Source organism: Mucilaginibacter sp. A3364, assembly GCF_059690715.1.
On the sequence record NZ_JCAWED010000001.1, the window covers coordinates 173015 to 403700 of the forward strand.

Here is a 230686-nt window from a genome sequence, read left to right on the forward strand (position 1 = left end):
GATGCGGATGGCGGTGCATTTTTTAATATGGCCGGAATGGGTTTTGATGCGCATATTGCCGATGTATTCGCCAATCAAAAAACGCGTGGGTTTATCACCTATATTAAATCAACTTTAAAAGAGGTATTTAATTATAAGCCGCAAACGTATTGGCTGAATATCGACGGGGCCGAGCATGAATTTAAAGCATTTATGTTAAGCTTCGCTAATTCATCACAGTATGGTAACGATGCACATATATCACCGAGGGCTTCTGTTCAGGATGGGTTGATAGATGTTTGTGTAATAAAACCTTTCCCGGCCTGGCGTTTCCCGGAGATGGGGCTGCGGATGTTTTTAAAAACGACAGATAAGTCTAAATACGTTGAGATCATCTGCGGTAAGCATATCAAAATAAAACGTAATGCTCCTGGCCCCATGCACCTTGACGGCGAACCGATGACAGGCCCGGCCGAGGTTGAAATAAATATTAAACCAAACTCGTTAAAGGTAATTGTAGGCAAAACTTTTAAGAACGGCTAAGTATGTCAAAAAAACATAAAGACTTTTCGGGCATCATGTACTCTACCGATCCGGGCTTTCAACCACAGGATGACAACGCCGGCCAGGAGCAAAGCCTACCGCCACAACAGCAAAACCTGCGCATTTTTCTTGACCGTAAAGGCGGCGGCAAATTGGTTACGGCCATAGCGGGGTTTGCAGGTACACTGGCGGATATGGAAGCGCTGGGTAAAAAACTGAAATCAAAATGTGGTGTTGGAGGATCAGTAAAAGATGGCGAAATTTTGATACAGGGCGATTTTAGGGACAAGATATTAGCCATGCTAACTGCTGATGGTTATAAAGCCAAGAAGGCCGGTGGGTAAGGCCAAATCACAAAAAAAATCGATTTTTTCTAAATTTATTTTGCATCAACTAAAATATTAGTCGATATTGTATCGTTATGGTTTTAAAAATGGCGCGGCAATATTTGTTTTGAAATTTAAATTACTATTATTGCGCCACCAATTATACCAGCAAACGGTTACTAAATAATAAAATAATACCCGGTTTATATAAATAATCCGAAAAACATCTATCTTGCATATCGCTGTATTGGCCACATTGGCTAAAACAGCTAAAGTGTTATAGTTTAGCCGACATACGGCAGTAAGAAAAATGTCGGCGACTATTTTACGTTGAAATGGTTTAATTATAACAGTATAATTACATAAATTTTATAACCCATTGCTTGCTATTTAAAAAAATAATGGGTTTTATTGTAAAAAATTGTTCGAACATATATAGTTTTTGGCTTTGTAGCGTTAGTGTTATCCGGCCCGATATTATAGCAACAATTGAATGTTAAATAATTATTAAGGAATAATCGAAAGAGTTTTTTTATTTCACGAAAATTCTATTTTTGTTATCCGCTATTTAAAAAAGCACAATTAACTAACTAATAAAATAAACAAAAACTAAAATTTAAAAATTAAAGTAATGGCAAACGCACCAACAAAACCAACTGCTCCTGTTAAGAATGAAAAATCAAGCACGTCGAGCCTGTTTGCAACTTTGACTATTCCAATTTGTCTGGCAGTTGCAATTTTGATCTTCGTATTTATCTTGGGCGATCCAAGCCACTATAAAGGAGGCGATGTAGAAAACGGAGAGCCAATTGATATTTACGGAACTGTACACAAAGGCGGTGTATTGGTACCGTTGGTAATGTCATACGTATTAATGGTGATCGTATTCTCTATCGAAAGATTCATCGTTATCGGTAAAGCTTCAGGTACAAGCAACGTTGACCAATTTGTTAGAAAAGTACAAGGTTTCTTAAGCGCAGGTAACATCGATGCTGCTTCTGCTGAGTGCGACAAACAAAAAGGTTCTGTAGCTAACGTAATCAAAGCAGGTTTGAAAAAATACAAAGAAATGGAAGTTGACGCTACTTTAGACGTTGACCAAAAAACTTTGGCTATCCAAAAAGACATCGAAGAAGCTACTGCTTTAGAGATGCCAATGTTAGAGCAAAACTTAACTATCATCGCTACATTGGTAGCTATCGGTACATTATCTGGTCTGTTAGGTACGGTAATCGGTATGATCAAGGCCTTCGCCGAGTTATCTGGTGCTGCTACTAATACTTCAGCGTTATCAGCTGCGATCTCTGAAGCACTTGTAAACACTGCAATGGGTATTGCTACTTCAGCTATCTCAATTGTAATGTACAACGTGTTTACTTCAAAAATCGACGGTTTAACTTACGCTATTGACGAAACTGGTTTCAGCATCGTACAAACGTTTGCTGCGTCACATAAAAACAAATAAATTTTAGTGTTAATCTCAGGGCCTTGCCAGGAGCAGTGGCCCTGAGTTAATTAAATCATTATTAACACTATATTTAAATAAACACTATGTCTAGAGCAAAAGTTACAAGAAAGAGTACAGCAATTGACATGACCGCCATGTGCGACGTGGCGTTCCTTTTGCTAACATTCTTTATATTATCGGCAAAGCCTAAAACTCAGGACCCTGTACGTGCAGATATTCCCGGGTCTTCTGCTAAAATTGTTCTCCCTGATAATGATTTTGCGATCATTACCATAGGCGAAGGCAAAGTTTTCTTTAGTGTGCAAGGGGCTGACCTGCGTGCGCAAACCCTGAAACAAATGGGTGAGAAATACAGCGTTGCTTTTACACCCGAAGAAACCAAGGTATTTGCTTCAACAGAAAGTTTCGGCGTTCCGTTCGAGCAGTTAAAACAGTTCCTGAACATGGATAACGCTCAGCGTACTGAATTTAAGCAACCTGGTGTACCGGTAGATACCACTGATAATAACCAGTTTTTTAATTGGGTGAGAGAGGCGCGTATTGCTGCCAAATTTTTACACAATGCCGAACTAGGGGTTGCTATTAAAGGTGATTCCAGAGAAGAATATCCTACTATTGATAAAGTGATCAATACTTTACAAAAGCAAGAAGTTAACAAATTTAGTTTAATCACAACGCTGAAAACAGCGGCTAAATAAAAAAACAATGGCAGAATTAGATACCTCCGGCGGGGGTAAGAAAAAGGGTGGCAAGGTTAGAAGTAAAAAAGCTTCAACCCGCGTGGACTTAACAGCCATGGTGGATCTTGCGTTCCTTTTGATTACCTTCTTCATCTTGACAACTACATTGCAAAAACCAAAAGCAATGGATTTGACCATGCCGGATAAAGATAAAAACAATGAAGATGCACAATTAGACGTTGCTGCATCAAGAACCATGACCCTTTTGTTAGGTTCAGACAATCAACTGGAATGGTATGTAGGCGAGCCGGGTAAATCCGCGCCAACCAAAGATACCTACGGTAAAAATGGTTTACGTAAAACCTTGATGGAAAAAAGCAAGGAAATTAAAGAAACCACCGGTAAAGAGATGATTGTACTTATTAAACCTAGCGACAAGTCAAATTACAATAACGTAGTTACTGTAATGGACGAGTTGAACATCATCAACAACCAAATACGTGCAATTGTTAAAATTACGCCAGGAGAAGTTGATTTGTTAAAACGCGACGGTTTATATAATTAATAAAGAAATTAAACGTTAAAAAATTAAATCTTCAAACAATGTTGGGATCTAAATTAGATATTTTAAAGCCAGAATGGATCGACGTTGTTTTTAACGGCCGTAACAAAAATTATGGTGCGTACGAATTAAGAAAAACAAATCCAAGAAACACTAACCGTGCTCTTTTATTTGGCATCATCGTATTCGTATTCGTTATTTCGTTAAAAACCATCATCAACAAACTGGAAGGCTTTATTCCAAAAGCTGAGCCGAAGGTGAAAATTACCGACATTACGTTGGCCCCACCTCCGCCAGACCCGAAAAAAGTTCCACCTCCGCCACCACCAGAGCCACCTAAACCAAAAGTGGACCAGGTTAAATTCCCTCCTCCGGTTGTAAAACCAGATAACGAGGTTGTAGAGGAACCACCTACTCAGAAAGAGTTGGAAGTTGCCGACCCGGGCCAAAAAACCCAGAAAGGTGACCCGACTGCCGAGATCAGGATTGATGAGCCGGTAGGTAACTCGGACGTTAAGCAGGTTACTGAGGATGACAATAAAATTTTCTCGGCGGTAGAAGTACAGCCAAGCTTCCCAGGAGGTATTGAGAAATTTTACAAATACGTAAGTAATGCTGTAAAATATCCGGCAATTGATAAAGAGAATAACATTACAGGTAAAGTATACGTGTCTTTCGTAGTGGAGAAAGATGGTAGCTTAACAGACGTTAAAGCACTGCGTGGCCCAAGCCAGACTTTGCAGGACGAAGCTGTAAGGGTACTAAAAGCTTCACCAAGATGGAGCCCAGGTCAGCAAAATGCTCGTCCGGTACGTGTACAGTATACCATACCTCTGGCCTTTACCTTAGGTGAAGAAGAATAGGTTTCGGTAATGTCATTTAGAACGAATGAAAGTCAAAAATCGCCCAAAAGGCGGTTTTTGCTTATTTTAGGCGGGATAACATTTATATGTGTATTTGCCATGGGGGTAGCGATCCTGGTGTGGGACAAGATGTTACCACAGTTAGAAGGTTACTACCGCATAGCGTTTGGTGTATTGGTTATTTTGTACGCCATTTTACGTTTCTCGCGAATATTGAAGAAAGAAAATGTTGAAGAATAAGTCCGGTGGATTTTTGATAATAGCTGCATTAATGCTTGCTTTAACTGCCTGCGAGCAAAAAAAGGAAGCCAAAGTGCAGGCTGAAACATTAGCATCGGGGACAGCTAAAATAGCGGTTGACGAATCGTTTGAGCCGATAATTAGCGAGGAAGCTTACATATTTACGCAGCTAAACGCTGCTGCAAAACCTGTGTTTACTTACAAAAGTGAAAACGCGGTTTTGAAACAATTGCTGAATGACAGCGTTAGAGTTGCGATACTATCGCGCGAATTGGATAGCAACGAAGTAAAACTTTTAAAGTCGCGCACATTGCCTCCCCAGATCAGCCGTTTTGCGGTAGACGCGGTGGCTTTGATCGTTAACGAAGCATCGGCCGATACGCTGATCACAGTTGGCGAGTTAAAAAAAATGCTTAACGGGCAGACTAAAACGGGTACAAACATCGTTTTTGATAATCCAAACTCTAGCTTAATAAGGTATTTAAAAGAGTTTTCGGGCAATAAGGATTTCAAACAGAAAAACATTTATGCCCTACGAACAAATAAGGATGTTATTAAATACGTTAGCGAGCATCCACAATCAATTGGTATAACCGGCTTTGCATGGCTTAATGATCCGGATGCGGATTATGCCCAGGCGGTTAAAAAGGTTAAAATAGTTGGGGTTAAAGATGAGGCTGCGAAAGACGCTCAATACTTTAAACCATCGCAAACTACTTTAGTCTTAAAACAGTACCCTTTAATACGGGGATTATATGTTGTGAACAGCACAGGGAAGATGGGAGTAGGCACTGGGTTTTCGTACTTTTTAGTAAGCGAACGTGGCCAGCGAATAATCTTAAGATCGGGCTTATTGCCTGATTCTATCCCGGCTCGGGACATTAATATCAAGCGTACATTTTAAACAAACATACACTAAAAATAATAACACAAAAGATGAAAATGATCAGTAAAATAGCTAAGGCGACTTTAGGGCTGGTATTGATAGGGTCATCGGTTTTTGCGCAGAGCCTGGCTGATGCAAAGAAAGCTATTGATGCGGAACAATATCAGAAGGCGAAGGGCATGCTTAAAAATTTGACAGCTACCCAGCCAACCAACGATGAGAACTTTTTCCAGCTAGGCTGGGTATACCTGTTGCAGGACTATGTTGACTCGGCTAAAACCAGCTTTACCAAAGGTGTGGCTGCTAACCCAAAATCGGCATTAAACTATGTTGGTTTAGGTGTAGTTGCCCATTTAAGTAAAGATGAAGCCGGTGCTACTTCAAACTTTAACACGGCTATTGCTAATACAGGTAAAAAAGATAGCAAGCCATACCTGTACATTGGTAAAGGTTATTTAATTGGTGCGGTTGATGGCAAATGGCCTGCAGCCAGCGCAAACACCGCTATTGATGCCTTAAACAAAGGTAAAGCGGCTAACCCTAAGGATGCCGAGATATTATTGGAGATTGGTAATGCTTACCGCTCGCAAATTAAAAGCAGCGAGGCCTACACTAACTATGCAGCGTCACTGGCACTTGAGCCAAAATCAGCGGCAGCGCATACTGCACAAGGTGTGTTGATCACTTATGCTGAAAACTATGAAGAAGCTGAGAAACAATTTCAGGAAGCGATTGCTATCGATCCAAACTATGGCCCGGCTTACCGTGCCTGGGGTGAGGCAAACCTACGTTTGGCATTGTCAAATATGAAAGTAGCTTCTGTTAAAGTAAAAGAGGGTGTTGACCATTATAAAAAATACCTGAGCTTAACCGACGAGTCGAACGAGTCGTTAATGCGTTATGCCGACTTTTTGATCAACGGTGGTGATTGGACTACTTTGCAAGAAGTTGCTACCAAGCTTTCAAAATCAGCAGGTAGTAATGCGAGAGCTTACCGCTATTTAGCTTATGCTGCCTATGAAAATAAGGACTATCCGGCAGCTACTGCCGCTATCAATAGCTGGTTCCAGAAAGCAGACGCTAAACGTATTTTACCACGCGACTACTTATACAAAGGTCGTATTGAAATTGCAAGCAAACAGGATTCATTGGGTATCAATTCATTGAAAAAAGCTGCAGAGTTAGACTCAACGCAGGCAGATGTTTATGCCGAGATCGCGAAATCATTATACGCAGGTAAAAAGTATACACAAGCTGCTGATGCTTACGCTAAGTATGTACAAAACTCACGTTCATCAACATTGAATGATCGTTTGACAATGGGTAGAAGCTACTACTTTGGTTTCGTAATTGAAGAGGCAGCTAAATTAAAAGCTAACCCGGCTTACAAACAAGATTCAACGTTGTTAACTAAAGCTGATTCGGCATTTAGCTACGTGCAGCAAAAAATAGGTGCAAACCTTGTTGCCGCTGTACCACTACAACGTGCACGTGTTGCCGAGCTACGTGATATAGACCGTAATAACATTAAAGGTTTGGCTAAGCCGTTTTATGAAAAAGTAGTTGAGTTATTGGCTCCTAAAACCGGTAGCTTATCTGACTATGATAAAAACGGATTAATAGAGGCTTATAACTATTTAGGCAATTACAGCGCATTTGCTTTAAAGGATGAAGCAAAAGCTGATGAATATTTCAATAAAACGAAAGCGATAGATCCTGCCGATAAGCAGGCGGCTTACTACTTCTCGCAAAAAGCGACTAAGAAGAGTAAGTAAATATTATGATACTGTAAAAAAGGCCTCAATTGAGGCCTTTTTTATTTATACACCATTTGTATATTTGCACCCATGGAAGTTTCAAGTTTACCAATCAACTATCTACCTATCATATTTCAAATGCTGGTGGCATTAGGTTTTGTTTTTACAACCATGTTTGTAACGCACAAAATTGGCCCCAAGCGTGTAACCGCAGATAAATTAACTCCGTTTGAATCGGGTATTGAGGTTGTTGGTAACGCGCGTACTCCTATCTCTATTAAATACTTCCTGGTAGCTATACTGTTTGTATTGTTTGATGTAGAGGTGATCTTTATGTACCCCTGGGCCGTAAACTTTAAAGATCTGGGCGCTTCGGGTATGTACGAGATGTTTATTTTTATGGCTACACTACTGGCCGGTTTCATCTACGTTATAAAAAAGAAAGCTCTTGAATGGGACTAAGTTTAGATTGATTCTAAATACAGGTTTCCATCAATATAGTGTGCTCAAAACACGGTTATTTATCTAAATTTGCGCTTTCAAATACAGGTTTGGATAGGTATTTGTTTTAATATATCTCATGAGTGATATTCAGATTGTTGGCGCTCCAGCCGGAGTAGAAGGCGCAGGATTTTTCGCTACATCGCTTGATAAAGCGGTTGGTTTGGCCCGCGCAAATTCATTATGGCCATTACCCTTTGCTACTTCATGTTGCGGTATCGAGTTTATGGCTACCATGGCCTCGCATTATGACCTTTCGCGTTTTGGTGCCGAACGTTTAAGCTTTTCGCCACGCCAGGCAGATTTGCTGATGGTTATGGGTACTATCGCCAAAAAAATGGCCCCTGTGCTACGCCAGGTTTACCTGCAAATGGCCGAGCCACGCTGGGTTATTGCGGTTGGTGCCTGTGCATCAAGCGGTGGTATATTTGACACCTATTCGGTACTACAGGGTATTGACGAGATCATCCCGGTTGACGTTTACGTACCGGGTTGCCCGCCGCGTCCTGAAGCTATCATTGATGGCTTTATGAACATCCAGGAGTTAGTTAAAACAGAATCAGTACGCAGACGCGATACCCCTGAGTATCAAAAACTGCTGGCATCATACGGTATACAGTAATGGGTAAAATAACTAACGAAGAACTTTTACAAGCCATTAACGCGCAATTTAGCGATGTTACCGTGGTTGGTGAGCCTTTTGGTTTATTGACCATTGAGGTTGCCGATACGCAGATCATTGATGTATTGTCGTTCCTGAAAAACTCAGCTACGCTACAATTCATCTATTTAACAGACATCACTGCGGTTCACTACCCTGAAACCGAAAAAACCATCGCTGTTGTTTACCATGTACACAGTTTAGTTAATAACATCCGCATACGTATCAAGGTATTTATTGATGGCGATAACTGCCACATACCTACCGCGACCAACTTATGGAATGGTGCTAACTGGATGGAGCGCGAAACCTATGACCTTTTCGGGGTGATATTTGACGGCCACCCTGATCTGCGCAGGATATTAAATGTTGACGACATGACCGCCTTCCCGATGCGTAAAGAATTCCCGCTGGAAGACCCGAACCGTGTTGATAAGAAAGACTACTTTTTTGGACGATAGTTTATGCAAAATCATCTAATAACTACAGATAACGATCCGCAAAGCGAATTATCGACCCTGAACCTGGGGCCAACGCACCCAGCTACGCATGGTGTGTTTCAAAACGTTTTGCAGTTGGATGGTGAGCGAATTGTAAGTGGCGTATCAACCATTGGTTACATACACCGCGCATTCGAGAAAATTGCTGAGCACCGTCCGTTTTACCAGATAACTCCGCTTACCGACCGTTTAAACTATTGCTCTTCGCCTATTAACAATATGGGCTGGCACATGACGGTTGAAAAGATGCTGAATATCCAGATGCCAAAGCGTGTGGATTACATGCGTGTTATCATTATGGAACTGGCCCGTATTGCCGACCACATTGTGTGTAACGGTGTATTGGGTGTAGATACCGGCGCTTTCACCGGCTTTCTGTACATGATGGAATACCGCGAAGCGATATATGAGATTTACGAAGAGATCTGCGGATCGCGCTTAACTACCAACGTGGGTAGGATAGGCGGTTTCGAGCGTAACTTCAACACTATACTGTTTGCCAAACTGCGTAAGTTTTTGGTGGATTTTCCTAAAACGCTGAAAGAATTCGAATCGCTGTTTAATCGTAACCGCATATTTGTTGACCGTACCAAAGGCGTAGCTCCTGTTACTGCTGAGGACGCTTTAAGCTATAGCTGGAGCGGTCCGTTATTGCGTGCTGCCGGTGTCGATTATGACGTACGCGCAATGAACCCATATTCGAGCTACGAGGATTTTGATTTTGAAGTACCTGTAGGAGAGAATGGCGACGTTTATGCCCGTTTCCTGGTGCGTAACGAAGAGATGTGGCAAAGCTTGCGCATCATTGAGCAGGCGCTAGCTAAAATAGAAAAAGAACCTTCGGATATATTCCACGCGGATGTACCGGAGTTTTACCTGCCTCCAAAAGAGGAAGTGTATAACAACATGGAAGCTTTGATCTATCACTTTAAGATTGTGATGGGCGAAATTCCAACCCCGGTTACCGAAGTATATCACTCGGTAGAGGGTGCCAACGGTGAGCTTGGTTTTTACCTGATCAATGACGGGGGGCGCGCGCCTTACCGCCTGCATTTCCGCAGACCAAGCTTTATCAATTACCAAATGTACGCGCCAATGAGCCGCGGCATGGTATTATCTGACGCGATTATTAACATGAGTAGTTTAAACGTTATAGCGGGAGAGTTAGATGCTTAGAGTTGACGATGCCCAACAAGTAGAGGTTGAGTTTTCAGCCGCGCTTACAGCAAAATTCGCTGATATCGTAAGCCGTTATCCCGAAGGGAAACAAAAATCGGCCCTGTTACCTATATTGCACGAAACGCAGGCCGAGTTAGGCTGGTTAAGCAGCAATGCCATGGATAAAGTTGCCGCTTATTTAAACATACAACCTATTGAGGTTTATGAGGTGGCTTCGTTTTACACCATGTACTTTTTACGCCCGCAGGGTAAATATGTTTTAGAGGTATGCCGCACCGGGCCTTGCTGCCTGGTGGGTGCCGAAAAAATTATGGATCACCTGGAGCATAAATTGGGCGTTAAAGAAGGTGAAGTTACTGCCGACGGCTTATTTAGCTGGAGAGGTGTAGAGTGTTTAGCTGCTTGCGGTTTCGGTCCGGTTTTACAAATTGGCCCTGAATATACTTTTTACGAGAATTTAACTAACGAATCGGTTGATAAACTGGTTGATGATCTGAAAGCTAAAGCAAATAACTAATGGGACGCAAATTACTTTTAGAACATATTAACGTACCCGGCATCAATACTTTTGCGGTGTATCGCGAAAAAGGCGGTTACCGTTCGGTAGAGAAAGCTTTAAAAACCATGACACCTGATGAAGTGGTGGAAGAGGTTAAAAAATCGGGTTTGCGTGGTCGTGGTGGTGCCGGTTTCCCAACCGGTATGAAGTGGAGCTTTTTGGCCAAGCCGGAAGGTGTACCACGTTATTTGGTTTGTAATGGTGACGAGTCTGAACCGGGTACGTTTAAAGATCGTTACCTGATGACTTACATCCCTCACGCTTTAATTGAGGGTATGATAACCAGCAGCTACGCCTTAGGCGCAAAAACATCATACATATACGTACGCGGCGAAATGATGCCGCAGATCCGTATCCTTGAAAAAGCTATTGAAGAAGCCAAAGCCGCAGGCTTTTTAGGCAAAAATATATTAGGCACGGGTTACGACCTGGAGCTGTACGTACAACCCGGTGGTGGTGCTTACATCTGCGGCGAAGAAACCGCGCTTTTAGAATCATTGGAAGGTAAACGCGGTAACCCACGTATTAAACCACCATTCCCGGCTATTGCCGGTTTATATGGTTGCCCAACTGTAGTAAACAACGTTGAGTCAATTGCTGCTGTAGTGCCAATTGTGAATGATGGTGGTGAAGAGTATGCTAAGATCGGTATTGGTAGAAGTACAGGTACCAAGCTGATATCAGCCGGTGGTAACCTGGCTAAACCTGGCGTTTACGAGATAGATCTTGGCCTACCTGTCGAAGAATTTTTATATAGCGACGAGTATTGCGGTGGTATCGCCAACGGCAAACGCTTAAAAGCGGTTGTTGCGGGTGGTTCGTCAGTACCAATTTTGCCGGCTAACCTGTTTATGAAAACAGTAGCAGGTGAAGGCCGTTTAATGAGCTACGAATCATTAGCCGAAGGCGGATTTGTGAGCGGTACCATGATGGGTTCAGGTGGTTTCATCGCGTTTGATGAAGACGCTTGTATCGTACGTAACACCTGGAACTTCGCCCGTTTTTATCACCACGAAAGCTGTGGCCAATGTTCACCTTGCCGCGAAGGTACCGGTTGGATGGAGAAAGTATTGCATCGCCTGGAACACGGTCATGGCAGTATGAGCGATATGGACCTGTTGGTGGATGTATCTAAGAAAATTGAAGGTAATACCATTTGTCCGCTTGGCGACGCGGCGGCTTGGCCGGTGGCTAGTGCTATTCGTCACTTCAGGGATGAGTTTGAGTGGCATGTTTCTCACGCAAGTGAAGCAACAAGCCGCAATTATGGTTTAGCGCATTATGCTGATCCATTGCCGAAACCAGAGCCGGCACCGGCTCAATAAAGCAAACGGATTGTCATTGCGAGCGTAGCGTGGCAATCGCACATAGGCATAGCGAATAAGCTAGTTCGCAATTGCCACGCTACGCTCACAATGACATAGAATAAATATTTGACTATTAAGTAACGTCAATGAAAGTAACTATAGACGGAATATCGGTAGAAGTACCAGACGGAACATCCATCCTGAACGCCGCGAGGATAATAGGTGGTGAGGTGGTTCCGCCAGCTATGTGCTATTACTCTAAACTGGCCGGTAGCGGTGGTAAATGCCGTACTTGTTTGGTGCAGGTAAGCAAAGGTTCTGAAAAAGACCCTCGCCCTATGCCTAAACTGGTAGCATCATGCCGTACCACGGTAATGGATGGTATGGAAGTGAAAAACATCACTTCGCCCGAAGTTATTGAGGCACGTAAAGGTGTGGTTGAAATGTTATTGTTGAATCACCCACTGGATTGCCCGGTGTGCGACCAGGCCGGCGAGTGCCACCTGCAAGACTTAGGTTTTGAGCACGGTGCCGCTAAAACCCGTTACGAGTTTGACCGTCGTACTTTCGAAAAAATAGATATCGGCGATAAGATCCAACTGCACATGACGCGTTGCATCCTTTGCTACCGTTGCGTTTACACTGCCGACCAGATCACTGATCAGCGTGTGCATGGTGTATTAAACCGTGGCGATCACTCAGAAATATCAACTTATATACAAAAAGCTGTTGATAACGATTTTTCAGGAAACGTTATTGACGTTTGCCCGGTAGGTGCTTTAACCGATAAAACTTTCCGCTTTAAAAACCGCGTTTGGTTTACCAAACCTGTTGAAGCACACCGCGATTGCGAAAACCCGAACTGCAAAGGCCATGTAACATTATGGTACAAAGGCGAAGACGTTATCCGCGTAACTGCACGTAAGGATGTTTATGGCGAAGTTGAAGATTTTATTTGCAACACCTGCCGTTTTGATAAAAAGAAAACTGCCGATTGGGTAATTGAAGGTCCGCGTAAAGTATCGCACCAGTCAGTTATCAGTGCAAACCACTACGAAAGAGCAGTATTGCCACCGGTTGTTAAAAACAACCCGGTATTGCAGGAAGCTAACAAAACACAATTCGAAAGGGAGACCCGTTTATAATGGAATTAACAGATATCATTGTAAAAGTTGTATTGATAGTGATCATTTTCGCTATCAGCCTGGTGGTAGCCATGTATTCTACTTACGCCGAGCGTAAAGTTGCTGCATTTTTTCAGGACAGGATAGGCCCTAACCGTGCAGGTCCGTGGGGTATTTTGCAGCCCCTTGCCGATGGTGGTAAAATGTTTTTGAAAGAAGAGATCATTCCTACCAACGCAACAGGTTTCCTGTTCATTGTAGGCCCGTCATTAGCTATATTAACCGCCTGTATTGGTTCGGCCGTTATTCCGTGGGGACAGAAATTAACCATCGGTTCAACCGTTATCGACCTTCAGGTTACTGATATTAACGTAGGCATCCTTTACATTTTTGGTGTAGTATCATTAGGTGTTTACGGTATTATGATAGGTGGCTGGGCATCAAATAATAAATACTCTTTATTAGGTGCTATTCGTGCGGCTTCGCAGAATATCAGTTATGAGATTTCAATGGGCCTTTCTATCATCGCTCTGTTATTAATAACCGGTAGCTTAAGCTTACGCGAAATTGCTGAACAACAGCATGGCTGGCACTGGAACGTATTGTATCAACCTGTTGGTTTTATCCTGTTCCTGGTATGTGCTTTTGCCGAAACTAACCGTACACCGTTTGACTTACCTGAGTGTGAGACCGAATTGGTTGGTGGTTACCATACCGAGTACTCATCAATGAAACTGGGTTTTTACCTGTTTGCCGAATATATTAACATGTTCATCTCATCGGCAGTAATGGTTACCCTGTACTGGGGCAGCTATAACTACCCGGGCATGGATTGGGTTGCGGCACATACGGGCCCTATTATAGCACCGCTGATTGGTGTTGCTGTAGTATTTTTGAAGACATTTTTATTCATCTTCTTCTTTATGTGGGTGCGCTGGACTATCCCGCGTTTCCGTTACGATCAGTTAATGGATCTGGGCTGGAAGATCTTAATACCTATCGCGATAGCTAACATAGTTGTAACCGGTATTGTAGTTACCTATTTAAATTCATAAGAATGGAACCGCTAAGTAATAAAAGAAAGCTTATAGAAAGCAAGCCGCTTAACTTGTTAGAGCGTGCTTACCTGCCTGCTATTGTGGCCGGTTTGGCAACTACTATGAAACACTTTTTCAAGAAGCCGGTAACCATCAGCTACCCTGAAGAGAAGCGTGAGTTTTCGGAGAACTTCCGTGGTATGCACTCGTTAAAGCGCGATGAGAATGGTAAAGAGCGTTGCACCGCTTGCGGACTGTGTGCATTATCATGCCCTGCTGAAGCGATTACCATGACTGCCGGCGAGCGCCAAAAAGGTGAAGAGCATCTATATCGTGAAGAAAAATACGCGGCCGTTTACGAGATCAATATGCTACGTTGCATTTTCTGCGGATTGTGCGAAGAGGCTTGCCCTAAAGAGGCGATCTACCTGGATGGCGATATTGTACCGTCTGATTTCCTGCGTAAGGACTTTATTTACGGTAAGGACAAATTAGTAGAGGCTCCGTTAAATCAATAAAGAAGTTTTATACCTTTGCCCCACTGTTTTTAACAGGGGCGAAGCTTGTAACAGATAAACAATGAATACATTTTACGTCATCGCTTTTTTATCGATAGTATTTGCCCTTTTGGTAATTAGTGCCAAAAACCCGGTGCATAGCATACTATATCTTATACTTACCTTCTTTACGTTCACCATTCATTATATTTTACTGAACGCGCAGTTTTTGGCGGTGGTAAACTTTATTGTTTACATGGGTGCTATCCTGGTGCTTTTCCTGTATACACTGATGCTTATTAACCTGAGTAAAGATGCCGAACCGGCAAAATCAAGCTTTGTAAAAATAGCGGCGGTTATAGGCGGTGGTTGTTTTTTGGTGACCATTGTAGCTTCTATAAAAGCATTAGGAACATCAAACCCGGTAATATTGCAGGACCCTAACCTGGGCCTGGTAAAAAACCTGGGTAAAGTATTATTTAACGAGTATTTATTGCCTTTCGAAATTTCATCGGTATTGCTGTTATCGGCGATGGTAGGTGCAGTTTTATTGGCTACAAAAGATCCAAAACCTACGGCATAATATGGAAAGCCTAACGCAAAACATGCAGCACGTACCGCTTAACCACTATATACTGTTAAGCGCTATCATATTTTCAATAGGTGTTATTGGTGTATTGCTACGCCGTAATGCTATTATAATTTTCATGTCGGTTGAGCTGATGCTTAACTCGGTTAACCTGTTGCTTACCGCGTTCTCGGTTTATCGTGGCGATGCCAGCGGACAGGTATTTGTATTTTTTATTATGGCCCTTGCCGCTGCCGAAGTAGCCGTAGGCCTGGCTATAATAGTAATGATCTATCGTAACACAAACTCGATAGACATTAATGTGCTGAACAGATTGAAATGGTAGAGTGATTTCGGATTTTCGTCCCGATAGCTATCGGGATCGAATTTGAAGCACTTTAATAATATATAAAACGTACTACGTACAACGTCAAACGTACGACATAACAAAATGGAGAAATACATCTGGCTTATTCCTTTATTACCGTTAGCCGGTTTCGTTATTAACGGCCTGGGGCGTAATACCTTTTCAAAAGGTGTTATAGGCTTCATTGCCAGTTTTTTAATATTCGTATCATTCGGCTTAAGCATCGCTACCTTCTTCCAGGTAAAATCAAGTGGCTTGCCTATTGATGTTGATATTTTTACCTGGTTTAAAGCAGGCGACCTGGTGGTTAACTTCTCTTTCCTGATCGATCAGTTAAGCTCTATCATGCTGTTGATCATCACCGGCGTTGGCTTTTTGATCCACTTGTATTCTACCGGCTATATGCACGATGATGAAGGTTTCGGTAAGTTCTTTGCTTACTTGAACCTGTTCGTTTTCTTTATGCTTTTACTGGTGATGGGTTCAAACTACCTCATCATGTTCATCGGCTGGGAAGGTGTGGGCCTTTGCTCTTATTTACTGATAGGTTTCTGGTACAAAAATCCAAGCTACGCGGATGCCGCTAAAAAAGCATTCATTATGAACCGTGTGGGCGACTTAGGTTTCCTGATCGCTATATTTTTAATATTCACCACATTTGGTAGCATAGGCTACGGCGAGGTTTTTGGCAAAGCCGCAACCATGAATGGCGTTTCGGCACCATTTACGCTGATAACCATTTTATTGTTTGTTGGTGCCTGCGGTAAATCGGCACAGTTGCCATTGTTTACCTGGTTGCCTGACGCGATGGCCGGCCCAACCCCGGTATCGGCTTTGATACACGCTGCAACCATGGTTACGGCAGGTATCTATATGATTGCCCGCTCAAACGTATTATTCGCCTTAGCGCCGATAACAATGGAAATTGTAGCTGTAGTAGGTTTAGCTACTGCTTTGTTTGCCGCGCTGATTGCCTTAACACAAACTGATATTAAGAAAGTACTGGCATACTCAACCGTATCGCAGTTGGGTTATATGTTTTTAGGTTTGGGCGTGGGTGCTTTTACCGGCTCATTCTTCCACGTGTTAACACACGCTTTCTTTAAAGCATTATTATTCCTGGGCGCAGGTTCGGTTATTCACGCTATGAGCGGCGAGCAGGACATGCGCAAAATGGGTGGACTAAAAGGTAAGATCAAAATTACTTTTGCTACCATGCTGATCGGTACTATCGCCATCGCTGGTATCCCACCATTCTCAGGCTTCTTTTCAAAAGACGAAATATTAGCAGCTACGTTTGCTCATAATCAAACCTACTGGATCATCGGTGTTATTACCGCCATGCTGACCTCGTTCTACATGTTCAGGATGATGTACCTTACTTTCTGGGGTACCTTCCGTGGCACCCATGAGCAGGAACACCATTTGCATGAATCGCCATTGAGCATGACTATTCCTTTAATCGTTTTAGCTATATTATCAGCGCTTGCAGGTTTCATCGGCGTACCGGAAGTATTAGGCGGTCACCACGAGTTGGAGCATTACCTTGCCCCTGTATTTGAACCATCGCACAAAATATTAGAAGCTCACCATTTGTCGCATTCGGTTGAATGGATATTAATGCTTGTGTCGGTTGTATTAGCATTAGCTTCTATGTTCTATGCCTACATCCGCTACGCGAAGAAAAACCACGTACCTGTTGAAGATACAGCCGAGCGTCCGTTTCTGGCTAAACTTTCATACAATAAGTTTTATGTAGATGAATTGTATGATGCGATCATCCGTAAGCCACTGGACGCGCTGTCAGTATTCTTCTACAAAGTGGTTGACCGCGCCGGTATTGATGGCTTGGTGAACGGCTTAGGTAAAGGATCAATTGAAGCCAGCAAAGGTTTGCGTTTATTGCAGGCCGGTAACGTAGGTTTCTACATATTTATGATGGTAGCGGGCATTATTGCCATTTTGCTATATAGTTTAACAAGTGTATAATAATTAAAATGACGGTTAGTATATTAATATTTTTGCCGATAGTTGCCGCGCTCCTGGTACTGTTTTTCAAGAACGAAACAGCCAAGCACGTTGCCTTAGCATTTTCGGTTGTTGAACTGGCAATTGCCCTTGTATTCCTATCAAAGTTTACACCTGATGCCACTACACAGTTTCTGGTTGAAGCACCGTGGATCAAACAATTTGGTATTTACTTTAATGCAGGTATTGACGGTATAAGCATGATCATGGTGTTGTTAAGCACTATTCTGGTTCCGCTTATCATCTTAACTACTTATCAGCATAGCTATAAAAACGCCAATGTATTTTATGCGTTGATATTATTTATGCAGGCGGGTATGTTGGTAGTATTTACCGCGTTAGATGGCTTTTTATTCTACGTAGGTTGGGAAGCAGCTTTGATCCCAATCTACTTTATCTGCTCGATGTGGGGTGGCGAGAACAGGATCAAGGTTACTATTAAATTCTTCATCTACACGTTTGCAGGTTCGTTGTTCATGCTGTTAGCGATGATCTTTTTGTACCTGTCAACTCCTGAAAAAACTTTTAGCTGGTATGACTTTACGCAACTGGCCCTGGTAACTCCGCAACAGAACTATGTGTTCTGGGCGTTCTTCCTGGCTTTTGCTATCAAGATGCCGATATTCCCGTTTCATACCTGGCAGCCGGATACTTATACCGAAGCACCTACCGCAGGTACCATGATGCTATCGGGCATTATGCTTAAAATGGGTATTTATGGTGTGATAAAATGGTTGATCCCTATTGCTCCGGCAGGCTTGGTTCAGTACCATAACATTATCATTATCCTTGCCGTTATTGGTGTGGTTTATGGCTCTATTATCGCGTTTAAACAAACAGATGGTAAGCGCCTGGTTGCTTACTCATCAATAGCACACGTTGGCCTTATTGCCGCAGGTATATTTGCCTGGACGGTTCAAGGTGTGCAAGGTGCCATGATACAGATGCTTTGCCACGGTATCAACGTGGTAGGTATGTTCTTCATCTGGGACATCATCAGCCGCCGTTTAAATACACGCGACCTTACCCAGCTTGGCGGTATTGCTAAAGTTGCGCCTAACTTCGCTGTTAAGTTTTTAATTATCACTTTAGGCACAGTTGCTTTGCCATTAACCAATGGTTTTATAGGCGAGTTCCTGTTATTGAACGGTATTTACCAGCACAGCATATGGATAGCCGCTATCGCCGGTTTAACCATCATATTTGGCGCGGTTTATATGCTGCGTATGTACAAAAGCGTAATGCAAGGCGAAACCAATACTTTAACCGCTACATTCGCTGATATCCATGGTTCAGAAAAAGTGGTGCTGCTTATCATTGCCATTTTAGTAATTGGTATAGGGGTTTATCCGCAGCCTATCTTGCATATATCAGAGGCGGCGGTGCAAAATTTGGTACATTCAATCAACATCAGGTAAGTAATAATCAATGAATACTTTAATCATCATATCTGTTTTACCTATTGTGCTGCTGTATTTAGGTTTGTATAAAATGCAGAAAGCCTTGTTGCCTGTTACTATTATAGGTTTATTGGTAGCACTGGGTTGTGCAGTAGCAGAGTGGAACGGCGGTGCTGTGCCTTTGTTCCACAACATGTTTTTGTTTAACAACTTTTCTATAGCGTTTTCGTCATTATCCATCATATCAACCATACTGATATTAATATTATCAAAAGGCTATTTTGAAAAAATAAGCAGCCACGTGGCCGAGTACTATGCCGTTATGTTATTTGCGCTGGCGGGTATCGTAGTGATGGTATCATTCTATAATTTAACCATGTTGTTTATCGGTATCGAGATCATGTCGGTAAGCTTATACATACTGGCAGGTATCAAGAAGCAGGATTTTGCTTCAAATGAAGCCGCTTTAAAATACTTCCTGATGGGTGCGTTTTCAACGGGTTTCCTGTTGTTCGGTATCACTTTGATCTATGGCTCATCAGGCTCTTTCGACCTGGAAGCTATCCGCGACTGGACTACCCATACTTTTGCGCCTGATGCCATGTTGTTCACCGGCATTATGTTGATCCTGATCGGTCTTTGCTTTAAAGTAGGCGCCGCGCCGTTCCACTTCTGGACCCCGGATGTGTACGAAGGTGCACCAACCCTGATTACTACTTTCATGTCAACCGTTGTTAAAATAGCAGGCTTCGCCGCATTCTATCGCTTGTTTTCGGTGTGCTTTGGTACGGTGTTAAACACATGGTCGCCAGTATTGGTAATTGTAGCTGTAATCACTTTGTTTATCGGTAACATCACCGCGCTGTATCAGCAAAGCTTTAAGCGTATGCTTGCTTACTCAAGTATATCTCACGCGGGCTATATGTTGTTCGCGTTGATCGCTTTGGCAGGTACATCTGCATCGGCCATATTCATTTACGGTTCGGCTTATTCAATTGCATCTATCATCGCCTTTGGCGCATTAATACTAGTACAGCAAAAAACCGGTAGCGATAGCTTTGACAGCTTTAACGGCTTGGGTAAAACAAACCCGTTTTTGGCTGTAGTATTAACCATTGCCATGTTATCATTAGCCGGTATACCGCTTACGGCAGGCTTTATTGGTAAGTTTTACATGTTTGGTACCGCATTGGCCAAATATCAAATTTGGTTGGTGGTTATTGCGGTGGTTAATGCCATTATCAGCATTTTTTACTATTTCAGGGTTATTATCGCTATGTATTTCCGCACGGCAGATAATGAGGCTGTACAGGTGCCATCGGCCTATGCCTTTGTTTTAGGTTTAGGTGCTTTGGTAACAATAGTATTGGGTGTATATCCGGCTTTAATAGGCAGCCTAATTTAATTGAAAAACCAAAACCCAACAATTTGATTTAATATTTGTAGTTTTACAAATATACCGAATGAACAATTTTTGGGAACACCTACAAAATTTAACGGACGCTCAATCCATACTTAGCAAGGGAGGTTTTTACTTTCTGCTGGTTGTTGTTTTTGCTGAAACTGGTTTATTTTTTGGGTTTTTTCTGCCGGGCGATTACTTGTTGTTTTTGGCCGGGTTGCTATGTTCGTCGGGTATGATCGATGTACCGTTAGGTACGCTGCTTCTGTCGGTTATGGCGGCTGGTATTTTAGGTAACTACACCGGCTATTGGTTTGGCTACCGTACGGGGCCAATGTTGTTTAATAAGGATGATTCGTTATTCTTTAAAAAGCGCTACGTAACCCTTGCCGAAGAGTTTTATGCCAAGCATGGCGGCATGGCCTTAGTTTTCGGAAGATTTTTCCCTATAATCAGAACTTTTGCACCTATCTTTGCAGGCGTTGTTAAGGTTGATTTTAAAAAATTCAGTCTCTACAATTTCATAGGAAGCGTAGCCTGGGTTTGCACGTTTATCCTGTCGGGATATTTTTTGGGAAAGAAGTATCCGCAATTAAAAGATTACCTGGAGTATGTAATACTCGGGTTAATAGTAATAACATCTATCCCGTTGCTTTATGCTTTTTTTAAGAAGCGGCTGAAGACGGGTGAAAACAAATAATATAGAATACAAAACAAAAATGAGTACACAACATCCATGGCACCAGGTTTCACCGGGTGATAACATTCCTGAAATTGTAAACGCGGTAATTGAAATACCAAAAGGCTCAAAAGCCAAATATGAGATTGATAAAGAATCAGGTCTGTTAAAATTAGATCGTGTATTGTTTTCATCAGTAATGTATCCGGCAAATTATGGCTATATCCCGCAAACTTATTGTGATGATAAAGATCCTTTGGATATATTAGTGCTTTGTTCTATCGATGTGTATCCGATGTCAATGATCGAGGCTAAAGTTATCGGCGTAATGCACATGGTTGATAATGGCGAGCAGGACGATAAGATCATCGCGGTAGCAAAAAATGATATGTCAGTAAACTACATTAATGATTTAAATGAGTTGCCCCCGCATACCATGAAAGAGATTGTAAGGTTTTTTAAGGACTATAAAGCTTTAGAAGATAAAAAAGTAACTATTGAGCATATGCTTGGAAAGAAGTATGCACATAAGGTAGTAACAGAGAGCCTTGAATTATACAAGGCTACCTTTCCCGTTTACCAATAAATAATTAATGGGCCCCGAACAGATACAAATTAGCGGTTTACAGATATTCGCCACCATATTTTTGGTGTTGCTAAATGGTTTCTTCGTTGCCGCCGAATTTGCCATGGTGCGGGTTCGCGGTTCGCAAATAGAACTTAAAGCCAAATCAGGTAGCCAAACGGCGAAAATTGCACGTGGTATAATGCATAACCTTGATGGTTACCTGGCCGCTACGCAGTTAGGTATAACATTGGCCTCGCTTGGTTTAGGTTGGGCCGGCGAATCGGTAGCTACAGCCATTATGCTTAAGCTATTTGCATCGTTGGGTATAAACATTACAGCTGTTTGGGCAATAAATACCAGCCATGTTGTAGCTTTCTTATTCATCACCGTTTTGCATATCGTTTTCGGGGAACTGGCGCCAAAATCTATCGCCATACAAAAATCGGCATCAACCGTAATGGCTGTGTCGGTACCTATGCGGATATTCTTCCTGGTTTGCCGCCCGTTTATTTGGGCACTTAATGGTTTTGCTAATTTTATACTGCGCCTTTTCGGCGTGGTATCGGTACACGGCGAGTCACACCATAGCTCCGAAGAACTTCAATACCTGTTGGAGCAAGGCCGCGAGACGGGCGCCATTGACTCGAGCGAGCATGATCTGATACAGAATGTGTTTGAGTTTAATGAGCGTGTAGTGAAAAATATCATGGTACCCCGTACCAAAATATCGGGCGTTGAGATATCCACCAGCAAAGAGGACCTGTTGGAGATATTGATAACGGAAGGTTATTCGCGCTTGCCGGTATATGACGAGGTGATTGATAAGATAGTTGGTGTGGTACATGCCAAGGATATTTTGCCTTTGTTGGCGCGTGGTGAAGAGATCGTTTTAAAAGATATTATCCGTAAACCATACTTCATCCCCGAAACCAAAAAGATTAATGACCTGATGGCCGAACTGCAGCAAAAGCGCATACAGATTGCTATTGTGAGCGACGAGTTTGGGGGCACTGCCGGTATGGTTACCCTGGAAGATATTGTGGAAGAATTGGTAGGCGAGATACAGGACGAATACGACGAGGAAAAACCCATTGTTGAAGTAGTAAACGACCGCGAGTTTGTGGTTAACGCCCTGGCACCAATTTACGATGTAAACGAACACTTACCGCATGACCTGCCCGAGGACGGCGATTTTGACACCGTATCCGGCTGGGTGAGCGATCTTTTTGGTAAGATACCTGATGTAGGCGAGCAGTTGGAATCAAACGGTTATAACATTACCGTATTGAAAAAATCCGACCAAAACATTGAATCGGTTAAACTGGAATTGCTGATAAATGACGAAGATGCTGTAGATGTGCACTAAATATGCCTGCCCATGCATTTGTTTTACACGCCCGATCTTAACCCAACACACCCTCAGTACTTTTTAAACGAAGAGGAAAGCAAGCATTGCATACGCGTATTACGTTTAAACGTTGACGATGAGGTGCAACTAATAGACGGCAAGGGGGGCTTTTATACCGCGAAGATCACTGATGCGCATCCCAAGCGTACCATATTACAGATAACCAACGTACAAACAGGATACAGCAAGCGCAATCATTACCTGCACATCGCGATAGCGCCCACAAAAAATATAGAACGGCTGGAGTGGTTTTTAGAGAAGGCTACCGAGATTGGGATAGATGAGATATCATTGATCATTTGCCAACGATCGGAGCGGAAAGAAGCCAAGGTGGAGCGCCTGAATAAGATCATTACCGCCGCCATAAAGCAATCGCTTAAAGCTTACCACCCGGTACTGAATGAACCTATAGCACTTAATAAATTTTTATCACAGCATTTTGACGGGCAAAAGTTTATTGCCCATTGCGAGGATGGCGATAAGTTAAACCTATCGGCCGGTTTGCAAAAGCAGGGCCGTTATGTAATATTAATAGGACCGGAGGGTGATTTCTCGCCTGCCGAGATAGATAGCGCTTTGCATAATGGTTATAAAGCCATAACTTTAGGTGAAAGTAGATTGCGCACCGAAACAGCTGCCCTGGAAGCCTGTTTTGAGGCCAATTTTTTAAACCGATGACGAGAAAAGCTTTTTATACAGTTGCTGGCATGATACTGCTGCTATTAAGCAGTTTTAGCGCGCCTACTTATAAAATGGCCAAGCTTAAGTACAACGGCGGCGGCGACTGGTACGGCGACCGCACAGCCCTGCCAAATCTTATCAAATTTTGTAACCAGAATCTTAAAACCAACTTCGAGCTGGAAGAAGATATTGTTGAACCCGGCAGCGCTACTTTGTTTAATTACCCATTTGTTTTTATGACCGGCCACGGCAACGTGATATTTTCTGACCAGGAAGCTAAGAACCTTCGGAAATATTTAGTAGGCGGAGGCTTTCTGCACATTGACGATAACTACGGATTTGATAAATATATCCGTCCGCAGATGAAGCGTGTTTTCCCCGAGCTGGAGTTTGTGGAGTTGCCGGTTAATTACCCTATCTATCGCCAAAAATATAACTTCCCGACAGGACTACCTAAGATACATGAGCACGATGGCAAACGCCCGCAGGGTTTTGGCTTGATATATAAAGGCCGCCTGGTGTGTTTTTACACCTATGAGTGCGATCTAGGCAACGGGTGGGAAGATCTGGGTACCTACGTTGGCGATAGCCAGGAAGCCCGCTTAAAAGCCCTGAGGATGGGTGCTAATTTGGTTCAATACGCTTTAACACAATAATGATATGTATCAGCTTAAAGTAAACGGTAAATATGATTACAGTGTTGAGCATGACGGCGACAAACTGCTGATCAACGACGCTGTAGCCAATGCTGATATAAGGCAGGTAAGCGCCGATGTTTGGCATATAATTGACAGGCTGCATTCTTACAACGCAGAGGTGGTAAGCTTTAATGCCGCAGCCAAAACCGCCGTTATCAAGATCAACAATAATACCTACACCATAAGCGCCAAAGACCGCTTTGACCTGCTGCTGGATAAGATGGGCCTGAGCAACCTTAATACCGCTAAAATAAGCGAACTGAAGGCCCCTATGCCCGGCCTCGTATTAAAGATATTAACCGAAGAGGGAGCAACAGTAGCTAAAGGCGATAACCTGTTTATACTGGAAGCTATGAAAATGGAAAACATTATTAAGGCCCCGGCAGACGCAGTAGTAAAACAAATAAAAGTAAAGCCCGGCGATAAAGTTGAAAAAGGGCAAATACTGCTACACGTTGATTAAACCTGAAAACCGAAATTAAACGACATAAAAAAAGAGGCTACAATTTGCAGCCTCTTTTTTTATGTATATCTAAACAGCTTATTTAGCTTTAAAGCCTTTTGCTTTTTTTACACTGAAGTGTGGCTTGCCGGCCGGATTGATCTCAGGCGCACCCACAAGATCCATCGCGCAGCGGAAGCCGATCTCAGCACTCGCGTCATCCTGGTTCATAAAGCGGCGGGTAGCCGGGTTTAACCAGTAAGCCAAGTCATTCCATGAACCACCTTTGTATACTTTAGAGTGGTCGCTCACCAGGGTAGTAACACCATATAAAGCAGCATTCACCGTATCGCGGAAACCACGTTGGTCGGCATTATAAGGTTTGCCTGCCAATGGATCTTTAACAGCACCCGGTACAGTTTGCGCACCCGGAGCAGCAGCAACTGATGATGCGTTATTAGCTGCCTGACCTTGCGAAGCCAATAGCTCGGCGTAGGTCATTTTCTTTTGAGCTTTTGCAGCCACTTTAATAGGGCGGCCATATTTATCTTTAGCTAACAAACCTTTTGACGGGTCGGCCAGGCTTTTATCTGCATATTCGTTACCACGGAAGGGATTGAAATCTTCAGCGTCCTCAAAAGTCATTTGGCGATAAGTATCACCGGTCCATTCGTTCACGTTACCGGCCATGTTATACAAGCCAAAATCGTTTGGCTGGTATGATCTTACCGGGGCGGTGATAATAGCTTTATCATTCAGGTATCCACCAACACCGGCATTATCACCCGATCCACGTTTAAAGTTAGCCAGTATCAAACCACGGGTAGCTTTTTTAGCCGAACGAACACCTAAGCCGTTCCATGGATATACTTTACCGTCGTTAACGTTTTCAAACTGGGTATTACCGGTTAACGCTACCGAAGCGTATTCCCATTCGGCTTCGCTTGGTAAACGGTAAGAAGGTTTTAAAATACCATCCTCAACACGTACGGCACGCACAGCTGTTTTTGCGCCAGCAGTTGGTTTGCCGTTCAGGTCTTTTGGCATTTTTTTGCCATCGATACCTGTGCCTCTGTATTGGTTATTTAAATAAATATCGGTGTTGAATGGTGTTTTTTGTGCGTTAGCAGCCGCATTGGCAGCTGTACCCGGTGCCGCCTTGGCAGCACGAGGGTTAATGATAATACCGCGTTGTTGTAAGATATACTCGTTACTGCGGTCGGTACGCCATTTACAATATTCCTGCGCCTGATCCCAGGTTACACCCACAACCGGGTAATCCTGGAAAGCCGGGTGACGTAAATAATTATCTACGTAAGGTTCGTTGTAAGATAAAGGTCTGCGCCATACCAGGGTATCAGGTAAAGCGTTGTAATATAACTCACGATCTTCCGGGAAGGTCATGGCTGTCCAGTGCAGGTAATCTAACCAATCCTGGTTTGATACCTCAGTTTCATCCATATAAAAAGCAGGAATAGTTACCCTTCTACGTATATTATTATACTCATAAGTAACATCCTGGTCTGCGCTGCCGCCTAACACAAAGGTACCGCCTTCAATAGCCACCAAGCCCGGGCCCGGCGACGGATGCGTTTGCCTGAACTTATCGTAGCCAAACTTTCTGTCGTTATAAGGTATACCGGTCTTTTCAGATTGCTGCTTTGACTTACATCCCGTCATCACTGATCCGGCCCCCAAAAGCACTAGCGCAACCCTGGTAAAAAGTATTTTCATATTTTTACGAAATATTATATAGCGGTAAATTTAAATAATTTTAAATAAAATACTAATCAAAAATAAGGCTGCCAAAACAAATGCAACCCTTATTTGGCTTTTTAACGTAAACATAATACTTTGTGTTGCGTTTACAGGCTAAAAAAACTTTTATTACGTTATAAGCCAAAACCATATAATAGCCTATATTTAGGCTCTGGAAAAAAATATAAAACTCAACTCATAATGAAGTTTTTATCTGTTAAACAGGCATTTTTATATCCGATACTGATGATGCCGGCTATGGTACTGGCACAAACCGGTACCAATGGTGCGGGCGCTAATTCTATACCTACAGCCGTTCCGTTTTTAAACATTACGCCTGATTCGCGTTCGGGGGCTTTGGGTGATGCGGGCGTTGCACTTTCGCCAGATGTTAACGCCAATTTCTGGAACCCGTCTAAACTGGCATTTATCGAGAGTGATAATGCCGCTTCCATATCTTACAGCCCATGGTTACGCCATTTGGTGCCTGATGTAAGCTTATCTTATTTAAGCCTGGCTCATAAGCTGGATGAGCGTAATACCATCGGTTTTTCGCTACGTTATTTTAACCTGGGTTCTATCCAGCTAATTGATGCCAACCAGAATGACCAGGGTACATACCGCCCGAGCGAATATTCAGTGGACTTCTCGTTGGCGCGGAAATTTGGCGATAACTTTTCGCTTGGTTTAACAGCTCGTTACATACATTCAGATCTTTCGAACGCGTCATTTGCCAGCGGTACTAATCAGCAGAATAAAGCGGGTAACGCGGCTGCTGCAGATGTTTCGATGTTCTATAAAAAAGAGACCCAGCAGTTTGGCATGGATGCGATATTTGCCTTTGGCGCCAATATATCAAACATTGGCACTAAGGTAACTTATGCTACCGGTGGTACCAGCTACTTTTTGCCAACCAACCTTAAACTGGGCGTGGCCAATACCTGGAACATTGACGACTATAACCAGATAACCGCCACCCTTGATGTTAACAAACTCCTGGTACCAACCCCTCCGCTACGCGACGCCAATGGCATAATCATAAGCGGCAAGGACGAGAACGTTTCGGTGCCTGCCGGGATATTTGGCTCGTTCAGCGATGCGCCAGGTGGGTTTAATGAGGAGTTGAGGGAGTTTACCTTATCGCCGGGAATTGAATACTGGTACGACCAGCAATTTGCCCTGCGTGCCGGCTATTTTTATGAGAACCCCGACAAGGGCGGCCGCCATTACCTTACTATGGGTGTGGGCCTGAAGTACGATATTTTTAAATTCGATTTTTCATACCTGGCGGCCAGCCAGCAGAATAGTCCCCTGGCTAATACCTTGCGTTTTTCGCTGTCGGCTAATTTCGGGGCTACTAAGTAATAAATTTATGGGGAAGATAAGAGTGGGCTTTGGCTTTGATGTACATCAGCTAAGGGAGCAGCATCCGTTTGTTTTGGGGGGAGTGAAGTTAGAACACCACGCGGGGGCCTTTGGTCACTCGGATGCAGATGTGATGCTGCATGCTATTTGTGATGCCCTTTTGGGGGCCGCTAACCTGCGCGATATCGGCTTCCATTTTTCAAATACCGACGACCGCTGGAAAGGCATCAGCAGCTTGAAACTGTTACAGCACGTAATGGTTTTGCTACGCGAAAAAGGATGGGAGATAGGCAACATCGACGCCATGGTTTGCCTTGAGGCGCCCAAGATCAATCCGCATATACCGGCCATGAAAACTTACATTGCCGAGGCCGCCGGCATCAGCAAGGACGATATCTCCATCAAAGCTACCACTAACGAAAAACTCGGCTTTATAGGCCGCGAGGAAGGCGTGGTTGCTTATGCCGTTTGCCTGATAGAGCGCGCGTAGGCAAGTGTAGCGCCGTATGCGTAGCACGCTACAGTGCTACACCTGGTGTAGCGGGCTACAGCACTCATTTTCAAATATATAAATTTTTTGGTGGCGGTGTTTTGTCAGTAGGTATGCTACACCCTTTTTTAGTGGATTTCTTTAGCGGATTGCAAATCCGGTGCTCGGAAGTCCCGGATTGAAAATCCCCGAAATACTACTTCACCATCTCTTCCTTCACATTCCCGGTCCTTTTCAAAACTCCCCAACCGCTATGCTCACCTTTCATAGCGCGGCGGATGGCTTTGAACAGGATGTAATACATCAGCTGGCGCCAGATGAAACGTTGCGGGATGATGTAGATAAGCTTTTTGTAGTCTTCTTTTTCCATCCAGAAGGCAATGATGGCTACTATGAAATCTATCAGCACAAATACCAGGTAATAGATGAGGATGCGCTCGGGCTTGTCGCTAAACAGGCCGAGGATCATCATCAGATCCGCCAGCGGCGAAAACAGTGGCAGCACAATTTGGAAGATGAGGATATTAGGCATGCCCACCATGCCAAAGAAGCTGTATTTTTTATTAAACAACGCGCTTTTATTTTTCCAGAAGCTTTGCATTACGCCATAGCTCCAGCGGAAGCGTTGTTTTAATAATGCGCTAAGGGTTTCGGGCGCCTCGGTATAGGCAATGGCCGCGCCGCAGTTTTTGATGATATAGCCCTGGCGCAAAATACGCATGGTCAGGTCGCAGTCTTCCGCCAGTGTATCGGTAGTAAATCCGCCAGCCTTAAATACCGCCGACTTGCGGAAGGCACCTATCGCCCCCGGCACAACCGTGATGCTATTGATCAGGTCGAAGGCACGGCGATCCATGTTCTGGGCCGTAATGTATTCTATCGACTGCCATTTGGTAATGATGTTATTCTCGTTACCCACCTTAACCGTACCCGCCACGGCGCCTATTTCGTCATCGGTAAAATAGGTCATCAGGTGATATACGGCGTCGTTTTTCAACTGGGTATCGGCATCAATACACACCACATAATCATGCTGCGCGTGTGTAATGCCAAAGTTAAGGGCCGACGCTTTGCCGCCGTTAGGTTTGGTTAATACCATTACGCGCGGATTGTCGCCGTAAGCTGTGTTTACTTTGTTGTAAGTGTCATCTGTCGAACCGTCATCAACAAATATGATCTCAAACTCGTGGTAGTCCGTGTTCAGCAAACTTTCAATGGTTTTGGCGGCGGTAATTTCCTCGTTAAAAGCCGGGATGATGATACTTACCGGGTGCAGTTTTTTATTGCTTACGCGGGCGCGATATTTGGCAAAACTCTTGTTTTCGCCATACTGCCTTACGGCTAAAATACCTATCAGCAAAATACGGCCAATGGCCAAAAATATCGCCGAAAGGAACACATATAGCAACACCTGGTTAATGTAAAACAGGCTGATAACCCCCAAATCGTAAAGTGCGCCAAATACTTCGCCTTCGCCGCTTTCTTTTACCTTGGGCATCAGGTCGTCCTTAGTTTTGCCCAGCACATCGGCAATGGTGGTAAATTTATAGCCCTTTTCTTTATAAAACTTAATGATCTCGGGCAGGGCCTGCACGGTAGCTTCGCGGGTATCGCCCCCGGCATCGTGCAGTAATATCATCGATCCTTTGTTGTAGTCGCGCTTCAGGCGCTCCATTATTTTTTCTTTGGTAACGCCGGGCTCCCAATCCCAGGGGTCGATGGATTCGCCAATGCTGATATAGCTTTGTTTGCGACTTTCGGCTACGGGGATAACCTCGGCCACGGTGCTTGGCTCGGCATCGGCATTAAATGGCGGACGGAAAAGTATCGTGCTTCTGCCGGTTACCGATTCAATGATCTTCCGCGTAGCGTTCAACTCTAACACTACACGATCTAAACTAACCTGCGATATATCAGGGTGGAAGAAGGTGTGGTTGCCTATTTCATAACCTTCGTCGTGTATGCGTTTCAACAGCGGTACATTTTTCTCCACCATTGATCCTACTACGAAGAACGAAGCAGGTACATTTTCCTTTTTCAGGATATCGAGGATACGTGGCGTGTAGTTAGGGTCGGGACCGTCATCAAACGTTAACACCACTTTTTTAGGCGCGTAACCGTAACGGCGTATCACATATTTGGTAGGCAGTTTAATGTAATCCTGGTTGGTGATAACAAAATTTTGCGGATCCATTTTTACCGCTATCTTGCCTTTGGTAGGGGTGGTTATCAGGTCTAACACCTCGCCGTCGCCGGTGTAGTCAATCTTGTCGTTAAGGCCCACATTGCCTAAGCGTTCTACATCAAAACCGGTTTTCTTTAGCGAATCTATCGCCAGGTTTTTTTGGAAGAAGGTCCACAGGCGCGGATCTTCCATACCTAAGCGCCATAGGGCCACGCCGCCGGTATCCCAGTCGTCGGCCATGCGGATGATGTTGAAATTGGTGGCGGCATCGGCAAAGTAGACGGTGTGCAGTACACCGTCGTTGGCCTTTTTGTATGTGTAGTGCAGGTTGGCCGATTCGGGATCAAACAGCACCTTGCTTTTATTTTCGTGGGCGGTACTTACCATGTAAGTGTAACCCTGGGCCTTACCGCGGGCTCCTTCGGGCCAGTCAACCCCACCGGCAGCTACGGTTAAAATAACCTTTTCGCTGGGCACCTGCTCGCAAACCTTATCCAGCAGGGCCTCAACCCAGTGTTGGTGCGAAATATCGCCGGGTGGGCTGTCTTCGGTATGTTGGTCTATCGCCAGTACGAATAAATAGTCGTTATAGCGTTGCAGATGTTTCAGGTCGTAAGCCTCATCTTCGGGGATAATGTTTTGGGTAACCAGGTAACCCAGTTTGTGCAGGGCGTTGTATAGTTCTACCTGGAAGGTGATGTAATCCGGCGCGTTACGATCCGCCAGGTTATCAAGGTCGAGGTTAATGCCACGCAGCTTATATTTCTGCAATTGCTTAATAACGCTGTTGATGAACGTGGTGCGCAGTTCCTTGCTTTTGATGATGCGGTAAACATCTTTGGTATCGTACTCGCCGCTTACGTTATCAAAATTAACGTAGTTGGATATAGATACCACTACGGGCTTTTTGTATTTGTTTTTAAGGCGGATGAGGCCCGTATCCAAAATAGTTTTAATGGTATCGGCCCCCGGCTTTATAAAAAAACCTTCGGAAACCACCATGTCCAGCTTATTGATGTTTGATTCGAGCGAGTTGTAGGCCTGCGCTTCCCAGGCTTTGTAAAAGGCGGCGTTTATACGGTCTTTATTATTGGGGTGACTCAGCTGATGCTGGCGGCGGGCACGGGCCAGGGCTTCCAGTTGCTGTTTATCAACCTTGTAGTCTTTATAACGCGATGAATTGCGCATGCGTTCCTGCTCCTCGGGCGTTAGTTTTTGCGGGGCCGGATCAAGGTTGGGTAGCGTAGGGTATTGTTGTGATGAAATGGTAATAGCGGTACCAATGGCGCAGCCTATCATTACAATAAGCAATATGCGGCTTAGCCACTTAAAACGGTTCCATCTACCCGGGGTATCAGCCTGAAAAACCTGTTTTTCGCGCATTAAGGAGTATTTGTTGTGAATGTATTAGATTGAAATAGCGGGCGGTAGGCCTTATGTATTACTTTTTATCAGGTTCGATACCCGAAAAATCAACCCCACACTTGCAGTTGCCACCGCAGCTTTTTTTTGCAGACAGGTTTTTATACATCATGCGACCGATGTAAAACAGGGCAGCACCGAAAAGTATAAAAACTATAATAGTCTGGATATTCATAAAGCAAAATTAGATAATAATATTGATTATACGTTTATATGTAACGCTTGGTATGTGGGATAGGTTTTTTATTTTATTTTTATGGGGATTTGAAAAATGTCTGTGAAGTACATTTTTTACCTGAGCCTTGTTTTGATTTTTTTGGGATGCAGAGCGCGGAAAATGCCGTTTCGCGAAGGGGGCGGCATTGCTCTAGATGTGATTGATAGTAGTTTGCGAAAGGATATAACGGTATTGAAGTTTGAAAAATCCACCGGCGTTATATTTCCTGCATCGTTTGGTAAAGACGTACCAGATAATGAGGAAACAGTGAGTGCGAGTTACTTCACCCCCGACACGAACCTGATAAAATGCGTGAATAAAGAAATCAACTATCAGTATTATGCGGCCAAAAGATTGGCGTTGTTAACATCGATGGTAAGGAGTCGCAGAGAAGGGAGGCCGGATAGCGTTAAGATAAACTTAAGCGAAGAAAATATAAACTTTATAGACGAGTTTACATCAAGCAGCTACCTGAAGTGGCTAAAGAATGGCGCTTATTACGACAAGCAGTTTGTTGGTTATATATTGCCTAATGGAGAAAAGGTTATTAAAATAAAACTTTTGGATTTTAGACAAGATCCAAAAAAATTGCGAGATAGGTTTTTTTACGCCTGGATAAATGGTTGGCACGGGTGGTTTTATAGCAATACTTCCGAAATGACTTTTAACGTAAACCAGAATCTTTTAAGCACACAGGACTTCTTTTAATCTTACAACTCAACCCCAATCAGGCGGCTATTTATTGAGGTGAATAGATGCAAAAAAGTCATCTTTGATTTTGTAGAGCTTTTCGTTTTTAATAATGGCGTTTAATACATACGTCTCATCATCAAACTCAATGATGTAAAAAGCGAGCAGGCGCTTATCAACCACCATATTCACGGTAGTGGTAGGGTGGCCGTTCCATTCGCCGGGCTTAAACATGGGCGCAAAGTCCGGCGTTACATCAGGTGCACCCGGAGCCCTTTTCTCATTTTTGAAAATTTCATCAAAAGGTGTTTCATCGGGGGTGTGCCCGTCCTGCGAGCGTACGCTGAATATTAAAACTACGGTAGAATCTTTGTTGGCATACGTATACACTCCCTTTTTCTTAACAGGTGTCGACGGGAATTTTACCGATATGTCCTTATCGGCTTTAACGGTTATCCACCCGTTTTGCGCATGGGCCGAAAGGCTTAAAAATACAGTTAGCAGGGCGATAATAATTGTGCGATTTAACATCAGAAGTGATAGGTTTTGTGTTAACCAAATGTAATAAAACAGCCTTACATCTTTTATATGCTTCGCCTTTTTCCATTAAATTAACAAATGGTGACAAATTTATTTGAGCACTAAGCACTTTGTACTAGGCAATTACTTTCAAATGCGATATAATAAGCGTACCTTTGCGCCAAATTTTAAAAGCATTTCATGCAAAAAATAAGAAACATTGCGATCATCGCACACGTTGACCACGGCAAAACTACCCTGGTTGACAAAATTTTACACAGTTGCGCCATATTCAGAGACGGGCAGGAAACCGGTGAGTTGATACTGGATAATAACGACCTGGAGCGCGAGCGTGGTATTACCATCGTTTCGAAAAACGTATCGGTAAAATACAAGGATGTTAAGATCAACATCATTGATACCCCGGGTCACGCCGACTTTGGTGGTGAGGTTGAACGTGTATTAAAAATGGCCGATGGCGTATTGTTACTTTGCGATGCTTTTGAAGGTGCAATGCCTCAAACCCGTTTCGTAACGCAAAAAGCTTTGGCTTTAGGTTTGAAACCAATTGTGGTTGTAAACAAAGTTGATAAAGAGAACTGCCGCCCTGAAGAGGTTTACGAGCAGATCTTCGAATTATTTTTCAACCTTGATGCTACCGAAGATCAGCTGGATTTCCCGGTTATCTACGGTTCGTCAAAACAAGGTTGGATGAGCACCGACTACAAAAAACCGACAGAAGATATATTCCCGTTGATGGACGCTATTTTGGAAAACATTCCGCCTGCGCCAATTAACGAAGGTACTTTACAAATGCAGATCACGTCGTTAGACTATTCTTCATTCGTTGGTCGTATCGCTATCGGTCGTGTAGCCCGTGGTGTTATCAAAGAAAACATGCCGGTATCATTGGTAAAACGCGATGGTACTATCCAAAAAACACGTATTAAAGAACTATATACTTTTGAAGGCTTAGGTAAGGTTAAAGCTACCGAAGTTAGCGCCGGCGATATTTGCGCCGTTGTAGGTATTGATGGTTTTGATATTGGTGATACTATTGCTGATTTTGAGAACCCGGAGCAACTGGAGGTAATCAAAATTGACGAGCCTACCATGAACATGTTGTTCACTATCAACAACTCACCGTTCTTTGGTAAAGAAGGTAAATTTGTTACTTCACGCCACGTGCGCGATCGTTTATACAAAGAGATGGAGAAAAACCTGGCGCTTAAGGTTGTTGAAACCGATTCGCCCGATTCATACCTGGTGTATGGCCGTGGTATTCTTCACTTGTCAGTATTGATCGAGACCATGCGTCGCGAAGGTTATGAGTTGCAGGTTGGTCAGCCGCAGGTTATCGTTAAAGAGATCGACGGTATGAAATGCGAGCCTATCGAGGTTTTAACGGTTGACGTTCCGGGTGATGTTGCCGGTAAAGTTATCGAGTTGGTAACCCAACGCAAAGGCGACCTGTTGATCATGGAGCCTAAAGGCGACTTACAACACCTAGAGTTTGAGATCCCGTCACGCGGTATCATCGGTTTACGTAACAACGTGTTAACCGCTACCGGTGGCGAGGCTATCATGGCTCACCGCTTTAAAGCCTACGAGCCTTGGAAAGGTACTATCCCTGGTCGTTCAAACGGTGTGTTGGTATCAATGGATACCGGTAAAACCACTGCTTTCGCTATTGATAAATTGCAGGATCGTGGCCGTTTCTTTATTGATCCGGGTGTTGATATTTACGAAGGCCAGGTTTTGGGCGAGCACATCCGCGATAACGACCTGGTGATCAACTTAACTAAAGGCAAGCAGTTAACCAACATGCGTGCATCAGGTAGCGATACCAACGTACGTATAGCGCCTGCTATCAAATTCTCGTTAGAGGAATCAATGGAGTATATCCAGGCTGATGAGTATATTGAGGTTACACCTCAAAGCATCCGTTTGCGTAAAATATACTTAACCGAAAACGAGCGTAAGATCAACGGAAAAAAATTCCAATCGTAATACAAATTAACTGATCTATATATAAAAGGGCCCCGTTTTTGCGGGGCTCTTTTTGTTTGGCGTAAAAACCGATATATTTGTATGTTGATTAAAATGAAAAGGTTTTACTGGCTGATACTGACTATTGTTGTGACTTTTGCGGCTTGCCGTAAAAACATGACGCCATCAGCAGATATATGTCTGCATGATTCGTCTGTTTCGTACCTTAAACGCTGGTCGAACATCTACACGCAAACCACCATTTATAATACAGATGGTTCGGTTTTAAAATCTAAAATTGTGCTTGGGCACGGTTATTTCCAGTTAAACCTGGATTATACCTATAACCTTTACAGTGATGGCGCGCCCGAAGATGGTAAATGGGTGATAGATAACGATTGTATGTTTGTGCTCAACCCCAAAACCAATACCGAGCGCAAGTTTACTGTTACCCAACTCTCTGCCGACTCGTTAACCATTCGGCAAAAAGTAGGTAATACGGTATACATCCAGCATTACGCCACCTTTAACTGCCCGGAGTTTCCGTTACTGCAATTCAGGTGGGATAACGTATTTACTACCGAAACAATGTATAGCGGTAAAATGGTACTGGATACCAAATACACATACCCGGTGGGCTACTTCAGGCTTAATTCTGATGCAACTTACAACGTGGTAAGCAACGGTAACACGCTTAACGGTACCTGGGGCATATCGCAACCCGGCTGTTTACTAGTGCTGGATAAAAACAAGCCTTTGGAGCGCTCATTCGATGTGCAGAAGCTTACCAAAGACTCGCTCATTATCTGGCGTAAGGATACTGTTAAGAAGGTCAACTATTTGCAGTACTATAAAAAACACTAAGCTTTGTATGATAATTATTACACTGAATAACAGTAGGTAATTTTTATATTAGCGCTATAAACACTAAACCTTATATGAATAAAATTTTACTTTTCTGCTTCGCTTTATTTTTAGCTGGTTCTGCTGCTTCATGTAAAAAAGCAGAAGAAACCAAAACTCCTACTGTTGATAGCCTACGTGTTGGTTTGCTTGGTTATTACCAGTTTAGCAATGGCGGTGCCGATTCATCGGGCAAAGCTAATCATGCCTCATACTACGTTAATCTTACCCCGACTGCAAATAGGTTCGGCGCGTCACACTCAGCTTTTTACTTTAGCGGGGTAAACAGTTATTTAACTGTGAATGATAATGTGCCTTTGCGACTAAATAATACCGATTTTACGCTTAATGCCTGGGTAAACCTGGATAAATACAGCGACTCGTACGGATATAATGTATTATGTAAACACCTAACGGGTAACGATAATGGCTGGGCCTGGGGAGTAACCGGCGATGCCATATCTCCAAAAGGTGTGGTAACCTTTGGCCCGGGTAGCACCAGTGCTTTTGCGCGTGGTACTAAAGTGATCACACTTGGCCAATGGCATATGATAACTGCCAGTTATAAATTATCAACCCAAAAATTAACTATTTATGTTGATGGTGAACTTGATAATGTAACCAGTGCCATTCCTAGTCCAAACGCTAGTATTTCTTCAAAAATGTTTATCGGGCGCGATGAATTAACTGCATCGGCAGATGGCTACAATGTTAAGGGTGGGATAGATGACGTTAGAATTTATAACAGGCTATTAGGCGCTGCCGACGTTAAAAAATTGTACACCGCTAAAAATTAACAAATCCAAATAAAGAAGTAAATTAGCCGCATGAATGGCAATGACAGGCTAAACCCTACTATATTCCACCCGCGCTACGTGCATTTAAAGCATTTGCGTGACGAAACGTTAAAAACTATAAAGCAGTTAACCGCCCAAAATAACGAGCTGTTACTGGTGGATTTTGGTTGTGGCGACATGCCCTACCGATCGGTTATTGAGCCGATGGTGGGCAAATACCTGGGGGTTGATCTTGACCTTAACCCACGCGCCGAGCACCATATTGATTTTGATAGCAAAACTACCCTGCCTGATAACTATTGCGACATTATCCTGTCAAACCAGGTGTTGGAGCATGTTGATTCGCCTGCAGGATACCTGCAGGAAGCCATGCGCATTTTAAAGCCGGGTGGCGCGTTGATATTAACCACCCACGGCTACTGGTTTTATCACCCCACACCAAACGATTACTGGCGCTGGACGAGTGCCGGCCTCCGCAAAACCGTAGAGATGGAAGGTTTTAAAATAAATACCTTCTTTGGTATAATGGGTTTAGCAGCTAGTGGCTTGCAGTTGTTGCAGGATGCCATCATCAACAAGCTCCCTAAATTTTTGGTGCCGCCTTTTGCTTTTGTTATGCAGCTAAAAATAATGCTGTTCAATAAAATTAATTCGCAGCCGCAGCGCGATAGGGATGCTTCGTTATATGTAGTTGTTGCACAAAAACCCGAATAATGCAGGCTTACAATGTTTGTATTATAAAACCCAATAAAAACGCATTTTCTGAAACCTTTATTCAGGAACATATTAACCGTTTGCCCGGCAATAAGTATGTGCTTTATGGCGGCGCTTTCCCGGTTTATGATGATGAGGGCAGATATCTCATCCGTTCCTTATTCGGCTTGGTAAGCTATATTATCCAAAAACGGATATTTAAACAAAACAACATCGCGGTACGCACCAAAGCGCTGGCTCAATACCTCACCAATAAAAAAATAGATGTTGTACTGGCGGAGTATGGTATGGTTGGCGCCATGGTAACCAACGCCTGTCAAATGGCCGGCGTACCATTGGTAATTCACTATCATGGTGCCGATGTGCATCACCGGGCTACCGTAGCTAAATACCTGCCGTTTTACAAAAATTCGTTTAACTACGCCTCGGCCCTTATCGCTGTATCCGGCGATATGCTGAATGAACTGAAACGATTAGGCGCCCCTGCCAGTAAATTGATACTAAATCCCTACGGTGTAAATACCGATAAGTTTACTATAGCGGATGTTGGCGCTTCGGCAATTGAGTTTTTGGCAGTTGGGCGTTTTGTAGAAAAGAAATCGCCCTCGTCGGTCATCAAAGCATTTAAACAAGTGGTTGACGCATATGCCGATGCGCACTTAACCATGGTGGGCACAGGCCCTTTACTGGAAGCTGCGCAAATACTGGTAAACGGGTTAAACCTTGAAGGTAAAGTAACCTTCCCCGGCGTGCAAACTGCTACGCAAATACAGCAACTCATGCAGCAAACGCGCTGTTTTGTTCAACATTCGGTAACGGCTGCCGATGGCGATATGGAAGGCACGCCTAACACTATCCTGGAAGCAGGTGCATCGGGTCTGGCCATTGTGAGCACACAGCACGCGGGTATAACGGAAGCCGTCATCAACGGCGAAACAGGCTACCTCGTGGCCGAGCATGATATAGACGGTATGGCCGCTTACATGCTTAAATTGGCCGGAGACGTGCAGCTGGCTGCCCAACTAGGCGCTAAAGAGGCGGCACACATCCGCCAAAATTATGATATCAACTATAGGATAAATAACTTAGCCGAAATATTGCAGCAAGCAATAAAAACCAATTAACATGTTACGACAAATTATACGTAAGGCAATTAATAAATTAGGGTATGACCTGGTAAAACCCGACGAACGTTTGGTAATAAACGGCCTGCCTGCCGATTTTGAAAAAGAAACGGTGGCAACTTACAACAAGGTAAAACCATATACCATGACCACCCCCGAGCGTATATCTGCCCTTTGCGCCGCTGTAAACTATTTGGTTAAAAATAAAATTGAAGGCGATTTTGTGGAGTGTGGCGTATGGCGTGGCGGCAGTACCATGGCGGCTATTGATACATTAATAAAAGCCGGCGACAAAAGCCGCGAGATATTTTTGTATGATACCTTCGAGGGCATGTCGGCCCCAACCGAGCATGATAAGGTTTTTACCGGTACAGGTGCCGATGTATTGCTTGATGCCAGCGATAAAAACGATGCCACTTCGGTATGGTGCTACTCGGCATTAGACGAAGTGCAGCAAAACGTTGGCAGCCTTAACTATCCCAAAGAAAAAGTACACTTTGTAAAAGGTAAAGTGGAAGACAGTATACCTAAAACACTGCCCGGTAAAATTGCCCTGCTGCGTTTGGATACAGATTGGTACGAGTCGACCAAGCATGAAATGGAACACCTGTACCCACTACTGGTGCCGGGCGGCGTAATCATTATTGACGATTATGGCCACTGGGAAGGTGCCCGCAAAGCAGTTGATGAATATATTGAAAACAAGAAATTGCCATTATTGCTAAACCGTATTGACTATACCGGTCGTATCGCCATAAAATATTAATACTACGCCCTAATGGGAATTGTAAAAAAGCAGGCCTATAAAAATACCATTGTATCATACGCAGGTATGGTAATAGCGTATGTAAATACGGTTTTGCTTTTTCCCTCGGTATTCCCCAAAACCAGTAGCGAATACGGTTTTTATAACCTCATCATCAGTATATCGGTGTTGTATTCGCTGGTGGCCTCCATGGGTATCCCCAGCGTAATGGCCAAGTATTTCCCCTTTTATCGTACAGATAATAAGCTGCATAACGGTTTTATCCATTGGTCGGCCATATTATCGGTTGCAGGGTTTTTAGCCGCAACACTTTTATACGTCGTGTTCAGGCCCGTTATTACAGCGGCGTTTATTGATAAATCGCCGTTGTTTGTACAGTATTATTACCTGCTTATTCCCTTGTCGCTTTTTGTGGTGGTGTTTAATTACCTGGAGATGTCGGGCCGTATTATCTACCAAACTATTTATTCCAACGTGTTGCAAAACGTAGTGCTGCGTGTGCTTACATCGGTGTTTTTGGTGATGATCATTTTTAAAACCATCAACTTCCAGGATTTTATATTCCTGTACATTGCAGCCAATGGTTTAATATCATTGTTGCTGCTGATCAGCATCGCCTCCAGCGGAAAATTCAGCTACAAAATAACCGACTATCGTTTTAAAACCATAAAAAAGCGCGAAGTAGTAGGTTTTGGCCTGTTTACACTGGTATCAAGTTCGGTATATGTATTGCTGCAAAAGGTAGATACATTAATGCTTAGCGCCATGCTAGGCGACGGCGCGCAAGGTGTGTACAGCTGGTATTTTAACATCGCTATTGTTATAAGCGTACCCGCCCAGGCCTTAAGCCGTACAACGTATGCTATAGTGGCCGATGCCTGGAAAACCAAAAATATGCCGGCCATTGCCGAAGTATATTATAAAACGTCAATAGTACAAATGGTTATTGGCTGCCTGCTGTTTGTGGGCATCATTGTAAACCGCGAAAACCTATATGCCATTGCGCGCAACCAGGAATTTACCGATCCAAAATATTTTACCCTGTTTATTGCCATAGGCTTAGGTTTTTTGGTTGATATTACCGGCGGGCTTAATGCCTATATCATTTCCACATCGCATAAGTACAGGTTAATTACCCTGTTTGTAATGCTGGCGGTGGTGTTTTGTGTAACCTGTAACTATTTGTTGATACCCATTTACGGTGGCTTGGGTGCGGCGCTGGCTTACCTGTTTACCATGCTTGGGCTAAACTTTATTACCTGGTTATACATTAAATACCGCTTTAATATGCAGCCTTTTACGGCTAAGCATTTATTAGTAATTGTAGCCGGCGTGGCAAGCTTTTTGGCCGGATACTATTTTTGGCGTATGCCTAATGTTTTCCTGGATATTGCCATCCGTAGTGGGCTTACGGCAACCATTTACTGCTTATTGGCGTATTACTTTAAAATATCGACGGATATTAATGATAAAGTGGACGCAACCCTGAAGAAAGCTTTTCAATTAATTCGCTAATTATCGGTATCTTGTAAAGATATTTTGGAGTGAATGCCAGATAATTATAAACCGTTTTATCAACTCGTTTTTATTTTTTTATTGCTGCCGCTTGCCGGTATAGGGCAGCTATTGCCAACTATCCCCACCTGGGCCCTGGCTATGTCGGGGCAGTATAATAATTGCAAAGTCACCGACATGAAGGTGGACGACAAGGACAACATATATGTTACAGGGACCTATACAGGGAAGGTAGACTTTGACCGTACATTTGGCGGGAGGATGCTGCAAGCTATAGGTGCCGAAGATGTATTTGTGGCTAAATATAATTCGGCAAGCTCATTACTGTGGGCGGTGTCAATTGGCGGCGGCGGTGCCGATTTGTCTTCAGGCCTGGCTATCATTCCCGGCGGGCAGGTAACCATAACAGGCACCTTTGACAGAACCATAGATGCCGACCCCGGTGCGGGCACCAAAAGCCTTGTAAATAATGATAACAGAGCTCATTCGTTTACGATTAGCCTTGACGAAAACGGCACGTATTTATGGGCTGCCTGTGTAGACGGTACGAGTTTTAGCGCAGGCGAAAAAACAAGTATAAACACAGTTGGGGGCCGTACTACAATAGGCTGGTTTCAAACTGATGCCAGGGTGAATAACGCTATCGATTTAAATACACCAAGCCCCTACAACTTTACCAATACCGGCGGCAAAAGCGGGTTGATGATACAATATAACACTGCCGGCTCGGTAAATTGGGCTTTCCAACTGGGCCAAACCGGCGATAACTCATTGCATGATATTGCTCGTGGTGCTAACAATAGCATGGTTGTATCCGGCACATTTACAGGTACGGTTAATTTTAACCCGCTGGGCGCGGCTCGTAACTTAACCGCACCCGGGCCGGTAGCTTCGTTTATTGCTAAATATGGGGCAGATGGTAAGGCCATGTGGGTGCAACCCATACAAGGTAACGCCATAAGTTATGTAAGTGTTGATCTGGTAAGCCAGGCTGTATACGTTACCGGTAATGTGTCCTCCCCAACAGTAACCTTCGCGCCCGGTCAAATATTAACCGGCACCAATGCGCAGGATATATTCATTGCAAAATATAATGCCGATGGTACATTTGCCTGGGCAAAGCGTGTAGGCGGTACGGGCAGCGCTATCGAACCGCAAGATATAACTGCTAAAAACGATGAAGTATACATAACCGGCCGGTTTACCGGTAGGGTTGACTTTGACGCTTCGGCGGATATAGATATAAAAAACTATCATGGGCAGCTGGATATATTTATTCTTAAGTATGACGCCAATGGTAATTACCAATGGAGCGGAAATATGGGTAGCTCCATATGCAGTAAAGTAACAGCCGCCGGTATAGACGTTGATACGGAGGGTGAGGTTTTAGTGGCCGGCTCGTTTTGCGAGAATATAGTTTCTGATATGCGGGACTGTACACCTACCGAACTTGTGGCAAAAGGCGATGCCGATGGTTTTTTAGCCAAATACAAACCCCGGCCACTGCAAATATCAAATAATTATATAGACCCGCCGGCAGTAACTAAGTTTTGTAACGTATCCAAACCCGATATTCTAATGGGCAGGAAGCCGGAAGGAGGGGTTCTGAAATATGACTACCAGTGGGAGCGATCGGCCGATGGGTTTGATTTTGCTCCCATAGGCGGTGCTACAGAACAAACTTATGCTCCGCCGGCTTTGTATGCTTCGGGGTACTTTCGGCGTGTGGTACGTTCAGGTGTGTGTGCGGATGTATCCTATAGCAATGTGATACATTTTGTAGTTTTAATGCCATATGGCGACAACACCATCACACAAACAGGCGCAACCGCATTTTGTGGGCCTGCTGATCCGGGTGTTATTAACGGCAGCCCTGTTTCTACCGGTAACGCCACTTATCAATGGCAAATGAGCATAGATGCCAGCAAATTTGTTGATATCCCGGGTGCCACCAATACTACCTATGATCCGCCGGCGGTAAGCAGCACCACCTATTTCAGGCGTGTAGTAAATACAGACGATTGTAGTGTTCCGCCTTATAGCGATCCCGTTACGGTAACTATCTATCCGCCCGTTTTAAATAACAATATCATGCCTGCATACAGCCAGGTATGCGATGCTTCGGCTCCGCCTACGCTTAACAGTATTAATAAGCCAACCGGGGGGAATGACAAGTTTAGTTATCAATGGCAATCCTCATCCAATAATATCAATTTTACCGATATCCCAGGTGCAATAGCAGAAAGCCTGGTGCCCAGCTTAGTAAAGGGGACAGTTTATTACCGGCGGGTGGTTACTTCCATGGACTGCAGCAACCCGTCTGTAAGCGTTACAGTTTATTACCCCGATGATATGGCGGCGGGAGTAACCGTATCAACCGCGCAGTTGATGTGTGATGGAGAAAATGGTGTGCAATTAAATGCCACGGGTGGTACTACATACAGCTGGCTGCCGGTCACCGGGCTTTCAGATGCCAATGTGGCCAATCCTGTAGCTTCGCCAAAAACAACCACCACTTATACCGTTACCATTTCAAAAGGTGTGTGTAGTATCCCCAAATTGGTAACCGTAACGGTGGTAGTTAAACCGATGGTTACTGCGGGTGCCGATGTTGAGATGGTGGAAAACCATTCCATTAAATTACAAGGCAAAGTTACCGGCGATGCTAATGTTACTTATAAATGGTTGCCCGAAACATACTTGAGTGACCCTTCGTCGCTTACGCCAATAGCAACACCACCGCGTGACATTACTTACACGCTTATAGCCACTACTGCCGGTAAGGCGTGTTTTACGGTAAGTGATGATCTGTTTATCAAAGTATATCCGCGGTTGCATGTGCCAAATTCGTTTACCCCCAATGGCGATGGGCTAAACGATCTGTGGGAAATTGCGGCCCTGGCGGCTTACCCAAAATGCGAGGTGACCGTGTTTGCAAAAAACGGCACCCGGGTTTTTAAAAGTATCGGTTACAGCAAACCCTGGGATGGAAAAAATAATGCGCAGACGTTGCCGTTTGGTACCTATTATTACACAGTCGACCTAAAAGACGGCTCAAAAGTACTGGCCGGCTGGATAGCAATTATAAAATAATGTAAATGCCTGATTTTGTAATTATATAGTATTTTTGGCGAAGAGAACCAATTAGCATTAATGGAAGAAAAATACAGATCGGGTAGCGTTGTTTATGGTGATGATTTTACGCTGAGCCAGATACAGCAGTGGTACGAAGAGGAGACAGAAGCCTACGCCAACCTGGGCAGTAAAGATGCTGAGGAATACACCTACGGCTACGACGCGCTGAATACCCTGCACGGCTTTAACTACTTAAAAGGAAAAAGTTTTGAAAATGTATTGGGTCTGGGTGCTGCCTGGGGCCATGAGTTTTTCCCGATAATTGACAGGATAAAGAACCTGTACATTGTTGAGCCTTCGGACAATTTACGGTCGGATAAGTTGGGTGATATTGTACCAAATTATGTTAAACCTGCCGTATCTGGCGCTTTGGATTTTCCGGATAATACGTTTGACCTGGTAACCTGTTTCGGTACCATACACCATACACCCAACATTACGTTTATACTGCAGGAGCTGCACCGCGTTACCAAACCGGGCGGCTATATCCTACTGCGCGAACCCATCATTTCCATGGGCGACTGGACAAAACCCCGCAAGGGCCTAACCCGTCATGAACGTGGCATACCACTACCCATCTTCCGCAAAATATTCAATGACCTGAAGATGGAAGTAATTAACGAAGGCTTTTGCTTTTGTATGACGGCTTTCTTTCAACGCATATGGTCTAAATTTTTTAAGAAAGCTATCTTCACTCATAAAAGCTATGTGGTGTTTGATAAATGGCTGGCCAAACTATTTGCCTGGAATTTGCACTATCACGCTACCAAAAAACTGGAGCGCATAGCCCCGCAAAGCGTGTTTTATGTGTTAAAGAAAACCTAAAGCAGGCAGGCCATGCAAAAACTTGCCCCTATTGCCCTTTTTGTTTACAACCGGCCCGAGCATACCCGCCGCACCATAAGCTATCTGCAAAAAAATGAGCTGGCCGATGAAAGCCGCCTCTACATTTTTGCCGATGCCGCCAAAACCCCCGCCGATGAGGACCGGGTGCAGCAAGTGCGTGATATAGCTAACGCGACAACAGGTTTTAAAGCCGTAAAGGTGGTAGAGCGAAAACAAAATATGGGCCTGGCCGCATCTATTATCGATGGCGTTACCAAACTGGTTACCGAGTACGGCACGGTCATTGTTTTTGAGGATGACCTGCTATCATCACCCTATACCCTGCAATATTTTAACGAGGCCCTTTCCCGCTACGCGGAAGAAGAAAAGGTGATGCACATTGGCGCTTACATGTACAACCTGAAAGAAGCCAACGTCCTGCCGCAAACCTTTTTTTACCGCGCGGCCAGCAGCTGGGGCTGGGCAACCTGGGCCCGTGCGTGGAGAAACTTTGAGCCTGATATTGATAAACTGATAGCCCGGTTTGATACCGAAAAGATAAACCGCTTCTCCATAAACCACACCATGAACTTTTGGCGCCAGGTAAAGGAGTTTAAAGCGGGCAAGAATAACTCATGGGCCATACGCTGGTATGCGTCAGTATTTTTAAACGGTGGGTTGACGCTTAACCCAGCCAAATCGCTCATTAACAACATAGGGCATGATGGTACCGGTGTACACTCCAACCTTGGCGAGAACATGTATGATGTGAAGATATCGCAGCAGCCGGTAACCCAATTCCCTACAGAAATTAAGGAAGATGAGCAGGCTTATGCAGCTATCAAATATTTCCTGCGGCATCGTAAAGGCAGCCTGGTAAAACGCGGCTTGCGGTTTATGATGCAGATGAAGGCAAAGTATCTGCGTCAAGCTTCTAAATAAATGTATTTTTGATGATGCTAAAAGTAGTACACATTAACACATACGATGGCAATGGCGGTGCGGGTCGGGCGTGTATGCGCTTAAACAAGGCTTTGCAGGCTCACGGCGTCGATTCAAAAATTGTGGTGCACTATAAGTTTGGCAATAACCCGGAGGTGGGTACTTTTAACCGTAATTTTATTCAGAAGGCTTATACTGCCGCCGTTATTATTGGTGAGCGCCTTTTAGCTAAACGATTTCTAAAGCCCGCTCTTCGTACACCGTTCTCATTCGCGTGGTTTGGGCGTTCGGTTATACATCATCCCGATGTAAAGGCGGCCGATGTGATCAACCTGCATTGGGTTAATCACAGCTTCCTCAATCCCAAACACATTGCCGAAATAGCCAAACTCAACAAGCCGGTAGTATGGACCTTTCACGACAGTAACGCCTTTACCGGTGGCTGTCATGTGCGCTATACCTGCGATCATTTTAAGAATGAATGTGGCTTTTGCCCGCTGTTAAAATCGCCGGGGGCGGATGATGAATCGCACCATATCTGGGCGAAGAAGAACAAGGCTTATCAAAAGCTTGATTTTACGGTGATAGCCCCCAGCACCTGGATGCAGGACTCGGTGCGGGCCAGTAGCCTGATGCGGGGCAAGAACGTTATTAACATCCCCAACACCCTCGAAACAGACATTTTTAAACCGGCAGATAAACGCGAAGCAAAATTACAAGCCGGCCTTAATCCGGATAAGTTTATTTTTCTGAGTGGCTTCATGCCATCGCGCAAGGACCTGCACAAAGGCACGCAATACCTGTTGGATAGCCTGGATATTTTAAAGCAACGCCTGGGTGTTAAGGCTGATGATATTGAACTGGTAGTTTTCGGTAATCGTAATGCGGAGGACGTGCCTGAGTTTTCATTTAAAACAACATTTCTTGGCACCATAAACGATGATGCCAAGCTAGCCAATTGCTACGCTGCTGCTGATGCGTTTTTGATCCCGTCGCTGGAGGATAACCTGCCATATACGGTTATGGAAAGCTTGGCTTGTGGCACGCCTGTGGTGGCTTTTACAACAGGCGGTATACCAAACATGGTGCAGCATAAACACAACGGTTACCTGGCCACCTATCGCTCGGCAGAGAGTTTTGCCGATGGTATGGAGTGGACCGTAAATCACCCCGAAAAAGAAAAACTGCAGCAACAGGCCCGCCAAACTATTATGGATAAGTTTGCCGAAAATGTAATAGCCGCCCAACATATCGAACTATACCGTAATGTAAGGGGAGGAACTCATGTTTAACCCAAAACTGAGCGTTATAACCGTGGTGTTTAATGATGCCAAACATATTGAGCGCACCATGCTCTCGGTGTTAAACCAAACTTATGCCAACATCGAGTATATCATTATCGACGGCGCATCAACCGATGGCACACTCGACGTAATCGACCGTTATAATGATCGCGTTAGCAAATTAATAAGCGAAGCCGATAAAGGTATTTACGATGCCATGAACAAAGGCCTTGCCATAGCAAACGGCGATTATGTGCTATTCATGAATTCGGGCGATGAGATCTACGCTAATGACACCGCCGCTAATATCTTCGCGACAGCAAACAACGCTGATATTTATTATGGCGAAACTGAGATGATAGATGATACCGGCAATAGCCTTGGCCAGCGTCGTCATAAAGCCCCGGCTCAATTTACCTGGCGGGATTTTAAGTGGGGAATGAGTATCAGTCACCAGGCCATCTACATTAAACGAAGCTTAGCCGAGCCTTACGACAGCCGTTACCAACTTAGTGCAGATATAGACTGGATCATCCGCGCCGCGAAAAAAGCAAAAACCATAGTCAATGTAAACCAATATGTGGCACGCTACCTGGTTGGTGGCATGTCAAAACATAAACACCGCCAAAGTTTGCAGGAGCGTTTTGATATTATGAAACGGTATTATGGGTTGGTACCAACTGTTTTTAATCACTTGGTTATAGCATTTAACCTCGGGTGGTATTGGTTGAGGAATAGACGGACGAATGATTAGCCGCCTCAACGTCATTACGAGCGAGGAACGAGCGTAGTAATCCCCGATAGAAAGGTGTCTGCATCGTTCGTCGCTTGGGGATTGCTACGCTATCGCTCGCAATGACGCACAGGAGGGGGCGAGTGTAAAAGAAAAGAGCGATGAGTAACACCCATCGCTCTTTCGTTTATCCTGGCAGTAGCTTACACTTTCTTCTCCGCCGGTTTCTTTTTATTCTCGGTATAACCAGCAAAACCCAATGCCAGCACTAGTATTACCGATCCGGCCAGCGATATGCCTTCGCCGGTGTAGTATGATGTTGGGTGGAAATCAAACGTGATCTTGTGGTTACCAATTGGCAGCACTGCCGCGCGTAACAGGTAATCGGCGCGGAAGTATGGCGCTTCTTTACCGTCTATCTTCATGGTCCAGCCTTTGTTGTAATATATCTCAGAGAATACGGCTATCTGGCCAACAGACGAACTGCTTTGATATTCTAAATGGTCCGGATGATACTTGGTTAATTTGATGTAGGCATTCGCATCAACACCAATTTTAGTAGTATCTATCAGGCTTTTGTATTGCTCATCAACAACTGCTTCATCTTTTGGCGAGAAAGTGGTTATCTCCTGCATCTCCTGATCGCCGCCTTTAACAAAGTTTACACCGCGTACAAACCATGCATTGCCACAAGCCGTGTTGTTTACACTCATGTTGGTATTGTTGGTTTTCGGGTCGGCAGATATGATGTATTTTACGTTCATCATATCCAACACATCATGGTTAATGCTGCGGGCAAACTGGCGCTCAATAACCTCCTGTATGCGTTTCATACGTGCGGCCGAATAGCCACCAAATGACTTATGATAAAACGGATTGGTAACATCATAAATAGGGTTAGCAGTAGCATCAAAAACGCGGAAATTAGGGTCGGTATCGCGGGCTATAAACTGGTCAACCTCGCGCATCGGCGGTTTGTCGCTCACAGGTTTATCAGAGAAGCTTTCCTCTTTTAAGTAACGTTTGTCTATCTGCCATAAATCAACCAAAATAATAGCTAAAAAGCCCAGTGATAACAGGGTGACATTTACTTTTTGTTTGATAAATGCCCATAGTAAGCCAAATGCAATTAAAATAAAGATCAGGGTGCGTATAGCATCTGCACGCGCCAGGCCAATACGATCCTGTACAATGGCGTTAGATACTTCGTTGGCCAGGTTGTTATCACCTTGCAGCGTTTGCGCTAACTGGGCTATGCCTTCGGTTTGGGTTTCGGCGCGGAAGCTTAATAAAACACTTGGCAATACGATAAGCAGCAACGTTAAACCACCGCTGATATAAAAGGCAATTTTTAGTTTGTTTAACAGGTAGGTTTTATCAGCATTGTCAATAACCTCTTTAACTGCCAGCATGGCCAGTATAGGGAAACATAACATGGTTACCGACAAGATAGACTCGACCGCGCGGAACTTGTTATATAGCGGGAAATAGTTAAAGAAAAGGTCTGAAAGGAAAGGCAGGTTGGCGCCAAATGATAACAGCATGGTTAATACAACCGCGCCCAGCAACCACCATTTAATGCGGTCTTTAACCACAATTAAACCAAATATGAACAGGAAACAAATAGCAGCCCCAAAATACCACGGGCCGGCAGTAAACGGCTTGTTACCCCAATACATGCCCATGCCCTGCGCAACGCCGCCGCTGGCTATGGCCGATGCGTATTTAACAGCCTCAGCTTCGGGTATATTACGGTTGATGAATACTTTTGCGGTTGCAGAGTTTTGATCCAGTTGTTCTGTCCCTGAGCCTCCGCCATACACGTTTGGTACCAAAAAGCTCAGCGATTCGCCAACGCCCTGGCTCCATTCGTACGCGTATTTGCGGGTGAGCCCGTCTCCACCGCTACCTGCGGCTTTCACATCAAGTGCTAAATTTGATTTACCGCGGATGCTGTCTTTCCCATAATCATAAGTGCTCCATAAAGTAGAGGCATTTACGGCGATAGATAGTACAAGGGCCGCGCCCAGGTAACTGATTGACTTAGCAAAACCCGGCAGTGTTTTAGTTTTTATAGCGTGAAATAATTCAATACCAACCATTATTAACAGGGCCAGCATTAAATAATAGGTCATTTGAACGTGGTTGGCCCTGATCTCGATAGCCAGGAACAAAGCGGTAAGCGATGCGCCGAGTAAGTATTTTCCGCGCAGCGTTAAAATAATACTCGCTATAATTGGTGCAAAAAAGGCTATGGCAAACACCTGGTTTGAGTGCCCGGCAGCAATATAAATAATGTTGTAGGATGAAAAGGTAAACGCCAGGGCGCCGGCAGCGGCCAGCCAGGGGTTCATGCGTAAAACGATGAACAAAAAGTAAGCGCCGGCTAATAGCAACAATACGATGTCGATAGGATCAGGGAATGTATACTTAAGGCCCGATACGATATAGGTAGTGATGTTGTTGGCGTAGGGAGCCCATATCTGGAAGGCAGGCATACCACCAAAAATCTGGTTGGTCCATAAAATGGTTTCGCCGCTTTCCTTGTATTTGTTGATCTCGGTTTGGGTTGATTGCGCGCCTATAACATCGCTTTGGCCTAATACTTTACCTTGAAAAGCAGGGGTGAAGTAGATGAAGCACACCACAAAAAAAATCCCGATGATGGCAAAATGGATGCCATTGCGCTTGAACCAGTTACTCATGTAAGTTTTTTAATTGGAAATAATATATAAAGCTCAAAAATAGAAATTTGCGCCGTATTTGAAATTAATAATGAAAACTGTTTGTATTACTCGGGGCGGGTAATAAAATAGAAGAAAACTATCAGCGCTATGCTTGCAAAGTACACGATGATATTAGTTTTGTTTATCTCGTCGCGGTTGCGGTTAATAGTATAACCGTTATAAGCGGCCAGCACAACAAGTACAGTAATAAAAAACCAGTTTATATTACTTACCGAAGAGAACAGCACACTGCACACTATAAAATTGGTAATAACCAACATAATAGAAGGCGGGGTATTATCATGCCTGCGCCTGCGTTTATATACTTCTTCGGGTATTATACTCATTTTTTAACTTCTTCGTACTCTACAAAGTCGCCTTCGCTTTCGGGTATCTTGGTTTTTTTGGCTTCTTCGGGGATGAAGTCAATTTTTATACGACCTGTAGGATTATTATTCGGGCGATTGTAGTTGTTTTGTTGTTGAGCCTGCTGTTGCGCCTTGTTAACCACGCTTTGAAAAAGCATAGGCAGCAACAAACGGGCAAGCATGCGTATAAGGTATAAAATACCGATAGATACCAACAGAAATTTAAGTAATGCTGACATTTTGAGTTTACTATTGAATTACAAATATAGGATTATAACGTGTAAATACTTAAGTTATGATTTACAACGATATTTTGACGTAGGGTGGAGAGCGATTGTTACAAACCTTGCATCACCCCAGTGTCACTAAACCAGCCCTGTAGTTATTTGCCGTAGCGTTTGATTTTTTTGAGCACCATTTTTTCAAAAAATTGAATACTTGTTTGTATGGGGTCGCCTTTTTCTGATTTACGTACGTACCGTCTGAGCGCTATTAATTTAAGATGCGACGAATCCTGGTTGCCTGTGATAATAACATTGGCATAGCTGGTATTTAGGGTGATGGTGTCCTGGTCGGTTATTTTTTCATCATCCAGCAGGCGGGCAATCGTATCCACTTTACCTTTTTCAAATGGCGAGGTGTAATAAAAACTGTTTGCCTTGCTATCAAAATGCAGCCCGTTATTTTGGTAATGCACATAGCTGTCAAGTTCGCGCACATAGGCCAGTTGCATGCTATTGATGCGGGAGGTGAGTTCGCGTTTTGAAAATGGAAAAGTATAGGTTTTATTGAGGTTATCAAAATGGGTATACGTACCCGGCGGCAGGCTTGTAGCTGTAAATGACAGGCCGGCAAATACCAGCAGGCTATTTAACAATACCGGCTTTAGCGTGAGTACCGGTTGTTGCTGTACCAGGTAAAACGATACCGGTAATATCAGCAGTGCAAAGCAATCAGTATAATCAACCACCCGGGATACAGGTATCGCCAAAGCATTAAGCTGGTTAATAACAGGCTGAATAAGCGGCGATTTCCAGGCAATAAAAGCGCATGCCGTCAACACATATATTATTGTGTTACGGCGGGGAAGTAAAGCGCTTAAGAAAAACGGAAAAGCAAATAATCCCGCTATATCTGATAGCTTGCCTGTTAAGTAATTGGGAAATGTTTGTTTCAGATACCAATCATTCAACACTAAAACAAATATCGCTATAATAAAGGCCGGGTGAGCCAGTTTTTGTTTGTTAGCCATTAGTAATCAATCAGATCACCAAGATATCGAAAAAACTGTTTCCCGCTTAACGCGCAGTGTATTAAAGTTTAACTAAAACTTCTCCTCCATCATTTTTTCCAGCGCAAACATTTCATCACGCAGCTTGGCAGCTAACAGGAAGTCCATATTTTTTGCTGCCGCTAGCATATCTTTTTTAGTGTTGTCGATAGATTTTTTCAGGTCGGCTTTTGACATGTATTGAACTATCGGGTCGGCAGCCAGGGTCATTACATCCGTTTCTACGTAGGCTTTTTGTACACCGCCTGCAAAGTCCATTACTGATGTTTGCTCAATGATCTCGGCCTTGGTTTTGCCTACCGTTGTAGGGGTGATGCCATGCTCTTCGTTATACAAAATTTGTTTTTCGCGGCGACGGGCGGTTTCATTAATGGTTATTTCCATCGAGTCGGTGATCGTATCGGCATACATGATCACCCGGCCACGGTCATTACGCGCAGCGCGACCAATCGTCTGGATCAACGAGCGCTCGCTACGCAGGAAACCTTCTTTATCGGCATCCAAAATAGCTACTAACGATACCTCGGGAAGGTCCAATCCCTCACGAAGCAAGTTTATACCGATCAACACATCAAACACACCTAAACGCAGATCGCGCAATATCTCTACCCGTTGCAGTGTCTTAACTTCCGAGTGAATGTAACGGCATTTTATGCCAAGGCGGTCCATGTATTTGGCCAGTTCTTCGGCCATGCGTTTGGTTAGAGTGGTAACCAGTACGCGGTCGCCCATTTTTATGGTTTTGTCAACCTCGTCCAGCAGGTCATCCACCTGGTTTATAACCGGGCGAACTTCGATGAGCGGGTCCAACAAGCCTGTAGGCCTGATAACCTGTTCAACCACAACACCACCTGATTTTTCCAGTTCAAAATCAGCCGGGGTAGCGCTTACGTAAATGGTTTGCGGTGCCAGGCGCTCAAATTCCTGGAAGTTTAGCGGGCGGTTATCCATCGCCGCAGGCAAACGGAAACCATAATCAACCAATGAGATCTTGCGCGAACGGTCGCCGCCATACATAGCGCGGATTTGCGGTACTGTAACGTGGCTTTCGTCAATCACCATCAGGTAATCATCATGGAAGTAATCTAACAGGCAGAAGGGCCTTGCACCCGGCGCACGCCCATCAAAAAAGCGCGAGTAATTTTCAATACCCGAACAGTAACCCAACTCGCGGATCATCTCCAGATCGTAATTCACCCTTTCTTCCAAACGTTTGGCTTCCAGGAAACGGCCATCGTCTATAAATTGCTTTTTACGGGTTTCCAATTCTTCCTGTATAGCCCAGATAGATTGCTGGAAACGTTCGCGTGGCGCTACATACAGATTGGCCGGATAAACCACCATGTGCGTCATTTTTTCCAGCGTTTTGCCCGTTTGTATGTCGAATGAACTTAGTTCTTCAATATCATCGCCAAAAAAAGATACCCGGTAGGCGTGATCCATATATGGTGGAAAAATATCAACGGTATCACCTTTTACGCGGAAGGTACCGCGCTTAAAGTCGGCGGTGGTGCGGGCGTATAATATTTCGACCAGGCGGTGTAAAAAAGCGTTACGGCTAATGCGCGTACCTACCGCAAAGCTGAACACCGACGCCGCAAAATCCTCGGGGTTACCCATACCATAAATGCAGGAAATGGACGATACCACGATAACATCCCTGCGGCCGCTCATCAGGGCCGAAGTTGTGCGCAGGCGCAGTTTTTCTATTTCCTCGTTTATCTGTAGATCCTTTTCAATATAGGTGTTGGTTGTGGGGATGAAAGCTTCGGGCTGGTAATAATCATAATAAGATACAAAGTAATTCACCGCGTTTTCGGGGAAAAACTGTTTGAACTCGCCGTACAGCTGCGCGGCAAGAGTTTTGTTGTGGCTTAATATCAGCGTTGGCTTTTGCGTTTGCTGGATAACATTGGCCACCGTAAACGTTTTGCCCGAGCCGGTTACGCCCAGCAGGGTTTGATAATTTTCGCCGCCGTTTACGCCTTCAACCAATTGACGGATGGCCTCGGGCTGGTCGCCGGTTGGTTTATATTGAGATGTTAATTTAAAATCCATGTTTGATGTAAAAATACGGTTTTAAAGATTAGGGTTTGAAGATTAAAGATTAGTTGAACGTCATCTTTTCAATCCCGATAGCAAAACAAAATTAATGCCTGTTATGACAGCCCTATGTCAGCAGATAAATTTTTGGTTTGCAAAACTGCAATGCTTATATTTAGGTAACCAATTTAATCCCCTGATTATGCCTAGCCCTTTTATTTTAAACAAAACCAACTCCATTGCCAATAGTTTCCTGGCCGAACTGCGCGACGAGAACATCCAGCAAGATAAACAGCGCTTTAAGCGTAACCAGGAAAAACTGGGCGAAATACTGGCTTACGAGATCAGCAAAACCCTGGCCTATACTACCATTGAAGTGCAAACCCCGCTGGGCACCTGCAATATTGATGTGCCCGACCAATCGCCGGTACTAGGCACCATATTGCGGGCCGGGCTACCTTTTCACCAGGGGTTTATGAATTACTTTGACCAATCATCATCAGCATTTATCACGGCTTACCGCAAAGTAAAACGTACGGGCGATTTCACCATACGGGTTGATCATATATCAACCCCCAACCTTGATGGCAAGACCTTCATCCTATGCGATACCATGCTGGCTACCGGCCAAAGTATAGTGGAGGTTTGTAAAGAACTGATGGCCACCTACACCATTGCCAGCCTGCATATTGCCGCTGTAATTGCCAGCACCGAAGGCATACAACATGTGCGCGCTAACCTGCCGAAAGCCAAAATATGGGTATGCGCGGTTGATGAAGAAATGACCAGCAAATCCTACATCGTACCGGGTCTGGGCGATGCCGGCGATCTGGCCTTTGGCGATAAAGTGTAGCGGGTTATGCGTAGCACGCTACAACGCTACATGTTTTGTAGCATGCTAAAGGGTTTACTATCGTTAAAAATCGTTAAAATAACTCAGGCTGTAATCCTTGTTATGCCTTTTAACTTATCTTAGGCTACAGAATCTATACTTATGCCTGTTACAATTTATCGCCTGCTGCTTTTTTTACTATTAACCACTGCTGCCGCAAGCCCAGCAAGTGCGCAAAGCTTGCGACAACAACTACTGAAGGGTATTGATAGCATCCCCATGCCGCCACTGCCAGACCGGGTAGCGGTTTACTTTACAGCCAATGAGCGCCCCGAAATTTTAGCGACGGTAGGCTTTAAAATAGTTGCCGATATGCGGGCCATTTCTATTATGGCTTCCACGCTGGGCAAAGGTAAGGTTTTGGCGCTGGGCTCGGTGGCGTATTTGCGCGGTGATATGCTGAAGGATAAATCTGTAAAACAATTGCTGCAAAATACCTTGCAATGGGCAGGCGTCGGCAAAAAAAGCATCCGCGTAGCGCTAACTAAAGAGGTGGATAACCCGGCACTACAGGCATTCCTCAAAGCGGGGAAAGCGAAACCTTATACGCTAACTAACCTCGATCTAAAAAATAATACCGACATTTTAATAATTACCAATGATATTAAAGATGCCGGTCAGCTGGCGCGAATTGAGGCTTTTATCAGCAATGGTGGTACCCTCATTTTTACATCACCTTATGCCGACTTGTTTAAAACTCATGATAACTCGCAGCCCTATGTATTTGAAGAGCTTGGCATAGCGCCCTTACTGGCAAAAGCGGGCATTTACAATCCCAATATGTTAGTTATCCAAACGCCGGATAATAAAACCTTGCGTACAGATAGTGTGCCCAGCTACCTACATATCAACACCATGCTACCCTGGCTGCTCATCCCGGCATGGACGGATAATCTGAGCCAGTATGCCAACGCGTATTTAATGAGCCCAACGCTTGATGTGGTGCTTCGGTACAACGAACCACGTTCGCCGGTTATGCAGTATCTTAAAAACTATTTTCATATACCCGATACCCTGCCGGTGCCATCGCCCGCCAGGCCCTGGGTCATAAAAAGTGATACGGCAAAAACGGCGGCCCGCATAGGGTATATGATCTATGTTAAAGAACACCTGGACAATAAACCCGCTGCAAAAGCCACAGGATATGAAATATTTCCCGGTCCGGTGGCGGCTACGGCCAGTCGTGTGGATGAAACCGTGACTATCCCGGTTAAAGTGGGCCTGCAGGGTTTGTCAGAACCACGATCTGTTTATCACCGGCCGCATAGTACCGGGCTGTACGTTGCCGCGGGCGAAAGAGTGATTATTTCCATAAGTCCTGAACTGGTGAAGCAAAAATTAAGAGTGCAGATTGGCGTGCACAAAGATGATCTGCTGGATCTGGATCAAATGACCCGCATCGGATTGGACCTGACCAAAACCTTCTATTTGGTAAAGCCTGAAACGGAGGTCTATTCGCCCTACGGTGGCTTGTTGCTGTTGAACGTTGCCGATACCTGCAAGCTTAAAAACATAAGTATACATGTTAAAGGCGCGGTTAAATCGCCCTATTTTAAACTGGGCGACACCAGCGAAGCCGATTGGAACGCCACCATACGCAATAACCCCGCCCCATGGGCCGAACTGGCTACCGATAATATTATCCTCACCGTGCCCTCATACCGCATCCGCAACTTGAGCAACCCGGTTAAGCTGCTGCAATTTTGGGACGAGGTTTTAAAAGCCGATGCTGATCTGGCTGTTATATCGCCTAAGCGGGCCTACCAGGAGCGGATCATTATTGATAGCGATGTAGGCGTGCCCGGTGCCTATATGTTTTGCGCGCCCGACCGCATTGTAGCGCCCGATGACGGCAGCTGCGCCCTAATGTTGGATGAGAGCCTTTTACGCGCGAAAGGTTCGTGGGGGCATTTTCATGAGCTCGGGCACAGACACCAGTTTCCGGGTATCGACTTTTCGGGTACCGGCGAGGTTACGGTAAACCTATACACCATGCATGTGTATGATAAAGTGCTGCACAAAGGCCTATATAACCATGAAGCTATACCCGGCAAAGCCGCCGTTATTGAAAAAATAAAAATGTATTTGGCTGACAACCCAAGCTATAAAAAATGGAGCGATGATCCCTTCCTGGCCCTAAGTATGTACACCCAAATTATTGAAGCTTTTAGTTGGGATGCTATCAAAGCCGCGCACACTATTTACCGGCACTTGCCCAAAGATAAATACCCTAACACCGACCAGGAAAAACGCGATCTGTGGTTTACAACTATCTGCAAAACCACCAATAGCAACATGAGCCGTTTTTTTGATGTTTGGAAAATCCCGGTGAGTGATGCTGCTAAGGAGCAGGTGAAGGGTTACAAAGTTTGGTTTCCGAAGGAGTTGGAGTAAAATTACTCCTTTTTGGAATAGTATTTGAGTTTGTCCTATCAAAAATTAAATACTACCATGAAAAACATCAATTTTGGGCTTAAAAAGCCATATTTAACATTATCAGTAGTTGCTTTAGCACTTTCAACTGCTTTTTATTCTTGTAAAAAGGACAATGAACAGCCATCTGATCCTGAAACGAAAACAGCTTCGGTGCGTGTGGTTAATTCCGCAGAGGGTTCATCCGCGCAGGAGTTTTATATGGACGGTATCAGGTTAAACGCCCAGGCCGTGGCTTATGGCGAAGCATCTGCTTACGCAGCCGGTAAAAGCGGAGAAAGTAAAGGTGAATTCAGAACTATAGGGTCTGCGGTAGCTAATGCCAAGGTCGATCTTAACTTGAACGCTAATGGGTTTTATAGTGTTTACTATGTGAATGACGCAGGTACTTCTACCTATTTTATGGCAGAAGACAGCATTGCTATACCAGTAGCCAATAAAGCCCGTATACGCCTTATTAATTTAAGCCGTGCCGTAGGCGAACGTGTAGACCTGGCAGTTTCGGGCGGCGCAAAAATTGTGAGTAACCTGGCGTTTCGTCGAGCATCCTACTATCAGCAGGTTGATGCAAATACTACCTTACTGCTGTATGCCGCAGGTTCGGGGACTGTTGGTTTAAATATGCCAACCACGGTCGCGGCAGGCAAAACCTATAACATTGTTGTTTCGGGCGCTACTACTGCTACGCTGAAGTTTCATGTGTTTGCACAGAATTGAGGTTGTGTAAGGATCATAAGGGGTGAGTCAACCCTGTAAGCAATAAAAAAGCCATCTGTTAGTAAACGATGGCTTTTTTATTGGAGAGGAAGTTGATTATTTCAACAACCCCGCCGGTATCTTACCATCCACTTTCGGGAACGAAATACCTAGCAGTTTGGTCATTATAGGTGTCATATCCTTTAGGTCCATTTCTTCAATAACGGCGCCTTTGCGTATGCCCGGGCCGTGAGCTACCAGGCCGGTGCGGATGTTTTTAGTATCGGGGAAATAGCCGTGGGTACCGCCTCTGCCTGCTCTTACCGCAGCGCCGGTTACAGCTCCGCTAAATGCTGCGTCATGTTCGCCGGTAAGAGCCATAGCCAGGTTAGGGTTAAAACCACCTTTGGTTATCTGCTCTTTGGTAATAATGCGGTAGTATTGTTTTATGCTGTCCGGCTGCGACGCCAATATAGCTTTCACTTTATCCAGCGTTGCCATATCTTTAGGGTCTTTCAGGTACAGGTGGGCCGAACCGCCGGAATAGTTAAATTGTGCTTTCCAGTCGCCGGTTTTAAGGTCGGTTATCAGGCCTGCTTCTTTAAGCCAAACGTTTGGCGCTATGGTTTTCTTTACGTCATAAAAACCGTGGTCGCCACCGATCATCAGTACGGTGCTGTCCCATATACCGGCCTCTTTTAAAGCATCCATAATAATACCAACAGCATTATCAGCGTCAATCACCGCCTCTTTTACACGCGGACCGCTACGGCCCTCGGCATGCTCGGCACCATCTACAGAGAACACGTGGATGGTCATCAGCTCCGGTTTGCTTTTTTTAATAATGTAAGCCGCTATCTTAGCTATATTGGTGTTTTTGCCGTGTTCTATCTTATCGGCGCCGCCAAATACTTCTTTTTTTACTTCTGCATAAAAGCCTTTCGGTAACGAGTATTCTTCGCGAACGCCATCGCCTAAACTGCCAATGTCAGGTATGTTATAATCAACAGGGGCGTTGGCAGATACCGGCCAGTAAAGCGAGGCAACGGTCATGCCTTTTGCTTTGGCCGCTTTCCAGATGGTAGGTACGTGGATAGAGCTATCCTGCCAGTATGGGGCTTGCGGCGCGCCATCGGGTGTAAATATATTGTTGTAAAAAATGCCGTGTTTGGCAGGCTGCACACCGGTAACAATAGTGGTATGCGAAGGGTAGGTCATTGACGGGAATACGCTGTTTACGCCTTTAGCATATGCGCCATCATTCATCAGCGCGTGCAGGTTAGGTGTTTGCCAGCCTTCTTCCAGGTAAAAATCAGGCCGGAAACCGTCAATAGTTACAAAAATAACGTGTTTGGCAGTTTGTGCCATAAGTTGCCCTGTTGATATAAACAAGGCAAGCAATGCAATAGAGAGGTGCTTTTTCATAATAATTGCCATCCGCGTAGCGGAGTTTAAGTGGATCAGTAAATCTTTGAATTATAACAGGGCAAAAGTGTATGTAAAGGTGTTAAGTTTTTGTGATATTATAATTATATAATTGGCTTGAACAGATGTGCGAACCGGTGTCAATAAATAAAATAGCTATTAGTTGTAAAATCTTCAAACAATCACGCTAATAGTGAGTTAAGTAAGAAAAACTCACAACAAATGAAAAAGACGATCATAACATTTTGTACTACATTGCTGCTGGCAGTTTCGGTACATGTTTTTGCCGATGACGACAAACTGGTAAACCGCTTAACCGCCAACATCCCTGCGGGCCGTAAAATAACCATGCAGGCATCGGTAAACAATATTGGCCATGCAAAAGGTACGGTTACCGTTGATGTGGTAATGGACCGCAAAGGTAACGTAGTATCGGCCAAAGCCAACAAAAGCACTACCGTAAAAGACAAAGCCTTTGTGCACAAAGTTGAAGAAGCTGTGATGAAAATGAAATTCGACAAAAACAAAACCGCCCCCGAAACACAGGTTGGTAGTTTAACCTACCTGTTTAAATAATTATTGCCGTAACGATGGGTTTTAAACCCATCGCTACTTAAGCATATGTGCAGGCAGCTTATCAATTTTCTGCATCGCTATATGCCGGTAAAACACTTCTGCTCCTTCAGATTGTAGTTGGATCTTCCCTTTGGCTAACAGCGTAATTATACCTTTATCATTTTGGCTATTGTGGTACAATACCATAGCCACTTTACCATTTACTACATGTATGCTGGTGTCGCCATGACAATACAAGTCAAGCGTGTTCCATTCTCCCGACGGGTTTTCATAGCTTACGCCTTGTTTGGTGCAATGTCGCCCCTGTTTGTTGCCTTCGCTAAAAGTGGTAAGCGTGCCTTGCGCGCTATATGCAAAATTATTGGCTGTTGTTTTAACCGCAGGTATATCTGCCATGCCGCCGGCGCAGCCCCAAAAATCGCCGCAGGTACCTTCTTCCACCTGGAACTCCTGCGCCCGCATCCAGGCACCATAGTCGGCGCCGTTAGGGCCAACCGAGTGGTAAAGCAGGCCGCTGTCTTTTTTACCATTTTTGCGTTGCCCCCAGGTTAATTTTCCCCATTTAAACTGTAGCTGTAAATGATAGTTCTCGTATTCGGCTTTGGTGATGATGGCTCCCCAGTTTTCGCCGGATATGCGGATGGCAGGTTCGTTATCCGCATTAACTACTGTAAAAACGCGGCGCGGATCGTTGTTCAGGCCTATCGGAGTTTGTGTAATAAACTTACCTTTATCGTCCAGGTCCGGGCCCAGGTAGGTGTCCCAGCCGGCAAGGCTTTTGCCGTTAAATAATTGCGTCCAGCCGGGCTCTTTTAGCTTCGCGGTAAAGCCAAAAACAATGCTGCATAATAATAGCAGTATAAGGTATTTGCGTGGCATGTAGGTGGTATTGGTTACTCTAAGATAAGGTTTATTGTTGATAGACATTGACAAGTAAAAATAGGCTTTAGCTAAAAATAGAAACTGCCTTTTGCTTAGCTTTGCCACCACACAAGCAAATCCGAAATTGAACATCCGAAATTCGAAATACCAGCACATTTTTTTTGACCTTGATCATACCATCTGGGATTTTGATAAAAACGCCGAAGAAACCCTGCACGAGTTATACTTGCTGCATAAGTTGGACGACCTGGGTTTAGCATCGGCCGATATTTTTATTGAAACTTATACGGCCAATAATCATAAGCTGTGGCGCGAGTATCATGTAGGTAATATTACCAAAGAAACTTTGCGCGAGGCGCGATTTAAACAAACTTTTCTGGACCTGGGCGTACACCCCGATGTAATGCCTGCCGATTTTGAAGATGCTTACGTTCGTCTTTGTCCCACCAAAACAAACCTTTTTCCGCACGCGCACGAAACATTGGAATACCTGAGCGGCAAGTATACGCTACACCTGATATCAAACGGATTTAAAGAATCGCAGGATGTAAAAATAAGCGGCAGCGGACTGGGTAAGTATTTTCAAAACGTGATATTGTCTGAACAGGTAGGGGTTAACAAGCCCGATCCTGCTATTTTTAATTATGCGCTTGATCTGGCCAAAACCAACCACCGCGAAAGCCTGATGATAGGCGACAGCCTGGAGGCCGATGTGTACGGTGCTTTGCATTGCGGCATTGATGCTATCTACTTTAATCCTTTCAACGCCGAGCAGCCTGCCGATGTGCCGGTGCAGATCACGCATCTGAAAGAATTGATGACCCTGCTTTAAGTATAACGCTAAGGTTATTAACACAGGGTTAAAAACTATCAGAAATATTTTCGCGGAAGCAAACTATCTTTAGGCCAGTATGTTATAAGCCACGGATGTGTTTTGCGGTTTGCCGCTTTGTATATCATCTAATTTTCATTTAACTGATCTATTTTTAAGCGTTGTTAAGCCTAAAAATTTTCAAGGTTGGTGTAACCTTTTACATTTAATATAGTCTTAACATACAGATAATTAATAAAACAGAACTTTACCAAAACTGAAAAAACATGCAATTTGAGTACACATCATATATGGTGGTAATAGGGCTCCTGCTAATGGTAGGTGTTTTCTATTTAAGTCCGTATGAGCTTAAAGTTAATGAAGACGAAGACGACGAATAACAGTACCGCTTCGATACAAAGTTTCCTTCCTCATTACCCGGTAATACTTACCGGACGGCATATTATCCCCTTTTATTTTCATGGCTAAACGCGAAGTTGATATCGTTGTCATATCCGACGTGCATTTGGGTACCTATGGCTGCCACGCCAAGGAACTGTTAAAGTATTTAAAAAGCATTAAACCTAAAATGCTTATCCTCAATGGCGATATTATTGATATATGGCAGTTTAGCAAAAGCTACTGGCCCGAAAGCCACATGAAAGTGGTACGCCGCATACTAAAATTTGTTACCGATGGTGTACCTGTTTATTACCTTACGGGGAACCATGATGAGATGCTGCGCAAGTTTGCCGACATGAACCTGGGCTCGTTTCAATTGCTGAACAAGATCGTGCTCAATATCGACAACAAAAAGGCCTGGATATTTCATGGCGATGTGTTTGACGTTACCATGCAGCACTCCAAATGGCTGGCCAAGCTAGGCGCGGTAGGGTATGATACGCTGATATTACTCAACAGCTTTACCAACTGGTTTTTAACCTTGCTGGGCAGGCCAAAAATGAGTTTCTCGCAAAAAATAAAGGCAAAGTTTAAAGACGCGGTAAAATTCATCAACCAGTTTGAACAAACCGCTGCCGACCTTGCCGTTGCCAAAGAATACCAATACGTAATTTGCGGCCACATACACCACGCCGAGATACGCGAGATACAAGCTACCGATACCCCGGGCAAGGTGCTATATCTAAACAGCGGCGACTGGGTAGAAAGCCTTACCGCACTTGAATACCACGATAAACAGTGGACCGTATTTAAATACCGCCCTGAGGATTTTAGCAAAGAAGTAGAGGATGATGACCTTACCGATGCCGAAGATCTGGACGCTAAAATGGATGTAAATTTGTTGTTGCAGCGTTTCAGGCAGGAAAATTCGTAAAGGCGATATTATTATATTATTATCTTTGCCGCACACAAACAAATCACAATTTAAAAAATGAAAAACCTTTTCTTATCGTTCGCAGTAGCTTGCGTGGCTACTGTCGCCTGCGCGCAAAAAACATTTGCACAGTCCGGAAAACCTCGTTTTGGTATTAAAGCCGGTATGTCACTATTTACTTTAGGTACCGCTGTTGACAATGGCATATCGTTGCCTTACAACTTCACACCCGGTTTTCAGGGTGGTTTAACTGTCGACGAGCCGATTAATGGCAAAGTATCAATTTTTACACAGGTATTATATACTCAAAAAGGAGGCAAAGGGTCAACTACTTTAGCAGGTTATAACATCGAGTCGAAAACACGTTTAGATTATATTGACGTGCCATTCTTGCTTAAATATAAAGCCCAGGATAAATTGAGTTTTTATGTTGGTCCGCAGGTTGGTTTCCTTTTGGGTCAAACTACAACTGCTACTGTCACCGGCGTAGGTAGCGGCGCCGATACTAATACCGATGGATTTAGAAAAGTACAGGTTGGCGGTAACTTTGGTTTAGGGTATGATATTAACGACAACATTGGTGTTAACCTGCATTACACCATCGATTTTTCGCACGTAGCTTCGGGTGATAAAGACGGTGGCGAACGCAACAGCGGTTTCGCGCTTACTTTGGGTTACTCGTTCTAATAAAACTGCAAATAGTTAAAAGCTCCGTTGGGTTTGCCCGGCGGGGCTTTTTGTTTGATGTGGCTACCGTATCAGCCAAAATAGTACTCCAAAATATACACTTTTTAATGCCAACGGTATTGATGCCAACCTGTACTTTTTAAGTATGAACTACATATAATTACCCATAAATATTGGCCGTTTGGCACAGATATGGTGTTTTTGATCTCAAAAATTTTATAAAAAAGATCATCAACATTATGAAAAAGTTAATCATACTATCAGCAATAAGTTTAAGTGTTTTGGGTGGGATCAATGCTGCCAAAGCACAATCAATGAAACCTACGTTTGGTATTAAAGCCGGTGCTTCGTTAACCACATTGGGTACCTACCAGGCCGGCGGAAATTCATACAGTTACGATTATAAGCCAGGTTTCCAGGGCGGTGTATATGCCGACCTGCCGATAGCCAACGGCTTTTCATTTATGCCGCATGTGTTATACAGCCAAAAAGGTGGTAATTTAAAAGCTACCGTGGGCAATAACACCGGCGAGATCAAAACCCGCTTAAATTATTTGGATGTGCCTTTACTATTTGGCTTTAAACCGGCACCCGAAGTTACTTTATTTGCCGGTCCGCAGGTGGCTTTTCTGCTTTCGCAATCGTCAGAGAGTTATGCAAACGGCACTTCGTTAGGCACGGATAATAGTACTGATGACCTCCGTAAATCGGTAATAGGCGGTAACGTCGGTGTAGGCTATCATATAAATAGCAATGTTAGTATCAATGCTAACTACGCGTTCGACTTGATAAAGCCGCTACCGATAACCAAAACCAGCCAAAGGTTAAAAACAGCGGTTTCGGCCTATCGTTAGGTTATTCGTTCTAATAACTGAGTACACGTCATACAAAAGCCCCTCTATTGCAATAGAGGGGCTTTTTGTTTTTGAAAAAAGACCCTGTTTTAACTGTAAGCAAATAATATCTTTGTGATAACAAAGCCTAATGAAAATATTATTTGCCATACAAGGTACAGGCAACGGCCACATAAGCCGTGCCCGCGAGATTGTACCTCTGCTACAACAATACGGCGAACTTGACCTGCTGGTAAGCGGCACCGAAGCCGAGGTTACCCTTCCGCACCCGCTTAAATATAAATTTCATGGTTTTAGCTTTGTGTTTGGTACGCAGGGCGGAGTTGATAAATGGGCCACCTTCAATATTATGGATACACCCCAGCTTTGGCGTGATATGCGCAGCCTGCCGCTGAAGGATTATGACCTGGTGATCAATGATTTTGAACCCGTGAGCGCCTGGGCTTGTAAGTTGCAGGGCAAGCCTTCGGTATCGCTAAGTCACCAGTGTTCATTCGTATCTAAAAACACGCCGCGCCCGCCTAAATGGAGTTTTTCTGAGTGGTTGTTGAAATATTATTCGCCAACCACGCATCACATCGGTTTCCATTTTGAGCGGTATGCTGACTTTGTACACACGCCGGTAATTCGTAGCGAGATACGTAATATGGTTACCAGCAACCAGGGACATTACACTGTATACCTGCCCGCATATGACGATATGAAGCTGGCCAAATACCTGGGCCAGGTTAGTAATGTAGAGTGGCACATCTTCTCCAAACGCCAAAAAACGCCTTACCAGCTGGATAATATTCACATATTCCCGGTAAACAATGTTGGTTTTAACCAAAGCCTGGCCACCTGCGAAGGCTTGCTTACAGGTGGTGGCTTTGAGGGCCCTGCCGAAGCGCTCTTTCTGCAAAAAAAGCTGATGATGATACCCATGCAGGGCCAGTACGAGCAGCAATGCAATGCCGTAGCCGCCGCCCGCCTGGGTGTAACCGTTGTGCAGGCCATTGATGACAGTTTTGTTGGTCGCCTTAAATACTGGATAAAGGAAGAGAACCGTGTTTTTGTAAACTTCCCTGATGAAACAACACAAATAGTGCACGATATGGTGAAGCGGTATGCAAGGTAGTGTAACAATTTTCGCTAATATTGCCGGGTAAATGATCAATGTTTTCCGCACATACAATCCGCTGAATATTTTATGGCTCATCCTGTTAATGATAGTGCTGCGTTTGGGCTATGTGCTGCATTTGCCGGATAATTTGATTTTTAATTGTGTGGAATCCTTCGCGCGCCCTTTATTGCCTTTTGCAAATGGCGATACGCTGTTACCAATAGCTAATGTTTTTGTAGCTGCAGCCATAGTGCTAGCCCAGGCGCTTTGGATAAACCGGCTGGTAAATCAATATAACTTATTAGGCAAACCCAGCTTTTTGCCGGCGCTGATGTATGTAAGCCTTACATCGTTATTTGCACCTTTTGTGGTATTGAGCGCACCTTTGCTATGCAATTTTTTGGTGATATGGATGCTGTATAAACTGTTTGACCTATATAAAGGGGAGGATGCCAAATCAACAACCTATGATATGGGGATGATAGTGGCCGTAGGTACCTTGATCTATTTCCCTTTTATATTTCTTTTCCTGGGTATTTTTGCGGGGCTGATACTTTTCAGGCCGTTTAACTGGCGCGAGTGGACCACAGGTATTATCGGCTACGCCACTATATTTTTCTTCCTGGCGGTGTTTTATTACCTGCGCGGCCAGTTGCCTTTATTGTATAATATATGGGCGCCTTTGGGGGCCAAATTTCCTGATAGCGTAAATATTAACTACTACAATTACCTGGTGCTCATACCGGTGGTTGTCATTTTTATATTAAGCCTTGTACAAATACGGCAGGTGTTTTTCAGGAGCTATGTGCAAATACGCAAATCGTTCCAGTTGTTATTTGTGTTGTTTGTTGTAGCGGGGATGTGTTTTTATGTGCGTTCGCGATTTCAGCTTGACCATTTTTTGCTGTGCGTTATACCGCTCGTGGTGCTTTTTGCCTATTATTTTTTAACAGCAGGCAAGCGTTGGTTTTATGAAAGTGTTTATGTGCTGTTGCTGGCAGCCATCATCTACTTTCAGTTTAACACTTTTTAACTTTTACTTTGGCCCAAATTTCGGGCGTTATATTAGCTTTGTGACATGTTTCATCAGCAACAAAAAAACGGTTTAAACTGATGGCTAATTTGGTTATTGATATTGGTAACACCTACACCAAACTGGCTGTTTTTGAGCGGGATGAAATACTGTTGAGCAAACAGTATGAAGTGCTTAATGGTGGCAAGTTGGATGAGTTATTCGGTCAACACCAAATTAATTCGGCCATTATATCAACTGTTAAAAAAACTGCCGAAAGCTGGCAAACTCTGTTGGAGGCCAAAACGCCGGTTGTTTATTTTAGCAATATCATGGCCGCAGGCATACATAATCACTACCGCACGCCCTTAACATTAGGGGCCGATAGGCTGGTTGGGGTATTAGGGGCGCACCATTTATACCCCGGGGTAAATAACCTGGTAATTGATGGGGGCACCTGTATAACCTATGATTGGGTTGATGTGGAAGGAAATTATTTTGGCGGCAGTATATCGCCGGGCTTAAAAATGCGTTATAACGCTTTAAATTATTACACAGCAGGCCTGCCATTGGTAAATGCCGATAAGGAGTTTGACAGTAATTATGGTGACGATACCACGAAGGCTATCACATCGGGCGTACAAAACGGAATTAAATTTGAGCTGCTGGGCTTTATTGAAAGCTATAAGGGCAGCAATACTAAACTAAATATTATACTAACGGGTGGCGACAGTATTTTTTTTGATACTCTATTGAAAAATAGCATCTTTGCCCCCTATATAAAAATTGAACCGCATTTAATACTTAAGGGCTTAAATGCAGCTACACAAAAGCATAATGATCAAACACACTAAGGTTTTTATAATATTTTTATTAGCAGTTACCGCATTTGCTGCAAATGCACAAACACTACGTACCACAAGTTCTCCTTACACTCGTTATGGTTTGGGCGATCTTAACCAGCCATTATTGCCGCAAAACCGTGCTATGGGTGGCATAGCAACCGCAGTAAACCGCATAAATGGTTATAATACTATAAACGTGCTTAACCCTGCGGCCTATTCAGCTATTAACTTCACTACGGTTGATATCGGTTTATATGCCAATTTTAATAAGCTTAACCAAACCGGTCAAACTGCGGCAACATCGTCAAACTACAGGTTAAGCCATATTACATTTGGTTTCCCGGTAACCAAGCATTCGGCACTGGCATTTGGTTTATTGCCGTATAGTTCGGTAGGTTATAACTATCGCGAATCATTTAAAGGCCATGGCACAGGCTCATCTGTTGATACCAATACCACAAACAATAAATACACCGGCGAAGGCGGCCTTTCAAAAGCATTTTTTGGCTATGGTATAGCTATTAACCGTAACTTATCAGTAGGTGCTAACGTTTCATACATCTTTGGTAATATAAAAAATATACGCTCGGTTGAAATGCCTAACCTGTTTGGTAATTTAAACCCCAGGATTGAAGAGAGCAGTGCCATAGGTGGCCTGAATTTTGATTTTGGCGCGCAGTACCAGATCGACCTTTCATTAAGTCGCCACATTATTTTAGCCTACTCAAATTCATTAGGCAGCAATTTAAATACCCGTTTTAACTACATTGCCAGCCAATACACGCTTGACGCGCAGGGTAACGAAAGTGCCGCGGTAGACTCGTTAGTAAACATACAAGGCGCAGTATCTAAATTAAAATTACCACTGATAAACCACTTCGGTATATCATACCAGCGCGACGAAAAATTTTTAGTCGGTGTTGATTACAGCATGGGCAAGTGGTCGCAACTATCTATTAACGGCACTAACCAGGGTATGGCCAATAGCAGCACCATTAATGTGGGCGGCCAGTTTACACCTAATGTTAATGCCTTGGGCAATTACCTGGCTTTGATAGATTACCGATTGGGTTTTATATATGATCAAACTTACTACAACATAGCTAATCCAACAGGTACAGGCTCAACCAATATCAAATCGCAGGCGGTAACGTTTGGCTTTGGTTTACCACTACGCTCAAACGGTATAACACAAAGCTTTTACAAAATTAACCTGGCTGCCGAAGTTGGTAGCCGCGGCACCTTAAACAACGGATTGGTTAAAGAGAACTATTTTAACATACATATAGGCTTTACGCTTAACGACAGGTGGTTCCAACGCTACCGCTTTGATTAATTGCGCTATGCGTATTGATGCCAAACAGGTAGCCCGTTTTATTTTCCCGGTAATGTTTACAGGCATGCTGTTGCTGGCCGCTTGCGAAAATGATCTGAACAAGATCAAAGAGATATCTGCCAAACAGATCAACCTTCCGGTTGATACTTTTCGGAATGTTAATATATTGTATAGTGACTCGGCCAAGGTGAAATTCAGGGTAATAACGCCCTTGTTGATTTATCATCATATTGATACCGCAGCTCATGTTGACAGTTCATATTACGTAATGCCTAAAGGCGTAAAGGTAATAGCCTACGACAAAGGGGCCGAATCGGGCAATATCGTATCTGATCTGGCCTATCAACGGGATATGGCAAATATTATAGAATTTCATCACAATGTAGTGGCCACCAGCGCAGACGGGGGGATCTATAAATCAGACCAATTGATCTGGGATCAGAACAGGCAAATTATCTATTCAACCAAGCCGGTGCAGATAACAACACCCGGGGGTGACATTATGAACGGGGCCAACTTTAAGAGCGATGATAAGCTAAATAACCCCACGTTTGACAGGTCGACAGGTGTATTTATGGTAACCGATAGCGCCTCGCAATAGTATCATTTCCAGGTAAAAAAATTGTGTTATATAATTTTATTAAAAATTGTATCTTGCGCCTCTTTTTGAGAATTATTAAAACAAAATAAAAACATTATATAAGTAGTATGGCTGTAATGGGTTATCTGCGCGACCGGATGGGTAAGATCGTAGCAGGTGTAATAGGTGTATCATTAGTTGCTTTTGTTGTTACAGAGGTAGTACAATCAGGTGGTTCTTTTTTCAGGGAAGATAATAGTACCGTAGGTGAAGTAGCGGGCGAGAAAATTAAGTATGAGGATTTTAACGCTGCGGTTGAGCAAAACTCGCAGCAGTTTAAACAGCAATCCGGCCAAAACAGTTTATCGCCACAAATTATGAGCTATGTACAGGCTAACACCTGGAACCAGTTTTTAAGCAAAGTAATAATTAACAAAGAAGTTGCTAAGCTAGGTTTAACCGTATCGCCCGACGAAACTCAGGCCATGACAACCGGTAACAACCCAAGCCCGCAAATTATGCAGGCTTTTACCAACCCGCAAACCGGTCAGTTTGATAAAGCGAGCTTATTAAGCACGGTGCAACGTTTGCAGGGTTTAAAAAACGACGATCCTCAAAAAGCGCAGTGGGTAAACTTCATCAAGCAATTGGTTGAAAGCAAACTGGCCGAAAAATACATGTCATTAGTAGGTAATGGTTTATACGTAAACTCGTTAGAAGCTAAAGACGATTACGAAGCAAAAAACAAACTGGTTAACTTTAAATATGCCATGCTTGCTTATTCAAGCATTGCTGATGATAAAGTAAACCCGACTGATGCCGACTACCAGGCATACTATGACGAGCATAAGGGCGAGTTTAAAAACCCGCAGGAGTTGCGCGCTATTGAGTATGTAACCTTTAACGCTGCGCCTTCAAAAGAAGACTCAACTGTTATAAAAGGACAGGTAGAGAAATTAAAAGCTGATCTACAAGCCAGCACCAACGATTCGTTATTTGTTCAGATCAATTCTGAAAACAAAGCGCCTATCACGTACAAAAAGAAAGGCCAGTTGGGCGGTGTTTTAGATTCGGTAATGTTTACCGCGGCTCCCGGCTTTGTTTATGGTCCGTACCTTGAAAACGGTAGCTATGCTTTAGCTAAATTGGTATCAAGCCAAATTAGCCCCGATTCGGTAAAAGCTAAACATATTTTGTTAGCACCGGGCGAAGGTGCTTTAGCTAAAGCTGATTCCATCAAAAAACAAATATTAGCCGGCAAATCATTTGCTGATATGGCTAACCTCTATTCAATTGATAAAAACTCTGCTGTTAAAGGTGGCGATCTGGGCACTTTTGGCCGTGGCGCCATGATACCCGTTTTTGAAGACGCGGTATTTAGCGCTAAAGCTGGCGAATACAAAATTGTAACCTCACAGTTTGGTGTACACCTGATACAAATTGATGCATTAAAAGGCTCATCAAAAGTGGTTAAGGTTGCTATGGTTGATAAACCATTAACAGCAAGCAGCAAAACACAATCGGCAGCTTACAGCAAAGCGCAGGCATTCCTTATATCGGTTGGTGATAAAGCTGATTTTGCAGCCGCCGCTAAAAAAGCAGGTATCGAGCTTAAAACAGCTGATAATATTGTAGGTACTGCTGCCGGTTTACCGGGCCTTGATAATGCCCGCGAATTGGTAAGATGGGTTTACAAAGCCGAAAAAGGCGAAACCTACGACCAGGTATTTACCGTTGACAACCAGTATGTAATTGCACACCTATCAGGTATTAAACCAAAAGGCGTTTTAGCTTTAGCGGATGTTAAAGACCAGATCAAAGCGTTTGTAATTAACTACGTAAAAGCAAAACAATTAACCGAGAAGCTTACAGCCGCCTCAAACGGCGCCTCAACTATCGAGCAGGTTGCGCAAAAAGCGGGTGCTATTGTTACCCCGGTACAAAACATTGTAATGGCTAATCCGGTAATCCCGGGTCAAACTACCGAGTATAAAGTTATCGGTTCTATATTTGGTTCGAAAGTTAATAAAGTTTCAAAACCGGTAGACGGTCAGAATGGTGTTTACGTGTTTAGTGTTGAAAGCTTTGTTAACCCGGCTGCTTTAACTAATACCGTTAGACAGAAAGAACAATTAGGCCAGGCTACCTTGCAACGTGCCCAGGGCCAGCTTTTACAGGCGCTGATTGATAAGGCTAATGTAAAAGATAATCGCGCAAGACTTTTATAAGCTAATAAAAAGTAATTTTGTATCCGGGAATAGCGTTAATCGTTTATTCCCGGATTTTTTATTTTAATGAACTATGGAAATACAGGAAAACTTTGTGAACAAAGTGGCCCAAAGCGGGCTGGTTACGCTTGATCCTGCTGATTTTTATACGCATGGCGAGCGTTTGGTATATGATATAAAAGATAACCTGTACATGGGCCTTATTTTGCGCGAGAAGGACTTCAGGGAGTTTGTAAAGGAGCACGACTGGGCACAATACCAGGATAAGAACGTAGCTGTTACCTGCACCGCCGACGCTATTGTACCGGCCTGGGCATACCTGCTGCTGGCCAACCGTATGGCGCCCTATGCCAATGAAGTTGTTTTTGGCGATGCCGAAACTTTAGAGACGGTTCTTTTCGTAAAAGCGGTAGCTAATTTAGACGTAGAACAATACCGCGACCAGCGCCTGGTAATAAAAGGCTGTGGTGATATAGATATGCCGGTATCAGCTTATGTTGAGTTAGGGAAGAAGCTTACACCGGTGGTAAAATCGCTAATGTTTGGCGAGCCGTGTTCAACGGTTCCTATTTATAAGCGGAAAGACTAAATGCTTTTGTGACCATGCCGTGTCACTGCTTTGATTAAACTATTAGCACTAATGCATATCAAATATCAAAAGCGCGTAATTGGATTGCTTTTTGTAATAGATTGATCATGAAGAAGTTTATATATAGTATTTTGCTTTTAACCGGCTGTTTAAACTTTGCTTTGGGGCAGGACATAAAAATAGGCGACCCGGTGTTTCAACCCGGCGAGGAATTAAGCTACAAACTTAAATACGGCATATTCACTGGTGCCGAAGCGGTTATAAAGGTTGAAGACGGAGGTAAAAAAATTGAAGGCCATCCCAGCTATCACATCAACGTAAGTGGTAAAACCGCGGGTTCGTTTGATGTGTTTTATAAGGTGCGTAATACGTACGATAGCTACATCGACAAAAATACCCTGCTGCCTTACTATTACACCGAAAACCGCCGCGAAGGCAGTTGGAAACATACCGATAATGTGATATTTAATCACCAATCCAACAAGATCAAAGCTGATAAGGGTGAGTTTCCGTTTAAGGGTAAGATATTTGATTTTGTATCGGCCTATTATTATGCGCGTAATATTGATGTAGCTAAGCTAAAAGAAGGCGAAAAATTTAGCATGGCCTATTTCCTGGAAGATAGCGTGCAAACACTAACGGTTACGTATATAGGTAAAGAGCAGGTTAAAACCGGCATGGGTACCTTTAACTGTTTAAAGTTTAACCCTACTATTATTCCGGGGCGTATATTCCGTAAAAATAGTAAACTATATTTGTGGGTTACTGATGACGGTAACCGTGTGCCTGTTAAGGCCCACGTAGAGTTAGTGGTGGGCAGCGTAACCATGGAGCTAACAGGAGCCAATGGTTTAAAAACGCCGCTAAATCCGATAAAGAAATAAGAATATAACAGATGATAGAAGTAGGGAACGTATTGGTGCACGAGGACGTGATCAGGCAAAACTTTGTTTGCAACTTAAGCAAGTGCAAAGGTATTTGCTGTTTAGAGGGTGATAGCGGCGCGCCGCTGGATGCCGATGAACTGGATAAGCTGAAGGAGATCTATCCCAAAGTGAAACCTTACATGACCGCCAAAGGCATCGAAACCGTTGAGCGTGAAGGTACGCACGTTACCGATTTTGAAGGCGACTATACCACCCCATGTGTTGATACCAATAAAGAATGCGCCTATGTAACCTGGGAAAACGGCATCACCAAATGCGCTATTGAAAAAGCTTACGAGGAAGGTGTTATCGATTGGAAGAAACCTATATCATGCCACCTGTATCCCATCCGCATAACCAAATACCCCGAATTTGACGTATTGCACTACGACCGTTGGAGCATTTGCAGCCCCGCCTGCAGCTTTGGCGACGAGCTACAAGTGCGCGTGCACGAGTTTTTAAAAGGCCCGCTTACCCGCAAATATGGCGCGGAATGGTACCAGGAGCTGGAAGACTTTGTGGCGGGGATGTAATAAGTACGTTTCCTTCGCACAGGTTGGGTAGGCCTTCGTTATTCGATATTCAGTATTCGATGTTCGATATTTCATCTCCCCACAACCCTCCTTATTAAACTTAATTGCCCGCTTTTGCTTAAAATTGGATAATATTGCACTTTATTGCCATACCAAAAGCTAAAACATGAAAGTAGCGTTAATTACAGGTGTTACCGGGCAGGATGGTGCTTACTTAGCCGAGTTTCTGCTGAAAAAGGGATACCAGGTACATGGCGTAAAAAGGCGTGCATCATCATTCAATACCGATCGGATAGATCACCTGTATCATGACCCACACCTGCCCGATGTAAAGTTTAAGCTGCATTACGGCGATCTCACAGATTCTACCAATCTCATCCGCATCATCCAGGAAATACAGCCCGACGAGATCTATAATCTTGCCGCGCAAAGCCATGTTAAAGTTAGCTTTGATACACCCGAATATACAGCCAATGCTGATGGGGTGGGTGTACTGCGTATTCTGGAAGCGGTGCGTATTTTGGGATTAACAAAGAAAACACGCATTTACCAGGCATCAACATCTGAGTTGTATGGTTTGGTGCAAGCGGTTCCGCAAAGCGAAACGACGCCGTTTTATCCGCGTTCGCCTTATGCAGTGGCTAAACTGTACGGCTACTGGATCATCGTTAACTATCGCGAAGCTTATAATATGTATGCCTGCAACGGTATATTGTTTAATCATGAAAGTCCGCTACGCGGCGAAACTTTTGTTACCCGCAAAATTACCCGGGCAGCCGCGCAAATAGCTTTGGGGTTGCAAAGCACCCTGTATGTGGGAAATCTTTCCGCGCAGCGGGATTGGGGCCACGCTAAAGATTACGTTGAGGCCATGTGGCTGATGTTGCAGCAGGATAAACCCGAAGATTTCGTGATCGCCACCGGCGTAACTACCACCGTGCGCGAGTTTATTAAAATGGCTTTTGCCGAGTTGGGTATTGATATTGAGTTTAGCGGTCGCGACCAGTACGAACGCGGGGTGATCATTGATGTTGACAAGCAAAGGGCTAAAGAGCTTGGCCTGGCCGTTGATCAGTTACATATGGGCCAAACCGTTATAAAGGTTGATTCACGATATTTTAGACCTACCGAAGTTGAACTACTCATCGGCGACGCTACAAAGGCGCAGGAGAAACTGAGCTGGAAACCAAAGTATAACCTGGAAGCCCTGGTTACCGACATGGTGCAAACCGACCTGGAACTGGCCAAAAAGAACGAGCATTTAAAGAAGAACGGTTTTAAAACCCTCAACTATTTTGAATAAAGCATAACCTGAAAAACATATACAACACAACATGAAAAAATTATTAACCAGCATAGTTTTATTGTTTGCAGCAGTGGCAGTCACGCGTGGGCAGGCAAGATACCAGCCTTACTCGTACCAGTTTTACCAGAAGCTGAATGAGCAGGTTTATTCGCCGCAAACCCGTTTTCATAGTGCGCTAAAGCAGTATTTTGTTGATGACACGGTGCTGAACCGCAGGTTTGACCAACTGATGAATGTGGGCGTTGATACTTTGAGTAAACACAGTTGGGGGCGTCGTAAGTTATTCAATGAGCATTTAATTGACGTGCGTACATCGGAGTACACCTTCTTTGCTGATTACCTGCCCGATCTAACCATTGGTAAAGATTTTTCGGGCCAGCGTAATGTGTGGTTAAATACCCGTGGTTTCCAATTGGGTGGTACCATTGGCAAAAATTTTTACTTCTACTCAAGCGGTTTTGAAAACCAGGCTCGCTTTCCAACTTATTTAAATACCTATATTAATCAGGTGGGCATTGTGCCGGGCCAGGCTTATGATCGTACGTTTGGTAAGGACAACAAGGATTGGTCGGACGTTACTGCCGTGATCTCGTACACACCGGTTAGGTTTTTAAATATCTCGCTGGGCAATGACAGAACTTTTATTGGCGACGGCTACCGCTCGCAGTTATTATCTGCCGATGGTTCGGCTTATCCCTTCCTGAAATTAACAGCCAACCTGGGCAATGTGCAATACATGGCTATGTGGACCTACATGACCGATCCGGCTTCGCCGCAACTGTCATACCTTAACGGTTACCGTCGTAAATGGGGGGTGTTCCACTATTTGGATTGGAACGTAACCAAACGCTTGTCGTTAGGCTTTTTCGATTCGGTTATCTGGGCCGATGTTGATGCCGAGGGCAATAAGCGTGGCTTTGAGTGGGGATACGCCAGCCCCATACTGTTCCTGAGGCCTGAAGAGGCCTCTATAGGCTCGCCTGATAACGTTTTGATAGGTTTTACAGGCAAATACAAGCTAACCGATGGGATAACCGCTTACGGACAGTTTGCGCTGGATGAGTTTGAGGCCAAAAGCTTTTTTAAAGGCGACGGCAGCTCGCGTAATAAATACGCCTGGCAATTGGGCGTGCGTGGAGCGAACTTGTTCAAGGTACAATCATTGAACTATTTGTTGGAGTATAACTCGGCCCTGCCATACACTTATTCCGAACAGAACAACAATATCATTAACTACAGCGCGCAGGCCGAACCATTGGCTCACCCTTTTGGTGCCAACTACCGCGAATGGGTTGGTTTACTAAACTACAGCTATAAAAGGTTTGATTTTAGCGCACAAGCAAACTATGCCCACTACGGTTTGGATGAAAATGGTTTAAACTACGGTAAGGACATATTTAAACTATATAACCTGGCCGCCAAACAATTTGGAAACTACATAGGCCAGGGCCTCACTACTGATATGTATTACCTGGAAGGAAAGGTAGCTTACGTACTTAACCCTAAGTACAACCTGCGTTTTGAGCTGGGCGGCATTTACAGGAACGAACGCAACGCGCAATTTAACGACAAAACTACCATGCTGACTATAGGTCTGCGCAGCTCATTCCGCAAACTGCACTATGATATTGCCAGCTATAAAATGCATTGAGATGGTTGATTAGTCATTAGTCATTAAAATTGGCTAATTAAGCTAAAAAAAAGGGATGGTGCTGAACCATCCCTTTTTTACGTATTTGACTAATCACTAGTCTCTAACCTCTAATTAACTAGCTATCGTATGTGCGCTTCTTTTTGTCGCTATCTGGCGGACGGCGGTGGCAATGCCTTTGGCATCGTAGCCGCATTCGGCCCATAGTTCGGGCTGGTCGCCGTGCTCCACAATTTTATCGGGGATGCCAAGGCGGGTTACCTGGGCCTGGTAATTGTTATCGGCCATAAATTCAAGTACCGCGCTGCCCATGCCGCCTTCTATGCAGCCGTCTTCCACGGTAATTACTTTGCTGTATTTTTTAAATACTTCGTGTAGTAGGGCTTCGTCTAACGGTTTTACAAAACGCAGATCGTAGTGTGCAGGCAGGTAGCCTTCGGCATTAAGTTCGGCGGTAGCTTTAACGGCTTCGTTGCCAATGTGGCCAATGGTTAGTATGGCTAGTTCTTCGCCATCGCATATTTTGCGGCCTTTACCTACCGGGATAGCTTTAAAAGGCTTGCGCCAGTCTACCATCACCCCGTTACCACGTGGGTAGCGTATCACAAACGGACCGATATTGTCCTGCTGTGCGGTGTACATCAGGTTACGCAGTTCTTCTTCATTCATAGGTGCCGATACCGTCATGTTTGGTATGCAGCGCATAAAGGCAAGGTCGTAAGCGCCATGGTGCGTAGGGCCGTCGGCACCGGCAATACCGGCACGGTCAAGGCAAAATACAACGTTTAATTTTTGTATGGCCACATCATGTATCACCTGGTCATACGCCCGCTGCATAAAGCTGGAGTATATATTACAAAAAGGTACTAAACCTTGTGTAGCCAATCCGGCCGAGAAGGTTACGGCATGCTGTTCGGCAATGCCCACGTCAAACGCGCGGTTTGGCATGGCCTTCATCATCAGGTTTAATGAACAACCCGATGGCATGGCCGGCGTGATACCCATTATTTTAGGGTTGGCTTCGGCCAGTTCAATTATGCTATGACCGAACACATCCTGGTATTTAGGTGGCTGCGGCTTATCATGCTTCGCTTTTTTAATCTCGCCGGTAATCTTGTCAAACAAGCCGGGGGCGTGCCATTTGGTCTGGTCTTTTTCCGCCAGTGCATAGCCTTTACCTTTTACGGTAATGCAGTGCAATAGCTTAGGGCCGGGTATATCGCGCAAGTCATTCAAAACCTTCACCAGGTTCTTCACGTCATGCCCATCCACCGGGCCAAAATATCTGAATTTTAAAGCTTCAAAAAAGTTGCTTCGCTTCAGCAAAGTACCTTTTATGCTTTTCTCAATTTTTTGAGCCAGGTTATATGCGTCGGGGCCTATCTGCGATATTTTAGCCAGCACTCCGGCAACATCATCACGGAAACGGTTATAAGGCTTTGAAGTAGTTATTGATGTTAAATATTCCTTTAGCGCGCCAACATTAGGGTCAATAGCCATATTGTTGTCGTTAAGAATAACCAGCAGGTTTGAGTTTTCAATACCGGCATGGTTAAGTGCTTCAAAGGCCATACCCGCGGTCATGGAGCCATCGCCAATAACGGCTACGTGCTGCCTGTCGGTTTCGCCCTTGTATTGCGATGCCACAGCCATACCCAAAGCCGCCGAAATGGAAGTAGATGAGTGGCCAACGCCAAAGGTATCGTACTCGCTTTCGCTACGTTTAGGGAAACCGCTGATACCGCCGTATAAACGATTGCTGTCAAACACCTCGCGGCGACCGGTTAGTATCTTATGGCCGTAAGCCTGGTGGCCCACATCCCACACCAATTGATCGTAAGGCGTGTTTAAAATATAATGCAGGGCAACGGTAAGCTCAACCACCCCAAGGCTGGCGCCAAAGTGGCCACCGTTTACCGATACCACGTCGATTATATACTGGCGTAGCTCCTGGCAAATTTGCTCAAGCTCGTTTTCACTAAACTTCTTTAAATCAGAGGGATAGTTTATCTGTTCTAATAAGTCACCGGCCTTTACCTGCATTGATGTTTTGGGTGCAATAATAACTTACAAAGTAAACAAAGTTAATTGGTAAATTAAGGACAAAATATTGTTTATTATTGCTAACGGTTGCAATTTGTAAATTGTTTAAATTACAGAAGGTGTATTTTTACCACCACATATGGATCAGGAAAGTTTTGCCATAAAATTACCGCAGTTTGAAGGGCCCTTCGACCTGCTTTTGTTTTTCATTGAGCGCGATGAGCTTGATATCCACGAAATATCTATCACCAACATAGCCAATGATTTCCTGGATTACATGCACCAAATGACCAGCCTTAACATCGAGCTGGCCAGCGAGTTTATTTTTGTTGCCGCTACGCTGATGCGCATCAAGGCTAAATTGTTGCTGCCGCGATACGATGCCGACGGCACCGAAGTAGAGGTTGACCAAAAAGAAGAACTGATCCGTAAGCTGATAGAGTATAAAAAGTTCAAAGAGATTTGCGAAGAGCTGCGCCCAATGGAAGAGGAGCGCCTGAAGCAGGAACGCCGCGGCAACATCAAAGAAGATATTGAACAAGCCGAACGCGTAGCCAACCCCGGCGAAGAGCTAACCGACCTGAGCCTGTACCGCCTCATGATGGTATACAACCGCCTGATGCGCAACTATCAAAACCGCAGCGAGCAGGTTACCCACACCGTTACGCAATATCCCTACACCATCGAAAAGCAGAAGAAAGCTATAGATGATCTGCTCCGCATCAACAAAATGATGGACTTTAAAGCCATCGCCAAAGAATCAGAAAATAAGGTGCACTTCGTTTACAATTTCCTGGCTGTATTGGAAATGCTGCAGCAAGAATTGATCAATGTACAGATAGGGTTGGGGTATAATAATTTTTGGATCTCGGCGAAGGAGTAAATTTACTCAACTTGTCATTGCTGTAAGGGTTTAGTAATTCGATGACAGGTGTACAACATAGCATACGGAGATTGCTTCGTCGTTCCTCCTCGCAATGACAGAAAAGGGAAATAGCTTCTTACAGTAATTTCTTAGTGACACCCCTCCACTATCTCAAAAAATCCCGATATTCAAATTTCCATTAACTGAAAATGAAGAAATTACTATTCCTCCTGGTATTGGTGTGCCTTGCCGCCGGTGCATCTGCACAAAAAACAAACAAAAAGCCACTGGATCATGCCGCGTTTGATGGCTGGCAAAGCCTGGTTGGCGAACGTATAAGCAACGACGGCAAATGGGTGATGTATGTGGTGAAGCCGCAAGCCGGCGATGCCAAGCTGGTAATAACCGATGCCAGCGGCAATATCAGGAATACCGTGCCCCGCTCGGATACGGCGCGCTTTACCAGTGACTCTAAATACGCGGTGTTAAGCATTCGTCCGGCTTATCAGGATATCCGCCAGCTAAAAATTAAAAAGAAAAAGCCTGCGGAGTACCCAAAAGATACTTTGGGTATTATTACCCTTGGTAAGGCTGATATAGAAAAAATACCTGCAGTGCGTAACTTTAAAATAGCTGAGAAAGCGCCTGTGCTGGCCTATTTTATCCCTGCGGATAGCAGCGCGGCTCTCGCCAAAAAGCCTGCCGATACAGCTAAAGCTAATGCCAACCTGCCCGGTTCGGAGTTATTCCTTCGTCAATTAGCTAACGGTAAAAGCAAAAGTTTTAAATATGTAACCGATTACCAGTTGAACAAAACCGGAACGCTGCTGGCTTTTACCGTTACCACACCAAAAGGCGACAAAAAAGTCAAAGCTGGTGCCTTTGTGTATGATATTGTTAATGATAAACTGAAAGCCGTAAGCACCGGCCCGGGCACTTACCGTAGTTTGGTGTTTGATGATGCAGGCACACAACTGGTTTTTGTGGCCGAAAAAAACCCGGAAAAAACTAAGATAAAACCTTATAGCTTGTATTATTACACCGCTACTGCCGATAGCGCGCGCCTGCTGACCGGGCCCGGTAAAGAGGGGATGCCTGACAAATGGGCCGTGAGCGATGCCGGCAGGTTATCATTTAGTAAAGATGGTAAGAGCGTGTTTTTCGGTACGCTGCCAATCCCGAAGGCTGTGGATACCACTATTGTTGATTTTGAAGTAGCTAAGCTGGATATATGGGGTTATAAAGATGACTATTTGCAGTCGCAACAATTAAACGGTTTGCAACGAGAGTTACGCAGGAGTTATCTGGCGGTGATCAGACCCGATGCTTACACCAAGATGGTGCAACTGGCAGATAAAGCCATACAAAGCGTAAGCGTTCCGGATAGCAGTGATCATGATTTTGTGTTAGGCGTAACCGACACCAGCGCCCGCATACAGGCCCAATGGGAAGGCGGCTCGCGCGAACAGGCATTTTTGATCAATACCAAAAGCGGCGTGCGCAAACTGATCAATCCGTTGTTGAAAGCTCGTTATAGCATGTCGCCTAACGGTAAGTATGTGGTTTGGTTCGATTCGCAAAAGCAGAACTGGGCGGCTTATAACATCGCCACTGGCCAAAAAATAAATCTGAGCGCCAAAATACTAACCAAAGTTGGTGAGGAAGACAATGACGTACCCGATAGCCCGTCGCCTTACGGCATTGCGGGCTGGGAACAGGGCGATAAGAGCGTATTGATATACGATCGTTATGACATATGGAAGGTTGACCCAACCAACGGCAACGCCATAAACTTAACCAATGGCGCGGGCCGCAAAAACAAACTCATCTTCCGCTACCGCACTACTGATCCGGAAGAGCGCGGCATCCCGTCAAACAAACCCATGTGGCTGCTCACCCAAAACGAGGTGAACAAGCAATGGGGTTATTATAAAAAAAGCTTAAGCAATAGCGCCGCGCCCGAGAAAGTGATCATGGCACCGTATGCCTACGGCCCGGTACAAAAAGCAAAAAATGCAGATGTATTTATTTACACCAAGGCTAACTACCAGCACTCGCCTGATCTGTATTTATCAAGCGACCTAAAGGTTGAAACCCGCCTGAGCGCCATTAACCTGCAGCAAGCCGACTACAATTGGGGCACTGCCGAACTGGTGCGCTGGACTACACCGAAAGGCAAACCCGGCACCGGTATTTTATACAAACCCGAAAACTTTGACCCGAAAAAGAAATACCCGATGATAGCCTATTTCTACGAAAAGGTATCAGAGACATTATATAATTACCAGGCACCGGCGCCTACGCCGTCGCGCCTGCCTATTTCGTTTTTTGTGAGTAATGGCTATTTGGTGTTTACGCCGGATATCAGTTATGAAACCGGTCACCCGGGTAAATCTGCGGTAGAGTATGTAAACTCGGGTGTGGAGCATCTGAAAAAGAATGCCTGGGTTGATGCCAAGCACATCGGTATACAGGGCCAAAGCTGGGGTGGTTACCAGGTGGCTTATTTGATTACCGTAAACAACATGTACGCGGCTGCCTGGGCCGGTGCGCCGGTGGTTAACATGACGTCGGCCTACGGTGGTATACGTTGGGAGAGTGGTAATAACCGCCAATCGCAGTATGAGCACGGCCAAAGCCGCATTGGTGCCACACTTTGGGCAAGGCCTGATCTGTATATTGAGAACTCGCCATTATTCCATCTGCCCAAAGTGAAAACGCCGGTAGCTATTATGAGTAATGATGCCGATGGCGCGGTACCATACTACCAGGGTATTGAAATGTTCACCGCCCTGCGCCGTTTAGGCAAACCTACCTGGCTGCTTATTTACAACGGCGAAGCGCACAACCTGGTGCAGCGCCAAAACCGCAAAGATATTACCATTCGTGAACAACAGTTTTTTGATCACTACCTTAAAGGTGCCCCAATGCCGCAATGGATGGCCAGCGGAGTACCGGCGGTGGAGAAAGGGAAGAATTGGGGATTTGGGTTGAGTAAATAGCTCTCTAGGACAAGACTTACGAAGTTTTAAAACTTCGTAAGTCTATTTTTACGCTATTAAAAATGTTACACGCTCATTACCAACAATGTTTAGCCTACAATAATTCTATTTTAGCTGGCGTGAATTGATACATATTTGGCGCGGCGCATTCTCCTCCAAACAATAATTGCTATTGGCCTCATTAACTGGCAGATGCAGTTATCCACATTTTTGCAAGTTTTGCACTTTAGGCCTAAATCGACTTAATCAGTAGTCTAAATCTTTAACATTTATTAACTTAGCGACGTTTTTAAAAACACCCTTTAAAACATCAAATGAAAAGAGACAAGTTAATATTTAAGCTGTTGGATGAAGAACAACAGCGCCAGGAAGAAGGATTGGAGCTTATTGCATCTGAGAACTTTGTAAGCAGGCAGGTTATGGAAGCAGCCGGATCGGTAGCTACCAACAAATATGCCGAGGGCTTGCCCGGAAAGCGTTATTACGGCGGCTGCCAGATAGTTGATGAGATTGAAACCATTGCTATTGAGCGTGCAAAAGAGCTGTTTAATGCCGAGTGGGTTAACGTGCAGCCACACTCTGGCGCGCAGGCCAATGCCGCGGTTATGCTGGCATGTTTACAACCGGGCGACAAAATATTAGGATTTGACCTTTCGCATGGTGGTCACTTAACGCATGGTTCGGCGGTTAACTTTTCGGGTAAATTGTACGAGCCGCATTTTTATGGTGTTAAAAAAGATACCGGTTATGTTGATTATGAACTGCTTGAAAAAGTAGCCCTTAAAGAAAAACCAAAAATGATCATCTGCGGCGCTTCGGCTTACTCGCGCGATTGGGATTATGCCCGCATCCGTGCCGTTGCCGATAAAGTTGGCGCTTTAGTGTTGGCTGATATTTCGCACCCTGCAGGTTTAATTGCACGCGGTTTATTGACAGATCCGCTTCCGCATTGCCACATTGTTACCACAACTACCCACAAAACCTTACGCGGCCCACGTGGCGGCCTGATCATGATGGGTAAAGATTTTGAAAACCCATGGGGCCACAAAACTCCGAAAGGCGAGATTCGTATGATGTCAAACCTGTTGGATATGGCGGTTTTCCCGGGCACACAGGGTGGTCCGTTAGAGCATATTATTGCTGCTAAAGCTATCGCTTTTGGCGAGGCTTTGTCTGAGCAATACATGAAATACATTGTACAGGTTAAAAAGAACGGTGCCGCTATTGCCGAGGCTTTCATAGCCCGCGGTTACGAGATCGTATCAGGCGGTACAGATAACCATTTGGTGCTGATTGACCTGCGTAACAAAGGCGTAACCGGTAAAGCTGCCGAGAACGCTTTGGTAAAGGCCGATATCACCATCAATAAAAACATGGTGCCTTACGATGATAAGTCGCCATTCATTACCTCGGGTATCCGTATAGGTACAGCAGCTGTAACCAGCCGTGGTATGAAAGAGAAACAAATGGAAGCGATAGTTGAACTGGTAGATGAAGTAATAAAAGATCCGGAAAACGAACTTTCTCTAAACAAGATCCGTAAAAAGGTGCACAAGTTAACGGAGAAATTTCCGTTATACAAGGGCACTGAGTAGATGGACGATACAAAGCAACAAACGCATTTAAATACAGAACAAGAAGCTAAGCGCCTCGAGGCGCTTAGCTCTTATAATGTATTGGATACCTTACCCGAGAAGGAGTTTGATGCTATTACCCGCCTGGCCTCCTACATATGCCAGGTACCTATTGCGGTTATTACCTTATTGGATGATAAACGGCAATGGTTCAAATCGGTAGTTGGCTTGGATGCCACCGAAACTCCGCGCGCCGACGCTTTCTGCAATTACACCATACTTAACGACGAGATACTGGAGGTTACCAATGCAGCCGAAGATGAAATTTTTAAAGATCATCCTGCTGTAACCGGCGACGCGCACATCCGTTTTTATGCAGGTGCTCCGCTGATAGACCCTGACGGCCATCGTTTGGGTACTTTATGTGTGGTAGATATGGTGCCGCGTAAGTTAAGTGCCGAACAGCGCGATGCCCTGCGTACGCTGGCTGATGAGGTGATGTCGCACTTTCTGCTGCGCAAACAGAAAAAAGAACTGGAAGAATCGCTGGCTATGCACCGCGAGTTTTATAACCTGTTTGATACTTCGCCCGAGATACATTTTATAGCTAATAGCGATTCGAGCATTGAGCTTATCAATAATGCCGTGACCACCATTTTGGGTTATACCCCGCAGGAAGCCATTGGCAAATCATTATGGGATTTTGTGGTTGGCCGTAACCGCGAGCAGTTTGTGCCGCTGATAGAAAAAGCGGTAGCCACACAGCAATCGTTCGAATTGGAAACCGAAACGGTTACCCGTACCGGCGAAGCCAAATGGATAGGCTGGTGCGGCATACATAAAGCGGGTAAATGGTATGCCAGCGGTAGGGATATTACTTATCAAAAAACCGTAGTGGCCGAACTGGAGCAACTATCTATGGTGGCCGGTAAAATGGTTAATGGTGTTGCTGTAAGCGATGCCAATGACGCTGTGATATGGACCAATGAAGCTTTTACCAATATAACCGGTTACGAATTTGAGGATGTAAAAGGCAAACGCCTTCGCGACTTGTTTTCGCCGGAAAATGATGCTGTTATTGAAAGTCAGTACCAGGAACGCATTGCTTCTAAAAAATCCTACTCATTACACATCCACGCCACTCGTAAGGATGGTGAAAAGGTTTGGCTGTCTGCCATCAGTTCAAATATTTATGATCAAAACGGTAATGTAGAAAAATACATTCGTGTATTGGTTGATATAACCGCACGTAAGCAGGCTCAAAAGGACCTGGAGATATTATCCTTTGCGGCGCAAAAATCGCCGACAGGCATGCTTACACGCGATAGCGAGGGCACCGTGATCTGGATGAACGAGACCATGGAAAAAATTACCGGCTACACTCTTGACGAAATGAAGGGTAAAAAGTTTGGTATGATGCTGGTGGGCGAGAATACCGATCTGGGTGTTTTTGAACGTGCCAAGCAAGCTGTTGAAGAAAAACGTTCATACAGCGTTGAGATACTCATCTACAAAAAAGATAAAACACCTATTTGGGTGGCTATGTCAAACAGCCCCTTCTTTAACGAAGAGGGCGGCGTTGAGCGCCAGGTAGCCACTATGGTTGATATTACCGACCGTAAGATGGTGGAAACCGAGTTGACCATGCTGTCCATGGTGGCCAGCAGCACTAATAGCGGTGTGGTAATTAATGATAGCAAGGGCAATATTGAATGGGTTAACGGTGCTTTCGGCAAAATAACAGGCTTTGGCCTGGCCGATGTTTACTCAAAACAACTAGGCGATATTTTGCGTGGTGAGCTAACGGATATGAGTATTATCCAAAACGCCCGCGAACTGTCCAGAAACAAACAAGCCTTTGAGGTTGACCTGTTGGCTTATAAAAAAGACGGGACGCCGATATGGATCACTGTTATCAATTCGGTGATACTGAACGGCCGTGGCGAGGTTGATAAGTATGTAGAAGTGGTGATTGATATCACTGCCAAGAAAAAAGTAGAGCTGGAACTGATAGCCGCCCGGGAAGAGGCGTTGAACCTTAACCGTGCTAAAGATATGTTTATATCGGTTATGAGCCATGAGATACGTACGCCGCTAAATGCGGTGATCGGTATGTCTCATATCCTGATGGAAGACAACCCGCTCCCGAAGCAGGAAGAAAACCTGAAGGTGTTGAAGTTTTCGGCAGATAACCTGATGTCGTTAATTAACGATGTGTTGGATTTTACCAAGATAGAAACAGGTAATATAACGCTTGAAAGAGGTAAAGTTGATTTGCGCGAGCTGATTAACAGTATTATAGCTTCGATGCAATATAAAACCAAGGAAAAAAATATTTATCTTTCTCCAAATATTGATGCCGAAGTACCGCAAACCATTGTTGGTGATAGTACACGCTTAGCGCAAATACTGTTAAATTTAATTAGTAATGCGGTTAAGTTTACCGATGAGGGTGGCGTTAATGTTGATTTAAAAGTAATACAACAAACAAATAAACGTGTAAGAATACGATTTGCGATAACTGATACAGGAATTGGTATCGCAAATAATAAATTAAATACGATATTTGAGTCGTTTAAACAAGCTGAGGCTGATACCACCCGTAAGTACGGAGGTACGGGCTTGGGTTTAGCGATTAGTAAACGATTGATTGAACTGCACGATTCGCGTGTTAACGTGGATAGCGAGCCCGGTAAGGGTTCAACTTTTTCGTTTACGATAACTTTTAATAAGGCAGATAATAAAAAAGATAACCCTAATAACGTGGAAGCAGGATTAAACATTAATGTACTTGTAGTTGACGATAACCAGATCAACAGATTGCTGATCAATAAGATCCTCACTAAATGGGGAGCTAAGATCGATTTCGCCGAAAATGGTATACAAGCTGTTAGCAAGGTAGAAAGCAATAAGTACGACGTTGTATTAATGGACATCCACATGCCCGAGATGGGCGGCCTGGAAGCTACCCAGATCATCCGCGATAAAGCCGAGCCTTACTTTAAACAACTGCCAATTATAGCGCTTACAGCATCACTGCTTAACAGCCAGATGGACCAGATAGGCGGTGCCGGCATGAACGATTATATCCTGAAGCCGTTTGAACCAAAAGCCCTTTACGAAAAACTGAGCAGGTATCAGAAGCAGTAATAAGCTTCGCTTGTCATTGGTCATTGAGCCATTAGTCATTTTTTTGATTGGCGGCCTGGTGCCGATATTTCATGTGCTTTGTGATATATCGCTTTACCGGTTGTTAGTCATCTCAAACAAACCAATGACCTAATGACCAATGACACAATGACTAAAAGAATGACCAAAATCATTCCGCATACGCTATAGTAGCAATACTTAGCTTTAACCCCGGTATTTGTAGTAATGGTATGGCGCAGGCTTCCAGGGTGGAGCCGGTAGTAACTATATCGTCAACCAGCAACACGTGTTTGTTTTGTAACCTGTCGGGATGCTGCACCGCGAAAACTTCCTGCATGTTCTCAAATCTCGCGAAGCGGGATTTTTTTGTTTGTGTTTGGGTGGCGCGGGTGCGGACCAAATTGTTTACCTCAACAGATGCCGTCATTTTAGTGGCCAGGCCTTCGGCGAAACAGGCGCTTTGATTATACCCGCGCTCTTTTAGTCGTTTTTTATGGAGTGGCACAGGTATAATGTAGTCAATGCTGCCATATTGCGCGGTTTGTGCTAGCTGACCGCCGGCAATGCTTCCCAGTACATTACCTATTTTTTGCATGCCGCTATATTTAAAATGATGCATCAGATTTTGCACTTTGCCGCCTTTGGTAAAATAGTATAGCGCGTAGGCATTTTCCAGCTTCACTTTACCCCAAAATTGTTGCGCTACAATATTGTCAGCCTGTAAATGAAAATTGGTGAGTGGCAGGTTGTAATGGCAATCGGTACAAATTATTTCCTCGTTGGCCATCAAACTCTCGCCGCAGGCGGGGCAAAGCTGCGGGAAGAGGAGTGAAATAAAATCGGCCAGGTAGCTGCTGCGCAGTTTCATGGGTTTAATATAGCAAGATAGTTTTACAACACATCCATCTCGCTTTTATAATATGTCATCTCGAACGATAGTGAGAGATGACATAATTTAGTAGTTGCGGCAAAAAAATAGTGCGCCAGGGTGCGCCACTTTTTATACAAAATTGCCACTTTTGCAATGTGTTGATAAACAGGTATTTGATATAATTTTAAGTGTAGCTTTACTGACTTTTAAGGTGTGCCAAAAGTGAGCCGCTTTTTCTGTTAATGTATTTAAAATCAAATATTTAAATAAAATAAGCTGCGCCAAGTGCGCCACTTAAAAAGTGGCGCACCCTCACGCATTTCAATATGTAAATTAAGGGGAAGGGCAATTGATCATTGCGACCCCTCCACCAGTAAACCATACCAGAGATGCCCCCATCACCGGTCCCGGTTCGCGTAGGAAGAGATCGCAATGATGGTTTATATTTCTAACTCAAGCTTCTTAATATCAGCAATCAAGTTGTCAACTTCTGTTGTTAACGAACTGTTGTATACGCCACGTATGCGGCCTTTATCATCAACCAATACTAAGTTCTCTGTATGTAAAAACTCGTCAAAGCCTTTGTCGAAACCACTTTCTTCATCGGCGAAATAGGATTTTCGCGCCAGCTTATAAGTAGCGTCATGATTACCCGTAAGCAGCCACCATCGTTTAGGGTCAATACGATGCTGCATGGCATAATTAAACAGCACAGGTACACTATCGCGGGTTGGTGTTACCGTGTGCGACAGGATGAGCACTTTGGCATCGCCTTTAAAAGCTTCGTCCACCCTGGCCAAATTATCCATCATAGGCGGGCAAATGTTTTTGCACGATGCGAAGAAAAAGTTGGCCACATATATCTTACCTGCTGTGTTTTTATTATCAATTACCTGCCCCAACTGGTTTTTAAAGCTGAAGGGAGCAATGGTATGAATGGTATCATAGCCCGCATCGCCGGGTGCCAGCCATACAGGGGTAAAATCGGGCGTGTTGTAAAACGGCAGTCCTTCTTTGGGTGTCATCTGACAGCTGCTCATTAATAGCAATAAAAACAAGATCAGGTTATATCTTTTCATTTTTCGCGAATGTATTTCTGCAAAGCTTACGGCCTATCAACCCGTATTGTTTACCATCTTTTACTACATAATTGGCGCGCACACGGCCATCGGCCCACCACATTCTTTGCAGGCCGTCTTCATGGCCTTTGTTATAGTTAAAAACACGGAAAAGCCTTCCATTGTCTGCCCACTCTTTGGCGCTGCCATTGTGCTCGTCGTCTTCAAACTGGTATTCAAATTTAGCGCTGCCATCAGGCCACCAGCCTTTGTGTATGCCTTCTTTTCTGCCGTTAACGTAAAGGCGTTCCTGTTCTTGCCTTTTATCAGGATACCAAGTGCGCATCACGCCTTCCTCCTTGCCTTCAAAAAAAGGGGTGGCCATAGCGCGGTTGCCGTTTGGGTAATCCTCATACAGCCAGCCTGAAAATACCTCGCGGTTATAATACAGGTAGCCATTAAGATGTGTAAGGCCCTTGTCGTTGCTTTTTACCCATTTTTCGGGGATAGGGCGGGGCCTCGCGCTTATGTACAGGGTGATGACCAAAATGCCCACCCATAGCATCAAGATAAACTTATTGAGATACTGTGCCTGCCGTTCCATAAAACTGGTTGCCGTTAATGTAAGGGTCTGCTGCGGTAACGTGATAATGATAAATGCCTGCCGGATATTCGGTAGTAGCGGCGGTATGACCGTGATATGCATCCAGATCGGCGTTGGTGATAGTTTTGCTACCCTCCTGTGGACCATATACCGGGAAGCCATCCAGCAGGAAACCAATTAAAGCGCTTTTACCTTTGGTAGTAGTTAAGTAATAAGGCTCGGCGTGGTAATGATATTGCCCCTGTTGCTGGGGGTGGCCGTTATATTGATCAAAGCTGATGATCTCGTTAGTTAAAGGCGAACCGCCGGCCGCGTACTGGTTAAAAATAGGCACGCCGTTTATAGCCACACCCATAGGCCCACCCGGGGTTGAGGTATGCGTTGTAGCCATAGTAGGATTAAGCGGTATTTTAAAAGTAAGGTTACTTTGAGCTATCACGTTTGGGTTTTGGCTGAAAGCGGCGGTGCCGTTAAAAGCCTCGTATTGCGATGACCACTGCGTGTTTTTGTAATAAGGCGATTTATGATCGGGCAGGCTGGTGGTTTTAATTACCACAAAGTTACCCTCAATATAAATATCCTTGGCGTTATATATCTTCTTGTAAACATCAGGCACGGTACTACCTACGGTTGGTGTACTGGTGGTAGTAGTTGTAGTAGTTGTTGTATTGGTACTATCAGCAGGTGTTGCTGTTTCTTTTTTGCAAGATAGAATGGCTGCGGCAACAGCGGCGAGGCCAAGCATTAGGTTTATAGGTTTTATTTTCATAATAAAAGGAATTTATACTGATTAGATGTGTACCAGCATAAATTCCTTCGCTCATGATAAAATATTTTTCTAGTTGCCCGGCGGCGGTGGTCCCTGCCCGTCAGGAGGTGGCTCAAAATCCCCGGGTGGCGGTCCCTGTCCATCAAGCGGTGGTCCTTGTCCATCACGCGGTGGCCCTCCCTGCGGCCCCCGGCCCGGGCCATGCCTTGGCGGGCCGCCCATCATCCGTAAAGCATTTTGAATGATCTGGTCAAACCTGCCCTGTTGCTTTGGCGATAGTATAGCCCTAAACTGCCTGAAGTGGTTAAGCGTTATGGTATCTAAAGTCATTTGGTTGGCCAGTATTTTGGCTTCGGCGGCATTGGCAGCGGCGGTATCCAATTTGTCGCTTTTAATGTTTTCAAAAAACTCATCGCGCAGGCCCCGGCTTAGGCGGTTAAGCTGGCGGGTACGCTCAAAATGGTCCTGTCGCATCAACTCGTATTTTTTTTGCTGCGCAGGGGTAAGGCTCAGTTCCTTTATCAGGTACTCGTTGGCTGCCTTTGGTGGGCCCTGGTTGCCGGGCTGTTTATTTTGCCCCAGCCATATTACGGCTAATAGTGCGCAGTTCACTACCACCAGTGCCACTACTATCACTATTAAAACTTTATAACTTTTCATATCAATTGTTATTAATAACTATCGGTATTGGTGTTAAGGCTGTAGGCTTCGGCGAAGGCATCAGCTCCGCTTGTTTCCTGGGTTGGTTTAGCTTCGGGTTGGTTTTTAAGCAATACAAAACTTGCGGTGTTAATCCCCACAAATAAAACCAACACAGCCGCTAAGCGAACCATCAACCGACTATGCGCCACAGTAGCCTCTCGGTGCCGGTTTTTCATCCGTTGCCAGGCCTTCGCCGCCAGGAAATTGTTAGCTTCCAATTGCTGCATCCCATCCAAACTACTTAGCGTTTGTTGTATGGCTTGTTCTATATCTTTTTTCATAATGATGAATAGTAGTTGTTCAATGATTTTTTTAAGTTACCCTTGGCCCGGCTTAACAGTGACTCTATCGCGCCTTCGTTCAAATTCATTATCTCGGCTATTTGCCGCTGACTCATATCCTGCACCTTTTGCAGTATAAAGGCCGTCTTTTGATTTTCGGGCAGCTTATTAATCGCCTTAAACAATATCGCCGATTGCTCCTTATTTTCCGCCAGTACACCCGGATGTATAAAATCGGGCGGGTCGTGTACCAGTTCATCGCCCGCGCCAAACAGACTGGTTAAAAAGCCCAGTCGCTTTTTGCGGGTTTTGTGTCGTGTAAAATCAATAGCCTGCGTAACGCTGATGCGGTATATCCAGGTGCTTAGCTTACTTTGCTGTTTAAAGCGACTGATGTTTTCAAACACTTTTATAAAAACATCCTGGGTTATATCTTCCGCGTCGTGCGTATTCTGCACAAAACCCAATACCGTGTTATACACCATTTTTTTAAAGGTGTTAACAAGCGTTTTGAAGGCAGTTTCGCTGCCCTCCAATAAGCCGGCAATTAGTTCTTGCTCAGTCAAGTTTGGGTTATATGGGTGATATGACGATGATTAGGAAAAAATCCTTCGCGTTGTTTAAAGATAATGCACGGAAAGCAGAGACGCAATACTTTGCGTATTTGATAATATTGGTATAAACACGAGATCGAGACGCAAAGTATTGCGTCTGTACATAGGATTACTGCCCATCCTTAATAGCCAATTGGCCGCAGGCTGCGTCAATATCTTTACCGCGGCTGCGGCGTACGTGGGTGTTTACGCCGTTTTTGCGCAGGTGTTCGGCAAAGGCTTCAACTTTGTCTTCGCCGGCATTCAGATAGTCGGCAAAGGCAATGGGGTTGTATTCAATAATATTTACTTTGCAGGGCAGGTGTTTGCAAAAACGGGCCAGTTCGGCGGCATCTTCAATATTATCATTAAACCCGTCAAATATAATATACTCGTAAGTTACCGGGTTTTTGGTTTTGGCATAATAGTATTTCAGCGCTTCGGCCAGGGCTTTTAACGAGTTTTGCTCGTTGATAGGCATAATGGTGTCTCGCTTTTTATCGTTAGCGGCGTGCAACGATAGGGCCAGGTTAAACTTTACATTATCATCGCCCAGTTTTTTTATCATTTTGGCAATGCCCGCGGTTGATACCGTGATGCGTTTTGCCGCCATGTTTAAGCCTTCTTCTGAAGTGATCTTATCTATCGACTCAAGCACGTTTTTGTAATTCAGCAATGGTTCGCCCATGCCCATGTAAACAATATTACTTAACGGCTGACCATAGTTTTCACGCGCCTGCTTATCTATCAGTACCACCTGGTCGTAAATTTCGTCGGGATTAAGGTTGCGTTTGCGCTCCATATATCCTGTAGCACAAAATTTACAAGTAAGGCTGCAACCAACCTGCGATGACACACAGGCCGTCATACGGTCGGTAGTCGGAATTAAAACGCCCTCAATTAAATGCTTATCGTGTAAAATGAAAGAATTTTTTATAGTTTTATCAGCGCTAAACTGTGAGTTGTTAATTTTTACATCATTGATGATAAAATTTTCGTCAAGCTTAGCGCGAAGTTCTTTTGAAATGTTGCTCATCTCGCTAAAAGAAGTGCACGACTTTTTCCAAAGCCATTCATATATCTGTTTTGCCCTGAAGCTTTTTTCATCCATCTGAATGAAATGTTGCTGCAGGTCTTCCAGACTAAGGCTACGAATGTCGATCTTTTCTTTTACGCTTATCACGGTGCAAAAGTACGAAATGTATATTTTGTAAAACAGAAGATTTAAAAACATTAACTTATAATTATTGTTTTTAACTTTATTATTGGTTTGCACGCGAGTTGGGACGAATACAATTTACATTTGAATGAAAATTTTTATAGCCGATTACGTTTTTCCTGTTTGTGCCGATCCAATTAAAAATGGAGTTGTAATTACTGATGATGCCGGTACGGTTATCTCGGTAAGCGACCACATCCCCCCCGAATTTTCTGACCAGCCTGTTGAACAAATAAAGGGCGCTATATGCCCCGGTTTTGTGAATACACACTGCCACGTTGAGCTATCGCACTTAAAAGATAAATTACCCACCAAAACCGGGTTGGTTAATTTTATTAAAGGTGTACAGCAATATCGCAATGCTGAAATTGGCGATGTGGAGGCAGCCGCCTTGGAAGCCGACCAAACCATGTACAATAACGGTATCGTTGCCGTAGGCGATATTTCAAACAGTAATATCACAGTTAACCTAAAAGCAAAAAGCAAGCTATACTACCACACCTTTGTAGAAGTATTTGGCTTTGCGCCGGATAGGGCCGACGATGTTTTTAAAAACGCACAGGCTTTAATGGCCGAATTTAAACCGCAATCGTGTTCAATAACCCCGCACGCGCCATACTCGGTTTCAAAAGAGCTGTTTAAGCTGTTAAAAAAATATAGCGACTCCGGTAAAAACCTCATCAGCATACATAACCAGGAGTGCGAGGACGAGAACAAATTTTATCGTTACAAACTGGGCAGCTTTAATGAGCTGTATGCCCATTTTGGTATGGATATAAGCTATTTTAAGCCACAGGCCCGTAATTCGCTGCAATCCATTATCCCATTGCTAACCAGCAGGCAGGATATTTTGATGGTGCACAACACCTGCACCAACTTAAAAGATATTTACTTCATCAAACGTTTTGACCGCCGCATAAACTGGTGCTTTTGCCCTAACGCAAACCTGTATATTGAAGGCATACTGCCTAAAATTGATCTTTTCCTTGATCAAGGATTTAATATTACCCTGGGTACCGATAGCCTGGCGTCAAATAGCAAACTGTGCATTTTGAGCGAGATGCGCACTATACAACAAAAGTTCACCAACATCAATACCGCTACCCTGGTGAAATGGGCAACCCAAAACGGCGCTCATTTTTTAGGTATCGATAAAGAGAAAGGCACTATCGAAGCCGGTAAAACCCCGGGTTTGATATTGTTGAGTGGTTTGGATAATCTGAAAATAACTGACGAGACCACGGTTACGAGGTTGATTTAGGTTTGTTGTAATGTTTTAAGGTTGTAATGTTTGAAAGTTAGTGGCCAAATTCAAGCAACATTTTAACTTTGTAACTTTACAACCTTCAACTCAAATGAAACATCTCGATATCATTGTAAAAGGAAAAGTACAAGGCGTATTCTACAGGGCCTCAACCAAAGCCGTGGCCGACCAGTTAGGTATACGCGGCACCGTAGCCAATGAACCCAATGGTGATGTGATCATATCTGCCGAAGGCGAAGCCACTTTGCTGGATATGTTTTTAGACTGGTGCAAAGAAGGCCCGGAAGACGCCGAAGTTACCTCGGTTGAAAGTAATGAGGGCGAATTGAAAAACTATCGTAATTTTGAGGTTGTAAAAAGGGGATTGTTTAGGTAATCCTCCTAATTTAAAATTACCAACATCTATTGTCAACAGCCAGGAAATTTGCCGGACAAACCGCTATATATGGTTTAAGTACCATTATATCGCGCATGATATTTTTTGTACTTACCCCCATTTACGCGCGGGCTTTGCCGGTAGGGGGTAATGGCATTTTCACGGCCATGTATGGCAATGCTTCTATCGTGAACGCCATTTTGGCCTTCGGTATGGAAACCACCTACTTCCGTTACCTGCAAAAACGCGAGGATAATAAACGGCAGGTTTACAATAACTCGTTTATGGTGGTTATTATAGCGGCGCTGATATTTTTGGTATTCTGCCTGCTGTTTCTGGATGATGTTGTTAACTACCTGCAGGCAGGCGCCGTTGCCGAACATGCCGACTATGTTTTCTACGTAAAAAACTTCCTGGTAATATTAGTGGCCGATGCTTTTTGTGTGATCCCGTTCGCCAAGATCAGGGCAGATGGAAGGCCGATAAAATATGCCTTTGTTAAGTGCAGCAACATTGTGTTTGTGGTGCTGTTTAACCTGTTTTTTTTGTTTGGCGTACCGTACTTTATAGCACACAACTTGCCGGGGGCCGAGTGGATGGCGAGCTGGTACAGACCGAATTGGGTTGGCTATGTGTTTTTAGCCAATGCCGCCGCCAGTGTGTTTACTATATTTTTGCTGTTACCCGAGATATTTCAGTTAAGATTAAAGCTGGACAAGGGTATGCTGAAGGAGATGTTTACCTACAGCTGGCCGGTGCTGGTAGCCAACATATCGTTCATCATTAATGAGTCGATAGATAAAACGCTGCTGAAGCAGATGTTGCCCGTTGGCATTAACGACCATGAAACGGGGATATACGGCACCTGCGCTAAAATTGCCATCTTCCTCAGCATATTTGTTAATGCCTTCCGCTTAGGTGCCGAGCCCTTCTTTTTCAGCCACGCTAAAAACAAAAACGCCGGCGAAACCTATGCCCGTATCATGAATTATTTTGTGATAACGGTAACCGTAATAACTGTTGCCGTAGTGGCAAATATTAACCTGCTGGCCTACGTTATAGTTGGCGCCGAAACAAGTGTAATTAACCATCAGGTGGTGCATAACCCGTATTGGAGCGGGCTTGATGTAGTACCGTTGTTACTGTTTGGTTATGTGAGTTTGGGTATTTACATGAATCTATCGGTATGGTATAAACTGTCCGATCAAACCAAATATGGCTTATACATATCGGGCATCGGCGCTGTGGTAACCATAGCGCTAAACGTACTATTTATTCCCAAATACAGCTACATGGCATCGGCCTGGGCATCATTAGCGGCTTACGGGGTTATGATGATTTTATCCTATCTGTGGGGGCAAAAAAACTATCCTATCCCATACAATGTAAAAAAGAACCTGGCTTATATCATTTCATCAGCTTTGCTCGTTTACTTATCGTTCTACGTGTTTAACCGAAATATATACATTGGTAACGTTTTGGTGATATTGTTTGGCTTAACAGCATTGTATTTTGAGTGGAAAAATTTAAAGGCTATATTTATTAAACAATGATCATCCGCATAATCAACAAATCAAAAAACAACTTACCCGGGTACGAAACTTTGCACGCCGCCGGTATGGATCTGCGTGCTGATGTAGAAACTATCGTGCAGCTTAAACCAATGGAGCGCAAGCTGGTCAAAACCGGGTTGTTTATTGAATTGCCAGAGGGTTACGAAGCGCAAATTCGCCCGCGTAGCGGATTGGCTTTTAAGCATGGTATAGGTATTGTTAATTCGCCGGGTACCATCGATGCCGATTATCGTGGCGAGATAGGTGTGTTGCTGATCAATTTTTCGGATACCGTATTTGAGATAAATCCAGGCGACCGTATAGCCCAAATGGTAATAGCTAAACACGAACGGGTAGATTGGGAGCAGGTTGAAATACTTGCCGAGACATCGCGCGGTGAAGGTGGTTTTGGCCACACCGGCAAATAATTTTTGAATAAAATAGCCATGATAATGAACCCTGGTAACGTATCAATTTATATTAGCCGAAAGGTAAAGCTATTGCTGGTATTGGGGTTTTGTATAGTTGCAATGCCGGGTGCTTACGCGCAAATGCCGCAAAAAGCAGGGGTTGACAGCGCCAAAATGATGCGCCTTTTTTTTTCGGCACTAAGCGAGAAAACTGTTGACGACGGCGCCAAAGCCGCTGAGCTGTTTGACCAGGTGTTGCAGATAGACCCATCAAATGATGCTTCATTGTACGAGCTGGCCGGCATCCGCAAAAAACAAAATAAATATGCCGAGGCGCTGCCTTTATTACAAAAAGCTGTATCTATAAAACCCGATAATACCTGGTACTGGCTTGGCCTGGCCGATATTTACGAACGTAATAATGACTTTGCCAAACTGGAAGGCGTTTTTAATGAGCTGATACGCTTGCAACCCGAGCGTACCGATTTTTATTTCGATAAAGCCAACGCGCTTTTCCTCCAAAAAAAGAATGAAGAAGCCCTGGCTGTTTTTGACCAGATAGAAAAAGTTGCCGGCCCTAGTGATGACCTTATGCTGCAACGCCAAAAAGTTTACCTGGCGCAAGGTAAGGTTGAAAAAGCTGCTGATGGGTTAGAGCAATTAATAACAAACAACCCTACCGAAGTAAAATACTACCTGCTATTGTCCGAACTTTATAACTCGGCGAAGCAGGAGGATAAAGCTTTAAATGTGCTCGAGCGGGCCAAGAAAGTCGACCCCAACAACGGCATGGTACATTTGGCACTGGCCGACCTTTATCGTGATAAAAAGAATGTAAACTCAAGCTACAACGAGCTGGAATCGGCGTTTGGCGTGGCCGATCTGAGCATTGAGCAGAAAATAAGGATCATACTGGGGTATATCCCCAAATTTCCTGATCCGGCGGCTAAAGCGAGTGCATTGGCCTTGAGTAAATTACTTACTACCAGCCATCCTACAGATGCCCGTGCTTTTGCGCTGTATGGCGATATGCTTATCCAGAACGATAATTTAAAAGAAGCTAAGGTTAACTTTCAAAAATCTATCGCTTTAAATGGCCAATCGTACGAGGCGCGGGAGCAACTGGTGCGTATTGATCTGAGCGAGAATGATCTTGACGCTGTTATAAAAGATGGCGAAGATGCCCTGGCGTTTTTTCCTAACCAGGCTTGGATGAATTATTTTGTAGGCGTTGCCTGGCAACAGAAGAAAGACGTAAACAAAGCGCTTAGCTACTTTAAAACAGCGGTAGCGTTAGAGGCCGAGGATAAAGATTTACTATCACAAGCTTATGCGGCTTTAGGCGATTGTTACCATGAGTTAAAGGATGATAAAAACTCGGATGCGGCCTATGATAAATCAGTTACCTACAATCCCGGCAACAGTTACGCGTTAAATAATTATGCCTATTACCTGTCGGTACGTGGCGAGCAATTAGAGAAGGCCGCTCAAATGGCTAAACATGCCAATGAAATAAAGCCTGATGTGCCATCGTTTGAAGATACTTATGCGTGGATCCTTTTCAAACAAAAAAAATATACCGAAGCCAAAGTGTGGATTGAAAAAGCCATGCAGCACAATAAAGATAAAAGTGCTGTGCAGACAGAACATTATGGCGATATAATGTTTTATGTTGGTGATGTAGATGCCGCCGTAAAAAACTGGCAGAAAGCCAAAGAGTACGGGGCCAAGTCGCCAACTTTAGAACGTAAGATTAATGAGAAGAAATACATTGAATAAAATAATAGGTATAGCGTGTTGCTTGGTGGTTTTGACGAGTTGCGCCGCACGCAAGAAAATGGTATCGGCCCCCGTTGCATCAACTACGACGGCTACTGCATCTACCGGGGATACTAAAGCCGCTAAAATTGCGGAGATCAAATCGCGCCAGCTAAATTTTAACACCTTTAGCGGCAAAGCCGAAACCGAACTGGGTTTTAATAATGATAATAAAACCGTTACCCTTAATGTGCGTATAGACAGGGACAAAAAGATATGGGTATCAATAACCGCCCAGGTTTTAATTACTGTAGAAGTTGCCCGCGCGTTAATTACGCCCGATAGCATCAAGATCATTAATAAACTGCAAGGCGTGTACATAAAAAAGCCATTCAGCTACGTGCATCAGTATGCCAGTAAGCAGGTAAATTATAAAACGGTAGAATCCATATTGGTTGGCAATACCATACCTGAGTTATTAAGAGAAGATGCCGTTATAACGCCGGTTAACGATCAAACGGCCATTATGGGCAATGTTGCCGATTTGGTATTTAAAATGTTGCTGGGCCCGGATATGAAGGTGGCTAACCTCAACATGTCAAGCCAAACGCAAAGCCAGGGCCTGGAGGTTAATAATGGCGAATTTGTGCAGGTTTCGGGCCGTGTAGTGCCATCGCGCATTGTGCTTTCATCAACCAGCGGAGGGAAAAAAGTTAATGCAAACCTGCATTACACCAAGATTGATCTGGACGTTCAGCAGGATTATCCTTTCAATATTCCCGAAAGTTATTCGCCAGCAAATTAAAATTGATATTTTTGGGCGGATGAAATTTTTAAAAGCACTATTATTCTTGTTGATATGCGTGGCGGTAACACTTAAAGTGCATGCCCAAAGCAGTGCCGAGTTAAAGCGTCAGCGCGAAAAGCTGAACGATGAACTGGAAGAGCTTAACCGCGAGTTTCAGCGTACGCTGAGCGATAAAAAGGCTACCCTTAAGCAAGTTAATTTACTAAAGCGCCAGATAGCCGTTCGTGAAGAAAAGATCAACGTCATCAACTCGGAAGTGCGTGCCTTGGATAGCCAGATATCCGAGAATACCCATACCGTTCACAATCTGCAAGGACAACTTGATCAGCTTAGAAAAGAATATGCTGGTATGGTGCTTTTTGCCTACCGCAACAAAAGCGCTTATAATAAATTGATGTTCATTTTCGCATCAAAAGATTTTAACCAGGCCTACAAGCGTTTAAAATATTTACAGCAGTTTGCTACCTATCGGCAACGCCAGGCAGGCTATATCGAGGGTAAGCAAAAGGATCTGCATGTCAAAATAGTTCAGCTGGATAAAACCAAAGAAGAGAAACACTCGTTACTATTAGACCAGGAGAAGGAGAAAGCTACGCTGGGTAAAGAGAAAAACAATCAACAAAAAGTAGTTGCAGGCCTGTCAAAACAGGAAGGGGCTTTAAAAGCGCAGCAACGCGAAGTGCAGAAGAAACTGGCCGCCATGAAACGCGCCATTGATGCAGCCATTCGCAGGGAGATAGCCGAAGCGCGACGTAAACAAGAGGAAGCTGAGCGCGCGGCAGCAGCAAGAGCGAAAGCGGAGAACAAGCCTGCCCCCACAGCCGGTAAACCTGTTGCCAAAAAAAGCAATAGTGAGCTATTTAACAGTACACCGGAAGCCGCCCGTTTATCAAGCGACTTTTTGGGTAGCAAAGGTAGCCTGCCGTGGCCCGTGGCTAACGGACGTATATCACATGGTTTTGGCAATTACAGTATAGAAGGTATAACCACGCAAAATAACGGCTATGATATTGCCACTAACGCTGGTGCGCCGGTACGAAGCGTTTTTGAAGGTGAAGTAAGCGGCGTGCAAGACGTGTTAGGTACTTTTATAGTAATAATTAAGCATGGCGAGTATTTTACGGTGTATGGTAATTTACGTTCGGCTAGTGTTTCAAAAGGCCAGAAGGTTAGCACCAAACAGGTAATAGGTGTGGTTGCAACAGATTCATCAACCGGCGATACCGAAGTGCACTTTGAGTTGTATAAAGGAACGGCTGCAGTTAATCCCGGTTCGTGGTTAGCTGACAGGTAAAACGTTACATAAACTATAATAGATTAATTGCTTATATTTGTAACCTTAAATAAAAAAGGGATGTTGAGTTCGGTATTTTTGTTTTTAGATATTGGTGGTGGTGAGTTGGCCCTGATCATGTTTGTTGCCCTGCTACTATTTGGTGGCGATAAGCTACCGGGTTTGGCACGAGGACTAGGTAAAGGTATACGTGATTTTAAAGATGCATCAGAAGGTGTTAAGCGTGAGATCAATAACCAGATAGACAACTTCGAGAGCAAAAAACGCGAAGACGAAGAAAGCAAGAAAGCCCAGGAGGCTGCTTTGCTTCCCGAGCATTCGGCGGATGAAGAAGAAATTGAGCCGCAAGTTGGCCAGCCAACCAATGTGCCCAACACAATGGCCATTAGCGATAGTTATGTAGCTAATGACCAGCCGGAAGAATACCAGTACCACGACGGTTATAACCCCGATGAGTATCATAATTCAAACCCGCGCACCGCGCAGGAACAATATGATGCCGATTTTAAAAACCAGGAAGATGACAGTAACGTATCTTCTGAAACACATAACACAAAAACAACGTAATAATACAAACCATTATAAAATATAGAAATCATGGGATTAGGTGCTCCAGAAATAATAATCATCGCTTTAGTAGTACTACTTTTATTTGGCGGTAAAAAAATTCCTGAACTGATGAAAGGTTTAGGTAAAGGCGTTAAAGAATTTAAAGACGCTTCAAACGGAAACGAAGCCGAAAATGCAACTGCCGACGACAAGTCAAAAGCGTAAGCTTTAGTACCTGTTTACGGTTGCGTTACTTTACATAAATACTTATCTGTTTAAATTATTTATAGTTTGAAACAGATAAGTTTTTTATTTTTAGCCCATGACTAAATTTTATTCCTCTTTAAGCGATATAAAGAGTGGGTTACAAAACGGTGAAACCACCGTTGAAAAACTGGTACAGAACTATCTAAGTCAAATAAAAATAAATGCCCATTTAAATGCTTTTAACGAGGTTTTTGAGCAAGAGGCATTGCAGTGTGCTAAACAGATAGATGAGAAGATACAGCAAGGTACAGCCGGTAAACTGGCGGGTATGGTTGTTGGTATTAAAGATAATATTTGCTACAAAGATCATGAGGTAACCGCCTCATCAAAAATTCTTAAAGGTTTCCGGTCTATATATTCTTCAACCGTAGTTGAGCGCTTATTGGCAGAAGATGCCATCATTATAGGCCGCTGCAATTGTGATGAATTTGCCATGGGTGCTACCAACGAGTCATCATACTTTGGCCCTGTAAAGAACTATGCTGATAATAGCAGGGTTGCAGGTGGCTCATCAGGCGGTTCGGCAGTGGCGGTGCAGGCTAATATGTGCCATGCCGCTATAGGTACCGATACAGGTGGTTCAGTACGTCAGCCCGCATCATTTACCGGTTTAATTGGTTTAAAACCTACTTATGGCCGCATATCGCGCCACGGATTGATTGCTTACGCTTCGTCGTTTGACCAGGCCGGTCCTGTTACCCGTTCGGTTGAAGATGCTGCTTTGTTGTTAGAAGTTATGGCGGGTGCCGATGAGTATGACAGTACCGTAGCGCAAAAGCCGGTGCCGGCTTATTCGGAAGATCTACAATCATCAGCCGGGAAGAAAAAAATTGCCTACTTGCAGGAAGCTTTATCAAGCCCCGCGGTAGATGACGAGGTGAAAGCCACATTAACAAAAACTATCGATAAATTACGCGCCGAGGGCCATACGGTTACCCCGATAGCGTTTGAATACCTGGATTACATAGTACCGGCTTACTACATATTGGTAACTGCCGAAGCATCGTCAAACCTTGCCCGTTATGATGGTGTGCATTATGGTTATCGTAGTCCGCAGGCTGTTGATCTGGCATCTACTTATAAAAAATCACGTTCAGAAGGTTTTGGTAAAGAGGTAAAACGCCGCATAATGCTGGGTACCTTTGTGCTAAGCGCGGGTTACTATGACGCCTACTACGCCAAGGCCCAAAAAGTGCGCCGACTGATACGCGAAAAAACCGACAGTATATTAAACGAGTACGATTTTATATTGGTGCCAACCGCGCCCGAGCCGGCTTTTGAGTTGGGTAAGGAAGAAAAAGACCCGGTTGTAGGCTATATGGCAGATATTTTTACGGTGCAGGCATCATTGGCAGGCGTACCGGCAATTTCTCTGCCGGCAGGCAATAACAGCAAAGGATTACCGTTAGGATTACAATTATTAACCAAACATTTTGGCGAACAGGAGCTGTTAAACTTTTCGAAGTATTTCCTGGAGCTTAAATAAATTAATATATTAGTAAAAGTGGCCTGCTGTAAGCAAGCGGCTTTTATCCTTAACAGAAACGAATGAGAAGAATATTAACTTTCGCTATCTGCCTATTATCACTACAATTTACTAAAGCAATTGGCGCCGGTTTACCTGCCGACACCGCTATTACCGCTAAGCCCGCCCAGGCTTATGATCCGTATGCAAACAACCTTACCAAGTTAAGGCTGGATGCTATCCGAAAAGAAATTCAGTTAGATTACAACCCGTTCGTGCAGGCTTATATTGACTTGTACACCCGCCATAAAGACGAGATGAGCCAGGTGCTGGGTCTGTCGAAATATTACTTCCCTATTTACGAAAAGATCTTCCGCGAAGCGGGAATTCCAACCGAGATCAAATACCTGTCTATAGTGGAGTCGAAATTAAATCCGCATGCTGTGTCGCGCGTAGGCGCTACCGGTCCGTGGCAGTTTATGGCGCCTACCGCCAAAATTTATGGGTTAACTATGAATGGCGATGTTGACGATCGTAAAGATCCTATACAGTCATGCTACGCTGCTGCCGCATATTTAAAAGATGCCTACATGGAGTTTGGCGACTGGCTGGTGGCCATTGCATCATACAACTGTGGTAAAAGCAATGTAGAACGCGCTATTGAAAAATCAGGCTCTATTGATTTCTGGGCCATACGTGAATATCTGCCTATTGAAACCCGTGGTTATGTACCGGCGTTCATTGCCATGTCGTACGTGATGAATTACCCGGATAAGCATAATATTTACGAGCAGCCCTGGGCACTATCAACCAAAACCGATACGGTAATGGTTGATAAAAATATAACGCTAAGCAATATTGCTAAAGCGATAGGTGTGGAGTTGAAAGATCTGACTTTGTTTAATCCATCATACAAACGCCAGATGATCAACGGCAGTAAAGAAAAGCCTCGCCGTATTATAATACCAAACCATGGCGGTTTAAACAATGCTGTTTTGTACGAGGCTTTGAATAACCCCAATGCCATTATAGCGCAGCAGCCTATGCAGCGCCCTATTGTTATTGTTCAGCCTGTGGTTAGCCCAACGGTGGTAGAATCTATGATGTCTGAAACCGCTATAGCTTCGTTGCCTATTACCGAGCCTGTAACACACAAGGTAAAAGCAGGTGATACCTGGGTTGGCATAGCGTCAACTTATGGCGTTGACATTGCTGACCTGAAAAACTGGAACCGCATGCGTACCGCCAGGCCAACCGTGGGGGCTACTTTAAAATTGACCGAAGATGCCGACGTGAATGCCGTGTACACCCTGATAGCCAAACCGGCCGAGGCCAATAAAATTGCTATCGCGACAGCAAAAAAACCTGCTACCAGTTACATAACGTACCGCGTACAACCCGGCGATACCATAAACGGCATTGTGCAAAAGTTTGAAGGCGCTACCGCGGATAGCATACGCAGCCTTAACGGCTTAAAAGAAGATGCCCTGCAACCGGGAATGACGCTGATGATAAGTAAAGGATAAACAGTATTTAGAAGCCTCGCAAAAGCGGGGCTTTTTTGTAGCTTTACTAACGATGGCTGACAAAGTGAACATAGAAAAAGCAATGCGAATTATACTCTATGCAGAGATTGTGATCTGCATAGGTGTACCACTTTATTTGAATTTTGCCACCAATTTAGGTTTGGGCTTTTTCACTGTTGGGTTTATTTTTCTTATTACAATCGCTTATTATGCTATCCTGCTTTGGCTGATAAAAAATCGAACTATATCAGAGTTCTTCCCTTTTTTTATTCTCAATCTTATCCCTTATTTATTACATCTGTATCTATTGGGGATCTTTCAATGAACAGGAATAGTTTATTTAAAACTCCACTGGACGAAGTTTTTTAACTTCGTCCTAAAATGTTTTAAGCTTTCAGCTTAACGCTAACACACATTTCCATCCCAGCAAAAAAAAGCCGTACCTTTGAGGCATTAACTGAAATTATGGATAATAAACCTAATCGTAAACAGGACGCCTTAAACTACCATTCGAAAGGCCGTCCGGGTAAAATACAGGTAATCCCTACCAAGCCCACCAACTCGCAGCGCGATTTAACCATGGCGTATTCGCCGGGGGTGGCCGAGCCATGTTTACGCATTGCCGAAAATGTTGACGATGTATATAAATATACCGCCAAGGGTAACCTGGTGGGCGTAATAAGTAACGGTACCGCCGTTTTGGGCCTGGGCAATATTGGCCCGGAAGCCAGTAAGCCGGTAATGGAAGGTAAGGGCCTGCTGTTTAAAATTTATGCTGATATAGATGTATTCGATTTAGAGATAAATGCTAAGACGGTTGATGAATTTGTAAACATTGTGAAGGCCTTAGAGCCAACTTTTGGTGGTATAAACCTGGAAGATATATCGGCACCAACCTGCTTTGAAATAGAGCGCAGGCTGAAAGCCGAAATGAAGATCCCGGTAATGCACGACGACCAACACGGTACGGCCATCATATCGGGCGCGGCGCTTATCAACGCTTGCCAGATCCAAGGCAAAAAGCTCGACAAAATAAAAATGGTGGTAAACGGCGCGGGTGCCGCGGCTGTTTCCTGCTCAAAAATATACCTGTCGCTCGGCGTTAAGAAAGAGAACCTGGTGATGTTTGACATCAACGGTTTGATAACTCCTGATCGTACCGACCTTGACGAAATGCGCCTGCAATTTGCCACTACACGCAAGGGTATCAATAACCTTACCGATGCTATGAAAGGTGCCGATGTGTTCATCGGCCTATCTGCAGGTAACGTAGTAACCCCGGATATGTTGAAAGGCATGGCTAAAAACCCTATCGTGTTCGCCATGGCCAACCCCGAGCCCGAGATAGCTTATGACCTGGCTGTTGGCGCACGTAAGGATATTATCATCGCCACCGGCCGTTCTGATTTCCCTAACCAGGTAAATAACGTACTGGGCTTCCCATACATATTCCGTGGCGCGCTGGATGTTAGAGCCAGCGCCATTAACGAGGAAATGAAAATTGCCGCCGTTAAAGCCATCGCCGAACTGGCTAAGAAGCCCGTTCCGGAAGCGGTTAACCTGGCCTATAATGCTAAAAATTTAAAATTCGGCAGAGATTATATCATCCCAAAACCAATGGATCAGCGACTGATCACCGAGGTGTCTATAGCGGTGGCAAAAGCGGCTATTGATTCGGGCGTAGCGCGTAAGGTGATTACCGATTGGGATGGCTATACGGAAGAACTTCGCTCGCGTGTGGGGCCGGATGACAGACTGTTACGTAACATTACCACCCAAGCCAAGAGCAACCCGAAATGCGTTGTTTTGGCCGATGCAGACAACTACAAAATATTACGTGCTGCCCAAATAGTAAAAGAAGAAGGCATAGCCCGGCCAATTTTATTAGGCGATAAGGAAAAGATCAAGGAGATCATCAAAGAGCATGAGCTTGATCTTGATGATGTAAAAATTATCGACCCGCACCTGGGCGCCGCGAACACCGAAAAGTACGCGCAATACCTGTTCAACAAACGTCAGCGACGCGGTATAACCCTGTTTGAGGCACGTAAACTGATGACCGACATGAACTACTACGGTTCATGCATGGTACAGTTTGGCGAAGCCGATGCCCTGATATCCGGCCTGAGCAAAAACTATGCGACCACAGTGAAGCCTGCGCTGCAAATTATTGGTTGTGATGACGGTGTGGCTCGCGTAGCGGGAATGTATTTAATGATAACCAAAAAAGGCCCCGTATTTTTTGGCGATACGACCGTGAATGTAAACCCCACGGTGGAGGAACTGGTAGATATTACGGTGCTGATAGAAAAGTCGGTAAAACAGTTTAATATCAGTCCGCGGGTGGCTATCTTATCTTACTCCAACTTCGGCTCAAATGAGGGCCCCGTGCCTGAAGGTACTCGGGAGGCCGTTAAACTGCTGCACAAAAACTATCCGGATATGGTGGTTGATGGCGATATGCAAGCCAACTTCGCTTTGAATGCCGACCTGTTGGCTGATAACTTTCCTTTTTCTACCCTAAAAGGAAAAGCAGCCAATACGCTGATATTCCCTAACCTGGAGTCGGGCAACATTGCTTACAAATTATTACAGGAAATAGGCGGTGCCGAAGCGGTTGGCCCTATATTGTTGGGCTTGAAAAAGCCGGTGCATGTGTTGCAACTTGATAGTTCGGTACGCGAGATCGTAAACATGATAACCATTGCTGTGGTTGATGCACAGCAAAAAGGAGACATTAATATACCGCCGGTTAGGGGTAAAAAGTAATATCCGGTAAAACCAACGCAAAGGCGAAAGTATAAGTTGTAGCTTATGCTTTCGCCTTTGTTGTTTAACACCTGTTGCATTTTATTAATATTGGATTAAAACGGGTTGAAATATATTTATCTTCGCTACGTTAATGCAACGTAACATCCACCATTAATAATTTAACCGATAACCTATTTGAATAAACATGTACGCTTATATTGATGGTAAATTAGCTTTTAAGAGCCCCGCTTATGTGGTGATCGATGCCGGTGGTGTAGGTTATCACATTAATATATCACTAAATACTTATTCATTACTGCGCGACGGCGAACGTTGTAAGCTGCACACCTGGCTGCACGTTAAGGAAGATGCGCATACCCTATACGGCTTTGCCGATGAAAGCGAGCGTCGTTTGTTTTTACACCTGATATCCATATCAGGCATTGGGCCCAACACCGCCCGCATGATGCTATCATCCATTACCCCTATCGAAATACAAACTGCTATAGTAAACGGCAACGTAGCGGTTATACAACGTATAAAAGGCATAGGTCCCAAATCGGCCCAGCGGGTTATACTGGAGTTGCAGGATAAGCTACGAAAAGAAAGCTTTGAAACGCAGGGGCTGGTAGCCGCCGCTGCACCCTCTATCAAGGATGAAGCATTGGCAGCATTGGTTATGCTGGGCTTCGCGCGCAACGCGGCAGAAAAGGTTGTAGATCAGGAGATTGCTAAAAATGGTGGTACTTTAACTGTTGAGCAACTGATTAAGTTTGCTTTAAAAAGTTTATAATTACTGATATTATTAACGCGGCTTGTGACAGGGAATTTTACTAATAAAGTTTTTATTGGTTTGCTACTTCTTTCTGCTTTTTGCGGGTGGGGTAAAGCATTTGCACAGGTTCCCGCTTTTTCGAGGATAGATTCGTCTACAGTAAAAATTCCTTACAATTATAACGATACGAGGAACAGCGCCTTACGTAAAGGTATTTTTGACGAACCACCTACAGGAGTAGTACGTACTATAGAGTACAATGCTGCCACCAACCAGTATGTACTGTATGAACGTATCGGTAACCTGCAATACCGGCCACCGGTTTATTTAACTTTCCAGGAATACCTGCGTCTGAAGCAGCAGGAGGAAAAACGCGACTACTTCAGAAAGCTTACCGACAACTACGCCTATCAATCGCAGCAGCCGGGTTTTATACCTCAAATAAAAGTACGCAGCCGTACTTTTGAGCGTATTTTTGGCAGCCCGGTAATTGATATCAAGCCGCAGGGTTTTGCATCGGCCATCATGTCGGGGCAGATCAATAATAACGAGAACCCGCTTTTTAATACCCGTCAGCGTAAGCAGTTTAATTTCAACTTCGATCAACAAATACAACTTAAAGTACAGGGATCTATAGGTGATAAATTACAGATCGCTACCAGCTATAATACCGACGCCCAGTTTCAGTTTGATAACCAGGTGAAACTGGCCTATACCGGTCACCCGGATGAGATCATACAGGAAATACAAGCCGGTACGGTTAGTATGCCCTTAAACACTACTTTGATTACCGGTACACAGGCTTTGTTTGGTTTGCGCACCAAGTTAAAGTTTGGCAAATTGGGCGTAACCAGTATATTTTCGCAACAGCGTTCGCAGTCAAAGGCTATTACTATTACCAATGGTTCGCAGCGGGGGAACATCCAGATCTCTGCATCGGATTATGAGGCCAATAAACACTATTTCCTGTCGCAATTCTTCCGCAATAATTATAACAAGGCGATGGCTAATTTGCCGGTTATCAGTTCAAATATCAACATCACTAAAATCGAGGTTTGGACAACCAACCGCAGCAATACCACTACCGATTCAAGGGACGTTTTAGGTTTCCTTGATCTTGGGGAAAACGCGCCTTACAACAGCCCCTTAATACAAGGTGGTGCAGGTTACTCGGGCTTGCCTGCGGGTTTCCAGGGGCCGGGTTTTACCAGCCAATCAAACTCTTTGTTGCAGGGCTTGCCTGCCAGTTCAAGGCTTACCAACGACCCGGCAAATGCTGTGGCAAGTTATTTTGCAAGCACCGGGGGGACAGATAACTATGCCAAGCTAACCTACGCCCGCAAACTTACCGCGCGCGAGTTCACGCTTAACCCGCAATTGGGTTATATATCACTAAACTACCCTTTAAATAACGACGAGGTATTGGCGGTTGCATACCAGTATACCTACAATGGCCAGCAATACCAGGTGGGTGAGTTTTCGAGCGATATAGCTGTTGATCCGGCGCAGCCGAAAGTATTATACCTTAAGTTATTAAAAAACACCCTGCTTAAAACCAAACTGCCTACCTGGAAGCTGATGATGAAAAACGTCTATTCGCTTAACGCTTACCAGATAGATTCGAACAATTTTAAGCTGCGCATATCAAGGCTCGACGATAAATCGAGCATCGAGAAACCCTTGATGGAGGAAGGGCAAAACACCAAAGAAAAGCTCTGGCTGCAATTAACCGATTTGGATAATTTGAACCAGCGCGGCGAAAAGCAACCCGATGGCTATTTCGACTTTTGGGAAGGGAAAACCATCGATTCGCAAAACGGGCGGATCATTTTCCCGGTGTTGGAACCCTTTGGTTCGGACCTGGCCCGGCGCTTCAACCCCGGCGAAACAGACCTGATACGGCGATACGTTTATCAGCAGCTGTATGACTCCACCAAAACCGTAGCGCAACAGTTTTTTCCGCAGTTAAACCGCTATAGTATTTTAGGTACCTATTCATCAAAAGGCGGCGGTGGCTCCTACCAGTTAAATGCCATTAATATTCCGCAGGGTTCGGTAGTAGTATCCGCCGGTGCTACGAAGCTTGTTGAGGGTACGGATTATACTGTTGATTATAACGCGGGGCGGATAGATATCATCAACAACGCTTTACTATCATCGGGCCAGCCCATCACGGTAAACCTGGAGAGTAATGAGCTGTTTGGTATTCAACAAAAATCCCTGTACGGTACACGGTTTGACTATAAGGTTAGCCCTAAGCTATCCCTCGGCGGTACGGTGATGCACCTTACCGAGCAGCCGATATCGCAGAACGAGATCATAGGGCAGGAGTCCATATCAAATACCATTTGGGGTGTTGATGCGCAGTACAGCTCAGATTCGCGCTGGCTTACACGTATGGTAGATAAGCTGCCTGGTATACAAACTAAGGTGCCGTCGTCGGTAAATTTTAGTGGTGAGTTTGCGCAGTTACTTCCCGGCAACCCGGGCATACTAAACTATGCGGGCTCAAAAAATGGAACGTCATATTTGGATGATTTTGAGAACAGTCAATCTATCATTGATGTAAAGAGTGCCAACGCCTGGCAGTTATCGGGCACGCCGCAATTATTTCCCGAATCGAGCTTGTTTAACAACCTGGCTTATGGTTATAACCGGGCGCGTTTAGCTTTTTATAACATCGACCCGATTTTCTACACTTCAAGCCAGGTATCCTTATCGCGCGCCCAGTTATCAAACCACTACACCCGGCAGGTTTTGCAAACGGAAGTTTTTCCGTACAAGCAATCGGTAACCGGTCAGCCTTTGATGTTGTCGACTTTAGATCTGGCTTTTTATCCAACCGTACGTGGACCTTATAACTATAGTACATCAGCCATTAATACAGACGGCTCCCTGCAAAACCCGCGCTCGCGTTGGGGCGGTATTTACCGGGGCATAAGCACTAACGATTTCCAGGCGCTTAACGTGCAGTATATAGAGTTTTGGGTGCTTGATCCCTTTATTTATAAACCAGCATCTGCCGGTGGCGATCTGTATTTCAACTTAGGTAGTATATCTGAAGATGTGCTGAAAGATGGCCGCAAAAGTTTAGAAAACGGCATCCCCGTAAATGGCGATTTTAGCACGGTTGATGAAACCAATTGGGGTCGCGTACCGCGCAATCAGCCGGTAGTAAACTCTTTCGACAGTAACCCCTCATCGCGCCAGCTACAAGACGTTGGTTTGGATGGTATGAACAATAACGACGAGCGCGCCAAATTTGCCACTGCCGTACAGCAAATACAGGCGCAGGTAAGCGCGCAAGCCGCCGCAGCGATTGCCGCCGACCCATCATCCGACGACTATAAATATTACCTCGGCCCTGATCATGACCAGGCCGGCGCCGGTATTTTGGAGCGTTATGCCAAATTTAACGGCAACGAAAGCAACTCTAAAACCGCCGAGCAGTCGCAAGCCGAACTGGGCCTGCAAACATCCGCATCAACCTCATTGCCCGATGGCGAGGATATCGACCGCGATAATAACATGAGCCAGGACGACCAGTACTTTCAATACAAAGTATCTATGCGCCCGCAGGATTTGGTGATAGGCCAGAACTACGTGAACGACAAGGTCACATCGCAGGTTAAATTGGCTAATGGTACTACACAATCTGCTACCTGGTACCAGTTCAGGATACCTATTACCGCTTACCAGCAGGCGGTAGGTGGCATACAGGATTTTAAGGCTATACGCTACATGCGTATGTTCATGACCAATTTTGCCGATACATCGGTACTGCGTTTTGCCAGCATGGAACTGGTGCGTGGCGACTGGCGTGCTTATAACTCCGAAAATAACCCGGCCAATGTTATCGCCGATCCGGCTATCATTAACCCGGCGCTTGACAATTCGGTATTCACCGTACAAACCGTAAATATTGAGGAGAACGGTAAACGGGTTCCTATCCCTTACGTGGTGCCACCGGGCATACAACGCCAGCGCGATTATAATAACCTGCAAACTAGTACGCAGTTAAATGAACAGTCGTTATCGTTAAACGTTACCAGCTTGAGCGATGGTTATGGCAGGGCCGCTTTTAAAACTTTTTATAATGATCTGCGCCAGTATAAGCACCTGCAAATGTTTATACACGCCGAGGCCACACCCAATTCGGCATTAAACAATGGCGATCTGAGTGCCTTTATACGTTTGGGTGCCGATTATCAAAATAACTATTACGAGTACGAGATACCTTTGGATGTTACCGCGCCGGGATCAACCAACCCAAGCAGTATATGGCCGGAAACTAACGAGCTTGATATTGATCTGACACTTTTAACCGATGCCAAAATAGCACGTAACAAAGCTAAATTCCAGGGCTTACCGTGGCCGCTTAACCGCCCGTTTACTTATAGCAGCGGACGTAACAGAATTACCATCATGGGCGTGCCCGATCTGAGCCGCCTGCGTACCATTATGCTGGGTGTGCGTAACCCTTATAAAGCAAATGGTAGCACGCCTACTGATGATGGTCTGCCAAAATCGGGTATTGTATGGTTTGATGAGTTGCGCTTAACCGACTTTAAAAACCAGGGCGGCTGGGCAGCTACCGCGAGGGCGGATTTTAAACTGGCGGATTTTGCCGATGTTACAATCGCCGGTAGCAAAAGTACCGCGGGTTTCGGCAGGCTGGATTCTAAACTGTCTGAGCGTACCCTGAGCGATAACCAGGCTTATGACATATCTGCCAGTGCCGACCTGGGTAAGTTTTTCCCGGCAAAAACAGCTATCCGCATACCTGCTTATATCAACGTGTCTTCTCAGGTTATCACGCCGCAGTATGATCCCGGTCAGCCGGATATATTGTTGAAGGATGCTTTAAAGAATGCCGAATCTGATCAGAAGCGCGACTCCATCCGCATGGCAGCCGAAGACTATACCAAACGCAAAAGCTTTAACTTTACCAATGTGCGTAAGGATAGGGTTGACCCCGCCGCGCAAACCCATGTTTACGATATTGAGAACATGAACGTAAGCTATGCTTACACCGAATACCTGCATCGTGATTTTACGGTGGAGAATAACCTGGAGCGTACCTACCATGCCTCGTTCGCTTACAATTACATTGATAATAAACCATCATATATATCGCCTTTTGCCAAGATCATCAAATCAAACCTGCTGGCAATTTTTAGGGACATTAACTTTGGGCTGGTACCATCGCGCTTAAATTTTAATATCAATTTTGACAGGTTCTATTCAGAAAACACCCTGCGTAATAACGATCCTGAAAACCCTATCACAGTACCAACCACGTTTAATAAAAACTTTAACATCATCCGTAACTACGGCATAGGCTGGAATTTAACCAAATCATTAAAAATGGACCTGGACGCTACCAACCTATCGGTAGTTGACGAACCTTACGGCAGGCTTACCGGTTTAAAAATTGACACCCTTTGGGAGAACATCAAGAAGCTGGGCCGTACCACCAATTACAACCACACCTTTACCGTAGCTTACGAAACACCTATTGCCAAACTACCGGGTATGGACTGGGTAGCGGCGCCTATCAGCTACACTACGCACTTTGTATGGCAGTCGGCACCGTTATTTGCCATAGGCAACCCGGGTTTAAATGTGGGTAACAGTATTCAAAACGCCCGTACTATACAGGTAAACCCTGCATTTAATTTAAGTACCCTTTATAACAAGTTTGCCTTTATCCGCGAAGCCGCTAAACCTGATAGCAAAGCCAGCGGCCTTTCAAAAGCGTTGGTTGGCGTGCTAACCAGCATACGTAATGTTAGTGGTACCTATACACGTACGGAGGGTACTTTCCTGCCGGGATACCTGCCGCAATCAAACCTGTTTGGCGAGGACCTTACCTATGATGCACCGGGCATTGCCTTTTTACTAGGCAGCCAGTCCGACATCCGTAATAAAGCGGTGGCCAACGGATGGATATCGCGCGACTCGCTGCAAAACCAGCTTTACGTAACCACTTTTAACGAAGATATCAGGCTAAAGGCATCTATCGAGCCGTTTAAAGATCTGCGTATACAATTAAGTGGTTTTAAAACGCAAAACCGCACCTATCAAACCAATTTTAAGTTTTTAGATGCCACCAACTCCTTTGAAAATCTGGCCCCGGTTACAACGGGAGATTACAGCATATCATACCTGGCCCTGGGCACGGCTTTCGTTAGCGAGGATGGCGTTAATAATACTTCGGCACCTTTCCAAAAGTTTTTGGATAACAGGCAAACCATTTCAAAACGTTTGGCGGGCACCAACCGAAACTCCCTGGGCTTAACGCCGGCGGGCTATGCTGATGGTTATGGCCCTAGCTCACAAAACGTATTGGTACCCGCCTTCTTAGCCGCCTTTACAGGGAAAGATGCCAATGGTGCAAGCTTAAGCCAATTCCCTAACATACCTATCCCAAACTGGGAAGTACGCTACAGCGGTTTAAGTCGTATCCCGTTCTTTGCCGAACTATTTGAATCAATTGATATTGATCATCGTTATAACTCGTCATATATTGTAAATGGCTACACCACCCTGCTGCAATTCCGCGAGAATTTATATGGTGCAACTTCGCGTGATGTGAATAACGATTTCTTACCAAAATTCCAGTTTTCGCAAATAACCGTTACCGAGCAATTTCTGCCTTTGATAGGCGCTAATATCCGCTTTAAAAATAATGTAACAACCGATCTGCAATACCGTAAACGCCGTTTGCTTAACCTGAGTTTGCTTAACAGCCAGCTTACGCAGGAAAGCGAGACCGCCTTTGTAATTGGCCTGGGCTATAAAACCCGCGATCTGCGTTTGCCGTTTGGCTTATTTAACAATACTACGCTTAAAAACGATATTAATTTTAAGCTCGATCTTTCTATACGCAGCAATAAAACGTTGATATATCAAGCTGATGTTAAAGCCGCGCAAGTATCGTCTGGCGCTAAAAATATCACCTATCGTCCGTCTATCGATTACTCCATCAGCCAACGCTTTAACCTGGTGGTGTTTTACGATACCAATATTACCAAGCCGTTTACATCGCAGGCATTCAATACATCGTTTACAAACTTTGGTATTAATTTGAAATTGCTTTTGCAGTAGGGTCTCTTGCGCCGTCTGCTCTTGCGCTCGTCTGTTACGAGTGTTTAACATGGTTCAGCATTTGCAATGCCCGTGCGAAGCAAGCGCAAAGTCCGCATCAAGCGCTCGTTGCAAACGGGCAAGTTAGTTTTAGGGTGCGCCACTTTTGGTATCGCATCAAGAAATTAAAAATTAAACAACTGATAATGAGTTATTTGTATTTTAATGAGGGTGCGCCGCTTTGCGCCGCTTTTTGTGTAAGTTTCTAATTATCAATAAAATACAAAAATAGAGTGCGCCAAGTGCGCCACTTTAAAAGTGGCGCACCCTAAATGCTTTTCCTGTCACCGGTAGGTTATTGAGCGTTTTTCTTCGCTTTTTCGATCATCTTTTCGCCCTTCTTGATCTGGCGTTTCATTTTACGATCAGCGCGGCGCTGCAGGCGTTGTTCTTTGCGGATGTTTCGGTTCTTTTTGTCTAGTTGCTTTTGGGCGATGAGGGCTTCGGTAGCTTTTTGGGTTTTATCGTCAAGGCCAACGGCAGGTTTTAAACCGGTTAATAATGTTTTCCACGCCGTTTTAAAAAATGGTGAGTTTAATGGGCGTACATATCTAACGTTATAGCTGCGCGGTATAAGCCCGGGCTGGTCGGGGTTGTTGTGTTTAAGGATGAAGATATTGGCGTACAGGCTTTCTATCAGTTTCTTTTTCAGGCTCAGTTCAGGGTCGCCGGCCTTAAGTAGGTTAACTTTTAAATCGTTATACAGAATAGTAACCGGCCCATGCGATACTTTATTATTGCCTTTGATGTCAAAATCAAATGATTTTAAGGTGCCCGATGTTATTTTCACCATGGCAAAAGGCATGGTGGCCTGGTTCAGGCGTTCCAGGCTCATGGCACCCAGGTGTCCTTTATAACTGTACGAGTTTAGTTCATCGGTAAGGTTAAACGTAAAGAAACAATGAAAGCCACCCTGGTTCATAAAGTTTGTAGTGACTTTAGCCGTAGCGATGTTATTCTTCCGTAGGGCGTCTTTATTGGTGGTAACATTTAAAAGTTCGGCACTTGTATTATTGAAAGAGATAGCGCCGGTTTTTCTTGACTTTTTGTTGAATTCGCTGTAGGTAATATCCAGTTGTTTAATGGCGATGGTATCAACCTTTAAATCGGTATTGGTTTTATAGATGCCCACATTGGGAAAGCTGCCAACTTTGTTTTGGTTGGTTTTTGTTTTGTTGGGATTATTAAACAACTCAAACGTCCCCCGGCTCAGTTTAAGGCTCGAGGCGGACACTTTGCGGTATTTATGGTATGACAGGTAGTCGAAGTGATTGAGTTGGATAGAGTCAAGCTTAACCGTAAACTTGTCTTTAGTGCTTTTGGCGAAGAAGTCATCCTCGTTAATAGGAGTTAGGTAAAAGCCGGTAAGGTTTAGGCGCGACGTTAGGGTTGACAGTTTAAGCCTTTTAAAGCCATAGGTGTATAAACCACTCGGTGCCTTTCCGCGGTAGTTGTTAATTTCGGTCACTATCTCTTTGCAATACAAAACACGCGAAGTGTCGGTTTGCGTCGTCGAATCGATCAATAGCTCATTAGCCTGGAAGTTCATTTCCTTTATTTCAGACGTAACAAGGCCGGGGCCCGAGTGGTCGTTGTATTTCAGGCTTACATTATTAAAAAATATATCGCCAACATGTGCCGATTTGAGTGATTTGGATATTTTTTGCCAAAGTGTGCGGTTATCAGTAGTAGTATCTTTGGTATGATTAAGCTGGTAGGTTACATCAATTTTAGGCGAGTTGATGACTATGCGATCTATATCAAGCTTGTGTTTAAAGTATAAGGTGAAAGGATGAATGTGCGATAATACCAGCCGGTTAACATGCAGATCAATAACGTTATTAGGCGCGGTACCCAGCGCTTTGCGTTTTAGATAAATAGCGCTATCAATTTTAAGATCGATGTTGTAAACTACGATCTTGCCCTGTAGCACATGTAGCTTAGCTTCCGAAAAATCAATGGTGTACAAGCTGTCCGTACTATTTGCCACGGCTTCCTTAATCTTTTTCTCCAGCACCGGCGACCAGTAATTATTCACCACCAAAGCCAATACAAGCAACAGCACGGTAAAGATCAGTACAGAGGCCAGCACAACTTTTTGCCACTTGTGCTTCAAAAACTTTATCGCCATAGTTTATTTATTCCTCTTTGCTTTTTTCTTCCGCCTTTTTCTTTTCTTTCTCGGCTTTTTCTTTAGCCTCGGCTGCTGCTTCGGCGGCTTCCTCTTTGGCTTTAAGTTCTTTTTTAGCTGCGCGTTCTTTTTGGCGTTCTTCCTTGCGTATGCGGCGCTTCTCTTTAAACTCGTTAAACTTCTCAACCAAGGTACTTACTTTAGTTACAACTTTGTTAACGGTGCCTTCGGTTTTTTTGTCGAAACCTACACTGGGTTTCAAACCGTCCAGTAAACCTTTGTACAAGAAGCTAAAGAACGACCAGGTAGGTTCGCGTTTCAGGCTGATAGGGCCGGGGCGGAAGTTGCCTTTCTTATCCGGATTATCATTGTCAATAATAAAGGCATTGGCAATTTTGGATATAAAGCCTTGCGCCTGCAGATCTTTTTCACCCTCTACCTTTTTAAGCAATTCAACATTCAGGTTTTTATAGTAAAACTGAAGCTGACCTTTGCCGTAGTAATTGCTGGCGTTCACGTTAAAACTTAAACGCTCTACGTCTGCAGATTTTACGTGCACCATGGCAAGCGGTTTAACCAGTTTATCCAACACGCGGCCATCAAACTTACCCAGCGTGCCCGAATAGTTAAAGGCACCATCCTTGGCCGCCAGGTTAAACTTAAAGTTTACAGTAAGCGGCGCGGCATCCATAAAGCGGGTTATGATATGTGCCGTCATGTATGGATTTAGCTTTTTAACATCAGGATCATTGGTCACATTTTGGAAATAGCCGTTCGTGTTTTTAAATTGAATCAGGCCGGTTTTCTGTGTGGTAGCATCCGTTTCAGAGTACTCAATATCAGTGTTGCCGATGTTGAGGCGTTCCAGCTTCATATCCAGGGCTACGCGTTGCAGGGCCTGGTGCGGATCCTTACCAATTTTACTGGTTTTTTTGCCTTTGTAGTTGCCGTTGGTGTATATCTGCACTTTACCGTTTTTAATATCCATTACGCCCGAGTGTAGTTTTTGGTCGCGCAGGAAGCGCTGCAGGTCTATTTTATTAATGGCTATCTGCTTAAATTTAAGCGTGAACATATCGCCCGAAGCATCCATCTTACGATAAAAATCTGTGCGGTTATAGCGCGGCAAAAAGTTTACGCCATCCAAAATCATCTGCCGCTTGGCGGTAGAAAAGTAGATGCGTTTTAGCTCCGCGTTGTACAGGCTATCCGGCGTGGCTATTTTGTAGTCATTCACTATCACTTCCACGCCTTTGGTATAATAAAAACGGGTGCTATCCAAGGCTGAAAGCGAATCGACCAATACACTCGAAATATGAATATTTAAATTCTTTAGCGCGGTTTGCCGGGTTGTTGGTCCGTTTTTGTTGATGTAATTCAGGCTGATGTTGTTGAGCGAGATCGAATCAATCCGCAGGCGCTTAAATATATTTTTAATGATCTGGTAAGGTGTTTTTGGCTGACCTACTTTTACGGTATCGTTAAAGCGGTAGCGTTTGGCTATGATGGTGAGGTCGGGTTTGTCTATGGTAATATCCGTAATGTCCAGTATTTTATCCGTATAAGCTTTGCGGGCACCTACGTTTTTAATGCTCAGCTTTTTTACGCCGAGGATGAAAAGGTTATCGGGAGCCTTGTGTTCGGCTACCAGTTTTTGATATACAAGGGTATCGGGCACCAGTTTAAAATCTTTCAGGGTAGCATCGCCATTGGTTAGGTTAAGGTCGAAATCAGAATACTCAATATGATACAGGCTATCAGTTGATTTGATGATGAGTTCCTTCAATTTGCTTTGCAGCAGGGGCTTCCACCGATTATCTGCCAGGTAATTATTGTAAAAGTACCATGCGCCGCCGCCAATAAGCAGCAGCAGGCCCAGTATTACGAATGGCCAGCGGGGTATATGTTTCTTTGCGGGGGTAGATGTTGTGGTCATGCGGTAGTGTTTTGCTGTTGTAACACCAAAACCAGGCCATTGTTAACAATTAAATAACACACTATAAGAATATTACAAAGTAAATTGCCTTTATAATTCTGCCAATCTGTCACGCAATGTTTAATTTTTATGTATTTTTGCTGCTCAAATTTTTTTAATACGATGATAGATCTGGTGATGCCTGATAAGGCGCATGATGAAAGCAGGCAGGGAGAGGCTTTAGTGTTAGAGCCTGTTGAGGGGAAAAATAACGGTCGTAAGCTTTATATTGAAAGTTATGGCTGTGCGATGAACTTTTCTGACAGCGAAATTGTAGCCTCCATTTTATCTGAACAAGGATTTGAAACCACCGGCGACTTTAACAACGCCGATGTTATATTCATCAATACCTGTTCTATCCGCGAGAACGCCGAAACCCGCGTACGTAACCGCCTGAAAGAATTTAAGGTGGCCAAGGGTAAAAACCCTGGCATGGTGGTTGGCGTGCTGGGCTGTATGGCCGAGCGCCTAAAAGCCAAATTTTTAGAAGAAGAAAAACTGGTTGACGTAGTTGTAGGCCCTGATGCCTACCGCGACCTGCCAAACCTGATAGACCAGGTTGATAGCGGCCAGAAAGCCGTAAACGTATTATTATCCCGCGAGGAAACTTATGCCGATATTAACCCGGTACGTTTAAATACAAATGGCATCAACGCCTTTGTATCTATTATGCGTGGTTGCGATAACATGTGTTCGTTTTGCGTGGTGCCGTTTACCCGTGGCCGCGAGCGTAGCCGCGATCCGCACTCGATAGTGAAAGAATGCCAGGATCTGTTTGACAGCGGTTACCGTGAGGTTACTTTGTTGGGGCAGAATGTTGACTCGTACAAATGGGCCAGTGAAGACGAAAGCGAGAAAGTAAATTTCGCGAATTTGTTAGAATTAGTAGCACAGATCAACCCTGATCTGCGTGTACGTTTCTCAACATCGCACCCTAAAGATATTACTGACGAGGTTTTATACGCTATAGCTAAACACGATAATGTTTGTAACTATATCCACTTACCGGTACAATCGGGCAATAGTCGTGTGCTGGAGCTGATGAACCGTACTTACACCCGCGAGTGGTACATTAACCGTATTGATGCCATCCGCCGTATCATTCCGGATTGCGCGATATCAACCGACGTTATCACCGGCTTCTGCACCGAAACTGATGAGGAGCACAAAGAAACCGTAAGCATGATGGAATATGTACAATACGACTTTGCTTACATGTTTATGTACTCGGAACGCCCGGGCACACTAGCTGCAAAACGTTATGCTGATGATATTCCCGAGCCTGTTAAAGCAGCCCGGTTAACAGAGATCGTAGCATTACAGCAAAAATACTCTAAGATCCGTTTAGAGAATCAATTAGGTAAAGTGCAAAGGGTACTGATCGAAGGCTTCTCAAAAAAATCAAAAAACGATTACGCCGGTCGTACAGACCAAAATGCCATGATGGTGTTCCCGGTAGATGAACGATTTAAGCCGGGTATGTACGTGAACGTGATGGCAGAAAGATGCACGACTGCTACGCTAATGGGTTCTATTGTTGACTAAACAAACATCTTGAATCTTGATTCTTGACTCTTGATTCTACATATGGAAATACAGGAAATTAAACAACGCTTCGGTATCATCGGCAACTCGCCGTTGTTAAACCGGGCTATAAATATTGCTAACCAGGTTTCGCCTACTGATATTTCGGTTTTAATAACCGGCGAGAGTGGTAGTGGTAAAGAGGTCTTCTCGCATATCATCCACCAGATGAGTCCGCGTAAGCATGGGCCGTTCATCGCGGTTAACTGCGGGGCCATACCTGAAGGGACTATCGATTCAGAACTATTTGGTCACGAAAAAGGTGCTTATACCGGTGCAGTTGGCGAACGTAAAGGTTATTTTGAGACCGTTAACGGTGGTACTATATTCTTGGATGAGATTGCCGAAATGCCGCTGGGTACCCAGGCACGTTTACTGCGTGTGCTGGAGTCGGGACAGTATATTAAGGTAGGTTCATCAAAGGTTGAAAAAACTAATGTACGCGTTATTGCCGCTACAAACGTTGATGTGTACGACGCGGTGAAGAATGGCAAGTTCCGCGAGGACCTTTATTATCGTTTAAATACCGTGCCTTTGCGCATACCGCCATTGCGCGACAGGAAAGAAGATATTTACCTGTTATTCCGCAAGTTTACGGCCGATTTTACAGACAAATACCGCACGCCGCCAATCCAACTGGATGATGAGGCGCAGCAGATATTGATCAATTACTCGTGGCCGGGCAACGTCCGCCAGTTAAAAAACATGGCTGAGCAATTGGCCGTTTTGGAGCGCGACCATGTTATTACGGCGCAAACCCTGCTTACGTATATTCCCAACGAAACGGGTAGAAGCAATTTGCCTATGCGGATAGAAAATCAGCCTAAGGAAGATTTTTCTGAGCGCGACATACTTTACAAAGTATTGTTTGATATGAAGCGCGATATGGTGGAGTTGAAGAAACTGGTAGCCGGCATCATCGAAAACGGTGGAGTGAGCACCAATTTTGCTGATCATAGCCAAACGCTAAATCAGTTATATCGTGATATTGAGTTACCTAATAACCCCGAGCCACAATTTACCCTGCAACAACCCGTTATTACCAGCAATAACAGCATTAGCAACGATAGCTATAACATAACGCACGATGCGGAGGAGGTTGAAGAATCGTTGTCGTTGATTGAAAAAGAATCGGACCTGATACGCAAGGCGCTTAAAAAGCATAAAGGCAAACGCAAGCTGGCTGCCAACGAGTTGGGTATATCTGAAAGGACATTATACAGGAAAATTAAAGAGCTAAACTTATAAGGCTAATGAAAAGATTTTGGGGAGTTTTATTGGTGCTGGTTGCATTAGTGTTGGTTTCGCCGGGGTGTTATGTGCTAAAAAGCGAGGCAATACCGGTTGAAATGAAGACCATAAACATTGGCTTTTTTGAAAACAACGCGCAATTGGTTGTTGCTAACCTCAGCCGGGACTTTACCGAAGGTTTAAAAACCCGTATACGCAGTACCACCCGTTTAAGTATTGTTAATGGCGAAGGCGATGCTAACATGTCGGGCAATATAACCGAGTATCGTATAGCCCCGGTATCTGTACAGGCCACGGGTACCAATACACCGCCTATTGCCGGTGCGCAGCAGCTCACCATATCGGTACAGGTTAAGTTTGTATACGAGAAGGATAAAAAACTCAACTTCGACCAAACATTTACCAAAAGCATTAATTATACAGGAGATATTAACTCGCAGGAGCAGGGGCTTATTCGTACCCTGATCACACAGTTAATTGACGATATTTTTAATAAAGCCTTTAATAATTGGTAACATTTTCATAGTTTCAACCACGTGAACGAACAATTAGAGAATAGCGAAAACGAGTTTTTATGGAAGCTTTTGGCTAATCCGGCCGATCCTAGTCATTCCTATATCTATAATTTGCAGTTGGTGGTTAATGATCATCCGCAAAGCGGGATATTACGTGCCCTGCTCGTTCCGAAAGGCGACGATCAGCATTTAAAGCATGCTGCCGCCTATTTTACACCGGGTACCTTATACAAAATGGCCACCAACCTGGATGGCTTGCCCGAAGTAAGCGACAGCCAGATTGTTTTTGTTGAGGAAAGCAGCTACGTGCCGCGTACCTATGTTAACCCAATGGCCGAGCCTTTTATCCCGCCTATTGTTGACGATAACGACACCAATTACTTCCACGTTGAAGAAGCTGAAACCCCTGCCGTTGCAGAACAGGATGAGCCAACCGAAACGTCGGAAGCTTATGTGGAAAATGAACCAGGAGCCGTTGAAGAAACGCCTGCACCATCTCACGAACCTGAACCTGTAGAAGATGAAGTTTATGATGAGATAGCTCCGCATGATGAAGCGCCTGTCAGTATAAACCCGCCGGCTGCGCAGGAGATTGTTAACGAGCAGGTAGAAGAAGAAACTAACGGTGCTACCGAATACCCTTGGTATATCGACCAGCAGGAAGAAACAGCTACGGAAGGCGAAGTGGAAGAAGAGCCTGTTGCAACAACCGAATCTGAGTATCCGTGGTACATAGATCAGCCTGCCGAAGAAACCGACACCACCGAACAGGTAGCGGAGGAAGTAGAACAAGTTGAGGCCGAAGATATACTACTGGACGAAAACCTGTTAGCTAAAGAATACGAAGAACACCTGGCCAGCGTAAACGCGGCAAATGCTAACATACCTTATTATACTTTTAATGAGGAGGACGAGGAGGACGAGCTTGGCGACGAAGTGCATGATCATATAGACGAAGAAGTTTATGATGAGATTGTAAGTATTGAAGATATTGGTTTGGAGCAACTGGCAATTTTAGATAAGGTAGCAAAGGACGAGGCAGTGAATATATCTGCGGACGATGTGACCGTTGATAGCCAGCCAGAAATACAGGAAGAGCCCGAAGAGGAGCAAACCTATACAGAAGCTTCAAAAACAACGGTTGAGCAAACGGCCCGGGCGGAGGATGAAGAGCAGGAGCCAGAGAAAGTAACAGCGGCTACATACCAGCAACCTGTAAGTATTGCAAGGCCGGCAATAGCTGCAACAAGCGCTAAAACACCACAGGGTGATGCGTCAGAAACGGTATCGCGTTATAACGACGAAAAAATGCCTTACTCGTTTATGTGGTGGTTAGATAAAACCCGTAAAGAGCATGCCGATGTTTATCAGCCATATACAGCCGAAACAAACCCGGTAAAACCACCGGCTGCCAAACAGCAAACGCCCGAGCCGCAAACGGTAAAACCAATATTGGCCGATGAGTTACAGCAGCAGTATTTTGAGAATATTTTTAATGCCAACTCTATAAACGGACTAGATCCACTGCCGCCGCAACAATCGGCTACCGAACCTGCTGCACGCAAGGAAGATAGAATAATTGAGCGCTTTATACAGGACGAACCGCAGATTAAACATCCAAGCACGGTTAAACTTAACAGCGAGAACAAAGCCAAGAAAAGCTCGGAAGACAGGGATGAGCTTGTAACAGAGACCTTAGCAAAAATTTATACCGAGCAAATGCTTTATCATAAAGCCATTGGCACGTATAAAAAATTGATGTTGAAATATCCGGAAAAAAGCCTTTACTTTGCAGGCCAAATTGAACAGTTAGAAAATAAAATAAATTAAGATATAAAGAAATGTATTTAGTATTAGTTATCCTTGTTGTTATCGTGTGCGCTCTGTTAGGGCTAATTGTATTGATACAAAACCCGAAAGGCGGTGGGTTGGCGTCAAATTTTTCAAGCTCATCACAATTAATGGGTGTACAAAAAACCGGCGACTTTTTAGAAAAAGGCACCTGGGTATTGGCTATTACTTTAATGGTATTGGCATTAGCAATTAACGTAGCTGTAAAAGGCGGCGGTTCAAAAACCGACGGTCAGTTTGATGAACAGATCAAAAAATCGTTAACAGCACCGGCTAATTCATCAGCACCGGCTACTTTGCCTGCACCGGCTGCTACGCCTGCTGCACCAGCTAAACAATAGTAATTTGCTTATTTAACATATGTGAAAAGGCTTTGGAAACACCAAAGCCTTTTTGCTGTTTTATAGGTTCATCAGTCATCATGACAGACCATAAAAAATCGATTACATAAAACTGACAATACAACAGTAATTGTGTGCCAATTTTATACTTTTGATGGCTTGGCATAATTGATGTTGAACAAGCACCGTAAATCATAAACATTTATATAACCATAAGTAATAATAAAAATTAGTATGTCATTAAACGTTAAACCTATCGGAGATAGAGTAGTAGTAGAAGCTGCTCCGGCCGAAACTAAAACTGCTTCAGGTATCTATATCCCTGAAACCGCACAGGAAAAACCACAGCACGGTACTGTTGTTGCTGTTGGCCCGGGCAGATACGCTGATCAAACCGGTAACTTGATCCCTCTTTCAGTTAAAGCCGGCGATAAAGTTCTTTACGGAAAGTTTTCAGGCCAGGAAATTACCATCGACGGTAAAGATTACCTGATCATGAGAGAATCTGATATTTACGTAGTATTATAATATTTGTTGTAAGGTTGCAACGTTAAAAAGTTGAAAGATTTTACTAACGTTACAACATTCCAACCTTAAAACATTAAAACAAAAACACAATGTCAAAACAAGTTAAATATAATGTTGAAGCCAGAGATGCCCTGAAAAGAGGTGTTGACATCTTAGCTAATGCAGTTAAAGTTACTTTAGGCCCTAAAGGTCGTCACGTTATTATCGACAAAAAATTTGGTTCACCTGCCGTTACTAAAGATGGTGTATCAGTAGCTAAAGAAATTGAATTAAAAGACCCTATCGAAAACATGGGTGCACAAATGGTTAAAGAAGTTGCTTCAAAAACTGCTGATATTGCAGGTGACGGAACAACTACTGCTACCGTTTTAGCGCAGGCTATTGTTACTGCAGGTATTAAAAATGTTGCTGCAGGCGCAAACCCAATGGATTTGAAACGCGGTATTGACAAAGCTGTTAAAGCTGTTGTTGAAAACCTGCAAGCTCAAAAACAAGATGTTGGCGAAGACTTTGGCAAGATCAAACAAGTAGCATCAATATCTGCAAATAACGATGAAGTTATTGGCGAAATGATTGCTGACGCGATGCAAAAAGTTGGCACAGGTGGTGTGATCACTGTTGAAGAAGCAAAAGGTACCGAAACCGAAGTTAAAACTGTAGAAGGTATGCAGTTTGACCGTGGTTACCTATCTGCTTACTTTGTTACCAATACAGACAAAATGGAAGCTGAGTTGGAAAACCCACACATTTTGATCTACGACAAAAAGATCTCTTCAATGAAAGAGTTATTGCCGATTTTGGAGAAACAAGTACAAACCGGCAAACCATTGTTAATTATTGCTGAAGACCTGGATGGCGAAGCGCTTTCAACTTTAGTAGTTAACAAAATTCGTGGCTCACTGAAAGTTGCAGCTGTTAAAGCTCCTGGCTTCGGCGACCGTCGTAAAGCTATTTTAGAGGATATAGCTACCTTAACAGGTGGTACCGTAATATCTGAAGAAAGAGGTTATAAATTAGAGAACGCTGAACTGGCGCACTTAGGTGTTGCTGAGAAAATCACTATCGATAAAGACAATACTACTGTTATCAATGGTGCCGGTGATGCTGAAGCTATCAAAGGCCGTGTTAACGAGATCCGCTCACAAATTGCTGCTACTACTTCTGAGTACGACAAAGAAAAATTGCAAGAGCGTTTAGCTAAACTATCAGGTGGTGTTGCCGTGTTATACATCGGTGCTGCTTCTGAAGTGGAGATGAAAGAGAAAAAAGACCGTGTTGACGATGCTTTGCACGCGACTCGTGCTGCTGTTGAAGAAGGTATTGTTGCAGGTGGTGGCGTTGCCTTCATCCGCGCGGTAGCTGCTTTAGCCGACTTAAAAGGTGATAACGATGACGAGAACACTGGCATCCAGATCATTCGTCGTGCTATTGAAGAGCCACTTCGTCAAATTTGCGAAAACGCAGGTATCGAAGGTTCTATCATCGTGCAAAAAGTTAAAGAAGGCACTGCCGACTTTGGTTACAATGCACGTACCGACAAGTTTGAAAACTTAATTGGTGCAGGTGTTATTGACCCTACTAAAGTAAGCCGTGTAGCTTTAGAGCACGCAGCTTCAATCGCCTCAATGTTGTTAACAACCGAGTGTGTATTGGCTGACGATCCGGAAGATGCTCCTGCCGGCCCACCAATGGGTGGTGGCGGTGGTATGGGTGGCATGATGTAATCATTGCCCTTCAAATCTACTACGGGCCCCTGTATGCAAAAGCATACAGGGGCTTTGTTTTTGAGTACGATAGGCAAAAGTCATACGGAGGTAAACGCTTGGTCATTTGCTAATCATTTGATTAATATGGTAACAAAGGGGTAACAATTACCTATATTTTTGTATATAATTTTGTTGCGGGCCAATTAAGGCACAACAATTGAATATGCTACCACATATGAAAAACTTAGCACATACTACCAAACACTTGCATTCCGCCTTGGTTGACCTGGTGCTTTTTAAAGTACCCGAACTTTTCATAACCATCTACGGACGCTAAAATTTTGTAACTTCGCGCTTCAAATATGAAGCTAGAACAAATCGATTTACACGCTTTTTACCAGGAAGCGTACCGCTGGTTGCTGATTCATGGCACCAGGTTTATTTTATCCCTCATACTTTTATTTATAGGGCTTCGCCTTATAAAGTTTATAGGTACCCGTTTACGCAGCCGCATGAGCAGGCAAAAGGTGCATTCATCGTTGCAGCCTTTTTTTCTTAGTCTTTCGCTAACTGCACTATACATACTGCTTATCGTATCGGTGCTGGCTTTAAACCAAATCGATATTATCAATGTAAGCACTATTTTAGGAGGTGCCACGGTTGCTATAGGTTTGGCCCTGTCGGGTACTTTCCAGAATTTTGCGGGCGGCGTGCTTATCCTGTTATTAAAGCCATTTGAATTGGACGATAGCATTGTAGCGCAGGGACAGGACGGTAAGGTAGTATCTATCCAAATATTTTATACGGTGTTAGTTACTGCCGATAATAAAACGGTGATCATCCCTAACGGTAAGCTGTTTAACGAAGTGATTATCAACGTAACGCGCGAAGGTAAGCGCCGTTTAGATTTTGAAATAAAACTGGGCTATGCGGCTAATGTAAACGAGGTGCTTAATATTTTAGAAGAAGCTGTTAAATCGTCAAAAACCATATTAAAAGATGGCGGCAACCGCGTTGGCGTATCGGCTATGGAAGTTGACGGTGTAAAATACATGGTTAATGTATGGGTATCCCCGGCCAGTTTTTTAAGTACCAAACTTGCCCTTCACCAAAAAATAATGACCGACCTGGTAGCCGCCGGTGTTAAACTCCCGGGAACCTGATCTTAAATTTTTTGCTGAGCCTTTAGCTCCAGGTAGCGGTTAACCGTATCTACATTAAGGTTTTGTGGTGCGCTTAAAATAGACTGTATGCCATGCTTGGCCAGTTCTTTTACAATCAATCGCTTGTCATAGGCAAACTTTTCGGCTATGGTTTTTATGTAGATGCCTTCTACATCTTTTGCAGCCTGTTCGCTTATTTGCTTAAGTTCGGTGTTTTCGAAAAACACCACCACCAACAAATGATAGCGAGCGATTTTTTTAAGAAAAGGTAATTGCCTGTTTAAGGCCGCCATGCTTTCAAAATTGGTGAAAAACAATAACAAGCTTCGCTGCCTGATCACGTTGCGTATGTTGCTATATAGCAACTCCATATTGCTTTCCAGGTAGCGTGTTTTCTCCTTGTATAACACCTCCAGTATTTTGCTTAACTGTGTAGTGCGATTGTCGGCCGGAATAATGCTGCCTTTTTTCTCTGATATAGTGATCAGCCCCGCTTTATCATGCTTAAGCAAAGCAACATTTAACAAAACCAAACTTGCATTTATAGCATAGTCGAGCAAACTTAAACCATCAAACGGCATTTTCATCGTGCGCGATTTATCAATAATGCAGTACACATGTTGCGCACGCTCGTCGGTATACGAGTTGATCATCAGGTTGCCCTGCCTTGCTGTAGCTTTCCAGTTTATTGATCGGTAATCATCTCCGGCCACATAGTTCTTTACCTGCTCAAACTCCATGCTGTGCCCCACGCGGCGTATTTTTTTTATACCGATCTCGTTCAGCCTGTTTGATATAGCCATCAGCTCGTATTTGCGCATTTGCAAAAACGACGGATAAACCGGCAAAACCTCGCTTTGCTTAAAAGTATAGCGCCTGCTGATGAGGCCAAGGTTGGAGCGTACGTAAGCATGGATATTACCAAACGCATATTCGCCACGTTTTAAGGGGCGAAGTGTGTAGTTGATAAGTTTATGTTGATGGGGTGAAAGAACGGTTTTAAACCAAACATCACGTTTTTGAAATTGAAACGGGATCTCATCAATAATACCCACGTTGACGATTACAGGATAACGGCTTTCAATATAAATGCCCAGTTCGTTATCGTCATTGTTGCTTAGGCGTTCGGGCGCATGCCTGCGGGCAAATATGCCGGTAGGGCTGCCGTAAAGCAGTAACGCATCAATAACAACCAACAGCACCATCGCCCAAAAAGCAATAAACGGTAGCACACCCAGCCACGGAAAAAAGAACGATAACAGGAAAAATACCGCGCAGCCTGCCAAGCCCGCAAAAAAGCGGTTAGTTAAAAACAGGTTTACATAAAAGTTATCGAACAGCTTTTTCAAACTAAAATATTAGCGTGGTACCTCAATTTTCTGGATGATCTGTGCCACCACTTCATCAGGCGTAACACCTTCCATTTCTTTATCAGGAGTTAGTATAATGCGATGCCTTAATACCGGTGGCGCTACGAAGATAATATCGTCAGGCGTAACAAAATCACGACCGTTCATGGCCGCGTAAGCTTTGGCGGCATTAATAATAGCCAACGAGGCACGTGGCGAACCACCCAGGTAAAGCGATTTGTTATTGCGTGTTTCGTGGATTATTTTGGCAGTAAACTCCAATATCTTCGGCTCCACATTCAGGCTTTTTACCTGCTGCCTTAGGGCGATGATATCAGCTACGTTTAATACCGGTTTTACGTCGTTTAATTGCGCCGTAGTATTTTGCTGGTGTTGCTGTGTTAAAATAACGATCTCTTCCTCAAGCGTAGGGTATTTGATCTCTATCTTAAATAAAAAGCGGTCTAACTGCGCTTCAGGTAAACGGTAAGTGCCTTCGTGCTCAACCGGGTTTTGGGTAGCTAATACAATAAAGGGCTCCTGCATTTTGTAGGTCTGCCCGTCAATGGTAAGTTGTCGTTCTTCCATCACCTCAAACAGTGCCGACTGCGTTTTGGCCGGCGAACGGTTGATCTCGTCAATTAAAATAATGTTGCCAAATATCGGCCCTTTTCTAAATTCAAAATCGCTGCTCTTAGGATTAAAAACCGATGTGCCTAACACATCTGATGGCATCAGATCCGGCGTAAATTGTATACGCGAGTATTGCGCGTCAATTGCCCTGGCAACCAGTTTGGCGGTTAATGTTTTTGCTACGCCGGGTACACCTTCTAACAATATATGTCCGTCGGCTAAAATAGCAGTTATTACCAGGTCAATAACCTGGTGCTGGCCAACAATTATTTGTGCCAGGCCGGCCTTTATTTGCTCAACCGCGGCGTTAAGTTTGCTCAGGTCGGTTCGTTGTTCAAATATTTCGTCTTCCATACTATCAGGATTGGGAATAAAATTTTTCTATTAATTGGTCTAATAAAATGAGTTCATTATCGCTAACCTTATGCTGTGCATTAAGGTAGTTTATCTGTTCAACAAGGTCGCGCACCACGGCATGCTCAACGCCTGTTTTTTTAGCTACGGTGTCAATAAATTCGCTGTCAAGCACGCTGGTTTTTAGCTGGTACTGCTCGCGCAGGTAGTTTAAAAAGTAAAGCGTTTTTTTGTAAACGATGTTGGCATTATCACGCTTCTCATAATAAACCTTACCCACAACGCGCACAAAGTTGAGCGAGCTGTTTTGTAACGGGGCAACAATCGGTATAACCCGCTGCCTGCGTTTAATTTCAAATAAAACAAAAATTACCAGGGCGACCAGGCTAATGTAGTATGCCCATTGCAAAGGCTCGTTTTGGAAAAATACGCGCATAGGCGAAATATCCTCGCCAATATCATGGTTTTGAAACTGATCCCAGTATACCCGTTCTGTATTAGGCAAATAGGCCAGCGCTTTTTCTGCATAGTTTTTGCCTTGTAGCTTAAGTAAATTATAATTGCTGAAAAGCATAGGATTAGCACACAGCAACAACTGCCCCTTGCCAAATTTATAGCTGAGGTAATTGGCTTTGCCATCATTGTTTTGCCCAAGCACGGTAGCTTTTACAGTATCAAAATGACTAAAGTATTGCGCGCTTATTTGTTTATCAAAATGGTAGTGTTGGATTTGCTTTAGCGCGGGGTTTGTAAAGTTGATATCGGTTTTACTGGTGTCGTTCTCGGTTTCAAGCTCGATTTTTAGTTTGCCGTCTGAAGCAATTTGCCATGCCAGCGCTGAAATAAATACGGTATTACCACTCTGTATAAACTTAACCAGCGCACTAAACTCAGGTTTGCTGATTTTAGCAGTTTTTGAAATAATGATATAGTTGCCGGGCTCCAGGCCGTTGGATAATTGACTGTAAAGGGATTTATTGGTTTTAACCACCTCGGCATCCGGAAACAGATCTGTCAACCTATTATAAAATACGTAGGTGCCAAACGGTATCTTGTCTGCTTGTTTTAAAGTAGGCTGCCAGTTGGTAGGGTTAGGTTTATTGTATAAAAACATAACATATGCCAGCAACAATACCGATGCGCCTATAATGTAGTATTTAAAATCCTTCATGCGCGCCCGGTATTAAAATCTACAAATAATATTTTTATACGGGCATACACCTGGGCGTTAATATTAAACTGCCCGTACCATACGTATTCAAACTGACGGGTAAGGGCGGCGAAAGATTGTCGTTGCCCGGCGTCCGTAAGTTCGTTTATATAGGCCCTGTTGGTTTTATTGAGTTGCCAGTTAATAAGGCCTGCATCGCTTAATTGCTTCAGGCTTTTTAAATAAAGCAAGCGTACAGCCAGGCGATAGTTATGTTGTTGTACCGCTTCTTCAATTCGGGTGTCAAGGTCTATATCGTGTATGTCTTCAATAAACTCATCATAGGGTAAAGTAATGCCGGCTGGTTTTGGCCTTATTACCTGCAATAGGTCAACCCCGCTTAGTTTCAATATAAAAAATATAAGCGTGCCGATAGCCAGGCCAAGTACTACATATTTAATTACGGTTGCTAAAATTGATGCGGTAGATTCATCTTTTATCTTGATCAGGTTCCATACCCAGCGCCAAAAACGATCCCATAACGATGGCCCCGTATAGCCGTCGGCACTGTACTGAAACTCCTTTTGCTTAGTATAGTTTAGTAAAGCCAAACTATCAAAATGCCGCACTTGTATGGTAGCTGTATCTGTGCGAACAGTTAACGCAATTTTAGCTTTAGGCGGATCATCCGCTTTAGCATACGCGTTGCCTGCCGAAAGTGCAAATACAAATAGTAAACTGTATAAAAAGCGCAGCATTAATACTCTTCGGTAGTTTGATTATGGTCGGCGTCGTTGTTACCCAACTGGCTGTTAATACGGCCTAATAAACCTGATCCTTCTTTAGCTTCGTTTAAGCTAAAATAGCAAAGTGTTAATGTTGTTAAGGGTAAAATATAAAGTACTTGCGAAAGCTGGGCCAGAACACCCGATCCAACAATAGTTGCAACCGACATTTTTGCCATAGCTTGTTTTGGGTGCAGGACGGTTTCGGCAATGCTGGCTACAGAAAACGGTATCATTATAATACCTGCGGCTACAGAAACTACTATGCCCATTATAACCAGCGCGCCAAAAGTCATCCACCAATTGTCTTTAATTAACTTGAAGGCCTGGCCAAAAGCATAGCCATAGCTGGTGTTTTCAACGATCATGATAGGAAAAACCAAACCTAAAGCCGGAAGCATATATATGCCCGGTATTGCGCAAAACATAAATCCGATAACAAATAATGCAGCATTTAAAAATAACGGTCCTAAAAGGCGCAGGTAATGATATTTGAAATAGGCCCAGATCTCTTCGTTATTTGGTGGTATGTTACCTTTTTCTTTATATAAGGTAATGTAACACATAACCGTTACATGCATAGCGGCCATAGCTAAAAACGAGAACAACAGTACCAACACATACTCTAAACCAAATTGCCTGAAGGTAGCTCCTGACGCTGTTATATCATAATCAGGATCGTTATAAATATTTACCATTTTAATTTGTTGCATGATCTGCGCCACGGCTGCCGCCAACAGGAAAATGCCGCAAAAGGTGAAAAATGCCTTCAACAATGGCTTAAAGTTTTCACGAACAAATAAAAAGGAATCGGATATTATTTCGCCGAAATCGCGGGTTTTTGCAAGCTCCATTTTGCTTTCCATATTAATTATGATTTTAGGTTTTTAGCTAGTTTGTTGGGGTAAATAATTACGTACCAAATAATAAAGGTTAAAGATGCCGCTAATATAAATACACTTAAAGCCATCGGCATTTCGGTGTGGCGGGTTATATAGCTTTCGAAAAATGCGGCTATAATAAACAGTGGCACCAGGCCAATGGTAATTTTCATACCGTCTTTGGCGCCTCTCTTTAGCGATTCAAGTCTTGAAAAAGTTTTAGGGAACAACAAACTATTGCCCAGCACCAACCCTGCGCCGCCGGCAATTATAATGCTCGATATCTCAATAACTCCATGTATCCATATTACCAATACCGAGGCCATGCCCAGGCTTTTGCCGAAGAAAAAATATTGGAACGAACCCATCATCAGCCCATTCCTGAACAGGTAATAAACCGTACCTACCGAACCAAATATACCGCACACAAAGGTTACTATGGATACATAAATATTATTGCTGCCTATCATCACAAACATAGAAAACTCGCCCGACTGCTTGTAAACCGCGAAGGGGTCTTTTTTGGCGATGTTGGCCAGGGTCATATCTACATATTCATCACTCAAAATAAGCCTTACAAAAGTATCGTCGTATTTGGCCGATAGCGCGCCTATAAGACTAAAAGTTAAAAAAAACAAAAACGAATATAACAGTTGCCTTTGGAAGGTTTTAAAAAGTAAAGGAAGCTCGTATTTCCAGTATAAAATAAAACGGTTACTTTTCTCGGTTTTATTTTTGTAAATAGATTGATGCAGCCTTGCCGCCAGGCCATTTAAGTAAGTAGTAGTGGTTGAGTTTGGGTAGAATGTTTTGGCATAAGCCAGGTCGTCGGTTATTTGTATAAAGCGGTCGGCAAGCTCATCGGGGTCATTGCTCCCCGTTTCCTCAAAACTGCGCCATTTGGCCGAGTTTTGCTTTACAAATAAGGGTTCGCGCATGGTTGGTATAGGTGTTATATTATTTCGTTAAAGTAGTTACAAAATTTGTATCATTCAATAATTTATTGAATATTCATTAAATAAATTATCACAATGCAAACCATCCGTATAACAACCCCACAAAATATTGAAATTGAGTATGAAATTGCCGGTGTAGGCGAGCGTGTGCTGGCGCGGATAATTGACCTGGTGCTGTTTGGCGCTTTGTATGTTATTTTTGCTGTTATAGGTATTTTAACCATAGCTAAATTAAGGTCAAATGTAGGTATTGGATTTATCATTGCGATAGTTGTCGCGTTTGTCTTTTACGATTTGCTTTTCGAGATTTTCATGAACGGCCAAAGCGTGGGCAAGCGTATTATGAAGATACGCGTGATAAGCCTTGATGGCACACAGGCCAGTGTGGGGCAATATTTGTTGCGATGGGTCTTCAGGATAATTGATTTTACATTTACGGGCGGTATATGTGCGCTTATTACGGTATCGGTAAGTAAAAACGGTCAGCGCGTTGGCGATATGGTTGCCGGTACTGGACTAATTAAAACACAACCGCGCACAAAGATAGAAGCTATCGCTTTTACCGACCATCAGGAAAACTATACGCCGGTATTTGAGCAGGCCACCCAACTTAATGACAAAGATGTAAGATTGATGCATGAAGTTTTAACCAACTATATAAAGGTTGGCAACTACGAGATATTGAATACTACAGCCAATAAATTAAAAACTTTGTTGGGCATCACTACCGATATGGATGATATGCGCTTTTTACAGACACTAATACGCGACTATAACCACCTGGCAGCTATTGACAGGGAAGCTTAACCTATGGCATACCAATGCCACATCTTAAAGCCATAGTTTGCTACAATAAGTACGGTCCCTATTAATACCAAAGGCCTTAAAGCCACTTGTTTTTGCGATCTTGTTCTGCCAATAAAATAGTAAGCTATCAACAGCAATATAGGTATAGCCGGTGGGTACATTAAAAAACTTTGCCCTATTTCTCCCTGAAACAGTAATAGCACCGATCGCTGAAACCCACAGCCCGGGCAGTCAATACCCGTGAATTGTTTAAACAGGCAGGGTAGCAAATAGGATTGTAATGGGGCCGGCATAGCGCAAATTATCAAAAAAAACATTTTTCTGCTACTGCTATTGCACTTGTTATAGGTGTAGCACCGTTATTTATCTGTAATTTTACCCTATGCAACGCGAACAAATTTCTGTATTCGATATGTTTAAGATCGGCATCGGTCCGTCAAGCTCACACACGTTGGGCCCCTGGCGTGCCGCGCAGCAATTTGTACAAAGCTTGCAGGAGCAAAATGTGTTGGAGCTTACCGTACAGGTTAAAATATTACTGTATGGATCATTAGCTAAAACAGGCAGAGGGCACGGTACCGATATCGCTATACTATTAGGCTTAAGCGGCGATGACCCAGTTACCTTCCCGGTTGATGAAGTAACGCCAAAGATCAATGCCATCATCAGCGAACACAAAATTATATTGGGTGGTATAAAAGAGGTCAGCTTTCATAATGATGATGACCTGTTGTTTTTATTTAATGAGAGTTTGCCATTTCATCCTAATGCGGTAACCTTCCAGGCTTTTTTAAGTAATGGCAAGGCGATATCGGATACCTACTACTCTATAGGCGGCGGCTTTGTGGTGAAAGAGGGGGGCGAAGGCCACGCGAAAGCCGAGGTTGATCTTCCTTTTCCGATAGATACCGCACGCGATCTGTTACACTGGTGCATCAAAACCGGCCTCAAAATATCCGAAGTGGTAATGGAGAACGAGTTGGCCTGGCGCAGCGAGCAGGAAACCAAAACCGGCATCCTCAACATATTTCACACCATGCGCGATTGCATGTATCGGGGCTGCCATACCCGTGGTAATTTACCGGGGGGATTGAACGTTGCCCGTCGCGCGGCAAACCTGAACAAGCGCCTAACGCAAGGTCATAGCTACAATAATTATGATGAATGGGTAGATACCATCCGTAAAACAGGTAATAGCTTCCAGAATATATTAGATTGGGTGAGTTGTTTCGCTTTGGCGGTGAATGAAGAGAACGCTTCTTTTGGTCGCGTAGTAACGGCGCCCACCAACGGCGCGGCAGGCGTAATACCGGCGGTGCTGCAATATTATATTGTTTTTTGCGATGGTTATACTGACAGGCAGATCATCCAGTTCCTGTCAACCGCATCCGAGATAGGGAGTATATTTAAAAAAGGGGCCACCATATCGGCCGCTATGGGCGGTTGCCAGGCCGAGATAGGCGTGTCGTCGGCCATGGCCGCAGCAGCGCTTACAGAGTGCCTGGGCGGCTCACAACGCCAGGTAATGATGGCGGCTGAGATAGCTATGGAGCATCACCTCGGCTTAACCTGCGACCCTATAGGCGGGCTTGTACAAGTGCCGTGTATCGAACGCAATACTATGGGTGCCATTAAAGCCATCACCGCATCGCAACTGGCATTGCAAACTAATCCGGATAATGCCAAAGTGAGTTTAGATGCGGTTATCAAAACCATGTGGCAAACCGCGCAGGATATGAACTCTAAATACAAAGAAACGTCAGACGGCGGCCTTGCTATCAATATCCCTATAAGTTTGCCGGAGTGTTAAGGCTTCAGCTGCGCTAAAACCAAAGGCGCCAACTGCTGAACCCATAAACCATACATTTTACCTGACGGATGCAGGCCATCGGCAGCTAATAGCGTTCTGTCTGTAGCGGCCTGGCGGGATATGGCTGTGATATCCAAATAATTTACACCGGCTTTGCCGCTTTCAAATTTATTTATGGCGTTAAAGGCATCTATCTCGTTGGCAATAGCCGGGCGGTCGTAGTCGATGGCGTAAGGTGTAACGCTGTAATCGGGTATTGATAATACAAATACCCTGCTTTTGTTATTATTTGCTAACGCGATGGCTTTGGCCAGGGATTCCACAAAAGCGGTGCGGTAGCTGTTTTGCCCCACATTTTGATACTGATCGTTCACGCCGATAAGCAGGGTGACGAAATTATAGTTTGTTTTGCCACCGGCGCTGCTAATGGCGCTAAGCAGGGTGTTAGTTATCCACCCGGTACGAGCTACTATGGTTGGTGTATTTACCTTAATTTGTTTGTTAAGTTCGGCTGCCAACTGGTAAGGGAAAGATTGGTCAAGTGGTACCGATTCTCCGATGGTGTATGAGTCGCCAAGGGCCAGGTAATTAAGCGCGTCGACAGCTCCTGTGCCAGGGTTATTGCTGGTGGTTGTTATTGATGTTGCAATAGTCGGCGTAGTAGGTGTCTTTGTAGTGTCAATAGGTGTGGATGTTTTGGGCGTATCCGTTTTTGGGGCGACAGGTTTAGCGCTCTCATTGGTAGCTATTACTACAGGTTTTTTGGCACAAGCCGCCAAACCGGTTATCAGTAAAAAAACTATTAGTAATTCCTTCATTCCATGATCTCCATATTAAATAATACGGAAATATGGTGTTTAAGGATTTTTTGAACTTCTTTTATATCAACTTCTCGCCCCAACTCCTGCTGCATAGAGGTTACAGCTTTATCATCAATACCACACGGAATGATGTTATTAAAATAGCTGAGATCAGGGTTTACGTTAAAGGCCAGGCCATGCATAGTAACCCAGCGGCTGCAACGGACACCCATAGCGCTTATTTTACGGGCGCGCTCGTTATCGGCATCAAACCAAACGCCGGTATAGCCGGGGTAACGGCCGGCTGTCAGGCCATAATCTGCAAGGGTTAGTATAATGGCTTCCTCCAGTAGGCGCAGGTATTGGTGTATATCGGTAATGAAATTGTCAAGATCGAGGATAGGGTAGGCTACAATTTGCCCCGGGCCGTGATAGGTAATATCGCCGCCGCGGTTAATGTGGTAATAGGTAGCATGCTTTTCTTCCAACCCTTTCTCATCTAACAATAAATGATCAGGTTTGCCGCTTTTGCCCAGCGTATATACGTGCGGATGCTCACAAAATACCAGGTAATTTGGGGTGGGTGTATATTCTTCCTCATGCTCGCCGGCAAGGGCGGTTTGACGGTTACGTATGTCGGTTTTTAGCTGGATAGTTGATGAAAATAAAACCTCCTGCTTATCCCACGCCTGTTGATAATCCATCAAGCCCCAATCCTGTACCTCAACTTTTTTATTCTGCATCGTTATCCTTTCACGTAACCTATCATGTAGTCTTCGTATTCCATATAGCCAACGTCGTATTTTAGTTGCACGTTGTCTTTGGTTAGCGTGGCCTTCACTTCGCCTTGCGGGGCATAGGTAAATGGCTCAATATATATATCATCCATAAATGATACTTCGCGTTGGCCGTGGCATTTGTATACCGCTTCTTTAACACACCAGGCAGCGTATAATTGTGGTATTTTATGTTCTTCTGCAATGTAAGCCAGTTCGGCAGGGCGCATAAATTTATGGGCAATACGCTCCACCTTTTGCTTTACCTGTTCAATATCAATACCCACAGGGCTTTTCTTGCTGATCATCACCGCCGCATAATCAAACGAGTGGCTTAATGATATGTGATAGGGCAGGGTGGTTAAATAAGGTTTTCCGTGTTCATCAACTTTACAGTCAATATATTCATCGGTGCGCAGCATTTTGCGTAGCAGTACGCGGGTACCCAGCCAGTGCAGGTGGCGTTTGCCGTTGCTGATGTTCTCCACAAAAGCTTTTTCGTGCTCGTCCAACTGTAATTGGTGGTACAGTTCATCTGCCTGTTCCTCTATCTTCCAGAGGGCAAATTCTGTATCATCATCAATACGTTGCCGGTATACTATTGCCATATGGTAAAATTGCAAAAAGCATAGCAAAATTAGGTCAATTAATTCTAATTTTAGCACCCCAAGCAAAATACCATGATCTTATCAGATAAACGCATCCTCGAGGAAATTGAAAAAGGCCACATCATTATCGAACCTTTTAAACGTGAGTGCCTTGGCACTAACTCGTACGATGTGCATTTAGGTAAATACCTTGCTACTTATAAAGACAGGGTGCTTGATGCCAAAAAGCATAATGAAATAGAAGGTTTTGAAATACCGAAGGACGGTTTTGTACTGCAACCCGGCACCCTTTACCTTGGTGTAACTGTTGAATACACCGAAACCCATAAACACATCCCTTTTCTGGAGGGTAAATCAAGCACCGGCCGTTTGGGTATTGATATTCATGCAACGGCAGGCAAGGGCGATGTCGGCTTTTGCAATACCTGGACTTTGGAGATATCATGCGCGCAGCCTGTAAGAGTTTACGCAGGCATGCCTATCGGGCAGTTAATTTATTTTGTGGTGGAAGGCGATATCGAAACTTTATATAACAAAAAAGAGAACGCCAAATACAACAACCCCACCACGCGCCCGGTTGAGAGCATGATGTGGAAGAATAAGTTTTAGCTATCAGCGTTTTTGCGTAAATTTGCTGCCGTGCAAATGGCTACCGAAACAAAAGAAGAAACCTTTACGCTTGAAGAACTGCTGGCTGGGTTAAAAGAGGTTCATCGACTGATACTGTGGAACGATGACGTGAATACATTTGATCATGTTATTTATTGCATGATGAAGTATTTGGACTACAACGAATCGCAAGCCGAAAAAATAGCCTGGAAAGTACATAACGACGGCAAATGTGCTGTACTGGAAGGTTCATTCACCGAAATGGAGATATATCGTAAGATCCTTCAGCAGGAAGGTTTGACCGTGAGTGTGGATTAGCGATTTAAGATTAGTTATTAAAGATTAGGCTTAGCGCCTTTCAAATAAAAAGGGCTTACAAATTTGTAAGCCCTTTTTATTTATACGTTTGATAGGTACTAATCTTTAATATCAAAACATCAAAGAGAAACCTTTACCCTTAGACGGATTTTTCATCTCCTTAAATTTTTTTATCTCCTGTTCTAACAGGGCCGAATACTCGCTGGTCATAAATTTTCTGAAGATGTTGATGTCTTCTTTATCGCGGGTATCAACCAAAGCCTGAATATAGGCTGCTTTGTTTTCGCTGTAAACGATCGCTAGTGGCAAGCTATAGTAAGCCTGTATATAATTCATCAGCAGGCGTGACGTGCGTCCATTGCCATCGTAAAATGGATGGATGCTCACTAAATTAAAATGGGCATCGAATGAAAGATTTAGTTGCTTTTCAACTGATAACTGTCTGCTCATACTTTGGTTAAGTTGCTTTACCAGGTCGATAGTCAGCCTTTCAACTTTATCAAAGTTAGGGAAATACGATACTCCTGCCGTCACATTGCCTTTTCTAAAAGCTCCCGTTGCCGAATCTATATTGCCCAATATCGTATTATAGACTTTGCCGGTGCCTTTCATTGCCAAGGCATTAATTTGCTGAACGATGCCGACTGTCAGTTGTGTTTTGGCTTTGGCAGATTTTAATGTGTAAAGCAAAGCCGCGTGATGATCGGTCACCATTAAACTTTCTTCTAAAGGTTTACCGTTTGGGGTTTTACCTTCATTAATTAAAACCTGTGCCTCAATTTCGGTTAGGGTAGAGCCTTCGATACGTGTAGAATGGTGGTCAATCGCTATCAAACTGAATTTCTCATGGTCGATGACGTTTGCTATCGCCAGATCGTTGTATTCATTTAATAATTTGATAATCTCCATCTTTAACAAAAGTAACTAAATAAAAATAGCCCTTACATACTGCAAGGGCTATTTGTTTATGAATGTGTTGGTACTTACACAATATAATTCCAACCATGTGTATCCTCTACTTTTCCGTAGCGGATATCGTCTAAGGTTTTCAATACTTTTTGTGAGAACTCGCGTTCTTTCGGATCGATCAGTGTATATTCTTCACCGTTATGGCTTATTGAACCTACCGCGGCAATGGTTGCTGCAGTACCTGCGCCAAATGCGTCGGTTAGTTTGCCGTTTTTGGCACCTTCGATCAGTTCGGCTACCGATACACGGCGCTCTTCAACCGGGAAACCAAAATCATTGGCCAGTTGGATAACCGTATCGCGGGTTACACCGTCCAAAATAGTATCCTGTGTTGATGGTGTTATTAGTTTGCCGTCAAGTACAAACATCGCGTTAGCTGCACCCATTTCTTCAATGTACTTATGCTCTTTGGCATCTGTCCATATTAATTGGTCAAAGCCTTCCTCGGTAGCTTTTTTGGCCGGATACATTGAACCGCCGTAGTTGCCCGATGATTTGGCATAGCCCATACCGCCTTCTGCCGAGCGGGTGTAATGTGTTTCAATTTTAACACGCAGGGCTTTTGAAAAGTAAGGGCCTACAGGGCAGGTCATGACCATATATTTATAGGTTTTTGATGGTTGCACGCCCAGGTACTGGTCGGTTGCAAACATAAACGGCCTGATGTATAACGAATGATTTGGTTTTGAAGGGATCCAATCACGGTCAAGGTCAATTAATGCGGCAAGGCTGGTTAAAAACACATCCTCAGGTATAGTTGGCATGCACAAACGTTCGGCCGATTTGTTAAAACGTGCGGCATTTTTATCCGGACGGAAAATTGATGCCGTACCATCAGCATGTTTGTAGGCTTTTATACCTTCAAAAAACGACTGACCGTAGTGTAGTGATGAAATAGCCGGGCTGACCAGGATATCGCCATAAGGCACAATTTCAAAATTCTTCCACTCGCCGTCGGCATAGTCAGCCACCAGCATATGGTCAGAAAATGTGCGTCCGAAAATCAGGTTGTCAAAATCGGTTTCTGCTAAACGCGATTTTGTAGTTTTAGTGATCTTAATGTCCAGCGTCTCTGTAGTCATAGCTCTTGTATTTTATCGTATTCAAAGGATGTGCAATTTACCTAATTTACAGCGTGTTTAGCAAGTGAAATGATAAATTTATTCTGCATGCATAGTAAATTTATCACTTGCATGACGTTTAAAGCTAGAAATACTCAGGTTACAAACGACCTATCTGGCTGATATTTTGAAGGTATGAGCTACCTACGGGAAGTATGGCACCATTAACAGTTACCTGGTGCCGCTCCACTTTATCGATCTTGTCAATAGCGGCAATAAACGAACGGTGGATGCGGATAAACTTATTGTTCGGTAGCATACTTTCGGCCTCGGTAATAGTAAGGCGGGTAAGTACGGTGTTACCGGGCAAAACAAAGTTTACGTAATTGCCCGTAGCTTCCAGGTAACAAATGTCTGCAAAGCTAACCCGCACCTGCTCATAGCCCGATTTTAAAAACAGGTAATCTTTTTTATCATCGGCTGCGCCTTTTAGTAAATAAAGTTCGTTGGCTTTATTACAGGCTTTGATAAAACGCGCCAGCGAGAAGGGCTTGAGCAGGTAGTCTATCGCTTCCAGCTCAAACCCTTCAACAGCATGCTCAGAATAAGCGGTGGTAAATATCACCATCGGCTTTTTGCTTATGCATTTCAGTAGATCGATGCCCGTAATATCGGGCATCTTAATGTCAAGGAAGATGAGGTCGACTGCCTCGCGCTGCAAATGGTCCATTGCTTTAAAAGCGTCGGTAAACTCGGCTTCCAGCTCAATAAAGGGCACCTTGGCGGCGTGCGATCTTACAACCTCCAACGCCAGGGGCTCATCATCAATGGCAATGGCTTTTAACATTATTTGGTTTTCTCAAGCAATATCCTAAGCTTGGCTTTAATATCGGCGTTATACCTGCTGTTAGGGAATTTTTTAATAAAGGCATCGGCCAGCGGGAAAGCCTGCGATGGCATATTGTTATGATACAGGTTTACTATTTGCTGATAGGTGAAAATCTCGGTAACATGATCGGGGAAAAATTTTAAGCAGCCCACCCAACGCATGTAGGGCCTGCCGTATTTATTAACCAGTTCATCGGCCTGCTTAAACGGTATGCCATAATAAGGCATAGGTGCTGTAGGTTTAATTTTTTCCTGCTCAATTTTTCTGAAGGCTTTGGTATCAATATACGTAACGTAATTGCGCACAAATATGTAATACTGCGGCCCTGCCGGGAATACCATGGGTTTGGTGCTTAGTTTATCAAACAAGGTAATGATCATGCGGTCAATATTGTCTTTGTTTTCTACCGCGCTGTAGCCGCTTATATCAAAAATCAGGTTGTAGGCGGCGTAGTTAATTTCTGAAGCAATGTATTTTTTATCGTTATTGCTTATTGGCGCTTTATTTATAAACGCAATTTTTTTGTCGCGTGCAGCCAGGTAAGGCACAACAACTTTGCTGTTAAGGTCATTATAGCTAAACTTATGATAGGTTTCTATCTCCTTTAAAAAGTACGGAAACTCTTCAATATCAACAGCCTGTACCACTTTGTTCTCTTCCACAGCCGAACCGCCCACCATCGTTAATTTATTGGTTTTACCATCCAGGCTTACAACTAATTCTTTGCCGGGAGTTATCAGTATGGGATGAAACAGGCGCTGAAAGGTAAGGTTAGAAAAGTGCTGCTTGTTAACCAGCAAAACAATGGCAAAGCTGCCGTCTTTTCTTACAGTTATTGTACGGGAGTTTTCTTCCCAAAAGCCGTAAACAAGCGGAATGTTTATCTGTAACTTTTCCTGTGGGTTATAGTTGGTTATCTTTCCGCGTATTTTAAACTGCTGTGCAAACGCGGTGGCGGTGCAAACTAAAAAAGCAAACAGAATAACGATATTCTTCTTCATGTAATGGAGATAAATTTTTTAAATAGCTTAGTGTAAATTGGTTTGCTAAGTTAATTGTAATTTATATGTACAACGAATTCTTTTTTGCTTTCGCGAATGGATGCCTCTCCTGATCAATTTTTATCCAGTACTGATTTAATTTGTGCGTAAAGCGCTTCACGGCTGCTAGGCCTTAAGGCTTTGCTAACAGTCAATTTGCCCGTTTTGTCAAATATAAAATACTGCGGATATGATTCTTCTTTGTCAGGATTATCTGCCAGTAACTCTTTCCAAAACGGAGCAACGGTTGCACGTGTTTTGCGTAAATGTACACCCGTCATGCCGCTCAGGTTAATAAAGGTTTTCCACTCCATATCCTTATCATCGTTGTCAACATCTAAATAAACAAATACCACATCTTTGCCTTTGAAGGCGTTTTTTAGCTGCGGCATAAATTTTAGCTCCTCTTTACACGGGCCGCACCGGGTTCCCCACATATCCAGGTAAACAACTTTGCCCGGGTAGTTTTTAACCACATCATAAACGGATTTTACAGTGGCATAGTTATCAAGTACAATAATATTAGGATTAAATTTATTGGTAGCTATCAGATTTTTTAAATGAGCTACCTGTTGTTTAATATCAGCATTGTAAGTGCTGGTTTTAAATTTGGCCGCAAATAAATTGGCCATTAACTGTGCAGTCACCAGGTTTTTATCGTTACAAAGCGCTATAATATCGTGGTAGGTAAGTTGTTCGGTCACATCAGCAGGTAAAGCTTTTTGTGCATCAAGCCATCTTAGGTAGGCGGTACCATATTTTTCAACCAGTACGGTTGCGCTGTCTAAACTAATGCCATAGAATGGTATGGGCTGGTTAGGTTTAATGCCATCTTTTTTTGCTGTCGCGATAACTTTGGCTTCCACGTAGCCTAAATAACGACGGGTAAATGTGTAATACTGTGGCCCGGCAAGGCGTACCTCGGGTTTCACGTTGGTAGTGTTAAATAAAAAATCTTTTAAGCTATCAATAGTTGTTTTGTTTTTGAGAATATCAAGGCCTAGTTCAAACAGGTAATTATAAGCCATGTATTTAAGCTCGAAAACCATTACTTTCTTTTGATCCGGGGTAATTGTTGATTGGTTAACCGCTTTGATCTTGGCATCACGTTTTGCAAGGTAGGGGATAATCGTCTCCCGGTTCAATTTACTAAAGCCAACATCGGCTGTAACACTTCCATCCTGAAAAATGAGGGGTACTCTTCCAGGTCGGCCGCGGTAAGTACCTTATTTTCGGGTAACGCGGTGCCGCTGGTGTTTTCCAGCTGTTTGCCCTGCTCGTCCAGCGTTACAGCCAGGTTTTTACCCGGATTTAATAACAGCCAATGAAACTCACGTTTAAAGATGAGGCTTGCAAACTTTAGTTTTTTAACGGGTAAAGTAACCACAAATCTGCCGTCTTCGTCCACCGGTATGATGATATCATTTTCGCGGTTATAGCCATATACCACGGGGATGTTTATCTTCAACTCATCAGCACTGTTGTAATTACTGATCTTGCCGCTTAGTTTAAATTGAGCAAATGCACAGGCACTACGTGCTGTTAGGATGAGCAGCAGTAAAAGTTTTTTCATTGCTTAATTAGTTTAGGGTTAAGGTTAAATGGATGAAAAACTCCTTCGCGCTTTCGCGGATAACCAGGTCATGCCGGTTGGGGTAAACCAGTTGCAGGCGTTGTCGCACATTCTCCAGCCCTATGCCGCTTTTGTTTTGTTCGGGGTCGTTATCAGGCTTGGCGTGAGTGCTGTTGTAAACATCAAAAAACAATTGGTTTCCGCTGGTGTTCAAGGCAATTTTAATGTGCGATGGATTACGCAGACTAATACCATGTTTAAAAGCATTTTCTACAAAAGGTATCAGTAGCATAGGCGCTATCTGCAAGCTGTTGGGTTGCTGCTCTATCTCAATTTGTATCAATATATCGGGTGATGTTTGTGTTCGCAGTTTTTGCAGGGCGATGTAATTATTCAGGTAGTCAAGCTCGCGCGTTAGCGATATCTGTTCCTGCACGTTTTCCTGAAGCATAAAGCGCATCATATCGCCCAGCATTTGTATGCCTTCACCGGTGCGGTCGGCTTTTTCCTGCAAGGCCGTGCCGTAAAGTGTATTAAGCGCATTAAATAAAAAGTGCGGGTTTATTTGCGAGCGAAGCAGATCAACATTGGCCGATGTTTGATTAAGAGCAGTTTTCAGGCCGGTTAGTTCGGCCGTTTTTTCTACGCGGATATTGTATAAATGCCAGGATAGAGGCGCCACAATAAATAAAGCTGCCCCGGCATTCAGTAAATTCATAACTAAAGCGGCCTCAATTCGTGGCAGCAACATATAACAAAGCACCGCTACCGGGAAAAATGATAAGCACAAAATTGCCGCGACCTTCAGTACGAAGGTTTTAAATGCTCCTTTGCCTGCCACTAATTTCGGAATAGTTTGCCATGAAGAAAACCAATATAGGGCTATACTGAATAATGTTACCTCGCCCCAGAACATAATAATTGGCTTTTGCCAATTGGTCATCCCCAGGAATATGATGCTTAAAAACCATACGCCTAAAGCCGCCAGGCACTCGCGCTGCAGTCGGGTAAGGTCGGTTGTTTTGTAAAAGGTTTGGTAAAGGTATAACAACGAGTATTTGGCAACGGTGTAAAATATCACCAAAGCGGTAGCCCATAATGCAACGGTAAATTGCCCCTTAAAAACGCGCCTGTAAACATATTCTTCGCTTGAGCCTTTAAATAAATAACTCTGCATCCAGGTGCCAATAGTGCCTAGTACGGTGCTTAGCGTAACAAATAACAAAAGCGCCAGCACAATGCTTAAAACAATACGGCGGCCCGTTGCTACAGATGGAACAATAAGAAAGTTAAATAGCAGGAATGCACCGTAAAATGCCGTGTATTTAAAAAACTGCGGTATGAAATAATTTTTAAGGAAAGAGTACGGTACGTCTCGTCGGTAATACTCGTTAATATTAGGTGTGGTGTTATGCCCCGTATTTGTTAGCAAAAACAAGTTGTAAACCAGCACATAAGTTAGGCAGGCATATATAAAGGTTGCGGCCCAAAACTCTACCTTCTCAACAGTAAGCGGCTTTTTTAACAGATCTTTCATCTATTGTAAAATTAATATGCCGCAAGGTAGCTCGCAAATTGATATCTGCTAAATAACTGGGATGTAAGCCCTGATAATTGGGATGAATGTATTAACCTTAATTTAACAGGCCCAGCAGTTCCTGCAATTCGGCTACCTTTTCTGCCGATCCTAAATGCTCGTACGAGCTGATGAGATTGCGGAGTACACGTTTGATGATCTCGGTATTTGAGCAGGGTTCGTAAAACTGCTTATCGTAACTCAGGTTAAGCTGTTTCAAAAACATATCTACATCTCTTCTGCCGAAGATAAAGCCCTTATTAAAGGCATTAATATAAAACAAGATGCCGTTTTCAAACTCGCTCTGCTGGCTTTCGTCAACATACGCCAATATAAAGTGCTGCGGAAGATTTACGCCATGCACCGGTATATCCAGCTTTTGCGCTATTACCGAGTAGATGATGGCCAGCAGTATCTGGTTGCCCTTCTTGGTTTCAAGCACCTGGTTAAGGTAACTGTTTTGTGGATCCTGGTGATTAGTGGTGTTGCCGCTAAAACCATGGATGTTGTAAAATACGTGATTGATGAGTTTTACCTGCTCCACCGGGCTGGCATCGTTCATCATTTGTATCCATATGTCGCGCTTTATGGTTTCAATTTTGTTGATGATCTTTTGCTCGTCAAGGTCGGGATATTGGTAGCGGTTGATGATGAGTATGCCTTGTAACAGATCGAAGGCCCCGCTTTGATGCCATAGCTGCAGGTCGGTTTTTACAATACCGAACTGGATCTCGTGCACCAGGTTGGCAATACGCTCCTGTTGCACAGCATCAAAAGCCTGTTCAAAGGCGTTTTCTAAATGTTCGATAGCTTCGCTGCCATACGACAACAATTTTTGGTGTACGTGGTTATATATCTCCTGATCGGGATCGTCAAGAAGGCGAATTAATGAGTTAACTTCTGCGAGATTTATCATACCGTTAAGCTAAAATACTAAACGTTTATATAATTTTACAACATGTTTAATTTAAGGTTCGCTAAGGACTACCTTTTATACCGCTTAAAAGCCAAAACACGCCATGGCCTGCATTCGCCATTTGTATACCGTTTAGTTGATGAAGTTATTTACGATTTTCATGCCAAAAAAGTATACGAAGAAATAGAAAATATCCGCCGGCAACTGCTTTCTGACGATCGGATGATCATCATTACCGATCTGGGTGCCGGTTCGCACGTTAATAATGATCGCCGCAAACGCGTTGGCGACATTGCCAAAAACGCCCTCAAACCGCCGCGCCTGGCCCAGCTACTACACCGCCTGGCTGCCGATTTTAAGCCCGCCAGCATTATTGAACTGGGTACCTGCCTGGGCACCACCACAGTTTACCTTCAAACAGCTGCCCCGCAAGCCAAAGTTTACACCCTGGAAGGTTGCCCCGAAACAGCCAGCATAGCCAAAGAAACCTTCGCAAAGGCCGGTTTAAAGGATATCGAACTCATCACCGGTAATTTTGACAATACCCTGCCCGGCGTAATTGAAAAGCTGGATAAGCTGGACTTTGTTTTTGTTGATGGTAATCACCAGAAGGACGCCACGCTGAAATACTTTGAATGGTGTCTGCCCAAAGTACACGAAAACACCCTCCTCATTTTTGATGATATCTACTGGAGCGAGGGTATGAAGGAAGCCTGGGCGCAGATCAAAGCTCACCCGCAGGTAACTGCCACGGTAGATCTGTTTTGGATAGGGTTGGTGTTCTTCAAACCCGGACAGGCTAAGGAAGATTTTATGATCAAAATTTGATCGCTTAAAAAGCCTGTCCTAAGCCCACATACAGCCCGCTTTCCCGCTTTTCGCTGCTTGGTTTTTGACCCATGCCGTAATCAATACGGATGCTTAGGCCTTTTTCGATATCAAAGAAATAACGCAGGCCACCGCCATAGTTTGGTTTTAGTTGAGCGAAGCTGAATGAGCTGTCGAATACCTCGCCGGTGCCTGCAAAACCTACAATTCCAAAGCGGTCGGTAAAACGATAACGCAGTTCTGTTTGGGCAGCCAGCAGGTTACGGTCGCGGTACCGGCCGCGGTAATAGCCGCGCATCATCTCGTCGCTGCCTAATTGAGGCAGCAGGTAAAATGGCGAACGGCCGCCTGTTAAACTCTGCGCCTGGGCATCTAAGCCCAATACTAACTTTTTGCTGATGGATATGAACTGCGAATAACTAACGTTCATCAGGCCGCCGGTGTAACTGTTGTTACCGAATATGCCCTGCATCAACTGGTACTGGGCATTGAATAATATGCCCTTGGTAGTATAGGTGTTGTTGTTACGATCGTCGAATATCAGGCTGGGGCCAAGGTACACCAGGCCGCCGCCATTGGGGTTTTCAATAGCGGGCGATGTGCTGAATACGCCGCCTGCTGCCTCATCTCGGTAGGTATAGTTATAGGCGCCGGTGCTTATACCCAGGTACAGGTTTTTGGCTACCAGTTTTTCGGCTTCTATGGCAAATTTGTAACGTTTTTCGGCTACGATGTCCTCGTCGGCTTTTCGAGTTTGGTTGCCGATGCCGTAAAAGTTGGCGGGAAAGTTTATAAAGTTAAGCGTAACGGTATAGTGATACTTATTTTGCGGCGACCAGCGATTGGTACTCAGGTTAAAGCGGTTTTGCCCCTTTACAGTTATGGTCGCGTACGCATAAATGTTTGATACGCGGGTTTCGGCGTGCAGGGTATCGGTATAGAATGAATAGAGGCCGGCACCACCTACTTCAAGGCCGGTTTCGGGGGCCGAAGCGAGCACAGGCAGCAACACAAAACTACTATGCTTACTGCTATCGCGCCCGAAGTACATTTTGCGGATGAATTTTGGGAGGATACTTTGCCCCAGCGCGGGTGCGGCGGCTATGCTTAACAAGGTAATAATTACAATAGCCGGCAACTTTTTCATGGCAGAGGTTTGTTTGCCTAAGATAAGTTAAAGCCGCCGCACTCTGATATATCAGCGTAAATTTTACACATGCCAAATTATATTTGTAGCGGACTATGCGTAGCACGCTACGCTGCTACACCTGGTGTAGCATGCTACAGTGTTGATTATTAACTGTTAATTTTTTAGTTGGACGCGATTTTTGTAGCGGGTGCTACACATGCCAAATTATTGGGAGGTGGCGTTACAAACACCTACCCATGTTAAGCACTCGTTACAAACGAGCGCAAGTTATTACTTAAAACTCCTTATCGCCAAACTCGCTGCCTGGCAGTTTTGATTTGCCGGTTAGTTTATTGAGGTTGAAGCTGAGGTTCAGTAAAAACACATCAGTTTCATAAATATAGTTGGTAGTGGTGTAAAAATCGGCGCCGTGGGTGGTTATGCGCTGGCGGTTTGCCTGGTTCATGCCCAGGTCCATATTTTGCCATTGCAGGGTGGCAGCCATGCGGCCGTTCATGAAGGTTTTCTTTAGTGCAGTGTTCGGTACCAGGAAGCGCGAATCCTCACCCTGTACTGTAGGGCGGCGCGACAAGTAGTTTACATTGGCCTGCAAATTCCAGGTGTCACCCAGTTTAAAGGTGGCATTGGTGTTAAACGAATATGCCCAGCTTGAATTGCCGGCATACGATGTTACGCCCACAATTTTAAGATTTCCGTTTATATTGTAATTGTAAACGTTGCCGCCAAGGTAAAGGGTAAACCACTTGGTTGGCTGTAGGTTGGTGCCTACTTCCAGCCCTATAGATCGGGCCCTGTCGGCATTGGTGAAAACACGGTTTAAAATAGTATCAGCATACACACTGTTAACGCGTTGTATAGGGTTTTTTATGTTTTGATAATACAGTGTTGCAAAAAACGAACCTTTACCAGGGTTGCGGATCAGGCCTAGTTCGGCCAGGTCAACAAATTCGGGAAGTAGGTCGGGGTCGCCTTGTTCCAGGGTTTCCGAGTGTTCGCGCTCGGGGATAGGGTTTAGCTCGAAATTGGTGGTGCGCTGCACCCGTTTACTATAGCCCGCTTTGGCCTGCCAGCCTTCTTTAATGGTGTACAATAGGTTAATAGAAGGAAACAGGTTTGACAGATCAAGCTGATGCGGCTTAGAATCATATGATAAGTTTACCGTACGTGTGGCATACTCATAACGCAAACCTGCCACATAGCTTAACTTTCCCCAACTGGCTGAGTATTGCGAATAAACCGAATTGATCTGATTTTTTGCTTTGGCGCTGCCGCGAAAACGGGCCGCATCGGGCTGCGAAGTAGCCGGGTTAACAAAGTAATCAAACTGGCCCTCCTGTGTATCATACCTAAATTGGTAACCGCTTTCCAGTTTGCCTGTGCCTAGTTTAACAGCATGGTCCAATTTAAAGCGGTAGCCGTTTATTGGGTTTTTGTAGGGATTATATACGTATTGAATAGTGTCGGCAACGTTTGGGTATTTAAGGTTACGGTTTTTGGTATCGCCGTACAGGTTAGCATGTTCGTACAGTGCCGAAGCCGTTAGCGTAGAACCATCGTTAAAGGTGTGCGTATAATCTAAATTACCCAGCGTGAACGATCCTTGTTTGCTTTGCAGGTTTGAGTTAAAGTAGGTAGTGCTTTTTATGGGCGCTCCGGTAGTAAGGTTGGCCGTGGTATTGTTATACAAAATATCCGCCAGGCGCGATTGAAACCTTTGGCCCGCAAATAAACCTGCAGAAAATGTATTATGCCCATCTGCCGTATAGTTCACCGAAAACCTGCCTGCATAATTATATTTATCAAAACTACGTTCGCCGTTCGAGGGAAAGCGGGTGATGGTATTATTGGCGAAATTTTTAGTATAAACATCGCCCTCGCGATAGCCGGCAACATCGGCGCGCAGATAATTACCTCCGGCAGATATATCCCATTTGCCGCTGCGGTAGTTTAACAGTACATCTCCGCCAAAACGTTTTGGTTTTTCTTTGTTACCATGATCGCCGGTGCTGGGCAGGCCGTATTGGGCGTTGGCGGTTAGGGTAAAGCCATCATTGATACCTTTTTTTGTGGTGATGTTGATGATGCCGCCCTTGCCATCAGGATCGTACTTGGCCGATGGCGAGGTAATGAGCTCTATATTTTGCAGGCTGTTGGCAGGTAGCTGGCTTAATACAGTTTGCGCGTCGGTTAAAACAGGTTTGCCGTTAATGAGCACCAAAAAGCCCGAAGAGCCACGCACGCTTATTCCCCCTTCGGCATTAACAGAAACAGATGGCAGATTTTTCAACACATCAATAGCCGTACCGCCACGGGCGCTTTCAAACTGTGCGGCCCGGTAGGTTTGCTTATCAATTTTATTGCTTATGGCATCGGTACGCTGGCCGCTTATGTTAACCTGATTTAGCTGTTGCTGCGCGGGGGTGAGGTTTAGGGCGCGCAGGTCTACCGGGGCATCAGTTAATGTTATGGGTTTAAAGCTGTTTTGATAACCTATAAAAGCTATTTTAAGCACATAATTACCCGCGGGTATTTTAGCAAAAGCGAAGGAACCATTGGCCTTGGCCAAAGTACCGGCAACAACGGCGGAGTCTGTAGCTTTTAACAAAACCACGCTGGCATATTCAACCGCTTGTTGGCTTTGCGCGTCAATCACACTGCCTTTAAGGCTTGCAGTTTGTGCAAAGGCCGATGTGGCTGTAATTAATATGCTCAGTAAGGTTAGTTGTACAGGTTTTAGCATAGCGTATATGGTTTCGGCGGCTAAAATAAGGCGTGTGGTTATATCGCTTGTCTCAAAGTGTAGTTTATACTTATTATAATTTAGGGGGAGGGAGGGGCTTTTAAAAAAAACAGCGATGGCCTGTATTAAAAACCATCGCTGCCTAGCGTATATTATATAATAGAGCAGTATTACTGCGTAATTGCTACGGTACCCATATCGGTAACAGCACCGTTATTTACCGTTACGTTGGTAATAATTTTGGCGGCATAAGGGCTAAGCGGTATAAAATTTACATGGTAGCTGCCGGCAGTAAGGCCCGGGAAGTAGTATTTGCCATTGGCATCGGTCACGCTGCCCACGGTATCGGTACCCATAATGGCGTATACTTTTGGTGCCGAAGCGGCAGGGGTAACTACGCCTGTAAGTGCACCCGAAGCTGCGGTGGCAAATGCCCTGATAACCGGTTTTAAAATGTATTTACCATTACCGGTTAACACGATAGATTGCGCGGCATCAAAATCAAGATGCATGGTATAGGCCAGGCCGGCGGTAAAGGTTTCGTTCACTTTTAGTTTAACGCCTGATGTTTGTCCGCTAGGGGTGGTCAGGTCGTATGATACACCGCCTACAACCACCCGGTTGCCGGTGCTGTTTAATACCAGGCGCACTTGTTGTATGGTGCCTGCCGGGATATCGGTATCGGCCAGTACGGTATCACGACCGGCGCGGAAACGCAGGATATCAATAGGGCCGCCATTAACGTCGAGCGTCTGTTCGCCTTTATCGGTAACTATTACTACACTTTTAACGCTTAAAATAACGGCATTGAACGCGCCGGGGGCATCGGTCATTTTAACGGTTACGTGGGCGGTATTGCCTTTGTTGGCATTATCCTTTTTACAAGCAAATAGGGTAAGGGAAAGGGCCGTGACTAATAAAAATAACTTTTTCATAATGTATTTGTGTTGTTTGATGGCATAAACACAACAACCTTACCGCACCCGCCAATGTACCGACGAATGCATATTATGTATCGATGAATGAAAGATATTGGGTGTTTTGGGGAAGATGAGGGGGAGAGGATGTTTTGTTTTGCCGGCGGTGGTGTATGGTTTTTGGGTGGGGACGTGCCAATTAACGTAGGAGCTCTTTAATTTTAAAAACTATACCAAATCAATAAAACAAACACAACGGAAGCTGCACAACATATGCAAAACTCTATCAAGAAGATTCGCCACACAGAAAAGGTTTGTTTGAGTATTTTTTTAGTGATAAAGTTAAGCAAAGCCGTTATAATTAGCGTGCATAACACAAAAATCAGGTCGACAAGCAGCCTGATAGCACTGTAGGATAGTGTATGTTGTTTAATGTGTTTCACTTGTTTTTCTCCCCCTAAAAAGAAAGCGCTTACAAAAAGGGTGCAAAATATAATAATACCGCAGTACACAACATTAAGGAATATTACAATAGCAGGAACGCGTTTGGTTGTTGGTGTCATTGTTTAGGATCTAGGATAAAAATAAGGATTAGAACTGTAGTTGCAAACGTAGGGCAAGGAAGGATTTAGTTGTACCCGCATTAGGGATAGGAGCGAATACCGGCCTTGAGCCTAATGCCTGTCCGAAGACCCCTTCGGCGCATGCGTATAAGCGGATGGCCCGGGCCGCAGGCAATGCTGTAATTATCTGACGTAGATTACTCACCCCGACATCGGCACACTTGTCGATCCTCTCTTCGCGTTCCGCGGAAAGAGGGTAATGCGGGATGCTTTTATTTTCTCCAGTCAGTCCAACCCTCTTTCTGCCAAAGTCGAAGAGAGGGTGGTGCAGCGAAGCGTAAACCGGGTGAGTTATCGCCATGCGACAAACCCTATCGAAAACTTAACACCACAAAACTTACCACTCCTTAAAAATTTCCCTACTTTTGCCCCTTCATTATAATTGTATAAAAATGAGCACTACAAAAGGACCTGTTTCCCAGTTTATTGAGAAAAACTACCTGCACTTTAATGCTGCAGCTTTGATGGACGCGGCTAAAGGCTATGAAACCCACTTGTTGGAAGGCGGAAAAATGATGGTTACGCTGGCCGGTGCCATGAGCACTGCCGAGCTGGGCATTTCGCTGGCCGAGATGATTCGCCAGGATAAAATTGCCATCATATCATGCACAGGGGCTAACCTGGAAGAGGATATTATGAACCTGGTGGCGCACTCGCATTACAAGCGTGTGCCTAATTATAGGGATCTTAGTCCGCAGGATGAGTGGGATTTGTTGGAGAATCATTATAACCGTGTTACCGATACTTGTATACCAGAGGAAGAGGCTTTCCGCCGTTTACAAAAACATATTCATAAAATATGGAAAGATGCGGATGATGCCGGCGAGCGTTATTTTCCGCATGAGTTTATGTACAAAATGCTGTTAAGCGGCGATCTGGAGCAATATTATGAGATAGACCCGAAAAACTCATGGATGCTGGCGGCTGCCGAAAAGAATTTACCGATTGTGGTGCCGGGTTGGGAAGACTCGACTATGGGTAACATCTTCGCGTCGTACGTTATAAAAAACGAGATAAAAGCTACCACCATGAAAAGTGGTATTGAGTATATGGCCTGGCTGGCCGATTGGTATGTGAAAAACTCATCGGGCAAGGGCATAGGTTTCTTTCAGATTGGTGGTGGTATTGCCGGCGATTTCCCGATTTGTGTAGTGCCGATGTTGTACCAGGATATGGAGATGGAAGAGATCCCTTTCTGGAGCTATTTCTGCCAGATATCCGACTCGACAACCTCGTACGGATCATACTCGGGCGCGGTGCCGAACGAGAAAATTACCTGGGGTAAATTAGACATACATACACCTAAATTTATTGTGGAAAGTGATGCCACCATAGTGGCCCCGCTGATATTTGCATGGCTATTAGGCCAGTAACAAATTTAAAAAGCGCCCGCAAGGGCGCTTTTTGTTTATGGCAAATATTATAATGAATGGTTGCCGATTTTGTAATTATTTCAAACTATTTAGAATAATTATAAATTAGTTATTCGTGTCATTTCTTTGTCAGCCATTGTGTAATAAATTATACTTTTGTGGCTGAAAAATTAGGCAGCAACGCTGTTTTCTGCCCTTTTCGTACACTAATAAAATAACTATTTAGCACAATACAACTTTATGAGAAGCATCTCATTGATTTTTAAACAATTCTCAAAATCGGTTTTACTGCTTGCATGTATGTCTGTTTGGGGATTTTCTGCTAATGCGCAAGGCGACCCTGCCAAAGGCGAGGCTTTGTTTAAATCCAACGCTTGCGGTGGCTGTCACAAAATCGATAAACGTTCTACCGGTCCGGCCCTTGGTCAGATCATGGAAGAGGAAACCGATGTGAAATGGTTAACGCACTGGATCCAGAACAACCCGTCGTTAATTGCGGCTAAAGACGCTAAAGCGTTAAAGATCTACAACGAGTATAACCAGGCGGGCATGCCTCCATTCCCGGGTTTATCTGATGGTGACGTTGGTGACATTATTGCTTACGTAAAAGCTGAGAACACGAAAATAAAAGAAGCAGCAGCCAAAGCTACTCCTGCTGCCGGTGCCGCCGGTGCAGCAGCAGCTGATCAAGGCCCGAGCAACATCGTTGTTTACGGTTTGTTCGCAGTTATTCTTTTAGCGTTCATCATCATTTTAGTGTTGAACCGTGTTATTGCTACTTTAGAGCGCTTGTTGCTTAAAAAAGGTACCATAGTTATTGAGGAAGAAGAAGGCGAGAAAGTTGACAAACTGGCTACGCTGAAAAAAATAGCTAAAAACAAAAAACTGGTATTTTTTATACAGCTTTGCGGTACGGTTGCTACTGTTAGCTGGACCTGGGTTACCCTTTGGAACACTAACGTACACACAGGTTACCAACCGGTACAACCTATCAAATACTCGCACGAGTTGCACGCGGGCATCATGAAAATTGAGTGCCAGTACTGCCACACCGGCGCGTTCAAATCTAAAAACGCTACTATACCATCATTAAACGTTTGTATGAACTGCCACAAAACGGTTAAAACCGAGTCGCCGGAAATACACAAAATTTATGATGCGTTGGGTTTTGATGCTGAAAAACAAACTTACGACAGCACCAAGGCTAAGCCTATACAATGGATACGCGTACACAACCTGCCTGACCTGGCTTACTTTAACCACTCGCAACACGTAAAAGTGGGCGGTATTAAATGCCAAACCTGCCACGGCCCGGTTGAAACCATGAAAGAGGTTTACCAATATGGCCCGCTTACCATGAAATGGTGTATACAGTGCCACAAACGTACCGACGTTAACATGAAAGGTAACGCTTACTACGAGAAAATGGTTGCCGTTCACGAGATGATCAAAAAAGGTGAAAAAGTGAGCGTGGCTGCCATGGGCGGTATCGAGTGCGGTAAATGCCACTATTAATATTTAGAAGAATACAACTTAGCATACGGTTTATATAATAGCTTAAATGGATAGCAATAAAAAATACTGGAAAGGTTTAGAAGAACTAAACAGAACACCAGAGTTTGTTGAGAAAAATAAACACGAGTTCGCGGAGCCTATTCCTATCGAGGATGTATTGACAGGAGATGGCTTGTTGGGTAAAACCCCTCGTCGCGACTTTTTGAAAGCGGTAGGTTTTGGTGTAGGTGCTGTTACTTTGGCTGCTTGCCAAAAAGTACCGGTAAACAAATCAATACCTTATTTAATAAAACCCGAAGAGATCACGCCGGGTGTAGCTAACTACTACTCATCATCATACGAGGGCCAGGCAATTTTGGTTAAAACCCGCGAGGGCCGACCAATTAAAGTTGAAGGTAACCCTAATGATATATTTACCAAAGGTGGTACCAGCGCGCAGGCACAGGCATCAGTTTTGGATCTGTATGATGTAAACCGCTTTAAAGCACCGATGAAAGACGGTAGCGAAATGGAGTGGAGCGATATTGACGATCACGTTAAATTGCAACTGGCTATGGCTATTGATGCGGGCACCAAGATCCGTATCGTGTCATCAACCGTATACAGCCCGTCTACTCAAGCCGTTATTGCCGAGTTTATTGCTGCTTATCCAAACACCAAACACGTACAGTATGATGCCGTATCATACACCGGTATCATCCAGGCTAATCAAAACAGCTTTGGTAAAGCCGCTTTACCACGCTACAACTTTGACAAGGCTGACGTTATTGTAAGCTTTGGCGCCGATTTCCTGGGTACCTGGATCTCTGGCGAAGAGTTTACCCGCCAGTATGTATCAAACCGTAACGCGAAATCGCTGGAAGCGAAAAAAATGTCTCGCCACATACAGTTTGAAAGTGGTATGAGCTTAACCGGTACTAATGCCGATACGCGTATTGCTATTAAAAACTCTGATCAGGGCGCTGCATTGATAAACTTATACAATGCTATTGCAGGCACAACTTTACCGGGTTCTAAAAAACTGGATAATAAAGCTGCCGATAATGCGATCATTTTAGCCGCTAAAGAATTAGTTGCTGCTAAAGGTAAAGCTTTGGTAGTTTGCGGTTCTAACGACGTTGCTACACAGGTATTGGTTAACGCCATCAACTCATTGTTAGGCAGCTACGGTACCACTATTGATATTGACAATGTGTCAAAACAATATGCAGGTAACGATGCCGAGATCAATGAGTTTGTAAACGAGGTTAAACGTAGCGAGATAGCAGCAGTTATCTTCCTGAATGCTAACCCGGTTTATGACCTCCATAACAGCAAAGAATTTGCTAACGCTTTAAGCCGCGTACCATTGCGTATATCATTTAATGATACCATGGACGAGACCACTAAGGCTTGTAACGTAGTAGCGCCAAACCATCACTACCTTGAATCATGGGGTGATGCCAGCGCGGCAGATGGTTACTACACTGTAGTGCAGCCTACCATCAACCCGGTTTACAATACTCGCCAGGCCGAGGAAAGCTTGTTAAACTGGGCAAACAGCACTACTGCATCATACTATACATTTGTTAGAAACAACTGGGATGCCAATATTTTACCACTGGGCGGCTTAACAGGCCAAAAAGGTTGGGAGCAAGTATTGCAAACCGGCTTTGTAAAAGTAGCTGATAAAGCAGCTGCGCCGCGTACTTTCACACTTGACCTTAACGGTGTTGCTCAAACTATTTTAAGCCAGAGCGCTGCATTAAAAGGTGATGGTGCTAAGAAAGTAGAGATACAGGTTTACGAGAACGGAAGCATCCGCGATGGTAAACGTGCCAACAACCCTTGGTTGCAGGAATTGCCTGACGGTGTATCAAAAGTAACCTGGGATAACTATGCTGCCGCATCTTACAATGACCTTAAGAAATGGGGTTTAGAGCAAGGCGACGTAATTAACATTGACTTAAATAACTACTCAATTGCTTTACCCGTGTTATTGCAACCCGGCCAGGCTGAAGGAACCATATCAGTAGCATTAGGTTACGGCCGTACAGAAGGTGGCCCGGTAGCTAAAGGAACAGGTAAAAACGCTTTCCCTTTCCTGAGCTTACGCAACGGTACGGTACAAACTACCGGCGTAGCTTTAATATCGCCAACAGGTGATAATATTGAGCTGGCACAAACACAAACTCACCACTCATACGAAGGCCGCAGCGTTATTCGCGAAGCTACTTTTGCAGAGTATAAGAAAAACCCTGCTGCCGGCAGCGGTAAAGAAGAAAAACACAAAGAGTACGAATCTTTGTGGAACGAGCATGAGCGCCCTGTTTATGACTGGGTAATGGCTATCGACTTAAATGCTTGTACAGGTTGCGGCGCCTGCGTGGTAGCTTGTCATGCCGAGAATAACGTACCTGTTGTTGGTCGTGACGAGGTTCGCCGTCGTCGTGATATGCACTGGTTGCGTATTGACCGTTACTATAGCTTTGAGCAAAACGGTGAAGCCAAAGGCGACCCGGAAACAGGTATGGTTACCAAAGAGAAAGAAATTGCACACCTGCAAGACTTTAGCAACGTAACCGTAGTACACCAGCCAATGCTTTGCCAGCACTGTGACCACGCGCCTTGCGAAACTGTTTGTCCGGTATTAGCTACCGTTCACTCATCAGAAGGTTTGAACCACATGGCTTACAACCGTTGCGTTGGTACCCGTTACTGCGCTAACAACTGTCCGTACAAAGTTCGTCGCTTCAACTGGTTTAACTACTGGAACGACTCACGTTTTGATAACTACCTGAACAACGAGCATACACAATTAGTATTGAACCCTGACGTAACTACCCGTTTCCGTGGTGTTATGGAGAAATGTTCAATGTGTATCCAACGTATACAGGCAGGTAAACTGAAAGCTAAAATTGAGAAACGCCCATTGAAAGACGGCGAGATCAAAATGGCTTGCGAGCAAACCTGTTCAGCTAACGCCATAATCTTCGGTAACCGTAATGATCCTAACTCGGCAGTGTCAAAAGCATTAGCGAGCGAAAGAACCTACTACGTATTGGAAGAATTGAACGTACAACCGGGTATTGGTTACCAGGTTAAGGTTAGAAACGTAAACGAAACAACTGAAGCTTAATTTATTACAACACTATAATATATGTCACATCATAGTGAATCAATAATAAGAGAACCGTTAATTACGGGAAAGGACATCACCTACGCTCAGATAACGAACGAGGTGTTGGCTCCTGTTGAAAATATGCCAAACAAAGCCTGGTGGATTGGCTTTACTGTATCATCATTGGGCGCTTTGCTTTGGGTGTTCGCGGTAAGCTGGACCTTCTGGTTCGGTATAGGCTCATGGGGCTTAAATAAAACTGTAGGCTGGGCATGGGATATCACCGGTTTCGTGTGGTGGGTAGGTATCGGTCACGCCGGTACGCTGATCTCGGCGGTATTATTACTGTTCCGTCAAAAATGGCGTAACTCTATTAACCGTTCTGCCGAGGCGATGACCATCTTCGCGGTAATCTGCGCCGCTACATACATTGTAGCACACATGGGTCGCCCGTGGATGGCAGTTTACTCATTACCATTACCAAACCAGTACGGCTCATTATGGGTTAACTTTAACTCGCCGCTGATCTGGGACGTATTCGCGATCTCGACTTACTTCTCGGTATCATTAGTATTCTGGTACACCGGTTTATTGCCTGACATCGCTACCATCCGCGACCGTGCGCAAGGCTTACGCCGCCGTATCTATTCTATCCTTTCATTCGGATGGACAGGTTCAGTAAAAACCTGGCAGCGTTTTGAAACCGTATCATTAATATTAGCAGGTATATCAACCCCACTGGTACTTTCGGTACACACCATCGTATCAATGGACTTTGCGACATCGTTAGAGCCGGGATGGCACACTACCATCTTCCCGCCATACTTCGTTGCGGGTGCTATCTTCTCTGGTTTCGCCATGGTGCAAACCCTGTTGCTGGTAACACGTAAGGTTTTAGGTTTAGAAAACTATATCACCATGTTCCACATCGAATCAATGAACAAGATCATCATCTTGACCGGTTCGATAGTAGGTGTGGCTTATATCACCGAGTTCTTTATCGCATGGTACTCGGGCGTTGAGTACGAGCAATACGCTTTCATTAACCGTGCTACCGGTCCGTACTGGTGGGCATACTGGAGCATGATGAGCTGTAACGTAATCAGCCCGCAGCTGTTCTGGTTCAAAAAACTACGTACCAACATTGCCTTCTCATGGGTACTGTCAATCGTAGTGAACATCGGTATGTGGTTTGAGCGTTTCGTAATTATCGTTACTTCATTACACCGTGACTACATCCCATCAAGCTGGGCCATGTTTTACCCAACCTGGATAGACGTGAGCGTATTCATCGGTTCAATAGGTGTATTCTTTACCTTGTTCCTGTTGTTCCTTCGTGTATTGCCATCTATCGCGATAGCTGAGGTTAAATTGTTACTGAAAGAGCAAAGCGAGCAGGCTAAGAAAAAATTAATTGCCGAAGGCCACTTAGATCAATCACATGTTGATTTCTACGTAGAGTCATTAGAGAAATATGATAGTGTTGATTTAAACGATTATCAAAGAGTAAAATAACATGAGCAGCACAAAATATATATTAGGCCTTTTTGATGATCCCGATGATATGATGCACGGGATTGACAAACTACAAAAAAATAGTGTTCCGATCTATGACGTGTATACGCCAATGCCAATACACGGTATTGAAGCCAAGTTAGGCGTTAAAGATTCGCGTTTAGGTTACGCGGCGTTCATGTTCGGTTGCTTGGGTGGTACTACCATTTTCAGCTTAGTGTACTACTTTTTGGTACGCGACTGGCCGATGAACATTGGTGGTAAACCGTTTTTCGCGGTGCCGGATTTTATCCCGGTTACTTTTGAATGGACCGTATTGTTTACCGCTTTTGGTATGACGTTTACTTTCTTTTACGCAACGCACCTGTTCCCGGGCCGTGCACCACGTGTGATGGACCTGCGTGCAACTGATGACCGTTTTGTTATCGCAATTGATGCTAAAGGAAACATCCCTCATGAGGATATCACTAATTTATTAAAAGAAGCGGGAGCTGTAGAAATAAAGCATAACGACAGAAAATATGTTAGCTATGAATAAATTTAGAATATTGGGTTTAGCGGTTGTTGGTATCGCTGCATCGATGGTTATTACCTCATGCAAGGATAAAAGAAGCACCGGTTGGGAATATGCCCCCAATATGTATAGACACATTGCTTATGATCCGGATCAGGCAAATCCGAACTTTAAAGATGGTAAAACCGCGCAGGTGCCACCTGCAGGTACTACGCCAATTGGCTTCACCCGTTTTGATTTCCCTGCCTCACGTGCAGGATATGACGCGGCAGGTGTAGCTGGCGCAGTAGTTAACCCACTGCCATTAACCGCGGCTAACCTTGAAGATGGTAAAAAACTATACACCACGTTTTGCTCGCCATGCCATGGTGCTAATGGTGCAGGCGATGGTGAAGTTACCAAACATGGTTTCGGCCCGCCGCCGGCTTACAACACCGGCGCATCATCACGTGGTGGTACTATGAAAGAACTTAACGATGGTAAAATATACCACACCATTACTTATGGTGTAAACGCAATGGGCTCATACGCATCGCAACTTGATCCTCAGGAGCGTTGGAAAGTAGTTCAGTATGTTCACCATTTACAAACTTTATAAGAATTAAAATTTAATGAAGACTCATAATAGTTTTGACGGACAATTTGAAATTCCTAGCAAAGCAAAAACCTACAGCTTAGCTGCTATAGCTGTTGGTGTTATTGTTGTTGCCATCGGATTTTTAACAAACCAGGGTGAACGTACCTTCGCAAATTTGTTGCTGATGGCGTACTACTTTACCTGTGTTTGCTTAGCAGGTTTATTCTTCTGCGCAGTGCAATATGTTGCACAAGCCGGTTGGTCGGCTTCATTGCTGCGCGTGCCACAGGCTTTTATTAAAGTGATACCTATTGCTGCTACTATATTAGTAGTTATCGCGGTAGCAGGTTTAGCGTTACAACACGAAACAACAAACCACCACGGCGAGGTAGTACATGCGCCTTACTTATATAAAGTATGGGCAGCACATGGTCTTAGCGATCCTAAGAGCGAGCATTACGATGCTATCATTGCAGGTAAATCATCGTTCTTGAACGTGCCTTTCTTTATCGGTCGTTTAGTAATATTCCTGGGTGTATATGCCATTTTTGGTTACTACCTGGTTAAATACTCATTGAATGAGGACGAGATAGGTGGCATGTTTAACTACGAGAGAAGCTTTAAAGCTGCTTGTATATTCCTGGTTATTTTTGGTTTCACCACACCGATCTTCGCTTTCGACGTGATCATGTCACTGGATGCGCATTGGTTCTCGACCTTGTTTGGCTGGTATAACTTTGCTGCCATGTGGGTAAGCGGTTTAGCGGTAATGACGTTGATCATTATCACTGTGCGCAAGTGGGGTTACTTAAGCTGGATCACCCAGGATCACCTGCACAACTTAGGCCAGTTAATGTTCGGTTTCTCAATTTTCTGGACCTACCTTTGGTTTGCCCAGTTCTTGCTGATCTACTACGCTAACTTACCTGAAGAGGTTGTTTACTACTACAAAAGATGGGAGCCCGAGTTTAAACCATGGTTTTGGTTTAACATCGTGATCAACTTCCTTGCACCACTATTATTGTTAATGATGCGCGATAGCAAACGTGTAACCGGCGTGTTAAAAGTTGTATGTATCATTTTGATCGTAGGCCACTGGTTAGATTATTTTATGATGATCATGCCGGGTACTGTAGGCCCTACCTCACACTGGTATACTGAGATTGGCTGGTTAGAAGCTGGTGTATTTGTAGGCTTTGCAGGTTTATTTACCTTCCTGGCGTTTAACGCTTTAAGCAAATTTAAATCGCTTATCCCGGTTAAACACCCGTTCCTGCAGGAGAGCTTACATCATCACATATAATAATTGTTAAATTTGCAACCAAACTAAAGAATACCAAATACAATAATACAATGGGATTCAAACGATTAATAGATTCTAAAAAATTGCTTTCACTGTTATCTGCGATGATGCTTTTCGGCACCAACGTGGTAATGGCTGAAGCAGCATCAACTGCCGCCGGCGCCGAAAAACCGGGCGTTAACTGGTTAAGCGTAAGCTATTACTTAGCGCTGTTTTTCCTGGTATGCATATCAGTAGCAGTTATAGGTAAAATTTTAAGGGTGTATGACCTGAGCCAGCAAATTCAAGGCAAAAAAGGCATCAACTGGAATACCCTGATGGGCGTAATGTGTATCCTGTTCCTGGTAGCAGGTATGATAGGCGCTTACTGGGAGTTTGCAGTACAAGGTGCTATGATATTGCCTGATTCGGCATCGGTACATGGCGAGAAGATAGACAGCATGTTCTGGACTACCACCACCCTTACCATGATCGTGTTTGTGGTTACCCAGATATTATTATTTGTATTCCTGTTTATCTACAGATATAACAAAAAACGCAGAGCTTACTTCTTACCGCATAACAACACTATCGAGAAAGTTTGGACAATTGCTCCGGCTATCGTGCTAACCGTGTTGGTAATATTTGGTTTCTTTACCTGGCGCCAGGTAACCGATAGCACGGATGCTAAAGGTGAAAAAGCGTCAATCGACGTAGATATTACCGGTCACCAGTTTGCATGGGATCTGCGCTACCCGGGTGCCGATGGTAAATTAGGTAATAAAAACTACCGTTTAGTTACCGGTACAAATAAATTGGGTATCAACTATCAAGACAAAAACAGCTTTGACGATTTGGCTGCTGATACCATGTATCTGCCGGTTAACAAATCAGTGCGTTTAAACATATTAGCTCAGGACGTTATACACTCTGTATATATGCCTCACTTCCGTGTACAGCTTAACGCGGTACCGGGCTTGCCAACCTACTTCAAATTTATACCTAAGTATACTACCGAAGAGATGCGCAAAAAAATGGATGACCCTACATTTGAGTATACCGTTTATTGCAACAAAATTTGCGGAGCTAACCACTTCAACATGCAAAAAGTGGTACGCGTAGTATCCGAAGGAGAGTACAACAAATGGGTGAGCCAGCAAAAACCTTATTTAACCCCTGCATTGCGCACGGAGTTAAAATTAGCCGAAGCCGGTACCACTAATAATTCAGATAACAAAAGGTTAGCATTAAATAATTAATTCGCCATATGTCAACAGTAGCAGTTCACGATCACGGAGTAGGACATCACGAAGAGGGTCACGAGCATCATCACGATACTTTCCTGACTAAATACGTATTTAGCCAGGATCACAAAATGATTGCCAAGCAATTCCTGATCACAGGTATTACCATGGCTTTCATCGCCATGATTTTATCTATCCTTTTCAGGATACAATTAGCATACCCTGATCATGCATTCCCTTTGTTGGAAACATTATTAGGCCGTTTCGCGCCGGAAGGTCGTTTAAACCCGGATTTCTATCTGTCATTAGTTACTATTCACGGTACCATCATGGTATTCTTTGTATTAACTGCAGGTTTGAGCGGTACATTTAGTAACTTATTAATTCCATTACAGGTTGGTGCGCGTGATATGGCTTCGCCATTCATGAACATGTTATCATACTGGTTCTTCTTTTTGGCCAGCGTTATCATGTTGTCATCATTCTTTGTACAAAAAGGCCCTGCCAGCGGTGGCTGGACAATCTACCCGCCACTATCTGCCGTTCCGGAAACTATGCCGGGCTCGGGTATGGGTATGACTTTATGGCTGATCAGTATGGTATTATTCGTAGCATCATCATTAATGGGTGGTATCAACTACGTTAGTACTATATTAAACATGCGTACTAAAGGTATGGACCTTTGGAAAATGCCTTTAACTATCTGGGCTTTCTTCCTGACCGCCATCTTAGGTGTATTAGCGTTCCCGGTATTGGTTGCAGGTGTTGTATTATTAATATTCGACCGTTCATTCGGTACCAGCTTCTATTTGTCTGATATCGTAGTTAACGGTAAAGTAATGCCTTTTGAAGGTGGTAGCCCAATCCTGTTCCAACACTTGTTCTGGTTCCTGGGTCACCCTGAGGTATATATCGTAATTATGCCGGCGATGGGTATCTCTTCCGAGATCATGTCGGTAAACTCACGTAAACCGATCTTCGGTTACCACGCGATGGTTTATTCATTGATCGGTATCACCGTATTATCGTTTATCGTATGGGGTCACCACATGTTTGTTACGGGTATGAACCCGTTCCTGGGCGGTGTGTTCATGATCACTACATTGATCATCGCGGTACCATCAGCAGTAAAAACATTTAACTGGCTGGCCACGGTATGGCGCGGTAACATCAGGTTTACGCCTGCTATGTTATTTGCTATCGGTATGGTGTCGTTCTTCATCTCTGGTGGTTTAACCGGTATATTCCTGGGTAACGCTGCTTTAGATATCAACTTACACGATACTTATTTCGTTGTTGCTCACTTCCACCTGGTAATGGGCTCGGCGGCTATATTTGGTATGTTGGCCGGTGTTTATCACTGGTTCCCTAAAATGTTCGGCCGTTTAATGGACGAGAAATTAGGTTACCTGCACTTCTGGTTAACTTTCATCGGTGCTTACCTGGTATTCTTCCCAATGCACTTTATGGGCTTGGATGGTGTGCCACGTCGTTACTACGCGTTCACCGAGTTTGCTTCAATGCAACGTTGGTTATCAGTAAACATGTTTGTTACCTGGGCGGCGATTATTTCGGCCTTAGCTCAAGTAGCTTTCGCATATAACTTCATTACTTCAATTTTCTGGGGTAAAGAAGCGCCTCAAAATCCTTGGGAATCAAATACACTGGAGTGGACTACTCCTGTTGAACGTATACACGGTAACTGGCCGGGCGAAATTCCATCAGTTTACCGTTGGCCATATGATTACAGCAAGCCTGGTGCCGAGCACGATTTTATATCGCAGATCACACCTTTGTCTGAAACCATGAGCTCAAACTTGCCGCACGATTTTGAAGATAATCCTGCTGCGTTAGAGGAGCTGGCCAAATGGAAGAGCGCAAACCAAGCTAACGAAGAAGTAAAGTAATTTACTTTAGCAGCTGATATTTTTAGGGTACTCCTTTAATTTGAAGATTTGAAAATGAAGTAATTTGAAAATGCAATCATTTTCAAATCTTCAAATCTTCAAATTAATAAAAGGGTACCCTATTTTGTTAGAGATATATCGATGAGCAAAACCACGTCTAAGAGCAAATTTCAAACCTTCAATCTTTTGAGCATCATCCTGCTGTTTGTTTTGATACTGGCAGGTGGCGTAGTGCGCAGCAGCGGCTCGGGGATGGGGTGCCCGGATTGGCCAAAATGCTTCGGAAGATATATACCACCGGTAAGCGTTAACGACCTGCCCGCTGACTACAAACAGAAGTATGTAGAAGGCCGCATGAAAAAGAACGAACGCTTTGCCCATACTTTAGATGTTTTTGGTTATACCGATCTGGCGAAACGCCTGCGCGAGGACAAGTCAATACTTATCCCCGAAGAGTTTAACGCCGCCCGCACCTGGACCGAGTATGTGAACAGGCTGATAGGCGCAGCATCGGGCATATTTTTATTGTTAACCGCGTTTTTCTCATTCAGCTATCGCGACAGCAACAGGCTGATACCTTTTTTAAGCATTTTTAATTTGGTGCTGATAGCTTTTCAGGCTTGGTTAGGATCTATCGTGGTATCAACCAACCTGGTTGCCTGGATCATTACAGTACACCTGCTTTTAGCGTTAGCCATACTGGCTATCTGCATCGCTACCTACCATTTGGCAAGGGTAGCAGGCCGACCTGCTTTACGTGTTAACGCCGCTACGCAGATATTAACCATAGCAGCCCTGGTACTAACCACCGCCCAGATAACCTTTGGTGCCGAAACGCGCGAGAAAATTGACGCCGTATCAAACCGTTTACAAGGCGGCTACCGGTCAACATGGATCCAAAATGCAGGCGATGTGTTTACGCAGCACCGCGATGTGGCAGTAGCTGTTTTGATATTGAATATTTTATTATACCTGCTGGTACGCCGTGGCTTTAACCGCCACTCGTTACAACAGCAGATCATGAGTTTTACATTTTTGATGATAGCCTTGCAAATGGTTACCGGTATAGCGTTATCATATTTTGCTTTGCCGCCGGTGGCGCAGGCAACACATATATTATTGGCCAGCCTGGTGTTTGGCGCGCAGTTTTATTTGCTGTTGAATTTATACAGATCAGTTAGTACACAGGGAGGGGCACGATGAAGTTTAGCGATTTTTCAAAACTGATCAAGTTCCGCCTTACTTTTTTGGTAGTGTTCTCGGCATCTATATCGTTTATCATCGCCGTAAAAGCTAATGGCGGCAATACCTGGGGATCGCTTTACAGCGCCACCATGTGGATAAACTGGCTGAAACTGGTAGCCGGCGGCTTTTTAGTAACCGCTGCCGCTAACTGCTTTAACGAAGTAATAGAGGTTGACCTAGACAAACTGATGAAGCGCACCATGGACCGCCCAATGCCCGCCGGCCGTATGACTACAGGCCAAGGCTTAGTGCTAGGATTAGGAATGGGTATAGCAGGCACCTATTTGCTAGGTACGCTAAACTTATTAACGGGTTTACTATCGGTGTTCTCTATCATATTATATGCATTCGCTTACACACCGCTGAAACGCAAATCGCCTATAGCGGTGTTTGTTGGTGCCATACCGGGCGCATTGCCTGCCTTGATAGGTTACGTTGCGGGGCAGCCACATGGCCGCATTGATGAGATCGCTTTGATATTATTCTCCATACAATTTGTATGGCAGTTCGTTCATTTCTGGGCCATTGCCTGGGTATTGGATGATGATTATAAACTGGCCGGTTTCCGACTGTTACCTACACAAAAACGTGACAGAGGAAGCGCCGTAATTACCGTTATATTTGCCGTGATTTTGGTACCGGTAAGCTTGCTGCCAACTATTTATGGTTTCGGCGGTTACTTTGTAGGCGGCGTATCGTTAGTATGCAGCCTGTACTTTTTATACCAAGCCATTATGCTGCTGCGTACTCTGCAAATACCCGAGGCACGCAAGCTGATGTTCGGCTCTTTTTTTTGGTTGCCGGTTGTGCAACTCATGTTTTTATTTGATTTTATAGAGAAGGTGAAATGATGGCACAGATACAACAAACAGAAGATAAACAAAACCTGGGCGCCAAAAGGTTTAACATGTGGATATTCATATTCACATCGTTCATGTTCTTTGCGGCATTAACCAGTGGTTTTATTGTATATATAGGCGGAAAGGACCATGCTTTAAATACGGTATTGCCAAGTGCTTTCAGATACAGCACGCTGGTGATCATATTAAGCAGCGCGACCATGTACCTTTCATCGCGCGCCGCGAAACAATTACAGTTTGAAAAGCAAAGGCTTTTTTTATTACTAACCATAGCGTTAGGTATAGTGTTCTTTATAATCCAGGTATATGGCTGGGGGCAGATGATTAAAAACGGCATTTATTTTATTAATGCCAACGCGGCCCAGTCATTTGTATATGTGTTTACCTGGGCACACCTTTTACACATTATAGCCGGGGTTTTACTGTTGGGTTACACCTATTATTTAAGTGCCAGCAACAAGCCACAGGTTAAAATTTTACACAATATGCAGTTATCCTCTATTTTTTGGCATTTTGTCGATATTATATGGATTTATCTGTATGTTTTTTTACTTTTGAACCAATCTTAAAAACACTTTTAAGCTAAAACAAATGAGTGCTACAGTATCAAAAATTGATGAATTAAAAGACACACCATGGTCGGGCGGTCAATCACCGTTTAAAGTTGAGTATGGTAAAATGATGATGTGGTTTTTCCTCCTTTCGGATGCGTTTACCTTTTCGTCATTACTGATCTCTTACGGTGCATTACGCTTCGGGGCAACTACCTGGCCTGCTGCCGATAAAATTTTCCAATCAGTACCGCTAACCAGCATTGAGCATGGCGCGCCACTGGTATTCGTAGGTATCATGACGTTTATCCTCATCATGAGCTCGGTAACCATGGTATTGGCTGTTGAGGCCGGTCACCGTAACTCTAAAAAAGAAGTTATTAACTGGATGATCTTAACCGTTATTGGTGGTTTCATGTTTTTGGGTTGCCAGGCTTTAGAGTGGACACACTTACACCACGAAGGTTTTTGGTGGGGAAGTATCCCGAAAGACGCGCACACGTTAAAAGAGTTTTTCAATGGCGAACCGGGCGCAATTGCACAGCAAGTTACAGCGCAGCAGTTTGCCAACCTGTTCTTTACCATTACCGGTTTCCACGGTTTCCACGTATTCACGGGTGTTATCATCAATATTATCATCACCATTAACGTATTGTTTGGTACTTACGAGAGACGCGGAAGCTACCTGATGGTTGAAAAAGTAGGTCTTTACTGGCACTTTGTGGATCTGGTTTGGGTATTCGTATTTACCTTCTTCTATTTAGTTTAATTACATTAAAAGATATATCATTATGTCATCACATACATCAGAAGCACACGAAGGACACGAGCACGGCGAAGGCATGAGCCGTGGCGCTATATGGAAAGTGTTTTTCATCCTGTTAGGTATTACCGTTATCGAGTTCTTTATCGCTCTTTACCTGGTGCCTGGCGGTCACCTGGATATAAAAATTGCCAACCCTATTTATATTGTATTAACGCTGGCTAAAGCGTTTTATATAGTAGCTTACTTTATGCACTTAAAGTTTGAAAAAGTAGGCCTGATCTATTCGATAGCAGTGCCTGTTTTGTTCATCATCGGTTTGATCCTGGTATTGACTAACGAAAGTCACCACTGGTTGAGCCTGAAGCTATAATGAAGAAATCAAGCCTCGCAAAAAAGGTTATGATCCTGGCAGCCATACTAGCGCTGCCAGGATTTTTATATTATTTACTAACCGTAGGCGGAAAAAACAGGTATAAACCATTGGCATTTTATGGCCCCAAACAAGTGGCAAAAACCTTCCACAAGTTTCACGGCAAGCAGATACCCGATACCATTTATCACCATCTGCCCGGGTTTAGTTTAACCGATCAGAACGGTCAGCACGTTACCGATACGAGCTTGAGCAAGGGCATATTTGTAGCAGGCTTTTTTTATACCCACGATAAAGGTGTAAGTAAAACTATCAACGATAATTTGAAAGCCTTGTTATCCGAGTACAAAAAGAACGGCATGGTTACTTTCGTATCCATCACGGTTGACCCGGAACGCGATGGTGTTGAAGCGCTTAAACAGTACGCTCAAAAATACAACGCGCCAAATGTTAACTGGCTGTTTTTAACCGGCGATACCTCATGCATTTACCCACTTGCCCGTAAAGGCTTTTTGGTAAACGCGTTTAACGCCGGCAACGGTAATTTTATTTACAGCGATAAGCTGATATTGATTGACAAAGAAAAACGCATACGCGGTTATTATTCCGCGGCAGCTGATAAAGAAATAGCCCGCCTTGACGACGAGCTGAAAGTATTAATAGCCGAAGAACTGCGTAAGAAAGAAAAACCGCTCTACTAGAGAGCCAATGATCAAGAACCAAGAGTCAAGATTTTTTGGTGGCTACAGCCAGGTTTCGAATTAGAAATAAATAACAAATAAGATGTCTTGATTCTTGGCTCTTGACTCTTGATTCTATCCCGATGACTGATAAATTTATATTCCGTTTCGTAGCTGTTGTAACCATTGTAGTAGTACTGGTAGTGGTGATTTTACAAAGCAAAATAATTCCTTCGCCGGCAGTAATGCCATCTTTTACAAAATATCTGCCCGCTTTAAACGCGTCTATCAATGCAATTTGCAGCATACTATTGATCGTCTCGTTGTATTACATAAAAAAAGGAAACATTCAAGTTCACAAAAATTTGAATGTTACTACTTTTTGCCTGTCGGCAGTTTTCCTTGTATCGTATATTCTGCTTCATTATTTAAAGCCCGACACTAAGTATGGAGATGCTGATGGAAATGGTATTGTAACGCAAAGCGAAAAGGACGCGGTTGGATCTATCAGGTTTGTTTATTATGCGATACTTTTGCCGCACATTATACTTGCTGCAGGTGTTTTGCCGTTAATATTATTGAGCTTTCACCGTGGCCTGCAAATGCAGGTGGAGAAGCACCGCAAATTGGTACGCTGGGCTTTCCCGATATGGTTGTTTGTTACCGTGAGCGGCGTGGCGGTTTACTTAATGATAAAGCCATTCTATCACTTTTAATACTTAATTTTGTACCTATGAAAGGTTTACGAATATTACTTGTACTATGTGCCTTTGGTGTAATGGTTTTAAGCGTGCAAAGCGTTAAAGCACAATGTGCCGCCTGTACCGCCAGTGTAGAAACCAACGCCAAAAGCGGTTCGCATACCACCAAGGGGTTAAACAACGGCATTATGTACCTGCTGGCCGCGCCTTACCTGGTTGTTGCTATTGGTGGATACGTATGGTACAAAAACTATCGCCGCAAAAATATAGCTATGGAAATTCGTAGCGAAAAACTGCATTTAAACTAAGCAGCCCCGCATGGCTAAAACCGGCAAACTAAGCGCTATGCGGCGTGGTAAATGCCCCAAATGCAGGCGCGGCGATATGTTTAGCGGTAGGCCCTACAGCTTAACCAGTAACAAGATCAATTTAAACTGCCCGCATTGCGGATTGTATTTTGAAATAGAGCCCGGCTACTTTTACGCAGCCATGTATGTAAGCTACGCGCTTAACGTAGGCGCATCGGTTACGCTGGCCTTATTAACCTACTTAATTACCGAAAATACTACATCCCCGTGGCTTTATTGCGGGGTTATTATTGGCGGATGCTTTATATTAGCTCCTGTAATTTTCCGGGCATCGCGCGTGTTGTTGTTGTATTGGTTATCGCCCAAAATACATTATCAAGCCTATTTAGACGTAGATGATACAAAAGCAAACCTTTGATTTTTTAGCCGACCTGGCCAATAATAATAACCGCGATTGGTTTATGGATAACAAGGCCCGCTACGAGCAGGCCCGCGAAAACGTGGTTGAATTTACCGCCGAACTGATCAAGCTGGTACACAAGGCCGATCCCGCATTGTCGCCTGACCTCGACCCCAAAAAATGCGTAATGCGTATCTATCGCGATATTCGCTTCAGCAAAAATAAAACGCCTTATAAAAATAATTTTGGTATAAGCCTGCCCACTACAGGTACTAAATTAGGCGGGGCCGAATATTACTTCCATGTGCAGCCAGGCAAATCATTTATTGCCGGTGGTTACTGGATGCCCCAGGCTGATCACCTGAAAGCCATCCGCCAGGAAATTGACTACAATGGCCACGAGTTGGTTAAGGTAATTACGCAGCCGGAGTTTGTAAAACTATTTGGCGATTTTACACAGCAGGAGGATAAGCTGAAAACCTTGCCGCGCGATTATACCGCCGACAACGAACATATTGAGCTGCTAAAGCTGAAAAGCTTTATTGTAATGCATAATTTAACCAACAAACAGTTGCTGGATAAAAATGCTGCCGAAACAGTAGCTGAACTGTGCGGTAAAATATATCCGCTTAATGTATTTTTAAGAAACGCCTTAGTTTAATAACTTAGTAACCATGAAGATCAAGTATTTATTTTTTGCCCTGTTTTTGGGAATGACCTTAAACGCATGCGTTATCCTTTCGCCCAAAAAGTATAAAGGTTTATTAGCCGAGCGCGATTCGTTAATGGCACGCAGCAGCGCGCTTGAAGAGCAAGGCCTGAAACTGGCCTATGATACCGCCGCCCTGCACCGCGAGATAGCCGCCATGAAGAAAAATCTGGCCGATATGCAAGCCAGCTATAACGGTTTGAAAAATAACTATGACGCAGCCAATACCAACCTGGCCAATACATCAAGCAAAGTAAACCAACTATCTGCCGACCTGAAAAAACGCGAACAGCGCCTGAAAGAGGTGGAGGAAATTTTGCGTAAACGCGATGAAGCAACTAACGCTTTGAAAGAGAAATTACAGAAAGCACTGTTAGGTTTCCAGCAAAATGGTTTAACGGTGGATATCCGCAATGGTAAGGTATATGTTTCTTTGACTGATAAGCTGTTATTCCCGTCGGGAAGTATTGTGATAGACGAGCGTGGTAAAGCGGCCTTAAAACAGCTGGCAGCCGTGTTAAACAAGGAAGCTGATATCAACATGGCAGTTGAAGGCCATACCGATAACAACCCGATACGTAACCTGGGACAGATAAAAGACAACTGGGATTTGAGCGTACTACGCGCCACATCAGTATCTCGCTACTTAACCGAAGTTGAAAAGATCGATCCGCACCGCATAACTGCTACCGGTAAAAGCGAATATCAGCCGATAGACCCGGCTAACAGTGCTGATGCCCGTGCCAAAAACCGCCGTATAGAAATTGTGTTGACGCCGAAACTGGATGAGTTGTATAACCTGATAACGAAATAATACAATTAGGCATAAATAAAGAAAGGCTATCCAATGCGGATAGCCTTTGTTGTTATTATATATCTTTCTGTATTAAAACGGACTTACCAGGTCTTTAAATTCCGGTAGCAGTACATCTTTTGGTGATGTCAGCACTTCATCAGCAGGTATACCCCAATCAATGTTCAGGGTTGGGTCGTTCCATATTACACCTATCTCGCAATCTTTGGCGTAGTAGTTATCAACCTTGTAAGCAAAAATGGTATCATCCTCTAAAGCAACAAAGCCATGTAAAAAACCTTGTGGTATTAAAAATTGCAATTGGTTTTCGGCGCTTAGTTCAATGGTTTCGTATTTACCATAGGTAGGGGAGTTTTTGCGGATATCAACAGCCACATCCATTACCCGGCCCTGTATTACCCTAACCAGTTTGGTTTGCGCGTGAGGATCAGACTGGCCATGCAGCGCACGTACGGTGCCTCTGCTCGAAAATGATTGATTATCCTGTACAAAATCAACATCAATACCAGCTTCGGCGAACTTGGTTTTGCTATAACTCTCAAAAAAATAACCGCGGTTATCAGTAAATATTTTCGGTTCAATTATCAGTAATCCTTCGATACTGGTTTTCTTAAAGTTCATTGTTTAATTTACTGTTTTCATTAAAGTGTTGAATAGCACAAACTTGTTTTCGAAACGCTGCGCATGGATGGCGTGCAGGTTTGGCATATGGTCTCGGCTGAAATTATTGTAGTTTTCAATTGAATCAGTAAGGTACTGAATACAATAGGTAACCCCTTCGTTAGGCGAGTTGAGCACAGTTAAAATACTGTAGCTTTTAAAGTGACCGGTTTGCATTACTTGTGGAATGTATTCAGCTTGTATCCAGCTTAACCATTGCTGATGAACGCCTTCGTCAACAATAATGGTTTCGTTGTATATGATCATACGGCAAATGTACTAATTAAGTTACAATACGCCATCAGATTTATCGCCCCTTAAAATGCGGAATCGCTTACGGGCATCATTTATCCACAAACTGCCGGGATAGTCGGTTATAATTTTTTGGTAGAAGCCTTTCGCCAGTTCTTTATCATTCAATTGATTTTCATAAATATCGCCCAACATAAACACTGCGTCGTCGGCCCAAAGTTCGGTAGGGTGGCTGTCTGCTATCTTTTTTAAATAGGTAATAGCCTCGGTGTAATTTTTTTGCTGTATGCGGATGCGTGCCTTGCTCATGGATATATCATCCTCCAAAGTATTGTTAGGGAATTTGGTGTTGATGCTATCCAGTATCAACATAGCCTTCTCAGGCTCCTGCGCAAATATCTTCATATCCGCCTGCGAATACATTTTCAAGGCCCCACCTGTACTATCGGCAGCCATATTGTCCATCAGCAATAACGAAAGATTCAGCGCATCATTAGCTATCAACTGCGTAACGGCTGCTTTCAAAACATCCAGCTGCGCTTTGGCCCATTTAAAATCGCCGGTATAGTAGGCAAATTTAGCGTTGCGGTACTTGGCATCCTGCCCCATGTTGGTGTTGGGGAATTCCTTTTCAACCTGCCCGTACAATAATGTGGCTTCCCAGGGTTGGCCGTTAAGCAGGTACACATCGCCGAGGTCAAGCTTACAGGCCGCCAACAGATCAGGTTGCATGCCGGCTATGTTTATGGCATCTTCCAGCACTTTTTGTGCCTCGTTCAATTTATGCAGTTTAAAGGCTTCCAGGTTGGCCAGCTTTTGCATGGCGAAGGCAGTGCCGGGTTTGCGGCCAAATTCGGTGAGCAGGTCAAGGTAATCTTTTTCTAAGCTTACCAGATCCTCGGGTGTATATTTGCCGGCTGTTACTTTTAGGTTTTTGGTGTTGATGAGTTCAATTTTGGCAGCTATGTAAAGCGGGTTTTCTTTGCCTTTGGCTACAATGTATTCATAGCCGCGTATGGCAGCATCATAAGCCTGGTTGCCTATCAGCGTGCGGCACAGATCGTAAATATCGCTGCCATCGCTATTGGTGCGTCGGCTTAGCGCCAGCGATTGGTTAAGCGCCTGGTCAAACTCCTTTTGCTGCAAAAACTGCCAGGTTAACAGCGTGACATAAATAACCTGTTGCGGGTCTTTTTGTATGCGCTTAAGCAAAGCAATGCGCAGCATGTCATAATCGGCCGGGCCTTCATAAACGGTCGACAGGGTATACTGAGCCTGGCTTATAAAGCCCGGGTTATTGGGTAAAAAGTTTAAATACTCCTCGGTTATGTTAACCTTATCGCGCTTAAAGCGGTAAAGGGTTATCAGTTCGTTAGTATACAGCGCGTCGTTGTTTAGTTTTTTACGGCCGGCCTGGAAAACTTTTATCGCATAATCGGCATTTGATACCTGGTAAAACTGCATAGCCAGGTCGGTGATTTCGGGTTGGCTTTCGGGCAGGTTTTTTACAAGGTTATCATATAATTCTTTCGCTTTTTCGGTACCGCCGTTTTGCGAATAAACCGCGCCCAAAGCAATAGTATAACGCGCGATCTTAGGGTATTTACGGGCCATTTTTTTGGCAACATCTTCGGCTTCGTCAAACTTTTTAAGTTCGGTAAGGGCGCTTATGTATTGGCTGTAGTAGGCGTCGTTATCCTGCTTATATAATTTCTGGTATATCTCTAAAGCTTTGGCGGGTTCGCCGTTGGTCATGTACTGGCGGGCCAGCAACAATTGCTCGTTTACCTGGGCACGTACCTGCGTAATGCCAAACGTAGCCAATAAAATAAACCAAATAATGCGCTTCATATTTGTTAAAACTAACTATAAAATTGCTAATGTTAATGCATTGAAATGCCGAATAATAATAACGTTACAATAGGGTAAAATTGTAGTGACATATTTAAATACCTTAGGTAAATTATATATTTTGACCAACATTACGCTGCATTTAATACCCATGCTTAAAAGTTTACGACTGATCACCTCGCTTTTTATAGCGTTCGCTGTTTTTTCCTGTAAGGACAAAAGGGCGAATGAAATACCTGTGAGCGAATTTTTCAAACAGCCGGAGAAGAGCTTTTATAAAATATCGCCCGATGGCAAGTATATCTCCTACATTAAAAAAAGCAAGGAGTATCACAACACCCGCAACCTATTTATCCAATCGCTGGCGGATGGTAAAGAAGTTGCCGCCACCAAACTGGACGACGGCCACGGTGTAGGCAATTACAACTGGACCTACGCTAACCAGATATTATTTACCGAGTTTTTGCCCGATGATGTACGCATTATGTACACATTGGATGTGGCCTCGTTAAAAACTACCCAGTTAATGACGGAAACCAAGGTAGATATCCGCACCCTTTACAGAACCCGCAACGAACCCGATATATATACCATAGCCATGAACAAGCGCGATACGGCAAACTATGACGTATTCCGTTTAAACGTAAAAACCGGCGAACTGAAGCCTTACCTGGTCAATCCGGGTAATGTGACGGATTGGTTCTCGGACGCTGATGGTAAGATACGGCTGGTAAAAGCATCAAACGGGGTTGACGAAACCCTGCTTTTCCGCGAAAGCGAAAACAAACCTTTTAAGCCCATCATCAAAAACAACTACCGTAACACGGTTAGGCCTATTGGTTTTACAGGGGAGAAAAATTACTTCTACGCGCTATCCAACGTTGGCCGTGATAAGGCAGCTTTTGTGGTGGTAGATGCCGATAACGGTAAGGAAGTGCGTGTTATATACGCCAGCGATAAAGTGGATATTGCCTGGGTTGACTATTCAAAAAGCAAACGTAGGGTTGATTTTGCCTCGTGGGATGATGCCAAGCCGCAAAAGCATTTTTTAAATAAGGATGTTGAGCAACTGTACAAAACCCTGGGCCAGTTAACCAACGGTAGCGAGGTTAATATTGGTGATAAGGACACGGCGGAAGCACGCTTTATTGTAAACACCTATACCGATCGTGACCGTGGCGCCGTGTATTTATACGACAGGCCAACCAATAAATTGACCAAGCTAACCTCAAACTCTGATTTGAACCCGGAGGATTTGTCGCCGATGCAGCCTATAAGCTACCATGCTACCGATGGCTTGCTGATAAACGGATACCTCACCCTGCCGCAAGGCTATGATAAAACAGACCTGCCGGTAGTGGTAATGCCACATGGCGGCCCCCTGGGCGCCCGAAACTCATGGGGCTATAATGCCGACGCGCAGTTTTTGGCCAGCAGGGGATATGCCGTGTTGCACGTAAATTACCGTGGCTCGGGCGGATATGGTAAGGCTTTTTACGCGGCCGGCTTTAAAGAAGCAGGTGGCAAAATACAGCAGGATATTACCGACGGGGTAAACTGGCTGATCACCAATAAAATTGCCGACCCAAAAAAGATAGCCATTTTTGGCCGGGGCTTTGGCGGGTTTTCGGCATTGCATGGCGTGTCATTTAACCCATACCTGTACAACTGCGCCATCGCGCAAAACAGTTTGGTAAACCTGTTTACTTACGTAAAAAACGTGCCGCCTTATGCCAAGGCCACCCTGCAACGTATGTACGAAACCGTTGGCGACCCGGAGAAGGATGCTGATAAACTACGTGCCATATCGCCGGTGTTTCACCCTGATAAACCCAAAGTGCCTATCTTTATATTCCAGGATATGAAAGATAAGCGTGCCAATATTACCGAACTAAATCACTATGTTCGTGAATTGCAGAAACGCAACGTACAGGTAACTTATATGTTAGATAACAGCGAACGCGGATCGTCGGCAGGCGAACGTAAACGTACCGAGGTGTATGCTGCTATCGAAAAGTTCCTGGATGATAATATGAGGCATAAACCTTAACGCGGGGTTATGAAATCGCCCAATAATGTTTATTTAAAAAACTACTCGCTCATTGTTGCTTTTTTAATATTAGTAACGGTTACGCTGGTGTTTGCCATTATTGTGGGGTACCGCATTACGGCGCAAAATGTTGAGAATGATTTTGCATCCAAAAAAAATAACGTTTACGAGCAAACGGTTGTATCCTACAAGGATTTTTTCTCTAACAAAATTCCCGAAATAACATCTTACTCCGGTTTGTTGGACTCGGCCTCGGCCGCTAAGTATGCCGATTCTGTTTTCAGCAATTATAACTTTGTACGGAAAATTGTTTTTTTCCAGCTAACTGTAGGTAATACCGCCGCGGCAACAAACCCTAAAAACAACCTAGCTATTAATTTAAGGGGCACTTTTCAGTTCTACCCTAAAAATGATACGCTTAAGCACTCCAAAAACGAGGCGGTTATTAACGAGAGTGATTTCAGGCAAACGGCCGATAACCTGAGCGATTTTATCGCCAACTATGATACGCTGCGGGGGCCGGGGGCTGATGAGCCTTTTAAAACTTTTTACAATATCCGCCCGGGAAAAATAAGCTATCTCAATGTACCTAACAACGAGGACCTGAAAGTATACAGCGAGATGCTGGCCAGCGGCAGGGGCAAGTCGTTTTACAGGCAAAACATGTTTGCGTTTCACCTTGATCCGCAATCGCTAAAAATAAAAAACACGCACCCTGAGCTTTACCAGAATATATCTATTAAACAGGTGGTGTATGATCCGCCGGATATCGACCACTCTAAAATTATTACCGATGAGGTAGCTTTGCTGGGCGCGATGTCGGACTATAAGCTCTATTTTTCATCCCCGCGCGATTACCTGACCGCCGAGATCAATGACCGCTTTACACCTATTGGTGTGGTTATACTGGGCGTATACTGCTTATTTGTGCTGGTGGGTTGGTTGATCTACCGTAACCTGAGCGTTAACCTTAAACTGTTTAAGCTGCAGTATGATTTCATTAACAACTTTACCCACGAGTTTAAAACCCCGGTAAGCGTTATCAAAATTGCCGGCTCAAACCTTAAGGGCGATAATGAGCTGACCGACCGGCAGCGCAAACACTATGGCAAAATACTGGATGAAGAGGCTGACAAACTGAACGAGCTGATGAATAAGCTGCTATCCTTCACGCAGCTGGAAAATAAATCTATCAAAATCAAGAAGGACAAGATCAAGATAGGGCCCTTTGTGAAGGGGTATATCGATACGTTCAAGATCAAGTATCCGCAGTTTAAGCTGGGGTATCATATTGAAGGGGTGGAGTATTTTTCGACCGATGTGGTATTGTTAGGCAGCGTATTTCAAAACCTGATAGAGAACGCGTACAAGTATTCGCACCCGCAAAATAAGGAGTTGTATATTAATATCACGCTGGAGAAGCGTACTATCGTATTCTCATTTGCGGACAAGGGCATCGGTATCCCAAAAAATGAGTTGAAAAATATATTCAGGAAATTTTATAGATTAGAGAATCAATATAACCAAAACGGCAGCGTAGGCCTGGGGCTTGCTTTTTGCAAGGAACTGGTAAACTTTTTAAATGGCGACATTGTTGTAAAAAGCAAGGTTGACCAGGGATCGGAGTTTATTGTTACGCTGCCTTACGAAAACTAAATTATGAACAAAGAGATAAAAATTGCGCTTGTTGAAGACGACGAAAACCTGCGGTTTTTAGTTGCCGAACGCCTGCAGAGCGAGGGCTATAAAGTGTTTGAAGCCGCCGACGGCGACGAAGCGGAAACCATGATACTGGCCGAGCAACCGGATATTGTGCTACTGGATTGGATGCTGCCCGGCAAACAAGGATCAGAGGTTTGTGCCAACATCCGCGCCAAAGGGTTTGATAAGGTAATCATTATGACCACCGCCAAGGAGCAGGATATTGACAAAATTAACGCCTACCAGTTTGGCGTTACCGATTATGTGACCAAGCCTTTTAACATGGATGTGTTGGTAGCACTGATCGAAAACAAGATCAAGTTTACCCTCAACAACGAGAAGAGCGAAACTTACACTTTCGCCAACATGGAGCATCATCCTAATACCCACCTGTTGATTCGCGATGGCCGCAAAATTGAGCTCACCATTTTGGAGAACCGCATTTTGCTATACTTCCTGAAAAACAAAAACAAGGTGATAAACCGCGAAGAACTGATGATGGAAGTATGGGGCTACAATGCCGATGTAAATACCCGTACGCTGGATATGCACATCGTTCGTTTACGTAAAAAGATTGAAACCAACCCGGATTATCCGCAGTACCTGCAAACCGTGCGTGGTATTGGGTATAAGTTTGCTTATGCGTGATCTGTTTAGATGATATTACGAGGCTCCTAACGGAGCCTTTTTTGTTGTTCTGTGTTGCTATAAACACGTGGCTCCTAACGGAGCCGTTTTAAGGCGAGAATTCAAAATAATAGCTAACATATCGCTCTATTAGGAGCGCCGTGTTTATAGAAATGATATATTGAATTAGGACTCCGTAGGAGTCTCGTTTATAAAAGCAACTTCATCACCCGTGCCACCACAAAATCCCCATAAAACCTTTTCTCACTCTTTACCCCGTACTCATACCGCGCAAACTCCGCATTAACATCCGGCAGCGCCGATGATTCTATCCCGCATAAAACCCTGAAAAATAACAGCATGGTTTTAAGCATAGCGGCTTGCCACCATTTATCCGTAGGTTCAAAATCGGCATATAGCCAAAGGCCCTGGGGTTTTAGTTGCTGGTGCAGGTGGGCAAATACCTTTTTCATGGTAGTATCCAAAAAGCTATCGAAGAGGAAAGCGGTGATGACAACATCATAAGGTTCATTCGCAGTTATTTCTTCTACAGGTTTATTGACGAAAACCACGTCGTTATTTCCTAAATTTCGCTTTTTTGCTTGCGCGATCATATTGGCAGATACTTCAGCGTATGTGATCTTTAGTCCTGTGGGTTGTAATCGCGCTAGCTCATCCAGTATCCAGCCGGTACCGCCGCCCGCTATAAGGATGTTGCTGTTTGGGGGGATATGTTGCAGCAGGTAAACCTGTGCCTCAATGATAGCTTTGCCATAAACTACGCGCGATAACCGGTCGTAAAACCAGGCCGAGTTATCGTAGTTGGCGGCCATTTAAAATATTAGGTTAAAGGCAACCAGCATTACATATTGTAATATCAGCACCCCATCAAGATATACAAAGTAATAGTATTCGTCCTTTTTCCAATCCGACTCAAAAATCAGCCAACCGGCCAAAAATGCGGTGATGGATAGTGCCCAGAAATCAATATTAAAACCATGGCTTTTAAACAGGAACAGCAGTATAATATATCCGCCAAGTAAAAACTGGCAAAAAAGGTAAGCTTTCTTTTCGCCTATCATTACCGGGATGGTTTTTAAGCCCGATTTACGGTCCTCAAACAGGTCGCGAATGTCAAATGGTACCGTTAGCGCTGCTATCAATAAAAAACGCTTGGCAAGCAGGATAACCGTGTCTCGCATGGATATGTCGGTAAGGTGCATGTCCTGCGCCTCCAGTATGGGTAGTAACACGGTGCTGCCCGTCCATACCAGGGTAATTAAAAATGGTTTTAGGCCGGGTATGTTGCGTAAACCAAATTTCTGATCGCCTATGGTAAACAAGGGTAAACTATAAGCGAACGACAGGACTGCCAGGAATATCAGCAATAACCTTGAGCCCATCGAGATCATGAAAAACAGCGGCACCAGTGCCAAAATAGTGATGATAGTAATAGTGATCATCAGCCGTTCGTGCGCGAAGAACCAACGCACCCGCACCCAAGGCGATTTTTGCGGCTCTTTGGGCTTGGTAAGCAATATAGAAAAATTGTAAATGCCGATAGTTGAGGTAAACAACAGGCCCAGCACCAGGTTTACCGGTTTGGCGCCAATTAAATGCAGCGTAACCATTGCCTGCGCGACAGCGCACACCGCCATAAAAACATTACTGAACAACAGGAAATCAATAACCGACTTAAAGAGTTTTTTCATTCGTGTGGTATATGGTTACCGGCCCCTTACTTCGGTTTATGTTTTGGTAAGCGCGGGGTTATGGGCAGATCGCAGTTCAAATATCGTAATCTCGGGCAATATTCCAACCCTGCCGGGGAAACCTAAAAAGCCATAGCCCGTGTTTACATATATTTGCTGGTGGCCTTCCTGGTAATGGCCGCCCCATTCTTTGTACACATATTGCACCGGGCTCCACTGAAAATCATCGGTTCGCACGCCAAATTGCATACCATGCGTATGGCCGGAAAACATCACATCTATCTGCGGATATTTTTGCAATATTTCCGCCCGCCAGTGCGATGGATCGTGAGATAACAGAAGTTTTACGGGCAAATCATCGGTACCTTGCAGGGTAGGTTCCATTTTGCCATATTTAGGGAAGCGGGTCAATTCGCCCCAGTTTTCGCAGCCTAAAATACCTATTTCTTCGCCACCAACTTTAAAGCGTAGGTTTGCATTGCGTAGCAGATGCCAGCCCATGTTTTTGTGCGTGGTAACCAGGTCGGCCAGGTTTTTTGTTTTTGCCTGCGGCGATGACCAATCAGCGTAATCGCCATAATCATGGTTCCCAAAAACAGAATAAACGCCCAGTGGCGCTTGCACTTTGCTGAAAAGATCTTGGTAGTCGCGCATCTCGTTGGTGCGGGCATTCACCAAATCGCCGGTAAAGAAAATGAAGTCGGGCTTTTCTTTAAGCAGCAGATCAACACCACCTTTAACGGCTGTTTTATTGTAGAAGCTGCCCGAATGGATATCGGAGATCTGCCCCAACTTTATGCCATCAAAAGCTTTAGGCAGGTTAGGCAGATACAAAGTTTGCCTGCGCACGCGGTAATCATAAGCGCCGGAGATAATGCCGAAGCCTATACCGGCTAAAGGTAGAGCACCGGTGATCAGCCCCGCTTTCATCAAAAATTCTGAGCGGGGTATGGCGTCTTTTTTAGTTTCGGTAGTGGCCGGCTTTAATGGGTTTTGTTTGCTGCCGCGATGGGTGACCCAGGTAATGAGTCGGCGGATATCATCAATTAAAATAAAGGGCAAGAAAGTAATTTTGATGATGCTGAGCACAAAAAATATCAGCAAAAATCCGGCGCGGAAACCTACCGGGATCTTCAGGTAAATGCTAATAATAGTGCTTACAATAACAAAAACCGAGAACGCGTAATATACCGCGTTGAACCAGTTTTTATTGACAAAGGCCCGTTTTTTAAAAGCGGCGGTAAAGCCGCGTTTTACATAAACATCCAACAGGAAAAGCCCCGCGCCCAGCAAAAAAATGGTAAAGAGTTGTTTGTACATTAAAGCCCGGTTTTATTAGTAACGATCGTCGTCCAGATCGTCATCATCATCGGGCTGCAAATTAAACAAACTGTTAAACATATCCGAAAACGCGAAGCCATTATCCAGGAAACCTTTGCTCAGCTGCGAGAATTCGGCCAGGCCGTGTAGTACAAACTCCATCAATATCAGCTGCTGGCTTTCGGCCAGGCGCGGGTGGAACTGTTTGATCAGGTCTTTTAGTCCATCAACACCGTTCAAGGCTTTTTTGTATTCGGCCAGCGGCAGGTCGTCAATAACGGCTAGTGTGTTGCCATCGCTAAACCAGTTGATGATCTGGGCGTATGGGTTTGGCGCTTTGGCTTTCTTGGTTTTCTCCGGGTCCGGGAAATATTTTAATAGCAGGCCTTTTACGGCTTTGCCGATGAGGATATTGGCCACTTTTGCCGGGCCTTCCAGTTCGCCTTCGTAAACCAGCTCTATTTTACCGGTGATGGCCGGAATAACGCCCAGGAAATCCGAGATGCGCACAAAAGTTTTGCTTTCGTGGTTGATGATCATGCGGCGCTCGGCATTACTGATCAGGTTTTCATAGGCCGAAATAGTTAAACGTGCCGATACGCCCGATTTTTTATCGATGTACTCGGAGTTACGCGCTTCGAAAGCGATCTGCTCTACCAGGTCTTTTACCAGTCCGTCAGCTTCCACATTAACGCGTTGCTCCTGCGTTAGGGATGCTTCCTGTTGAGTGATCTTACGAGAGATTTCTACCGAACGCGGGTAGTGCGTTAATATCTGGCTTTCTATACGATCTTTTAACGGCGTTACTATGGAGCCACGATTGGTGTAATCTTCCGGGTTGGCAGTGAATACGAATTGAATATCCAAAGGCAGGCGCAGTTTAAAACCGCGGATCTGGATATCGCGTTCCTGTAAAATATTGAACAGCGAAACCTGGATACGTGCCTGCAGATCGGGCAGCTCGTTGATAACAAATATGCCACGGTGTGCGCGTGGTATCAGGCCGAAGTGGATAACCCGCTCATCTGAATAGGTTAGCTTCATGGTGGCCGCTTTGATCGGGTCGACATCGCCAATCAGGTCGGCAACAGTAACATCGGGAGTAGCCAGTTTCTCGGTGTAGCGTTCGCTGCGATGGATCCAGGCTATAGGGGTATCGTCACCCTTTTCCTGGATAATATTATGCCCGAACCAGGAAATAGGCGCCAATGGATCGTCAAACAGTTCTGATCCTTCAATGTAAGGCACATATTCATCCAGCAGGTTAACCAGCAACCGCGCGATACGTGTTTTGGCCTGCCCACGTAAACCCAGCAGCAATATATTATGGCGCGATAAAATTGCCGTCTGCAGATCCGGTATTACCGTATCCTCAAAACCGATGATGCCTTCAAAGCCACCTTCTTCTTTCTTTTGTAACTGCGTGATCAGGTTGCGACGAAGCTCGTCTTTTACTGATTCGCTTTTGTAGCCTGAAGCTTTAAGCTGGCCTAATGTTTTTATATCTAGTTTAGTCATAGTCAATTTAATTTGAGGATTTGAAGATGTGCTGATTTGAAGATGAGGGCATTTTCAAATTTTCAAATCAATTTATCTTCAAATCACCTCACGTTTTTACGCCTATTCCTCGCATAATCCTCAAAAATATACTCACCCAAATTACCCAATGAGCTGTAAAACGCCTTGCCGCCGTTTGTCTCGGTAAACTTGCGGACGAACTGTTGCAGGTAAGGGTCGTTAGCGATCATGAAGGTGGTGATAGGTATTTTGAGTTTCTTGCATTGCGCGGCCATGGTCAGCGTTTTGTTAACCACTTTGCGGTCCAAACCGATGCTGTTTTTATAATATTTTGTTCCTTCCTTCAGGCAGGTTGGCTTGCCGTCGGTTATCATAAATATTTGTTTGTTTGAAGTTTTGCGGCGGCGCAGGATATCTGTAGCCAACTCCAAACCCGCGTAAGTATTGGTGTGGAAGGGGCCAACCTGTAAATAAGGCAGGTCCTTCAAGCTTATGGGCCATGCATCGTTGCCAAACACCACAATATCCAAAGTATCCTTAGGGTATTTGGTGCGGATAAGTTCGGCCAGGGCCATGGCTACCTTTTTGGCGGGGGTAATGCGGTCCTCGCCATACAGGATCATGGAGTGCGAAATATCGATCATGAGCACCGTGCTGGTGAGGGTTTTGTAGTCCATTTCCTCTACTTCCAGGTCGCGCTCGGTCATCATAAAATCGCCGATGCCATGGTTTACCTGGGCGTTGTGGATGGATTGGGTCATGTCTATCTGGTCCAAACTATCCCCAAACTCAAATTCGCGGCGTTCGGAATTACGCTCATCGCCCTGCCCGCTTTGCGGCGAACGGTGATTGCCTTTTCCCGATTTTTTGAGCTTGCCAAATATCTCCTCCAATGCCGCGCTGCGGATACTTTGCTCGGCCTTGGCGGTTATTTTAAATTCGCCATTTTGCTTGTCCTCGTCCAGGTAGCCTTTTTGCTTTAGCTCGTCGATAAAATCGCCCATGCCATAATCGTCATTGGTGATGTTGTATTGCTTGTCCAGCTCATTGAGCCAGGCCAAAGCCTCGCCGGCATCGCCCGATGTATAGTTGAGCAATTCGAGAAACAGTTTTAATAATTCGTCAAATCCGCCTTTTGGGACCTGGTTGGGGGTAAACTTAGAAAATCCGAAACCACGCATAAGTTGCCTTTCAGTTATAAAATAACGGATTATTTTGGGGAAAAGTTTGGTGGAAGGGGAATTGTTAGGTAGATATGACAATTGCCAACGATCAGACTTACGAAGTTTTTAAAACTTCGTAAGTCTTGTGCCATTTCTTACGCTATTTCACATTTTATTTCTACATTCACTTACATAAACCACTGCCTGCACGTTGGGCGCAAAAAATCCTGCTATGTTTCAATCGTACACCATTAAGGATATTGCCAATGCCCTGGGGTTGTCAACCTCAACGGTGTCGCGGGCGCTTAATGGTAGTTACGAGATTGGTGCCGAAACCAAGCGACTGGTACAGGAATACGCCAAAAAAGTAAACTACAGGCCCAACCCCATTGCGCTGAGTTTAAAGGAGCAAAAAAGCCACTCGATAGGGGTGGTGGTTTGCGAGGTGGCTAATAATTATTTTTCGCAGGCTATAAGCGGGATAGAATCCATCGCTTATGATAAGGGCTACCATGTTATTATCACGCAAACGCACGAGTCGGCCGAGCGGGAGGTTGTGAATGTGCAGCATTTGCTGTCGCGACATGTGGATGGTTTACTGGTATCGCTATCTGCCCAAACTACAGATATAGCGCCTTACAAATACCTACAGGAAAAGGGTTTCCCCATTGTATTCTTCGACCGCGTGGCCGCGGATTTTGAGGCCCACAAAATAACTACCGATAATTTTACCGGCGCTTTTGATGCTACCGAGCATCTGCTAAAAGCCGGCTATAAACGCATAGCGCTTTTAACCAATTCAAACAATTTACTGATAAGCCACGAAAGGCTGCGGGGGTATACAGCGGCGCTGCAGAAGCACAAAATTGCATTTGATGAGGCACTGGTAAAAACCTGCGACCATGGCGGCGTATCAGCCCCTGAGGTAGAACAGGCCGTGAAAGAACTGCTTGACCTGCCCCAACGACCTGATGCTATACTACCGGCAAGCGACAGGTTGACTACCACTTGCCTAACCATAATGAATAAGCTGGGCATTAAGATACCCGGTGATATGGGGGTGATAGGTTTCAGTAATTCGGATGTGGCGCAGTTGTTTAGTCCGCCGCTGACGGTTGTGCGGCAGCCTGCTTTTGAGATGGGCCGCATAGCTACCGAAACGTTGATAAAGGTTATTGAAAGTAAACGCCCTATAGAGGAATATACCGTGCAGCAAATGGGCGTGGAGCTGATCGTACGTTCATCATCGTCAAAAAAAATATAAAAACTAAAGGAGGGATATATGTATTCTGATGCACCATTTATCAATAATGAAGCTATTCACAATTTTGAAATGTTTGTTGATGGCCACCGGGCTTTTATTGACTACCAGCTAAAGCACGATAAAATTTACCTGATACATACCGAAGTACCGGTTGAACTGGAAGGTAAAGGCGTAGCGCCTGCCATGGTTGAAAAGGCCTTTAAGTATATTGAAGAAAAAGGCATGAAAATGGTGCCGTATTGCTCGTTTATAAAAGTGTATTTAAAAAAACACCCGGATTGGGAGCGGTTGGTGGCGTAAGGGAGAAATTCAACAAGCGCCATGTGCTCCGTAGGAGCATCGTGTTAATAGAAACCAGTTAAGAATAATCAGGCTCCGTAGGTGCCTCGTATCTACAGCAGAACGGGGCACCTACGGAGCCTGAATGTTTTGATTGTTTTTTGGCTATAAACACGTAGCCCCAATGGGGCCGGGGTTGATAGCCTATTTCATCAAACTAACAATAGTCTCAACACAACGTGGATTAACACAACGGTGGCTGGCAATACACTATTCAATAATAACCTTCTTACTCAAAAACTCCCGAAAAGCCTCATCCGAAGGCTTAAAAATATCATCGCAGCTATCAAGCATTATGGTATAAAACAGCTTGCCTTGTAAACGGGTGTATTTTTGTAACGGACGAAAGTAGGTTACTTTTCCTACTTCGCCCTGCTTTGGCGGATCGGCGGGTAACTCAATGGCCATTCCCGGGTACTCGGGCATGTCGCGCTCTATCAATAAGCCGTACATGCGTGAGCCTCCCCATTCCGGATAAACTTTTGGATTTTTGATGAGATAAGCCCGGCAGTTTTTTAAAGATCCCACGTCAAAACTCATCTTGGTAACATCCTCCTGTGTGCCAATAAATTTTTGTGCCTGCTGCTCCAGCGTTTCGCCGGGCGCGGCGGGCCGGGCCATCACCATTATGGAGAAACCGATTTTGTTACCTTTTGGTGCCTGTAATTGTGGTGGTATCATCATGATAAAGCCGCCATTTTTAAGTCCGCCAACATTAAGTTTCCAGGTGGTATCAATGGCTATCTGCAACCCCAGTACACGGTTGGTAAACAGGCGATCGGTACCTTTTAGACCCATAACGTACCACATATCTTTTGGCGCGAGTGTTGTATCCGAGGGGATGGTTTTAAGCATGTTTCCTGTAACTCGTTGTACTTGCTTTTCAATATAACTTGTGCTGCCCGACGCCTTAGAAGCCTGAGCGGCAGCATACCGGGCATTGCTGGCCATGCTGGCGTTAAGGCAGGCTATTGAGTAGTCCGACCAGAAAAGTACATCATAATCGGCCGCGCGAGGATATTTGAAAGCGATGGTATATTGTTCTATCCCCCATACCATTTTTGCCGAAAGCGAATAATGGTTCCCTAAAAACCAATAAACCCTCATATCAGTAGGCGCCAGCACTTGGGCAGCGTTATAATTGTCCACCGCTTTTTGATAGTACGCTTCGGTTTCCATATTGTATAGGTAATGGGCAATGTCGCCCATTAATAAATAGGTCTCGGCATTTTTGGTAGTGATCTTCTCCAGGTCGGTGTACAGCGAGGTAAGATTGTTGATCGTTGCTTCCTTGGGTATTGCCGCTTTCCAGTCATGCACCCAGTGGTCATAAATCGCGACGTTTTGCTTCAAAAAGGTAATGCGGTTTTCCAGCCCGGCACCATATTTAACTTTGGTAAGATCAAGGGCTAAAACATTGGCGCTCGCTGTGCGGGCGCAAAAAGAAAGGGATAAAAGCAAAAGAAATGCTTTACCGGTGGTGATTAAGGTTTTGTACATTTAGGGCATAATAGGTTACCCTAAATGTACAAAAAATAGTATTGCTAGGTATAGCTGTTATTTCATCAAACTAACAATACCCTCAACATATCTTGGATTAGCACCACGCTGACTGGCGACAAAAGCACCCACAGCGCTGGCACGGTTCAATATTTCGGGGATAGGTAGTTTATTAAGCAGGCCAGCCACAAAAGTAGCCAGGAACGAGTCGCCGGCGCCAACAGTATCGGCAACTTCAACTTTATAGCCCGGGTGCTCATAAAAATTATGATCATGCCATACCATGGCGCCATCGCCACCGCGGGTTACGATGATGGTTTTAGCATGAAATTTATTCCGGAAAACGTTGATCTTTTCGCGCAGGTCGCCTTCGCCGTTAACCAGCATGTCGGCTTCCTCTTCGTTCATTTTTACCACATCGGCGTGTGCTGCCAGGGTTTCTAAAGTGGTTTGGTTGTAGTGCGGCGCGCGCAGATTTACATCAAATACCTTTAGCGCTTTAGTATCACTTAACAAATTAAGTAAGGTGTTGCGTGTTGTCGCTTCGCGACAGATCAAACTGCCAAATACAATGGCTGATGCATTTTTTGCGGCTTCGGTTAGTGTTTTTGAAGCTTTGATGCCGTCCCATGATACCGGCTGCGGTATGATGTAAGTAGCCTGCTGCTGCTCATCTAATTGTACAGTAACCTCGCAGGTAGGTAATTTGTTATCCAGCTGGATCAGGTTATTATAAAGACCGTTCTCTTTTAAAAAGTCAAGGAGTTCAACGCCCGACTGGTCGGTGCCCAGGCGACTAACAAAAGTTACGTCATTACCTTGCTGTTGCAGGTGAAATGCCACATTCATGGTAGCGCCGCCGGCTTTTTTAACATCGCCAAAGGCATCCCACAAAACTTCACCAAAACATAGTATATTTTTTTTCATAAGGGTATCAATTCTGTGGGCCAAAGCTATAAGTAATTTTCTGGTTTCAATGTTAAATTGACGTTAAGGATTATTCTTCCAGGCCTGGCGTGATCAAAACGGCCTTCCTTTAGCCAACGCCTTATTCGCCCATTTCACGGCCAACTTTTCGCGATACTGCGCATACTTGCCTTTAAAAGCCATTTTTATCACACTATCAACACCGCCTTTTACGGCCAAATTATATAGGCTTGCCGCTTTGCGCACAGGCGAAGCATCCCAGGCACGCAGGCTAAGCGAATAGCCGCCGCTGGTATATTTCATCCAGTGCCACCAACCGGTAGGCATAAATAGGGTATCGCCATGCTCTAAAAATACTTCAATACCTTCCACGCCTCTAAGGGCAGGGAATTTCTCGAAATCGGGATTGGCTACATCGTAATCCTCCAGCGCGTAGGTGGCGTTGGGAATGCAATACAGGCGACGTTTCCATTTATTTTCGAACAGGATAACATGTTTGGGGCCGTGAAAGTGAGTGTGAAATATATGCGGCAGGTCGATATCATAATGCAAAAACGTAACCGAATCCGATCCGCCAAAAAACATGGCCGGCATACTTTCAATAAAGCCGCCCATCAGGTCTTTGGGGATGATCAGGTCATCCAATAAATGGGGCGCCTGTTTAAAAATATTGAAAAAGAAAATGCGTAGTTCGGTAGGTTGCGACATGATCAGGTCCATATACTCGTTAAACGGCATCTGCGAAGCATGCGCGTTGATGGGTTTTGTGGGATCAGCCTTAGCGTTGGTGTACAAAGGTACTACCTTGTCGCCCACCACCTGTTTCAAATATTCGGGAGTCCATTTATCGCGCGCGGGCCAGCTTTTGGTAAGCCCCTTAATAATTAGCGGACGACAAGCGTCCAGGTAATTTTTCTTAAAATCTTCGGGGCTAATTGTATCAACTACATCAATAGGGCGCAGTATAAAACTCATTTTCGTACGTAAAATCGGCAGTATAATTAACCATCTAAGTAACGAAAGGAAAGTGCAGGTTGTGTTAAGGGAGTGTTAAATGATTGTGTGGCGATTCATAGGTGCCTACCCTTCGTAATAACCAAAAATATAAATGCGTCATTGCGAGGTACGAAGCAATCTCTTCACATGCAAATCAGCATCCGCATTTTAGCAGATGGGTGCCTTCACCAACATTGGGGCAATGAATGTCCTATGTAGAGATTGCTTCGTACCTCGCAATGACGCGTGGAGAGAGTGGTAAAAAAAAGCCCGGCTGCTATAGCAACCGGGCTCACCTTTCTCAAAGGAGTTTTTTTGTGGCAGAAGATGTTTTTAGTGTAGATAGAGCAGGGTTATCTTAGTTAGGCATTAAAACCGTGTTCACCACATGTATAACGCCGTTGCTTTGATTAACATCGGCAATGGTGATCCATGATTTGCCGCCTTTTTCATCAACCAGGTAAGCTTTTTTACCGTCGGCTTTTATCCAAAGTTTGCCGCCTTGTACGGTGGTTAGTTCGGTTTTGCCGCTTTTAATTTTTGCCCACAGGTCGGCTTCGCTTAGTTTGCCGGCAACAACGTGGTAGGTTAAAATTTTGGTAAGCATAGCTTTGTTTTCCGGTTTAACCAAAGTTTCAACAGTGCCTTTTGGCAATTTGTCAAAAGCCTCGTTGGTTGGTGCAAACACCGTAAACGGACCTTTACCCGATAGCGTTTCAACCAGGCCGGCAGCTTTAACAGCAGCTACAAGGGTGGTGTGGTCTTTTGAGTTTACAGCATTCTCCACAATGTTTTTTGTTGGATACATAGCTGCACCGCCTACCATTTTAGTTTGAGCGTTAGCGTTAGGCGCAATTGCGATAGCTACTAAAGCAAGGGCCGAAAGAATTAGTTTTTTCATGGTTTTTGTAATTCGTTGTAATTTGTTATTTGATGGAAATACGGCACAACTAAGCCCGGCGGTTTTTATGGGGCAGGTAATTCCAATAGCCTCGCGTTGTTGCTTTTTTTAAACCGGATATAGTTGAAATGCGTAGGTACGCGCAGCCGGTATGCGCCTAAAAAAACAGGTCGGCCGCTATGGCGTCGGCGTATAATTTGCCTGTATGGGTCAGGTAAATTATATTTTCTTTTTGGGTGATGTGGCCCTTGTCGAAATGCTCGCGGGCGGTTTTTAGTAGTAGACCTTTTGTGCCTGCGGCGATGCTTTCCAGCTTATCCAGGTCAAGCCCCCAGCTAGTGCGGAGGGAGGTCATGATGTATTCGTTGAGGCGGTTTTCTTCGGTGAGGTGTTCAGTCTCTGCCGGCACATTTCCCGCATAAATAGCCTGCATGTATTTGGCATTATTGGCTATGTTCCACTGTCGGGTTTCGCCATTAAAAGCGTGTGCCGATGGGCCTATGCCCAGGTATTTCACCCCTTTCCAATAATTAGAGTTATGCCGCGAGTAATGCCCCGGTTTGCAGAAGTTAGAGATCTCGTACTGCTCAAAACCATGGGTTTGCATGGCATCAATCAACAGGTTAAACTGTTCGGCACTTTGCTGGTCGCTCATGCCGGGTTGTTTGTGTTTTTTAATGGCCGATGCCAGGGCAGTACGCGGCTCTACCGTCATAGAGTAAGCCGAAACATGGGGCACATCCAGTTCAAAAACTTTGTTGAGGTTGTGTTTCCATTTTTGTTCGGTAAGCAGGGGGTAGCCGTATATCAGGTCGACGGTGATGTTTTCAAAACCGCTATCCTGCGCGCGTTTAACGCTGTCCTCGGCCTCACCGCCGCGGTGCACGCGGTTCATCCAGGCCAGATCCTCATCAAAAAACGATTGTATACCAATGCTGAAGCGATTAACCGGAGTTTGGCGCAGGGCTTGCAGTTTGCTTTTAGTAAGATCGTCGGGGTTGGCTTCCAGGGTGATCTCGGCATTAGCGGCTACGGTGTGCAGGCCGGTGATGGTATCTAGAAGAAGTTGAATCTCACTTGCGTCTAAAACCGATGGTGTACCACCGCCGAAGTAAATGGTTTCTATGGTTTCGCCTTGCAGGTAGTTTTTTTGGAGTTCGATTTCCTTTGTCAGGGCTTGCAGCATTTCGGCTTTATATTGCAGCGAGGTGCTGAAATGAAAATCGCAGTAATTACAAGCCTGTTTGCAAAAAGGGATGTGTAGGTAAATACCCGCCATGACGCAAAGGTACGGCTATTTTGGGTTTCCGGGAGTTAATTACCTAGTAAAGTAAAGGGGACTCTTTTACTGCTACAAATTTTTTCTCGTAAGCAATTGTTAAAGCCGACCCGGATGGCGCACCATTGGTAAAATAACCCCAAAATATAGTGGTATCGCGCGTAGCGCTTTTTAAGCAGATAGTAAAATGCCCGTCCTGACCGTGACGATCGAAACATAAAATGCCTTTACCCGATGACTTCCCTTCAACTATTACGGCTACCGAATCCACACCGTTTGATACTGTCAGATCAACTTTTTCGGCGTTGCGGTTGGTGAAGATGATGTCTTCAGCTTGTTCACAGCCTTTATGATCGTTGCTGCAGCCATAAAGGCTTAGCAAAAAAAGGCAAAATAAGGTTATAGGTTTCATAACACTAATATAACAATGATAATTTGTTTATATGTAGTAGTTTTATCGCCATGAAATTAAAAGTATCGCTGGCATTGCTGCCTTTATTTTTTGTATTGAATAACCTGGTTTTTGCCCAGGCCAAATTCACCCACTCGCATAACGATTATAATAACAATACGCCTTTTTACCGTGCTTTTTACAGCGGCTTTAACGCTATTGAGGCCGATATTTTTTGCGTTGGTAAACAGCTGCTTATCGCACATGATAAAAAAGATACGCTTGCCCTACGCACACTTAAATCACTGTACCTTGACCCGGTAAATTATGCCTTGATCAAAGATAGCACCCGCCGGGTTTGCCTGCTGATTGATATTAAAGACGACTATCGCGTTAGCTTACCCGTACTGCAAAAAGAGCTGGAGCCGTTAAAACGCTACCTGATGACACCAACTCATCCCGGCAGGTTAAAAATACTGATAAGCGGTAACCGCCCCGCGCCGGTGGATTTTAAAAATTACCCCGATTACTTTTTCTTTGATAACGACCTCATTACCCAACCCACCACCAAAGCGCAATGGGGCCGCATAGGCCAAGTAAGCCTTAACTTTGCCCTTTACAGCAAATGGAAGGGCCAGGGCGATATGCCCGATGCCGACAAAAAACGCATCAAAAAAACTATCGACAGCGTGCATGTGAACACCGGCAAACTGGTGCGCTTTTGGGGTGTGCCTGATATTCAAAAAGCCTGGGATATACAACTGGATGCCGGCGCCGATATTATAGGTACCGATGCCATGGAAAAGCTCATCGTTTATCTTACCGAACGTAAAAAAATACAGCCCGTTACCGCGGTTATTAAATAGGTTTTGCGCTGTCAACATCAGCCTAAAACTGTACTTTTGCGGCATCTATGAAACAAAAAGTAAATATCGATAGCTGGATACGTAAAGAACATTTCAAATTTTTTAACGCCTTTGAAGAGCCTATCTACGGCGTAACCGTAAGTATTGATTGCACCGAAGCTTACGCTCATGCCAAGGCCAGTAAAATATCCTTCTTTTTATACACCGTATACCAAGCCCTGCAAGCCGCAAAACAGGTGGAGGAATTTAAATACCGCATTGAAGGCGACGAGGTTTTTATTTACGACGACATCAGTGCATCGGTAACGGTGGGGCGCGATAACGGCACCTTCGGTTTTGGGTACCTGGATTATTATGCTGATTTCGACCAATTCCTGGCCGAAGCCACCAAAAGCACCAACGACATTAAAGCAACAACCACACTCATCCCGCAGCCGCGGCAGGATGTTTTCCTGATCTCGTCGTTGCCATGGGTTAATTTTACTTCGATCTCGCATGCGCGGATGTTCTCTTTCAAAAGCAGTACGCCGGCTATATCTTTCGGTAAAATAACCGAGAAACATGGCAGGCGGGTAATGCCCATGTCAGTACACGTACATCATGCGCTGGTGGATGGGCTGCATTTAGGAAAGTTTATTGATGTGTACCAGGAATTGTTGAATGGTCATTAGTCATTAGTCATTAGTCATTGGTCATTGTGTCATTAGGTCATTGAGTCATTTTAAATATTTATCCGCCCGACCAACCCTCTTTCCGCCGAAGGCGAAGAGAAGGTGGTCCAGCGAAGCGAAGACCGGGTGAGTAATCGCCGATATTTTCTTAATTTTGCACCAATGCGTTATCTGGTACTGCTGTTTATGTGTTTTACTATGGGTTTTAGCCCTAGCTATGCCCAAACCGATACGCTAAGCACCGATACATCGCGCCGCTACACCCCGCAGTACCCACCCAACATCCTCGACTCGGTGGTACAGGCCCAGCGCAGGCATGAGTTGTTTGTAAAAGATTCGCTTTCCTTCCTCAATGTAAAGTATCCAGACGGGGCTATGAACCTGCAGATGGCCCAAAAGCTGCTTGCCGAAAAACTTTACCACGGCCAGCACTTTTTAGATATCCCCTTTAAAACCCGCAGTATTTTGCGCGACGGCCACGTGCGCCAGGTGCGCGATCCATGGATCATCGGCGTGGTAGTAGTGCTGCTTATTTACACCGGCCTGCTCAACATCACCATGAATACCGATGTGCAGAATGTGCTGCGTTCGTTTTACAGTAAGCGCGTGTTGATTGTTGCCGCTAAGGAAGAAGGGCAGATAAATTTCTGGGCCTTTGTGGGCTTGTTTATTTTATTCGGGTCAACCTTTGGTTTGTTTTTATACCAGTTGGCGGCTTACCGCGGGGTGTATTATAGCGTAAGCGGTTTCAGGCTTTTTACCACGCTTTCGGTGGTGGTTCTGGCGCTTTTTGCGGGCAAATTTTTGGTGCTTAAGTTTTTGGGCTTCGTTTTTGGCATCCAAAAAGTAGTGGACGAGTACGTGTCTGTTTTGTATTTAACCTACTTTAACATAGCCTTTGTGTTTTTACCGGTAGTGCTGTGTTTTAGCTTAATTGCCGCACAATTTGTACCTGTTTTGTTGGCAATAGCTGGTATACTGATAGTTATAATTTTCACCTGGCTTTACCTGCGCAGCAGCGTAAATATTATTTCGAATTTTCGATTTCCTAAATTTTATTTATTTATCTATCTTTGTGCCCTCGAAATTTGCCCTATTTTGATACTGATTAAGGCATTGAATATATAAGTTTTAGGTTTTTTTACGACTAGATCGAAAGAATTTTGGAAGATAGAAAGAAAAAAGTAAAAAGCATACTGGTAACCTTATCGAAACCTGAGAACGATAAAAACCCTTATGCCGAACTAGCTAAAAAGCTTAACCTGAAAATTGATTTCAGGTCGTTTATTCATGTAGAAGGTGTGCCTGCAAAGGATTTCCGCAAGGATAAAATTAACCTGGCCGATTTTACCGCGGTAATTTTTACCAGCCGTAACAGCGCCGATCACTTCTTCCGCATATGCGAAGAAATGCGTTTTGAAGTGCCGGTTGATATGAAGTACTTCTGCCTTTCAGAAACCATCGCCCTGTATCTTCAAAAATATATTCAGTATCGTAAGCGTAAAATTTTCTTCGGTAAACAAACTGCTTCTGATCTGGCCGAGGTATTGAAAAAACACTCAAGCGAGAAATTCCTGTACCCATGCTCGGACGTAGCTGCTGAAGAAACCCAGAAATTTTTGCTGGAGAACGGTTATGATTTTACGCCTGCCGTGCTTTTCCGTACCGTATGCAGCGACCTGAGCGACCTGGCCGAAGTGTTTTACGATGTGATCGCATTTTTCAGTCCGTCAAGTATACAATCGTTATACAAAAACTTTCCTGATTTTAAACAAAACAATACCCGCATTGCAGCCTTTGGCGCAACAACCCATAAAGCGGTGCTTGAGGCCGGTTTAATATTGGATATACCCGCGCCAACACCGGCTGCCCCATCCATGACCATGGCTATCGAGCAATATTGTAAACAGGTAAATAAATAATTTTTTTAGTAAATTTTTTAACCATATTGCAACCAAATTACGCTGGTTTACGTATACATTCGTGTAATACAGTGCTGGAGTAAGTGTTTAGTTGTAAGATATTTGTGCCCGCTTATTATTTTTCCGGGTGGTAATATTGTTTGAACTCTACCGTTAAAAGTGCTTTAATGTTTCATTAAAAAAACATTTTTTGCGTTTTGGAGTGTCAAATTTTATATATTCGGGGAGTCAATAAGTGTTATATTCCGTTATAACGAGTTTCTTGATTTGTTTAAAATGAAACAGATATATTTTTTAGCAGCGGCTCTTACCGTTGGAATACTAAGTAGTGGTTGTGGTTTGCTTGGCGGCGGCGGTGGCGGCGACAGGGGTGAGGTGCTTGGCGTAAAATCGCGCTCGTTCAGGGCCGAAGTGCCGGTTGGCATGGTTTACGTGCCCAGTGGTACCTTCCTGATGGGCCAAACAGACCAGGATGTTACTTTTGCTCAAATATCCCAAACCAGGCAGGTATCAATACCCGCTTTTTTTATGGATCAAACCGAGCTTTCAAACAGCCAGTACCGTCAATTTGTTAACTGGGTGCGCGACTCGATCGCCATTACCCAGTATCTAAACGATCCTAAGTACTACATCACCCCTAAAGGTGGCGCGGCTGCAAATACCAATACCGGCCGTAAATACATAAACTGGAAATACGTAAGAAATTACCCTATCTGGAATGCCGCCCGTAAAGGCCAGGCCGATAACAGTACCAAGCTGCAAGGCATGTACTACCAGGGTGATGACCGTTTATTTGACCGTAACGAGCTTGACGTACGTTTGCTTAAATACAACTTTACGCAAATGGACTACCGCAGCGCGTCAAACTATCGTAATGATGCCAGCAAAAAACGTTCTGATTTCATTTTGCGCGATACCGTGCCAATTTACCCGGATACTTTGGTTTGGTTGAACGATTTTTCGTACGCGGCCAACGAGCCGATGGTTGAAGGTTATTTTTCGCACCCATCCTTCCGTGACTACCCGGTTGTGGGTGTTACCTGGCGCCAGGCACGCGCGTTTACCCAATGGCGCACCCGTTACAACCAGGCTTATAAAGACGAACGACATTTACCACACCGCTCGGATTATATGCTACCAACCGAAGAAGAGTTTGAGTACGCAGCACGCGGTGGCAGGATAGGTACAGATTACCCATGGGGTGGCCCGTACATTAAAAATGCTAAAGGTTGCTTACTGGCCAACTTTAAACCGGGCCGTGGTAACTATAGTGATGATGGTGGCGCTTACACCGTTAAAGTAAAATCATATTTCCCAAATGATTTTGGTTTGTATAATATGGCCGGCAACGTGGCCGAGTGGACCTTATCTGCATTCAACGCATCATCTTCAACCTTTGTTAATGATCAGGCACCAAGCATGATCTACGAAGCCAAAAAGAACGATCCGGAAGTAATGAAGTTAAAAGTGGTACGCGGTGGTTCATGGAAAGATATCGGCTACTTCTTACAAAACTCATCTCGAGGTTCTGAGTACCAGGATACCGCAAAATCATACATCGGTTTCCGTACCGTAACCCATTTCCAGGGCCGCGATCTAAGAGATAAAAACTAATTTTAAACTATAGCGTTAATTAATTAAAACAATAATTAATAAATTTATGTCTCGTAAAAAGAAACCATACGGAATTAGTAACATTATATCGTGGGGTGCCTCGGTGGTTATTGTGGGTTTGATGTTTAAAATATTACACTGGCCCGGTGCTACTTACTTTATTGCAGGTGGTTTAACTGTTGAAGCCTTGTTATTCTTGTTATTGGGTTTTCAGCGCGAAGAAGAAGAATTGGATTGGACCAAAGCTTACCCTGAGCTGGCCGATGGCGAGGCTAAACCAAGACAGGTTGCTGCTGCAGGCGGTTTTTCAAACACTGCCGCTTTAGATAAAATGTTAAGTGATGCCAAGATCGGTCCGGAACTGATTGGTAGCCTGGGCGAAGGCCTGCGCACATTTGGCGATAAAGTTAATGCCATATCAAAAGTTACCGATGCGGGCGAAGCTACTATAGCTTTCACCAATAAAGTAAAACAAGCAACTCAAAGTTATGACAGCCTGAGCGCTTCTTTCGAGAAAGCATCAGCAGGTTTACAGGAGTTGGGTAACTCAAATGTTGATTCAAAAGCATACCACGACCAGGTAACTAACCTGGCCAAAAATCTATCGGCATTAAACGCTGTATACGAGTTAGAATTGCAGGATTCAAGCGCGCACTTAAAATCAATGAATAAATTTTACCAGAATTTATCGTTAACGATGAACAACTTCAACGAGTCGTTAGAAGATTCGAAACAGTTTAAAGAGGAAGTGGGCCGTTTGGCTAAAAACCTGTCATCGTTAAATGCTATTTACGGTAACATGCTTACCGCGATGAACCAGCCGCGTAACGCGTAGTAATTAACAGGATATTATAATTTATATATAGATATATAATATATGGCTGGAGGTAAAGAAACCCCAAGGCAGCGGATGATAGGTATAGTATACCTGGTACTTTTAGGGCTTGTAGCCATGAACGTGCCGGATAGCTTGCTTGATGCATTCAAAAATATTACGGATAGTTTGAACACCTCAAGCAAAAACGTAACCACCGGTATTGAAAATACCTATGCCGCGTTTGAGAAAACCAAACTAAAAGAGCAGCCCGAAAGGGCAAAGCCGGTATACGATCGTGCTAAACAAGCCAGCGCTGTAGCTGCCGAGCTTAATACATATATAGAGCAATTAAAAGCGAAGCTGATTGAAGAAGGCGGCGGTATAAACGAAACTATTAATGATGTAGACGCGCGTGATAACCTGGATATATCACCACGTGTGATGATACAGGGCAAGAATGCAGATAACCTGCGTGCCATCATCGACAAAACCCGTCAAAAATTGATTGCGTTGTTACCTGAGAAAGACAGGGCAGGCGTAAACTTTTCATTGAATACGGTTGACCCGCCAAGACACGGCGACGTTAAAAAGAACTGGCAGGAAGCTAATTTTGGCGATGGTATACCTTTGGGTGCTACCTTAACCACATTGGCCAAAATACAGGCCGATAACAAAAACGCCGAGAACGAAGTAGTTAAAAAAATATTAGGCGAAGTTGACCAGGCTGTGGTTAACCTTGACCAGTTTAGCGCGGTTGCCGTAGCGCCATCAAGCTATGTGCTGGTTGGCCAGCCTTACACGGCTGAGGTGTTTTTAACTGCATCCGATTCAAAATCATCACCATCTATCAGCGTTAGTGGCAGCAGCCTGCCTGTTGAAGGTGGCCGTGGTAAATATACCGGCAGCACCAGCAGCGAAGGTGTACATACCTGGATAGGTACCGTATCGGTTAAACAAACCGATGGTACAACTAAAACTTATACTACCCAACCGCAAACTTACATGGTTGCAAGGCCATCGGCTGTGGTATCGCCTGATAAAATGAACGTATTGTACATTGGTGTGCCTAACCCGGTATCCATATCGGCCCCCGGTATTGCTAAAGAAAAATTGCGTGTAACTATTACAGGTGGTTCAATAAACGGTTCAAACGGAAAGTACACGGCTAACGTAACATCGGCCGGTACCGCTACAGTTAATGTGTCGGGCGAAATAGCTCCGGGAAAAACTGCAGTATTAGGCTCAACTTTATTCCGCGTAAAACGTATACCTGATCCTAAGGCCGTATTTGCCGGTAAATCGGGCGGTGAAGCAGCGGCAGGAAACATTAAAGCACAGGAAGTGCTTTTTGCCAAACTGGAGAACTTTGAGTTTGACGCGCAATTTAAAGTAACGCGCTTTGCGCTGTTGGTTGCGAACCCAAGGCAGGATCCGATCAGGATAACCGGTACCAGCGCCGAATTGAACGCGCAGATGCGCCAGGCGATGAATACCGTTAGGCCGGGTTCAACCGTAGTATTTACAGATATTGTAGCAGTTGGTCCGGATGGCTCACCACGTGGCTTAGATCCGATAGTATTGACAGCAAAATAGTAAGATATATGAAAAAGAGATTATTGTTAGTTGTGCTTTGTTTTGCTTGTGTGGCGTCGTTTGCGCAAACCAAAAAGAAAACCACTACCACTAGAAAACCAACCCCGAAAAAAACTACTACGGCAAAGCCGCCTGTAACCGCCCCTAAAACAACGCCACAGGTTAGCGACGCGTCTACATCAACCAACGCTACTGCCGCGCCTGTAACGCCGCCTGATGCAGCACAAGGTGTAAAGTTTGAAGCACCTTTAGATGGTTATTATAAAAAGAACAATATTGCTAACGCGAAGCCTACGCCATACGCTAACATCCGCGAAAGTGATGCGATCTTTGCAAAGCGTATTTGGCGTGACGTTGACGTGCGCGAGAAAAGAAATCAGTTCCTGTCATCACCTAAAGCACGTTTAATTGATATTTTGATGGATGCCATTGCTGCCGGCGAGTTAACCGCTTACAGCCCCGTACCTACTAAAGAAGACCCGGGAGGCGACATGTTTAAAGTACCAATGACACCTGCCAAAGCTAAAGCTACCATGGCTGATAGTATTGTGGTGGATAAGTTTGATAAAAACACTGGCGATAAAATTGGATCAAGCATGCAGGCCGGTGAGTTTAACCCGGATAGCATTGTACGTTTCCGTATTAAAGAAGACTGGATATTTGACAAACAACGTTCGGTATTTGAGCCACGCATTGTGGGTATAGCACCGCTGATCAAACAAAAAGTTGCCGGCGTTGATTTTGATTACCAGCCTGCGTTTTGGGTATACTTCCCGGCAGCACGTAACGTATTTGCCACCAAAGAGGCCATGAACCGTAATAACGACGCCACCAGCCTTAGCTACGACGACGTATTTATGAAGCGCTTGTTTGCCAGTGTTATTGTTAAGCAATCAAACGATAAAGACGAACGTATAAAAGACTATATGGACGGCATTGACCGCCTGTACGAAGCCGAACGCGTTAAGAAAGCCCTGATGGACTGGGAGCTTAACTTGTGGCAGTATTAGTAGTGAGTTTTGAGTGGTGAGTGATGAGTTGAATATCACTGGCCGATAAAATATAAAGCCTTCCGAATTTCGGGAGGCTTTTTTGTTGTAGAGACGCAATATTTTGCGTCTCAGGGAAATCTTTGAGGTTGAGAAGCTCAGGACTGTAGCGACACTTACTGACAAAACACCGCCACCAAAAAATACATACGCTTGATAACGAGCGCTGTAGCCATGCTACACCAGGTGTAGCGGTGTAGCGTGCTACGCATACGGCGCTACACTGCGCCTTCGCTGCCGTTAAAATATTCGATGATGGCGCGGGCCTGTTTAAGGTTAACCACTTCGGTTAAAGTTTCGGCATTGGCCTCGCGTATTTTTTTTACGGATTTGAAGTATTTGAGGAGTTTTTCGGCAGTGGTTTTGCCGATGCCTTCTATCAGTTCCAGCTCCGTAGCGAGGGTACCCTTATCCCGCTTTTTACGGTGAAAGGTAATGCCGAATCGGTGAGCCTCGTCACGCAGTTGTTGGATGATCTTGAGGGTTTCTGATCGTTTATCGAGATGCAGGGGGTATTGGTCGCCGGGGTAGTAAAGTTCTTCCAACCGTTTGGCAATGCCGATGACGGTAACCTGGTTGTATATCCCAAGCGTTTTTAAACTCTTCACCGCCGATGAAAGCTGGCCCTTACCGCCGTCGATGAGGATGAGTTGGGGTAGTTCTGTCCCCTCATCCAAAAGCCTGCGGTAGCGGCGGAAAACGGCCTCTTCCATGGTGGCAAAATCGTTGGGGCCTTCCACGGTTTTCACGTTAAAGTGGCGGTAATCTTTCTTAAACGGTTTACCATCCCTAAATACCACTATAGCCGACACCGGGTATTTACCCTGGAAGTTGGAGTTATCAAAGCACTCGATATGGCGCGGCAGCTGGTTCATGCGCAGGTCCTTCATCATCTGGGTAAGCAGGCGTTCGGTGCGTATTTCGGGGTTAAGTTTTTCGTACTGGTCGATGCGTTCCTTTTTAAAGAAGGAAACGTTTTTCTGTGACAGGTCGAGCAGTTTACGTTTTTCGCCAAGCTTAGGCACAGTAAATTTTATAGCCGAGTCGTCCAGATCGATCGGGAAGGGCACGATGGCCTCTTTGGAATCGCTGTTATAGCGTGTTCTGAATTCGGTGATGGCCAGGGTTAATAGTTCCTCGTCGCTTTCGTCCAGGCGCTTTTTCAGTTCAATGGTTTGCGTTTGGATGATGGTGCCGTTCATTACCTTCAGGTAGTTTACAAAGGCATATTTTTCCTCACTCGCAATGCTGAAGACATCCACATCAGTAATAGATGAGTTAACCACGGTGCTCTTACTCTGGTAGTTTTCCAGCAGGTCGAACTTGCGTTTTAAACGGTGCGCGTGTTCATAATTCATGTTGGCAATGGCATTGTCCATATCGCCCTTCATGCGGCGCAGTACCGAGCCTATCTTGCCGTTCAGGATATCTTTGATCTCTTCGATGCTGTTATCATAGTCGTCCTCGGTTTGGTAGTTTTGGCAGGGGCCTTTGCAATTGCCCAGCTGGTATTCCAGGCAAACTTTAAATTTCCCGGCATCTATATTGGCCCGGCTAAGCGCCAGGTTGCAGGTGCGCAGCGGGTAGGTTTCTTTGATCAAACCTAAAATAGCATGCATCATACTCACCGAGGCATAAGGGCCCAGGTATTTTGAGCCGTCTTTAACTATGCGTCTCGTCCAGAATATGCGGGGGAAGTTTTCATTTTTGATGATGATCCAAGGGTAGGTTTTATCATCCTTCAGCATCACATTGTAGCGGGGCTGATGTTTTTTGATGAGGCTGTTTTCAAGCAGCCAGGCATCAACCTCGGTATCAACAATGGTAAACGTAATGTTGCGGATCTTAGAAACCAGTACCCGCGTTTTAGCATTCACGTTACTATCCTTCACAAAGTAGGACGTAACGCGGTTGCGCAGGTCTTTGGCCTTGCCAATGTATATCAGTTCCTTATCCTCGTTCCAGTATTGGTAAACGCCGGGTTTATGCGGTATGTTATTTAATGCCGATCTGTAATCGAATTTCTCCATTCCTCTCCACAAAATCAATATAACTAGAAATCCAGTTTCTTCTCAACCTCGCCCGTACCCTGCGTTTGCTGGTTGTACGAATCGCAATTTAACTCAATAGTTAAAGGGTTTTTTGGAGGGGTAAACTGGTCGCTCTTACTTACACCTAGGGCCTGGGTATCATACACCTGTTGCATATATAATGCAAACATAGGTAAGGCCGAGTTGGCGCCCTCACCAATACGGGTGGTGCGGAAGTGTATGTCACGGTCCTCGCAGCCTGTCCATACGCCGGTAACGAGTTTAGGGGTAACGCCGATGAACCAACCGTCCGAGTTATCCTGCGTGGTGCCTGTTTTGCCGCCTATAGGGTTATTTAGTTTGTATTTGTAGCGCAAGCGATAGCCTGTACCGGCATCAACAACGCTACGCAGCATATCTGTCATCACGTAGGCCGTTTGTTCGTTCATGGCCTGGCGTTTTTGTGGCGTGAAGTTGTATAGCACGTTGCCATTTTTATCTTCAATTTTTAACAGATAAGTAGGCTCTGTCCATACGCCGTGATTGGCAAATGCCGAGTAAGCGCCCGTCATATCAAATACCGAAGCATCAAAGGTACCCAGGCATATAGATGGGTATGGTGGTACAGCACTGGTAACCCCCATTTTTTTAATAAGCTCCATAACCGGCACCGGGGTAACCTCTTTCATCACAAATGCGGTTACATAGTTTTGCGAGTTAGCCAGCGCTTTTCTTAAAGTTATCGCGCCCGCAATTGTAGAATATGAGTCGGACTTTGGTGTCCAGTCATCAATAGTCACGGGTACATTATCCACCTGCATACAAGGCGAGTAACCTTGATCTATCGCGACAGCATAAGTAAACGGTTTGGCCGTTGAACCCACCTGGCGCTTACCTATTTTTACCTGGTCGTATTTAAAGTGTTCGTGATTAATACCGCCTACCCAGGCTTTAATGTAACCTGTGGTTGGGTCCATACTCATCATGGAGTTGCGCAGCAGCATTTTGGTGTATACTATCGAGTCGATAGGTTTCATGATGGTATCAATAGTGCCTTTCCACGTAAACAGGCTCACGGTATCCGGCGTTTCAAAGTTCTTGCGGATATCTTCTTCATTCATCCCTTGCAAAGCCAGCTCGCGGTGACGGTCAGACCGGGCTATACCCTGATCTATCAGCAGCTTGAAGTTTTTGATATTCTTCCAGCGGCTAACGCCTTTCCATTGCATGTTAAACTGGTTTTGCAGATCGGGCATGTACTTGCGTTGTGCTTCCTCGGCAAACTCCTGTGCACGCGAGTCTATGGTAACATATATTTTCAAACCGTCACGGTATAAGTCATACGGTGTGCCGTCCGGTTTGGTTATGTTTTGGTCGGCGAAGATGTTTTTGATCTTGGCATTTAATACATCCCGGAAGTAAGGTGCAAGTCCTTCGTTATGATTGGTTGCATGATAGTCAAGCCCCAGGGGTTTTGCCTGGAATTCTTTTGCCTGTCCGTCGGTAAGAAAACCCTCATCGGCCATACGTGCCAACACAAAATTACGGCGTGATAAAGCATTGTTAGGGTGCCTAACCGGCGAATAAATGGTTGGGCCTTTCAGCGTTTGTATCAAAACGGCAGCCTGGTCGGCAGTAAGCTTGCCGGGTGTGGTATTGAAATAGGTGGTAGCGGCCGAACTGATACCAAAGCTGTTGCTTCCAAAATCAACCGTGTTTAAATACATGGTAATGATCTCTTCTTTGGTATAGTGCTTCTCTATCCGCACCGCGATAATTTGCTCTTTTAATTTTTGAACAATACGCGCAATGATATTAGTAGCCCTGTCTTCTTTCGAAAATAAATTAAGTGCCAACTGCTGTGTAATGGTACTTGCTCCTTGCCTTTTGCCTACCAGGTTGTAGGCTATAATGCTAAAGGTTCGCCAAAAATCGATGCCCGAGTGATCTTTAAAATGATTATCCTCGGTAGCTATTAAGGCATTGATGGCGTTAGGCGAAATATCCTTATAGCTAGCGCTCGAGCGGTTCTCTACATAAAACTTGCCCAGTATTTTCTCGTCAGACGATATGATCTCGGATGCCAGGTTGCTTTTGGGGTTCTCCAGGTCGCGAAAGGATGGAAGCTTGCCCAGGCCGCCCAGCGCGGTAATGGTTATCAGCAAAACAACCAAAAGGAAACCGCCGATAAAGAATTTCCAGATGTAGCCGTTGTATCGCTTTATATCTTGTGCAGAAAGTTTAACGTCCATGTATCAATATATTTGTTGATAGTGATCAATATAAAATCCAAAGATTTTCAATCAGCTAATTTATCCAGTTTTTTTGTGGTAATGATAAAAAACTGTATTTATCCTTAAACGCCTTCACAAAACAAGGGCATAATACTTATGTTTTAAAAGCTTAGCTTCTTTTCAACTTCGGTGCTGCTGCTTTGTTCCTGGTTATATAAAGCACAATCAAGGGTGATGCTTAAGGGCTTTTTAGGTTTCTCAAAGTCGATATTCTTTTTAATGCCTGATGCTTGATCGGCATAAACCTTCTGCATAAACTTGCCAAATACAGGCAGGGCCGAATTGGCACCCTCGCCAATACCAAGCGACCGGAAATGAAAGTCGCGCTTTTCGCAGCCTGTCCAAACGCCGGTAACCAGTTTTGGCGTTACGCCGATGAACCAACCATCAGCGTTTCCGTTGGTAGTGCCTGTTTTACCGCCGATAGGATTATTTAAGCCAAACATCCAGCGCACACGGTTGCCTGTGCCGCCTTTTATGTCAACCACGCTTCGCAGCATATCGGTTATAACATAAGCAGCTTCTTCTGTTAAAACCTGTTTTACTTTAGGTGCTTGGCTGTAAATAATTTTTCCGTTTTTATCTTCAATACGCAGCAGGTAGGTGGGTTCGGTCCACACACCGTGGTTAACAAAGGCAGAATATGCCGCTGTCATTTCCATCACGGTGGCATCAAATGATCCGAGGCAAATACTTGGTACGGCATCCACTCGTCCTTTTATGCCTAAGTTTTTTATTGTTTTAACTACAGGTTCGGGCGTTAGTTCCTGCATTAGTGCGGCCGTAACCCAATTTTGCGAGTGTGCCAAGGCATCGCGAAGCGTAAGCATGCCCGGTATAGGTGTACCGTCTGATCGTGGTGTCCAACCGTTAGGCCCATAGCCCGGAATTGTTATTTGCGCATTGTTAAGGCGATAGCATGGCGAATAGCCCCGCTCGATAGCGGTAAGGTAAGTAAACGGCTTGGCTGTTGAACCAACCTGCCTGGCACCTACCTTTACCTGATCGTTTTTGTAATGTTGAAAATTGATGCCGCCCACCCAGGCTTTAATATGGCCGTTTGTGGGGTCCATGCTCATCATGGCATTGCGCAACAGCATCTGGCTGTATAGCACAGAATCTATAGGTTTCATCACCGTATCCACGCTGCCCTTCCAGGTAAACAGGTTTAAGGTATCGGGCGTGTTAAAGTTTTTTATAATGTCATCTTCCGATCTGCCCTCGGCATCTAACTGCCTGTACCGGTCGGATTGTTGCATACCTTGTTCAATCCGCAGGTTGTAGTTATTAATACGTGTTGACAATTTAGCACCCCTCCACTCGGCATTAAACTGTTGTTGTAATTTACGCATCCACTCGCGTTGTGCTTCTTCGGCATGGGCCTGCATCCCGGCATCAATGGTGGTGTAAATTTTCAAGCCCTCGCGGGCAAGGTCGTAATTGGAGCCATCGGGCCTTTTAATAGTCTGTAATATGGCTACGAGGTCCTTTTTTAATTCGGCCCTGAAATAGGGTGCCAGGCCTTCGGTGACCGGATGATAGTCGAGACCCGGCGGTTTTGCTTTTGCCTTTGCGGCTTCTTCAGCGCTTAAAAAGCCCTCTTCAACCATTCGGCCAAGTGTGAAGTTTCTGTTGCTTATCGCACGTTCTTTATGCCTTACAGGCGAGTTTATACTTGGCCCGGTAAGCAGTTGGATGATCATTGCCGCCTGATGGGGCTTTAAGCGTGCCGGTGTGGTGTTAAAATACGTTTGCGCTGCCGCGTTAACACCAAAGGCGTTCGATCCAAAATCAACCGTGTTGAGGTACATGGTAATGATCTCCTGCTTGGTGTAATGTTTTTCAATACGTATAGCTATAATAAGCTCCCTTAGTTTTTGAACCAGGCGCTTAAGCGGGTTACGCGCCCTTTTTTCATCGCTGAAAAGATTTAAAGCCAATTGCTGGGTTATGGTGCTGCCGCCTTGTTTTTTACCTACCAGGTTATAGGGTATGATGGAAAAAGTACGCCAAAAGTCGATACCTGAATGTGACAGGAAATGATTATCCTCTTTAGCTATTAACGCGTTTATAACATTAGGCGATATTTGAGCATAGGTAACGTTGGATCGGTTTTTAGAATAATATTTGCCCAGTATCTGCTTGTCTGCCGACCAAACCTCGGATGCCTGGTCGCTTTTGGGATTTTCAAGGTCGCGCAACGAAGGCATCTTATCGAAAGGATCGATCAGCGTATAGGTGATCAATAGTATGAATAACGCAAAGCAACCTATAAAAAACTTCAGTATATAGCCGTTGTAGCGCTTTATGTCTTGTTGCGAAAGTTGAGGTTGCATGTTATCAGTAAATTTGCTGATAGTAGTCAATATAATCTGCCAGTAATTTATTGTCGGTTACTTTATCCAGGTTTTCTTTGGTGATGATAAAAAAGCTGTATTTATCCTTAGGCACCTTCATAATATCCGGCATTATCGGGATGATGGCCCGGGCATACTCTTTAACCGCGGTAAGGCTGTTAAAATGTCCTACAAAAATCAACTGCACATCTTTACCAATAGGCTTAAGCCGGTGTACCACCGAGTTGCGTTGAAAATGCGTACGGTTAAATTGCCCAATACCAAAACGTGATGATGACAGATCTGTTGTGCCCGTAGCCACGTTTACTACAAAATAATAGTTAGTACTATCGCGTAGGTTAAACAGGGTTGATATAGGTTTGGCAGGCGGGTTAACCACGGGGGGCTGTATCACAGGCGGTGCGGTAACACTATCCTTTTTAACAGGCGCCTGCACTATTGCTGCAACTGCTGGGCTATCTTTTTTAACCGGCGACTGAACTACGGGCGGCGCTGCTATACTGTCGGGTTTAACTGTTACCGGCACCAGTGGCTTAGTTGCTATATTTTGATTTTTTATCCCGCCCGGCAATGTCCCTGTCGATACATTTACCGGCGCTTTGGTCACCGGTGTTTGCGTAATTAAAGGTTCGGTACGTACCTGTGTTACCACCTGTGCAGTACGTTCGCGGTTGTATGGGGTTTCTTTGCGGTTGACTATAGGCGAACTGAATATTAACTCGGTCGTATCGCTATTGTTTAGCACTACAGGCTGTGCCGCCAGTTCGGTTTTGTTGGCTTCCAGGAAGGCTATGTGTTGTACGGCCAATGGTGTTATCAGTTTATCATTAGGATACTTATTCAATATATCTTCTAAACTGGCTCTAAACGGATCATACTTTTGCAGGTGCCCCGATGCGATAGCTTTTAAATAATACATCTGCGCCAGCAAACGATGATTTGGATACTGTGCTATCAATACATCAGTATTAGTAATTACTTCGCTATATTTTTTTTGTCGATAAAGATCAAAAACCTGGTTGTAGGCGCTATTAAATTGAGCGTCGTTATCGTTTAGCTTTTTACTGTAGTCGGGATCTATCAGTACCTTGGCAAAAATGCTTTCGGGGTAATTTTTTAAGATCAGATTTTTGTACGTGGTCGACTTTGTCGGATCCATATCACTATATAGCCTATATAAATTATAATAGGCCGATGGGTTATTTACATCGTTAGGGAAGCGCGCCGCCAGCATCTCATAGTAAACAATTGCTTCTTTTTTGTCTTCCAGTATATCGCGGTAAAAGTTGGCGATATCTAAAATGGCGTTATAAATATGTTGGTTTGATTGCGCCAGCAGGCTTGCATTTAATGGCAGGTTTTGCACCAGTTTTTGGCGATAGCTACCTGCCGCAACATCATTCTCGGTTTTTTGCGCACCGGGAGCCGGAGCGTCCGGATCGGTATTGGCACCTATCTGGGCGGTAGCCTGGGCCGCGTTGGCGGCCGTCGCATCTACATTGGGCTTATTATTCCGGCGCCAGTTGTCTTCCAGTTTACGGTTGCCCCATCTGCGCTTAAAATCGTTAAAGCCCTGGCTTATGGCCTTGTTATTATAAAAATAGAATGTACTTGCACCCTGTTGTGTTGATGCTGTTGTGTTTTGTGGCAGATTAGCCGGGTTATCGAAACTATTGCCACCTACATTTACTACGGTTGATGCCGCGCTTAATTTCAACGTTTCGCGCGTTACCATTTCGTCAATGCGGGCCTGGCGGGTGGCGTCATCCAGTTTAGCCAGCATTTGCAAGGTATCTTCAAAGGCTATCACCTGCAACTTATCAACCAGTAGTTGCAGGTTGTTACTTTTCTTTTTAATGGTTTGGTAACCCGGGTAACTTGGCGACAGGCTAATCAATGTACTATCATAATACATCTTAGCATTTACATAGTCTGCCTTTTCTTTAAAATCAATATCTGCAATTCGCAGGTAGGCTAATCCTTTTTGGTTCTGGTTTTTTTGGCTGGCGCGAACAGAAAGGTTATAATACTTTAAGGCGTTGTCAAATTTTTTATTCACGGCGTAAAAATTGCCTACCTGGTAATAGATCTGATCGTGGAAGTCAACATTGTTATCATCCTTCAGCAAACTTAATAAACGCGCTACGCGATCCATTTTTACACCGTTGCGCATGTCTTCAATACGTATGCGGTTAAGGTTGGCATTAAACCCCATCTCGAACGAGGCATTGCTTTTAACAATACTGGTATAGTTTGCCACGGCATCATTGGTACGCCCGTTTAACTCCTGAAGTTGCGCCAGTATAAATGTCCACCTTAAACGCTGTGCTTTTGTACTACTGTACTCAATGGCTTTCTTTGCCATTTCTTCGCCGTGGATGTAATCCTGGGTGTTAATGTCGTACTGAAGTTGTGTGGCGTAAACATCGGCCGTAATACTTTTTTTGGGGTTGAGGTTTTTAAAGGCTGTATCCAATGCCACCTTGGCTTCGGCTATATTATCTAAATATAATAAAGCGCGTGCCTGCCATACACAGGCTTCCTGTTTTACCTCGGTACGCTCGGGGAAGGAGTGTACCACATAGCCCAGGTATTCTACCGCGTTAAAATAATTCCCTGCCAAAAAATAGCTTTTGCCTAGTACCAAGTATGCATCGGCCACAAATTTACTTTGCTCTTTTTCGCCGATGATGGTATTGGCTTTCAATTTGGCAGCTTCCAGGTCAGCATCGGGTCCTTCAGTCGCGGCAATCGTATCCTGGTATACATTTAATATATCGCCGTACGAATCTATAAAGGCCAGGGCATAGTCGGCCTGCTTGGCTGTTAGCAGTTCATTGGCGTTAAACAGGTAGTTATAATTGGCGGTTATGTTTTGCAAAACGCGGTTCACACCCGTTTTTTTCTCCAGCGAACAGCCGGCAACAAACAGTATTGCTGCTATGAAAAGGTATTTAAAAGTGTTTTTTACAGGTAAAGTAGCTATATGCCTCAAAATATATAATGCATTATAAAAGCATTGCTAATTTACTAAATAGTCTGCAATAGGATTAATAAATTTGCGGATGACACAAAATGAACAAGATACTAACCCAAGGGGCGATAAACCCTTGAATAGCTATGCCAAATACACAACGCTGGGTTTCCAGATGATAGTGATCATTGGCGTTTTTACTTATGCGGGTTATAAAATTGATGAGAATGCCGGGCACGATACCCAGTGGGTAACGGCGGTGCTGGCATTAATCGGCGTGTTTATTTCATTGTTCCTGGTAATCCGATCTGTACGAAATTGAAACTGTTGCGCGCCACTTTATTATTTGTTGTGTTTACCGCCTTGCTTGCGGCCGGGCCTTTGTGTTTAATGTACACTAAACACCCAGGTTGGTTAATTCCGCAGTTTTGGGCGGTGTTTGCATTTATTACCGGGCTAACTTTTTTAACAGTTGTTTTTATTTTAGTGGGCGAGGGGTTAAAACCGGGACATTTTACGCAGTTGTTCCTGATAGCCACTATAGTTAAGATACTTTTATGCTTAATATTTATACTAATTTTCGTCTTTAATTATCCTTTAAACAAGGTTGTATTCGGGCTCAATTTCTTTTACTTATATTTCTTGAATATGGGCTTTGAAGTTTATGTTTTGTTGTGTAACTTGCGCAACCAAAATTTAAAGTAAAAAACTTTATTTAGATGTATTTAAGCCACGTTTTCAAATCAAAAAAAATAGCCTCAGGTATCATTTTAGGCGTTTTTATGGCCTTTTTCGCTTGTAACAGTTTTGCTGCACAGCACGAAGGACACGAAACAGCGCCTGCTGCCACCGAAGATACTACTCACGCCGCTCATGCAGCGCTTCATGATGAAGAACACGCGGTTGCCGAAACAGCTCATGGCGTTGCCCACGAGCCCGAAGCTTTTAACCCTACCACCGCTATTTTAGAGCACATAGGCGATTCGCACTCATGGCACGTTATTGGCGACGTATCTATTGGTTTGCCTGTTATATTATTTACTGATAAAGGAACCGAGTTTTTCTCATCAAGCAAATTTGAGCATGGCCATGTTGCTTACACCGGTAAATACTACACCTATAAATTAGTTGACGATAAAATACGTGTTGTTGATGCTGCAGGTAATGTAGATAAAGCGACATCATACAATATATACGATTTCTCGATCACCAAAAACGTATTGGCTTTATGGATAGCCGGTATCTTGTTATTGGTTATCTTCATGAGCGTTGCATCAACTTACAAAAAACGTGTGGGTAAAGCGCCAAAAGGTTTCCAATCATTAATTGAGCCGGTTATCGTGTTCGTTCGTGATGAGATCGCCCGCCCAAACATTGGTTACAAATACCACCGCTACATGCCTATCCTGTTAACCATATTCTTCTTTATATGGATCAACAACATTTTAGGTTTAATTCCAATTTTCCCGGGTGGTGCTAACGTTACAGGTAACATCCTGATGACCTTCGTGCTATCAACCATCGTATTGTTAGTAGTTAACTTCAGTGCCAACAAATACTACTGGAAACACATTTTATTACCTGATGTACCACTTTGGTTATATCCTATCATGATCCCTGTGGAGCTGATTGGTGTTATTTCAAAGCCATTCGCGTTGATGATTCGTTTGTATGCTAACATCTCTGCGGGTCACATCATTGTATTGAGCTTAATATCTTTGATATTTATATTTAAGTCGATGATGATAGCGCCAGTATCAGTAGCATTCGTATTGTTTATGGATGTGCTGGAGTTGCTGGTTGCGTTTTTACAGGCCTTTATATTTACGATGCTAACCGCGCTGTTTATTGGTACAGCGGTTGAAGAGCATCACTCACACTAATTAGCAAATAACAATAATTTATATATTAACTTTTAATTTTAACAAAATGACTGGAAGTATTGCTGCATTAGGTGCAGGTTTAGCGGTTATCGGTGCTGGTATCGGTATCGGTCAAGTAGGTGGTAAAGCGATGGAAGGTATCTCTCGTCAGCCAGAAGCTGCTGCAAAAATCCAAACTGCAATGATCATCGCTGCGGCCCTTGTAGAAGGTGTTGCTTTATTCGGTGTGGTAGTTGCATTGTTAGGCAAATAATCAGCCCGACACAAAAAACTATAAGGCTTGCAGCGATTGGCGGCAGGCCTTATATTAAAATTTAAAAGAAAAGTACTAAGACCTTTTTTAAGAAATAATGGAAGAATTATTTGACGGTTTATTGAATGATCATTTAGGCTTTGTAGTTTGGGCTGCAGTAGCATTCCTGATCCTTTTGTTTTTGTTGGCTAAATTTGCCTGGAAACCAATTATGGGTGCTATTGATGAGCGCGAGCGTTCTATCGAAACCGCCTTATTAAAAGCTGAGGCTGCCAAAGAAGAAATGAGCCGCTTAACCAGCGAAAACGAAGCGTTGTTAAAACAAGCACGTATTGAGCGCGATTTGATCCTGAGCGAAGCCAAAAAGGTAAAAGACCAGATCATCAGCGACGCTAAAGAAGCTGCACAAAAAGAAGGTGCACGCCAGATTGAGCTTGCCCGCGTTGAAATAAACAACCAAAAAGCTATTGCAATGGCTGACGTGAAAAACCAGGTTGCAACCCTTTCTATCCAGATCGCCGAGAAAATTTTGCAGGAGCAATTAAAAGATCAGGCAAAACAACACGAACTGGTAGGCCAGTTATTAAAAGAAGTTAAATTATAAGTTGCGAGTAATGAGTTATAAGTAGTGAGTGATTAAACTCAATACTCATAACTCACAACTCATCACTCAAAAATATATGTCAGAATTAACGGTAGCATCCAGGTATGCCAAATCATTAATTGATCTTTCACAAGAGCAAAACTCTTTGGAAGCGGTTAACGGCGACATGGTTTTCTTTAGAAAAACTTTAAAGGAGAACTCAGAGTTGAAAGCTGTTTTGAGTAACCCTATCATCTCTCAGGCTAAAAAGCTGAGTATCCTTACCGAGATATTTGCTACGAAAGTAAGCAAGCTATCTATCGAGTTTTATAAGCTGATGATAAACAAAGGCCGTGGTGAGGTTTTATACGCCACAGCAAAGGCGTTTATTGATCTGTACAACATCAAAAAACATATTACCAAAGCTAAGGTAGTATCGGCAGCTGCGTTATCAGAAGCTAATAAGCAAACCTTATTAGCCGAGCTTAAAACAGCGATAGGCGGCGAGGTGATACTGGAAACTAAAGTTGACCCTGATTTGATAGGCGGCTTTGTTTTAACCGTAGGCGATACGCAGTTAGATACCAGCGTACAAGGTGCCCTTTATAAAATTAAAAAGAATTTTGCCACAGCGGCAGTTTAATCAAATACAAACAAACTCTAAATAAATAAAAAATGGTAGAGGTAAGACCAGACGAAGTATCAGCAATTTTGCGTCAGCAATTGGCAGGCTTCAAGTCAGAATCTGAATTAGAAGAAGTTGGTACCGTACTTCAGGTTGGCGACGGTATTGCGCGCGTTTATGGTTTAAGCAAAGTACAATCAGGTGAGCTGGTTGAATTTGATAACGGGCTGCAAGGCATCGTATTGAACCTTGAAGAAGATAACGTTGGTGTGGTACTTTTGGGTGCCAGCGACGAGATCAAAGAAGGTGATACTGTAAAACGTACTAACAAAATTGCCTCTATCAATGTAGGCGAAGGTATGCTGGGCCGTGTGGTTAACACACTGGGCGAGCCTATTGATGGTAAAGGACCTATAGCAGGCCAAACCTATGAGATGCCTTTGGAGCGTAAAGCACCGGGCGTTATCTACCGTCAGCCGGTTACCGAGCCTTTACAAACCGGTATCAAAGCTATCGACGCGATGATCCCAATCGGCCGTGGCCAGCGTGAGTTGGTTATTGGTGACCGCCAGACTGGTAAAACTGCGGTTTGTATCGATACCATCATCAACCAAAAAGAATTTTACGATGCAGGTAAGCCTGTAATTTGTATATATGTTGCCTGCGGTCAGAAAGCTTCTACAGTAGCTAACATCGTTCGCGCGTTGGAAGAAAAAGGTGCTATGCCTTACTCTATCATCGTTGCGGCAAACGCGTCGGATTCAGCTACCATGCAGTTCTTCGCACCATTCGCTGGTGCTGCTATTGGCGAGTACTTCCGCGATACCGGTCGTCCGGCTTTGATCGTTTATGATGACTTGTCAAAACAAGCGGTAGCTTACCGTGAAGTATCGTTGTTATTACGTCGTCCACCGGGCCGCGAGGCTTACCCTGGTGACGTATTTTACCTGCACAGCCGTTTATTAGAGCGTGCCGCTAAGATCAACGCCAACGATTCAATCGCGCAAGCGATGAACGATTTGCCGGAGTCTATCCGTGGTATCGTTAAAGGTGGTGGTTCATTAACCGCGTTGCCTATCATCGAAACACAAGCGGGTGACGTATCTGCATACATCCCAACCAACGTAATTTCAATTACCGATGGCCAGATATTCCTGGAGTCGAACCTTTTTAACGCAGGTGTTCGTCCGGCTATCAACGTAGGTATCTCTGTATCACGTGTGGGTGGTAACGCGCAGATCAAATCAATGAAAAAAGTAGCAGGTACATTGAAACTTGACCAGGCTCAATACCGCGAGTTAGAGGCATTCTCTAAATTCGGTTCGGATCTGGACGCTTCAACAAAAACTGTATTGGATAAAGGTTCACGTAACGTAGAGATCCTGAAACAAGGTCAATACTCACCGGTATCTGTTGAAAAACAAGTAGCCATTATTTACTTAGGTACTAAAAACCTGATGCGTAATGTACCTGTTGCCCGTATCCGCGAGTTTGAGGCCGAATATACCACGCAATTAGAGCAGCGTCACCCTGAGGTGCTTGCTGGCTTAAAAGCAGGTAAATTTGACGACTCGTTAACTGGCGTATTAGAGCAGGTTGCTAAAGAGCTTTCAGCGAGCTATAACTAGTATTAAGTAGTGAGTGATGAGTAGTGAGTGATAAACTCAAAACTCAAAACTCATTACTCAAAACTCACCACTCAAAATAAAGAATGGCTAATTTAAAAGAAGTAAGAATCAGGATAGGTTCGGTTAACTCAACCCAGCAGATCACCAAGGCGATGAAAATGGTTTCGGCAGCAAAGCTGAAACGTGCTACCAACGCTATTGTGGAACTGCGTCCTTATGCAAATAAGTTAAAAGAGTTGTTATCAAACCTGTCTGCAAGTTTAGAGGATGGTTCATCTCCGTTTTTAGAGCAACGCGAGCCTGCTAAGGTATTAGTGGTGGCTATCACCTCTAACCGTGGTTTGGCCGGTGCTTTCAACTCAAACGTTATTAAAACCGTGAATAACCTGATCGCCGATAAATACAGCGAGCAGCACAAAGCCGGTAACGTTTCTATAGTAGCTATCGGTAAAAAATCGCAGGAGTTTTATGAGCGTCGTAAATACAATGTGATTGGTAACAATAACGAGGTTTACAACAACTTGAACTTCACTACGGTTTCGGCTATTACCGAGTCTATCATGACCGGTTTCCTGAAAGGCCAGTTTGATCGTGTAGAGATCGTTTATAACCACTTCCGCAACGCGGCTGTACAATATTTGATCACTGAACAGTTATTGCCTGTGCCTCCAACCGAGAACAAGCAGGAAGCCGCTAAAGCATCACAGGTTGATTACATCCTTGAGCCTTCAAAAGAAGAGATCGTTGAGCAGTTGATCCCGAAAAACATCAAGATACAATTGTATCGCGCGGTGTTAGATTCGGTAGCTTCTGAGCACGGTGCACGTATGACCGCCATGGACAAAGCAACCGAAAACGCGGGCGACCTGTTGAAAGCCCTAAAACTTTCATACAACCAGGCACGCCAGGCAGCCATCACTACCGAGCTTACCGAGATCGTTAGTGGCGCGGCAGCGTTAGCAGGCTAGTATTCCACTGAAAAAATATCAAAAGGCTTTCCGGTTTCGGGAAGCCTTTTTTTTTATACGCTCTTACACACGCACGTCATCGCGAGCGAGGAACGAGCGTCGCGATCCCCTATAGAACGGTAACCTGTCGCTAGGGGATGGCTACGCTACGCTCGCCATGACGTGCTGGGTTGTGTGGGCCGCTATAAAATAATTCCTCCCTACCGGGTTACTTTTTCCACCTTCGCGGTATCAATAATAAAAAACAAAACATCCTTAAAACCGGCCGGTAACAGGGATACCTAAAATTCAATTTTTAAATCTTAACCCATTATGAAAGCAAAATTTTTAATTGTGCTGGCCGGCATTGCTATGCTTGCAGCTTGCAAAGGAAGAACCGAAGAAGCAAAAACCGAAGAGGAACAATTTGTACAGGATAGTGCCAAAGTTGTTAGAACTGCCGATATGCGTTTTAAGGTAAAAAACGTACAGAAGATAAGCAGCGAACTCGGCAAACTGGTAACCGAATGCGGCGGCACCGTGATGCATAATACCCTCCATTCGGATGTGATAGAAAAGCGCGACATTGTGCTGGAAAGTGACTCGATAAAAAAACTAACCGTTTATAATACCAATGCCGATTTAACCGTAAAGGTGCCCACCGAGTTCCTGGATATTTTCATGGATTCGCTTAAGCAGCTAAGCACTTTTGTTGACGAAAGTAAAATGGACGTGGAAGACCGCACGCTAAATTACCTATCAGAAAAGCTGAAAGCGCAAAATCGTGAGGTATCAGTAAAGCAACGCCGTAAAATTAAGCTTACCCAGCTAGGTGCCGATAGTGTGCTTGCCCTAAAAGACGACATCGTGGATAGAAAGATAAGTAACCTCAGAACAAACGACGCCGTAAAATACAGCACCCTAACCCTTAATCTTTATCAAGGTAATACAGTACATAGTGAAGTGGTTGCCAACGATGACCTGAGCACTTACAAAACACCGGTATCAACCCGCATAAAACACGCCTTTGGCAATGGTTGGGATATGTTTGAGGAATTAGTAGTAGGCCTGCTTAACCTTTGGATGTTTTTATTAGCTGCAGCGATTGTTTGGATAGGGGTGAGGGCTTATCGAAAAAGAAAGAAAGCTCAACCGACTGCGTAAAATCATTTCGCTCGTCATCACGAGCGAGGAACGAGCGTAGTGATTCCCGACGGACAGGTAAATCGTATACCTGTAAGTCGGGGATTACTACGCTACGCTCGTAATGACGTGCTGGGTTGCGGGGTAAGGGGTTATATCAAATCAAACCCAATATCTTTTCTAAAATAAACACCATCATAATAAATACGACTGGCATCCGCAGTTGCCTGCTGCAAGGCATCAAACATATTATCGCGCAAAGCGGTAACCATTAGTACACGGCCACCGGTTGCCAAAATATCATCGCCCTGCTGCGTTGTCCCGGCCTGGAAAACGTGCGATCCGCGAACATTTTCAATGCCGCTGATGGCTTTACCTTTTAAGTATTCGCCGGGGTAGCCGCCTGCTACGCATACTACTGTAGCAGCAACCTGGTTTGATACGGCAAATTCAACTTCATTAAGGTTTCCGTTGGCAACGCCCAATAAAAGGTCAACCAGGTCGGCTTCAAGGCGTGGTAAAACGCTTTCGGTTTCCGGGTCGCCCATGCGGCAGTTGTACTCTATCATGTATGGGTCGCCGCCGCAGTTCATCAGGCCAATAAAAATGAAACCTTTGTAGGGGATATCTTCGCTCTTTAAGCCGTTAATGGTAGGGATAACGATACGATCTTCAACCTTTTTAATAAAAGCCTCATCAGCAAACGGAACCGGAGAAACCGAGCCCATGCCGCCGGTATTTAAGCCGGTATCGCCTTCGCCAATGCGTTTGTAATCTTTGGCAGATGGTAGTAGTTTATAGCTGTTGCCGTCGGTCAATACAAATACCGATAACTCAATGCCGCTTAAAAACTGCTCGATAACCACTTTGGCACTGGCCGCGCCAAATTTGGCTTCGGTCAACATTTCTTTAAGCTCTTGCTGGGCTTCTTCTAAAGTAGCGCAAATCAACACGCCTTTGCCGGCTGCTAGTCCATCAGCCTTTAAAACTATCGGTAAACCTATAGTTGGTAAGTAATCCAAACCTTCCTGCAAAGTATCAGCAGTAAAAGTTTTTGATGCCGCCGCCGGGATGTTGTGGCGTTCCATAAACTGTTTAGAAAAATCCTTACTACCCTCCAACTGCGCGCCCTCGGCCTGCGGACCGATAACCGGCACACCTTTCAATTGCTCATCCGCCAGGAAAAAATCATGCACACCTCTAACCAATGGCTCCTCGGGGCCAACTAATACCAAATCAATGTTATTATTGAGCACGGTTTGTTTAATGCCTTCAAAATCGTTTACGCCAACATTTACATTGGTGCCGTACTGTCCGGTACCCGCGTTGCCGGGGGCGATGAAAAGCTTGTCGCATTTTGGGCTTTGGGCCAGTTTCCAGGCGAAGGCGCTTTCCCTTCCGCCTGAGCCGAGGATCAGGATATTCATGCGGGCAAAGATAGGTTTTTAGTCGAAAGTATCGAGTATCAACTAGCTAGATACAGATTATGTTAAATTGCCATTTTTTACTTGATACTTACTACTTGATACTTGCTACTCGCCCCTAAAATCGTACCTTTACTGTCATAATGACTTTAAAATTACAGTGGCTTAATTATTGAGTTGCTGCAATTCATATAAAACTAAATATGTTAAATTTCATCAGTAAGCTTTTCGGAAGCAAATCAGAACGAGACGTAAAAGCTATAATGCCTATAGTTGAAAAAATTAAGGCAGAGTATGCTAAACTGGATCAGTTAAGCCACGACGAGCTTAGAGCCAAAACCATACAATTTAAAGAAACTATCAAAGAAGGCCTGGCCAAAATTGATGCTGAAATAAAAGATCTTAAAGAACAAACAGAAGATGCCGATCTTGACGTAAGCGAAAAGGTTGACCTGTATACCAAGCTGGATAAGCTGGAGAAAGATCGCAACAAAGAGCTTGAGGTTATCCTGATGGATATATTGCCGCAGGCTTTTGCCGTGGTTAAAGAAACCGCCCGCAGATGGGCTGGTAGCCCTGGTATTGAAGTTACCGCTACTGATTTTGACCGCGAGCTTGCTGCCAAAAAATCAAACGTTGTTATAAAAGGCGACAAAGCATTTCACAGCAGCACCTGGATCGCTGCCGGTAATGAAGTTACCTGGAACATGGTTCATTACGATGTACAGCTGATTGGCGGTACCGTATTGCACCAGGGTAAAATATCTGAGATGGCTACAGGTGAAGGTAAAACGCTGGTAGCCACGCTGCCTGCGTATTTAAACGCGCTTGCCGGTCAAGGGGTGCATATTGTAACGGTGAATGACTACCTGGCACGTCGTGACTCTGAGTGGATGGGCCCTTTGTATGAGTTCCACGGTTTATCTGTTGATTGTATTGATAAACATGAGCCTAACGGCGATGCACGTAGAGCTGCTTATCTTGCCGATATTACTTTTGGTACCAACAACGAGTTTGGTTTTGACTACCTGCGTGACAATATGACACGTAGCCCTGAAGAATTGGTGCAACGCAAGTTACATTTTGCCATGGTGGATGAGGTTGACTCGGTTTTGGTTGACGATGCCCGTACACCACTGATCATATCAGGCCCGATACCTCGTGGTGATGAACACGAGTTTTATGAGTTGAAGCCACGCATTGAGCGTTTGGTTAACGCCCAAAAAGCTTACGTTAACGGTGTTTTAAACGAAGCCAAAAAATCTATCGCCGAAGGCAAAACCGGTATTGACGAAGGTGGTTTGGCCTTATTGCGCGCTCACCGTGCCCTACCAAAAAGCAAAGCCTTAATTAAGTTTTTGAGCGAAGGTGCCAACAGGCAAATCCTGCAAAAAACGGAAAACTACTATATACAGGACAATAACAAAGAAATGCCGAAAGCTGATGCCGAGCTCTATTTTGTTATTGACGAAAAAAATAACCAGGTTGAATTGGCCGAAAAAGGTATCGAACTGATCACCGCGTCGGGCGAGGATGCAAATTTCTTCGTGATGCCTGACGTAGGTACCGAGATTGCTGAAATTGAAAAAGCTGATCTGCCTGCCGAAGAGAAAATTGCCCGCAAAGATGAATTGATGCGCGATTTCTCAATTAAATCCGAGCGTATTCACTCGGTTAATCAGCTGTTAAAAGCTTATACCTTATTTGAAAAAGATACCGAGTACATCATTGACGAAGGCAAGGTAAAGATAGTTGACGAGCAAACCGGCCGTGTGCTGGATGGCCGTCGTTATTCTGACGGTTTGCACCAGGCCATTGAGGCTAAAGAGAACGTGAAAGTTGAGGACGCTACGCAAACCTTCGCGACTATTACGCTGCAAAACTACTTCAGGATGTACCACAAGCTTTGTGGTATGACGGGTACTGCTGTTACCGAAGCAGGTGAGTTTTGGCAGATATACAAACTGGACGTGGTTGAGATACCAACCAACACGCCAACCAGCCGTGCCGATAAACAAGACCTGGTTTACCGTACCATCCGTGAAAAGTATAATGCCGTTGCAGACGAGATCGTAAAACTTACTACCGAAGGCCGCCCGGTATTGGTGGGTACAACTTCGGTTGAGATATCAGAGTTATTGAGCCGTATGCTGAAATTGCGCGGTATTAAACACAACGTACTGAACGCCAAAATGCACCAGAAAGAGGCTGATATCGTAGCCGAAGCGGGTAAATCAGGCACGGTTACCATTGCTACCAATATGGCCGGTCGTGGTACGGATATTAAATTAGGCCCTGGTGTTAAAGACGCCGGTGGTTTAGCCATCATTGGTACCGAGCGTCATGAGTCTCGTCGTGTTGACAGGCAGTTACGCGGTCGTTCCGGTCGCCAGGGTGACCCGGGTTCGTCACAGTTCTTCGTATCGTTAGAGGATAACCTGATGCGTTTATTCGGATCGGAGCGTATATCAAACCTGATGGTGCGTATGGGTATCGAAGAGGGCGAAGTAATTCAGCACTCGATGATATCAAACTCGATAGAGCGTGCGCAGAAGAAGGTAGAAGAGAACAACTTTGGCATGCGTAAGCGTTTGCTGGAGTATGACGACGTGATGAACTCGCAGCGTACCGTGATCTACACCAAACGTAAGAACGCTCTGTTTGGCGATCGTTTAGATGTGGATTTGAACAACACTGTTTTTGACGTGGTTGAAGACGTGGTAACCGAATACAAAGACGGCAACAACTTTGAAGGTTTCCGTTTAGAGGTTATCCGTTTATTCTCGGTTGATATTGAAATGACTGCCGAGCAGTTCTCGGATACTTCAGCCAGCAAATTGGTTGACCAGGTATTTGCCATCGTTACTGATTTTTACAAACGTAAATCAGAAGCTATCGCGGCGCAGGCATTCCCGGTGTTGAAAGATGTTTTTGATACCCGTGGCGAATACATCGAGAATATCGTTGTTCCGTTTACCGATGGTGTGCATGGTATGCAGATAGCCGTTCCGTTGAAAAAGGCTGTTGAAAATAACGGTATGGAAGTGGTAAAATCGTTCGAGAAAAACGTTACCCTGTACCTGATAGACGACGCCTGGAAAGAGCACCTGCGCGAAATGGATGAGTTGAAGCAATCGGTACAAAACGCTGTTTACGAGCAGAAGGACCCGTTATTGGTTTACAAGTTTGAAGCGTTTGAATTGTTCCGCCAGATGCTGGCTACTGTGAATAAAGAGATGGTAAGTTTCTTGTTCCGCGGTGGTATAGCACAACAGCAGGAGCCTGAGCAAATGCAGGAAGCAAGGCCACAGCCTAAGACCGATATGCGCAACCTGCGTGCGTCAAAGTCAGACGTGGTAGGTGATGGCAGCGGTGCTTTGCCCGAAGAGCTTCGTGAAATTCAAAAGGCAACTCCTGTACGCGTTGAGCAAAAAATAGGAAGAAATGACCCTTGCCCTTGCGGTAGCGGAAAAAAATACAAAAGCTGCCACGGCATAGGCCAGGCGTAACCATGATTTTTAGGATTTAAGGATTAGCTTGATTTACCTTTGTCATGGCAATCTTATAATCCTTCAACCAAGGTTCAAAGAATTAATTTACTATGACAAAAGCACCTGTTTATAAAGCATTATTGAGCAATATAGGCAGGTGCCTTTTTTTTATCATTATTTTTATCCCGTCATTAACGTTGGCGCAGGAAAGGGGCTTTGTTAAAGTAAATAAAGACCCGCGGATAGATACCTTAATGGCACGGCGTGCTACCATAAAAGTAGCTGGTGCGAAAAGTGGCGGTAGCGGATACTCGTCATACGGTTATCGGGTGCAGATCTATAATGGTTCTACGCGTAGAGATGCTTATGATGCGCAGGAACGTTTGCACCGTTTACACCCCGAAATGCGTACCTACATTAGTTATACCGAACCCAATTTTAAAGTACATGCCGGCGATTTGCGTACACGACTGGAGGCCGAAAAGCTGCTACAGGAGTTGCGGGGAAAGTTTAGCAGCCTTTTTATTATATCAACAAAGATCAATCCGCCTAAAACAGAAGTAGCAAATGATTAAACAGCAGATACAGCAATTAGCTAAAGATATATTTAACGATGTAGTGACCACCCGTCGCCATTTGCACAGCCATCCCGAGCTTTCTTTTCATGAAACGGAAACGTCGGCTTTCATCGAAAAACAATTGGATGCTTTAGGGCTTGACCATGTGCGTATGGCTGATAACGGTGTTGTGGCATTAATAAAAGGTGAAAAACCATCAGACAAAGTAATTGCCCTGCGCGCCGACATGGACGCGTTGCCTATACTGGAAGCTAACGATGTACCCTACAAATCGCAGAATGAAGGTGTAATGCACGCTTGCGGACACGATGTGCATACTTCATCACTGCTAGGTGTAGCCAGGATATTAACCAATCTGAAAAGTGAATTTGGCGGAACTGTAAAACTGATATTTCAACCGGCAGAAGAGAAACTTCCCGGTGGTGCGAGCCTTATGATCAAAGAGGGTGTGTTGGAAAATCCGAAACCATCTGCCGTTATTGGTCAGCACGTAATGCCTTTGATTGATGCCGGTAAGGTGGGTTTCCGCTCAGGCAAATACATGGCATCTACGGATGAGTTGTATGTTTACGTGCGCGGTAAAGGCGGGCATGGCGCACAGCCGCAACAAAATGTCGATCCGGTGATTATCACCGCGCATATATTAACCGCCTTGCAACAGGTGGTTAGCCGTTTTTCCGATCCTAAAAGCCCGTGCGTGCTATCATTTGGTAAAGTAATTGCCAACGGTGCTACCAATGTTATCCCTAACGAGGTTTACCTGGAAGGTACCTTCCGCGCTATGGATGAACAATGGCGTGCCGAAGCCCACATCAAGATCAAAAAAATGGCCGAAGGCATTGCTGAAAGCATGGGCGGAAGCTGCGAATTCAACATCGTTAAAGGTTATCCTTTCCTGATCAACGAGCCGGTCCTGACTGATTCATCCCGCGCTTACGCCGAAGAATACTTGGGCAAAGAAAACGTAGAGGAGCTAGATATTTGGATGGCTGCGGAAGATTTCGCCTACTACTCGCAAGTGGCCGATTCGTGCTTTTATCGTTTAGGTACCCGTAATGAGGCCCGTGGTATTACCTCATCGGTACACACACCTACATTTGACATTGAAGAAACCGCTTTAGAAACCAGCGTTGGTTTAATGGCTTACCTGGCTGTTAAACAATTGGGGAATTGATTTAAAGACCATGGTCTATGGTCCATGGACCATAGACAAAATATGATGAAGAAAAGTATTTTCCTTTTTCTATTTCTCGCGGCAGCGAATTGGAGCTTTGCCCAGCAGCGCTTTAATCCGGACACGGTGCTGACCATTGTTATCGATTCGGCTATCAACATTAAATCGCACCGCTTAACGGCTGAAGATTTTATACAGGCCGTAGTGACGGATACGGGCTTTTATAAAGCTTTCCGTGATATGAAGAAACACACCTTCACGGCCGAAAATCGCATCTATACCTACAATAAAAAGAACAAAATTGATGGCCGCATTTACCGTAAACTGCGTTACACCTCGCTTAACGGTAAACATAAAACAGAGTATCTGGCTAAGCGCGATAGCGGCGCTGTTTTTAAAAAGAATGGCAAGTATGAGTTATATACGGTAGAAATGTTTGATTACATTTTTAACAATGCCTACAATTCTGATTTTGGTACAGGTTCATCGTTGCCCTCGCCCGGCAAGAATGGTTCGTATAAAGATAAACTGAAAACCCTCATATTTTCTCCGGGAAGAAAGATCTCGGGCATACCTTTCCTGAGCAGCAAGACCGAAATATTCGGACCCGAGATGCGCCAATACTACTTATACCGTTTTGAACGCGGCAAATACCTGGACTCTATCCCTGTTTACCGCTTTAAAGTAAGCCGTAAACCCAGTACCGCCGATAGCGATGTGATGATCAACGAACTGACGACCATTTTTGACATGCGCGACTTTAAAATACTGGGCCGCTATGTAGATATGAAATACAGCAACATGCTGTTTGATTTTGATGTTAAAATGAATATCGAACTCATCCCATTTAAAGGCGACCTGTTACCCGCCAAAATAAGCTACCAGGGCAGCTGGGATGTACCGCTACATAAAGAAGAGCGCGCCGGGTTTTTGATACTACAGAAGGATTATAAATAGATTATACGACAAGGTTAGGTGCCAACATACAAAGTATTGTGTCTCTACATGGTTTTGAAATCGTGCCACTTATCACTCTCTGCCACCTGTTTAACAATCTCATTACGTTGTTTTAAAAGGTTGGCCATGTAGCTTGTAAGCAAAAGCCGGTTGAATATCCGGCCTAAAATACCTAACGGAGATTCAAACATGAACACGTCCCGCATTAGCGTTTTGCCGTTTACTTCCATGAAATAATGTTCGTGCGTAAAACTTTTAAAAGCGCCGGTTATCATTTCATCAACAAACAGTACCGGCTCATAGTAAAGCGTGATGCGGGTGGTAAGTTTCTGCCGGATAAAGAAATGGCGGGCCTGCCAGGTAACCGTCTCGCCCATGCCAATTAATCCTGTTGTTTTGCCGGCAATTGCAGTCTCGCCCGTATGCCTGGTAGATATAAGATGCAGATCAATACTACGGCTCAGATCAAAACATCGTTTGATGGGGGCGTTGATCTCGGTGAGTATTTCGATGGTTGGCATAGTAAGATGATTACACCGATTGTTTGATGATTACACCGATCAATTCAAAATCAGTGTAATCACTCAAAGATCAGCGAAATCTAAAAATTAAAATTCCGCGTTCTTAGGAAACCTTGGGAAAGGGATCACATCCCTGATATTACCCATACCGGTAACAAACAGTACCAAACGCTCAAAACCTAAACCAAAACCGGCGTGCGGGCACGAGCCAAAACGGCGGGTATCCAGGTACCACCACAATTCATCTTTAGGTATGCCCAGGTCGTCCATGCGTTGTTCCAGTTTATCCAGGCGCTCTTCACGCTGGCTGCCGCCAACGATCTCACCAATACCCGGGAATAATATATCCATAGCGGCAACGGTTTTGCCGTCTTCGTTTTGGCGCATATAGAAGGATTTGATGTCCTTCGGATAGTCAGTCAGGATAACCGGTTTTTTAAAGTGTTTTTCTACCAAATAACGCTCATGTTCTGATTGAAGATCGGTACCCCAGCCTTCAACCAGGTACTGAAATTTTTTCTTTTTATTCGGGGTCGACTCTTTTAATATCTCGATAGCTTCGGTATAAGTAAGGCGCTCAAAATTGTTGTTCAAACAAAACTGCAGCTTCTCGATCAACGTCATTTCCGAGCGTTCGTTCTGGGGCTTTTGTTTTTCTTCTTCCAGTAAACGTTGCGTTAAAAACTCAATATCTTCTGCATTTTGCTCCAACGCGTAGGCAATTACATATTTCAGTAAAGCCTCGGCAGTGTCCATATTGTCGGTAATATCGGCGAAGGCCATTTCCGGCTCTATCATCCAAAACTCGGCAAGGTGACGGGTAGTGTTCGAGTTTTCGGCACGGAAAGTAGGGCCGAAGGTGTAAATATCGCTCAAGGCCATGGCACCCAACTCACCTTCCAACTGACCGGAAACGGTTAAGTTAGTGGCACGACCAAAAAAGTCTTGCTTATAGTCTACCTCTCCGCTTTCGGTACGTGGTGTATTTGCCAGGTCGAAGTTAGTAACGTGGAAAGTTTCACCGGCACCCTCAGCATCGCTGGCGGTAATAATGGGCGTGTGTAAGTACACAAAACCCTGTTCCTGGAAGAATTTATGCACCGCAAATGATAAGGTGTTACGCACGCGGAAAATGGCCCCAAACGTATTGGTGCGGAAACG

General features: G+C 44.3%; 204 protein-coding genes (2 of these 204 cut by a window edge). 139 read left to right on the forward strand and 65 right to left on the reverse strand.

The features are described 5' to 3' along the window. The 29 genes from AC59JT_RS00665 to AC59JT_RS00805 all read left to right on the forward strand — a co-directional run. Nucleotides 1-522, forward strand: the 3' portion of a protein-coding gene (locus AC59JT_RS00665) for a diacylglycerol/lipid kinase family protein (RefSeq protein ID WP_497395086.1). The gene continues 369 nt to the left of window position 1, outside the view; only the last 522 of its 891 coding nucleotides appear in the window; the start codon falls outside the window, past its left edge; it ends in the stop codon at nt 520-522. Between the two features lie 2 nt (nt 523-524). Continuing rightward, a complete protein-coding gene (locus tag AC59JT_RS00670) occupies nt 525-866 on the forward strand; it encodes a translation initiation factor (RefSeq protein WP_497395088.1) in 342 nt (113 codons plus the stop codon). Nucleotides 867-1479: 613 nt separating this feature from the next. Continuing rightward, nucleotides 1480-2313, forward strand: a complete 834-nt coding sequence (locus AC59JT_RS00675; protein ID WP_497395090.1) for a MotA/TolQ/ExbB proton channel family protein — start codon at nt 1480-1482, stop codon at nt 2311-2313. A gap of 86 nt (nt 2314-2399) precedes the next feature. Continuing rightward, entirely contained in the window at nt 2400-3014 is a 615-nt protein-coding gene (locus AC59JT_RS00680) for a biopolymer transporter ExbD (protein WP_497395092.1), read from the forward strand. A 7-nt stretch (nt 3015-3021) separates the two neighbouring features. Further along, nucleotides 3022-3561, forward strand: coding sequence for an ExbD/TolR family protein (locus AC59JT_RS00685; protein WP_497395094.1), 540 nt, complete (start codon nt 3022-3024; stop codon nt 3559-3561). A gap of 38 nt (nt 3562-3599) precedes the next feature. After that, the gene (locus AC59JT_RS00690; protein WP_497395096.1) at nt 3600-4421 is read left to right on the forward strand and encodes an energy transducer TonB; all 822 of its coding nucleotides are present in this window, start codon (nt 3600-3602) and stop codon (nt 4419-4421) included. Nucleotides 4422-4520: 99 nt separating this feature from the next. Beyond that, the gene (locus AC59JT_RS00695; RefSeq protein WP_497395098.1) at nt 4521-4661 is read left to right on the forward strand and encodes a hypothetical protein; all 141 of its coding nucleotides are present in this window, start codon (nt 4521-4523) and stop codon (nt 4659-4661) included. 31 nt (nt 4662-4692) lie between these two features. Then, on the forward strand, nt 4693-5565 hold the full coding sequence (locus tag AC59JT_RS00700; protein ID WP_497395100.1) for a PstS family phosphate ABC transporter substrate-binding protein: 873 nt from the start codon (nt 4693-4695) through the stop codon (nt 5563-5565). A gap of 32 nt (nt 5566-5597) precedes the next feature. Further along, a complete protein-coding gene (locus AC59JT_RS00705) occupies nt 5598-7322 on the forward strand; it encodes a tetratricopeptide repeat protein (RefSeq protein ID WP_497395102.1) in 1725 nt (574 codons plus the stop codon). Between the two features lie 72 nt (nt 7323-7394). Further along, the gene (locus AC59JT_RS00710; RefSeq protein WP_497395104.1) at nt 7395-7766 is read left to right on the forward strand and encodes an NADH-quinone oxidoreductase subunit A; all 372 of its coding nucleotides are present in this window, start codon (nt 7395-7397) and stop codon (nt 7764-7766) included. 118 nt (nt 7767-7884) lie between these two features. After that, the gene (locus AC59JT_RS00715; RefSeq protein ID WP_497395106.1) at nt 7885-8427 is read left to right on the forward strand and encodes an NADH-quinone oxidoreductase subunit B; all 543 of its coding nucleotides are present in this window, start codon (nt 7885-7887) and stop codon (nt 8425-8427) included. Continuing rightward, a complete protein-coding gene (locus tag AC59JT_RS00720; RefSeq protein ID WP_497395108.1) occupies nt 8427-8927 on the forward strand; it encodes an NADH-quinone oxidoreductase subunit C in 501 nt (166 codons plus the stop codon). The genes AC59JT_RS00715 and AC59JT_RS00720 overlap by 1 nt, the downstream gene beginning before the upstream one ends. 3 nt (nt 8928-8930) lie before the next feature. Further along, on the forward strand, nt 8931-10142 hold the full coding sequence (locus AC59JT_RS00725) for an NADH-quinone oxidoreductase subunit D (protein ID WP_497395110.1): 1212 nt from the start codon (nt 8931-8933) through the stop codon (nt 10140-10142). After that, on the forward strand, nt 10135-10662 hold the full coding sequence (locus tag AC59JT_RS00730; protein ID WP_497395112.1) for an NADH-quinone oxidoreductase subunit NuoE family protein: 528 nt from the start codon (nt 10135-10137) through the stop codon (nt 10660-10662). The genes AC59JT_RS00725 and AC59JT_RS00730 overlap by 8 nt, the downstream gene beginning before the upstream one ends. Next, entirely contained in the window at nt 10662-12029 is a 1368-nt protein-coding gene (gene nuoF, locus AC59JT_RS00735; protein ID WP_497395114.1) for an NADH-quinone oxidoreductase subunit NuoF, read from the forward strand. The genes AC59JT_RS00730 and nuoF overlap by 1 nt, the downstream gene beginning before the upstream one ends. A 128-nt stretch (nt 12030-12157) precedes the next feature. Next, on the forward strand, nt 12158-13156 hold the full coding sequence (locus AC59JT_RS00740; RefSeq protein ID WP_497395116.1) for an NADH-quinone oxidoreductase subunit G: 999 nt from the start codon (nt 12158-12160) through the stop codon (nt 13154-13156). After that, nucleotides 13156-14190 carry an NADH-quinone oxidoreductase subunit NuoH gene (gene nuoH, locus AC59JT_RS00745; RefSeq protein WP_497395118.1) on the forward strand — a complete coding sequence of 345 codons (1035 nt, stop codon included), beginning with the start codon at nt 13156-13158 and terminating at the stop codon, nt 14188-14190. The genes AC59JT_RS00740 and nuoH overlap by 1 nt, the downstream gene beginning before the upstream one ends. A gap of 2 nt (nt 14191-14192) precedes the next feature. Further along, complete coding sequence (locus AC59JT_RS00750; RefSeq protein ID WP_497395120.1) at nt 14193-14690, forward strand: NuoI/complex I 23 kDa subunit family protein; 498 nt, start codon at nt 14193-14195, stop codon at nt 14688-14690. A gap of 61 nt (nt 14691-14751) precedes the next feature. Further along, nucleotides 14752-15252 (forward strand): NADH-quinone oxidoreductase subunit J family protein, encoded by a 501-nt coding sequence (locus tag AC59JT_RS00755; protein WP_497395122.1) that lies wholly within the window; start codon nt 14752-14754, stop codon nt 15250-15252. A 1-nt stretch (nt 15253) separates the two neighbouring features. Next, the gene (gene nuoK, locus AC59JT_RS00760; protein ID WP_497395124.1) at nt 15254-15583 is read left to right on the forward strand and encodes an NADH-quinone oxidoreductase subunit NuoK; all 330 of its coding nucleotides are present in this window, start codon (nt 15254-15256) and stop codon (nt 15581-15583) included. A gap of 105 nt (nt 15584-15688) precedes the next feature. Then, a complete protein-coding gene (gene nuoL, locus AC59JT_RS00765; RefSeq protein WP_497395126.1) occupies nt 15689-17593 on the forward strand; it encodes an NADH-quinone oxidoreductase subunit L in 1905 nt (634 codons plus the stop codon). Between the two features lie 8 nt (nt 17594-17601). Further along, nucleotides 17602-19050 carry a complex I subunit 4 family protein gene (locus AC59JT_RS00770; RefSeq protein ID WP_497395128.1) on the forward strand — a complete coding sequence of 483 codons (1449 nt, stop codon included), beginning with the start codon at nt 17602-17604 and terminating at the stop codon, nt 19048-19050. A gap of 10 nt (nt 19051-19060) precedes the next feature. Further along, a complete protein-coding gene (locus AC59JT_RS00775) occupies nt 19061-20437 on the forward strand; it encodes an NADH-quinone oxidoreductase subunit N (protein WP_497395130.1) in 1377 nt (458 codons plus the stop codon). 58 nt (nt 20438-20495) lie between these two features. Further along, nucleotides 20496-21134, forward strand: coding sequence for a DedA family protein (locus tag AC59JT_RS00780; protein ID WP_497395132.1), 639 nt, complete (start codon nt 20496-20498; stop codon nt 21132-21134). 19 nt (nt 21135-21153) lie between these two features. Then, complete coding sequence (locus AC59JT_RS00785; protein WP_497395134.1) at nt 21154-21699, forward strand: inorganic diphosphatase; 546 nt, start codon at nt 21154-21156, stop codon at nt 21697-21699. Between the two features lie 7 nt (nt 21700-21706). Next, nucleotides 21707-23047 carry a hemolysin family protein gene (locus tag AC59JT_RS00790; RefSeq protein WP_497395137.1) on the forward strand — a complete coding sequence of 447 codons (1341 nt, stop codon included), beginning with the start codon at nt 21707-21709 and terminating at the stop codon, nt 23045-23047. Between the two features lie 12 nt (nt 23048-23059). Next, the gene (locus AC59JT_RS00795; RefSeq protein WP_497395139.1) at nt 23060-23767 is read left to right on the forward strand and encodes a 16S rRNA (uracil(1498)-N(3))-methyltransferase; all 708 of its coding nucleotides are present in this window, start codon (nt 23060-23062) and stop codon (nt 23765-23767) included. Continuing rightward, a complete protein-coding gene (locus AC59JT_RS00800) occupies nt 23764-24426 on the forward strand; it encodes a DUF4159 domain-containing protein (protein ID WP_497395141.1) in 663 nt (220 codons plus the stop codon). The genes AC59JT_RS00795 and AC59JT_RS00800 overlap by 4 nt, the downstream gene beginning before the upstream one ends. A gap of 4 nt (nt 24427-24430) precedes the next feature. After that, nucleotides 24431-24931: an acyl-CoA carboxylase biotin carboxyl carrier protein subunit gene (locus AC59JT_RS00805; protein ID WP_497395143.1), complete on the forward strand. Its 501-nt coding sequence runs from the start codon at nt 24431-24433 to the stop codon at nt 24929-24931. A gap of 78 nt (nt 24932-25009) precedes the next feature. Here the strand turns inward: AC59JT_RS00805 and AC59JT_RS00810 are convergent, their stop codons facing one another. Continuing rightward, nucleotides 25010-26644 carry an SUMF1/EgtB/PvdO family nonheme iron enzyme gene (locus AC59JT_RS00810; protein ID WP_497395145.1) on the reverse strand — a complete coding sequence of 545 codons (1635 nt, stop codon included), beginning with the start codon at nt 26642-26644 and terminating at the stop codon, nt 25010-25012. A gap of 225 nt (nt 26645-26869) precedes the next feature. Here AC59JT_RS00810 and porV point away from each other — a divergent pair, with 225 nt between their 5' ends. Further along, a complete protein-coding gene (porV, locus tag AC59JT_RS00815) occupies nt 26870-28033 on the forward strand; it encodes a type IX secretion system outer membrane channel protein PorV (RefSeq protein WP_497395147.1) in 1164 nt (387 codons plus the stop codon). 7 nt (nt 28034-28040) lie between these two features. Further along, a complete protein-coding gene (gene ispF, locus AC59JT_RS00820) occupies nt 28041-28523 on the forward strand; it encodes a 2-C-methyl-D-erythritol 2,4-cyclodiphosphate synthase (RefSeq protein WP_497395149.1) in 483 nt (160 codons plus the stop codon). A 196-nt stretch (nt 28524-28719) separates the two neighbouring features. On the opposite strand, the gene AC59JT_RS00825 is transcribed toward ispF, so the two are convergent. Beyond that, nucleotides 28720-32091: a trifunctional glycoside hydrolase family 18/polysaccharide deacetylase/glycosyltransferase family 2 protein gene (locus tag AC59JT_RS00825; protein ID WP_497395152.1), complete on the reverse strand. Its 3372-nt coding sequence runs from the start codon at nt 32089-32091 to the stop codon at nt 28720-28722. 58 nt (nt 32092-32149) lie between these two features. Next, nucleotides 32150-32305, reverse strand: coding sequence for a FeoB-associated Cys-rich membrane protein (locus AC59JT_RS00830; RefSeq protein ID WP_497395154.1), 156 nt, complete (start codon nt 32303-32305; stop codon nt 32150-32152). Nucleotides 32306-32401: 96 nt separating this feature from the next. On the opposite strand from AC59JT_RS00830, the gene AC59JT_RS00835 reads away from it, so the two are divergent. Continuing rightward, entirely contained in the window at nt 32402-33055 is a 654-nt protein-coding gene (locus AC59JT_RS00835; protein WP_497395156.1) for a hypothetical protein, read from the forward strand. A gap of 27 nt (nt 33056-33082) precedes the next feature. On the opposite strand, the gene AC59JT_RS00840 is transcribed toward AC59JT_RS00835, so the two are convergent. Next, a complete protein-coding gene (locus AC59JT_RS00840) occupies nt 33083-33568 on the reverse strand; it encodes a hypothetical protein (protein WP_497395158.1) in 486 nt (161 codons plus the stop codon). A gap of 189 nt (nt 33569-33757) precedes the next feature. Between AC59JT_RS00840 and typA the strand changes: the two genes are divergently transcribed. The 12 genes from typA to AC59JT_RS00900 all read left to right on the forward strand — a co-directional run bounded on the left by typA (nt 33758) and on the right by AC59JT_RS00900 (nt 48303). After that, a complete protein-coding gene (gene typA, locus AC59JT_RS00845) occupies nt 33758-35566 on the forward strand; it encodes a translational GTPase TypA (protein ID WP_497395161.1) in 1809 nt (602 codons plus the stop codon). A 93-nt stretch (nt 35567-35659) separates the two neighbouring features. Beyond that, entirely contained in the window at nt 35660-36409 is a 750-nt protein-coding gene (locus tag AC59JT_RS00850; protein WP_497395163.1) for a hypothetical protein, read from the forward strand. Between the two features lie 74 nt (nt 36410-36483). After that, nucleotides 36484-37245: a LamG domain-containing protein gene (locus tag AC59JT_RS00855; protein ID WP_497395165.1), complete on the forward strand. Its 762-nt coding sequence runs from the start codon at nt 36484-36486 to the stop codon at nt 37243-37245. Between the two features lie 30 nt (nt 37246-37275). Continuing rightward, nucleotides 37276-37959 (forward strand): class I SAM-dependent methyltransferase, encoded by a 684-nt coding sequence (locus tag AC59JT_RS00860; protein ID WP_497395167.1) that lies wholly within the window; start codon nt 37276-37278, stop codon nt 37957-37959. Next, nucleotides 37959-39083 carry a glycosyltransferase gene (locus AC59JT_RS00865; RefSeq protein ID WP_497395169.1) on the forward strand — a complete coding sequence of 375 codons (1125 nt, stop codon included), beginning with the start codon at nt 37959-37961 and terminating at the stop codon, nt 39081-39083. The genes AC59JT_RS00860 and AC59JT_RS00865 overlap by 1 nt, the downstream gene beginning before the upstream one ends. 1 nt (nt 39084) lies before the next feature. Next, nucleotides 39085-39849 (forward strand): TylF/MycF/NovP-related O-methyltransferase, encoded by a 765-nt coding sequence (locus AC59JT_RS00870; protein ID WP_497395170.1) that lies wholly within the window; start codon nt 39085-39087, stop codon nt 39847-39849. Between the two features lie 12 nt (nt 39850-39861). Then, complete coding sequence (locus AC59JT_RS00875; RefSeq protein ID WP_497395172.1) at nt 39862-41364, forward strand: lipopolysaccharide biosynthesis protein; 1503 nt, start codon at nt 39862-39864, stop codon at nt 41362-41364. A gap of 33 nt (nt 41365-41397) precedes the next feature. After that, nucleotides 41398-44457, forward strand: coding sequence for a T9SS type B sorting domain-containing protein (locus AC59JT_RS00880; protein ID WP_497395174.1), 3060 nt, complete (start codon nt 41398-41400; stop codon nt 44455-44457). A gap of 60 nt (nt 44458-44517) precedes the next feature. Further along, on the forward strand, nt 44518-45324 hold the full coding sequence (locus tag AC59JT_RS00885) for a class I SAM-dependent methyltransferase (protein WP_497395176.1): 807 nt from the start codon (nt 44518-44520) through the stop codon (nt 45322-45324). Nucleotides 45325-45336: 12 nt separating this feature from the next. Then, entirely contained in the window at nt 45337-46266 is a 930-nt protein-coding gene (locus AC59JT_RS00890) for a glycosyltransferase family protein (RefSeq protein WP_497395178.1), read from the forward strand. An 11-nt stretch (nt 46267-46277) separates the two neighbouring features. Then, nucleotides 46278-47558 carry a glycosyltransferase family 4 protein gene (locus AC59JT_RS00895; RefSeq protein WP_497395180.1) on the forward strand — a complete coding sequence of 427 codons (1281 nt, stop codon included), beginning with the start codon at nt 46278-46280 and terminating at the stop codon, nt 47556-47558. After that, nucleotides 47551-48303, forward strand: coding sequence for a glycosyltransferase family 2 protein (locus AC59JT_RS00900; RefSeq protein WP_497395182.1), 753 nt, complete (start codon nt 47551-47553; stop codon nt 48301-48303). The genes AC59JT_RS00895 and AC59JT_RS00900 overlap by 8 nt, the downstream gene beginning before the upstream one ends. Nucleotides 48304-48485: 182 nt before the next feature. Here AC59JT_RS00900 and AC59JT_RS00905 read toward each other — a convergent pair whose 3' ends face one another. From AC59JT_RS00905 to uvrB, 5 genes are all read right to left on the reverse strand, one after another. After that, complete coding sequence (locus AC59JT_RS00905) at nt 48486-50987, reverse strand: YfhO family protein (protein WP_497395184.1); 2502 nt, start codon at nt 50985-50987, stop codon at nt 48486-48488. An 86-nt stretch (nt 50988-51073) separates the two neighbouring features. Further along, on the reverse strand, nt 51074-51355 hold the full coding sequence (locus AC59JT_RS00910; protein ID WP_497395186.1) for a hypothetical protein: 282 nt from the start codon (nt 51353-51355) through the stop codon (nt 51074-51076). Then, entirely contained in the window at nt 51352-51615 is a 264-nt protein-coding gene (locus AC59JT_RS00915; RefSeq protein WP_497395188.1) for a DUF4834 family protein, read from the reverse strand. Before AC59JT_RS00915 ends, AC59JT_RS00910 begins: the two co-directional genes overlap by 4 nt. A 143-nt stretch (nt 51616-51758) precedes the next feature. Further along, nucleotides 51759-52628, reverse strand: coding sequence for a hypothetical protein (locus AC59JT_RS00920; RefSeq protein ID WP_497395190.1), 870 nt, complete (start codon nt 52626-52628; stop codon nt 51759-51761). 72 nt (nt 52629-52700) lie between these two features. Continuing rightward, nucleotides 52701-54725 (reverse strand): excinuclease ABC subunit UvrB, encoded by a 2025-nt coding sequence (gene uvrB / locus AC59JT_RS00925; protein ID WP_497395192.1) that lies wholly within the window; start codon nt 54723-54725, stop codon nt 52701-52703. A gap of 187 nt (nt 54726-54912) precedes the next feature. Between uvrB and upp the strand changes: the two genes are divergently transcribed. From upp to AC59JT_RS00940, 3 genes are all read left to right on the forward strand, one after another. Next, a complete protein-coding gene (gene upp / locus AC59JT_RS00930) occupies nt 54913-55563 on the forward strand; it encodes a uracil phosphoribosyltransferase (protein WP_497395194.1) in 651 nt (216 codons plus the stop codon). A gap of 141 nt (nt 55564-55704) precedes the next feature. Beyond that, complete coding sequence (locus tag AC59JT_RS00935; RefSeq protein WP_497395196.1) at nt 55705-57996, forward strand: M60 family metallopeptidase; 2292 nt, start codon at nt 55705-55707, stop codon at nt 57994-57996. A 57-nt stretch (nt 57997-58053) separates the two neighbouring features. Then, nucleotides 58054-58752 carry a DUF4397 domain-containing protein gene (locus AC59JT_RS00940; RefSeq protein ID WP_497395198.1) on the forward strand — a complete coding sequence of 233 codons (699 nt, stop codon included), beginning with the start codon at nt 58054-58056 and terminating at the stop codon, nt 58750-58752. Between the two features lie 96 nt (nt 58753-58848). Here AC59JT_RS00940 and AC59JT_RS00945 read toward each other — a convergent pair whose 3' ends face one another. Beyond that, nucleotides 58849-60156 (reverse strand): alkaline phosphatase family protein, encoded by a 1308-nt coding sequence (locus tag AC59JT_RS00945; RefSeq protein ID WP_497395200.1) that lies wholly within the window; start codon nt 60154-60156, stop codon nt 58849-58851. 222 nt (nt 60157-60378) lie between these two features. Here AC59JT_RS00945 and AC59JT_RS00950 point away from each other — a divergent pair, with 222 nt between their 5' ends. Continuing rightward, nucleotides 60379-60732 carry an energy transducer TonB gene (locus tag AC59JT_RS00950; protein WP_497395202.1) on the forward strand — a complete coding sequence of 118 codons (354 nt, stop codon included), beginning with the start codon at nt 60379-60381 and terminating at the stop codon, nt 60730-60732. Between the two features lie 33 nt (nt 60733-60765). Here AC59JT_RS00950 and AC59JT_RS00955 read toward each other — a convergent pair whose 3' ends face one another. Next, nucleotides 60766-61611 carry a 3-keto-disaccharide hydrolase gene (locus tag AC59JT_RS00955; protein ID WP_497395204.1) on the reverse strand — a complete coding sequence of 282 codons (846 nt, stop codon included), beginning with the start codon at nt 61609-61611 and terminating at the stop codon, nt 60766-60768. Nucleotides 61612-61702: 91 nt separating this feature from the next. Here AC59JT_RS00955 and AC59JT_RS00960 point away from each other — a divergent pair, with 91 nt between their 5' ends. From AC59JT_RS00960 to AC59JT_RS01030, 15 genes are all read left to right on the forward strand, one after another. Then, the gene (locus tag AC59JT_RS00960; RefSeq protein ID WP_497395206.1) at nt 61703-62446 is read left to right on the forward strand and encodes a YjjG family noncanonical pyrimidine nucleotidase; all 744 of its coding nucleotides are present in this window, start codon (nt 61703-61705) and stop codon (nt 62444-62446) included. 460 nt (nt 62447-62906) lie between these two features. Then, the gene (locus AC59JT_RS00965; protein WP_497395208.1) at nt 62907-63761 is read left to right on the forward strand and encodes a UDP-2,3-diacylglucosamine diphosphatase; all 855 of its coding nucleotides are present in this window, start codon (nt 62907-62909) and stop codon (nt 63759-63761) included. A 57-nt stretch (nt 63762-63818) separates the two neighbouring features. Further along, a complete protein-coding gene (locus tag AC59JT_RS00970; protein WP_497395210.1) occupies nt 63819-64448 on the forward strand; it encodes a porin family protein in 630 nt (209 codons plus the stop codon). Between the two features lie 239 nt (nt 64449-64687). Next, entirely contained in the window at nt 64688-65302 is a 615-nt protein-coding gene (locus AC59JT_RS00975; RefSeq protein ID WP_497395212.1) for a porin family protein, read from the forward strand. Nucleotides 65303-65432: 130 nt separating this feature from the next. Further along, the gene (locus AC59JT_RS00980; protein WP_497395214.1) at nt 65433-66419 is read left to right on the forward strand and encodes a glycosyltransferase family protein; all 987 of its coding nucleotides are present in this window, start codon (nt 65433-65435) and stop codon (nt 66417-66419) included. A 31-nt stretch (nt 66420-66450) separates the two neighbouring features. After that, nucleotides 66451-67437, forward strand: coding sequence for a DUF6427 family protein (locus tag AC59JT_RS00985; protein ID WP_497395216.1), 987 nt, complete (start codon nt 66451-66453; stop codon nt 67435-67437). A gap of 80 nt (nt 67438-67517) precedes the next feature. Further along, nucleotides 67518-68270: a type III pantothenate kinase gene (locus AC59JT_RS00990; RefSeq protein ID WP_497395218.1), complete on the forward strand. Its 753-nt coding sequence runs from the start codon at nt 67518-67520 to the stop codon at nt 68268-68270. Beyond that, nucleotides 68254-69597, forward strand: coding sequence for a BamG family beta-barrel-assembly machinery protein (gene bamG, locus AC59JT_RS00995; protein ID WP_497395220.1), 1344 nt, complete (start codon nt 68254-68256; stop codon nt 69595-69597). Before AC59JT_RS00990 ends, bamG begins: the two co-directional genes overlap by 17 nt. A gap of 7 nt (nt 69598-69604) precedes the next feature. Then, nucleotides 69605-70198 (forward strand): LPS export ABC transporter periplasmic protein LptC, encoded by a 594-nt coding sequence (gene lptC / locus AC59JT_RS01000; RefSeq protein ID WP_497395222.1) that lies wholly within the window; start codon nt 69605-69607, stop codon nt 70196-70198. 107 nt (nt 70199-70305) lie between these two features. Further along, nucleotides 70306-72405, forward strand: coding sequence for a SurA N-terminal domain-containing protein (locus tag AC59JT_RS01005; RefSeq protein WP_497395224.1), 2100 nt, complete (start codon nt 70306-70308; stop codon nt 72403-72405). A 73-nt stretch (nt 72406-72478) separates the two neighbouring features. Next, on the forward strand, nt 72479-72994 hold the full coding sequence (locus AC59JT_RS01010; protein WP_497395226.1) for a DUF2480 family protein: 516 nt from the start codon (nt 72479-72481) through the stop codon (nt 72992-72994). 107 nt (nt 72995-73101) lie between these two features. Continuing rightward, entirely contained in the window at nt 73102-73878 is a 777-nt protein-coding gene (locus AC59JT_RS01015; protein ID WP_497395228.1) for a DUF3108 domain-containing protein, read from the forward strand. Between the two features lie 11 nt (nt 73879-73889). Continuing rightward, entirely contained in the window at nt 73890-74453 is a 564-nt protein-coding gene (locus tag AC59JT_RS01020; protein WP_497395230.1) for a DUF3109 family protein, read from the forward strand. A 166-nt stretch (nt 74454-74619) separates the two neighbouring features. Further along, nucleotides 74620-75756 (forward strand): GDP-mannose 4,6-dehydratase, encoded by a 1137-nt coding sequence (gene gmd / locus AC59JT_RS01025; RefSeq protein ID WP_497395232.1) that lies wholly within the window; start codon nt 74620-74622, stop codon nt 75754-75756. 31 nt (nt 75757-75787) lie between these two features. Continuing rightward, a complete protein-coding gene (locus AC59JT_RS01030) occupies nt 75788-77410 on the forward strand; it encodes a gliding motility protein RemB (RefSeq protein ID WP_497395234.1) in 1623 nt (540 codons plus the stop codon). Between the two features lie 114 nt (nt 77411-77524). Here AC59JT_RS01030 and dxs read toward each other — a convergent pair whose 3' ends face one another. Then, entirely contained in the window at nt 77525-79453 is a 1929-nt protein-coding gene (gene dxs / locus AC59JT_RS01035; protein ID WP_497395236.1) for a 1-deoxy-D-xylulose-5-phosphate synthase, read from the reverse strand. 139 nt (nt 79454-79592) lie between these two features. Here dxs and AC59JT_RS01040 point away from each other — a divergent pair, with 139 nt between their 5' ends. From AC59JT_RS01040 to AC59JT_RS01055, 4 genes are all read left to right on the forward strand, one after another. Then, nucleotides 79593-80336, forward strand: coding sequence for a segregation and condensation protein A (locus AC59JT_RS01040; RefSeq protein ID WP_497395238.1), 744 nt, complete (start codon nt 79593-79595; stop codon nt 80334-80336). A gap of 191 nt (nt 80337-80527) precedes the next feature. After that, entirely contained in the window at nt 80528-83320 is a 2793-nt protein-coding gene (locus AC59JT_RS01045; protein ID WP_497395240.1) for a S9 family peptidase, read from the forward strand. 314 nt (nt 83321-83634) lie between these two features. Then, nucleotides 83635-84915 (forward strand): serine hydroxymethyltransferase, encoded by a 1281-nt coding sequence (gene glyA, locus AC59JT_RS01050; protein ID WP_497395242.1) that lies wholly within the window; start codon nt 83635-83637, stop codon nt 84913-84915. After that, nucleotides 84916-88044: a PAS domain-containing protein gene (locus AC59JT_RS01055; RefSeq protein WP_497395244.1), complete on the forward strand. Its 3129-nt coding sequence runs from the start codon at nt 84916-84918 to the stop codon at nt 88042-88044. A gap of 169 nt (nt 88045-88213) precedes the next feature. Here the strand turns inward: AC59JT_RS01055 and AC59JT_RS01060 are convergent, their stop codons facing one another. The 8 genes from AC59JT_RS01060 to rlmN form a co-directional block, all read right to left on the reverse strand. Further along, complete coding sequence (locus tag AC59JT_RS01060; RefSeq protein ID WP_497395246.1) at nt 88214-88912, reverse strand: ComF family protein; 699 nt, start codon at nt 88910-88912, stop codon at nt 88214-88216. Nucleotides 88913-89355: 443 nt separating this feature from the next. Beyond that, entirely contained in the window at nt 89356-89994 is a 639-nt protein-coding gene (locus tag AC59JT_RS01065) for an SCO family protein (protein WP_497395248.1), read from the reverse strand. Then, nucleotides 89981-90577 carry a toxin-antitoxin system YwqK family antitoxin gene (locus tag AC59JT_RS01070; RefSeq protein ID WP_497395250.1) on the reverse strand — a complete coding sequence of 199 codons (597 nt, stop codon included), beginning with the start codon at nt 90575-90577 and terminating at the stop codon, nt 89981-89983. The genes AC59JT_RS01065 and AC59JT_RS01070 overlap by 14 nt, the downstream gene beginning before the upstream one ends. After that, the gene (locus AC59JT_RS01075; protein ID WP_497395252.1) at nt 90549-91346 is read right to left on the reverse strand and encodes a YHYH protein; all 798 of its coding nucleotides are present in this window, start codon (nt 91344-91346) and stop codon (nt 90549-90551) included. Before AC59JT_RS01075 ends, AC59JT_RS01070 begins: the two co-directional genes overlap by 29 nt. Before the next feature lie 69 nt (nt 91347-91415). Beyond that, nucleotides 91416-92006, reverse strand: coding sequence for a Spy/CpxP family protein refolding chaperone (locus AC59JT_RS01080; RefSeq protein ID WP_497395254.1), 591 nt, complete (start codon nt 92004-92006; stop codon nt 91416-91418). A gap of 11 nt (nt 92007-92017) precedes the next feature. Then, a complete protein-coding gene (locus tag AC59JT_RS01085) occupies nt 92018-92329 on the reverse strand; it encodes a hypothetical protein (protein WP_497395256.1) in 312 nt (103 codons plus the stop codon). Next, nucleotides 92326-92895 carry an RNA polymerase sigma factor gene (locus AC59JT_RS01090; RefSeq protein ID WP_497395258.1) on the reverse strand — a complete coding sequence of 190 codons (570 nt, stop codon included), beginning with the start codon at nt 92893-92895 and terminating at the stop codon, nt 92326-92328. Before AC59JT_RS01090 ends, AC59JT_RS01085 begins: the two co-directional genes overlap by 4 nt. A gap of 157 nt (nt 92896-93052) precedes the next feature. Continuing rightward, nucleotides 93053-94156 carry a dual-specificity RNA methyltransferase RlmN gene (gene rlmN, locus AC59JT_RS01095; RefSeq protein WP_497395260.1) on the reverse strand — a complete coding sequence of 368 codons (1104 nt, stop codon included), beginning with the start codon at nt 94154-94156 and terminating at the stop codon, nt 93053-93055. Between the two features lie 73 nt (nt 94157-94229). Here rlmN and AC59JT_RS01100 point away from each other — a divergent pair, with 73 nt between their 5' ends. From AC59JT_RS01100 to sov, 14 genes are all read left to right on the forward strand, one after another. After that, nucleotides 94230-95402 carry an amidohydrolase family protein gene (locus tag AC59JT_RS01100; RefSeq protein ID WP_497395261.1) on the forward strand — a complete coding sequence of 391 codons (1173 nt, stop codon included), beginning with the start codon at nt 94230-94232 and terminating at the stop codon, nt 95400-95402. 94 nt (nt 95403-95496) lie between these two features. Continuing rightward, nucleotides 95497-95781: an acylphosphatase gene (locus AC59JT_RS01105; RefSeq protein WP_497395263.1), complete on the forward strand. Its 285-nt coding sequence runs from the start codon at nt 95497-95499 to the stop codon at nt 95779-95781. 29 nt (nt 95782-95810) lie between these two features. Further along, nucleotides 95811-97334, forward strand: a complete 1524-nt coding sequence (locus AC59JT_RS01110) for an oligosaccharide flippase family protein (RefSeq protein ID WP_497395265.1) — start codon at nt 95811-95813, stop codon at nt 97332-97334. Then, nucleotides 97331-97762: a dUTP diphosphatase gene (gene dut / locus AC59JT_RS01115; RefSeq protein ID WP_497395267.1), complete on the forward strand. Its 432-nt coding sequence runs from the start codon at nt 97331-97333 to the stop codon at nt 97760-97762. The genes AC59JT_RS01110 and dut overlap by 4 nt, the downstream gene beginning before the upstream one ends. A gap of 18 nt (nt 97763-97780) precedes the next feature. Continuing rightward, entirely contained in the window at nt 97781-99523 is a 1743-nt protein-coding gene (locus AC59JT_RS01120; protein ID WP_497395269.1) for a tetratricopeptide repeat protein, read from the forward strand. After that, nucleotides 99501-100307: a lipoprotein insertase outer membrane protein LolB1 gene (gene lolB1, locus AC59JT_RS01125; protein ID WP_497395271.1), complete on the forward strand. Its 807-nt coding sequence runs from the start codon at nt 99501-99503 to the stop codon at nt 100305-100307. The genes AC59JT_RS01120 and lolB1 overlap by 23 nt, the downstream gene beginning before the upstream one ends. 19 nt (nt 100308-100326) lie before the next feature. Continuing rightward, on the forward strand, nt 100327-101604 hold the full coding sequence (locus AC59JT_RS01130) for a murein hydrolase activator EnvC family protein (RefSeq protein ID WP_497395273.1): 1278 nt from the start codon (nt 100327-100329) through the stop codon (nt 101602-101604). Between the two features lie 27 nt (nt 101605-101631). Next, entirely contained in the window at nt 101632-102171 is a 540-nt protein-coding gene (locus tag AC59JT_RS01135) for a Sec-independent protein translocase subunit TatA/TatB (protein WP_497395275.1), read from the forward strand. A gap of 30 nt (nt 102172-102201) precedes the next feature. Beyond that, nucleotides 102202-102378 (forward strand): Sec-independent protein translocase subunit TatA/TatB, encoded by a 177-nt coding sequence (locus tag AC59JT_RS01140; protein WP_497395277.1) that lies wholly within the window; start codon nt 102202-102204, stop codon nt 102376-102378. Nucleotides 102379-102475: 97 nt separating this feature from the next. Then, nucleotides 102476-103906, forward strand: coding sequence for an Asp-tRNA(Asn)/Glu-tRNA(Gln) amidotransferase subunit GatA (gene gatA, locus AC59JT_RS01145; protein WP_497395279.1), 1431 nt, complete (start codon nt 102476-102478; stop codon nt 103904-103906). Between the two features lie 62 nt (nt 103907-103968). After that, on the forward strand, nt 103969-105411 hold the full coding sequence (locus AC59JT_RS01150; RefSeq protein ID WP_497395281.1) for a lytic transglycosylase domain-containing protein: 1443 nt from the start codon (nt 103969-103971) through the stop codon (nt 105409-105411). Between the two features lie 465 nt (nt 105412-105876). Next, nucleotides 105877-108180 (forward strand): NADP-dependent malic enzyme, encoded by a 2304-nt coding sequence (locus tag AC59JT_RS01155; protein ID WP_497395283.1) that lies wholly within the window; start codon nt 105877-105879, stop codon nt 108178-108180. Between the two features lie 187 nt (nt 108181-108367). After that, on the forward strand, nt 108368-108955 hold the full coding sequence (gene ruvA, locus AC59JT_RS01160) for a Holliday junction branch migration protein RuvA (RefSeq protein ID WP_497395285.1): 588 nt from the start codon (nt 108368-108370) through the stop codon (nt 108953-108955). 24 nt (nt 108956-108979) lie between these two features. Continuing rightward, entirely contained in the window at nt 108980-116047 is a 7068-nt protein-coding gene (gene sov, locus AC59JT_RS01165; protein ID WP_497395287.1) for a T9SS outer membrane translocon Sov/SprA, read from the forward strand. Nucleotides 116048-116381: 334 nt separating this feature from the next. Here the strand turns inward: sov and AC59JT_RS01170 are convergent, their stop codons facing one another. Further along, complete coding sequence (locus AC59JT_RS01170) at nt 116382-118217, reverse strand: hypothetical protein (RefSeq protein ID WP_497395289.1); 1836 nt, start codon at nt 118215-118217, stop codon at nt 116382-116384. A gap of 7 nt (nt 118218-118224) precedes the next feature. Beyond that, on the reverse strand, nt 118225-120153 hold the full coding sequence (locus AC59JT_RS01175; protein ID WP_497395291.1) for a hypothetical protein: 1929 nt from the start codon (nt 120151-120153) through the stop codon (nt 118225-118227). Between the two features lie 162 nt (nt 120154-120315). On the opposite strand from AC59JT_RS01175, the gene miaB reads away from it, so the two are divergent. From miaB to secG, 5 genes are read left to right on the forward strand one after another with little or no spacing between them, the layout of a single operon-like run. Further along, a complete protein-coding gene (gene miaB, locus AC59JT_RS01180; protein ID WP_497395293.1) occupies nt 120316-121737 on the forward strand; it encodes a tRNA (N6-isopentenyl adenosine(37)-C2)-methylthiotransferase MiaB in 1422 nt (473 codons plus the stop codon). Between the two features lie 42 nt (nt 121738-121779). Next, complete coding sequence (locus AC59JT_RS01185) at nt 121780-123024, forward strand: sigma-54 interaction domain-containing protein (protein ID WP_497395295.1); 1245 nt, start codon at nt 121780-121782, stop codon at nt 123022-123024. A gap of 5 nt (nt 123025-123029) precedes the next feature. After that, nucleotides 123030-123542, forward strand: a complete 513-nt coding sequence (gene lptE / locus AC59JT_RS01190; RefSeq protein WP_497395297.1) for an LPS assembly lipoprotein LptE — start codon at nt 123030-123032, stop codon at nt 123540-123542. 21 nt (nt 123543-123563) lie between these two features. Beyond that, complete coding sequence (locus AC59JT_RS01195; protein ID WP_497395298.1) at nt 123564-125372, forward strand: hypothetical protein; 1809 nt, start codon at nt 123564-123566, stop codon at nt 125370-125372. 11 nt (nt 125373-125383) lie between these two features. Further along, on the forward strand, nt 125384-125734 hold the full coding sequence (gene secG, locus AC59JT_RS01200) for a preprotein translocase subunit SecG (RefSeq protein WP_497395300.1): 351 nt from the start codon (nt 125384-125386) through the stop codon (nt 125732-125734). On the opposite strand, the gene AC59JT_RS01205 is transcribed toward secG, so the two are convergent. Further along, nucleotides 125724-125936 carry a hypothetical protein gene (locus AC59JT_RS01205; RefSeq protein WP_497395302.1) on the reverse strand — a complete coding sequence of 71 codons (213 nt, stop codon included), beginning with the start codon at nt 125934-125936 and terminating at the stop codon, nt 125724-125726. The two genes, secG and AC59JT_RS01205, sit on opposite strands and share 11 nt — an antisense overlap. A gap of 32 nt (nt 125937-125968) precedes the next feature. Here AC59JT_RS01205 and AC59JT_RS01210 point away from each other — a divergent pair, with 32 nt between their 5' ends. From AC59JT_RS01210 to AC59JT_RS01220, 3 genes are all read left to right on the forward strand, one after another. After that, a complete protein-coding gene (locus AC59JT_RS01210) occupies nt 125969-126262 on the forward strand; it encodes a co-chaperone GroES (RefSeq protein WP_497395304.1) in 294 nt (97 codons plus the stop codon). Between the two features lie 89 nt (nt 126263-126351). Continuing rightward, nucleotides 126352-127986 (forward strand): chaperonin GroEL, encoded by a 1635-nt coding sequence (gene groL / locus AC59JT_RS01215; protein ID WP_497395306.1) that lies wholly within the window; start codon nt 126352-126354, stop codon nt 127984-127986. A gap of 344 nt (nt 127987-128330) precedes the next feature. Next, nucleotides 128331-129131, forward strand: coding sequence for a mechanosensitive ion channel family protein (locus AC59JT_RS01220; protein ID WP_497395308.1), 801 nt, complete (start codon nt 128331-128333; stop codon nt 129129-129131). 2 nt (nt 129132-129133) lie between these two features. Here AC59JT_RS01220 and AC59JT_RS01225 read toward each other — a convergent pair whose 3' ends face one another. The 6 genes from AC59JT_RS01225 to AC59JT_RS01250 are packed head-to-tail and all read right to left on the reverse strand — an operon-like array spanning nt 129134 to nt 135221. Beyond that, nucleotides 129134-130480, reverse strand: a complete 1347-nt coding sequence (locus tag AC59JT_RS01225; RefSeq protein WP_497395310.1) for a DUF58 domain-containing protein — start codon at nt 130478-130480, stop codon at nt 129134-129136. Between the two features lie 9 nt (nt 130481-130489). Further along, nucleotides 130490-131467: an AAA family ATPase gene (locus AC59JT_RS01230; protein ID WP_497395312.1), complete on the reverse strand. Its 978-nt coding sequence runs from the start codon at nt 131465-131467 to the stop codon at nt 130490-130492. A gap of 4 nt (nt 131468-131471) precedes the next feature. Next, the gene (locus AC59JT_RS01235) at nt 131472-132638 is read right to left on the reverse strand and encodes a DUF4350 domain-containing protein (RefSeq protein WP_497395314.1); all 1167 of its coding nucleotides are present in this window, start codon (nt 132636-132638) and stop codon (nt 131472-131474) included. Then, on the reverse strand, nt 132635-133375 hold the full coding sequence (locus tag AC59JT_RS01240; RefSeq protein ID WP_497395316.1) for a DUF4129 domain-containing protein: 741 nt from the start codon (nt 133373-133375) through the stop codon (nt 132635-132637). Before AC59JT_RS01240 ends, AC59JT_RS01235 begins: the two co-directional genes overlap by 4 nt. Continuing rightward, nucleotides 133375-134268: a hypothetical protein gene (locus AC59JT_RS01245; RefSeq protein WP_497395318.1), complete on the reverse strand. Its 894-nt coding sequence runs from the start codon at nt 134266-134268 to the stop codon at nt 133375-133377. Before AC59JT_RS01245 ends, AC59JT_RS01240 begins: the two co-directional genes overlap by 1 nt. Nucleotides 134269-134273: 5 nt before the next feature. Next, nucleotides 134274-135221 (reverse strand): stage II sporulation protein M, encoded by a 948-nt coding sequence (locus AC59JT_RS01250; protein WP_497395320.1) that lies wholly within the window; start codon nt 135219-135221, stop codon nt 134274-134276. Between the two features lie 93 nt (nt 135222-135314). On the opposite strand from AC59JT_RS01250, the gene AC59JT_RS01255 reads away from it, so the two are divergent. After that, on the forward strand, nt 135315-136046 hold the full coding sequence (locus AC59JT_RS01255) for an RDD family protein (RefSeq protein ID WP_497395322.1): 732 nt from the start codon (nt 135315-135317) through the stop codon (nt 136044-136046). Here the strand turns inward: AC59JT_RS01255 and AC59JT_RS01260 are convergent. Continuing rightward, nucleotides 136043-136339 (reverse strand): DUF2752 domain-containing protein, encoded by a 297-nt coding sequence (locus AC59JT_RS01260; RefSeq protein WP_497395324.1) that lies wholly within the window; start codon nt 136337-136339, stop codon nt 136043-136045. The two genes, AC59JT_RS01255 and AC59JT_RS01260, sit on opposite strands and share 4 nt — an antisense overlap. Nucleotides 136340-136428: 89 nt before the next feature. Here AC59JT_RS01260 and AC59JT_RS01265 point away from each other — a divergent pair, with 89 nt between their 5' ends. Beyond that, nucleotides 136429-137856 carry an L-serine ammonia-lyase gene (locus AC59JT_RS01265; protein WP_497395326.1) on the forward strand — a complete coding sequence of 476 codons (1428 nt, stop codon included), beginning with the start codon at nt 136429-136431 and terminating at the stop codon, nt 137854-137856. Here AC59JT_RS01265 and AC59JT_RS01270 read toward each other — a convergent pair. From AC59JT_RS01270 to AC59JT_RS01280, 3 genes are read right to left on the reverse strand one after another with little or no spacing between them, the layout of a single operon-like run. Further along, complete coding sequence (locus tag AC59JT_RS01270) at nt 137853-138674, reverse strand: SGNH/GDSL hydrolase family protein (RefSeq protein ID WP_497395328.1); 822 nt, start codon at nt 138672-138674, stop codon at nt 137853-137855. The two genes, AC59JT_RS01265 and AC59JT_RS01270, sit on opposite strands and share 4 nt — an antisense overlap. Further along, nucleotides 138671-139399, reverse strand: a complete 729-nt coding sequence (lipB, locus tag AC59JT_RS01275; RefSeq protein ID WP_497395330.1) for a lipoyl(octanoyl) transferase LipB — start codon at nt 139397-139399, stop codon at nt 138671-138673. The genes AC59JT_RS01270 and lipB overlap by 4 nt, the downstream gene beginning before the upstream one ends. A gap of 2 nt (nt 139400-139401) precedes the next feature. Next, complete coding sequence (locus AC59JT_RS01280; protein WP_497395332.1) at nt 139402-140040, reverse strand: 4'-phosphopantetheinyl transferase family protein; 639 nt, start codon at nt 140038-140040, stop codon at nt 139402-139404. Nucleotides 140041-140112: 72 nt separating this feature from the next. Between AC59JT_RS01280 and dcd the strand changes: the two genes are divergently transcribed. Continuing rightward, nucleotides 140113-140649 (forward strand): dCTP deaminase, encoded by a 537-nt coding sequence (dcd, locus tag AC59JT_RS01285; protein WP_497395334.1) that lies wholly within the window; start codon nt 140113-140115, stop codon nt 140647-140649. A 36-nt stretch (nt 140650-140685) separates the two neighbouring features. Next, the gene (locus AC59JT_RS01290) at nt 140686-140967 is read left to right on the forward strand and encodes an ATP-dependent Clp protease adaptor ClpS (protein WP_497395336.1); all 282 of its coding nucleotides are present in this window, start codon (nt 140686-140688) and stop codon (nt 140965-140967) included. Between the two features lie 111 nt (nt 140968-141078). On the opposite strand, the gene AC59JT_RS01295 is transcribed toward AC59JT_RS01290, so the two are convergent. From AC59JT_RS01295 to AC59JT_RS01330, 8 genes are all read right to left on the reverse strand, one after another. Beyond that, nucleotides 141079-141876, reverse strand: a complete 798-nt coding sequence (locus AC59JT_RS01295) for a Fic family protein (protein ID WP_497395338.1) — start codon at nt 141874-141876, stop codon at nt 141079-141081. Between the two features lie 74 nt (nt 141877-141950). Further along, nucleotides 141951-143018: a branched-chain amino acid aminotransferase gene (locus AC59JT_RS01300; RefSeq protein WP_497395340.1), complete on the reverse strand. Its 1068-nt coding sequence runs from the start codon at nt 143016-143018 to the stop codon at nt 141951-141953. 139 nt (nt 143019-143157) lie between these two features. Then, nucleotides 143158-143844 carry a LytR/AlgR family response regulator transcription factor gene (locus AC59JT_RS01305; protein ID WP_497395342.1) on the reverse strand — a complete coding sequence of 229 codons (687 nt, stop codon included), beginning with the start codon at nt 143842-143844 and terminating at the stop codon, nt 143158-143160. Beyond that, on the reverse strand, nt 143844-144887 hold the full coding sequence (locus tag AC59JT_RS01310) for a hypothetical protein (protein ID WP_497395344.1): 1044 nt from the start codon (nt 144885-144887) through the stop codon (nt 143844-143846). The genes AC59JT_RS01305 and AC59JT_RS01310 overlap by 1 nt, the downstream gene beginning before the upstream one ends. Nucleotides 144888-145000: 113 nt before the next feature. Continuing rightward, a complete protein-coding gene (locus AC59JT_RS01315) occupies nt 145001-146071 on the reverse strand; it encodes a TlpA family protein disulfide reductase (RefSeq protein ID WP_497395346.1) in 1071 nt (356 codons plus the stop codon). After that, a complete protein-coding gene (locus AC59JT_RS01320; protein WP_497395348.1) occupies nt 146068-146499 on the reverse strand; it encodes a hypothetical protein in 432 nt (143 codons plus the stop codon). Before AC59JT_RS01320 ends, AC59JT_RS01315 begins: the two co-directional genes overlap by 4 nt. Before the next feature lie 7 nt (nt 146500-146506). Beyond that, nucleotides 146507-148036, reverse strand: coding sequence for a sensor histidine kinase (locus AC59JT_RS01325; RefSeq protein ID WP_497395350.1), 1530 nt, complete (start codon nt 148034-148036; stop codon nt 146507-146509). 97 nt (nt 148037-148133) lie between these two features. Beyond that, nucleotides 148134-148991: a transglutaminase family protein gene (locus AC59JT_RS01330; protein ID WP_497395352.1), complete on the reverse strand. Its 858-nt coding sequence runs from the start codon at nt 148989-148991 to the stop codon at nt 148134-148136. Between the two features lie 42 nt (nt 148992-149033). On the opposite strand from AC59JT_RS01330, the gene AC59JT_RS01335 reads away from it, so the two are divergent. Continuing rightward, nucleotides 149034-149819 (forward strand): O-methyltransferase, encoded by a 786-nt coding sequence (locus AC59JT_RS01335; RefSeq protein ID WP_497395354.1) that lies wholly within the window; start codon nt 149034-149036, stop codon nt 149817-149819. A gap of 4 nt (nt 149820-149823) precedes the next feature. Here AC59JT_RS01335 and AC59JT_RS01340 read toward each other — a convergent pair whose 3' ends face one another. The 3 genes from AC59JT_RS01340 to AC59JT_RS01350 all read right to left on the reverse strand — a co-directional run bounded on the left by AC59JT_RS01340 (nt 149824) and on the right by AC59JT_RS01350 (nt 154644). Then, entirely contained in the window at nt 149824-150966 is a 1143-nt protein-coding gene (locus AC59JT_RS01340) for a BamA/TamA family outer membrane protein (RefSeq protein WP_497395356.1), read from the reverse strand. Nucleotides 150967-151243: 277 nt separating this feature from the next. Continuing rightward, nucleotides 151244-153709, reverse strand: coding sequence for a TonB-dependent receptor (locus AC59JT_RS01345; RefSeq protein WP_497395358.1), 2466 nt, complete (start codon nt 153707-153709; stop codon nt 151244-151246). A 170-nt stretch (nt 153710-153879) separates the two neighbouring features. Continuing rightward, nucleotides 153880-154644 (reverse strand): DUF4382 domain-containing protein, encoded by a 765-nt coding sequence (locus AC59JT_RS01350; protein ID WP_497395360.1) that lies wholly within the window; start codon nt 154642-154644, stop codon nt 153880-153882. A 997-nt stretch (nt 154645-155641) separates the two neighbouring features. On the opposite strand from AC59JT_RS01350, the gene AC59JT_RS01355 reads away from it, so the two are divergent. The 20 genes from AC59JT_RS01355 to AC59JT_RS01450 all read left to right on the forward strand — a co-directional run bounded on the left by AC59JT_RS01355 (nt 155642) and on the right by AC59JT_RS01450 (nt 175680). Then, nucleotides 155642-156622, forward strand: coding sequence for a deoxyhypusine synthase family protein (locus AC59JT_RS01355; protein WP_497395362.1), 981 nt, complete (start codon nt 155642-155644; stop codon nt 156620-156622). A 240-nt stretch (nt 156623-156862) separates the two neighbouring features. After that, nucleotides 156863-158137 (forward strand): c-type cytochrome, encoded by a 1275-nt coding sequence (locus tag AC59JT_RS01360; RefSeq protein ID WP_497395364.1) that lies wholly within the window; start codon nt 156863-156865, stop codon nt 158135-158137. A 46-nt stretch (nt 158138-158183) separates the two neighbouring features. Then, nucleotides 158184-161255: a TAT-variant-translocated molybdopterin oxidoreductase gene (locus tag AC59JT_RS01365; RefSeq protein ID WP_497395366.1), complete on the forward strand. Its 3072-nt coding sequence runs from the start codon at nt 158184-158186 to the stop codon at nt 161253-161255. 21 nt (nt 161256-161276) lie between these two features. Next, nucleotides 161277-162752, forward strand: a complete 1476-nt coding sequence (gene nrfD, locus AC59JT_RS01370; RefSeq protein WP_497395368.1) for an NrfD/PsrC family molybdoenzyme membrane anchor subunit — start codon at nt 161277-161279, stop codon at nt 162750-162752. 1 nt (nt 162753) lies between these two features. Then, nucleotides 162754-163290, forward strand: coding sequence for a DUF3341 domain-containing protein (locus AC59JT_RS01375; protein WP_497395369.1), 537 nt, complete (start codon nt 162754-162756; stop codon nt 163288-163290). After that, on the forward strand, nt 163274-163864 hold the full coding sequence (locus AC59JT_RS01380) for a c-type cytochrome (protein ID WP_497395371.1): 591 nt from the start codon (nt 163274-163276) through the stop codon (nt 163862-163864). Before AC59JT_RS01375 ends, AC59JT_RS01380 begins: the two co-directional genes overlap by 17 nt. 13 nt (nt 163865-163877) lie before the next feature. Further along, a complete protein-coding gene (locus tag AC59JT_RS01385; RefSeq protein ID WP_497395373.1) occupies nt 163878-165146 on the forward strand; it encodes a quinol:cytochrome C oxidoreductase in 1269 nt (422 codons plus the stop codon). Between the two features lie 50 nt (nt 165147-165196). Next, a complete protein-coding gene (locus tag AC59JT_RS01390) occupies nt 165197-166384 on the forward strand; it encodes a cytochrome c oxidase subunit II (protein WP_497395375.1) in 1188 nt (395 codons plus the stop codon). Nucleotides 166385-166392: 8 nt separating this feature from the next. Next, on the forward strand, nt 166393-168276 hold the full coding sequence (locus AC59JT_RS01395; RefSeq protein WP_497395376.1) for a cytochrome c oxidase subunit I: 1884 nt from the start codon (nt 166393-166395) through the stop codon (nt 168274-168276). A 186-nt stretch (nt 168277-168462) separates the two neighbouring features. Beyond that, nucleotides 168463-169479: a COX15/CtaA family protein gene (locus AC59JT_RS01400; protein WP_497395378.1), complete on the forward strand. Its 1017-nt coding sequence runs from the start codon at nt 168463-168465 to the stop codon at nt 169477-169479. Then, nucleotides 169476-170372, forward strand: coding sequence for a heme o synthase (cyoE, locus tag AC59JT_RS01405; RefSeq protein ID WP_497395380.1), 897 nt, complete (start codon nt 169476-169478; stop codon nt 170370-170372). The genes AC59JT_RS01400 and cyoE overlap by 4 nt, the downstream gene beginning before the upstream one ends. Beyond that, nucleotides 170369-170950: a cytochrome c oxidase subunit 3 gene (locus AC59JT_RS01410; protein ID WP_497395382.1), complete on the forward strand. Its 582-nt coding sequence runs from the start codon at nt 170369-170371 to the stop codon at nt 170948-170950. Before cyoE ends, AC59JT_RS01410 begins: the two co-directional genes overlap by 4 nt. 22 nt (nt 170951-170972) lie before the next feature. Continuing rightward, the gene (locus AC59JT_RS01415) at nt 170973-171701 is read left to right on the forward strand and encodes a cytochrome c oxidase subunit 3 (protein WP_497395384.1); all 729 of its coding nucleotides are present in this window, start codon (nt 170973-170975) and stop codon (nt 171699-171701) included. Between the two features lie 22 nt (nt 171702-171723). Then, nucleotides 171724-172068, forward strand: a complete 345-nt coding sequence (locus tag AC59JT_RS01420) for a cytochrome C oxidase subunit IV family protein (RefSeq protein WP_497395386.1) — start codon at nt 171724-171726, stop codon at nt 172066-172068. After that, entirely contained in the window at nt 172068-172769 is a 702-nt protein-coding gene (locus AC59JT_RS01425) for an SCO family protein (protein ID WP_497395388.1), read from the forward strand. The genes AC59JT_RS01420 and AC59JT_RS01425 overlap by 1 nt, the downstream gene beginning before the upstream one ends. A 122-nt stretch (nt 172770-172891) precedes the next feature. Then, entirely contained in the window at nt 172892-173464 is a 573-nt protein-coding gene (locus AC59JT_RS01430) for a DUF420 domain-containing protein (RefSeq protein ID WP_497395390.1), read from the forward strand. A gap of 17 nt (nt 173465-173481) precedes the next feature. After that, on the forward strand, nt 173482-173757 hold the full coding sequence (locus tag AC59JT_RS01435; RefSeq protein WP_497395392.1) for a hypothetical protein: 276 nt from the start codon (nt 173482-173484) through the stop codon (nt 173755-173757). Nucleotides 173758-173767: 10 nt separating this feature from the next. Beyond that, on the forward strand, nt 173768-174175 hold the full coding sequence (locus AC59JT_RS01440) for a DUF983 domain-containing protein (protein ID WP_497395394.1): 408 nt from the start codon (nt 173768-173770) through the stop codon (nt 174173-174175). Then, the gene (locus AC59JT_RS01445; protein WP_497395396.1) at nt 174153-174818 is read left to right on the forward strand and encodes a DUF2461 domain-containing protein; all 666 of its coding nucleotides are present in this window, start codon (nt 174153-174155) and stop codon (nt 174816-174818) included. Before AC59JT_RS01440 ends, AC59JT_RS01445 begins: the two co-directional genes overlap by 23 nt. Nucleotides 174819-174831: 13 nt before the next feature. Beyond that, complete coding sequence (locus AC59JT_RS01450) at nt 174832-175680, forward strand: OmpA family protein (protein ID WP_497395398.1); 849 nt, start codon at nt 174832-174834, stop codon at nt 175678-175680. Nucleotides 175681-175752: 72 nt separating this feature from the next. On the opposite strand, the gene rfbC is transcribed toward AC59JT_RS01450, so the two are convergent. Genes rfbC through AC59JT_RS01465 form a run of 3 tightly spaced genes read right to left on the reverse strand, consistent with a single transcriptional unit; the run spans nt 175753 to nt 178443 of the window. Next, nucleotides 175753-176301 carry a dTDP-4-dehydrorhamnose 3,5-epimerase gene (rfbC, locus tag AC59JT_RS01455; protein WP_497395400.1) on the reverse strand — a complete coding sequence of 183 codons (549 nt, stop codon included), beginning with the start codon at nt 176299-176301 and terminating at the stop codon, nt 175753-175755. Between the two features lie 3 nt (nt 176302-176304). Next, nucleotides 176305-176607 (reverse strand): DUF4286 family protein, encoded by a 303-nt coding sequence (locus tag AC59JT_RS01460; protein WP_497395402.1) that lies wholly within the window; start codon nt 176605-176607, stop codon nt 176305-176307. Between the two features lie 21 nt (nt 176608-176628). Continuing rightward, nucleotides 176629-178443, reverse strand: coding sequence for a tetratricopeptide repeat protein (locus AC59JT_RS01465; RefSeq protein WP_497395403.1), 1815 nt, complete (start codon nt 178441-178443; stop codon nt 176629-176631). A gap of 238 nt (nt 178444-178681) precedes the next feature. Between AC59JT_RS01465 and AC59JT_RS01470 the strand changes: the two genes are divergently transcribed. Genes AC59JT_RS01470 through AC59JT_RS01480 form a run of 3 tightly spaced genes read left to right on the forward strand, consistent with a single transcriptional unit; the run spans nt 178682 to nt 182842 of the window. Next, nucleotides 178682-180493 carry an alpha/beta hydrolase family protein gene (locus AC59JT_RS01470; RefSeq protein ID WP_497395405.1) on the forward strand — a complete coding sequence of 604 codons (1812 nt, stop codon included), beginning with the start codon at nt 178682-178684 and terminating at the stop codon, nt 180491-180493. 9 nt (nt 180494-180502) lie between these two features. Continuing rightward, complete coding sequence (locus AC59JT_RS01475) at nt 180503-182149, forward strand: sensor histidine kinase (RefSeq protein ID WP_497395407.1); 1647 nt, start codon at nt 180503-180505, stop codon at nt 182147-182149. 3 nt (nt 182150-182152) lie between these two features. Beyond that, the gene (locus AC59JT_RS01480) at nt 182153-182842 is read left to right on the forward strand and encodes a response regulator transcription factor (RefSeq protein ID WP_497395409.1); all 690 of its coding nucleotides are present in this window, start codon (nt 182153-182155) and stop codon (nt 182840-182842) included. Between the two features lie 188 nt (nt 182843-183030). Here AC59JT_RS01480 and AC59JT_RS01485 read toward each other — a convergent pair whose 3' ends face one another. From AC59JT_RS01485 to AC59JT_RS01505, 5 genes are all read right to left on the reverse strand, one after another. Then, nucleotides 183031-183654 (reverse strand): class I SAM-dependent methyltransferase, encoded by a 624-nt coding sequence (locus tag AC59JT_RS01485; protein WP_497395411.1) that lies wholly within the window; start codon nt 183652-183654, stop codon nt 183031-183033. Further along, nucleotides 183655-184533, reverse strand: a complete 879-nt coding sequence (locus AC59JT_RS01490) for a UbiA prenyltransferase family protein (protein ID WP_497395413.1) — start codon at nt 184531-184533, stop codon at nt 183655-183657. Nucleotides 184534-184569: 36 nt separating this feature from the next. Beyond that, nucleotides 184570-185853 carry a metallophosphoesterase gene (locus AC59JT_RS01495; protein WP_497395415.1) on the reverse strand — a complete coding sequence of 428 codons (1284 nt, stop codon included), beginning with the start codon at nt 185851-185853 and terminating at the stop codon, nt 184570-184572. Nucleotides 185854-185868: 15 nt separating this feature from the next. Then, nucleotides 185869-187371: a sigma 54-interacting transcriptional regulator gene (locus AC59JT_RS01500; RefSeq protein WP_497395417.1), complete on the reverse strand. Its 1503-nt coding sequence runs from the start codon at nt 187369-187371 to the stop codon at nt 185869-185871. A gap of 83 nt (nt 187372-187454) precedes the next feature. Continuing rightward, nucleotides 187455-188552, reverse strand: a complete 1098-nt coding sequence (locus AC59JT_RS01505; RefSeq protein WP_497395419.1) for a vWA domain-containing protein — start codon at nt 188550-188552, stop codon at nt 187455-187457. Between the two features lie 214 nt (nt 188553-188766). On the opposite strand from AC59JT_RS01505, the gene AC59JT_RS01510 reads away from it, so the two are divergent. Both AC59JT_RS01510 and AC59JT_RS01515 read left to right on the forward strand, forming a co-directional pair. Beyond that, complete coding sequence (locus AC59JT_RS01510) at nt 188767-189798, forward strand: LacI family DNA-binding transcriptional regulator (protein WP_497395421.1); 1032 nt, start codon at nt 188767-188769, stop codon at nt 189796-189798. An 18-nt stretch (nt 189799-189816) separates the two neighbouring features. Continuing rightward, entirely contained in the window at nt 189817-190098 is a 282-nt protein-coding gene (locus tag AC59JT_RS01515; RefSeq protein WP_497395423.1) for a GNAT family N-acetyltransferase, read from the forward strand. Nucleotides 190099-190347: 249 nt separating this feature from the next. Here AC59JT_RS01515 and AC59JT_RS01520 read toward each other — a convergent pair whose 3' ends face one another. The 6 genes from AC59JT_RS01520 to AC59JT_RS01545 all read right to left on the reverse strand — a co-directional run bounded on the left by AC59JT_RS01520 (nt 190348) and on the right by AC59JT_RS01545 (nt 196152). After that, nucleotides 190348-191637 (reverse strand): hypothetical protein, encoded by a 1290-nt coding sequence (locus AC59JT_RS01520; protein ID WP_497395425.1) that lies wholly within the window; start codon nt 191635-191637, stop codon nt 190348-190350. Nucleotides 191638-191694: 57 nt separating this feature from the next. Continuing rightward, complete coding sequence (locus tag AC59JT_RS01525; RefSeq protein WP_497395427.1) at nt 191695-192564, reverse strand: carbohydrate kinase family protein; 870 nt, start codon at nt 192562-192564, stop codon at nt 191695-191697. A 93-nt stretch (nt 192565-192657) separates the two neighbouring features. Beyond that, the gene (locus tag AC59JT_RS01530; protein ID WP_497395429.1) at nt 192658-193539 is read right to left on the reverse strand and encodes a cupin-like domain-containing protein; all 882 of its coding nucleotides are present in this window, start codon (nt 193537-193539) and stop codon (nt 192658-192660) included. A gap of 379 nt (nt 193540-193918) precedes the next feature. Further along, nucleotides 193919-194461, reverse strand: coding sequence for a fasciclin domain-containing protein (locus tag AC59JT_RS01535; RefSeq protein WP_497395431.1), 543 nt, complete (start codon nt 194459-194461; stop codon nt 193919-193921). 157 nt (nt 194462-194618) lie between these two features. Beyond that, a complete protein-coding gene (hemW, locus tag AC59JT_RS01540; RefSeq protein ID WP_497395433.1) occupies nt 194619-195740 on the reverse strand; it encodes a radical SAM family heme chaperone HemW in 1122 nt (373 codons plus the stop codon). A 43-nt stretch (nt 195741-195783) separates the two neighbouring features. Further along, entirely contained in the window at nt 195784-196152 is a 369-nt protein-coding gene (locus tag AC59JT_RS01545) for a hypothetical protein (RefSeq protein WP_497395435.1), read from the reverse strand. Nucleotides 196153-196202: 50 nt separating this feature from the next. Between AC59JT_RS01545 and AC59JT_RS01550 the strand changes: the two genes are divergently transcribed. The 8 genes from AC59JT_RS01550 (at nt 196203) to porN (ending at nt 204624) form a co-directional block, all read left to right on the forward strand. Then, entirely contained in the window at nt 196203-196997 is a 795-nt protein-coding gene (locus tag AC59JT_RS01550) for a PI-PLC domain-containing protein (RefSeq protein ID WP_497395437.1), read from the forward strand. A gap of 47 nt (nt 196998-197044) precedes the next feature. Further along, entirely contained in the window at nt 197045-197668 is a 624-nt protein-coding gene (locus AC59JT_RS01555) for a CatA-like O-acetyltransferase (protein ID WP_497395439.1), read from the forward strand. Between the two features lie 162 nt (nt 197669-197830). Continuing rightward, nucleotides 197831-198796 carry a DUF4271 domain-containing protein gene (locus AC59JT_RS01560; protein ID WP_497395441.1) on the forward strand — a complete coding sequence of 322 codons (966 nt, stop codon included), beginning with the start codon at nt 197831-197833 and terminating at the stop codon, nt 198794-198796. Between the two features lie 35 nt (nt 198797-198831). Further along, complete coding sequence (locus AC59JT_RS01565; RefSeq protein ID WP_497395443.1) at nt 198832-199590, forward strand: uroporphyrinogen-III synthase; 759 nt, start codon at nt 198832-198834, stop codon at nt 199588-199590. A 276-nt stretch (nt 199591-199866) separates the two neighbouring features. Continuing rightward, the gene (gene porK / locus AC59JT_RS01570) at nt 199867-201204 is read left to right on the forward strand and encodes a T9SS ring complex lipoprotein PorK/GldK (RefSeq protein ID WP_497395445.1); all 1338 of its coding nucleotides are present in this window, start codon (nt 199867-199869) and stop codon (nt 201202-201204) included. Between the two features lie 46 nt (nt 201205-201250). Next, complete coding sequence (gene porL / locus AC59JT_RS01575) at nt 201251-202039, forward strand: type IX secretion system motor protein PorL/GldL (RefSeq protein ID WP_497395447.1); 789 nt, start codon at nt 201251-201253, stop codon at nt 202037-202039. 42 nt (nt 202040-202081) lie between these two features. Next, nucleotides 202082-203614 carry a type IX secretion system motor protein PorM/GldM gene (porM, locus tag AC59JT_RS01580; RefSeq protein ID WP_497395449.1) on the forward strand — a complete coding sequence of 511 codons (1533 nt, stop codon included), beginning with the start codon at nt 202082-202084 and terminating at the stop codon, nt 203612-203614. An 8-nt stretch (nt 203615-203622) separates the two neighbouring features. Beyond that, a complete protein-coding gene (gene porN / locus AC59JT_RS01585) occupies nt 203623-204624 on the forward strand; it encodes a type IX secretion system ring subunit PorN/GldN (protein WP_497395451.1) in 1002 nt (333 codons plus the stop codon). A gap of 257 nt (nt 204625-204881) precedes the next feature. On the opposite strand, the gene uvrC is transcribed toward porN, so the two are convergent. The 4 genes from uvrC to porW all read right to left on the reverse strand — a co-directional run bounded on the left by uvrC (nt 204882) and on the right by porW (nt 214339). Next, complete coding sequence (gene uvrC / locus AC59JT_RS01590) at nt 204882-206693, reverse strand: excinuclease ABC subunit UvrC (protein WP_497395453.1); 1812 nt, start codon at nt 206691-206693, stop codon at nt 204882-204884. Between the two features lie 23 nt (nt 206694-206716). Beyond that, entirely contained in the window at nt 206717-208945 is a 2229-nt protein-coding gene (locus tag AC59JT_RS01595; RefSeq protein ID WP_497395455.1) for a transglycosylase domain-containing protein, read from the reverse strand. A 143-nt stretch (nt 208946-209088) separates the two neighbouring features. Beyond that, nucleotides 209089-211323 carry a transglycosylase domain-containing protein gene (locus AC59JT_RS01600; RefSeq protein WP_497395457.1) on the reverse strand — a complete coding sequence of 745 codons (2235 nt, stop codon included), beginning with the start codon at nt 211321-211323 and terminating at the stop codon, nt 209089-209091. 4 nt (nt 211324-211327) lie between these two features. Next, nucleotides 211328-214339 carry a type IX secretion system periplasmic lipoprotein PorW/SprE gene (gene porW, locus AC59JT_RS01605; protein WP_497395459.1) on the reverse strand — a complete coding sequence of 1004 codons (3012 nt, stop codon included), beginning with the start codon at nt 214337-214339 and terminating at the stop codon, nt 211328-211330. Nucleotides 214340-214409: 70 nt separating this feature from the next. On the opposite strand from porW, the gene AC59JT_RS01610 reads away from it, so the two are divergent. From AC59JT_RS01610 to AC59JT_RS01645, 8 genes are all read left to right on the forward strand, one after another. After that, entirely contained in the window at nt 214410-214640 is a 231-nt protein-coding gene (locus tag AC59JT_RS01610; protein WP_497395461.1) for an AtpZ/AtpI family protein, read from the forward strand. Between the two features lie 397 nt (nt 214641-215037). Then, the gene (atpB, locus tag AC59JT_RS01615) at nt 215038-216201 is read left to right on the forward strand and encodes a F0F1 ATP synthase subunit A (protein ID WP_497395463.1); all 1164 of its coding nucleotides are present in this window, start codon (nt 215038-215040) and stop codon (nt 216199-216201) included. Between the two features lie 46 nt (nt 216202-216247). Beyond that, nucleotides 216248-216454 carry an ATP synthase F0 subunit C gene (atpE, locus tag AC59JT_RS01620; RefSeq protein WP_497395465.1) on the forward strand — a complete coding sequence of 69 codons (207 nt, stop codon included), beginning with the start codon at nt 216248-216250 and terminating at the stop codon, nt 216452-216454. A gap of 97 nt (nt 216455-216551) precedes the next feature. Further along, nucleotides 216552-217058 (forward strand): F0F1 ATP synthase subunit B, encoded by a 507-nt coding sequence (gene atpF, locus AC59JT_RS01625; protein ID WP_497395467.1) that lies wholly within the window; start codon nt 216552-216554, stop codon nt 217056-217058. A gap of 76 nt (nt 217059-217134) precedes the next feature. Then, nucleotides 217135-217680 carry an ATP synthase F1 subunit delta gene (gene atpH, locus AC59JT_RS01630; protein ID WP_497395469.1) on the forward strand — a complete coding sequence of 182 codons (546 nt, stop codon included), beginning with the start codon at nt 217135-217137 and terminating at the stop codon, nt 217678-217680. 32 nt (nt 217681-217712) lie between these two features. Next, the gene (gene atpA / locus AC59JT_RS01635) at nt 217713-219290 is read left to right on the forward strand and encodes a F0F1 ATP synthase subunit alpha (protein WP_497395471.1); all 1578 of its coding nucleotides are present in this window, start codon (nt 217713-217715) and stop codon (nt 219288-219290) included. Nucleotides 219291-219373: 83 nt separating this feature from the next. After that, nucleotides 219374-220258: an ATP synthase F1 subunit gamma gene (gene atpG / locus AC59JT_RS01640; RefSeq protein WP_497395473.1), complete on the forward strand. Its 885-nt coding sequence runs from the start codon at nt 219374-219376 to the stop codon at nt 220256-220258. A 312-nt stretch (nt 220259-220570) separates the two neighbouring features. Beyond that, nucleotides 220571-221401: a DUF4349 domain-containing protein gene (locus AC59JT_RS01645; RefSeq protein WP_497395475.1), complete on the forward strand. Its 831-nt coding sequence runs from the start codon at nt 220571-220573 to the stop codon at nt 221399-221401. Nucleotides 221402-221532: 131 nt separating this feature from the next. Here AC59JT_RS01645 and purD read toward each other — a convergent pair whose 3' ends face one another. Further along, on the reverse strand, nt 221533-222807 hold the full coding sequence (gene purD / locus AC59JT_RS01650) for a phosphoribosylamine--glycine ligase (protein ID WP_497395477.1): 1275 nt from the start codon (nt 222805-222807) through the stop codon (nt 221533-221535). A gap of 200 nt (nt 222808-223007) precedes the next feature. Here purD and secA point away from each other — a divergent pair, with 200 nt between their 5' ends. From secA to AC59JT_RS01670, 4 genes are all read left to right on the forward strand, one after another. Beyond that, nucleotides 223008-226313, forward strand: a complete 3306-nt coding sequence (gene secA / locus AC59JT_RS01655) for a preprotein translocase subunit SecA (RefSeq protein WP_497395479.1) — start codon at nt 223008-223010, stop codon at nt 226311-226313. A 92-nt stretch (nt 226314-226405) separates the two neighbouring features. Further along, complete coding sequence (locus tag AC59JT_RS01660; RefSeq protein ID WP_497395481.1) at nt 226406-226870, forward strand: SPOR domain-containing protein; 465 nt, start codon at nt 226406-226408, stop codon at nt 226868-226870. Next, a complete protein-coding gene (locus AC59JT_RS01665; protein WP_497395483.1) occupies nt 226863-228047 on the forward strand; it encodes a M20 metallopeptidase family protein in 1185 nt (394 codons plus the stop codon). The genes AC59JT_RS01660 and AC59JT_RS01665 overlap by 8 nt, the downstream gene beginning before the upstream one ends. Nucleotides 228048-228092: 45 nt before the next feature. After that, the gene (locus AC59JT_RS01670) at nt 228093-229004 is read left to right on the forward strand and encodes a hypothetical protein (protein ID WP_497395485.1); all 912 of its coding nucleotides are present in this window, start codon (nt 228093-228095) and stop codon (nt 229002-229004) included. A gap of 44 nt (nt 229005-229048) precedes the next feature. Here the strand turns inward: AC59JT_RS01670 and AC59JT_RS01675 are convergent, their stop codons facing one another. Beyond that, nucleotides 229049-229525: an SRPBCC family protein gene (locus tag AC59JT_RS01675; protein ID WP_497395487.1), complete on the reverse strand. Its 477-nt coding sequence runs from the start codon at nt 229523-229525 to the stop codon at nt 229049-229051. A gap of 87 nt (nt 229526-229612) precedes the next feature. After that, a protein-coding gene (gene asnS / locus AC59JT_RS01680; RefSeq protein WP_497395489.1) for an asparagine--tRNA ligase crosses the window boundary here: on the reverse strand, nt 229613-230686 show its 3' portion. It continues 360 nt past the right edge of the window; the window shows 1074 of its 1434 coding nt (coding positions 361-1434); its start codon lies off the right edge, out of view — the gene reads right to left on this strand; its stop codon occupies nt 229613-229615.

Excerpts from the sequence above, each read along its gene's own strand:
- AC59JT_RS00670 (WP_497395088.1), top strand. The coding sequence starts at position 525 with ATGTCAAAAAAACATAAAGACTTTTCGGGCATCATGTACTCTACCGAT.
- AC59JT_RS00675 (WP_497395090.1), top strand. The coding sequence starts at position 1,480 with ATGGCAAACGCACCAACAAAACCAACTGCTCCTGTTAAGAATGAAAAA.
- AC59JT_RS00680 (WP_497395092.1), top strand. The coding sequence starts at position 2,400 with ATGTCTAGAGCAAAAGTTACAAGAAAGAGTACAGCAATTGACATGACC.
- AC59JT_RS00685 (WP_497395094.1), top strand. The coding sequence starts at position 3,022 with ATGGCAGAATTAGATACCTCCGGCGGGGGTAAGAAAAAGGGTGGCAAG.
- AC59JT_RS00690 (WP_497395096.1), top strand. The coding sequence starts at position 3,600 with ATGTTGGGATCTAAATTAGATATTTTAAAGCCAGAATGGATCGACGTT.
- AC59JT_RS00695 (WP_497395098.1), top strand. The coding sequence starts at position 4,521 with ATGGGGGTAGCGATCCTGGTGTGGGACAAGATGTTACCACAGTTAGAA.
- AC59JT_RS00700 (WP_497395100.1), top strand. The coding sequence starts at position 4,693 with ATGCTTGCTTTAACTGCCTGCGAGCAAAAAAAGGAAGCCAAAGTGCAG.
- AC59JT_RS00705 (WP_497395102.1), top strand. The coding sequence starts at position 5,598 with ATGAAAATGATCAGTAAAATAGCTAAGGCGACTTTAGGGCTGGTATTG.
- AC59JT_RS00710 (WP_497395104.1), top strand. The coding sequence starts at position 7,395 with ATGGAAGTTTCAAGTTTACCAATCAACTATCTACCTATCATATTTCAA.
- AC59JT_RS00715 (WP_497395106.1), top strand. The coding sequence starts at position 7,885 with ATGAGTGATATTCAGATTGTTGGCGCTCCAGCCGGAGTAGAAGGCGCA.
- AC59JT_RS00720 (WP_497395108.1), top strand. The coding sequence starts at position 8,427 with ATGGGTAAAATAACTAACGAAGAACTTTTACAAGCCATTAACGCGCAA.
- AC59JT_RS00725 (WP_497395110.1), top strand. The coding sequence starts at position 8,931 with ATGCAAAATCATCTAATAACTACAGATAACGATCCGCAAAGCGAATTA.
- AC59JT_RS00730 (WP_497395112.1), top strand. The coding sequence starts at position 10,135 with ATGCTTAGAGTTGACGATGCCCAACAAGTAGAGGTTGAGTTTTCAGCC.
- nuoF (WP_497395114.1), top strand. The coding sequence starts at position 10,662 with ATGGGACGCAAATTACTTTTAGAACATATTAACGTACCCGGCATCAAT.
- AC59JT_RS00740 (WP_497395116.1), top strand. The coding sequence starts at position 12,158 with ATGAAAGTAACTATAGACGGAATATCGGTAGAAGTACCAGACGGAACA.
- nuoH (WP_497395118.1), top strand. The coding sequence starts at position 13,156 with ATGGAATTAACAGATATCATTGTAAAAGTTGTATTGATAGTGATCATT.
- AC59JT_RS00750 (WP_497395120.1), top strand. The coding sequence starts at position 14,193 with ATGGAACCGCTAAGTAATAAAAGAAAGCTTATAGAAAGCAAGCCGCTT.
- AC59JT_RS00755 (WP_497395122.1), top strand. The coding sequence starts at position 14,752 with ATGAATACATTTTACGTCATCGCTTTTTTATCGATAGTATTTGCCCTT.
- nuoK (WP_497395124.1), top strand. The coding sequence starts at position 15,254 with ATGGAAAGCCTAACGCAAAACATGCAGCACGTACCGCTTAACCACTAT.
- nuoL (WP_497395126.1), top strand. The coding sequence starts at position 15,689 with ATGGAGAAATACATCTGGCTTATTCCTTTATTACCGTTAGCCGGTTTC.
- AC59JT_RS00770 (WP_497395128.1), top strand. The coding sequence starts at position 17,602 with ATGACGGTTAGTATATTAATATTTTTGCCGATAGTTGCCGCGCTCCTG.
- AC59JT_RS00775 (WP_497395130.1), top strand. The coding sequence starts at position 19,061 with ATGAATACTTTAATCATCATATCTGTTTTACCTATTGTGCTGCTGTAT.
- AC59JT_RS00780 (WP_497395132.1), top strand. The coding sequence starts at position 20,496 with ATGAACAATTTTTGGGAACACCTACAAAATTTAACGGACGCTCAATCC.
- AC59JT_RS00785 (WP_497395134.1), top strand. The coding sequence starts at position 21,154 with ATGAGTACACAACATCCATGGCACCAGGTTTCACCGGGTGATAACATT.
- AC59JT_RS00790 (WP_497395137.1), top strand. The coding sequence starts at position 21,707 with ATGGGCCCCGAACAGATACAAATTAGCGGTTTACAGATATTCGCCACC.
- AC59JT_RS00795 (WP_497395139.1), top strand. The coding sequence starts at position 23,060 with ATGCATTTGTTTTACACGCCCGATCTTAACCCAACACACCCTCAGTAC.
- AC59JT_RS00800 (WP_497395141.1), top strand. The coding sequence starts at position 23,764 with ATGACGAGAAAAGCTTTTTATACAGTTGCTGGCATGATACTGCTGCTA.
- AC59JT_RS00805 (WP_497395143.1), top strand. The coding sequence starts at position 24,431 with ATGTATCAGCTTAAAGTAAACGGTAAATATGATTACAGTGTTGAGCAT.
- AC59JT_RS00810 (WP_497395145.1), bottom strand. The coding sequence starts at position 26,644 with ATGAAAATACTTTTTACCAGGGTTGCGCTAGTGCTTTTGGGGGCCGGA.
- porV (WP_497395147.1), top strand. The coding sequence starts at position 26,870 with ATGAAGTTTTTATCTGTTAAACAGGCATTTTTATATCCGATACTGATG.
- ispF (WP_497395149.1), top strand. The coding sequence starts at position 28,041 with ATGGGGAAGATAAGAGTGGGCTTTGGCTTTGATGTACATCAGCTAAGG.
- AC59JT_RS00825 (WP_497395152.1), bottom strand. The coding sequence starts at position 32,091 with ATGCGCGAAAAACAGGTTTTTCAGGCTGATACCCCGGGTAGATGGAAC.
- AC59JT_RS00830 (WP_497395154.1), bottom strand. The coding sequence starts at position 32,305 with ATGAATATCCAGACTATTATAGTTTTTATACTTTTCGGTGCTGCCCTG.
- AC59JT_RS00835 (WP_497395156.1), top strand. The coding sequence starts at position 32,402 with ATGTCTGTGAAGTACATTTTTTACCTGAGCCTTGTTTTGATTTTTTTG.
- AC59JT_RS00840 (WP_497395158.1), bottom strand. The coding sequence starts at position 33,568 with ATGTTAAATCGCACAATTATTATCGCCCTGCTAACTGTATTTTTAAGC.
- typA (WP_497395161.1), top strand. The coding sequence starts at position 33,758 with ATGCAAAAAATAAGAAACATTGCGATCATCGCACACGTTGACCACGGC.
- AC59JT_RS00850 (WP_497395163.1), top strand. The coding sequence starts at position 35,660 with ATGAAAAGGTTTTACTGGCTGATACTGACTATTGTTGTGACTTTTGCG.
- AC59JT_RS00855 (WP_497395165.1), top strand. The coding sequence starts at position 36,484 with ATGAATAAAATTTTACTTTTCTGCTTCGCTTTATTTTTAGCTGGTTCT.
- AC59JT_RS00860 (WP_497395167.1), top strand. The coding sequence starts at position 37,276 with ATGAATGGCAATGACAGGCTAAACCCTACTATATTCCACCCGCGCTAC.
- AC59JT_RS00865 (WP_497395169.1), top strand. The coding sequence starts at position 37,959 with ATGCAGGCTTACAATGTTTGTATTATAAAACCCAATAAAAACGCATTT.
- AC59JT_RS00870 (WP_497395170.1), top strand. The coding sequence starts at position 39,085 with ATGTTACGACAAATTATACGTAAGGCAATTAATAAATTAGGGTATGAC.
- AC59JT_RS00875 (WP_497395172.1), top strand. The coding sequence starts at position 39,862 with ATGGGAATTGTAAAAAAGCAGGCCTATAAAAATACCATTGTATCATAC.
- AC59JT_RS00880 (WP_497395174.1), top strand. The coding sequence starts at position 41,398 with ATGCCAGATAATTATAAACCGTTTTATCAACTCGTTTTTATTTTTTTA.
- AC59JT_RS00885 (WP_497395176.1), top strand. The coding sequence starts at position 44,518 with ATGGAAGAAAAATACAGATCGGGTAGCGTTGTTTATGGTGATGATTTT.
- AC59JT_RS00890 (WP_497395178.1), top strand. The coding sequence starts at position 45,337 with ATGCAAAAACTTGCCCCTATTGCCCTTTTTGTTTACAACCGGCCCGAG.
- AC59JT_RS00895 (WP_497395180.1), top strand. The coding sequence starts at position 46,278 with ATGATGCTAAAAGTAGTACACATTAACACATACGATGGCAATGGCGGT.
- AC59JT_RS00900 (WP_497395182.1), top strand. The coding sequence starts at position 47,551 with ATGTTTAACCCAAAACTGAGCGTTATAACCGTGGTGTTTAATGATGCC.
- AC59JT_RS00905 (WP_497395184.1), bottom strand. The coding sequence starts at position 50,987 with ATGAGTAACTGGTTCAAGCGCAATGGCATCCATTTTGCCATCATCGGG.
- AC59JT_RS00910 (WP_497395186.1), bottom strand. The coding sequence starts at position 51,355 with ATGAGTATAATACCCGAAGAAGTATATAAACGCAGGCGCAGGCATGAT.
- AC59JT_RS00915 (WP_497395188.1), bottom strand. The coding sequence starts at position 51,615 with ATGTCAGCATTACTTAAATTTCTGTTGGTATCTATCGGTATTTTATAC.
- AC59JT_RS00920 (WP_497395190.1), bottom strand. The coding sequence starts at position 52,628 with ATGGCTAACAAACAAAAACTGGCTCACCCGGCCTTTATTATAGCGATA.
- uvrB (WP_497395192.1), bottom strand. The coding sequence starts at position 54,725 with ATGGATTTTAAATTAACATCTCAATATAAACCAACCGGCGACCAGCCC.
- upp (WP_497395194.1), top strand. The coding sequence starts at position 54,913 with ATGCCTAGCCCTTTTATTTTAAACAAAACCAACTCCATTGCCAATAGT.
- AC59JT_RS00935 (WP_497395196.1), top strand. The coding sequence starts at position 55,705 with ATGCCTGTTACAATTTATCGCCTGCTGCTTTTTTTACTATTAACCACT.
- AC59JT_RS00940 (WP_497395198.1), top strand. The coding sequence starts at position 58,054 with ATGAAAAACATCAATTTTGGGCTTAAAAAGCCATATTTAACATTATCA.
- AC59JT_RS00945 (WP_497395200.1), bottom strand. The coding sequence starts at position 60,156 with ATGAAAAAGCACCTCTCTATTGCATTGCTTGCCTTGTTTATATCAACA.
- AC59JT_RS00950 (WP_497395202.1), top strand. The coding sequence starts at position 60,379 with ATGAAAAAGACGATCATAACATTTTGTACTACATTGCTGCTGGCAGTT.
- AC59JT_RS00955 (WP_497395204.1), bottom strand. The coding sequence starts at position 61,611 with ATGCCACGCAAATACCTTATACTGCTATTATTATGCAGCATTGTTTTT.
- AC59JT_RS00965 (WP_497395208.1), top strand. The coding sequence starts at position 62,907 with ATGGCTAAACGCGAAGTTGATATCGTTGTCATATCCGACGTGCATTTG.
- AC59JT_RS00970 (WP_497395210.1), top strand. The coding sequence starts at position 63,819 with ATGAAAAACCTTTTCTTATCGTTCGCAGTAGCTTGCGTGGCTACTGTC.
- AC59JT_RS00975 (WP_497395212.1), top strand. The coding sequence starts at position 64,688 with ATGAAAAAGTTAATCATACTATCAGCAATAAGTTTAAGTGTTTTGGGT.
- AC59JT_RS00980 (WP_497395214.1), top strand. The coding sequence starts at position 65,433 with ATGAAAATATTATTTGCCATACAAGGTACAGGCAACGGCCACATAAGC.
- AC59JT_RS00985 (WP_497395216.1), top strand. The coding sequence starts at position 66,451 with ATGATCAATGTTTTCCGCACATACAATCCGCTGAATATTTTATGGCTC.
- AC59JT_RS00990 (WP_497395218.1), top strand. The coding sequence starts at position 67,518 with ATGGCTAATTTGGTTATTGATATTGGTAACACCTACACCAAACTGGCT.
- bamG (WP_497395220.1), top strand. The coding sequence starts at position 68,254 with ATGATCAAACACACTAAGGTTTTTATAATATTTTTATTAGCAGTTACC.
- lptC (WP_497395222.1), top strand. The coding sequence starts at position 69,605 with ATGCGTATTGATGCCAAACAGGTAGCCCGTTTTATTTTCCCGGTAATG.
- AC59JT_RS01005 (WP_497395224.1), top strand. The coding sequence starts at position 70,306 with ATGGCTGTAATGGGTTATCTGCGCGACCGGATGGGTAAGATCGTAGCA.
- AC59JT_RS01010 (WP_497395226.1), top strand. The coding sequence starts at position 72,479 with ATGGAAATACAGGAAAACTTTGTGAACAAAGTGGCCCAAAGCGGGCTG.
- AC59JT_RS01015 (WP_497395228.1), top strand. The coding sequence starts at position 73,102 with ATGAAGAAGTTTATATATAGTATTTTGCTTTTAACCGGCTGTTTAAAC.
- AC59JT_RS01020 (WP_497395230.1), top strand. The coding sequence starts at position 73,890 with ATGATAGAAGTAGGGAACGTATTGGTGCACGAGGACGTGATCAGGCAA.
- gmd (WP_497395232.1), top strand. The coding sequence starts at position 74,620 with ATGAAAGTAGCGTTAATTACAGGTGTTACCGGGCAGGATGGTGCTTAC.
- AC59JT_RS01030 (WP_497395234.1), top strand. The coding sequence starts at position 75,788 with ATGAAAAAATTATTAACCAGCATAGTTTTATTGTTTGCAGCAGTGGCA.
- dxs (WP_497395236.1), bottom strand. The coding sequence starts at position 79,453 with ATGCAGGTAAAGGCCGGTGACTTATTAGAACAGATAAACTATCCCTCT.
- AC59JT_RS01040 (WP_497395238.1), top strand. The coding sequence starts at position 79,593 with ATGGATCAGGAAAGTTTTGCCATAAAATTACCGCAGTTTGAAGGGCCC.
- AC59JT_RS01045 (WP_497395240.1), top strand. The coding sequence starts at position 80,528 with ATGAAGAAATTACTATTCCTCCTGGTATTGGTGTGCCTTGCCGCCGGT.
- glyA (WP_497395242.1), top strand. The coding sequence starts at position 83,635 with ATGAAAAGAGACAAGTTAATATTTAAGCTGTTGGATGAAGAACAACAG.
- AC59JT_RS01055 (WP_497395244.1), top strand. The coding sequence starts at position 84,916 with ATGGACGATACAAAGCAACAAACGCATTTAAATACAGAACAAGAAGCT.
- AC59JT_RS01060 (WP_497395246.1), bottom strand. The coding sequence starts at position 88,912 with ATGAAACTGCGCAGCAGCTACCTGGCCGATTTTATTTCACTCCTCTTC.
- AC59JT_RS01065 (WP_497395248.1), bottom strand. The coding sequence starts at position 89,994 with ATGAAAAGATATAACCTGATCTTGTTTTTATTGCTATTAATGAGCAGC.
- AC59JT_RS01070 (WP_497395250.1), bottom strand. The coding sequence starts at position 90,577 with ATGGAACGGCAGGCACAGTATCTCAATAAGTTTATCTTGATGCTATGG.
- AC59JT_RS01075 (WP_497395252.1), bottom strand. The coding sequence starts at position 91,346 with ATGAAAATAAAACCTATAAACCTAATGCTTGGCCTCGCCGCTGTTGCC.
- AC59JT_RS01080 (WP_497395254.1), bottom strand. The coding sequence starts at position 92,006 with ATGAAAAGTTATAAAGTTTTAATAGTGATAGTAGTGGCACTGGTGGTA.
- AC59JT_RS01085 (WP_497395256.1), bottom strand. The coding sequence starts at position 92,329 with ATGAAAAAAGATATAGAACAAGCCATACAACAAACGCTAAGTAGTTTG.
- rlmN (WP_497395260.1), bottom strand. The coding sequence starts at position 94,156 with ATGTTTTTAAATCTTCTGTTTTACAAAATATACATTTCGTACTTTTGC.
- AC59JT_RS01100 (WP_497395261.1), top strand. The coding sequence starts at position 94,230 with ATGAAAATTTTTATAGCCGATTACGTTTTTCCTGTTTGTGCCGATCCA.
- AC59JT_RS01105 (WP_497395263.1), top strand. The coding sequence starts at position 95,497 with ATGAAACATCTCGATATCATTGTAAAAGGAAAAGTACAAGGCGTATTC.
- dut (WP_497395267.1), top strand. The coding sequence starts at position 97,331 with ATGATCATCCGCATAATCAACAAATCAAAAAACAACTTACCCGGGTAC.
- AC59JT_RS01120 (WP_497395269.1), top strand. The coding sequence starts at position 97,781 with ATGATAATGAACCCTGGTAACGTATCAATTTATATTAGCCGAAAGGTA.
- lolB1 (WP_497395271.1), top strand. The coding sequence starts at position 99,501 with ATGAGAAGAAATACATTGAATAAAATAATAGGTATAGCGTGTTGCTTG.
- AC59JT_RS01130 (WP_497395273.1), top strand. The coding sequence starts at position 100,327 with ATGAAATTTTTAAAAGCACTATTATTCTTGTTGATATGCGTGGCGGTA.
- AC59JT_RS01140 (WP_497395277.1), top strand. The coding sequence starts at position 102,202 with ATGGGATTAGGTGCTCCAGAAATAATAATCATCGCTTTAGTAGTACTA.
- gatA (WP_497395279.1), top strand. The coding sequence starts at position 102,476 with ATGACTAAATTTTATTCCTCTTTAAGCGATATAAAGAGTGGGTTACAA.
- AC59JT_RS01150 (WP_497395281.1), top strand. The coding sequence starts at position 103,969 with ATGAGAAGAATATTAACTTTCGCTATCTGCCTATTATCACTACAATTT.
- AC59JT_RS01155 (WP_497395283.1), top strand. The coding sequence starts at position 105,877 with ATGGATAATAAACCTAATCGTAAACAGGACGCCTTAAACTACCATTCG.
- ruvA (WP_497395285.1), top strand. The coding sequence starts at position 108,368 with ATGTACGCTTATATTGATGGTAAATTAGCTTTTAAGAGCCCCGCTTAT.
- AC59JT_RS01170 (WP_497395289.1), bottom strand. The coding sequence starts at position 118,217 with ATGGCGATAAAGTTTTTGAAGCACAAGTGGCAAAAAGTTGTGCTGGCC.
- AC59JT_RS01175 (WP_497395291.1), bottom strand. The coding sequence starts at position 120,153 with ATGACCACAACATCTACCCCCGCAAAGAAACATATACCCCGCTGGCCA.
- miaB (WP_497395293.1), top strand. The coding sequence starts at position 120,316 with ATGATAGATCTGGTGATGCCTGATAAGGCGCATGATGAAAGCAGGCAG.
- AC59JT_RS01185 (WP_497395295.1), top strand. The coding sequence starts at position 121,780 with ATGGAAATACAGGAAATTAAACAACGCTTCGGTATCATCGGCAACTCG.
- lptE (WP_497395297.1), top strand. The coding sequence starts at position 123,030 with ATGAAAAGATTTTGGGGAGTTTTATTGGTGCTGGTTGCATTAGTGTTG.
- secG (WP_497395300.1), top strand. The coding sequence starts at position 125,384 with ATGTATTTAGTATTAGTTATCCTTGTTGTTATCGTGTGCGCTCTGTTA.
- AC59JT_RS01205 (WP_497395302.1), bottom strand. The coding sequence starts at position 125,936 with ATGTTTATGATTTACGGTGCTTGTTCAACATCAATTATGCCAAGCCAT.
- AC59JT_RS01210 (WP_497395304.1), top strand. The coding sequence starts at position 125,969 with ATGTCATTAAACGTTAAACCTATCGGAGATAGAGTAGTAGTAGAAGCT.
- groL (WP_497395306.1), top strand. The coding sequence starts at position 126,352 with ATGTCAAAACAAGTTAAATATAATGTTGAAGCCAGAGATGCCCTGAAA.
- AC59JT_RS01220 (WP_497395308.1), top strand. The coding sequence starts at position 128,331 with ATGAAGCTAGAACAAATCGATTTACACGCTTTTTACCAGGAAGCGTAC.
- AC59JT_RS01230 (WP_497395312.1), bottom strand. The coding sequence starts at position 131,467 with ATGGAAGACGAAATATTTGAACAACGAACCGACCTGAGCAAACTTAAC.
- AC59JT_RS01235 (WP_497395314.1), bottom strand. The coding sequence starts at position 132,638 with ATGAAGGATTTTAAATACTACATTATAGGCGCATCGGTATTGTTGCTG.
- AC59JT_RS01240 (WP_497395316.1), bottom strand. The coding sequence starts at position 133,375 with ATGCTGCGCTTTTTATACAGTTTACTATTTGTATTTGCACTTTCGGCA.
- AC59JT_RS01245 (WP_497395318.1), bottom strand. The coding sequence starts at position 134,268 with ATGGAAAGCAAAATGGAGCTTGCAAAAACCCGCGATTTCGGCGAAATA.
- AC59JT_RS01250 (WP_497395320.1), bottom strand. The coding sequence starts at position 135,221 with ATGCGCGAACCCTTATTTGTAAAGCAAAACTCGGCCAAATGGCGCAGT.
- AC59JT_RS01255 (WP_497395322.1), top strand. The coding sequence starts at position 135,315 with ATGCAAACCATCCGTATAACAACCCCACAAAATATTGAAATTGAGTAT.
- AC59JT_RS01260 (WP_497395324.1), bottom strand. The coding sequence starts at position 136,339 with ATGCCGGCCCCATTACAATCCTATTTGCTACCCTGCCTGTTTAAACAA.
- AC59JT_RS01265 (WP_497395326.1), top strand. The coding sequence starts at position 136,429 with ATGCAACGCGAACAAATTTCTGTATTCGATATGTTTAAGATCGGCATC.
- AC59JT_RS01270 (WP_497395328.1), bottom strand. The coding sequence starts at position 138,674 with ATGAAGGAATTACTAATAGTTTTTTTACTGATAACCGGTTTGGCGGCT.
- lipB (WP_497395330.1), bottom strand. The coding sequence starts at position 139,399 with ATGCAGAATAAAAAAGTTGAGGTACAGGATTGGGGCTTGATGGATTAT.
- AC59JT_RS01280 (WP_497395332.1), bottom strand. The coding sequence starts at position 140,040 with ATGGCAATAGTATACCGGCAACGTATTGATGATGATACAGAATTTGCC.
- dcd (WP_497395334.1), top strand. The coding sequence starts at position 140,113 with ATGATCTTATCAGATAAACGCATCCTCGAGGAAATTGAAAAAGGCCAC.
- AC59JT_RS01290 (WP_497395336.1), top strand. The coding sequence starts at position 140,686 with ATGGCTACCGAAACAAAAGAAGAAACCTTTACGCTTGAAGAACTGCTG.
- AC59JT_RS01295 (WP_497395338.1), bottom strand. The coding sequence starts at position 141,876 with ATGGAGATTATCAAATTATTAAATGAATACAACGATCTGGCGATAGCA.
- AC59JT_RS01300 (WP_497395340.1), bottom strand. The coding sequence starts at position 143,018 with ATGACTACAGAGACGCTGGACATTAAGATCACTAAAACTACAAAATCG.
- AC59JT_RS01305 (WP_497395342.1), bottom strand. The coding sequence starts at position 143,844 with ATGTTAAAAGCCATTGCCATTGATGATGAGCCCCTGGCGTTGGAGGTT.
- AC59JT_RS01310 (WP_497395344.1), bottom strand. The coding sequence starts at position 144,887 with ATGAAGAAGAATATCGTTATTCTGTTTGCTTTTTTAGTTTGCACCGCC.
- AC59JT_RS01320 (WP_497395348.1), bottom strand. The coding sequence starts at position 146,499 with ATGAAAAAACTTTTACTGCTGCTCATCCTAACAGCACGTAGTGCCTGT.
- AC59JT_RS01325 (WP_497395350.1), bottom strand. The coding sequence starts at position 148,036 with ATGAAAGATCTGTTAAAAAAGCCGCTTACTGTTGAGAAGGTAGAGTTT.
- AC59JT_RS01330 (WP_497395352.1), bottom strand. The coding sequence starts at position 148,991 with ATGATAAATCTCGCAGAAGTTAACTCATTAATTCGCCTTCTTGACGAT.
- AC59JT_RS01335 (WP_497395354.1), top strand. The coding sequence starts at position 149,034 with ATGTTTAATTTAAGGTTCGCTAAGGACTACCTTTTATACCGCTTAAAA.
- AC59JT_RS01340 (WP_497395356.1), bottom strand. The coding sequence starts at position 150,966 with ATGAAAAAGTTGCCGGCTATTGTAATTATTACCTTGTTAAGCATAGCC.
- AC59JT_RS01345 (WP_497395358.1), bottom strand. The coding sequence starts at position 153,709 with ATGCTAAAACCTGTACAACTAACCTTACTGAGCATATTAATTACAGCC.
- AC59JT_RS01350 (WP_497395360.1), bottom strand. The coding sequence starts at position 154,644 with ATGAAAAAGTTATTTTTATTAGTCACGGCCCTTTCCCTTACCCTATTT.
- AC59JT_RS01355 (WP_497395362.1), top strand. The coding sequence starts at position 155,642 with ATGAGCACTACAAAAGGACCTGTTTCCCAGTTTATTGAGAAAAACTAC.
- AC59JT_RS01360 (WP_497395364.1), top strand. The coding sequence starts at position 156,863 with ATGAGAAGCATCTCATTGATTTTTAAACAATTCTCAAAATCGGTTTTA.
- AC59JT_RS01365 (WP_497395366.1), top strand. The coding sequence starts at position 158,184 with ATGGATAGCAATAAAAAATACTGGAAAGGTTTAGAAGAACTAAACAGA.
- nrfD (WP_497395368.1), top strand. The coding sequence starts at position 161,277 with ATGTCACATCATAGTGAATCAATAATAAGAGAACCGTTAATTACGGGA.
- AC59JT_RS01375 (WP_497395369.1), top strand. The coding sequence starts at position 162,754 with ATGAGCAGCACAAAATATATATTAGGCCTTTTTGATGATCCCGATGAT.
- AC59JT_RS01380 (WP_497395371.1), top strand. The coding sequence starts at position 163,274 with ATGTTAGCTATGAATAAATTTAGAATATTGGGTTTAGCGGTTGTTGGT.
- AC59JT_RS01385 (WP_497395373.1), top strand. The coding sequence starts at position 163,878 with ATGAAGACTCATAATAGTTTTGACGGACAATTTGAAATTCCTAGCAAA.
- AC59JT_RS01390 (WP_497395375.1), top strand. The coding sequence starts at position 165,197 with ATGGGATTCAAACGATTAATAGATTCTAAAAAATTGCTTTCACTGTTA.
- AC59JT_RS01395 (WP_497395376.1), top strand. The coding sequence starts at position 166,393 with ATGTCAACAGTAGCAGTTCACGATCACGGAGTAGGACATCACGAAGAG.
- cyoE (WP_497395380.1), top strand. The coding sequence starts at position 169,476 with ATGAAGTTTAGCGATTTTTCAAAACTGATCAAGTTCCGCCTTACTTTT.
- AC59JT_RS01410 (WP_497395382.1), top strand. The coding sequence starts at position 170,369 with ATGATGGCACAGATACAACAAACAGAAGATAAACAAAACCTGGGCGCC.
- AC59JT_RS01415 (WP_497395384.1), top strand. The coding sequence starts at position 170,973 with ATGAGTGCTACAGTATCAAAAATTGATGAATTAAAAGACACACCATGG.
- AC59JT_RS01420 (WP_497395386.1), top strand. The coding sequence starts at position 171,724 with ATGTCATCACATACATCAGAAGCACACGAAGGACACGAGCACGGCGAA.
- AC59JT_RS01425 (WP_497395388.1), top strand. The coding sequence starts at position 172,068 with ATGAAGAAATCAAGCCTCGCAAAAAAGGTTATGATCCTGGCAGCCATA.
- AC59JT_RS01430 (WP_497395390.1), top strand. The coding sequence starts at position 172,892 with ATGACTGATAAATTTATATTCCGTTTCGTAGCTGTTGTAACCATTGTA.
- AC59JT_RS01435 (WP_497395392.1), top strand. The coding sequence starts at position 173,482 with ATGAAAGGTTTACGAATATTACTTGTACTATGTGCCTTTGGTGTAATG.
- AC59JT_RS01440 (WP_497395394.1), top strand. The coding sequence starts at position 173,768 with ATGGCTAAAACCGGCAAACTAAGCGCTATGCGGCGTGGTAAATGCCCC.
- AC59JT_RS01445 (WP_497395396.1), top strand. The coding sequence starts at position 174,153 with ATGATACAAAAGCAAACCTTTGATTTTTTAGCCGACCTGGCCAATAAT.
- AC59JT_RS01450 (WP_497395398.1), top strand. The coding sequence starts at position 174,832 with ATGAAGATCAAGTATTTATTTTTTGCCCTGTTTTTGGGAATGACCTTA.
- rfbC (WP_497395400.1), bottom strand. The coding sequence starts at position 176,301 with ATGAACTTTAAGAAAACCAGTATCGAAGGATTACTGATAATTGAACCG.
- AC59JT_RS01460 (WP_497395402.1), bottom strand. The coding sequence starts at position 176,607 with ATGATCATATACAACGAAACCATTATTGTTGACGAAGGCGTTCATCAG.
- AC59JT_RS01465 (WP_497395403.1), bottom strand. The coding sequence starts at position 178,443 with ATGAAGCGCATTATTTGGTTTATTTTATTGGCTACGTTTGGCATTACG.
- AC59JT_RS01475 (WP_497395407.1), top strand. The coding sequence starts at position 180,503 with ATGAAATCGCCCAATAATGTTTATTTAAAAAACTACTCGCTCATTGTT.
- AC59JT_RS01480 (WP_497395409.1), top strand. The coding sequence starts at position 182,153 with ATGAACAAAGAGATAAAAATTGCGCTTGTTGAAGACGACGAAAACCTG.
- AC59JT_RS01485 (WP_497395411.1), bottom strand. The coding sequence starts at position 183,654 with ATGGCCGCCAACTACGATAACTCGGCCTGGTTTTACGACCGGTTATCG.
- AC59JT_RS01490 (WP_497395413.1), bottom strand. The coding sequence starts at position 184,533 with ATGAAAAAACTCTTTAAGTCGGTTATTGATTTCCTGTTGTTCAGTAAT.
- AC59JT_RS01495 (WP_497395415.1), bottom strand. The coding sequence starts at position 185,853 with ATGTACAAACAACTCTTTACCATTTTTTTGCTGGGCGCGGGGCTTTTC.
- AC59JT_RS01500 (WP_497395417.1), bottom strand. The coding sequence starts at position 187,371 with ATGACTAAACTAGATATAAAAACATTAGGCCAGCTTAAAGCTTCAGGC.
- AC59JT_RS01505 (WP_497395419.1), bottom strand. The coding sequence starts at position 188,552 with ATGCGTGGTTTCGGATTTTCTAAGTTTACCCCCAACCAGGTCCCAAAA.
- AC59JT_RS01510 (WP_497395421.1), top strand. The coding sequence starts at position 188,767 with ATGTTTCAATCGTACACCATTAAGGATATTGCCAATGCCCTGGGGTTG.
- AC59JT_RS01515 (WP_497395423.1), top strand. The coding sequence starts at position 189,817 with ATGTATTCTGATGCACCATTTATCAATAATGAAGCTATTCACAATTTT.
- AC59JT_RS01520 (WP_497395425.1), bottom strand. The coding sequence starts at position 191,637 with ATGTACAAAACCTTAATCACCACCGGTAAAGCATTTCTTTTGCTTTTA.
- AC59JT_RS01525 (WP_497395427.1), bottom strand. The coding sequence starts at position 192,564 with ATGAAAAAAAATATACTATGTTTTGGTGAAGTTTTGTGGGATGCCTTT.
- AC59JT_RS01530 (WP_497395429.1), bottom strand. The coding sequence starts at position 193,539 with ATGAGTTTTATACTGCGCCCTATTGATGTAGTTGATACAATTAGCCCC.
- AC59JT_RS01535 (WP_497395431.1), bottom strand. The coding sequence starts at position 194,461 with ATGAAAAAACTAATTCTTTCGGCCCTTGCTTTAGTAGCTATCGCAATT.
- hemW (WP_497395433.1), bottom strand. The coding sequence starts at position 195,740 with ATGGCGGGTATTTACCTACACATCCCTTTTTGCAAACAGGCTTGTAAT.
- AC59JT_RS01545 (WP_497395435.1), bottom strand. The coding sequence starts at position 196,152 with ATGAAACCTATAACCTTATTTTGCCTTTTTTTGCTAAGCCTTTATGGC.
- AC59JT_RS01550 (WP_497395437.1), top strand. The coding sequence starts at position 196,203 with ATGAAATTAAAAGTATCGCTGGCATTGCTGCCTTTATTTTTTGTATTG.
- AC59JT_RS01555 (WP_497395439.1), top strand. The coding sequence starts at position 197,045 with ATGAAACAAAAAGTAAATATCGATAGCTGGATACGTAAAGAACATTTC.
- AC59JT_RS01560 (WP_497395441.1), top strand. The coding sequence starts at position 197,831 with ATGCGTTATCTGGTACTGCTGTTTATGTGTTTTACTATGGGTTTTAGC.
- porK (WP_497395445.1), top strand. The coding sequence starts at position 199,867 with ATGAAACAGATATATTTTTTAGCAGCGGCTCTTACCGTTGGAATACTA.
- porL (WP_497395447.1), top strand. The coding sequence starts at position 201,251 with ATGTCTCGTAAAAAGAAACCATACGGAATTAGTAACATTATATCGTGG.
- porM (WP_497395449.1), top strand. The coding sequence starts at position 202,082 with ATGGCTGGAGGTAAAGAAACCCCAAGGCAGCGGATGATAGGTATAGTA.
- porN (WP_497395451.1), top strand. The coding sequence starts at position 203,623 with ATGAAAAAGAGATTATTGTTAGTTGTGCTTTGTTTTGCTTGTGTGGCG.
- uvrC (WP_497395453.1), bottom strand. The coding sequence starts at position 206,693 with ATGGAGAAATTCGATTACAGATCGGCATTAAATAACATACCGCATAAA.
- AC59JT_RS01595 (WP_497395455.1), bottom strand. The coding sequence starts at position 208,945 with ATGGACGTTAAACTTTCTGCACAAGATATAAAGCGATACAACGGCTAC.
- AC59JT_RS01600 (WP_497395457.1), bottom strand. The coding sequence starts at position 211,323 with ATGCAACCTCAACTTTCGCAACAAGACATAAAGCGCTACAACGGCTAT.
- AC59JT_RS01610 (WP_497395461.1), top strand. The coding sequence starts at position 214,410 with ATGACACAAAATGAACAAGATACTAACCCAAGGGGCGATAAACCCTTG.
- atpB (WP_497395463.1), top strand. The coding sequence starts at position 215,038 with ATGTATTTAAGCCACGTTTTCAAATCAAAAAAAATAGCCTCAGGTATC.
- atpE (WP_497395465.1), top strand. The coding sequence starts at position 216,248 with ATGACTGGAAGTATTGCTGCATTAGGTGCAGGTTTAGCGGTTATCGGT.
- atpF (WP_497395467.1), top strand. The coding sequence starts at position 216,552 with ATGGAAGAATTATTTGACGGTTTATTGAATGATCATTTAGGCTTTGTA.
- atpH (WP_497395469.1), top strand. The coding sequence starts at position 217,135 with ATGTCAGAATTAACGGTAGCATCCAGGTATGCCAAATCATTAATTGAT.
- atpA (WP_497395471.1), top strand. The coding sequence starts at position 217,713 with ATGGTAGAGGTAAGACCAGACGAAGTATCAGCAATTTTGCGTCAGCAA.
- atpG (WP_497395473.1), top strand. The coding sequence starts at position 219,374 with ATGGCTAATTTAAAAGAAGTAAGAATCAGGATAGGTTCGGTTAACTCA.
- AC59JT_RS01645 (WP_497395475.1), top strand. The coding sequence starts at position 220,571 with ATGAAAGCAAAATTTTTAATTGTGCTGGCCGGCATTGCTATGCTTGCA.
- purD (WP_497395477.1), bottom strand. The coding sequence starts at position 222,807 with ATGAATATCCTGATCCTCGGCTCAGGCGGAAGGGAAAGCGCCTTCGCC.
- secA (WP_497395479.1), top strand. The coding sequence starts at position 223,008 with ATGTTAAATTTCATCAGTAAGCTTTTCGGAAGCAAATCAGAACGAGAC.
- AC59JT_RS01660 (WP_497395481.1), top strand. The coding sequence starts at position 226,406 with ATGACAAAAGCACCTGTTTATAAAGCATTATTGAGCAATATAGGCAGG.
- AC59JT_RS01665 (WP_497395483.1), top strand. The coding sequence starts at position 226,863 with ATGATTAAACAGCAGATACAGCAATTAGCTAAAGATATATTTAACGAT.
- AC59JT_RS01670 (WP_497395485.1), top strand. The coding sequence starts at position 228,093 with ATGAAGAAAAGTATTTTCCTTTTTCTATTTCTCGCGGCAGCGAATTGG.
- AC59JT_RS01675 (WP_497395487.1), bottom strand. The coding sequence starts at position 229,525 with ATGCCAACCATCGAAATACTCACCGAGATCAACGCCCCCATCAAACGA.